This is a genomic window from Mitsuaria sp. PDC51, from assembly GCF_900113225.1.
GTDB lineage: Bacteria > Pseudomonadota > Gammaproteobacteria > Burkholderiales > Burkholderiaceae_C > Roseateles.
This window is the reverse complement of record NZ_FOZE01000001.1, coordinates 1,708,675-1,931,761: the sequence shown is the minus strand read 5'-3', so window position 1 is coordinate 1,931,761 and position 223,087 is coordinate 1,708,675. Positions and strand designations below refer to the sequence as shown.

210 protein-coding genes and 7 tRNA genes (2 of these 217 running past the window's edge) are annotated in these 223,087 nt (G+C 69.4%); 78 read left to right on the top strand and 139 right to left on the bottom strand.

The features are described 5' to 3' along the window. Positions 1-152: the 3' portion of a DMT family transporter gene (locus tag BM393_RS08470; protein ID WP_091724349.1), read on the top strand. It extends 739 nt beyond the left edge of the window; only the last 152 of its 891 coding nucleotides appear in the window; its start codon lies beyond the left edge, outside the window; its stop codon occupies positions 150-152. On the opposite strand, the gene BM393_RS08465 is transcribed toward BM393_RS08470, so the two are convergent. Continuing rightward, positions 115-705 carry a TetR/AcrR family transcriptional regulator gene (locus BM393_RS08465; protein WP_091724348.1) on the bottom strand — a complete coding sequence of 197 codons (591 nt, stop codon included), beginning with the start codon at positions 703-705 and terminating at the stop codon, positions 115-117. The genes BM393_RS08470 and BM393_RS08465 overlap by 38 nt on opposite strands. 193 nt (positions 706-898) lie before the next feature. On the opposite strand from BM393_RS08465, the gene BM393_RS08460 reads away from it, so the two are divergent. Continuing rightward, positions 899-2,182 carry an MFS transporter gene (locus BM393_RS08460; RefSeq protein WP_091724347.1) on the top strand — a complete coding sequence of 428 codons (1,284 nt, stop codon included), beginning with the start codon at positions 899-901 and terminating at the stop codon, positions 2,180-2,182. Positions 2,183-2,188: 6 nt separating this feature from the next. On the opposite strand, the gene ligA is transcribed toward BM393_RS08460, so the two are convergent. From ligA to BM393_RS08445, 3 genes are all read right to left on the bottom strand, one after another. Beyond that, positions 2,189-4,276: an NAD-dependent DNA ligase LigA gene (gene ligA / locus BM393_RS08455; RefSeq protein ID WP_091724346.1), complete on the bottom strand. Its 2,088-nt coding sequence runs from the start codon at positions 4,274-4,276 to the stop codon at positions 2,189-2,191. An 83-nt stretch (positions 4,277-4,359) separates the two neighbouring features. Further along, positions 4,360-5,670 (bottom strand): hemolysin family protein, encoded by a 1,311-nt coding sequence (locus BM393_RS08450; protein ID WP_255489488.1) that lies wholly within the window; start codon positions 5,668-5,670, stop codon positions 4,360-4,362. Positions 5,671-5,763: 93 nt separating this feature from the next. Next, positions 5,764-6,261 carry a histidine phosphatase family protein gene (locus BM393_RS08445; protein ID WP_254783283.1) on the bottom strand — a complete coding sequence of 166 codons (498 nt, stop codon included), beginning with the start codon at positions 6,259-6,261 and terminating at the stop codon, positions 5,764-5,766. A gap of 216 nt (positions 6,262-6,477) precedes the next feature. On the opposite strand from BM393_RS08445, the gene BM393_RS08440 reads away from it, so the two are divergent. Then, on the top strand, positions 6,478-10,134 hold the full coding sequence (locus BM393_RS08440; RefSeq protein ID WP_141225260.1) for an ATP-binding protein: 3,657 nt from the start codon (positions 6,478-6,480) through the stop codon (positions 10,132-10,134). On the opposite strand, the gene ligD is transcribed toward BM393_RS08440, so the two are convergent. Continuing rightward, on the bottom strand, positions 10,112-12,823 hold the full coding sequence (gene ligD / locus BM393_RS08435) for a DNA ligase D (protein WP_091724343.1): 2,712 nt from the start codon (positions 12,821-12,823) through the stop codon (positions 10,112-10,114). The two genes, BM393_RS08440 and ligD, sit on opposite strands and share 23 nt — an antisense overlap. 18 nt (positions 12,824-12,841) lie before the next feature. Then, entirely contained in the window at positions 12,842-13,837 is a 996-nt protein-coding gene (locus tag BM393_RS08430; protein WP_091724342.1) for a Ku protein, read from the bottom strand. 149 nt (positions 13,838-13,986) lie between these two features. Here BM393_RS08430 and BM393_RS08425 point away from each other — a divergent pair, with 149 nt between their 5' ends. Continuing rightward, positions 13,987-14,718: a phosphoribosyltransferase gene (locus tag BM393_RS08425; protein WP_254783282.1), complete on the top strand. Its 732-nt coding sequence runs from the start codon at positions 13,987-13,989 to the stop codon at positions 14,716-14,718. Here BM393_RS08425 and BM393_RS08420 read toward each other — a convergent pair. The 4 genes from BM393_RS08420 to smc form a co-directional block, all read right to left on the bottom strand. Further along, positions 14,715-15,398, bottom strand: coding sequence for an RES domain-containing protein (locus BM393_RS08420; RefSeq protein WP_175538229.1), 684 nt, complete (start codon positions 15,396-15,398; stop codon positions 14,715-14,717). The genes BM393_RS08425 and BM393_RS08420 overlap by 4 nt on opposite strands. Further along, positions 15,398-15,919 (bottom strand): hypothetical protein, encoded by a 522-nt coding sequence (locus BM393_RS08415; RefSeq protein WP_091724340.1) that lies wholly within the window; start codon positions 15,917-15,919, stop codon positions 15,398-15,400. The genes BM393_RS08420 and BM393_RS08415 overlap by 1 nt, the downstream gene beginning before the upstream one ends. A gap of 264 nt (positions 15,920-16,183) precedes the next feature. After that, complete coding sequence (locus BM393_RS08410; protein ID WP_254783280.1) at positions 16,184-17,287, bottom strand: cell division protein FtsZ; 1,104 nt, start codon at positions 17,285-17,287, stop codon at positions 16,184-16,186. Between the two features lie 67 nt (positions 17,288-17,354). Further along, positions 17,355-20,867 (bottom strand): chromosome segregation protein SMC, encoded by a 3,513-nt coding sequence (gene smc / locus BM393_RS08405; RefSeq protein ID WP_091724339.1) that lies wholly within the window; start codon positions 20,865-20,867, stop codon positions 17,355-17,357. Between the two features lie 227 nt (positions 20,868-21,094). On the opposite strand from smc, the gene queF reads away from it, so the two are divergent. The 10 genes from queF to BM393_RS08355 all read left to right on the top strand — a co-directional run bounded on the left by queF (position 21,095) and on the right by BM393_RS08355 (position 30,929). Next, positions 21,095-21,526 carry a preQ(1) synthase gene (gene queF, locus BM393_RS08400; protein WP_091725219.1) on the top strand — a complete coding sequence of 144 codons (432 nt, stop codon included), beginning with the start codon at positions 21,095-21,097 and terminating at the stop codon, positions 21,524-21,526. 34 nt (positions 21,527-21,560) lie between these two features. Further along, the gene (locus BM393_RS08395) at positions 21,561-21,986 is read left to right on the top strand and encodes an SET domain-containing protein (RefSeq protein WP_221213749.1); all 426 of its coding nucleotides are present in this window, start codon (positions 21,561-21,563) and stop codon (positions 21,984-21,986) included. A gap of 64 nt (positions 21,987-22,050) precedes the next feature. Further along, positions 22,051-23,313, top strand: a complete 1,263-nt coding sequence (gene dapC, locus BM393_RS08390; RefSeq protein ID WP_091724338.1) for a succinyldiaminopimelate transaminase — start codon at positions 22,051-22,053, stop codon at positions 23,311-23,313. A gap of 81 nt (positions 23,314-23,394) precedes the next feature. Continuing rightward, the gene (dapD, locus tag BM393_RS08385) at positions 23,395-24,213 is read left to right on the top strand and encodes a 2,3,4,5-tetrahydropyridine-2,6-dicarboxylate N-succinyltransferase (RefSeq protein ID WP_091724337.1); all 819 of its coding nucleotides are present in this window, start codon (positions 23,395-23,397) and stop codon (positions 24,211-24,213) included. Between the two features lie 123 nt (positions 24,214-24,336). Further along, the gene (locus BM393_RS08380) at positions 24,337-25,503 is read left to right on the top strand and encodes a PilT/PilU family type 4a pilus ATPase (protein ID WP_091724336.1); all 1,167 of its coding nucleotides are present in this window, start codon (positions 24,337-24,339) and stop codon (positions 25,501-25,503) included. A 20-nt stretch (positions 25,504-25,523) separates the two neighbouring features. Then, entirely contained in the window at positions 25,524-26,675 is a 1,152-nt protein-coding gene (dapE, locus tag BM393_RS08375) for a succinyl-diaminopimelate desuccinylase (RefSeq protein WP_091724335.1), read from the top strand. Then, a complete protein-coding gene (gene prmB, locus BM393_RS08370; protein ID WP_091724334.1) occupies positions 26,672-27,565 on the top strand; it encodes a 50S ribosomal protein L3 N(5)-glutamine methyltransferase in 894 nt (297 codons plus the stop codon). The genes dapE and prmB overlap by 4 nt, the downstream gene beginning before the upstream one ends. Further along, positions 27,562-29,583 (top strand): ATP-binding cassette domain-containing protein, encoded by a 2,022-nt coding sequence (locus BM393_RS08365; protein WP_091724333.1) that lies wholly within the window; start codon positions 27,562-27,564, stop codon positions 29,581-29,583. Before prmB ends, BM393_RS08365 begins: the two co-directional genes overlap by 4 nt. Before the next feature lie 365 nt (positions 29,584-29,948). Further along, positions 29,949-30,455, top strand: a complete 507-nt coding sequence (locus BM393_RS08360) for a MarR family winged helix-turn-helix transcriptional regulator (protein WP_254783402.1) — start codon at positions 29,949-29,951, stop codon at positions 30,453-30,455. Positions 30,456-30,494: 39 nt separating this feature from the next. Beyond that, the gene (locus BM393_RS08355) at positions 30,495-30,929 is read left to right on the top strand and encodes an organic hydroperoxide resistance protein (RefSeq protein ID WP_091724331.1); all 435 of its coding nucleotides are present in this window, start codon (positions 30,495-30,497) and stop codon (positions 30,927-30,929) included. A gap of 138 nt (positions 30,930-31,067) precedes the next feature. Here BM393_RS08355 and BM393_RS08350 read toward each other — a convergent pair whose 3' ends face one another. Continuing rightward, positions 31,068-32,000, bottom strand: coding sequence for an asparaginase (locus tag BM393_RS08350; protein WP_091724330.1), 933 nt, complete (start codon positions 31,998-32,000; stop codon positions 31,068-31,070). A 114-nt stretch (positions 32,001-32,114) separates the two neighbouring features. Between BM393_RS08350 and lexA the strand changes: the two genes are divergently transcribed. Together lexA and BM393_RS08340 are read left to right on the top strand one after the other, a co-directional pair. Further along, entirely contained in the window at positions 32,115-32,792 is a 678-nt protein-coding gene (gene lexA, locus BM393_RS08345; protein WP_091725216.1) for a transcriptional repressor LexA, read from the top strand. Between the two features lie 17 nt (positions 32,793-32,809). Then, positions 32,810-33,115 carry a helix-hairpin-helix domain-containing protein gene (locus BM393_RS08340; protein ID WP_091724329.1) on the top strand — a complete coding sequence of 102 codons (306 nt, stop codon included), beginning with the start codon at positions 32,810-32,812 and terminating at the stop codon, positions 33,113-33,115. Between the two features lie 93 nt (positions 33,116-33,208). On the opposite strand, the gene BM393_RS08335 is transcribed toward BM393_RS08340, so the two are convergent. The 23 genes from BM393_RS08335 to BM393_RS08225 form a co-directional block, all read right to left on the bottom strand. Next, positions 33,209-33,285: transfer RNA gene (locus BM393_RS08335), tRNA-Asp, on the bottom strand. Between the two features lie 102 nt (positions 33,286-33,387). Beyond that, positions 33,388-33,463, bottom strand: a tRNA-Glu gene (locus BM393_RS08330). Between the two features lie 59 nt (positions 33,464-33,522). Next, positions 33,523-33,598, bottom strand: a tRNA-Ala gene (locus BM393_RS08325). A gap of 47 nt (positions 33,599-33,645) precedes the next feature. After that, positions 33,646-33,722: transfer RNA gene (locus BM393_RS08320), tRNA-Asp, on the bottom strand. A 181-nt stretch (positions 33,723-33,903) separates the two neighbouring features. Continuing rightward, a tRNA-Glu gene (locus tag BM393_RS08315) sits at positions 33,904-33,979 on the bottom strand. A gap of 42 nt (positions 33,980-34,021) precedes the next feature. Beyond that, positions 34,022-34,097, bottom strand: a tRNA-Ala gene (locus tag BM393_RS08310). 145 nt (positions 34,098-34,242) lie between these two features. Continuing rightward, on the bottom strand, positions 34,243-35,634 hold the full coding sequence (gene gltX / locus BM393_RS08305) for a glutamate--tRNA ligase (RefSeq protein WP_091724328.1): 1,392 nt from the start codon (positions 35,632-35,634) through the stop codon (positions 34,243-34,245). Beyond that, positions 35,631-36,875: an O-succinylhomoserine sulfhydrylase gene (locus BM393_RS08300; protein WP_091724327.1), complete on the bottom strand. Its 1,245-nt coding sequence runs from the start codon at positions 36,873-36,875 to the stop codon at positions 35,631-35,633. The genes gltX and BM393_RS08300 overlap by 4 nt, the downstream gene beginning before the upstream one ends. Further along, positions 36,875-38,386 carry an amidophosphoribosyltransferase gene (gene purF, locus BM393_RS08295; protein ID WP_091724326.1) on the bottom strand — a complete coding sequence of 504 codons (1,512 nt, stop codon included), beginning with the start codon at positions 38,384-38,386 and terminating at the stop codon, positions 36,875-36,877. The genes BM393_RS08300 and purF overlap by 1 nt, the downstream gene beginning before the upstream one ends. Positions 38,387-38,446: 60 nt before the next feature. Next, positions 38,447-38,935, bottom strand: coding sequence for a CvpA family protein (locus tag BM393_RS08290; RefSeq protein ID WP_091724325.1), 489 nt, complete (start codon positions 38,933-38,935; stop codon positions 38,447-38,449). Positions 38,936-39,018: 83 nt separating this feature from the next. Further along, complete coding sequence (locus BM393_RS08285) at positions 39,019-40,005, bottom strand: SPOR domain-containing protein (protein ID WP_091724324.1); 987 nt, start codon at positions 40,003-40,005, stop codon at positions 39,019-39,021. A 152-nt stretch (positions 40,006-40,157) separates the two neighbouring features. After that, positions 40,158-41,537 (bottom strand): bifunctional tetrahydrofolate synthase/dihydrofolate synthase, encoded by a 1,380-nt coding sequence (gene folC, locus BM393_RS08280; RefSeq protein ID WP_091724323.1) that lies wholly within the window; start codon positions 41,535-41,537, stop codon positions 40,158-40,160. A gap of 95 nt (positions 41,538-41,632) precedes the next feature. Continuing rightward, on the bottom strand, positions 41,633-42,505 hold the full coding sequence (gene accD, locus BM393_RS08275) for an acetyl-CoA carboxylase, carboxyltransferase subunit beta (protein WP_091724322.1): 873 nt from the start codon (positions 42,503-42,505) through the stop codon (positions 41,633-41,635). 52 nt (positions 42,506-42,557) lie between these two features. After that, on the bottom strand, positions 42,558-43,355 hold the full coding sequence (trpA, locus tag BM393_RS08270; protein WP_091724321.1) for a tryptophan synthase subunit alpha: 798 nt from the start codon (positions 43,353-43,355) through the stop codon (positions 42,558-42,560). Then, complete coding sequence (gene trpB / locus BM393_RS08265) at positions 43,352-44,626, bottom strand: tryptophan synthase subunit beta (protein ID WP_404932590.1); 1,275 nt, start codon at positions 44,624-44,626, stop codon at positions 43,352-43,354. The genes trpA and trpB overlap by 4 nt, the downstream gene beginning before the upstream one ends. An 89-nt stretch (positions 44,627-44,715) precedes the next feature. Beyond that, positions 44,716-45,351, bottom strand: coding sequence for a phosphoribosylanthranilate isomerase (locus BM393_RS08260; RefSeq protein ID WP_091724319.1), 636 nt, complete (start codon positions 45,349-45,351; stop codon positions 44,716-44,718). A 43-nt stretch (positions 45,352-45,394) separates the two neighbouring features. Beyond that, on the bottom strand, positions 45,395-46,177 hold the full coding sequence (truA, locus tag BM393_RS08255) for a tRNA pseudouridine(38-40) synthase TruA (protein WP_091724318.1): 783 nt from the start codon (positions 46,175-46,177) through the stop codon (positions 45,395-45,397). 84 nt (positions 46,178-46,261) lie between these two features. Continuing rightward, complete coding sequence (locus tag BM393_RS08250) at positions 46,262-48,964, bottom strand: FimV/HubP family polar landmark protein (RefSeq protein ID WP_254783277.1); 2,703 nt, start codon at positions 48,962-48,964, stop codon at positions 46,262-46,264. A 295-nt stretch (positions 48,965-49,259) separates the two neighbouring features. Then, positions 49,260-50,390: an aspartate-semialdehyde dehydrogenase gene (asd, locus tag BM393_RS08245; RefSeq protein ID WP_091724316.1), complete on the bottom strand. Its 1,131-nt coding sequence runs from the start codon at positions 50,388-50,390 to the stop codon at positions 49,260-49,262. 128 nt (positions 50,391-50,518) lie between these two features. After that, complete coding sequence (gene leuB / locus BM393_RS08240) at positions 50,519-51,637, bottom strand: 3-isopropylmalate dehydrogenase (protein WP_091724315.1); 1,119 nt, start codon at positions 51,635-51,637, stop codon at positions 50,519-50,521. Between the two features lie 7 nt (positions 51,638-51,644). Then, positions 51,645-52,295, bottom strand: a complete 651-nt coding sequence (gene leuD / locus BM393_RS08235; protein ID WP_091724314.1) for a 3-isopropylmalate dehydratase small subunit — start codon at positions 52,293-52,295, stop codon at positions 51,645-51,647. A gap of 23 nt (positions 52,296-52,318) precedes the next feature. After that, the gene (gene leuC / locus BM393_RS08230; protein ID WP_091724313.1) at positions 52,319-53,755 is read right to left on the bottom strand and encodes a 3-isopropylmalate dehydratase large subunit; all 1,437 of its coding nucleotides are present in this window, start codon (positions 53,753-53,755) and stop codon (positions 52,319-52,321) included. Positions 53,756-53,788: 33 nt separating this feature from the next. Further along, positions 53,789-54,763, bottom strand: a complete 975-nt coding sequence (locus BM393_RS08225) for a LysR family transcriptional regulator (RefSeq protein WP_091724312.1) — start codon at positions 54,761-54,763, stop codon at positions 53,789-53,791. A gap of 224 nt (positions 54,764-54,987) precedes the next feature. Between BM393_RS08225 and BM393_RS08220 the strand changes: the two genes are divergently transcribed. Together BM393_RS08220 and BM393_RS08215 are read left to right on the top strand one after the other, a co-directional pair. Beyond that, positions 54,988-56,145 (top strand): lytic polysaccharide monooxygenase, encoded by a 1,158-nt coding sequence (locus BM393_RS08220; protein ID WP_175538228.1) that lies wholly within the window; start codon positions 54,988-54,990, stop codon positions 56,143-56,145. A 140-nt stretch (positions 56,146-56,285) separates the two neighbouring features. Beyond that, a complete protein-coding gene (locus BM393_RS08215) occupies positions 56,286-58,142 on the top strand; it encodes a hypothetical protein (protein ID WP_091724310.1) in 1,857 nt (618 codons plus the stop codon). Between the two features lie 18 nt (positions 58,143-58,160). Here the strand turns inward: BM393_RS08215 and BM393_RS08210 are convergent, their stop codons facing one another. The 3 genes from BM393_RS08210 to BM393_RS08205 form a co-directional block, all read right to left on the bottom strand. Next, complete coding sequence (locus BM393_RS08210) at positions 58,161-59,843, bottom strand: NAD(P)/FAD-dependent oxidoreductase (protein ID WP_091724309.1); 1,683 nt, start codon at positions 59,841-59,843, stop codon at positions 58,161-58,163. A 123-nt stretch (positions 59,844-59,966) separates the two neighbouring features. Next, positions 59,967-60,131, bottom strand: coding sequence for a hypothetical protein (locus BM393_RS25645; RefSeq protein ID WP_175538227.1), 165 nt, complete (start codon positions 60,129-60,131; stop codon positions 59,967-59,969). 164 nt (positions 60,132-60,295) lie between these two features. Continuing rightward, positions 60,296-60,514 (bottom strand): hypothetical protein, encoded by a 219-nt coding sequence (locus BM393_RS08205; RefSeq protein WP_091724308.1) that lies wholly within the window; start codon positions 60,512-60,514, stop codon positions 60,296-60,298. Positions 60,515-60,720: 206 nt separating this feature from the next. Between BM393_RS08205 and BM393_RS08200 the strand changes: the two genes are divergently transcribed. Continuing rightward, positions 60,721-61,101: a hypothetical protein gene (locus tag BM393_RS08200; RefSeq protein WP_091724307.1), complete on the top strand. Its 381-nt coding sequence runs from the start codon at positions 60,721-60,723 to the stop codon at positions 61,099-61,101. A gap of 230 nt (positions 61,102-61,331) precedes the next feature. Next, positions 61,332-61,772, top strand: coding sequence for a hypothetical protein (locus BM393_RS08195; RefSeq protein WP_254783400.1), 441 nt, complete (start codon positions 61,332-61,334; stop codon positions 61,770-61,772). A 48-nt stretch (positions 61,773-61,820) separates the two neighbouring features. Here BM393_RS08195 and BM393_RS08190 read toward each other — a convergent pair whose 3' ends face one another. The 4 genes from BM393_RS08190 to BM393_RS08175 all read right to left on the bottom strand — a co-directional run bounded on the left by BM393_RS08190 (position 61,821) and on the right by BM393_RS08175 (position 66,063). Continuing rightward, a complete protein-coding gene (locus tag BM393_RS08190; RefSeq protein WP_183479095.1) occupies positions 61,821-62,363 on the bottom strand; it encodes a GAF domain-containing protein in 543 nt (180 codons plus the stop codon). 120 nt (positions 62,364-62,483) lie between these two features. Next, entirely contained in the window at positions 62,484-63,788 is a 1,305-nt protein-coding gene (locus BM393_RS08185; protein ID WP_091724305.1) for a cyclopropane-fatty-acyl-phospholipid synthase family protein, read from the bottom strand. A 32-nt stretch (positions 63,789-63,820) separates the two neighbouring features. Continuing rightward, positions 63,821-64,657, bottom strand: coding sequence for a DUF1365 domain-containing protein (locus BM393_RS08180; RefSeq protein ID WP_091724304.1), 837 nt, complete (start codon positions 64,655-64,657; stop codon positions 63,821-63,823). Continuing rightward, a complete protein-coding gene (locus BM393_RS08175) occupies positions 64,654-66,063 on the bottom strand; it encodes an NAD(P)/FAD-dependent oxidoreductase (protein ID WP_091724303.1) in 1,410 nt (469 codons plus the stop codon). The genes BM393_RS08180 and BM393_RS08175 overlap by 4 nt, the downstream gene beginning before the upstream one ends. Positions 66,064-66,324: 261 nt before the next feature. Here BM393_RS08175 and BM393_RS08170 point away from each other — a divergent pair, with 261 nt between their 5' ends. Next, positions 66,325-66,918, top strand: a complete 594-nt coding sequence (locus tag BM393_RS08170) for a sigma-70 family RNA polymerase sigma factor (protein ID WP_254783275.1) — start codon at positions 66,325-66,327, stop codon at positions 66,916-66,918. Between the two features lie 99 nt (positions 66,919-67,017). Continuing rightward, the gene (locus tag BM393_RS08165) at positions 67,018-67,707 is read left to right on the top strand and encodes a ChrR family anti-sigma-E factor (protein WP_091724302.1); all 690 of its coding nucleotides are present in this window, start codon (positions 67,018-67,020) and stop codon (positions 67,705-67,707) included. On the opposite strand, the gene BM393_RS08160 is transcribed toward BM393_RS08165, so the two are convergent. The 4 genes from BM393_RS08160 to BM393_RS08145 are packed head-to-tail and all read right to left on the bottom strand — an operon-like array spanning position 67,670 to position 70,865. Further along, entirely contained in the window at positions 67,670-68,149 is a 480-nt protein-coding gene (locus tag BM393_RS08160) for a DUF2177 family protein (RefSeq protein ID WP_091724301.1), read from the bottom strand. The genes BM393_RS08165 and BM393_RS08160 overlap by 38 nt on opposite strands. Before the next feature lie 21 nt (positions 68,150-68,170). Continuing rightward, positions 68,171-68,983: a DUF6134 family protein gene (locus BM393_RS08155; protein WP_141225259.1), complete on the bottom strand. Its 813-nt coding sequence runs from the start codon at positions 68,981-68,983 to the stop codon at positions 68,171-68,173. After that, positions 68,980-69,789 carry a DUF1295 domain-containing protein gene (locus tag BM393_RS08150; RefSeq protein WP_091725208.1) on the bottom strand — a complete coding sequence of 270 codons (810 nt, stop codon included), beginning with the start codon at positions 69,787-69,789 and terminating at the stop codon, positions 68,980-68,982. The genes BM393_RS08155 and BM393_RS08150 overlap by 4 nt, the downstream gene beginning before the upstream one ends. Before the next feature lie 14 nt (positions 69,790-69,803). Continuing rightward, positions 69,804-70,865 carry a cyclopropane-fatty-acyl-phospholipid synthase family protein gene (locus BM393_RS08145; protein WP_091724299.1) on the bottom strand — a complete coding sequence of 354 codons (1,062 nt, stop codon included), beginning with the start codon at positions 70,863-70,865 and terminating at the stop codon, positions 69,804-69,806. Between the two features lie 142 nt (positions 70,866-71,007). Between BM393_RS08145 and BM393_RS25640 the strand changes: the two genes are divergently transcribed. After that, positions 71,008-71,385, top strand: coding sequence for a nuclear transport factor 2 family protein (locus BM393_RS25640; RefSeq protein ID WP_175538226.1), 378 nt, complete (start codon positions 71,008-71,010; stop codon positions 71,383-71,385). 38 nt (positions 71,386-71,423) lie between these two features. On the opposite strand, the gene BM393_RS08135 is transcribed toward BM393_RS25640, so the two are convergent. The 3 genes from BM393_RS08135 to BM393_RS08125 all read right to left on the bottom strand — a co-directional run bounded on the left by BM393_RS08135 (position 71,424) and on the right by BM393_RS08125 (position 74,782). Beyond that, positions 71,424-73,646 (bottom strand): diguanylate cyclase domain-containing protein, encoded by a 2,223-nt coding sequence (locus BM393_RS08135; RefSeq protein WP_091724298.1) that lies wholly within the window; start codon positions 73,644-73,646, stop codon positions 71,424-71,426. Between the two features lie 158 nt (positions 73,647-73,804). Next, positions 73,805-74,233 (bottom strand): hypothetical protein, encoded by a 429-nt coding sequence (locus tag BM393_RS08130; RefSeq protein WP_091724297.1) that lies wholly within the window; start codon positions 74,231-74,233, stop codon positions 73,805-73,807. 165 nt (positions 74,234-74,398) lie between these two features. Continuing rightward, a complete protein-coding gene (locus BM393_RS08125; protein ID WP_254783274.1) occupies positions 74,399-74,782 on the bottom strand; it encodes a DUF5329 domain-containing protein in 384 nt (127 codons plus the stop codon). 144 nt (positions 74,783-74,926) lie between these two features. Here BM393_RS08125 and chrA point away from each other — a divergent pair, with 144 nt between their 5' ends. Next, positions 74,927-76,300, top strand: coding sequence for a chromate efflux transporter (gene chrA, locus BM393_RS08120; protein ID WP_091724295.1), 1,374 nt, complete (start codon positions 74,927-74,929; stop codon positions 76,298-76,300). Positions 76,301-76,474: 174 nt separating this feature from the next. Here chrA and BM393_RS26090 read toward each other — a convergent pair whose 3' ends face one another. Then, complete coding sequence (locus tag BM393_RS26090) at positions 76,475-76,741, bottom strand: hypothetical protein (protein WP_141225258.1); 267 nt, start codon at positions 76,739-76,741, stop codon at positions 76,475-76,477. Here BM393_RS26090 and BM393_RS08115 point away from each other — a divergent pair. After that, on the top strand, positions 76,727-77,872 hold the full coding sequence (locus tag BM393_RS08115) for a 3-deoxy-D-arabino-heptulosonate 7-phosphate synthase (protein WP_141225257.1): 1,146 nt from the start codon (positions 76,727-76,729) through the stop codon (positions 77,870-77,872). The two genes, BM393_RS26090 and BM393_RS08115, sit on opposite strands and share 15 nt — an antisense overlap. A 111-nt stretch (positions 77,873-77,983) precedes the next feature. Further along, complete coding sequence (locus tag BM393_RS08110; RefSeq protein WP_091724294.1) at positions 77,984-78,991, top strand: 5'-nucleotidase, lipoprotein e(P4) family; 1,008 nt, start codon at positions 77,984-77,986, stop codon at positions 78,989-78,991. 58 nt (positions 78,992-79,049) lie between these two features. On the opposite strand, the gene ggt is transcribed toward BM393_RS08110, so the two are convergent. From ggt to BM393_RS07935, 35 genes are all read right to left on the bottom strand, one after another. Next, positions 79,050-80,669 carry a gamma-glutamyltransferase gene (ggt, locus tag BM393_RS08105; RefSeq protein WP_254783399.1) on the bottom strand — a complete coding sequence of 540 codons (1,620 nt, stop codon included), beginning with the start codon at positions 80,667-80,669 and terminating at the stop codon, positions 79,050-79,052. A gap of 196 nt (positions 80,670-80,865) precedes the next feature. Next, entirely contained in the window at positions 80,866-81,354 is a 489-nt protein-coding gene (locus BM393_RS08100) for a DUF1178 family protein (RefSeq protein WP_091724292.1), read from the bottom strand. A gap of 12 nt (positions 81,355-81,366) precedes the next feature. Next, positions 81,367-82,026, bottom strand: coding sequence for an NUDIX domain-containing protein (locus BM393_RS08095; RefSeq protein WP_091724291.1), 660 nt, complete (start codon positions 82,024-82,026; stop codon positions 81,367-81,369). Then, complete coding sequence (locus BM393_RS08090) at positions 82,007-82,342, bottom strand: DUF2818 family protein (RefSeq protein ID WP_091724290.1); 336 nt, start codon at positions 82,340-82,342, stop codon at positions 82,007-82,009. The genes BM393_RS08095 and BM393_RS08090 overlap by 20 nt, the downstream gene beginning before the upstream one ends. Before the next feature lie 22 nt (positions 82,343-82,364). Further along, complete coding sequence (gene nuoN, locus BM393_RS08085; protein WP_091724289.1) at positions 82,365-83,846, bottom strand: NADH-quinone oxidoreductase subunit NuoN; 1,482 nt, start codon at positions 83,844-83,846, stop codon at positions 82,365-82,367. A 12-nt stretch (positions 83,847-83,858) separates the two neighbouring features. Continuing rightward, positions 83,859-85,328: an NADH-quinone oxidoreductase subunit M gene (locus BM393_RS08080; RefSeq protein ID WP_091724288.1), complete on the bottom strand. Its 1,470-nt coding sequence runs from the start codon at positions 85,326-85,328 to the stop codon at positions 83,859-83,861. Between the two features lie 18 nt (positions 85,329-85,346). Continuing rightward, a complete protein-coding gene (gene nuoL / locus BM393_RS08075) occupies positions 85,347-87,395 on the bottom strand; it encodes an NADH-quinone oxidoreductase subunit L (RefSeq protein ID WP_091724287.1) in 2,049 nt (682 codons plus the stop codon). A gap of 20 nt (positions 87,396-87,415) precedes the next feature. Next, positions 87,416-87,727 carry an NADH-quinone oxidoreductase subunit NuoK gene (gene nuoK, locus BM393_RS08070; protein ID WP_067273420.1) on the bottom strand — a complete coding sequence of 104 codons (312 nt, stop codon included), beginning with the start codon at positions 87,725-87,727 and terminating at the stop codon, positions 87,416-87,418. Further along, positions 87,727-88,368 carry an NADH-quinone oxidoreductase subunit J gene (locus tag BM393_RS08065; RefSeq protein ID WP_091724286.1) on the bottom strand — a complete coding sequence of 214 codons (642 nt, stop codon included), beginning with the start codon at positions 88,366-88,368 and terminating at the stop codon, positions 87,727-87,729. The genes nuoK and BM393_RS08065 overlap by 1 nt, the downstream gene beginning before the upstream one ends. Positions 88,369-88,446: 78 nt before the next feature. Then, a complete protein-coding gene (gene nuoI, locus BM393_RS08060) occupies positions 88,447-88,929 on the bottom strand; it encodes an NADH-quinone oxidoreductase subunit NuoI (protein ID WP_088407447.1) in 483 nt (160 codons plus the stop codon). 15 nt (positions 88,930-88,944) lie between these two features. After that, entirely contained in the window at positions 88,945-90,039 is a 1,095-nt protein-coding gene (gene nuoH, locus BM393_RS08055) for an NADH-quinone oxidoreductase subunit NuoH (protein WP_091724285.1), read from the bottom strand. A 13-nt stretch (positions 90,040-90,052) separates the two neighbouring features. After that, a complete protein-coding gene (nuoG, locus tag BM393_RS08050) occupies positions 90,053-92,395 on the bottom strand; it encodes an NADH-quinone oxidoreductase subunit NuoG (protein WP_091724284.1) in 2,343 nt (780 codons plus the stop codon). A 21-nt stretch (positions 92,396-92,416) separates the two neighbouring features. Then, entirely contained in the window at positions 92,417-93,814 is a 1,398-nt protein-coding gene (gene nuoF / locus BM393_RS08045; RefSeq protein WP_091724283.1) for an NADH-quinone oxidoreductase subunit NuoF, read from the bottom strand. 12 nt (positions 93,815-93,826) lie between these two features. Then, entirely contained in the window at positions 93,827-94,342 is a 516-nt protein-coding gene (gene nuoE, locus BM393_RS08040) for an NAD(P)H-dependent oxidoreductase subunit E (RefSeq protein ID WP_091724282.1), read from the bottom strand. An 11-nt stretch (positions 94,343-94,353) separates the two neighbouring features. Further along, positions 94,354-95,610 (bottom strand): NADH-quinone oxidoreductase subunit D, encoded by a 1,257-nt coding sequence (locus tag BM393_RS08035; RefSeq protein ID WP_091724281.1) that lies wholly within the window; start codon positions 95,608-95,610, stop codon positions 94,354-94,356. A gap of 2 nt (positions 95,611-95,612) precedes the next feature. Further along, positions 95,613-96,209, bottom strand: a complete 597-nt coding sequence (locus BM393_RS08030; RefSeq protein ID WP_091724280.1) for an NADH-quinone oxidoreductase subunit C — start codon at positions 96,207-96,209, stop codon at positions 95,613-95,615. Positions 96,210-96,229: 20 nt separating this feature from the next. Next, positions 96,230-96,706, bottom strand: a complete 477-nt coding sequence (locus tag BM393_RS08025) for an NADH-quinone oxidoreductase subunit B family protein (RefSeq protein WP_067067101.1) — start codon at positions 96,704-96,706, stop codon at positions 96,230-96,232. Positions 96,707-96,879: 173 nt separating this feature from the next. Beyond that, entirely contained in the window at positions 96,880-97,239 is a 360-nt protein-coding gene (locus BM393_RS08020) for an NADH-quinone oxidoreductase subunit A (RefSeq protein ID WP_091724279.1), read from the bottom strand. Between the two features lie 290 nt (positions 97,240-97,529). After that, positions 97,530-97,614, bottom strand: a tRNA-Leu gene (locus BM393_RS08015). Positions 97,615-97,748: 134 nt separating this feature from the next. After that, positions 97,749-98,141, bottom strand: coding sequence for a preprotein translocase subunit SecG (gene secG / locus BM393_RS08010; protein ID WP_091724278.1), 393 nt, complete (start codon positions 98,139-98,141; stop codon positions 97,749-97,751). A 34-nt stretch (positions 98,142-98,175) separates the two neighbouring features. Then, positions 98,176-98,916: a triose-phosphate isomerase gene (tpiA, locus tag BM393_RS08005; RefSeq protein ID WP_091724277.1), complete on the bottom strand. Its 741-nt coding sequence runs from the start codon at positions 98,914-98,916 to the stop codon at positions 98,176-98,178. 48 nt (positions 98,917-98,964) lie between these two features. Continuing rightward, positions 98,965-99,951, bottom strand: a complete 987-nt coding sequence (locus BM393_RS08000) for an NAD(P)H-quinone oxidoreductase (protein ID WP_091724276.1) — start codon at positions 99,949-99,951, stop codon at positions 98,965-98,967. Positions 99,952-99,987: 36 nt separating this feature from the next. Beyond that, positions 99,988-102,126: a polyribonucleotide nucleotidyltransferase gene (gene pnp, locus BM393_RS07995; protein WP_091724275.1), complete on the bottom strand. Its 2,139-nt coding sequence runs from the start codon at positions 102,124-102,126 to the stop codon at positions 99,988-99,990. A 313-nt stretch (positions 102,127-102,439) separates the two neighbouring features. Then, positions 102,440-102,709, bottom strand: coding sequence for a 30S ribosomal protein S15 (gene rpsO / locus BM393_RS07990; protein ID WP_091724274.1), 270 nt, complete (start codon positions 102,707-102,709; stop codon positions 102,440-102,442). Between the two features lie 243 nt (positions 102,710-102,952). Next, positions 102,953-104,269 (bottom strand): branched-chain amino acid ABC transporter substrate-binding protein, encoded by a 1,317-nt coding sequence (locus BM393_RS07985; protein ID WP_091725200.1) that lies wholly within the window; start codon positions 104,267-104,269, stop codon positions 102,953-102,955. Between the two features lie 53 nt (positions 104,270-104,322). Continuing rightward, entirely contained in the window at positions 104,323-105,381 is a 1,059-nt protein-coding gene (gene tsaD, locus BM393_RS07980) for a tRNA (adenosine(37)-N6)-threonylcarbamoyltransferase complex transferase subunit TsaD (protein ID WP_091724273.1), read from the bottom strand. Between the two features lie 15 nt (positions 105,382-105,396). Beyond that, positions 105,397-105,735, bottom strand: coding sequence for an ISC system 2Fe-2S type ferredoxin (gene fdx / locus BM393_RS07975; RefSeq protein ID WP_091724272.1), 339 nt, complete (start codon positions 105,733-105,735; stop codon positions 105,397-105,399). A 35-nt stretch (positions 105,736-105,770) separates the two neighbouring features. After that, positions 105,771-107,639: a Fe-S protein assembly chaperone HscA gene (gene hscA, locus BM393_RS07970; RefSeq protein ID WP_091724271.1), complete on the bottom strand. Its 1,869-nt coding sequence runs from the start codon at positions 107,637-107,639 to the stop codon at positions 105,771-105,773. Positions 107,640-107,697: 58 nt separating this feature from the next. Next, on the bottom strand, positions 107,698-108,219 hold the full coding sequence (gene hscB / locus BM393_RS07965) for a Fe-S protein assembly co-chaperone HscB (RefSeq protein WP_091725198.1): 522 nt from the start codon (positions 108,217-108,219) through the stop codon (positions 107,698-107,700). Positions 108,220-108,367: 148 nt separating this feature from the next. Beyond that, the gene (gene iscA, locus BM393_RS07960) at positions 108,368-108,691 is read right to left on the bottom strand and encodes an iron-sulfur cluster assembly protein IscA (protein ID WP_091724270.1); all 324 of its coding nucleotides are present in this window, start codon (positions 108,689-108,691) and stop codon (positions 108,368-108,370) included. 10 nt (positions 108,692-108,701) lie between these two features. Continuing rightward, positions 108,702-109,115 (bottom strand): Fe-S cluster assembly scaffold IscU, encoded by a 414-nt coding sequence (gene iscU / locus BM393_RS07955; RefSeq protein ID WP_091724269.1) that lies wholly within the window; start codon positions 109,113-109,115, stop codon positions 108,702-108,704. A 43-nt stretch (positions 109,116-109,158) separates the two neighbouring features. Further along, positions 109,159-110,379 carry an IscS subfamily cysteine desulfurase gene (locus BM393_RS07950; RefSeq protein WP_091724268.1) on the bottom strand — a complete coding sequence of 407 codons (1,221 nt, stop codon included), beginning with the start codon at positions 110,377-110,379 and terminating at the stop codon, positions 109,159-109,161. Between the two features lie 67 nt (positions 110,380-110,446). Further along, complete coding sequence (locus BM393_RS07945; RefSeq protein ID WP_091724267.1) at positions 110,447-110,980, bottom strand: Fe-S cluster assembly transcription factor; 534 nt, start codon at positions 110,978-110,980, stop codon at positions 110,447-110,449. Between the two features lie 318 nt (positions 110,981-111,298). Continuing rightward, positions 111,299-112,408 (bottom strand): NADH:flavin oxidoreductase, encoded by a 1,110-nt coding sequence (locus tag BM393_RS07940; RefSeq protein WP_175538224.1) that lies wholly within the window; start codon positions 112,406-112,408, stop codon positions 111,299-111,301. 1 nt (position 112,409) lies between these two features. Further along, a complete protein-coding gene (locus BM393_RS07935; protein ID WP_091724265.1) occupies positions 112,410-112,805 on the bottom strand; it encodes a RidA family protein in 396 nt (131 codons plus the stop codon). A 135-nt stretch (positions 112,806-112,940) separates the two neighbouring features. Here BM393_RS07935 and BM393_RS07930 point away from each other — a divergent pair, with 135 nt between their 5' ends. The 3 genes from BM393_RS07930 to BM393_RS07925 all read left to right on the top strand — a co-directional run bounded on the left by BM393_RS07930 (position 112,941) and on the right by BM393_RS07925 (position 115,937). Beyond that, positions 112,941-113,831, top strand: a complete 891-nt coding sequence (locus BM393_RS07930) for a LysR substrate-binding domain-containing protein (RefSeq protein ID WP_091724264.1) — start codon at positions 112,941-112,943, stop codon at positions 113,829-113,831. A gap of 63 nt (positions 113,832-113,894) precedes the next feature. Beyond that, positions 113,895-114,059: a hypothetical protein gene (locus tag BM393_RS25635; RefSeq protein WP_175538223.1), complete on the top strand. Its 165-nt coding sequence runs from the start codon at positions 113,895-113,897 to the stop codon at positions 114,057-114,059. A gap of 126 nt (positions 114,060-114,185) precedes the next feature. Further along, positions 114,186-115,937, top strand: coding sequence for a rhodanese-like domain-containing protein (locus tag BM393_RS07925; protein ID WP_091724263.1), 1,752 nt, complete (start codon positions 114,186-114,188; stop codon positions 115,935-115,937). A 211-nt stretch (positions 115,938-116,148) separates the two neighbouring features. Here the strand turns inward: BM393_RS07925 and uvrB are convergent, their stop codons facing one another. Beyond that, positions 116,149-118,314 (bottom strand): excinuclease ABC subunit UvrB, encoded by a 2,166-nt coding sequence (gene uvrB, locus BM393_RS07920; RefSeq protein ID WP_091724262.1) that lies wholly within the window; start codon positions 118,312-118,314, stop codon positions 116,149-116,151. A 166-nt stretch (positions 118,315-118,480) separates the two neighbouring features. Between uvrB and BM393_RS07915 the strand changes: the two genes are divergently transcribed. The 7 genes from BM393_RS07915 to BM393_RS07885 all read left to right on the top strand — a co-directional run bounded on the left by BM393_RS07915 (position 118,481) and on the right by BM393_RS07885 (position 124,106). Further along, a complete protein-coding gene (locus tag BM393_RS07915; RefSeq protein WP_091724261.1) occupies positions 118,481-119,683 on the top strand; it encodes an amino acid aminotransferase in 1,203 nt (400 codons plus the stop codon). 241 nt (positions 119,684-119,924) lie between these two features. Then, positions 119,925-121,241, top strand: a complete 1,317-nt coding sequence (locus BM393_RS07910) for a polyhydroxyalkanoate depolymerase (protein ID WP_091724260.1) — start codon at positions 119,925-119,927, stop codon at positions 121,239-121,241. Positions 121,242-121,297: 56 nt separating this feature from the next. Beyond that, the gene (rsxB, locus tag BM393_RS07905; protein ID WP_091724259.1) at positions 121,298-121,966 is read left to right on the top strand and encodes an electron transport complex subunit RsxB; all 669 of its coding nucleotides are present in this window, start codon (positions 121,298-121,300) and stop codon (positions 121,964-121,966) included. A 67-nt stretch (positions 121,967-122,033) separates the two neighbouring features. Then, positions 122,034-122,672 carry an endonuclease III gene (nth, locus tag BM393_RS07900; RefSeq protein ID WP_091724258.1) on the top strand — a complete coding sequence of 213 codons (639 nt, stop codon included), beginning with the start codon at positions 122,034-122,036 and terminating at the stop codon, positions 122,670-122,672. Between the two features lie 47 nt (positions 122,673-122,719). Beyond that, positions 122,720-122,974, top strand: coding sequence for a cell division protein ZapB (gene zapB, locus BM393_RS07895; RefSeq protein ID WP_091724257.1), 255 nt, complete (start codon positions 122,720-122,722; stop codon positions 122,972-122,974). Then, positions 122,971-123,312, top strand: a complete 342-nt coding sequence (locus BM393_RS07890; RefSeq protein ID WP_091724256.1) for a cell division protein ZapA — start codon at positions 122,971-122,973, stop codon at positions 123,310-123,312. Before zapB ends, BM393_RS07890 begins: the two co-directional genes overlap by 4 nt. Positions 123,313-123,668: 356 nt before the next feature. Then, a complete protein-coding gene (locus BM393_RS07885; RefSeq protein WP_091725196.1) occupies positions 123,669-124,106 on the top strand; it encodes an EVE domain-containing protein in 438 nt (145 codons plus the stop codon). Positions 124,107-124,138: 32 nt separating this feature from the next. On the opposite strand, the gene BM393_RS07880 is transcribed toward BM393_RS07885, so the two are convergent. After that, on the bottom strand, positions 124,139-125,155 hold the full coding sequence (locus BM393_RS07880; protein ID WP_091724255.1) for a GGDEF domain-containing protein: 1,017 nt from the start codon (positions 125,153-125,155) through the stop codon (positions 124,139-124,141). Positions 125,156-125,610: 455 nt separating this feature from the next. On the opposite strand from BM393_RS07880, the gene rpsU reads away from it, so the two are divergent. The 5 genes from rpsU (at position 125,611) to BM393_RS07855 (ending at position 129,257) form a co-directional block, all read left to right on the top strand. Then, positions 125,611-125,823, top strand: a complete 213-nt coding sequence (rpsU, locus tag BM393_RS07875; RefSeq protein ID WP_012346814.1) for a 30S ribosomal protein S21 — start codon at positions 125,611-125,613, stop codon at positions 125,821-125,823. A gap of 186 nt (positions 125,824-126,009) precedes the next feature. Further along, positions 126,010-126,456 (top strand): GatB/YqeY domain-containing protein, encoded by a 447-nt coding sequence (locus tag BM393_RS07870; RefSeq protein WP_091724254.1) that lies wholly within the window; start codon positions 126,010-126,012, stop codon positions 126,454-126,456. A 46-nt stretch (positions 126,457-126,502) separates the two neighbouring features. Then, entirely contained in the window at positions 126,503-126,850 is a 348-nt protein-coding gene (locus BM393_RS07865) for a TIGR01244 family sulfur transferase (RefSeq protein WP_091724253.1), read from the top strand. Between the two features lie 209 nt (positions 126,851-127,059). Then, on the top strand, positions 127,060-127,668 hold the full coding sequence (locus BM393_RS07860) for a TRAP transporter small permease subunit (RefSeq protein ID WP_091724252.1): 609 nt from the start codon (positions 127,060-127,062) through the stop codon (positions 127,666-127,668). Continuing rightward, positions 127,668-129,257, top strand: coding sequence for a TRAP transporter large permease subunit (locus tag BM393_RS07855; RefSeq protein ID WP_091725193.1), 1,590 nt, complete (start codon positions 127,668-127,670; stop codon positions 129,255-129,257). Before BM393_RS07860 ends, BM393_RS07855 begins: the two co-directional genes overlap by 1 nt. A gap of 11 nt (positions 129,258-129,268) precedes the next feature. Here the strand turns inward: BM393_RS07855 and BM393_RS07850 are convergent, their stop codons facing one another. Both BM393_RS07850 and sugE read right to left on the bottom strand, forming a co-directional pair. Further along, on the bottom strand, positions 129,269-129,589 hold the full coding sequence (locus BM393_RS07850) for a hypothetical protein (protein WP_091724251.1): 321 nt from the start codon (positions 129,587-129,589) through the stop codon (positions 129,269-129,271). Between the two features lie 93 nt (positions 129,590-129,682). Further along, positions 129,683-130,003, bottom strand: coding sequence for a quaternary ammonium compound efflux SMR transporter SugE (gene sugE, locus BM393_RS07845; RefSeq protein WP_091724250.1), 321 nt, complete (start codon positions 130,001-130,003; stop codon positions 129,683-129,685). Between the two features lie 165 nt (positions 130,004-130,168). Between sugE and BM393_RS07840 the strand changes: the two genes are divergently transcribed. After that, positions 130,169-131,206, top strand: coding sequence for a LysR family transcriptional regulator (locus tag BM393_RS07840; protein WP_091724249.1), 1,038 nt, complete (start codon positions 130,169-130,171; stop codon positions 131,204-131,206). Here BM393_RS07840 and BM393_RS07835 read toward each other — a convergent pair. The 5 genes from BM393_RS07835 to BM393_RS07815 form a co-directional block, all read right to left on the bottom strand. Then, entirely contained in the window at positions 131,121-132,053 is a 933-nt protein-coding gene (locus BM393_RS07835; RefSeq protein WP_175538222.1) for an amino acid ABC transporter substrate-binding protein, read from the bottom strand. The two genes, BM393_RS07840 and BM393_RS07835, sit on opposite strands and share 86 nt — an antisense overlap. A 107-nt stretch (positions 132,054-132,160) precedes the next feature. After that, a complete protein-coding gene (locus BM393_RS07830; RefSeq protein WP_091725191.1) occupies positions 132,161-133,492 on the bottom strand; it encodes a replication-associated recombination protein A in 1,332 nt (443 codons plus the stop codon). An 81-nt stretch (positions 133,493-133,573) separates the two neighbouring features. Continuing rightward, entirely contained in the window at positions 133,574-134,245 is a 672-nt protein-coding gene (gene lolA / locus BM393_RS07825) for an outer membrane lipoprotein chaperone LolA (protein ID WP_091724247.1), read from the bottom strand. An 89-nt stretch (positions 134,246-134,334) separates the two neighbouring features. After that, on the bottom strand, positions 134,335-136,716 hold the full coding sequence (locus BM393_RS07820; protein WP_091724246.1) for a DNA translocase FtsK: 2,382 nt from the start codon (positions 136,714-136,716) through the stop codon (positions 134,335-134,337). Between the two features lie 73 nt (positions 136,717-136,789). After that, entirely contained in the window at positions 136,790-137,458 is a 669-nt protein-coding gene (locus BM393_RS07815; protein WP_067067043.1) for a Crp/Fnr family transcriptional regulator, read from the bottom strand. A 179-nt stretch (positions 137,459-137,637) separates the two neighbouring features. On the opposite strand from BM393_RS07815, the gene trxB reads away from it, so the two are divergent. The 3 genes from trxB to rpmG all read left to right on the top strand — a co-directional run bounded on the left by trxB (position 137,638) and on the right by rpmG (position 139,264). Beyond that, positions 137,638-138,597, top strand: a complete 960-nt coding sequence (gene trxB / locus BM393_RS07810; protein ID WP_091724245.1) for a thioredoxin-disulfide reductase — start codon at positions 137,638-137,640, stop codon at positions 138,595-138,597. A 240-nt stretch (positions 138,598-138,837) separates the two neighbouring features. Next, on the top strand, positions 138,838-139,071 hold the full coding sequence (gene rpmB / locus BM393_RS07805; RefSeq protein ID WP_022979438.1) for a 50S ribosomal protein L28: 234 nt from the start codon (positions 138,838-138,840) through the stop codon (positions 139,069-139,071). Positions 139,072-139,093: 22 nt separating this feature from the next. Further along, positions 139,094-139,264 carry a 50S ribosomal protein L33 gene (gene rpmG / locus BM393_RS07800; RefSeq protein ID WP_058934741.1) on the top strand — a complete coding sequence of 57 codons (171 nt, stop codon included), beginning with the start codon at positions 139,094-139,096 and terminating at the stop codon, positions 139,262-139,264. A 119-nt stretch (positions 139,265-139,383) separates the two neighbouring features. Here rpmG and BM393_RS07795 read toward each other — a convergent pair whose 3' ends face one another. From BM393_RS07795 to BM393_RS07785, 3 genes are all read right to left on the bottom strand, one after another. Further along, positions 139,384-139,902, bottom strand: a complete 519-nt coding sequence (locus tag BM393_RS07795; protein ID WP_175538221.1) for a DUF3016 domain-containing protein — start codon at positions 139,900-139,902, stop codon at positions 139,384-139,386. Positions 139,903-140,047: 145 nt separating this feature from the next. Beyond that, the gene (locus BM393_RS07790; protein WP_254783270.1) at positions 140,048-141,259 is read right to left on the bottom strand and encodes a fatty acid desaturase; all 1,212 of its coding nucleotides are present in this window, start codon (positions 141,257-141,259) and stop codon (positions 140,048-140,050) included. Positions 141,260-141,527: 268 nt separating this feature from the next. Continuing rightward, on the bottom strand, positions 141,528-142,796 hold the full coding sequence (locus BM393_RS07785; protein WP_091724242.1) for an RsmB/NOP family class I SAM-dependent RNA methyltransferase: 1,269 nt from the start codon (positions 142,794-142,796) through the stop codon (positions 141,528-141,530). Positions 142,797-142,910: 114 nt separating this feature from the next. Between BM393_RS07785 and BM393_RS07780 the strand changes: the two genes are divergently transcribed. Beyond that, positions 142,911-143,126 carry a DUF1653 domain-containing protein gene (locus BM393_RS07780; protein ID WP_254783396.1) on the top strand — a complete coding sequence of 72 codons (216 nt, stop codon included), beginning with the start codon at positions 142,911-142,913 and terminating at the stop codon, positions 143,124-143,126. A 14-nt stretch (positions 143,127-143,140) separates the two neighbouring features. Continuing rightward, the gene (locus BM393_RS07775; protein WP_091724240.1) at positions 143,141-143,791 is read left to right on the top strand and encodes a DUF1345 domain-containing protein; all 651 of its coding nucleotides are present in this window, start codon (positions 143,141-143,143) and stop codon (positions 143,789-143,791) included. 19 nt (positions 143,792-143,810) lie between these two features. Here BM393_RS07775 and purN read toward each other — a convergent pair whose 3' ends face one another. Continuing rightward, the gene (gene purN / locus BM393_RS07770; RefSeq protein WP_091724239.1) at positions 143,811-144,449 is read right to left on the bottom strand and encodes a phosphoribosylglycinamide formyltransferase; all 639 of its coding nucleotides are present in this window, start codon (positions 144,447-144,449) and stop codon (positions 143,811-143,813) included. 153 nt (positions 144,450-144,602) lie between these two features. On the opposite strand from purN, the gene trpS reads away from it, so the two are divergent. From trpS to BM393_RS07755, 3 genes are read left to right on the top strand one after another with little or no spacing between them, the layout of a single operon-like run. Continuing rightward, positions 144,603-145,619, top strand: coding sequence for a tryptophan--tRNA ligase (gene trpS, locus BM393_RS07765; RefSeq protein ID WP_091724238.1), 1,017 nt, complete (start codon positions 144,603-144,605; stop codon positions 145,617-145,619). Between the two features lie 10 nt (positions 145,620-145,629). Next, positions 145,630-146,100: a DUF3717 domain-containing protein gene (locus BM393_RS07760; protein ID WP_091725188.1), complete on the top strand. Its 471-nt coding sequence runs from the start codon at positions 145,630-145,632 to the stop codon at positions 146,098-146,100. Beyond that, positions 146,097-147,530 carry an MATE family efflux transporter gene (locus tag BM393_RS07755; protein WP_254783267.1) on the top strand — a complete coding sequence of 478 codons (1,434 nt, stop codon included), beginning with the start codon at positions 146,097-146,099 and terminating at the stop codon, positions 147,528-147,530. Before BM393_RS07760 ends, BM393_RS07755 begins: the two co-directional genes overlap by 4 nt. 252 nt (positions 147,531-147,782) lie before the next feature. On the opposite strand, the gene BM393_RS07750 is transcribed toward BM393_RS07755, so the two are convergent. From BM393_RS07750 to ettA, 4 genes are all read right to left on the bottom strand, one after another. After that, positions 147,783-149,291, bottom strand: coding sequence for an ATP-binding protein (locus tag BM393_RS07750; RefSeq protein ID WP_254783265.1), 1,509 nt, complete (start codon positions 149,289-149,291; stop codon positions 147,783-147,785). Further along, positions 149,292-150,005 carry a response regulator gene (locus tag BM393_RS07745; RefSeq protein ID WP_091725180.1) on the bottom strand — a complete coding sequence of 238 codons (714 nt, stop codon included), beginning with the start codon at positions 150,003-150,005 and terminating at the stop codon, positions 149,292-149,294. Between the two features lie 94 nt (positions 150,006-150,099). Next, entirely contained in the window at positions 150,100-150,663 is a 564-nt protein-coding gene (locus tag BM393_RS07740) for a Spy/CpxP family protein refolding chaperone (protein WP_091724237.1), read from the bottom strand. Between the two features lie 200 nt (positions 150,664-150,863). Next, on the bottom strand, positions 150,864-152,528 hold the full coding sequence (gene ettA, locus BM393_RS07735; RefSeq protein ID WP_091724236.1) for an energy-dependent translational throttle protein EttA: 1,665 nt from the start codon (positions 152,526-152,528) through the stop codon (positions 150,864-150,866). A 209-nt stretch (positions 152,529-152,737) separates the two neighbouring features. On the opposite strand from ettA, the gene BM393_RS07730 reads away from it, so the two are divergent. Further along, positions 152,738-154,378: an ABC transporter substrate-binding protein gene (locus BM393_RS07730; RefSeq protein WP_091725177.1), complete on the top strand. Its 1,641-nt coding sequence runs from the start codon at positions 152,738-152,740 to the stop codon at positions 154,376-154,378. Between the two features lie 129 nt (positions 154,379-154,507). Here the strand turns inward: BM393_RS07730 and BM393_RS07725 are convergent, their stop codons facing one another. Further along, positions 154,508-155,215 (bottom strand): winged helix-turn-helix domain-containing protein, encoded by a 708-nt coding sequence (locus BM393_RS07725; RefSeq protein ID WP_175538220.1) that lies wholly within the window; start codon positions 155,213-155,215, stop codon positions 154,508-154,510. A gap of 422 nt (positions 155,216-155,637) precedes the next feature. Between BM393_RS07725 and BM393_RS07720 the strand changes: the two genes are divergently transcribed. Together BM393_RS07720 and mnmC are read left to right on the top strand one after the other, a co-directional pair. Next, positions 155,638-157,197 carry a DEAD/DEAH box helicase gene (locus BM393_RS07720; protein WP_091724234.1) on the top strand — a complete coding sequence of 520 codons (1,560 nt, stop codon included), beginning with the start codon at positions 155,638-155,640 and terminating at the stop codon, positions 157,195-157,197. A gap of 108 nt (positions 157,198-157,305) precedes the next feature. Continuing rightward, positions 157,306-159,285, top strand: coding sequence for an FAD-dependent 5-carboxymethylaminomethyl-2-thiouridine(34) oxidoreductase MnmC (mnmC, locus tag BM393_RS07715; protein WP_091724233.1), 1,980 nt, complete (start codon positions 157,306-157,308; stop codon positions 159,283-159,285). 104 nt (positions 159,286-159,389) lie between these two features. Here mnmC and BM393_RS07710 read toward each other — a convergent pair whose 3' ends face one another. Further along, on the bottom strand, positions 159,390-159,914 hold the full coding sequence (locus BM393_RS07710; RefSeq protein WP_175538219.1) for a coiled-coil domain-containing protein: 525 nt from the start codon (positions 159,912-159,914) through the stop codon (positions 159,390-159,392). 347 nt (positions 159,915-160,261) lie between these two features. Between BM393_RS07710 and BM393_RS07705 the strand changes: the two genes are divergently transcribed. Continuing rightward, entirely contained in the window at positions 160,262-161,812 is a 1,551-nt protein-coding gene (locus tag BM393_RS07705) for a methyl-accepting chemotaxis protein (RefSeq protein WP_091724231.1), read from the top strand. Between the two features lie 52 nt (positions 161,813-161,864). Here BM393_RS07705 and rpiA read toward each other — a convergent pair whose 3' ends face one another. From rpiA to BM393_RS07680, 5 genes are all read right to left on the bottom strand, one after another. Then, positions 161,865-162,524, bottom strand: coding sequence for a ribose-5-phosphate isomerase RpiA (gene rpiA / locus BM393_RS07700; RefSeq protein ID WP_091724230.1), 660 nt, complete (start codon positions 162,522-162,524; stop codon positions 161,865-161,867). Between the two features lie 75 nt (positions 162,525-162,599). Continuing rightward, entirely contained in the window at positions 162,600-163,073 is a 474-nt protein-coding gene (locus BM393_RS07695; protein ID WP_221210952.1) for a DUF6152 family protein, read from the bottom strand. A gap of 55 nt (positions 163,074-163,128) precedes the next feature. Further along, positions 163,129-163,557 carry a hypothetical protein gene (locus BM393_RS07690; protein WP_254783263.1) on the bottom strand — a complete coding sequence of 143 codons (429 nt, stop codon included), beginning with the start codon at positions 163,555-163,557 and terminating at the stop codon, positions 163,129-163,131. A 15-nt stretch (positions 163,558-163,572) separates the two neighbouring features. After that, a complete protein-coding gene (locus BM393_RS07685; protein WP_091724229.1) occupies positions 163,573-164,706 on the bottom strand; it encodes a 3-deoxy-7-phosphoheptulonate synthase in 1,134 nt (377 codons plus the stop codon). A gap of 79 nt (positions 164,707-164,785) precedes the next feature. Continuing rightward, positions 164,786-165,712, bottom strand: a complete 927-nt coding sequence (locus BM393_RS07680) for a DMT family transporter (protein WP_091724228.1) — start codon at positions 165,710-165,712, stop codon at positions 164,786-164,788. Positions 165,713-165,825: 113 nt separating this feature from the next. Here BM393_RS07680 and BM393_RS07675 point away from each other — a divergent pair, with 113 nt between their 5' ends. The 5 genes from BM393_RS07675 to BM393_RS07655 all read left to right on the top strand — a co-directional run bounded on the left by BM393_RS07675 (position 165,826) and on the right by BM393_RS07655 (position 170,467). Next, positions 165,826-166,788 carry a LysR family transcriptional regulator gene (locus tag BM393_RS07675; RefSeq protein ID WP_091724227.1) on the top strand — a complete coding sequence of 321 codons (963 nt, stop codon included), beginning with the start codon at positions 165,826-165,828 and terminating at the stop codon, positions 166,786-166,788. A gap of 132 nt (positions 166,789-166,920) precedes the next feature. Beyond that, positions 166,921-167,961, top strand: coding sequence for a quinone-dependent dihydroorotate dehydrogenase (locus BM393_RS07670; RefSeq protein ID WP_091724226.1), 1,041 nt, complete (start codon positions 166,921-166,923; stop codon positions 167,959-167,961). A 165-nt stretch (positions 167,962-168,126) separates the two neighbouring features. Next, positions 168,127-168,453: an iron uptake protein gene (locus BM393_RS07665; RefSeq protein ID WP_091725171.1), complete on the top strand. Its 327-nt coding sequence runs from the start codon at positions 168,127-168,129 to the stop codon at positions 168,451-168,453. A 15-nt stretch (positions 168,454-168,468) separates the two neighbouring features. Next, positions 168,469-170,148 carry a PepSY domain-containing protein gene (locus BM393_RS07660; protein WP_091724225.1) on the top strand — a complete coding sequence of 560 codons (1,680 nt, stop codon included), beginning with the start codon at positions 168,469-168,471 and terminating at the stop codon, positions 170,146-170,148. Further along, complete coding sequence (locus BM393_RS07655; protein WP_091724224.1) at positions 170,141-170,467, top strand: DUF3325 domain-containing protein; 327 nt, start codon at positions 170,141-170,143, stop codon at positions 170,465-170,467. Before BM393_RS07660 ends, BM393_RS07655 begins: the two co-directional genes overlap by 8 nt. A gap of 106 nt (positions 170,468-170,573) precedes the next feature. Here the strand turns inward: BM393_RS07655 and BM393_RS07650 are convergent, their stop codons facing one another. The 5 genes from BM393_RS07650 to parE all read right to left on the bottom strand — a co-directional run bounded on the left by BM393_RS07650 (position 170,574) and on the right by parE (position 177,116). Continuing rightward, positions 170,574-171,068 carry an FxDxF family PEP-CTERM protein gene (locus tag BM393_RS07650; RefSeq protein ID WP_091724201.1) on the bottom strand — a complete coding sequence of 165 codons (495 nt, stop codon included), beginning with the start codon at positions 171,066-171,068 and terminating at the stop codon, positions 170,574-170,576. A gap of 187 nt (positions 171,069-171,255) precedes the next feature. Next, positions 171,256-173,610, bottom strand: a complete 2,355-nt coding sequence (gene parC, locus BM393_RS07645; RefSeq protein WP_175538218.1) for a DNA topoisomerase IV subunit A — start codon at positions 173,608-173,610, stop codon at positions 171,256-171,258. 57 nt (positions 173,611-173,667) lie between these two features. After that, a complete protein-coding gene (locus tag BM393_RS07640; RefSeq protein WP_091724197.1) occupies positions 173,668-174,399 on the bottom strand; it encodes a lytic transglycosylase domain-containing protein in 732 nt (243 codons plus the stop codon). Next, the gene (locus BM393_RS07635; RefSeq protein WP_091724196.1) at positions 174,396-174,956 is read right to left on the bottom strand and encodes a GNAT family N-acetyltransferase; all 561 of its coding nucleotides are present in this window, start codon (positions 174,954-174,956) and stop codon (positions 174,396-174,398) included. Before BM393_RS07635 ends, BM393_RS07640 begins: the two co-directional genes overlap by 4 nt. 171 nt (positions 174,957-175,127) lie before the next feature. Then, positions 175,128-177,116: a DNA topoisomerase IV subunit B gene (gene parE / locus BM393_RS07630; RefSeq protein ID WP_091724194.1), complete on the bottom strand. Its 1,989-nt coding sequence runs from the start codon at positions 177,114-177,116 to the stop codon at positions 175,128-175,130. A gap of 301 nt (positions 177,117-177,417) precedes the next feature. Here parE and BM393_RS25630 point away from each other — a divergent pair, with 301 nt between their 5' ends. The 7 genes from BM393_RS25630 to bamC all read left to right on the top strand — a co-directional run bounded on the left by BM393_RS25630 (position 177,418) and on the right by bamC (position 184,109). Further along, entirely contained in the window at positions 177,418-178,830 is a 1,413-nt protein-coding gene (locus tag BM393_RS25630) for an amidohydrolase family protein (RefSeq protein ID WP_175538217.1), read from the top strand. A gap of 104 nt (positions 178,831-178,934) precedes the next feature. Then, positions 178,935-180,170: an MFS transporter gene (locus tag BM393_RS07620; protein WP_091724189.1), complete on the top strand. Its 1,236-nt coding sequence runs from the start codon at positions 178,935-178,937 to the stop codon at positions 180,168-180,170. A 23-nt stretch (positions 180,171-180,193) separates the two neighbouring features. Then, the gene (locus BM393_RS26280; RefSeq protein WP_255489482.1) at positions 180,194-180,325 is read left to right on the top strand and encodes a hypothetical protein; all 132 of its coding nucleotides are present in this window, start codon (positions 180,194-180,196) and stop codon (positions 180,323-180,325) included. Between the two features lie 117 nt (positions 180,326-180,442). Next, complete coding sequence (locus BM393_RS07615; RefSeq protein WP_091724187.1) at positions 180,443-181,246, top strand: SDR family oxidoreductase; 804 nt, start codon at positions 180,443-180,445, stop codon at positions 181,244-181,246. Next, positions 181,243-181,920 carry a bifunctional 2-polyprenyl-6-hydroxyphenol methylase/3-demethylubiquinol 3-O-methyltransferase UbiG gene (locus tag BM393_RS07610; protein WP_091724184.1) on the top strand — a complete coding sequence of 226 codons (678 nt, stop codon included), beginning with the start codon at positions 181,243-181,245 and terminating at the stop codon, positions 181,918-181,920. Before BM393_RS07615 ends, BM393_RS07610 begins: the two co-directional genes overlap by 4 nt. Before the next feature lie 62 nt (positions 181,921-181,982). Further along, positions 181,983-182,864, top strand: coding sequence for a 4-hydroxy-tetrahydrodipicolinate synthase (gene dapA, locus BM393_RS07605; protein WP_091724182.1), 882 nt, complete (start codon positions 181,983-181,985; stop codon positions 182,862-182,864). 81 nt (positions 182,865-182,945) lie between these two features. Continuing rightward, positions 182,946-184,109, top strand: a complete 1,164-nt coding sequence (gene bamC, locus BM393_RS07600; RefSeq protein ID WP_254783261.1) for an outer membrane protein assembly factor BamC — start codon at positions 182,946-182,948, stop codon at positions 184,107-184,109. Between the two features lie 204 nt (positions 184,110-184,313). Here bamC and BM393_RS07595 read toward each other — a convergent pair whose 3' ends face one another. From BM393_RS07595 to BM393_RS07585, 3 genes are all read right to left on the bottom strand, one after another. After that, positions 184,314-184,514 (bottom strand): hypothetical protein, encoded by a 201-nt coding sequence (locus tag BM393_RS07595; protein WP_091724179.1) that lies wholly within the window; start codon positions 184,512-184,514, stop codon positions 184,314-184,316. Positions 184,515-184,671: 157 nt separating this feature from the next. After that, a complete protein-coding gene (locus BM393_RS07590) occupies positions 184,672-185,196 on the bottom strand; it encodes a hypothetical protein (RefSeq protein WP_091724176.1) in 525 nt (174 codons plus the stop codon). A gap of 58 nt (positions 185,197-185,254) precedes the next feature. Further along, positions 185,255-186,328, bottom strand: coding sequence for a JmjC domain-containing protein (locus BM393_RS07585; RefSeq protein WP_254783395.1), 1,074 nt, complete (start codon positions 186,326-186,328; stop codon positions 185,255-185,257). A 146-nt stretch (positions 186,329-186,474) separates the two neighbouring features. Between BM393_RS07585 and BM393_RS07580 the strand changes: the two genes are divergently transcribed. Further along, complete coding sequence (locus BM393_RS07580) at positions 186,475-186,996, top strand: peptidylprolyl isomerase (RefSeq protein ID WP_091724170.1); 522 nt, start codon at positions 186,475-186,477, stop codon at positions 186,994-186,996. Between the two features lie 54 nt (positions 186,997-187,050). Here the strand turns inward: BM393_RS07580 and BM393_RS25625 are convergent, their stop codons facing one another. The 16 genes from BM393_RS25625 to BM393_RS07505 all read right to left on the bottom strand — a co-directional run bounded on the left by BM393_RS25625 (position 187,051) and on the right by BM393_RS07505 (position 203,538). Next, complete coding sequence (locus tag BM393_RS25625; RefSeq protein ID WP_147242984.1) at positions 187,051-188,160, bottom strand: EAL domain-containing protein; 1,110 nt, start codon at positions 188,158-188,160, stop codon at positions 187,051-187,053. Between the two features lie 77 nt (positions 188,161-188,237). Then, positions 188,238-190,337 (bottom strand): ATP-binding protein, encoded by a 2,100-nt coding sequence (locus tag BM393_RS25620; RefSeq protein WP_091724164.1) that lies wholly within the window; start codon positions 190,335-190,337, stop codon positions 188,238-188,240. Further along, positions 190,330-190,998: a response regulator transcription factor gene (locus BM393_RS07565; protein WP_091724163.1), complete on the bottom strand. Its 669-nt coding sequence runs from the start codon at positions 190,996-190,998 to the stop codon at positions 190,330-190,332. The genes BM393_RS25620 and BM393_RS07565 overlap by 8 nt, the downstream gene beginning before the upstream one ends. A gap of 112 nt (positions 190,999-191,110) precedes the next feature. Continuing rightward, positions 191,111-191,380, bottom strand: a complete 270-nt coding sequence (locus BM393_RS25145; protein ID WP_141225255.1) for a hypothetical protein — start codon at positions 191,378-191,380, stop codon at positions 191,111-191,113. A 290-nt stretch (positions 191,381-191,670) separates the two neighbouring features. After that, on the bottom strand, positions 191,671-192,828 hold the full coding sequence (locus tag BM393_RS07560; RefSeq protein ID WP_091725168.1) for an ABC transporter substrate-binding protein: 1,158 nt from the start codon (positions 192,826-192,828) through the stop codon (positions 191,671-191,673). A gap of 109 nt (positions 192,829-192,937) precedes the next feature. Continuing rightward, positions 192,938-194,260 (bottom strand): TRZ/ATZ family hydrolase, encoded by a 1,323-nt coding sequence (locus BM393_RS07555; RefSeq protein WP_091724162.1) that lies wholly within the window; start codon positions 194,258-194,260, stop codon positions 192,938-192,940. A gap of 79 nt (positions 194,261-194,339) precedes the next feature. Further along, positions 194,340-195,320 (bottom strand): nucleoside hydrolase, encoded by a 981-nt coding sequence (locus tag BM393_RS07550; protein WP_091724161.1) that lies wholly within the window; start codon positions 195,318-195,320, stop codon positions 194,340-194,342. A gap of 20 nt (positions 195,321-195,340) precedes the next feature. Further along, positions 195,341-196,342: a ribokinase gene (locus BM393_RS07545; RefSeq protein ID WP_091724160.1), complete on the bottom strand. Its 1,002-nt coding sequence runs from the start codon at positions 196,340-196,342 to the stop codon at positions 195,341-195,343. Then, positions 196,339-197,355, bottom strand: a complete 1,017-nt coding sequence (locus BM393_RS07540; protein WP_091724159.1) for a LacI family DNA-binding transcriptional regulator — start codon at positions 197,353-197,355, stop codon at positions 196,339-196,341. The genes BM393_RS07545 and BM393_RS07540 overlap by 4 nt, the downstream gene beginning before the upstream one ends. 193 nt (positions 197,356-197,548) lie before the next feature. Then, a complete protein-coding gene (gene gltA / locus BM393_RS07535) occupies positions 197,549-198,859 on the bottom strand; it encodes a citrate synthase (RefSeq protein WP_091724158.1) in 1,311 nt (436 codons plus the stop codon). Positions 198,860-198,890: 31 nt separating this feature from the next. Beyond that, entirely contained in the window at positions 198,891-199,172 is a 282-nt protein-coding gene (locus tag BM393_RS07530) for a succinate dehydrogenase assembly factor 2 (RefSeq protein WP_091724156.1), read from the bottom strand. A gap of 33 nt (positions 199,173-199,205) precedes the next feature. Further along, the gene (locus tag BM393_RS07525; RefSeq protein WP_091724154.1) at positions 199,206-199,910 is read right to left on the bottom strand and encodes a succinate dehydrogenase iron-sulfur subunit; all 705 of its coding nucleotides are present in this window, start codon (positions 199,908-199,910) and stop codon (positions 199,206-199,208) included. A 19-nt stretch (positions 199,911-199,929) separates the two neighbouring features. Next, positions 199,930-201,747 (bottom strand): succinate dehydrogenase flavoprotein subunit, encoded by a 1,818-nt coding sequence (gene sdhA / locus BM393_RS07520; RefSeq protein WP_091724151.1) that lies wholly within the window; start codon positions 201,745-201,747, stop codon positions 199,930-199,932. A 3-nt stretch (positions 201,748-201,750) separates the two neighbouring features. Then, positions 201,751-202,113 (bottom strand): succinate dehydrogenase, hydrophobic membrane anchor protein, encoded by a 363-nt coding sequence (sdhD, locus tag BM393_RS07515; RefSeq protein WP_091724149.1) that lies wholly within the window; start codon positions 202,111-202,113, stop codon positions 201,751-201,753. Positions 202,114-202,188: 75 nt separating this feature from the next. Further along, on the bottom strand, positions 202,189-202,629 hold the full coding sequence (gene sdhC / locus BM393_RS07510) for a succinate dehydrogenase, cytochrome b556 subunit (RefSeq protein ID WP_091724147.1): 441 nt from the start codon (positions 202,627-202,629) through the stop codon (positions 202,189-202,191). Between the two features lie 126 nt (positions 202,630-202,755). Continuing rightward, the gene (locus tag BM393_RS07505) at positions 202,756-203,538 is read right to left on the bottom strand and encodes a GntR family transcriptional regulator (RefSeq protein WP_091724144.1); all 783 of its coding nucleotides are present in this window, start codon (positions 203,536-203,538) and stop codon (positions 202,756-202,758) included. Positions 203,539-203,794: 256 nt separating this feature from the next. Between BM393_RS07505 and BM393_RS07500 the strand changes: the two genes are divergently transcribed. From BM393_RS07500 to acnB, 6 genes are all read left to right on the top strand, one after another. After that, a complete protein-coding gene (locus BM393_RS07500) occupies positions 203,795-204,781 on the top strand; it encodes a malate dehydrogenase (protein WP_091724143.1) in 987 nt (328 codons plus the stop codon). Positions 204,782-204,904: 123 nt separating this feature from the next. Then, positions 204,905-205,915: a CoA ester lyase gene (locus BM393_RS07495; RefSeq protein ID WP_091724142.1), complete on the top strand. Its 1,011-nt coding sequence runs from the start codon at positions 204,905-204,907 to the stop codon at positions 205,913-205,915. Between the two features lie 296 nt (positions 205,916-206,211). Next, positions 206,212-206,775 (top strand): hypothetical protein, encoded by a 564-nt coding sequence (locus BM393_RS07490; protein ID WP_091724141.1) that lies wholly within the window; start codon positions 206,212-206,214, stop codon positions 206,773-206,775. 229 nt (positions 206,776-207,004) lie between these two features. Then, positions 207,005-207,262 carry an AbrB/MazE/SpoVT family DNA-binding domain-containing protein gene (locus tag BM393_RS07485; protein ID WP_091724140.1) on the top strand — a complete coding sequence of 86 codons (258 nt, stop codon included), beginning with the start codon at positions 207,005-207,007 and terminating at the stop codon, positions 207,260-207,262. A gap of 4 nt (positions 207,263-207,266) precedes the next feature. Continuing rightward, on the top strand, positions 207,267-207,704 hold the full coding sequence (locus BM393_RS07480; protein WP_091724139.1) for a type II toxin-antitoxin system VapC family toxin: 438 nt from the start codon (positions 207,267-207,269) through the stop codon (positions 207,702-207,704). A 50-nt stretch (positions 207,705-207,754) separates the two neighbouring features. Continuing rightward, positions 207,755-210,343 carry a bifunctional aconitate hydratase 2/2-methylisocitrate dehydratase gene (gene acnB / locus BM393_RS07475; protein ID WP_091724138.1) on the top strand — a complete coding sequence of 863 codons (2,589 nt, stop codon included), beginning with the start codon at positions 207,755-207,757 and terminating at the stop codon, positions 210,341-210,343. Positions 210,344-210,520: 177 nt separating this feature from the next. On the opposite strand, the gene sodC is transcribed toward acnB, so the two are convergent. From sodC to BM393_RS07450, 6 genes are all read right to left on the bottom strand, one after another. Next, positions 210,521-211,057 carry a superoxide dismutase family protein gene (gene sodC / locus BM393_RS07470; protein WP_091724137.1) on the bottom strand — a complete coding sequence of 179 codons (537 nt, stop codon included), beginning with the start codon at positions 211,055-211,057 and terminating at the stop codon, positions 210,521-210,523. A 287-nt stretch (positions 211,058-211,344) separates the two neighbouring features. Next, positions 211,345-211,815, bottom strand: a complete 471-nt coding sequence (locus tag BM393_RS07465; RefSeq protein WP_091724134.1) for a hypothetical protein — start codon at positions 211,813-211,815, stop codon at positions 211,345-211,347. Then, on the bottom strand, positions 211,812-211,958 hold the full coding sequence (locus BM393_RS25615) for a hypothetical protein (RefSeq protein ID WP_175538215.1): 147 nt from the start codon (positions 211,956-211,958) through the stop codon (positions 211,812-211,814). Before BM393_RS25615 ends, BM393_RS07465 begins: the two co-directional genes overlap by 4 nt. Positions 211,959-212,114: 156 nt before the next feature. Then, positions 212,115-214,316 (bottom strand): catalase/peroxidase HPI, encoded by a 2,202-nt coding sequence (katG, locus tag BM393_RS07460; protein WP_091724131.1) that lies wholly within the window; start codon positions 214,314-214,316, stop codon positions 212,115-212,117. A 182-nt stretch (positions 214,317-214,498) separates the two neighbouring features. Further along, a complete protein-coding gene (locus BM393_RS07455; RefSeq protein ID WP_091724128.1) occupies positions 214,499-215,380 on the bottom strand; it encodes a YbgC/FadM family acyl-CoA thioesterase in 882 nt (293 codons plus the stop codon). Further along, complete coding sequence (locus BM393_RS07450; RefSeq protein ID WP_091724126.1) at positions 215,377-216,387, bottom strand: alpha/beta hydrolase; 1,011 nt, start codon at positions 216,385-216,387, stop codon at positions 215,377-215,379. The genes BM393_RS07455 and BM393_RS07450 overlap by 4 nt, the downstream gene beginning before the upstream one ends. Before the next feature lie 164 nt (positions 216,388-216,551). Here BM393_RS07450 and BM393_RS07445 point away from each other — a divergent pair, with 164 nt between their 5' ends. From BM393_RS07445 to BM393_RS07435, 3 genes are all read left to right on the top strand, one after another. Beyond that, complete coding sequence (locus tag BM393_RS07445) at positions 216,552-217,712, top strand: iron-containing alcohol dehydrogenase (RefSeq protein WP_091724124.1); 1,161 nt, start codon at positions 216,552-216,554, stop codon at positions 217,710-217,712. An 85-nt stretch (positions 217,713-217,797) separates the two neighbouring features. Next, complete coding sequence (locus BM393_RS07440) at positions 217,798-218,385, top strand: TetR/AcrR family transcriptional regulator (protein WP_091724121.1); 588 nt, start codon at positions 217,798-217,800, stop codon at positions 218,383-218,385. A 100-nt stretch (positions 218,386-218,485) separates the two neighbouring features. After that, a complete protein-coding gene (locus tag BM393_RS07435; protein ID WP_091724119.1) occupies positions 218,486-218,989 on the top strand; it encodes a hypothetical protein in 504 nt (167 codons plus the stop codon). A 49-nt stretch (positions 218,990-219,038) separates the two neighbouring features. On the opposite strand, the gene BM393_RS07430 is transcribed toward BM393_RS07435, so the two are convergent. Continuing rightward, entirely contained in the window at positions 219,039-219,446 is a 408-nt protein-coding gene (locus tag BM393_RS07430) for a hypothetical protein (protein WP_091724116.1), read from the bottom strand. A 138-nt stretch (positions 219,447-219,584) separates the two neighbouring features. Between BM393_RS07430 and BM393_RS07425 the strand changes: the two genes are divergently transcribed. Together BM393_RS07425 and BM393_RS07420 are read left to right on the top strand one after the other, a co-directional pair. Continuing rightward, positions 219,585-221,123 carry an alkaline phosphatase gene (locus BM393_RS07425; RefSeq protein WP_091724114.1) on the top strand — a complete coding sequence of 513 codons (1,539 nt, stop codon included), beginning with the start codon at positions 219,585-219,587 and terminating at the stop codon, positions 221,121-221,123. 595 nt (positions 221,124-221,718) lie between these two features. Further along, positions 221,719-223,087, top strand: partial view of a TonB-dependent siderophore receptor gene (locus tag BM393_RS07420; protein ID WP_254783259.1) — the 5' portion only. The gene runs 629 nt beyond the window's last position; only the first 1,369 of its 1,998 coding nucleotides appear in the window; the start codon lies at positions 221,719-221,721; its stop codon lies off the right edge, out of view.

Genomic DNA, 223,087 nt, shown 5'->3' with positions numbered 1-223,087 from the left:
TCCCGGTCTTCGGCCTGCTGTGGGGCTGGATCTTCCTGGGCGAGACCCTGAGCGCCAGCATGGCCGCCGGTTGCCTGGTGGTGCTGCTGGGCACCGCGCTGGCGGTGGGCGTGCTCAGGCTGCCTTCGACGACGCCGCCAGCGACGTCCTGAGGATCCGCTCCGACAGCCCCGGCGCCGCGCCCGCGCAGGCCCGCGCCAGCACCAGTCCGCCGACCATGGTGGCCAGCAGCCCGATCGCGCGGGCCTCATCCTCGGCGGTCGGCGTCTCGACCACCGTGCCATCGGGCCGGTGGGTCGCCAGTTCGTGGACATAAGCGCCGATGCCGGCGCTCATGGACTCGCGCAGCAGGCCGCCCTCGCGCGCCGCGTCCACGCCCAGCGCCGCCATCGGGCAGCCGCCGCCCGGCGTATCGCGGTGCGCGGCGCTGAAGTAGCGCTTCAGGAGCGGCCCCAGGTCGCCATCGTGCTTCTCGAGCTGCGTCGCCAGCCGGGACAGCGAGGCCTCAAAGGCCTGGTCGCAGGCCTCGGCCGCGAGCTCTTCCTTCGACGCAAAGCGCCCGTAGAAGCCGCCGTGGGTGAAGCCGGCCTCGCGCGAGATCTCCGCCAGGCCGACGCCGGCGATGCCGCGCTCGCGATATAGCTTGGACGCCGCGTCGACCAGCGCCTGGCGGTTGGCGGCCGATTGCTCTTTGGTGACTTTCATGATGCTCGGCATTGTAGGAAGCGCGCTCGGCCAGCGCGGCGACGGCACGCCGGAATCCTCGATTTTAAGTAGGGGCATCATTAAATCTGCGCTCGACTTCGGGAAGGCCGATACCATGCCGGCCATCATCAAAAACCGTCCCGACGGCGCCGCATGGCGGCCCGGCGCGGACGCCGGCACCCGAAGGAACCGCATGCCCGCCGCCGCCCTGTCCCACCGCCTGACCCATCGCGGTCTCCATTTCAGCTGGGTGATCGCCGGGCTGACCTTCCTGACGATGCTGTTCATGTCGGCCGCGCTGGGCCTGCCCGGCGCGATGCTGCAGCCGCTGGCGCAGGAATTCGGCTGGTCCACCAGCCAGATCTCGTCGGCCCTGGCGCTGCGCTTCGCGCTGTTCGGCCTGATGGGGCCGTTCGCGGCGGTGCTGATGGAGCGCTTCGGCGTGCGGGCCGTGGTCAGCGTGGCGCTGGCGCTGGTCGGCGGCGGGATGCTGATGGCCGGGCTGGTCACGCAGCTCTGGCATCTGGTCGTGCTGTGGGGCGTGGTGCTGGGACTGGGCAGCGGGATGACCGCGCTGGTGCTGGGCGCGGTCGTCTCCAATCGCTGGTTCGCGTCCCGCCGGGGGCTGGTCATGGGGATCCTGACCGCGAGCGCGGCGACCGGCCAGCTGATCTGCCTGCCGGTCGCCGCCTGGATGATCGAGCGCTGGGGCTGGCGCGCGCCGCTGCTGCCGCTGGCCGTGCTGTGCCTGGGCGTGATGGCGCTGGTGCTGCTGTTCATGCGTGACCGGCCGTCGGACCTGGGCCTGGCGCCCTATGGCGCCGAGCCGGCCTCGTCGACGCCGGCACCGGCCGCCACCGCCGCGGCCGCGGTGACCTGGCGCACGCCGTTCGTCGCGCTGCGCGAGGCGTCGACGCAGCCGACCTTCTGGCTGCTCTTCGGCACCTTCTTCATCTGCGGGCTGTCGACCAACGGCCTGGTGCAGACGCATTTCATCTCGCTGTGCGGCGACTACGGCCTGGCGGCGGTGCCGGCGGCATCGGTGCTCGCGATGATGGGCGTGTTCGACTTCCTCGGCACCATCGCCTCGGGCTGGCTGAGCGACCGCTACGACGCCCGCAAGCTGCTGTGCTGGTATTACGCGCTGCGCGGGCTGTCGCTGCTGTGGCTGCCGAGCGCGGAGTTCACGCTGTACGGGTTGTCGCTGTTCGCGGTGTTCTACGGGCTGGACTGGATCGCCACCGTGCCGCCGACGGTGCGCCTGACCGCCGAGCGCTTCGGCGCGGCGAAGGTCGGCATGGTGTTCGGGTGGATCTTCGCCGGCCACCAGATCGGCGCCGCGGTGGCCGCGTACGGCGCGGGACTCAGCCGCAGCCTGCTGCTGAGCTATGCGCCCGCGCTCTACGTGGCGGGCGCCGCCTGCCTTCTGGCGGCGGGCATGGCGATGACGATCCGGCGCCGGACTGCGGCAGGCTGATGGCCCTCACCCCTCCCCGGCCAGCAGCGCCTGCAGCCCTGCCTCGTCGAGGATGGTCACGCCGAGCTCGCGCGCCTTGTCGAGCTTGGACCCCGCCTCCTCGCCCGCGATCACGTAGCTGGTCTTCTTCGACACCGACCCGCTGACCTTGCCCCCCGCGGCCTCGATCAGCTCCTTGGCCTCGTCGCGCGACAGCGTCGGCAGCGTCCCCGTCAGCACCAGCGTCTTGCCCGCCAGCGGCTGCGGTCCCGCCGGCGCGGCGGCGGCGCCATCGCTCTCGGGGAAGCTGACACCCGCGGCGATCAGCTGCGCGACGACCTCCCGGTTGTGCGCCTCGGCGAAGAAGGCCGCGATGCTCCTGGCGACGATCGGCCCGACGTCCTTCACCGCGAGCAGCTGCTCCTCCGTCGCGTTCATCAGCGCATCCATGTTGCCGAAGTGCTTCGCCAGGTCCTTGGCCGTGGTCTCGCCCACCTGGCGGATGCCCAGCGCGAAGAGGAAGCGCGCCAGCGTCGTGTGCTTGCTCTTCTCGAGCGCGTCGATCAGGTTCAGCGCACTGCGATCGCCCATGCGCTCCAGCGCCGTGAGCTTGGCCACGCCGAGCTTGTAGAGCCCCGGCAGGCTCGTCACGAGGCCGCCGTCGACGAGCTGGTCGACCAGCTTGTCGCCCAGGCCCTCGATGTCCATCGCGCGGCGGCCGGCGAAGTGCAGCATCGCCTGCTTGCGCTGCGCCGGGCAGAAGATGCCGCCGCTGCAGCGGTGGTCGATGCCGCCCTTCTCGCGCACCACGTCGCTGCCGCAGATCGGGCAGTGCCTGGGCATGCGGAAGTTGGGCACGTAGTGCGCGCGCCTGGCGTCGACCTTGCCGACGACCTCCGGGATGACATCGCCGGCGCGCCGGATGATCACCTGGTCGCCGACGCGGATGCCCTTGCGACGCATCTCGAAGAGGTTGTGCAGCGTCGCGTTGCTGACCGTCGTGCCGCCGACGAAGACCGGCTCCAGCTTGGCCACCGGCGTCAGCTTGCCGGTGCGCCCGACCTGGATCTCGATGCGGTCCAGCCTGGTGACCTGCTCCTGCGCCGGGTACTTGTGCGCGACCGCCCAGCGCGGCTCGCGCGACACGAAACCGAGCCGCCGCTGCAGCTCGCGGCTGTTGACCTTGTAGACGACGCCGTCGATGTCGAAGGGCAGCGCGTCGCGCTTCTCGCCGATCTCGCGGTGGAACTTCACCAGCCCTTCGGCGCCGCGCACCACCGCGCGGTCGGCGTTGACCGGCAGCCCGTAGGACTGCAGCGCGTCCAGCATCGCGCTGTGCGTGGCGGGGATGTCCCAGCCGCGCGTCTCGCCGATGCCATAGGCGAAGAAGCTCAGCGGCCGCTGCCGCACCAGCGCCGGATCGAGCTGGCGGATCGCCCCCGCGGCCGTGTTGCGCGGATTCACGAAGGTCTTCTCGTTGTTGGCGCGCTGCCGCTCGTTGAGCTTTTCGAAATCGTCGCGGCGCATGTAGGCCTCGCCGCGCACCTCCAGCACCTCGGCCTTGGCGCCGTCGCCCCGCAGTCGCAGCGGGATCTGCTGGATCGTGCGCACGTTCTGCGTCACGTCCTCGCCCGTCTCGCCATTGCCGCGCGTGGCGGCCTGCACCAGCACGCCGCGCTCGTAGCGCAGGCTGATCGCCAGGCCGTCGAACTTGAGCTCGGCCGCGTACTCGACGGGCGCAGCCTGCTCGCCCAGGTCCAGTTCCCGACGCACGCGCGCGTCGAAGTTCTCGGCGCCGCTGGCCTCGGTGTCGGTCTCGGTGCGGATGGACAGCATCGGCACCACGTGCCGCACCGGCTCGAAGCCCTCCAGCACTGCGCCGCCGACCCGCTGCGTCGGCGAATCGGGCGTCAGCAGCGACGGATGCGCGGCCTCGATCGCCTGCAGTTCCTGGAACAGCCGGTCGTACTCGGCATCGGGCAGCGCCGGCGCGTCCAGCACGTAGTACAGGTGGGCGTGATGGTGCAGCTGGTCACGGAGTTCGGCGGCGCGGACGGCGGCCTGGTCGAGGGGAAGCGAAGCCGCGGAGGCAGTGGAAGCGGGCTGGGCAGTCATCCGCGCATTGTGGCGCAGGCAGGCCGCGCGGCCGTTGGTCAGGCCGTCCCTGGACACGCTGCCGGAGGGCCGGCGGCCGGGGGTCAGGCGCCCGTGTCGGTCGCCGGCGGTGCGGCGCGGGCGATCATGACCTGGTCGACGCGGTGGCTGTCGACGTCGACGACCTCGAAGCGCCAGCCGTGCCATTCCACGACGTCGGTCCGCTTGGGGATGCGCCGCAGCATCACCATCAGGAAACCGGCCAGCGTGTCGTACTGGCCCGGGTGCGGGAAGTCGTCGACGCCCAGCGCGCGCTGCACGTCCGGGATCGGCGTGATGCCGTCGGCCAGGAAGCTGCCGTCGTCGCGGCGGATGATCTGCTGCTCCTCCTCGTCGGTGGAGACCAGCGAGCCCATCACCGTGCTCATCACGTCGTTCAGCGTGATCACGCCCACCACCAGCGAGTACTCGTTGACGATGACCGCGAAGTCCTCATGCGCCTGGCGGAACTGCGTCAGCACCTCGGCCAGCGTCAGCCGGTCCGGCACGATCAGCACCTTCTTGACCAGCGCCGGCTCGGCGCGCAGCGAGATCACCTCACCGCGCAGCACGCGCTGGAACAGGTCGGTCGCGTCGACGTAGCCGACCACCTGGTCGATCTCGCCATCGCAGACCAGGTAGGTCGAGTGCGGCGAGTCCGCGATCCGCGTGCGCACAAGCGCCTCGTCGTCGTCGAGCGAGAAGTAGACGACGCGCTCCCGCGAGGTCATCGACGACTCCACGGTGCGGGTCTCGAGCTCGAGCACGTTCTCGATCACCTGCTGCTCCGCGGCCGCGACGACGCCGGCCTGCTGGCCCGCGGCGGCCATGGCGAGGATGTCGTCATGGGTGATGGTGTTGTCCGGCGTCATCGGCCGGCCGAGCAGCCGCAGCAGGCCGTCCGTGACCAAGCCCAGCGCCCAGGCGACCGGCCGCAGCAGCACGGTCAGGAACAGCATCGGCCGGATCAAGGCCAGCGCGACGCGCTCGGGTTCGTTCATCGAGAGCCGCTTGGGCAGCAGGTCCGCCAGCACGACGAACAGCGTCGTGACGCAGCCGAAGGACAGCGCGAAGGCCACGCGCTGCGCGGTGTCGACGTCGATCAGCGGCCGCAGCAGCGATTCGAAGTGGGGTGTCAGCGCGCCCTCGCCGACCACGCCGGCCAGGATGGCCAGCGTGTTGACGCCGATCTGCACCACGGTGAAGTAGTGGCCGGGTTGCTCCTGCACCTTCAGCACCTGCGCGGCCCGCGGGTCGCCCTCGTCCGCCATCTGCCTGAGCTTGAGCCGCCGCGACGCGGCCAGCGACAACTCCGCCATCGAGAAGAACGCGCTGGCGGCGATCAGCAGGAAGATGAGGAACAGGCTGGAACTCAAGGCAGCTTTCGCAGTGGGCAAGCCGCCAGTGTAGCGGGCGCCCCTGCCCCGGCGCCCCGGCGCGAAGGCGCGGCGACGAGGGCCTGCGGCGCATCACGGCAGGTCCGGCGAACGCACCGCCACCACCAGCACGCCAGGCCGGTCGCGGGCGTCGCGCTCGCAGCGCAGCCACCAGACGCCGCCCTTGCGCAGCCGCCAGGGCGTCGTGTCCGCGAGCCGGTCCAGCGGCACGCCGCCGACCAGGTGGGCGAGCGCCAGTCCCAGCGTCGGCTGGTGACCCACGACCATCACCGGGGCCGTCGCCTCGGCCCAGCCGGCGGCCTCGAGCAGCGCCCGCACGTCCCGTTTGGGCGCGAGCGCGTCGCTGGACACGACCTTGCGGCGCAGGTCCTGGACCGTCTGGCGCGTGCGCACCGCCGGGCTGACCAGCACACGGGTGTCGCGCGGCAGGTGCCGGTCCAGCCAGTGCGCCATCTCGCGGGCCTGGCGTTCGCCGCGGCCGGTCAGCACCCGCGACAGGTCGTCCATACCGGGCGCGGCGTCGGCGGCCTCGGCGTGGCGCCACAGGATCAGGTCCATCGAATCGGCCATCGGGCGGGGCTCTCCAGCGCAGGGTGCGGGTGCGGATCGGATGCGGATGCGGATGCGGATGGATGGCAGTGGCAAGCGCCGCTCCCAGCACCGCCGGTTCGCGTCCCCCATCGCCGTGGCGCTCCCCGCCGTCCAGGCAGGGCCGATGCGGGTGCGCCGCTTGCTAGGCGACGCCTAGACTCGACTGCCCCTGTCCCGACAAGGGAATTCCTGCCGATGCCTGTTCTGCCCGCCGGTCCCGCCGGTATGCCCCCCGAGGGCCGCAACGACGCGGCCGCACTGGTGCCCTCCTCCCCGCCGCAGCCCGGTGCACCGGCCGCGCCGCGCCGCGAGCACTTCCTGGACGGGGGCGGCGAGATGGGCGCGCGCATGCGGGCCCTGGACTGGACCCGCACGCCGCTCGGTCCGCCGGACGGCTGGCCGCGCGCGCTCAAGACGGTGCTGCGGATGATGCTGGACTCCCGCTACGCGATGTGGCTGGCGTGGGGCCCGGAGATGACCTTCTTCTGCAACGACGCCTACCTGCCGACGCTGGGCCTGAAGCGCGAGTGGGCGCTGGGCGCGCGCTCCGAGCGGGTCTGGGCCGAGGTCTGGGACGCCGCCTACAGCCGCATCCGTCATGTGCTGAGCACCGGCGAGGCGACCTGGGACGAAGGCCTGCTGCTGTTCCTGGAGCGCAGCGGCTTCCCGGAGGAGACCTATCACACCTTCTCCTACAGCCCGGTCCACGACGACGAACTGCGCGTCAACGGCATGTGGTGCGTGGTCACCGAGGTCACCGACCGCGTGATCGGCGAGCGCCGATTGCGGGTGCTGAAGGACCTGGCCACGCGCACCGTCGGCGTGGAGCAGCAGGACGACGTCGCGCGGCGCACCTGCGAGGTCCTGTCCGACTACCCGCTGGACCTGCCCTTCACCGCGCTGTACCTGACCGAGCCCGGCGGACAGTGGGCGCGTCGCGCCGGCTGCACCGGACCGCTCGCCCACGACGCGGCCGGCGAGGCGTCGCATCGCGGCGCCGCCGAGGACTTGCCCGAGCGGCTCGACCTGGTCGATCCGCCCGACGGCTGGCCGCTGCGCGCGCTGGTGGACGGCGCGCCGGCGCAGGACCTGCCGTCGATGGCGGCCCTGGGCGTGTCGCTGCGGCTGCCGGAGTGGCCGGAGCCGCTCGAGCGCGCGGTCCTGCTGCCGCTCAAGAGCGCCGGCCGCGAGCCGGCCGGTTTCCTGCTGGCCGGCGTGAGCCCGCGCCGGCCGCTCGACGAGGCCTACCGCAGCTTCCTCAACCTGGTCGCGGGCCAGCTCGCCGCGGCGCTGGCCGACGCCTCGGCCTACGAGGCCGAGCGGCGCCGCGCCGAGGAGCTCGCTCAGCTGGACCGCGCCAAGACGGCCTTCTTCTCCAACATCAGCCACGAGTTCCGCACGCCGCTGACGCTGATGCTGGGCCCGCTCGAGGACCTGGTGACCGCGCCCGACCTGAGCGGACCGCAGCGCGAGCGCCTGGCCCTGGTGCTGCGCAACGCGTCGCGCCTGCAACGCCTGGTGAACACGCTGCTGGACTTCTCCCGGATCGAGGCCGGCCGCGCGCTGGCGCGCTTCGAGGCCACCGACCTGGCGGCGCTGACGCGCGACCTGGCGAGCACCTTCCGCTCCGCCATGGAACGCGCCGGCCTGGACTTCGAGGTCGACTGCGCGCCGCTGGACCAGGCGGCCTGGGTCGACCGCGAGATGTGGGAAAAGATCGTCCTGAACCTGCTGTCCAACGCCTTCAAGTTCACCCTGCGCGGGCAGGTCACGGTGCGCCTGCGCGGCCAGGGCCATGACCCGCGGCTCGCGGTGCTGGAGGTCGCGGACACCGGCGCCGGCATTCCCGCGGAGGAATTGCCGCGGGTCTTCGAGCGCTTCCATCGCGTCGCCGGCGCCGAGGGCCGCACCCACGAGGGCTCCGGCATCGGCCTGGCGCTGGTGCAGGAGCTGGTCAAGCTGCACGGCGGACGGATCGAGGCCTCCAGCGTGCAGGGCGAAGGCTCGCTGTTCCGCGTGCTGCTGCCGCTGGGCCGGCAGCCCGCATCGCCGGCGCGGGCGGGCGGATCGGCGCCGCTCCCCGTCGCCGCGGCGGCCACCACGACCGGCGCCAATGCCACCGCCAATGCCGCCACCACTGCAGCCGCTGCTGCCACCGCCATTACCACGGGCGCGGCCACCACGACTGGCGCTCGCGCTTTCGTGGAAGAGGCGTTGCGCTGGCTCCCGGCGCCCGAGCCGGTGGGCGAAGGCGAACCGGGCCGCGTCCAGGCGGGCGGTTGGGCCTCGGCCGACCCACGTTTCGCGGCGACCTTCGGCGCGCGGGTGATCGTGGCCGACGACAACGCCGACATGCGGGCCTACCTGCGCGACCTGCTGTCGCCCTGCTACGCGGTGGAACTGGCGGCCGACGGCCTGGAGGCGCTGGAGGCGGCGCGACGCGAGTCGCCGGACCTGGTCCTCAGCGACGTCATGATGCCGAAGCTCGACGGCCTGGCGCTGCTGGCCGCGCTGCGCGGCGACGCGCGGCTGGGCGGCGTGCCGGTGGTGCTGCTGTCGGCCCGGGCCGGCGAGGACGCCCGCATCGAGGGCCTGGATGCCGGCGCCGACGACTACATGATCAAACCCTTCTCGGCCCGCGAGTTGCTCGCGCGGCTGGGCGCGCTGCTGGAACTGCGCCGGATGCGGCAGGCGGCGGAAGCGGCCTTCCGGCTGCGGACGGCGCAGTTCGAGACCCTGCTCAACGCCGCGCCGATGGGCGTCTTCCTGGTCGAGCACGACGGCACCGCGCTGCGCATCCGCGAGGCCAATCCGACCGCGCGCGCCACCTTCGGCGATCCGCCGGACCTGATCGGCTCGCGCTTCGATGCGCAGGTCGAGCGCCAGTGGGGCCACCCGCTGGCCGACCAGATCCTGGCGCTGTTCCAGCGCACCCTGGAGACCGGCGAGCCCTACCACACGCCGGAGTTCGTGCAGGAGCGCAGCGACCTGGGCGTGACCGAGGCCTACGAGTGGCAGATCAGCCGCATCCCGCTGGCCAGCGGCGCGCCGGGCGTCGTCTGCTACTACCGCGAGATCTCCGCCCACCTGAGGGCGCGGCGGCGGCTGGAGGCGGCGGACCGCCAGAAGGACCAGTTCCTGGCGATGCTGGCCCATGAGCTGCGCAACCCGATCGCGCCGATCCGCAGCGCCGGCGACGTGCTGAGCCGGCTGGGCCTGCCGGACGAACGCTCGCGCAAGATGGTCGACATCATCCGGCGGCAGGTCGAAACGCTGACCCGGCTGGTCGACGACCTGCTGGACGTGTCGCGCATCACCCAGGGCCGGGTGGAACTGCAGCTTGGGCCGGTGCTGCTGCCGGAGGTCATCGCCCAGGCGGTGGAGACGGTGGAGCCGCTGATGCGGGAGCGCCAGCACCGGTTCTCGGTGACGCTCGGCGGCCCGCCGCTGCGGGTCTGGGGCGACCAGGCCCGCTTGATCCAGTGCGTGGCGAACCTGCTGACCAACGCGGCCAAGTACACCGACCCGCTGGGCCGCATCGAGCTCTCGCTGCGCGAGGAGCGCGGCCGCGACGGCGCCCCGGGCCAGGCGCTGATCACCGTCAGCGACGACGGCATCGGCATCCCGCCCAGCCTGCAGCTCACCATGTTCGACCTGTTCGTCCAGGGCGACCGCACCCTCGATCGCTCGCAGGGCGGGCTGGGCATCGGCCTGTCGCTGGTCAAGCAGCTGATCGGCATGCATGGCGGCCAGGTCGGCGTGCACAGCGAAGGCAGCGGCACCGGCGCCCGCTTCGAGCTGCGCCTGCCGCTGATGGACGCCAAGGCGCTCAGGGCAGTCCCAGCAGCTTGAGGCCGCGTGTCAGCGTCTGCCGCGCGCCCCAGTAGTCCTGCCAGGGATCCTGCTTCTGGAAGCTGAGCCGGTCGCGCGCATTGGCGATGGTCCAGTGGTCGGCGCGCTTGAGCTCGCCCAGCTCGTCCCAGTCGATCGGCATCGACACGCCCAGGCCGGGCCGCGCGCGGGCCGAGAAGGCGCAGGCGGTGGTCTGCCCTTCCCCGTTGCGCAGGTAGTCGGGAAAGATCTTGCCGATGCGGTTGCGCGGGCCGCTCTTGGCCGAGAACTTCTTCGGGAAGGTCTCGGCCAGGTGACGCACGACGGCCTGGCTGAAGGCCTTCACCGTGGCGTGGTCGTGGCGCCGGTCGAGCGGCACCACCACGTGCAGCCCCTTGCCGCCGCTGGTCTTGAGCCAGCTCAGCAGGCCCAGTTCCTTGAGCAGCGCGCGGGTGATGCGCGCCGCCTCCACCACCGCGCCGAAGGCCACGCCCTCGCCGGGATCGAGGTCGACGATGAGCCGGTCCGCGCGGTCGAGCCGGTCGTCCTGCGCGTTCCAGGTGTGGAACTCGATCGCGTTCATCTGCGTCATCTGCATCAGCGCCGCGGCGTCGGGGATCACGATGAGCTCGTCGCCCTCGACATGCTTCTGGAAGAACAGCTGGCCCTCGATGCCGTCCGGCGCCCGCACGATCGCCACCGGCCGGCGGCCCAGATGCGGCTGCATCCATTCGATGACGCTCTCGTAGTAGCGGACCAGTTCGATCTTCGTGTGGCCGGTGGAGGGATCGATCACCCGGTCCGGATGCGTGATGCGCAGCTGGCCCGATGGCGCGGCGGCGGCCGACCGCTGGTCCTTCGCTGTTGGGGAAGCGCGCTTGGCGGCCTGCGCCGATCGGCTCGGCTTCTCCGCCTTGTCCGCGCTCTCCGCCTTCGCGGCCTTCGGTGCCTTCCCGGCCGCGCTCGCCGCGTCCGACTTGCCCGCCTTCGCGCCCTTGGCCGCCGGCGCGGGCTTGACCTCGTCGGCGGGCTTCGCCGATTCGCGACCCACGTCGCGCGGCGCCTTGTCCACGCGCACGCCCTGGAACGAGGCGTGACGGACATGCCCGTCCGGCGTCCACTCGGCGAAGGCGACCTCGACCACCACCGTCGGTTTCACCCACCGGGCCACGCCGCCGCTGCGGCCGCTGAGCTTGGCCCAATGGCTGCGGGCGATCGTGGCCTCGTCGAAATGCGGCTGCTTGACCTCGAGCGCCGCCAACTGCCCGTGCAGCTCGCCGGCGAGCTTGAGCGACCAGCCCGTGCCCACGCGCCCCGCATACCGCAGCGCGCGGCCCTCGTAGTAGCCCAGCAGCAGGCTGCCGAGCGCCTTCGCGCCGTCGGACCGGTCGGTGAAGCCGACGACGACGAACTCCTGCCGCTGCTGGCACTTCAGCTTGATCCAGGCGTCGCTGCGCGCGGACACGTAACTGCTGTCGGGGCGCTTCAGGATCAGCCCCTCGAGCCGCATCTGGCAGGCCGCGGCCAGCATCTCCTCGGGCGGCACCGCGAAGTCCTCGCTGAAGCGCAACGGCCCGTCCTCCTGCTCGGCCATCAGCGCGCGCAGCACCGCGCGGCGGTCCCGCAGCGGCACCTCGCGCAGGTCGTGGCCGTTGAGGAAGGGCACGTCGAAGAGGAAGTAGACGAGGTCCGCCTGCGCGCGGCGCTTCGGATGGCCGATCGCGTTCTGCAGCAGGTTGAAGTCGGGGGCGCCGTCGTCGCGCAGCACGACGATCTCGCCGTCGAGCCAGCCGTTGTCCAGCCCCAGGCCGGCGACGGCCTCGGCCAGCGTGCCCAGGCGATCGGTCCAGTCGTTGCCGCCGCGGGTGATCAGGCGCACCTTGCCCTTGTCGACCCGCGCCATCAGGCGGTAACCGTCGAACTTGGCCTCGGCGATCCATTCGCCGGGCGGCGTGGCGCTCACCAGCGTCGCGAGCTGCGGCGGCAACTCGGCCGGCAACCGCGCCTTGCGCGCGCGGCTCAGGTCCGGGGTGACGGCGGCCGCGTCCTCTTCACCGGCCTCGCGCTCCTCGATCAGCCCCAGCGGATGCTGGATCACGCTGTCGGGCAGCGCGAGGGTGACGTCGTAGTCCGCATGCGCGCGCTCGCGGCCGTCGTGCTTCTTGATCAGCAGCCATTGCTCGCGCTTGGCGGCATCGCGGGAGGTCCGCACCAGCTGCCACAGCCCCGCCAGCTTCTGTCCATGCAGGCGGAAGACCAGCTTGCCTTCGCGCAGGCCCTGCGCCGGATCGCCCTCGGGCTCCCAGGTGCCGTTGTCCCAGACGATGACCTCGCCGGCGCCGTACTGCCGCGGCGGGATGGTGCCCTCGAAGCCGCCGTAGGACAGCGGATGGTCCTCGACATGGATCGCCATGCGGCGCTCCTTGGGGTCGTAGGACGGTCCCTTGGGCACGGCCCAGCTCAGCAGCACGCCGTCGAGTTCCAACCGGAAGTCGTAATGCAGGTGACTGGCCCAGTGCTTCTGGATGACGAAGGACAGCGCCTGTGGTCGCGTCGCGCGGCGCGGGGCGGTGCCGCTTCGCCGGCCGCGGGCGGCACGCGCCGGCGCGGCCGGCGCCTCGTCCGGTGCGTCGTCCGGCTCGGGCGTGATGCGGAAGTCCCGCTTCTGGCGGTAGCGGGACAGTGGGTCCTGGCGGGTGGCGCTGGGCATGGCGGATCGGCGCCGGCCTCAGGCCGACTTCTTCCTGGACTTGCCACCCAGGCTGCGCTTGAGCAGCTCGGTCAGGTCGACGACGTTGCCGCCCTCCTCGCCCGCCTCGGGCGCGGCCTCGAGCGGCGTGACGGTCTCGGTCTCGCCCTCCTCGACCTTGCGCGCGATCAGTTCGCGGATCGCGGCGGTGAACTCGTCGTGGTAGTCCTCGGGATGCCAGTCGCTGCTCATCTCGTCGATCAGCTGCCGGGCCATCTGCAGCTCGCTGGGCTTGAAGCCGTGCGCGGACTTGCCTTCGGCGGGCAGGTTCAGGTCGTCGCAGGGGCGGATCTCGTTGGCCCAGCGCAGCATGCCGATCATCAGCGCCGGTCCGGCGGGCAGCAGCGCGGCCAGGTGCTCCTTGCTGTGGATCACCAGCCGCGCGATCGCGATCAGGCCGGCGTCCGACATCGCCTCGCGCAGCAGCGCGTAGACCTTGCCGGACTTGCCGATGGGCTCGAGGTAGTACGGCTTCTCCAGGTAGACGAAGGACACCTGCGTGGCCGGCACGAAGGTCTCGATCTCGATGGTCTGCGTGGTGGTGGGATAGGCCTTGCGGATCTCGTCGTCGGAGACCAGGACGTAATCGCCGTTGTCCTGCTTCACGCCCTTGACGATCTGCGTCTTGTCGATGTCCTTGCCGGTGCGCTTGTTGATGCGCTTGTAGCCGACCGGATCCATGCTGCGCTTGTCCAGCCAGTCGAAGTCGACGCGCTGGTCGCGCGAGGCGGGATACAGCGACACCGGCACGTGCAGCAGGCCGAAGCTGATGGCGCCCTTCCAGATCGCTCGCCGGGCGGCCGGCGCGTCGTCGCTGTCGCCGCGCGCCGCGCCGCGTCCGGAGGACTTGCCGTGCGCGGCATGGTCGGCATTGGAGGCACGCGTGCGGCGCGCGCCCGCGCCGGAGCGACCGGACGCACGCGGCGGCGCCTTGCGAGTGGTGCGGGTCGTGGAGGAAGAGCTTCGAGACGGCATGGGGACCTCGGCGGGGCAGCGTCCTGGGAATGCCGGAGCGGCAAATGACGCGCCCGAGCCGGCGGGCCGCGGCGGGCACCCGGCTTGCTCTGAACTGGGGATGGAAACAGCGTCCCTGCGAGACCACCATGACCCCGGAGACCCACGCCATGCTGCCTGTCCGCCCGTCCCCCGAGATGCCCGATGCGGCGACGCATGCCGCGCCGTCGACGGCCGCGGGGCGTCGCTTCGCTGACCGGCGCGACGCGGGACGCGAACTGGCGCTGCGGCTGGCCGCCTATGCGCACCGGGACGACGTGACGGTGCTGGCGCTGCCGCGCGGTGGCGTGCCGGTGGCGGCGGAGATCGCGCGGGCGCTGGACGCGCCGCTCGACATCCTGGTGGTGCGCAAGCTCGGCCTGCCCGGCCAGCCCGAGTACGCGATGGGCGCGATCGCGTCGGGGGACGTGCGGGTGCTCAACACGCAGGTGATCCAGCAGCTGGCGATCAGCTACTCGGCCATCGACATCGTCACGCGGGCGGAGATGCGTGAGCTGCACCGGCGCGAGCGGCTCTACCGCGGCGACCGGCCGATGCCCGCGATCGAGGGGCGGCAGGTGATCCTGGTCGACGACGGCATGGCCACCGGGGCCACGATGCGCGCGGGGGTGCAGGCGCTGCGCGACCTGCAACCGGCACGCATCGTGGTGGCGGTGCCGGTCTCGGCGGCTGAAACCTGCCACCTGATCTCGCAGGACGCGGACGAGGTCGTCTGCGGGCAGACGCCGGAGCGCTTCCGCTCGGTCGGGCAGTGGTACGAGACTTTCGAGCAGACCACCGATGACGAGGTGCGGCGCTTGCTGGCCAACTCGGCGGAATGCCGGGCCATGGCAAAGACCTAGGCCGCGGCGAGTGCCGGATTCCCTTGCGGGTTCGGGGTCGGGCCCGTTCGCAGCAGGTCGATGAAAGGGTGGGCCGCCAGAAAGGCCAGAAACTCCGCATCTTCGGTGAGCAGAGGTCGCTCCGCGCTGGCCGAGAGGTCCAGATCATCCTTGCGCGAATGCCAGATCGCATACACGCGACCCAACTGATGACGGTGGAAGGACTCGTAGCTGATGCCGTGGACGAGATGCCCGTATCGGCGATATAGCTCCAAGGCGATCCAACGGGTCGATTCGTAGCTGGGTTCCAGCTTTCCCTGAAGACGGAACGCCGCACGATTTCGCCCGTCGATAGGGATGAAGATCGCCGGTCGTCCCGGTGAGAACCTCACCACATGGAACTTGGAGGCCGCATCTTCGTCCCAGTAGAAGCGATCGTCATCCGCGTCCCAGAACAGCGCGCGGACCTCCATTGCGCTCGATTGAATGTTGGTCGACGTGTACATGACGGCGAAGGACTCACCGTGCCCTGGCGGGGGATCGACTCGGTTGGTACGGAACTCAACAGGTGGAGGCTCCCAATCTGCGTTGGGGTGCTGATAGGACCGCAACAGCGTGACCGTCCCCGCATCGAGAAGTTCCAATTGGAGTTCCTGCCCACGGAACGGCGGCACGCGCACGGGCACTTGGACGTCGTCCATCAGTTCCTCCGATGCATCAGTTCGTCGTGCGCCGCGCCGAGCACGGCGCGAAGGCGGCAGGAAGCGTCCTGTGCATACAGCCATGCGGCTTCCTGCTCGATCGGCGCGTCGTACAGCCGATGTCCCAACAACACTTCCAATGGCGTCGCCCACGCCAGCATGTTGTTGGGTGCCCTGAAGAAGGAGGCGAAGTGCTGCTCCGTCATCCACGTCTGCCTGGCATCAATGGCCCCGTAGAAGCGGGCAAGGATGGCCTTCAGCGGCGCACCGGCCACCTCCGGCAATGCCTGATAGAGGCCATACAGCCGATATCGCTTGGATCGGCTGACGAAGCTGAACAGTTGCCGGTCCCGGTCCATCTGCTCGACCGTCGCCGGGCTCACCTGGAGCAAGGCCGCCAGTTGCGCTTTCGACCCGAACGTCGTAGCAAGTATGAAGACATGCGCATTGACTTCCGGCGCAGGATCACTCGGAAAGGCCAAGGCATCGATCCCGGGCATCGTGCTGGCGGGCTTCGACATTGAAACGGCTCGAGGGTCAAGAGTTTCGATCACTTCGTCATCGGTACCTCGTTACCGAGGCCGCGTCCATCAACACAGAGGTCCACCACTGTGCCGATCGCGCGTCCGTCACACGATGACCGAAATCCCTGCCAACCGAGTCCATGCCTAGAAGAACGCGCAGTCACGCCCACTCGAACTTGTGCGCGACGCCGCCATGCGGCGCTCCCATGCAAACGGGCGCCCGAGGGCGCCCGTCTTCGTCGTCGGCGAGAACCGCCGGCATCAGCTGAACAGCCGCCGCGCCACCGGACTGCCTGCCGCGAGGTCGCGCGCGGCCAGCGACTTGTAGAGCTCCGCCAGTTCCTGCCCGATGGACTGGAACGCATGCAAGTTCAGGACCTGGTTGCGGTCGTCGCAGATGTCGGCCTCGAAGTCGCGCGCCAGGTTGCGCGCCGACTCCTGCCAGGTCGCGAAGGGCTCCAGCGCCTCTGGCGTCTGCAGCACGTCCAGCGACAGCGTCAGCTCACGCAGCGACGAGGCCTGCGGATCGTCCGCCAGCGCCGCCTGCGCATCGAAGTTGAGCGTCAGCAGCGGCGGCGCGCCCTCCTCGGCCGACGGCAGCACCAGCCGGCCCGGCATCGCGCCCGGCACGAAGCCGTGGCGCAGCGCGCCCTGCTGCACGAAGCCCAGCGTCCAGGCCGCGCCCCGGGCGCGCAGCACGATCGCCAGCTGCGCGTCGTGGCTGGCCGCGAACTGGTCGAGCTCGCGCGACCGCGCCACCACGTCCAGCATGTCGGGGAACTCCGGCATCGCGCCGATGCCGTCCGCGAAACCCTGGATCTTCTGCACGAACTCCGAGTACTCGATCTCGTTGAGCGCGCCGCTGCGGTTGGCCATCTGCAGCCCCGCCTGGAACTCGCCGTAGCGCTGGCCCGGATGCGGCAGCTCCCACTCGCCGCTGTCCGCGTTCAAGCCCTCGATCTGGAAGGGCTTGGTCCCGGCGCGTCGGCTGCCCGGCAGGTGCGACAGCGCCATCTCGCCGCTCACCGGCGAGTCCGGCGCCAGCGTCGCGATCGCGTCGATCAGCGCATCGATGCGGGTCGAGGCCTTGCGCGTGCGGGCCACCGCCGGGACGGTCTCGTCCAGCGTCCGCAGGTCCGGCAGCGGCTCCCCGTCGGCGGCGCCGTCCAGCGTCACCGGCGCCTGGCCCGGCGCGGCACCGCCGGCACCCAGGCTGGGCTCCTGACGGTCGCCCACCGGCGCGAGCGGCTCCGCGCGTCGCGGCCCCGCCTTGCGCGCGCTCCACCAGCCCTGCGCCAGCAGCCCCACCAGCACCACGCCGCCCAGCGCGGCCAACAGCGTCGTCAGGTTCCAGTCCGTCGTCATCGCTCGTTTGCTCCTGCGGCCTCGCGCGCCTCGTGCCCCACAGGCGCCGCGATCACCGTCGTCATCCTCATTGCTCGGCCATCGCCAGCGCGGATTCCATGTCCACCGCCACGATGCGCGACACGCCCTGCTCCTGCATCGTCACGCCGATCAGCTGCTTGGCCATCTCCATCGCGATCTTGTTGTGGGAGATGAACAGGAACTGCGTGATCTTGCTCATCTCCGACACCAGCCGCGCGTAGCGCTCGGTGTTGGCGTCGTCCAGCGGCGCGTCGACCTCGTCCAGCAGGCAGAACGGCGCCGGATTCAGCTGGAAGATCGCGAACACCAGCGCGATCGCCGTCAGCGCCTTCTCGCCGCCCGACAGCAGATGGATGGTCGAGTTCTTCTTGCCCGGCGGCTGCGCCATCACCTGCACGCCGGCATCCAGGATCTCGTCGCCGGTCATGACCAGCTTGGCCTGGCCGCCGCCGAAGAGGCTCGGGAACATGCGGCCGAAATGCTCGTTGACCTGGTTGAAGGTGGAGCCCAGCAGGTCGCGGGTCTCCAGGTCGATCTTGTGGATCGCGTCCTCCAGCGTGGTGATTGCGCTGGTCAGGTCGGCGAACTGCGAGTCCAGGAAGGTCTTGCGCTCGCGCGCGGCGCCCAGCTCGTCCAGCGCCGCCAGGTTCACCGCGCCCAGCGCCGCGATGTCGCGGTTGATGCGGTCGATCTCGCCCTGCAGCCCGTACAGCTTCACGCCGCCTTCCTCGATGCCCTTGGCCAGCGCCTCGAGGTCGACGTTCTGCGCCACCAGCTGCTCCATGAACTGCTGACCGCCCAGCGCGGCGGCCTGCTCGTCGAGCTGCAGCCGGGTGATGCGCTCGCGCAGCGGATCGAGCGCGCGCTCGATCGTCATGCGCTGCTCCTCGCTGCGCTTGAGGCGCTGGCTGAGGTCGTCGTAGTTGGCGCGCACGAGGGCCAGCGCCTGCTCGCGCTCCATCTTCAGCGCCAGCGCGTCCTGCAGCCCGGCCTGCGCCGCGGCGTCGTCCAGTTCGGCGCGCTCCTGCGCCATGTTCTGCACCGTCTGCTCGTTGACCTGCACCTGCTGGCGCGAGGTCTCGATGCTGCGCTGCAGCTCGCCGCGCTTGGCCGCCAGCGCGCGGGCGCTGAACACCGCCTCCTGCGCGCGCCGCTCCAGCACGCGCTGATGCTCGCGCGCCTCGGTCAGCTTGCGCTCGGCGTTGATCACCGACTCGTCGAGCTCGGCGTGCTTTTCCTGCGTCGCCGCGAGCTGCAGGTCCAATTCCTCGAAGCGCGCCTCGCCCTCCATGCGGCGCTCCATCAGCGCTTCGGTCTGCGCGTCGATCTCGCCCAGCTCGTCATCGAGCTGCGTGCGGCGCGCGACGGCGGCCTCGGTCTGCTGCGCCAGGCGCAGCAGCTCGACCTGCAGTTGATGGGCACGGGCCTGCGTCTCGGAGGCTTCGCGCCGCACCACCGCCAGGCGCTGCGACGCATCGGTGTAGACGGCCTCGGCGCGGACCGCCTGGGCGCGCGACTCGTCGGCGATCAGCGTCTGCGCGCGCTGCTCGCGCTCCAGGTTCTCGATCTCCTGCGCGCGCGCCAGCAGGCCGGCGGTTTCGGAGTCCGGCGCGTAGAAGCTGACCGCGAACTGGCTCACCGCGTGGCCCTCGCGGGTCATGATGAGTTCGCCGTGGCTGAGCTTGGGGCGCTGCGCCAGCGCGTCCGCGATGGACTCCGCGGTGTAGATGCCCTCGAGCCAGTCGTTCATCAGCGCCTTCAGGCCGCTGGACTCCAGCTTGAGCTGGTCGGTCAGCGGCGGCAGCGCGCGGTGCGTGTTGGCGATGTCGCCGCTGGGCAGCGAGTAGAACGCCAGTCGCGCCGGTGGCGGATCGGACGCGAAGGCCTGCACCGTCTCCAGCCGGCCCACCGACAGCGCGCCCATGCGCTCGCGCATCGCCGCCTCGAGCGCGTTCTCCCAGCCGGGCGTGATGTGCAGCTGCGTCCACAGGCCCTTGATGTCCTGCAGGCCGTGCTTGGCCAGCCAGGGCTTGAGCTTGCCCTCGGTCTGCACCTTCTCCTGCAGCGCCCGCAGCGCGGTCAGGCGCGCGACGATGTCGGTCAGCTTCGCGGCCTGCTGCTGCGATTCCTGCTGGGCCTGCTGGCGCGCCTCGTCGGCGGCGGGCGCGGCCTCGGCCAGTTCCGCCAGCCGCGCGTCGGCCACCGCCTGCTGCTCGTCGGCGGCGACGGACAGCCGCTTCACCTCATCGAGCTTGTCGTGCTGCGGCGCGGCCAGGCCCTGGCGTTCCTGCGCCAGGCGCTCGCGGCGGCCGCGCAGGCCCTTGAGCTGCTCGTCGACGCTGCGGCTTTCCGCCGCCAGCACCTGGATCTGCTGCTGCACCTGCGTGACCTGCGTGCGCTGCTCGTTGGCGCGCGCCTGCGCGGCGCGCACCTGGTCCTCGACCTCGGGCAGCTTCATCGCCTGGTCTTCGGCCTGGGCGGCGAGGATCTCGCTCTGCTCCTCGGCCTGCGCGATCTGGGTGGCGACGTCGTCCAGTTCCAGCTGCGCCTGCTCGGCGCGCTCCTGCCACTGCTGGTTCTGCGCCTGCAGCTCGACCAGCCGCTGCTCCAGCCGCTGGCGCCCTTCGACGACATAGCGGATGCGCTCCTCGAGCCGGCTGACCTCCATCTGCGCCTCGGCCATGCGGCCCTGCGCGGCATGCAGCTCGTCGCCGGCGCCGTAATGGGCCTGGCGGATGGTCTCGAGTTCGGCCTCGAGCTGGCGGAGCTCGGCCATCTTGGCCTCGAGCGCGTTGACCGCCTCCGCATGCTCGGTCTTCACCCGCGCGGCCTCGCCGGCCGCGTCGCGGTGCTTCAGGAACCACAGCTGGTGCAGCTTCAGCGTGCCCTGGTCCTGCAGGTGGCGGTAATTCGCGGCGACCTCGGCCTGGCGCTCCAGCTTCTCGAGGTTGCTGTTGAGCTCCCGGAGGATGTCCTCGACGCGCGTCAGGTTCTCGCGCGTGTCCTTGAGGCGGTTCTCGGTCTCGCGGCGGCGCTCCTTGTACTTGGAGACGCCGGCGGCTTCCTCGAGGAACATGCGCAGTTCCTCGGGCTTGGATTCGATGATCCGGCTGATCGTGCCCTGGCCGATGATGGCGTACGCGCGCGGGCCCAGGCCGGTGCCCAGGAACACGTCCTGCACGTCGCGCCGGCGCACCGGCTGGTTGTTGATGAAGTAGCTGGACGTGCCGTCACGCGTCAGCACGCGCTTGACGGCGATCTCGGTGAACTGGTTCCACTGGCCGCCGGCTCTCGCGCTGGTGTTGTCGAACACCAGTTCCACGCTCGAGCGGCTGGCCGGCTTGCGGTTGCCCGAGCCGTTGAAGATCACGTCCTGCATGGACTCGCCACGCAGTTCGCTGGCCTTGCTTTCGCCCAGCACCCAGCGCACCGCATCCATGATGTTGGACTTGCCGCAGCCGTTGGGGCCGACCACGCCGACCAACTGGCCGGGCAGCTGGAAGTTCGTCGGATCGGCAAAGGACTTGAAGCCCGAGAGCTTGATCGAGTTCAGTCGCATCGAGACGTTCGAACCATGACCTGCCCGGAATGTGAGCCAAGTCTTTGATTTGATTGTGGAAACGCCCCTTGAAGGGGCGTCCGGTTCGCGGCGGATGATACCATCGCGCCCTTCGTCTTTTCCCCAGCCCCATGGCCAAGAATCCCTCCGCCAAGCCGGCCGCCAAGGCCGGCGCCAAGGCCGCCAAACCGACCGCCAAACCCGCCGTCGCGCCCAAGATGCGCGAGATGCCGCCCAACCCGCCCAGCCGGCCCAGCAAGGAGATCCACGTCTTCCCCAACCCGGCCCCGGAGCGCGACTACGTCATCCAGTTCCAGATCCCAGAGTTCACCTGCCACTGCCCGCTGACGGGCCAGCCGGACTTCGCGCACTTCACGATCGACATGATCGCGGACCAGTACTGCGTCGAGCTCAAGAGCCTGAAGATGTACTTCTGGAGCTACCGCGACGAAGGCGCGTTCCACGAGAAGGTGACCAACACCATCCTCGAGGACATCGTGAAGGTGACCAATCCGCGCTTCATCCGCATCACCGCCAAGTGGTACGTGCGCGGCGGCATCTACACCAACGTCGTGGCCGAGCACCGCAAGAAGGGCTGGAAGCCGCTGCCGGCGGTGGACCTGCCGGCGCACGGCTTCGAGACCGGCCTGCTGCGCTGATCCGCGCCTCGCATCCCGCACCAGCTCCCGCCGGATGGCCCTCGCCTACGACAGCGCCACGCAGTTCGTCGCGGTCGCGCTCAAGCGCAGCCGCATCGACGGCTACGGCGTGTTCGCCGCCGAGGACATCCCGGCCGGCACGCGGCTGGGCTTGCTGACCGGCGAATCGATCACCGTGGCCGAGGCCCGGCGCCGCGCGCAGGAGAGCCGCCGGCTGATGCTGGTGGAACTCTCGCCGGCGCGGGCGATCGACGCCAGCCGCTCGCAGGACGCGATGCGCTTCACCAACCACAGCTGCCGGCCCAACGCCCGCATCCAGGTCGAGGACGGCGAGGTCAGCTTCTTCGCGACCGAGGACCTGCGCCCCGGCGACGAGATCACCGTCGACTACGGCGTGACCCACCACGAGGGCCGCCTGCCCTGCCGCTGCGGCGCGCCCGGCTGCCGAGGCTCGCTCTGAGCGTCAACCCAGCGTTGTCCAGCCGAGTACGGCCGCCGCGAAGGGCCCGCCTATGATTCCGCGCATGAGCACGTCCCCCGCCTCGCCCCTGGCCGATCCCGCGGCCCCTCCCCCGGTCAACCCGCGATTGGCGCTCCTGAACCCCTATCCCTTCGAGCGCCTGCGCACCCTGACCCAGGGCATCGTCCCCAACCCCGATTACCGCCCGATCTCGCTGGGCATCGGCGAGCCCAAGCACCCGGCACCCAAGCTGGTCGAGGACGCGCTGATGGCCAACCTGAAGGGCCTGTCCAGCTACCCCGCCACGGCCGGCGAGCCCAAGCTGCGCGAGGCCATCGCGGGCTGGCTGCAGCGCCGCTACGCGCTGAGCCTGGATCCGGCCACGCAGATCCTGCCGGTCAACGGTTCGCGGGAAGCGCTGTTCGCACTGGCGCAGGTCGTGATCGATCCGAGCCGCCCGGGCGCGACCGTCGTCTGCCCGAATCCGTTCTATCAAATCTACGAAGGCGCCGCGCTGCTGGCCGGCGCCACGCCCGCCTTCGCGAACTCCGACCCGGCGCGCAACTTCGCCGCCGACTGGTCGCAGATCGACGACGCCACCTGGGCCCGCACGCAGCTGCTCTACGTCTGCTCGCCGGGCAATCCGACCGGCGCGGTGATGCCGCTGCCCGAGTGGAAGACGCTGTTCGAACTCAGCGACCGGCATGGCTTCGTGATCGCGTCGGACGAGTGCTACTCCGAGATCTATTTCCGCGATGGACCCGACGCCGCGCCGCTGTCGGGCCTGCAGGCCGCGGTCCAGCTCGGCCGGCCGGACTTCCGCAACCTGATCGCCTTCACCAGCCTGTCCAAGCGCTCCAACGTGCCGGGCATGCGCTCGGGCTTCGTCGCCGGCGACGCCGCCTGGATCAAGCGCTTCCTGCTCTATCGCACTTACCACGGCTCGGCGATGAGCCCGCTGATCCAGGCCGCCAGCATCGCCGCCTGGAACGACGAAGCCCACGTGATCGAGAACCGCGCGCAGTACCGCGCCAAGTTCGCAGCCGTCACGCCGCTGCTGGCGCAGGTGCTGGACGTGGCCCTGCCCGACGCGGGTTTCTACCTGTGGGCGGCGGTGCCAGACGGTAACGATATTGGCTTCGCCCAGGGCTTGCTCGCTCAATACAATGTCGGCGTTCTGCCCGGCAGCCTGCTGGCCCGCGACGCCCACGGCCTCAACCCGGGCGCCGGCCGCATCCGCCTGGCGCTGGTGGCCGGACAGGCCGAATGCCTGGAAGCCGCCCACCGCATCGTCTCCTTCGCGAAGCAACTCAAGACCTCCGCCTGATCCGTCCCGCCGCGCGGCACCGCGCGTGCCGCCGGACGTGTCCCACCGACCCGAATCGATCGAATCCTCGAGATCCCCACCATGACGCAAGACCTGCAATCCATCATCGACCTGGCCTGGGAAGGCCGCGCCAACCTGACCTCGGCCAACAGCCCGGAAGTCCGCGCCGCCGTGGACGAGGTCCTGGCCCGCCTGGACGCCGGCACGCTGCGCGTGGCCGAGCGCAAGGCCGTCGGCGAGTGGACCGTGCACCAGTGGGTCAAGAAGGCCGTGCTGCTGTCCTTCCGCCTGAACGACAACCGCCAGATGGGCGCCGGCGACATGACTTTCTTCGACAAGGTCCCGACCAAGTTCGGCGGCATGAGCGACGAGGCACTGCGCGCCACCGGCGTGCGCGTGGTGCCGCCGGCCGTGGCCCGCCGTGGCAGCTTCATGGCGAAGAACGTGGTGCTGATGCCGTCGTACGTGAACATCGGCGCCTACGTCGACGAGGGCACGATGGTGGACACCTGGGCCACCGTCGGTTCCTGCGCCCAGATCGGCAAAAACGTCCACCTGTCCGGTGGCGTGGGCATCGGTGGCGTGCTGGAGCCGCTGCAGGCCAACCCGACCATCATCGAGGACAACTGCTTCATCGGCGCCCGCTCCGAGATCGTCGAAGGCGTGATCGTCGAGGAGAACTCGGTGATCTCGATGGGCGTGTACATCGGCCAGAGCACCCCGATCTACGACCGCGAGACCGACACCGTCTCCTACGGCCGCGTGCCGGCCGGCTCGGTCGTCATCAGCGGCAGCCTGCCCAAGAACGACAAGTACAGCCTGTACGCCGCGATCATCGTGAAGAAGGTCGACGCCGGCACACGCGCCAAGACCTCCATCAACGAACTGCTGCGCGCCTGAATCGGGCCCACCCCCTACCGGCTTCGCCGGCCCCCTCAAGAGGGGGCGAGCCCCTGAGCCTGGCAGAGCCAGCCTCAGGGCTCCGCTTGGTAAAACGAACTATCCGCTTTGGAAGGGACGGAGATGAGCACTGGAAACATGGAGCGCATCCTGCGCCTGATGGCCGAGAAAGGCGCGTCCGACACCTACCTGTCGGCCAACATGCCGGTGCTGATCCGGATCAACGGGCAGATGCTGCAGCTGTCGGACCAGCTGCTGACGCCAGCCCAGCCGCGGGCGCTGATCTCCGAGGTCCTCGACCCGCAGCACCTGGCCGAGCTCGACGCCAACGGCGAGCTCAACATGGCGGTCTCGATTCCCAAGGTCGGCAGCTTCCGGCTCTCGGGCTTCCGCCAGCGCGGCTCGATCGCGGCGGTGTTCCGCCACATCCCGCACGTCATCCCGACGCTGGACAGCCTGTCCCTGCCCCCCGTCCTGGGCAAGCTGATCACCGAGAAGCGGGGCCTGATCCTGATGGTCGGCGCCACCGGCACCGGCAAGAGCACCACGCTCGCGTCGATGCTGGAGCACCGCAACCAGACGATGACCGGTCACATCCTCACGATCGAGGATCCGATCGAATACCTGTTCACCAACAAGCGCTCGCTGGTCAACCAGCGCGAGGTCGGCCGCGACACCGCCTCGCTGAACACCGCGCTGAAGAACGCGCTGCGCCAGGCACCGGACTGCATCCTGATCGGTGAGATCCGCGATCGCGAGACGATGACCGCCGCGATCTCGTACGCGCTGTCGGGCCACCTGGTGGTCGCCACGCTGCACGGCAACAACAGCTACCACGCGCTCAACCGGATCATGTCCTTCTACACGCCGGAGTCGCGCCCGGCGATGCTGAACGACCTGGGCGCGGGCCTGAAGGCGGTGATCTCGCAGCGCCTGGTGCGCGCCGCCGCGGGCGGCCGCGTGCCGGTCACCGAGATCCTGCTGAACACCAAGCTGATCGCCGAGCTGATCGAGCAAGGCGACTTCGCCGGCGTGAAGGAGGCGATGGAGAAGTCGATTGCCGAAGGCTCGCAGAGCTTCGAGGAGCACTTCGCCAAGCTGATCACCGAGGGCACGATCACCCGCGAGGAAGGCCTGGCCTTCGCCGACTCGCCGACCAACCTGCTCTGGCGCCTGCAGAACGACGGTCCCGGCGTCAAGCCCGGCGGCCCGGGCGCGTCGAAGAAGGAAGAGCCGGCCGAGGACACCGCCAACTTCACCTCGATCACGCTGGACGTGCAGCCGGGTTGATGCCCGCCCACCCTGATCCCATGGACGACGACACCCTTGCGCTGCTCGAGCAGCTGATCGCCCGCGCGTCGGTGACGCCGCGGGATGCCGGCTGCCTGGAGCTCATCGGCGCCCGGCTGGAAGCGGCCGGTTTCGCGCTCGAACGGATGGACAGCGGGCCGGACGACTTCCGCGTCAGCAACCTGTGGGCGGTGCGCCGCGGCGCCGCGGCGGAAGCGCCGGTCCTGGTCTTCGCCGGCCACACCGATGTCGTCCCCACCGGCGATCTGGCCAAGTGGAGCAGCGATCCCTTCGTGCCCACCGTGCGCGACGGTCGCCTCTACGGGCGCGGCGCGGCGGACATGAAGACCTCGCTGGCGGCGATGGTGGTGGCGGCCGAGACCTTCGTCGCCGCGCATCCGGAACACCGCGGCAGCGTCGCCTTCCTGCTGACCAGCGACGAGGAAGGCCCGGCGCGCGATGGCACGGTCGTCTGCGTCGAGCGCCTGCGCGCCCGCGGCGAGCGGCTGGACTACTGCATCGTCGGCGAGCCGACCTCGGTCGAGCGCCTCGGCGACACGGTCAAGAACGGCCGCCGCGGCTCGTTGTCGGGCAAGCTGCGCGTGATCGGCATCCAGGGCCACGTCGCCTATCCGCAGCTGGCGCGCAATCCGGTGCACCAGGCCGCGCCGGCGCTGGCGGAACTCGCGGTGACCGAGTGGGACGGCGGCAACGCCTACTTCCCGCCGACGACCTTCCAGATCTCCAACATCGCCGCCGGCACCGGCGTGGGCAACGTGATCCCCGGCGAGCTGGTGGTGGACTTCAACTTCCGCTTCTCGACCGAATCGACGCCCGACACGCTGCGCCAACGAGTGCACGCGCTGCTCGATCGCCATGGGCTGGAGTACACGCTGGACTGGTCGCTCTCGGGCGAGCCCTTCCTGACACCGGTGGGCGCGCTGTCGGCCGCGATCAGCGCCGCCATCGAGGCCGAAACCGGCGTGACCACCGAACTCTCCACGACCGGCGGCACCTCGGATGGGCGATTCATCGCCAAGCTGTGCCCCCAGGTGGTGGAATTCGGACCGCTCAATGCGAGCATCCACAAGATCGATGAATACGTGCCGCTGGACCAGATCGCGCCGCTGACGCGCATCTACCGCCGCACGCTGGAGAATTTGCTGCTGTGACGCTGTTGGAATTGATCGAGGCCCAGGCCGCCCGCCTCACCGAGGCGGGCGTTTCATTTGGGCATGGCACCACGAACGCCTTCGACGAGGCCGCCTGGCTGAGCCTGTGGGCGCTGGACCTGCCGCTGGACGCGCTGGACGCGCATGCGGGCGAGCCCGTCGACGACGCGGGCCGCGAGAAGGTGGAGGTCCTGGTCGAGCGGCGCATCGCCACCCGCAAGCCGGCCGCCTACCTGACGCGCGAGGCCTGGCTGCAGGGCGTGCCCTTCTACGTCGACGAGCGCGCAATCGTGCCGCGCAGCTTCATCGCGGAGCTGCTCGCCGACGCGACCATCGATGCCTGGCTGTCGGACCAGACCACCCGCGTGCTGGACCTGTGCACCGGCAACGGCAGCCTCGCCGTGCTGGCGGCGATGGCCTGGCCGGAGGTGTCGGTCGACGCGATCGACCTGAGCGCGGACGCGCTCGCGGTCGCGGCGATCAACGTCGAGCGCCATCAACTCGCCGACCGCGTGCGGCTGCTGCAGGGCGACGGCCTGGCGCCGGCCCAGGGCGCGTATGACCTGATCCTCTGCAATCCGCCCTATGTGAACAGCGCCTCGATGGCCGCGCTGCCCGACGAATACCGCGCCGAGCCCGAGCTCGCGCTGGCCGGCGGCGCCGATGGCATGGACTTCATCCGCCGGCTGCTGGCTGACGCGCCGGCGCGGATGAACGAGCATGCGGTGCTGGTCCTGGAGATCGGCAACGAGCGCGCGTTCTTCGAGGCTGCCTTCCCGCAGCTCGAAGCGGCCTGGCTCGAGACCTCGGCCGGCGAGGACCAGGTGCTGCTGCTGACGCGCGAGGCGCTGGTGGCGGCCGGCTTCGGCGCCGAGGGAGCGTCCGCATGATCACCTTGCGCAACGTGGTGCTGCGCCGCGGCACCAAGGTCGTCCTGGACGATGCGAGCGTCGTGCTGCAGCCCGGCGAGAAGGTCGGCCTGGTCGGACGCAACGGCGCGGGCAAGTCCAGCCTCTTCGCGCTCCTGACCGACCGGCTGCACAGCGACAAGGGCGACGTCGAGATTCCGCGCCACTGGGCGCTGGCCGAGGTCGCCCAGCACATGCCCGAGACCGACATGCCGGCCACCGAGTTCGTGCTCGAGGGCGACATCCGGCTGATGGCCGCCCGCCAGGCGCTGGCCGACGCGGAAGCGGCCGATGACGGCCATGCGATCGCCGATGCCTACGCGCAGCTGATGGACGCCGGCAGCCTCGACGCCCCGGCCCGCGCGCAGGCGTTGCTGATGGGCCTGGGCTTCAAGGGCACGCAGGTCGATGCGCCGGTGAACAGCTTCTCCGGCGGCTGGCGCATGCGGCTGCAGCTGGCGCGCGCGCTGATGTGCCCGTCCGACCTGATGCTGCTGGACGAGCCCACCAACCACCTGGACCTGGACGCCCTGGTCTGGCTGGAAGCCTGGCTGCAGCGCTATGAAGGCACGCTGATCATCATCAGCCACGACCGCGAATTCCTGGACGCGATCACCAAGGTCACGCTCCATCTGGACGATGCGAAGCTGCATCGCTACGGCGGCAACTACACCGCCTTCGAGTCGATGCGCGCCGAGCGCATGCTCCAGCAGCAGCAGGCCTTCGACAAGCAGCAGGAGCGCATGGCGCACCTGCAGAAGTTCATCGACCGCTTCAAGGCCAAGGCCTCCAAGGCCAAGCAGGCGCAGAGCCGCGTGAAGGCGCTGGAACGCATGGAGAAGCTGGCGCCGGTGCTCACCGCGTCGGACTTCAGCTTCGAGTTCCGCGAGCCGCTGAACCTTCCGAATCCGATGCTGATGTTCGACACCGTGTCCGTGGGCTACGACACGGACGAGGGCGAGAAGGTCATCGTGCGCGGCATCGACCGCTCCGTGCTGGCGGGCCAGCGCTTCGGCATCCTGGGCGCGAACGGCCAGGGCAAGTCGACCTTCGTGAAGACGGTGGCGCGCATGCAGCGCGCGATGGGCGGCACGATCACCGAGGGCAAGGGCCTGTCGATCGGCTACTTCGCGCAGCAGGAGATGGACGTGCTGCGACCCGACGAGGGGCCGCTGATGCACATGATCCGGCTGACCAAGGAGGTCAGCCCGAATGCGCGCGAGCAGGAACTGCGCGACTTCCTGGGCCAGTTCCGCTTCGTCGGCGACATGGTGAACCAGGAGGTCGGCAGCCTGTCCGGCGGCGAGAAGGCGCGGCTGGTGCTGGCGATGCTGGTGTGGCAGCGCCCCAACCTGCTGCTGCTGGACGAACCGACCAACCACCTGGACCTGCAGACGCGCGAGGCGCTGTCGATGGCGCTCAACGAGTTCGAAGGCACCGTCATGCTGGTCAGCCACGACCGCGCGCTGCTGCGCGAGGTCTGCGACGAGTTCTGGCTGGTGGCCGACGGCAAGCTCGCGCCCTTCGATGGCGACCTCGACGATTACCAGCGCTGGCTGCTGGAGCAGTCCAAGGAGGCCGCGAAGCTGGCGAAGGAACAGGCCAAGCAGGCGATTCGCGAGGCGCGGGCCACTGGCAAGGCTGAGGCACCGCCCGTTGCAGCTGCACCGGCCCCGGCCGTCGCGCCTCCACCCGCCGCGGCGCCCGCGCCCTCGCCCGTCAAGCGCGAGGACCGCAAGCTCAGCGGCCAGGCCCGCCAGAAGCTCAATGAGCAGACGCGCCCGCTGCGCAAGGAGATGGAGCAGATCGACGCGAAGATGAAGGCCTGGGCGGAGGAACGCGCAGCGCTGGAAGCGCAGCTCTCCAACCCCGGCCAGACGCCCGCGCAGATCGCCGACGCAGGCAAGCGGCTGAAGGCCATCGGCGATGAGATCGACGAAGCCGAGATGCGCTGGCTGGAACTGAGCGAGCAAGTCGACGCGATTCAATCCGCAGGCTGAGCGCTCGCACCCTGTCATGCCCCTCACCTGTCGCGTGAAGGGCTGCGGGGAAAGGCTCAGCGATCTGCGCAGGGCTTTGCCCTCACCCCTCCCTCTCCCGCAACGCGGAAGAGGGTGATATCACCGAGACCTTCGAACGGGTGGCGTCGAATAGGTGGCTTCGGACGGGTGGGGCTCCTTCGCGTCCCCTTTTTCCGTGCTGGCGGCGCTCGCCCCAGGCATCGATAGTTCGCCTCAACAGCGGACAAAGACCATTTCAATTGTGTGCAATTGAATTGCTCGCTACATTTCATCCCATGCCGAAGACGATCCCTCCCAGCCAAAAGGACGCTGCCGCCGTCAGCACCGCTGGTGGCCAGCCCTCGATGCCCGCCGGCACCGACTGGCTGAAGCTGGACGTTCAGCTCTGCTTCGCGCTGTATTCGACCTCGCTGGCGATGACCAAGCTCTACAAGCCGCTGCTGGCGCCGCTGGGCCTGACCTACCCGCAATACCTGGTGATGCTGGTGCTGTGGGAGACGGAGGGCCTGGGCGTCTCGGAGCTGGGACAGCGTCTGAGCCTGGATTCCGGCACGCTCACGCCGCTGCTGAAGCGGCTCGAGGCCAGCGCGCTGATCGAGCGCCAGCGCGCCCGCGGCGACGAGCGCCGCGTCGAAATCCATCTGACCGCCGCTGGCCGCGCACTGCGCGATCAGGCGGTAGGCATTCCCGAGCAACTGGCCTGCGCCAGCGCCTGCGGGCCGGCCGAGCTCGAATCGCTGACACGCCGTCTGCAGGCCTTGCGCACCAACCTGCTGACCCACCTCGCCGCAGATTCCGCCGCCGATCCCGCCGCGCTCACGGAGAGCGACGGCGAGGACGGCAACCCCTGACCCCAAGCGTTCTTTCCCCTCACCACCAAGGAGCCCCACATGGCCATCGAAAAAGCCCTCTACACCGCCACCGCCACCGCCACCGGCGGCCGCTCCGGCACCGCGCAATCGTCCGACGACCGCCTGAAGGTCCAGCTGTCCACGCCCAAGGCGCTGGGCGGCGACGACGGCGCCGGCACCAACCCGGAACAGCTGTTCGCCGCAGGCTATTCCGCCTGCTTCATCGGCGCGATGAAGGCCGTCTCGGCCCGCAACAAGGTCGCCCTGCCGGCCGAAGTCTCGATCACCAGCGAAGTCGGCATCGGCCCGCACGCCAACAAGCCGGGCGCCTTCGGCATCGCCGTGGCGATGAAGATCTCGGTGCCGGGCATGGACCGCGCGCAGCTGGAAAAGCTGGTGGCCGATGCCCACGAGGTCTGCCCCTACTCGAACGCCACCCGCGGCAACGTCGACGTCACGCTGACGATCGTCTAAGCCTTCCGCGGCGCCCGGTCACCACCGGATCGAGCACAAAGAAAAGCGCCGGTCATGCCGGCGCTTTTTCATTCATGGGTCCAGCCGTCGACGCTTCGCTCCGTCGCGACTGACGAAGCCACTCGCGACGGCTGTGGTTCAGCGTTGCAGCAGGCTGAGCATCAACTCGACACGCGCCGCCCACGGCGACAGCGCGGCGGCGGGCTCATCGCCGGCGCCCACGATGCGTCCCTGCGCGCACCGCGTCGTCCGCCACACTGGCACGCCGGCCTCCTTGAGCGCGCGCACCGGCGCCTCGAGCACCTGATTCACCGTGCCGTTGCCCGTGCACGCCAGCACCAGCCCCTGGAGACCGGCCGCTCGCCAGGCTTCGAGCGACCGCGCATCGGCGCCCGCATGGCTGGCGAGCACCTCCACCCAGGGCCACTGGGTCGCGTCCTCCGGCAACAGCGCCGCGCCGAGCGCCTCGCCCCCCGGCCAATCGCGGAAGCGCCGCACGACGCCCTCCTCCACCACGGCCAGCGGCCCGGCGTCAGGCCCGGCCTCGAAGGCGTCGAGCCGGTAGCTGTGCGTCTTGCGCAGCTCGAGCCCGGACCAGACCTGCCCCGCCACGACGGCGATGACGCCTCGCACGCCTTCGCTCTCGGCAACGGCCACGGCGTCCAGCAGGTTCTGCGGACCATCCGCCTGGATGGCGGTCGCCGGCCGCATCGCGGCGGTCAGCACGACCGGCTTCTCCGGCGCCAGCACGCGCTGCAGCAGATAGGCGGTCTCTTCCAGCGTGTCGGTGCCGTGCGTGATCACCACGCCGCGGACCTCGGGCCGGTCCAGGTGCTCCCGCACCCGCTTCGCCAGCCGCGCCCAGGTGGCGTGATCCATGTCCTTGCTGTCGAGCTGGGCCAGCTGTTCAGCCTCCAGCGACCTCGCCGCGAGCGCCGGGACCGCCTTCACCAGCGACCCCACCGACAGCGAACCCGCCTTGTAGCCGACGTTGTCCGTGGCGGTGCCGGAGGCGCCGGCGATCGTCCCGCCGGTGCCGATGATCACGAGGGTCTGGGGCGCGCTTTGCAATTTGTCGTCTCCTGTATAAAAATCCAGATGCTGGATGGATTCTCAGGCGGCTTTCGAACCCTCGAAGCCGTTTTGCATTCCAACCAGTCCTCCATGGAATAAAGGCCTGTGCTCGTGGATACACCGCCCAAACTCACCGCCCGCCAACAACAGATCTTCGATCTGGTCCGCGACAGCATCGAGAGCACCGGCTCGCCGCCCACGCGCGCCGAGATCGCGCAGCAACTCGGCTTCAAGTCCGCGAACGCCGCCGAGGAACACCTGCAAGCGCTCGCCCGCAAGGGCGTCATCGAACTGGTGGGGGGCACCGCGCGCGGCATCCGCCTGCCGTCGACCGCGCTGCGCCAGGTCAACCGCGCCCGGGAGCACAGCCAGTTCGCCCTGCCGCTGGCCAGCCTGGCGCAACTGACGCTGCCGCTGGTCGGCCGGGTCGCTGCCGGCGCGCCCATCCTCGCCGAGGAACATGTGGAGCAGCACTATAGCGTCGACCCCTCGATGTTCTCGAAGGCGCCGGACTTCCTGCTGCGCGTGAAAGGCATGAGCATGAAGGACATCGGCATCATGGACGGCGACCTGCTCGCCGTGAAGAAGATCAGCGAAGCGCGCAACGGCCAAGTCGTCGTCGCGCGCCTGGGTGACGAGGTCACCGTGAAGCGCTTCCAACGCCATCCGGACGGCATCCGACTTCTCCCGGAGAACGCCGATTTCGCCCCGATCGAGGTCACGCCGGATGAGCAGTTCGCCATCGAAGGCTTGGCCGTCGGATTGATCCGCTCCGGCGGGTTTCACTGAGCGGGTACGAGTGCCGCATGGCTGCGCGAAAGACGCACACGAAAGCGGCTTCGGCCGCTGAATGCCTCACGCTGCGGCAAATTCCCAACATCGGTCCTGCGATGGTTCGGGATTTGGAATCGATGGGGATTCGGCAGCCCGCGGATCTCATCGGCGCCGATGCATTTGCGCTCTATCAGCGGATTTGCAAACTGACCGGCAAGCGCCACGATCCCTGCGTGCTGGATACCTATATGGCGGCCGTCGATTTCATGAATGGTGCCTCGCCCAGAGATTGGTGGAGTTATACCGCCCAGCGCAAGCGCGAGTATCCGGACTTCTGAATACTCCGCAGGCGTGGCCCGCCTTAACCGGAATGAGACCGGAACGGGCAAAAGAAAAAACCCTGCCGACTTGCATCGACAGGGTTTCAATATTGGCGGAGTGGACGGGGCTCGAACCCGCGACCCCCGGCGTGACAGGCCGGTATTCTAACCAACTGAACTACCACTCCAGATACGACGCTGTTGAGCGCGTCGATATCGTTCGCGAACAAGTTTCGCTGCGAGCCAACGGATCCATTCGGAACCGCGATGCAGCCAAGCCTTGTCAAACTTGGCGTCCCCTAGGGGATTCGAACCCCTGTAATCACCGTGAAAGGGTGGTGTCCTAGGCCTCTAGACGAAGGGGACTGAACCTTCTTGCTGTGACTCGGTCAATGCGTACCGGCAACCCAGACTCCCAAGAAATCTGGTGGAGGTAAGCGGGATCGAACCGCTGACCTCTTGCATGCCATGCAAGCGCTCTCCCAGCTGAGCTATACCCCCGAATGCTGACGCATCGAATCGGTACGCTGCCCGAGCCTCAACTGTGTTGGCGGAGTGGACGGGGCTCGAACCCGCGACCCCCGGCGTGACAGGCCGGTATTCTAACCAACTGAACTACCACTCCAGATACTCAGAATCTTTCGATTCCTTCGCATCAAACTGGTCTCGCTTTGATTCGATCAATGACTTGATCGCTTCTCTGCGTCGATTTCGTTACTATACCTGATTTTGACAACGCTCAAATCGAGTTCCGAAGAATTTTCGATTTCGCGTTCAATCTCAGTCAGTAACCAAGCTCGAAAACTTGGCGTCCCCTAGGGGATTCGAACCCCTGTAATCACCGTGAAAGGGTGGTGTCCTAGGCCTCTAGACGAAGGGGACTGAACCTTCTTCCTTGAACCGCGCGCCACGCAAACCGAAGTTTGGTGGAGGTAAGCGGGATCGAACCGCTGACCTCTTGCATGCCATGCAAGCGCTCTCCCAGCTGAGCTATACCCCCTTTGGGGATTCGAACCGATTCGATTCAGCTGCCTTTGAATCTCATCGGGGAGCTCGCGCTCCCCGATTTGATTCGCCGTCTGCTGCTTCGAAGTTCGTTTCGAACAACGCGCTGTTCAAGCGAGAACGAGAGTATAGAACGAGTTTTAAACGGAACGCAAGCGGTTCAACAAAATTTCTTTGTCGAAGAGTTCCAGCACCGCATCGACCGACGGCGTCTGCGCGCGGCCGCAGGCCAGCACGCGCACCGGGATGGCCAGTTGCGGCATCTTCAGGCCGTGCGCCGCGATCGTTTCCTTGATGGCGGCGCTGATGGAAGCCTTGTCCCAGCTGGCCAGCGCCTCGAGCTTGTCGGCGAACGCGAGCACGGCCGGCTTGACCGCGTCGGTCAAGTGCTGCACGCGGTCGGCCTCGCTGGGCGTCACCGGCGACACGTACATCGCCAGCCAGTCCGCCAGCGCGACCGTCGTGCTGCAGCGGTCCTTGAACAGGCCGCACATCGCCTCCAGCCGCTGCGGCGCGGTCAGGCCGCGCTTGGCCAGTTGAGCGCTCACCAGTTCCGCCAGACGGGCGTCATCGGCCAGCTTGATGTAATGCGCATTGACCCATTCCAGCTTGGCCGGGTCCCACTGCGCGGGGCTCTTGGAAATGTGACTGCCGTCGAACCACGACACCAGCTGCTCGCGCGAGAACAGCTCGTCGTCGCCGTGGCTCCAGCCCAGGCGCGACAGGTAGTTCAGCATCGCCTCGGGCAGATAACCGTTGTCCTCGTAGGCGGTCACGCTGACTGCGCCGCGGCGCTTGGACAGCTTCAGCCCGTCATCGCCCAGGATCACCGGGATGTGCCCGAAGGCCGGCAAAGGTGCGCCCAGCGCATTGAACAGGTTGATCTGCCAGGGCGTGTTGTTGATGTGCTCGTCGCCGCGGAAGACATGGGTGATCTTCATGTCCCAATCGTCGACCACCACCGCGAAGTTGTAGGTCGGCACGCCGTCCGGACGCAACAGGATCAGGTCGTCGATCTCGCGGTTGTTGATCGTGATGGTGCCCTTGACCAGGTCGTCCCAGCTGACATCGCCGTCGATCGGATTCTTGAATCGGACCACCGGCGACACGCCGGCCGGGATCACCGGCAGCGTCTTGCCTGGCTCCGGGCGCCAGGTGCCGTCGTAGCGGCGCTTCTCGCCGCGCGCTTCCTGGCCGGCCTTCATCGCGGCCAGCTCTTCGGGCGAGCAGTAACAGCGATAGGCGGTGCCCGCGGCGATCATCTGCTCGATCACCGCGTGGTAGCGCTCCAGGCGCTGCATCTGATAGACCGGGCCCTCGTCGTAGTCGAGGCCCAGCCACTTCATCGACGCCAGGATCTGGTCGACCGAATCCTGCGTCGAACGCGCGACATCGGTGTCCTCGATGCGCAGCACGAATTCGCCGCCGTGGTGACGCGCATAGGCCCACGAGAACAGCGCGGTGCGGGCCGTGCCCAGGTGCAGGAAGCCCGTCGGCGACGGCGCGATGCGGGTGCGGATGGGAGAGGTCATAGCGAGTTCAAACCACGGGCCAGGTCGGCCTTGATGTCTTCGATGTCTTCGAGGCCCACCGCGACGCGGATCAGCCCCTGCGTGATGCCGGCCGCCTGGCGTTGCGGCTCGGTGAGCCGGCCGTGCGAGGTGCTGGCCGGATGGGTGATGGTGGTCTTGGTGTCGCCCAGGTTGGCGGTGATGGAGCAGATGCGTGTCTGGTCGATCACGTGGAAGGCGGCGGCGCGACCACCGTCCTCGGCCGCCCGGGCGCCGCCCTTGACGATGAAGGACACCACCGCCCCGCCCTGCCCGCCTTGCTGGCGCATCGCGAGCTCATGCTGCGGGTGCGACTTCAGGCCCGGGTAATAGACGCGCTCGACGCCGGGATGGGCCTCCAGCCATTCGGCCAGCCGCGCGGCGCTGGCGGTCTGCGCCTTCATGCGCACCGACAGCGTCTCCATGCCCTTGAGCACGACCCAGGCGTTGAACGGCGAGAGCGACATGCCCACCGAACGCATCACCGGCGTGAACACCTCGTCCACATGTTTCGACGACGCGCAGATCGCGCCGGCGATCACGCGGCCCTGGCCATCGAGGTACTTGGTGCCGGAGTGGATGATGAAGTCCGCGCCCATCTTCGCCGGCTGCTGCAGCGCGGGGGATGCGAAGCAGTTGTCGACCGCGAGCAGCGCACCGTGGCCGTGCGCGATGTCCGCCAGCGCGGCGACATCGCAGACCTCGGTCAGCGGATTGGTCGGGGTCTCGGCGAACAGCAGCCTGGTGTTGGGCTGCAGCGCGTTCTTCCATTCCGTCAGGTCGGTCTGCGAGACGAAGGTCGTCTGGACGCCGAACTTGCCGAACTCGCCCTGCAGCAGCTTGATCGTCGAGCCGAAGACCGAGCGCGAGCACACGACGTGATCGCCGGCCTTCAGCAGGCCCATCACGAGCAGCATGATCGCGGACATGCCCGAGGACGTCGCGATGCAGGCCTCGGTGCCCTCCAGCGCCGCGAGCCGGCGCTCCATCATCATCACCGTCGGATTGGAGAAGCGGCTGTAGACGAAGGCCTCCTCCTCGTTGGCGAAGCGGCGCGCGGCGGTGGCCGCGTCCGGATGCACGAAGGAGCTGGTCAGGTACAGCGCCTCGGAGTTCTCGCCCCAGGGCGACGGCGGCAGGCCCTCGCGGACCGCGAGCGTGTCCAGGCGCGCGTCGGCCGGCAGGTCCACGCGCGGGATGCCCCCTTGCTTTTCGTTGGCCATCACTGGTCTCCGCCGCTCTGCAGCGCGAGGCGGCTGCGCGCCGGCAGGTCCTCCTCCTCGGGCTGCGACTTGCGCTGCGCCTGCAGCGTCGCGAAGTCCTCGGCCGACACGTCGCCGGTGATGTACTGGCCGTCGAAGCAGGAGGCCTCGAAGCCGTTCAGACCCGGACGCAGCTGGGCGACGACGCGTTTCATCGCGTCGACGTCCTGGTAGATCAGCGCATCGGCGCCGATGAACTGGCGGATCTCCTCGATCGAGCGGCCATGGGCGATCAACTCCTCCTTCGTCGGCATGTCGATGCCGTAGACGTTGGGGAAGCGCACCGGCGGCGCGGCCGAGGCCAGGTAGACCTTGTTGGCACCGGCCTCGCGGGCCATCTGGACGATCTCCTTGGAGGTCGTGCCGCGCACGATGGAATCGTCGACCAGCAGCACGTTGCGGCCCTTGAACTCCAGGCCGATCGCGTTGAGCTTCTGGCGCACCGACTTCTTGCGCGTGGACTGGCCCGGCATGATGAAGGTCCGGCCGACGTAGCGGTTCTTGACGAAGCCCTCGCGGTACGGCTTGCCGATGCGGTGCGCGAGTTGCATCGCCGACGGGCGGCTCGATTCCGGGATCGGGATGACGACGTCGATCTCGCTGGGCGGGATCGTCGAGATCAGGCGCTGGGCCAGCGTCTCGCCCATGTTGAGGCGCGCCTGGTAGACCGAGATGCCGTCCATCACCGAGTCCGGGCGCGCCAGGTAGACGAACTCGAACATGCAGGGGTTCAGCGTCGGGTGCTCCGCGCACTGCTGCGTGTGAATGGTGCCGCTGGTGTCGATGAACAGGGCCTCGCCGGGCGCGAGGTCGCGCGTCAGCGTGTGACCGGTGCCCTCGAGCGCGACGCTCTCGCTGGCCACCATCACCTCGCCGTCGCCCGACTGGCCGAAGCACAACGGCCGGATGCCATAGGGATCGCGGAAGGCGAGCAGGCCATGGCCGGCGATCAGCGCGATCACGCCGTAGGAGCCCTTGATGCGCTTGTGCACCGTGCCCACGGCCTTGAAGATCTGCGCCGGCGTCAGCGGCAGGTCGCGGCCGGCCATCTCCAGCTCGTGCGCCAGCACGTTGATCAGCACCTCGGTGTCGCTCTCGGTGTTGATGTGGCGGCGATCGACCTCGAACAGCTCGTCCTTCAGCGCATGCGCGTTGGTCAGGTTGCCGTTGTGGACCAGCACGATGCCGTAGGGCGCGTTGACGTAGAACGGCTGGGCCTCTTCCTCGGAGTAGGCATTGCCGGCGGTCGGGTAGCGGACCTGGCCCAGGCCCACGTTGCCGGGCAGCGCGCGCATGTTGCGGGTGCGGAAGACGTCGCGCACCATGCCGCGCGCCTTGTGCATGAAGCACTTGTGGCCCTGCATCGTGACGATGCCGGCCGCGTCCTGGCCGCGGTGCTGCAGCAGCAGCAGCGCGTCATAGATCAGCTGGTTGACCGGCGCCTTGGAAATCACACCGACGATGCCGCACATGGGAGGTCCTTCAAAGCTCTGGAAACGGGAGGAAAGCGAAGACCCGGGCGCTCGTGACGCTCAGGCCGGAATGTAGTCGTGCAGCGCCGCCGGCAACAGCGGCCGCAGCTGCGTCAGCGCCGCCTGCAGCCAGGGCGCGGCCTGCGATTCGGTCCAGGCTTGCGAGCGCACCGCCGGTGTCATGCCGACGATGACGGTGGCCAGCAGCGCCAGCAGCACCGCGCGCAGCACGCCGAAGGCCGCGCCGCCGAGCCGGTCGATCACGCCCAGCGGCGTCGCGTGAATCAGCGCCCGGACCAGCTTCGCGCCCAGGCCCCACACCAGCAGGACGAGGATGAAGCCCAGCACCAGTCCCAGCGCATGGATCAGCGCCGGGCCGACCTTCTCCGGCGGGATGAAGCGCTCGATGAACGGGGCGACGAAGGGCGAGGCCAGGTAGGCCACGCCCCAGCCGGCGATCGTCATCAGCTCGAACACCAGGCCGCGCCAGGCGCCCAGCAGCACCGAGATCGCCAGCAGGCTCAGCAGCGCGATGTCGACCCAGTTCATCGCGGTGCTCCGCGACGGGCAACTGGCGATCGGGGCGCGAAGCGTTCATGGCCGGGCATCGTCCTGGTCTCCGTGCCGGCCCGTCAGAGCGTCAGCACGGCCGAGGAGAGACCACCGCCGCGCACCTTCGCCGCGACCTTGTCCGCCTCGTCCCGCGAATTGAACGGCCCCACCCGCACGCGGATGCGCTTGCCGTCGGCGGTCTCGACCGCCTGCGTGTAGGTCTTCAACCCGAGCCGCTCGACCTTGGCGCGCACGTCCTGGGCGGCCTTGCCGTCGGCGTAAGCACCCACCTGGACGATGAAGCGCCCGCCGCCGGCGGCGGCATCGGGCTTGCGGTCCGACGCGGACCGGCCTTCCAGCAAGGCCTGCGCGCGGGCGGCGTCGGCCGACCGGGTGTCGGGCTTCGATTCGGGCTTGGCTTCGGGCTTGCGCTCCGGCTTGGCCTCGGGCTTCGGCTCGGGCTTGCGCTCCGGCTTGCTGCTTTCGGGCTTGCTGCTTTCAGGCTTGGACTCGGCCCGCGTGTCGGGTCTGGACTCCGGCTTGGGCTCGACGCGCGCCGGGCGTGCCGGTTCGGCCATCGTGGCGCGTTCGTCGGGCTGCGTCGCCATGCGCGTCGGCGGCATCGCCTGCGCGACCTGCTGCTCCGGCGTCGCGGTCTGGGGCGGCGGCACCGCGCGGTCGGCGGCGGCCTGCTCGGCGGACTCGGTGATGATGCCGCGACCGGCATCGCCATCGGCGGCCGGGGGACGCGCGGTCTGGGCGGTCGGCGCCGGGATGTTCAGCGGCGCGGCGCCGTCCTTGCGCGGGATGTCGATCGGCAGGTCCACCGGGATGGGGCGGGGCTGGGTCTCGAACAGCAGCGGGAACACGATCACCGCCACCCCCACCAGCACCGCCGCACCGATCAGGCGCCGCCGGGCCCGCAGGCGCAGTTGCTGGACGTCGTCCACCGCCTCGGCGCCACCGCGGGCACGGCCACGGCCACCGTCGCCGGCGCGCCCCCGCTCGGCACCGCGGTCGCCGGCCTCATTCGCTTCGCCGCGCTTCAGGAAGGAAAGAAATCCCATGTACTCGGAAGACCTGGTTGGTGCCGCGCCGCCCCGGAGCGGAAAGCGGCCCTGGCGCATCTGCGGACAGGGCCGCCGACTTCAATCGCGACAGATTCGAATGCAGCGTTGCGACGCGTTCAACGCGCGGTTGGCGCGGCATGGGCGGTCCCTCAGGGCGCGGCTTCCGGCTGGACGCCGCCGCCCAATCTCGGGATGCCGTGCTTGAGGATGCCGCCCACGGTGAAGAACGAACCAAAGACCAAAATTCTATCAGCGGGGTCCGCCTCGGCCGCCGCGGCGGCCAGCGCCGACGCGGGGTCCGGATGCAGAGAACTGCCCACTTCCTTCGGCGTCTGCAGCGCGCTGGCGGCGCGGGCCTCGTCGAAGCGCTGCTGGAGCGCCTGGGCGCTCGCCGCACGGGCGATCGGCAGGTCGCAGAAGTGCCAGTGATCGATCAGCGGCGAGATCCGCGCCAGGATGTTGGCCAGGTCCTTGTCGGCCATCGCGCCGAACACCGCGCGGGTGCGCGGGTAGAAGCCCATCTGGTCCAGGTTCTGCGCCAGCGCCGCCACCGCGTGCGGGTTGTGCGCCACGTCCAGCACCAGCATCGGCGAGCCCGGGATCACCTGGAAGCGCCCCGGCAGCTCCACCAGCGCCAGGCCGGCGCGTACCGCCTGGGCGGAGATCGGCAGCCGCTCGTACAGCGCCTCGAACACGGCCAGCACGCCGGAGGCATTCAGCAGCTGGTTCACGCCACGCAGCGCCGGATACGACATGCCGCTGTAGCGGCGCGAGCGCCCCGCCCACTGCCACTGCTGCCGGTCGCCCGAATAGGTGAAATCGTGGCCCAGCTGGCGCAGGTCGGCCCCGATCGAGGCCGCATGCGCGGCGATCGAGGCGGGCGGCATCGGGTCGGAGACGATCACCGGCTTGCCCGGCCGCATGATGTGCGCCTTCTCGCGGCCGACCGATTCGCGGTCCGGACCCAGGTACTCGGTGTGGTCCAGGTCGATGCTGGTGATGACGCTGCAGTCGGCATCGATCGCGTTGACCGCGTCCAGCCGCCCGCCCAGGCCGACCTCCAGGATCACCAGGTCCAGCGGCTCCGCGGCCAGGCGGTGCAGGATCGCGAGCGTCGTGAACTCGAAATAGGTCAGGGTCAACTCGCCGCGCGCGCGCTCGACGGCCTCGAAATGCGGCAGCAGCGACGCGGCATCCACCGGCGCCCCGCCGACGCGGCAGCGCTCCTGGAAGTGCACCAGGTGCGGCTTGATGTAGAGGCCGACGCGGTAGCCGGCCTGCAGCGCGATGCTCTCCAGCATCGCGCAGGTCGAGCCCTTGCCGTTGGTGCCGGCGACCATGACGACGGGCGTGTCCGCGCCGAAGCGCAGGCCCAGCCGGTCGCGCACCTCGGCGACCCGGGCCAGCGTCATGTCGATCTCCTTGGGATGCAGCCGCTCGCAGCGCGACAGCCACGCCTCCAGCACCGGCTGGGCGTCGCCGCCCGGGGCCAGTTGCGGGATCGACAGGTCGTTCGGGGAAGAAGTCATCGGAATGTCCAAGGCTCAAATGAAGACGGCCAGACCGGGAGGGGTCTGGCCGTGCTGAGGACCGGAACCGCCGCGGGCGGTTCGGCGGCGCGCCGTCAGGCGACCGCGTCGGCGCTCTGGCGCTGCAGGATGGCCAGGTTGCGGGCCACGACCTCGCGCAGCTTGCGGCGGTCCACGATCATGTCGATCGCGCCCTTCTCCATCAGGAACTCAGCGCGCTGGAAGCCGGCGGGCAGCTTCTCGCGCACGGTGTTCTCGATCACGCGCGGGCCCGCGAAGCCGATCAGCGCCTTGGGCTCGGCGATGACGATGTCGCCGACGAACGCGAAGCTCGCCGAGACGCCGCCCATCGTCGGGTCGGTCAGCACGCTGATGTAGGGGAGCTTGGCCTTGGCCAGGCGCGTCAGCGCCGCGTTGGTCTTGGCCATCTGCATCAGCGAGAGCAGGCCTTCCTGCATCCGCGCGCCGCCGGTGGCGGTGAAGCAGATGAAGGGGGTCTTCTGCTCCAGCGCGGTCTCGACGCCGCGCGCGAAGCGTTCGCCGACCACGGAGCCCATCGAGCCGCCCATGAAGTCGAACTCGAAGCAGGCGGCGACGACCGGGATGCTCATCACCGCGCCGCCCATGACGACCAGCGCGTCGGTCTCGCCGGTGTTCTCCAACGCTTCCTTGAGGCGGTCGGGATACTTCTTGCTGTCCTTGAACTTCAGCGCGTCGACCGGCAGCACCTCCTGGCCGACCTCGTAGCGCCCTTCCCCGTCCAGGAACGCGTCCAGGCGGGCGCGGGCGCCGATGCGGTGGTGGTGGCCGCACTTCGGGCAGACGTTGACGTTCTGCTCGAGGTCGGTCTTGTAGAGCACCGTCTCGCAGGACGGGCACTTGATCCACAAGCCTTCCGGCACCGTGCGGCGCTGGTCGGGGTCGGTCTGCTGGATCTTGGGCGGAAGAAGTTTCTCAAGCCAACTCATGGCGGGCTCCTATGTCTGTCGCGAAACGCGAAAGCGGGGCAGATTGCCCCGCTCAGGCGTCCAGCGCGGCGCGGATGTCTCGGATGAAGGCCGCAGCCTGGATCGCGACATTATCCCTGGATTGCACCTCGATCAGCTGAACCAGGGCCGAACCGATCACCACCGCGTCCGCATGCCGGGCCACGGCGGCGGCCGTCGCCCCGTCACGGATGCCGAAACCCACGCCCAGCGGCACCTTCACATGCCGGCGCAGGCGCGGCATCGCGTCGGCGACGGCGCCGGTGTCCAGGTGGCCGGCGCCGGTCACCCCCTTGAGCGAGACGTAGTAGACGTAGCCGCTGGCCAGCCGGCCCAGACGCTCGACGCGCTCGTCGGTGGAAGTCGGCGCCAGCAGGAAGATCGGATCCAGTCCCTTGGCCTTGAGCGCGGTGGCGAAGGCCTCGCACTCCTCGGGCGGATAGTCGACCACCAGCACGCCATCGACGCCGGCCGCCTTGGCCTCGGTGACGAAGCGCTCCAGGCCGAAGCGCTCCACCGGATTGGCGTAGCCCATCAGCACGACCGGCGTCGCGTCGTCCTGGCGACGGAACTCGCGCACCATCTCCAGCACGCGTGCCAGCGTGATGCCCTTGGCCAGCGCGCGTTCGCTGGCCTTCTGGATCACCGGGCCGTCGGCCATCGGATCGGAGAACGGCACCCCCAGCTCGATGACGTCGGCGCCGGCCTGGGCCATCGCCAGCATCAGCTCGACCGTCACGTCGGCATACGGATCGCCGGCGGTGACGTAGGGAATCAGCGCCTTGCGGCCCGCGGCGGCCAGCCGCTCGAACGTGGCCTGGATGCGGCTCATTGGGCACCTCCCTTCACGGCGTGGCCGGCCATCGAGGGCCGGTCGAAGTACTCGGCGCCCGACAGGTCGGCGACGGTGCCGATGTCCTTGTCGCCGCGGCCGGACAGGTTCACCAGCAGGTGCTGGTCGGGACGCATCGCCGGCGCGAGCTTGATCGCATGCGCGAGCGCGTGGCTCGATTCCAGCGCCGGGATGATGCCCTCGGTGCGACACAGCCGGTGGAAGGCGGCGAGCGCCTCGGCGTCGGTCGCTCCGACGTATTCGGCACGGCCAGAGTCCTTCAGGTAGGCGTGCTCGGGCCCGACGCCGGGATAGTCCAGGCCGGCGGAGATCGAGTGGGTCTCGATGATCTGGCCGGCATCATCCTGCAGCAGGTAGGTGCGATTGCCATGCAGCACGCCCGGCGAACCGGCGCTCAGCGTGGCCGCGTGCTTGGGCGTGTCGACGCCCTGCCCCGCCGCCTCGACGCCGATCAGGCGCACGTCCTGGTGCGGGATGTAGGGATAGAAGATGCCGATCGCGTTGCTGCCGCCACCGACGCAGGCGATGACCGCATCGGGCTGCTTGCCGATCATCTGCGGCATCTGGACCAGGCATTCGTCGCCGATGATGCGCTGGAAGTCTCGGACCATCATCGGATACGGATGCGGGCCGGCCACGGTGCCGATGATGTAGAAGGTCGACTCGATGTTGGTGACCCAGTCACGCATCGCCTCGTTGAGCGCGTCCTTGAGCGTCTTGGAGCCGGATTCCACCGGGACGACCTTCGCTCCAAGCAGGTTCATCCGGTAGACGTTGGGCGACTGGCGCTTCACGTCCTCCGAGCCCATGTAGACGACGCATTCCATCCCGTAGCGGGCGCAGATGGTGGCGGTGGCCACGCCGTGCTGGCCGGCGCCGGTCTCGGCGATGACGCGCTTCTTGCCCATGCGGCGCGCCAGCAGCGCCTGGCCGATGGTGTTGTTGACCTTGTGCGCGCCGGTGTGGTTCAGGTCCTCCCGCTTGAGGAAGATCTGCGCGCCGCCCAGCTCGCTGCTCAGGCGCCGGGCGTGATAGATCGGGCTCGGGCGGCCGACGAAATGGGCCAGTTCGTACTGGAATTCGCGGATGAACTCCGGATCCTGGCTGTAGCGGGCGTAGGCCTCGTTCAGTTCGTCGAGCGCATGGATCAGCGTCTCGGCGACGAAGCGGCCACCGTAGTAGCCATGGGCGTTGGCGGTCGGCACGGGGCCGAAGCGGCCTTGCGCGTCGGGCTGCGCATAGCCGGCCAGCGGTCCCGTGACGAACGGGATCGAATCGGGAATGGTCTTGGACATGAGGGGTCCTCTATGAGGATGCCCGCGCGCGCTTCGAAGCGGAATCAGGCCGACTTCAGGCGGTCGGCCTCGCGCACGGCATCGCAGAACTGGCGGATCTTCACGGCGTCCTTGAGGCCCTTGGCGGCCTCCACGCCGGAGCTGACGTCAACGGCCCAGGGCCGGACCTGCCGCACGCCATCGATCACGTTGGCTGCACTCAACCCACCAGACAAAACGACCGGAGAGGGAACGCTTGGAGGCAGCAGTGACCAATCGAAGACCTTTCCGCCTCCACCGTAGCCGTCGACGAAGGCGTCGACCAGCACGGCCTGGGCGCGGGAGAAACGAGTCGCGAAGTCTAGCAAATCGAAGCCCGGCGCCATGCGCGCCGCGCGCAGATAGGGGCGCGACCAGCGGTCGCAGTCCTCGGGCGACTCGTCGCCGTGAAACTGCAGCGTCAGCGTCGGGATCGCGGCCAGCGCCGCCTCGATCGCCGCGGGCGCGGCGTTGACGAACAGGCCCACCGGCGTCACGAACGGCGGCAGGCGCCGCGCCAGCTCGGCGGCGCGCGCGATGCTCACGGCGCGCGGGCTCTTCTCGTAGAACACCAGACCGATCGCGTCGGCGCCGGCCTCGACGGCGGCATCGACATCGGCTTCGCGGGTCAGGCCGCAGATCTTGATTCGGGTTCGGCTCATGGGACGCCAGTCTAGGCAGGTTCTCGGACGGCGAGGCCTCCGCTCACGGCAACCAGTCCATCGCGGCGGTGTGCCGCGGCAGGTTCAGGTGGTCGTCGTAGGTCGGGCCGACGAAGTACAGCCCGTCGGGCGGGAAGGTCGGCGCCGCCGCGTCGCGCGAGCGCGCCGCCAGCACCTCGTCCATCCACGCGGGCGGCTTCTGTCCGGCACCGACCGCGACCAGGCAGCCCATGATGTTGCGGATCATGTGATGCAGGAAGGCGATGCCATCGAACTCGAAGCGCCAGTAGGCGCCGCGCTTCTCGATGCGGATGCCGTGCAGGATCTTCACCGGCGAGGCGGCCTGGCACTCCGACGAGCGGAAGGAGCTGAAGTCATGCTCGCCGACCAGGCGCGAGGCCGCGTCGCGCATCGCCTCGCCATCCAGCGGGCGGAAGGTCCACCCCACCCCGCCGGCCTGGATGGACGGGCGCACGTTGGACTCCAGCAGCAGGAACCAGTAGCGGCGGCCGCGCGCCCAGTTGCGCGCATGGAAGTCCTCGCCGGGAAAGGCGGCCCATTGGATCGCGATGTCGCGCGGCAGGTAGCGGTTGACGCCGCGCACCCAGGAGAAGGCTTCGCGCGCCACCGGCGAATCGAAGTGGACCACCTGGTTGAGCCCATGGACGCCGGTGTCGGTGCGGCCGGCGCAGATGGTGCGGATCGGTTGCGCGACGAACTGCGCCAGCGCCGCTTCCAGCGCGTCCTGCACCGTGCCGCCGCCGGGCTGGCTCTGCCAGCCCTTGTAGGCCTCGCCGCGATAACTCACGCCCAGCGCCACGCGCATGCAGGTCTCCGAACTCGAAAGGAAGCCGCCAAAAAGAAAAGGCGCCCGGCCAGGCCGAGCGCCTTGTCGTGAACCGGCCGCAGTTTAGCGAAGCTGGTCCAGCATCTGCTGAGCGCGATCGCGCACCGGACCGGAGGCCTTGCCGACCAGCTCCTGCAGCACGTCGCGCGCGCCTTCGGTATCGCCGATCTGGCGGAACTCCTCGGCCAGCTCCAGCTGACGCTGCAGCGCCTCGTCGTCGTTCGGGTCGATGCTGTCCAGGTCGACGCCCAGGTCATCCAGGCTCATCGTGTCCGGGGTCGGCCGGGTGTCCGGCAGCGCGTCCAGGGCCGGCAGGTCGATCGAGGCGATGTCCTGGGTCTCGAACGACTGGCCCGACTTCCCAGGGCTCGCCGGCGCGTCGGACGGCAGGTCCAGGTCGATGCTCGACAGGTCGAAGTCCAGCGACGACGGATCGTGCGCGGGCGCCGGGGCCGGCGCGCCGCCCAGGTCGTCCAGGTCGTCCAGGTCACCGAGGTCGAACTCCAGCTCGCGGGCATTGGACGGGGCCGGCGCCGCCGGCGGCGTGCTCAGGTCCAGATCCATGTTCATCGGCGCCTGGCTGGCGGACGACGGCAGCGCCTGCGTGGCGGCCATGGCCGGTGCCGGTGCGGGCGGCGACGCCAGGTCCAGGTCGAGGTCCAGATCCATCAGGCTGGACGGACCGCTGTCGCGCGGCGCGGCGGCCGCGGCGGCCGCTGCGGCGCGGGCGATCGCGCCGCTGCCCGGGTGCGCGAGGCCCGCGGCGGGCAGCGTGCTGGCGTTCATCGGCTCGGGGCGCTCATCGTCGCTCTCGAACATCGTCGGCGCGCCGCCGGGCTGGTACAGCGGATTCTCCGGATCGACCTGGCGGCCGAGTTCCTGCACCTTGGTCCAGTCCTCGCCCTGCCCCTTGGTCTCGGCGTAGAGCTGCACGGCCAGTTGCTCGAAGCCCTTGATGTCGCGGCGCTTGCCGTAGACCTCGAGCAGCTTCAGGCGGATGGCCAGGCGTTCGGGATTGGCGCGCAGCGCTTCCTTCAGGATTTCCTCGGCCTGCAGGTCGCGGCCGTAGGCCAGGTAGACATCGGCCTCGGCGACCGGGTCCACGTCGCCGATCGCGTCAAGCTGGCTCAGCGAGTAGCTCATCGACGACTGGCCGGTGGTCGACGCGTCACGGGTGTCGACGCGCTGGCCGCCGCTATGGCCGAAAAAAGAATCCGGCGCCAGCCGGCTCTCGGCGAAGGCGGTCTCCGAGCGGGAAGCCGCGTCGCGGCGGGCGCGCCAGCGGTTGTAGCCGATGCCGCCGGCGATCACCGCCAGTGCCGCGACCAGCGCGGGCAGGTAGTCGCCGAGCGAGTCCAGGAAGCTGGGCTCCTCCGGTTCCGCGTGCGGCGCGGGCACGGCGCGCGGCGCCGACGCGGCGACCGGACGCGAGGCCGGCGCTTCGGCCACGGCGGCCGAGGCCGGCGCGGACGCGGCGGCAGGCGCTTCCGAAGCGGGCGGCACGTTCGCGGCCACGCTCACCGGCGGCGTCACCACCGGGGCGGGTGCTGGCGCGGGAGCAGGCGCCGGAGCGGGCGCGGGGGCCGGTGCGGCGGCGGTCGCCGTCGGCGCGGACGGCTTCGCGGCGGCGGAGAGCTTCTTCAGCTCCTCGACGTTGCGCGTCAGTTCGGCGACGCGCGCCGCCGAGTCCTTCTTCTCGGTGTCCTTGGACACCTTGGCCTCGCCGCCGGTGGCGACGTTGGGCTTGCTCAAGGTCAGCTTGTCGGGCGTGGCGGAGGTCGCCGGCTTGCGGTCCTCGACGGCCGCCTGCACCGAGCCCTTGGCCTGGCGGGCGTTCTCGTCGGGCTTGAGCGTCGGCGCGGCTTCGGCCAGGCGCTGGCGGTAACCGCCGAAGTCACTGCTCTGCGCCTGGATGACGCGGCGTGCCTCCTGCGGCGTGATCGACTGGACCGACTCGCTGCCCGGCACCGACAGCACCGCGCCGGACTTCAGCCGGTTCATGTTCTGGCCGATGAAGGCGTCGGGGTTGCTGCGGTACAGGCCGACCAGCATCTGGTCCAGCGACACGCCCGCGGGCTGGGTGCGCGAGGCGATGCGCGACAGCGTGTCGCCCGGCTTGACGGTGTATTCGGATGCGTCCGTGGCCGGCGCCGGAGCGGCCGGGGCTGCGGACGGGGCCGGTGCCGGACGCGGCGTGCGCGCGGTCACGGCCGGCGCGGGCGGCTGGTTGACCGGGGTGGCCGGCGCGGAAGACACCGGCGCCTGCGTGCGCGCGGTCGCCGGCGACGGCGCCGGGGCCGAGATCACCGGCGAGGTGGTCGGTTCGGCGGGACGCGCGACGTTGTTGCTCGGCGGATCGAACAGCAGCGTGAACTCGCGGGTCAGGCGGCCGCTGGACCAGTTCAGCTCGAGGATGACGTCGACGAAGGGCTCCTGCACCGCGCGGTCGCTGGACAGGCGCAGGTAGGGGCGTCCGTCGGAGCGGCGGGCCAACTGCACCTGCGTGTTGGCCAGCACCGCGTTGTAGTCCAGGCCCGAGGCGCGATAGGACTCCGGCGGCGCGACGCGCAGCTTCAGCGAACTCGCCTCTTCAGGGCTCAGGCTGCTGACGTCGATCTCGGCGCGCAGCGTTTCGCCGAGCGCCGACTGGACCGTCAGTTTCCCCAGTCCCAGACCCCAGGCGGAGCCCGCCGCCAGTCCCAACGCGGTGACCGCGGCCACCTGGCTCAGCGCAAAACGCGCATATGCGCTCGCATGTTTTTTCAAGGCGTCCCCCAAAGCAACAAAGCGGCCCACCCGGAGGACCGCTCGTCATGACGTATTGTTGTTGTGCGACTCATGCGCCGCGCAGGCTCCCTGCCCATCCCGCGGTAGAAAATCACAACGGTGGCAAGCATATACGCATCGTTGCTGAGGTAGCTCATGAATAACATCCATGAGCCAGCCTCGATTCACAGGTGGTTACGGCCTTGTCGCTAGAAGGCAACGCGAGCGCCGTGCTCGCTTTCCCTCATCGGAGCGAAAAAAAGCGGTGGCACGCCACCGCTTCCCGACCCCTGGCTCAGCGATCCAGCAGGATCCTCAGCATCCGGCGCAGCGGCTCCGCCGCGCCCCACAGCAACTGGTCACCGATCGTGAACGCGCCGAGGTAGTCCGGGCCCATCGCCAGCTTGCGCAGGCGGCCCACCGGGATGGTCATCGTGCCGGTCACGGCCACGGGCGTCAGGTCCTTGATCGTGGCCTCGCGGGTGTTGGGGACGACCTTCACCCACTCGTTGTCGGCGGCGATCATGGCCTCGATGTCGGCCAGCGGCACATCCTTCTTCAGCTTGAAGGTCAGCGCCTGCGAGTGGCAGCGCATCGCGCCCACGCGCACGCAGAAGCCGTCGACCGGCACGGCCGGCGAGCCGAAGCCTTCGCCCTGGCCGAGGATCTTGTTGGTCTCGGCCATGCCCTTCCACTCTTCCTTGGAGGTGCCGTTGCCCAGGTCCTTGTCGATCCACGGGATCAGCGAGCCGCCCAGCGGCACGCCGAAATTGGCGGTTTCCTCGGCCGACAGCGAACGCTGCTTGGCGATGACCTGGCGGTCGATCTCGAGGATGGCGCTCTTGGGGTCGTCCAGCAGCGGACGCACGGCGGCGTTGAGCGTGCCGTACTGGGTCAGCAGCTCGCGCATGTGCTGCGCGCCGCCGCCCGAGGCCGCCTGGTAGGTCTGCGTGGACATCCACTCGACCAGGCCCGCCTTGTACAGCGCGCCCACGCCCATCAGCATGCAGCTGACGGTGCAGTTGCCGCCGATCCAGTCCTTGCCGCCCTTGGCCAGCGCGTTCTTGATCACCGGCATGTTGACCGGGTCCAGCACGATCACGGCGTTGTCGGCCATGCGCAGCGAGGACGCGGCGTCGATCCAGTGGCCGTTCCAACCCGCGGCGCGCAGCTTGGGGTAGACCTCGTTCGTGTAGTCGCCACCCTGGCAGGTGATGATGATCTCGCAGCGCTTGAGCTGCTCGATGTCGAAGGCGCTCTGCAGCGCGGTCTCGTTCTTCGCGAACGACGGAGCGGTGCCGCCGGCGTTCGAGGTGCTGAAGAACAGCGGCTCGATCAGGTCGAAATCGCGCTCCTGCGCCATGCGGTCCATCAGCACGGAGCCGACCATGCCGCGCCAACCCACCAGTCCAACCAAAGTCGTCATTTGCGTTCCTTGAAGAGGCCCGGCACTGCTGGCCGGGCATGTCGCCCAAACACCGTCACAAACCCTGAGGAGCCTGCCCGGCTCGCTTCGCCGGGTTTGTGAGTGGGGGCGAGACGAACCGGAGCGGACTAGCTCTTGATGGTTTTGGTCGTGGTAATGGTGGTCGTGCCCTTGCTGGACGCAATGGCGGCGACGACGGCATCACCCATCTCGCGCGTGCTCACCTTCTGGGTGCCCTCGCTCCAGATGTCCGCGGTACGCAGACCCTGGGCCAGCACGGACTGAACCGCCGACTCGATGCGAGCGGCGGCTTCGGGCTGGTTGAGGGAGAACTTGAGCATCATGGCAGCGGACAGGATTGTAGCGAGCGGATTGGCAATCCCCTTTCCTGCTATGTCTGGCGCGCTGCCATGACTCGGTTCGTACAGGCCTTTGTTGTTCTTGTCCAACGAGGCACTGGGCAGCATGCCGATCGAGCCGGTCAGCATGGCCGCCTCGTCCGACAGGATGTCGCCGAACATGTTGCCGGTGACGACGACGTCGAACTTCTTGGGCGCCTTGACCAGCTGCATCGCGGCGTTGTCGACGTACATGTGCTCGAGCTCGACGTCCGGGTACTGCTGGTGGACCTCGGTCACGACATCCTTCCAGAACTGGAAGGTCTCCAGCACGTTGGCCTTGTCGACGGAGGTCACCTTGCGATTGCGCTTGCGCGCGGCCTGGAAGGCGACGTGGGCGATGCGCTCGATCTCGGGACGCGAGTAGCGCATCGTGTCGAAGGCTTCCTCGCTGCCGGGGAAGTGGCCATCGACGGCGGTGCGGCGGCCGCGCGGCTGACCGAAATAGATGTCGCCGGTGAGCTCGCGGATGATCAGGATATCCAGGCCCGCGACGAGTTCCGGCTTGAGGCTGGACGCATGGGTCAGCTGCTCATAGCAGATCGCCGGGCGGAAGTTGGCGAACAGGCCCAGCGCCTTGCGCAGGCCCAGGATCGCCTGCTCGGGGCGCAGCGCGCGCTCGAGCTTGTCGTACTTCCAGTCGCCGACGGCGCCGAACAGCACCGCGTCCGCCGCCAGCGCCAGCTTGAGCGTGGCCTCGGGCAGCGGATGACCGGCGGCCTCGTAGGCGGCGCCGCCGACGGGCGCGCTTTCCATCTCCAGCGGCAGGTCCAGGACCTTCAGGACCTTGACGGCCTCCGCGACGATTTCGGTGCCGATGCCATCACCGGGCAGGACTGCGATCTTCATGGGGTCCTCAGCGAGTAATTCGGTTGTTGAGCCACGGCTTGGTGGCGATGCGTTCGGCCTCGAAGGCCTTGATCTTGTCGGCGTGACGCAGCGTCAGGCCGATGTCGTCGAAGCCGTTGAGCAGGCAGTACTTGCGGAATGGTTGCACGTCGAAGGGCAACTCCTCGCCATCGGGCTTGACGACGACCTGGCGCTCCAGGTCCACGGTCAGTTGGTAGCCCGGGAAGGCGAAGACCTCGTCGAACAGGCGTGCGACCTGGCTCTCGGGCAGCACGATCGGCAGGACGCCGTTCTTGAAGGTGTTGTTGAAGAAGATGTCGGCGAAGCTGGGCGCGATCAGCGCGCGGAAGCCGTACTGCTGCAGCGCCCAGGGCGCGTGCTCGCGGCTGGAGCCGCAGCCGAAGTTGCCGCGCGCGATCAGGATCGAGGCGCCCTGGTAGCGCGGCTGATTCAGCACGAAGTCCGGGTTGGGCTTGCGCGAGGCCGGATCCTGGCCCGGCTCGCCGTGGTCGAGATAGCGCCACTCGTCGAAGAGATTGGGGCCGAAGCCGCCGCGCTTGATCGACTTCAGGAATTGCTTGGGGATGATCGCGTCGGTGTCGACGTTCTCGCGATCCATCGGGGCCACGAGGCCCTTGTGCACGGTGAACTTGTCCATGTGTTGCTCCTGCGTCCGGGCGCTCAGGCCAGGCGTCGCACGTCGACGAAGTGGCCCTCCATCGCGGCGGCGGCGGCCATCGCGGGGCTGACGAGGTGAGTGCGGCCGCCGGCACCCTGCCGGCCTTCGAAGTTGCGGTTGCTGGTCGAGGCGCAGCGCTCGCCCGGCTCGAGCCGGTCGGCGTTCATCGCCAGGCACATCGAGCAGCCCGGCTCGCGCCATTCGAAGCCCGCGGCCTTGAAGATCTGGTCCAGCCCTTCGGCCTCGGCCTGCGCCCTCACCAGGCCGGAGCCCGGCACCACCAGCGCCAGCTTGACGTTGCTGGCCACGCGGCCGCCCAGGCGCTTGACCACGGCCGCGGCCTCGCGCATGTCCTCGATGCGGCTGTTGGTGCAGCTGCCGATGAAGACCTTGTCGATGCGGATGTCGTTGATCGCCTTGTTGGGCTCCAGCGCCATGTATTGCAGCGCGCGCTCGATGGCGCCGCGCTTGACGGCGTCCTTCTCCTTGTCGGGATCGGGCACGCGATCCTCGATGGACAGGACCATCTCGGGCGAGGTGCCCCAGGTCACCTGCGGGCGGATCTGCGTCGCGTCCAGCTCGACGACCGCATCGAAGGTCGCGCCCGGATCGGAATGCAGCGTGCGCCAGTACTGAACGGCCTGGTCCCACTCGACGCCGGTGGGCGTGAACGGACGGCCCTTGACGTACTGGATCGTCGTGTCGTCGACGGCGATCAGGCCGGCGCGCGCGCCCGCCTCGATCGCCATGTTGCAGACGGTCATGCGGCCTTCCATCGACAGCGCGCGGATGGCGCTGCCGGCGAACTCGATGGTGTAGCCCGTGCCGCCGGCGGTACCGATGCGGCCGATGATGGCCAGCACGATGTCCTTGGCGCCGACGCCGGGCATGACCTGGCCCTCGACCTTGATCAGCAGGTTCTTTGCCTTCTTGGCCAGCAGCGTCTGCGTGGCCAGCACGTGCTCGACCTCGGAGGTGCCGATGCCATGCGCCAGCGCGCCGAAGGCGCCATGGGTCGAGGTGTGGCTGTCGCCGCAGACGACGGTCATGCCGGGCAGCGTGGCGCCCTGCTCCGGGCCGATCACGTGGACGATGCCCTGGCGCTTGTCGCTCATCTTGAACTGCGTGATGCCGAAGCGGTCGCAGTTCTTGTCCAGCGTGTCGACCTGCAGCCGCGAGACCGGGTCGGCGATGCCCTGGCTGCGGTCCGTGGTGGGGACGTTGTGGTCGCTGACGGCCAGGTTGGCCGACAGGCGCCAGACCTTGCGGCCGGCCAGGTCCAGGCCCTCGAAGGCCTGCGGGCTGGTGACTTCGTGGACCAGGTGGCGGTCGATGTACAGGACGGCGGTGCCGTCCTCCTCGGCGTGCACCACGTGCTCGTCCCAGAGCTTGTCGTAGAGGGTGCGTGGCGCACCAGCGTTGGCGATGTTGGCGGTCATGGGATGGCTCTCCATCACTTCAGGAATGGCGCTTCACCGGGAAGCGCCCTTGGAAACGGGGGTCGACGAGGTCGCGGGCGAGGCCGGGGTAGAGGCCGGGGTCGAGGCGGACGCTTCGCCCCGGGCCGCCGGGCACAGCGCGTCGACGAAGCGCTGCACGACGGTGGGCAGCCGCTCCTGGCGGGCCACGCCCAGCACGTAGTCGCGCTGGGCCCAGGCTTCATCGAGCGCCAGCCGGCGGACATCGAAGACCTGGGCGAAACGGCGCGCCGGAGCGTCCGGCAGCACCGCGACGCCCATGCCGGCCTCGACCAGCTGGGCGATCGCATCGAAGCCGCGCACCTGCAGCCGCGCCTTCAGCGTGCGACCGCGGGTCATGGCCTCCTGCATCATGAGTTCCTGCGCCGCGGCCCCGCTGTGCAGGCCGACGAGGTCGTGATCCAGCAGGTCGTCGAAGCTGACCGACTCGCGCCCCGCCAGCTCGTGCGCCGCCGGCACCAGCACCGCCAGCCGGCCGGTGCGGTAGGACCAGGTCTGCAGCCGGTTGTCCAGCAGCGGCGTCGTGAAGACGCCCACGTCGGCGCGGCCTTCGGCCACGGCGGCCTGGACTTCGGCGCTGGTCTGGTCCTCGAGGCTGATGCGGATCTGCGGATGGGCCTGGGAGAACGCGGCCAGGTCGGGCGGCAGCGCCTCGGCGATCGCGCCGGCGTTGGCGGCGATGCGCAGGTGGCCCTTGATGCCGCGGGCGAATTCGACGACCTCGCTCTCCAGCGCGTGCAGCGACGCATGCAGCGAGCGGATGTGGCGGACCAGCGCCCGGCAGGCCTCGGTGGGCTCGACGCCGCGGGCGCGGCGCTCGAAGAGCTGCACGCCCAGCCGGGTTTCCAGGTCGGAAATCCGCTTGCTGGCCGCGGCCAGCGCCAGATGTTCGCGCTCGGCCCCGCGGGTGATGGAGCGGGTCTGTTCGATCGCCAACACGAGGTTCAGGGTGGTGAGGTCGAGGCGCATGGTGGGGCGGCGGCTGGGTTGCACTGTAGCCTTCGCTCAGAGAGCAAGACTCTGGGCGTTCATGATAATTCCTTCGCCCGAAACGAAAGCTCAAAGATTTTCAGCCACGGCCGTTACCGTTGTTTAGCTTGTATTGGTCTGCATCGGGTCCTATGGTGGTCCTGCTTTGGTGTTGTGTCGGGCCACTTCATCCAGGCATTCCACTTCTCAATCAGGAGACTTGCATGCAATCCCGAGCCCGAACCGCTGGCGCCTGGTCGCTGGCCGCGCTGTCAACCACCATGACCGCGCTGACCGCGATCGTCGCCCCGAGCACCGCGTTCGCCCATGGCGCGCCGGAATTCCCGATCTCGCGCCAGTACAACTGCTTCAAGAACCCCTCGCTGCCGGCCTGCCAGGCGGCGATCGCCTATGGCGGCGAGCAGGCGATCTATGACTGGAACGGGGTCAACCAAGCCAACGCCAACGGCAATCACAAGGCGGTGGCGCCGGACCTGAAGATCTGCGCCGGCGGGCAGGAGAAGTTCAAGGGCTTCGACCTGGCGCGGGCGGACTGGCCCGCCACGGCCTACTCGCCGGGCACGGATGGGAAGTACGAGTACCGCTACAACGCGACCGCGCCGCACCGCTCGCTGAACTGGACCTTCTTCCTCACGCGCGACGGCTGGAACCCGGCGACATCGCCGCTGCGCTGGTCGGACCTGGAGCAGGTGCAGCAGCTCGGCCCGGAGCAGATCGTCACCAGCGGCAAGACCATCTACACGATGAAGCTCACGCTGCCCAAGCGCACCGGCCGGCATGTGCTGTTCTCGGCCTGGCAGCGCTCGGACAGCACCGAAGCCTTCTATGCCTGCTCCGACGTCGACTTCGGCGGCGGCACGACGCCTCCGGGCACACCCTCGGACCTGAAGCAGATCGGCCAGGTGTCGGCGGCGCAGGACCTGCCGTCGGGCAGCACGGTGAAGCTGCGCGTGTTCAACGGCGCGGGCAACGACCTGGAGACGACCTCGATCACGCTGACCGCGGCGGCGACGAAATCGGCGTGGCTCGGCCAGATCGCGACGAAGGTCAACCAGAGTTCCGCCTATCTCAAGATCGGCACGCTGCAAGGCGGCGTCGTGGTCGTGCCCGGCGGCGCGACGGTGATGGACGTGTACCTGCAGAACGCCAATTCGGGCGCGAGCTACGCGATGGACGTCCTCCTGCCGACGACGCCTCCGACCACGCCGCCCGGCACGACCTGGACGGAAGGCGCGAGCTACACGGTCGGCCAGGTGGTGAGCTACCAGGGGCGTTCCTACCGCTGCCTGCAGGCGCACACCGCCTACGTGGGCGCCGGCTGGACGCCGGCGAGCTCGCCCACGCTGTGGCAGGCGCTCTGATGACCGCGCGCTGAGTCCTCCCCGCGCCGGACCGAGGCCCGGCTCGGACATTCCGAGGCCCCGCCCCGGTCCGGCGCCGGGTGCCTCGGAAGGCCCGCGGGCCGAGAGTGGCTCCACCCTTTCACGTGGAGGCTCTCACCATGGCACTGCCCACCCCGGCCGACCGCCGGCCGCTCCCGTCCTCGACCCGGGCCGCCGCGGCTCATCCTGGCACCTCGACCGGCCGCGCGCCCGCAGGACCGCCCCGCGAGCGCTGGCGGCGGCCCGCCCGGCCGCCATGGCCGCGATGGGGCCTCTGGCCGCTGGCGCTGGCGATCGCCACGGCGCTGCCGCCGGCGGTCACCTACGCCTTCACGCAAAGCGGTGCCGGGGTGGTCCTGGGCAACGGCATCCCGATGGGCCATGAATGGCTGACGCGGCTGGCGGCGCTGGAGCTGACCGGCGGCGATCCCATCATGCCGACCGACCCGCAGGACCCGCGGCGCAACTGGACGCAGGGACGGGCGAAGAACCTGGACCTGAGCGGCGCGTCGACGCAGGCCGAGCTGGCCCGGCTGCGCGCCCTGCCCTATCCGGACCAGCGCTACCAGTCGACTTACCGGTTCGTCTTCGACGCCATCCTGGGCGAGCGCTGGGTGGACCTGGGCGGCACCAATGTCGCCAAGGGTCATCTGGACCAGTTCAACTGCTTCGACGCGGTGGCGCAGGAGCCGCCGGACGTCCAGTACGACCACTTCATGCGCCGCTACGACGACCGCAACGGCGACGGCGGCGTGAATGCCGCGCAGCAGTCGCGCCAGCGCTTCGTGCGGTACTTCGTGGCGGCCGCGATGGCGCCGCGCGCGCAGATGCGGACCTGGGACGGCGGCGCCTACAGCACGTCCTACACCGTGGACCGCAACTACTACCTGATGGGCCGGGCGGCGCACCTGCTGCAGGACTCCTTCAGCACCGAGCACACGGTCCGCGACCCTGGCTCCAACCTGGAGCGCCTGCTGCAGGTCAAGAGCTACCTGTGCGCGGCCGGCTCCGAACAGCACACCCATGACAACGGGCAGTTGCTGACCTACGCGAGCGGCGACGTCATCTGGCGTCCCGGCACGCAGCTGCAAGGCGGCTGGTCCGGCTACAAGCCCAGCAAAATGAAGGTGCCGGCGCTGGTCGCGCTGGAGGCCAGCAAGGACCTGTGGGCCGCCTTCATCCGCACGATGGGCACGCCCTACGGCCAGCGCGAGGCCAAGGCGAATGAGGAGGCCGAGGCGATCGCCAGGAACTGGATGAGCTTCGACGACCAGGCGATGCAGGCTTGGTACGACGAGCCGGCCCACCGCGACGCCACCTACGTGCTGGCGCAGAACCAGCGCGGACCTGGCCGCAGCGTGGCGGACTGCATGCGCGGCCTGGGCGAGCCCTCCGGCGACCAGATGGTGCGCGTGCGCGAGCTCGAGGAGGCCCGCAGGCAATGCCTGTTCAACATCGAGGCGCAGGACGGCTATGGCGACCTGGCCGATCCACAGCTGCGCCTGCCCTTCTATTGGCGGTGGAAGGACCAGAGCTGGCTGCCGGCGCCTGAGAACTGGCAGCCGCCCATCCCCGCGGCGGACAGCGGGAACCGGGTGCGCCTGCGCAGCCTGGCCAACCAGCAGACGATGACGGCGCCCGACGGACTGGTCGACAACGCCTGGCTCTACAACCGGGCCGGGACGCCGGTGGAGTTCGTCCAGGTGTCCGGCGCCGGGGGCGCCTCCTGGTTCCGGGCGGCGGACCAGAGCGACCTGTTCCTGAGCTATCGCGCCGCGACCGGCGCGGTGAAGCTGTACGCGTCGCCGGCCGAGGCCTCGTTCAGCGTGGCCCCGGCGCGAGCCGGCATGGGGCTGCGCAACCTCTACTGGAACCAGTATCTGTGGCTGTCCGGCGAGTCGCCCTACCTCACCCGCAGCGGCGATCCCAACCAGCCCAGTGGGCAGTGGTCGCTGGACCCGTCGCCGCCACGCTGAGCGGCCGGCGCAGGCGCTTCAGTCGAGGAGGCCCAGCATGGACTTGCCCACCGCCTCCGCCACCTCGATGCCGTCCACGCCGGCGGACATGATGCCGCCGGCGTAACCGGCGCCCTCGCCAGCCGGGAACAGGCCGCGCACGTTCAGGCTCTGGTAGTCCTTGCCGCGCGTGATGCGCAGCGGCGAGGACGTGCGCGTCTCCACGCCGGTCAGCACCGCGTCGTTCATCGAGAAGCCGCGGATCTGGCGCTCGAAGGCGGGCAGCGCCTCGCGGATCGCGTCGAGCGCGTACTCGGGCAGGCTGCCGAAACCCTTCTGCTGCAGGTCGGTCATCGTGACGCCGGGCTTGTAGCTCGGCTCGACGCCGCCCAGCGCGGTGCTGCGCTGGCGCTTGATGAAGTCGCCCACCAGGCCGGCCGGCGCCTTGTAGCCGCCCTCGCCCAGCTCGTAGGCGCGCGACTCCCAATAACGCTGGAACGCGAAGCCATCCAGCGGATTGACGGTGCTGCCGTCCTTCTTGCCGTCCTGGCGGTAGTCCTCGGGCGAGATGCCGACGACGATGCCGGCATTGGCATTGCGCTCGGCGCGGGAATACTGGCTCATGCCGTTGGTGACGACCCGGTCCGGCTCCGAGGTCGCCGCCACCACCGTGCCGCCCGGGCACATGCAGAAGCTGTAGACCGAGCGGCCGTTCTTCGCGTGATGGACCAGTTTGTAGTCCGCGGCGCCCAGGAGGGGATGGCCGGCGTTGGGGCCGAAGCGCGCCTTGTCGATGATCGACTGCGGATGCTCGATGCGGTAGCCGATCGAGAACGGCTTGGCCTCCATGTAGACGCCGCGGGCATGCAGCATCGTGAAGGTGTCGCGCGCGCTGTGGCCGAGCGCGACGACGACATGGTCGGCGCGGATCTGCTCGCCCGAGGCCAGCGTCACGCCGCGCACCTGGCGCTGGCCATCGGCGCCGGGCTCGATCAGCAGGTCGGTGACCTTCTGCTGGAAGCGGATCTCGCCGCCCAGGCGCTCGATCTCGGCCCGGATCTTGATGACCATGCTCACCAGGCGGAAGGTGCCGATGTGCGGCTTGCTGACGTAGAGGATCTCCTCGGGCGCGCCGGCCTTGACGAACTCCGTCAGCACCTTGCGGGTGAGGAAGCGCGGGTCGGAGATCTGGCTGTAGAGCTTGCCGTCGGAAAAGGTGCCGGCGCCGCCTTCGCCGAACTGGACGTTCGATTCCGGGTCCAGGACGCTCTCGCGCCACAGGCCCCAGGTGTCCTTGGTGCGTTCGCGGACCTGCTTGCCGCGCTCCAGCACGATCGGCCGCAGGCCCATCTGGGCCAGGATCAGCGCGACGAAGATGCCGCAGGGGCCGAAGCCGATGACCACCGGACGCGGCCGCTCGCCGGCGTGGAAGTCGGCCGGCGCATGGCCGACGAACTGGTAGCGGGTGTCCGGCGACGGCTTGATGTGGGCGTCGCCGCCGTGGCGCTGCAGCAGCGCGGCCTCGGCAGCGGCGTCGCCGACCTCGCAGTCGACGGAATAGATCAGGACCATCGCGGTCTTCTTGCGCGCGTCATAGCTGCGCTTGAAGACGGTGAAGGCGGTGAGTTGCGCGTCGGGGATGCCGAGCCGCTGCAGGACGGCGGCGCGCAGCGCCTCCTCGGGGTGGTCGAGGGGCAGGCGGAGTTCGTTGATGCGGATCATGGCGATTGATCGGGCAGCAGGGCGAGGTCGCGGCGGGCGGCCGGACGTCGCAGAAAACAAAACAGGCCCCGCCGGGAGGCATGGGCCTGTTGTCGAGTCGCTGGGGTCTTGCTCCCCGCGACCTCAACCCGAGTGCGGACGCTTGCCCGGGTTCTTCTTCGAGCGGGTGTGCGAGCCGCGCTCGAGGCTGCTCTTCTGGCCGCGGTGCGTGGTGACGGTCACGCCCTTGGGCGCGGCGGGACGGGGGGAAGCCTTGCGGTCGGCTTCGGTGACGATCTTGTTGCCCATGTTGGCTCCGGTAATGAACGAGAGACACCTGCCCGAAGTCACAGACTCGCCGGCCTCGGGCCCGAGCGGGCGACCGGTTGCCTTGAGCAGCGTCGGAAATACGGTGAAGGGCGGGAGTTTACACGCGTCGCGCGCGGCTCGGCGCGGCGGCGCGGGTGCCCGGCTCAATCCAGCCCGTGACCGCCGGCATCCAGGGCGGGCGGGCGCAGCAGGTCGGCGTCCACGCCCATGACCTCGCTGGCGCGCTCGACCGCCTGCCAGAGCGCGGCGGGCATCGCCAGGATGTCCTCCGGCGTGTCGGAGCGGGCGATCCAGGCATCGATTTCCTGGTGCTGTTCCCGCGTGATCAGGTCGAGGTTCAACATCTCGTCGATGGTCTTCACGGCGGCCTCCTTCAGTCGTGCGGGTCTCAACGGCGAGTCGCTCGCGCCAGGGTACCAGCCTCCCGCGACGCCCAAGCGGCAGTCGATCACGCATATCGCCCTGTCCATGCGCGTCCGTGCGCCGATCCCGCCAGGTCCACCGCCGTGCCGGGTCCGCCGATTGCCCGTGTTCCGACCCGCGAACGGAAAGTCGAAGGGATACGGCCATGAAACACCTCCGCATCGCCCTCATCACGGCGTCGGTGACCGTCGTCGCCGCGGCGGCCATCGCCCAGACGCAGGAACCGCCGCCCTCCTCGGCCGCGAGCCGCAAGCAGTCCGGCGTCGTGGGCCCACCGCTGGACGCGGCGCAGATCCAGCAACCGGCGGCGTCGACAGCCACGCCCGCTCCCACGCCCGCCCCTGCGGTCGCGCCGGCTCCTGTGGCTCCTCCGCCCCCCGTCGACACGCCCGAGCCCCGGCCGGAGGCCGCGGCCCCGTCCCGTGCCGAGCGCCCGACCGCCCCCTCTAGCCGCCGGGCCAGCGGCCGCGTCACCGAGGCCGCCGAGCCCGCCGGCGCGCTGCCGATACGGCCCGACCGGAACTGACCGGCCGGCGCGTCGCCCTCGACGCCCCGCACCTCGCCACACCTAACCGCATCCGCCGTCTCCCCGCCTCCACCCGACGCATGAAGCCAGCCGCGCCCTCCCCCGATTCGCAAGCTCCCGCGCCGCCCACCCCTCCACGGGACCCTCGGCCCTCCGACGAGGACGCCGTCCCGCTGCTGCTGCGCGGCTTCTCGGTGGTGCATGCCGCGCTGGCGCTGCTGTTCACCGTCATGGCCTTGCTGCTGCTGGCCATCGCGGCGAAAGAAACCTGGATGGCGCTGCACCTGGACTGGAACGACGAGGCCGCGCAGCTGGTGATCGAGGCGATGGGCGTGCTGGCGGCCGCCGTGGTGGCGCTGCAGATCGCGCAGACGATCACCGAGGAAGAGGTGATCCGCAGCGCCCACATCAGCGCGCCCACGCGGGTGCGGCGTTTCCTGTCGCGCTTCATGGTGGTGATCGTGGTCGCGCTCGCGATCGAGGCGCTGGTGGCGACCTTCCGCTCGGCGCATTCGGACTCGACGCTGCTGCTGCACGCGGCGGCGATGGTGCTGGCGGTGGGTGCGCTGCTGACGGGCTGGGGCCTGTTCATCCGCCTGAACCGCGCCGCCGAGGAACTCGAGCCCGAGGCGATGCAGGAGGCCAAGCGGGAGGATCACAAGCTCAAGTGAGCGAGTCGCCCACCGGGCCACCTGCCCGGCCGCCCCGAGCCCAGTTGCTCAATCGTTCTCGAACGGCATCGTGTCCAGGAAGTCCTGCGCCTCGACCTTGCGGGCGACCAGGCGCGCGCAGCCCTTGAGCCGGGAGAGGTCCTCGGTCTGCAGGCCCGGGTTCGGGTGCGCGCTGAAGCAGCACACGGTGCCGAAGATGCGGCCGTCGGACAGCACGACCGGCGCGCTCAGGTGGGCGCCGATCGGGATCGGCGTCGGGGGCAGCTGCAGCGCCTCGGCCAGCGCCGACGCGTTCGTCATCAGCTGCGGCGCGCGTCCCTCGACGATGCGCTGGCAGTAGCTCTGCTCCAGCGGCGCCGAATCGCCCACCTGCACGCCGATCTCGGACTCGCCGTCGACGAAGCGGAACACCCGCTCGCCCTCCAGGAACTCGGACACGAACACCACGTCCATGCCCAGTTGCTCGCGCAGGCCGCGCAGCACCTGGGTGATGCGCGCGTCGAGCTCCGGATCGAAGCCGTCCGAGGTGGCGGCGAGCAGCTCGGAGATGGCGACATCGAGGGACTGGGCGGTGAACGGACGGTCGTACATCGGGGCGAAGGGTTGGAAGGAGGACGGCGGAGACAGGCGGTCGATGCTACTCATCCACCGCGCGGCGTCCCCGTGGCGCCAAGGCGCGCAGGTTACCGCGTGTAGCAGGACCTCGCGGCCTCAGGTGCCGCGCGTCAGGCGATAGAGCCCCACGTCGACGCGTCCGGCCAGGAATCCCGCCTCGCAGTAGCTCAGGTAGTAGGTCCACAGCCGCTGGAACGGCAGGTCGAAGCCCTGCGCCTCGATCGCCGGCCACTCGGCCAGGAAGCGCCGGCGCCATTCCGCCAGCGTCCTCGCGTAATCGCGGCCGAAGCGGGCCTCGGTGTGGAAATCCAGCCCGGCGCGCGCCGCCTCCCGGGCCATGCGCTCGGGCGTGGGCAGCATGCCGCCGGGAAAGATGCAGCGCTGGATGAAGTCCGGACTGGCGCGGTAGCGCTCGAAGTGCGCCTCGTCGATCGTGATGGCCTGCAGCACCGCCCGGCCGCCCGGCTTCAGCCGGTCCCGCAGGGTGGCGAAGTAGGTCGGCCAGTAGGCCTCGCCGACCGCCTCGATCATCTCGATGGAAACGATGCGATCGAAGCGCCCCTCGATGTCGCGGTAATCCTGCAGGCGCAGGTCGACCTGCGCGGCGACGCCCCATTCGGCCGCGCGCTGCTGCGCGAAGGCGAGCTGCTCGGTCGACAAGGTCACGCCGACGACCTCCACGCCGCAGCGCCGGGCGAGCGTCGCCGCCAGCGTGCCCCAGCCGCAACCGATCTCGAGCACCCGCTGGCCCGCGCGCAGGTCCAGCAGCTCGACGATGCGGTCGAGCCGCCGCGCCTGCGCGGCCTCCAGCGATGCGTCGTCCGGCGTCGCGGCCCCGTCTGCGCAAGACACGTCCCCCGCAGCGGTCTCTTCACCGCCGTACATGGCGCTCGAGTAGAGCATCGAGTCGTCCAGCCACTTCGCGTAGAACCGGTTGCCCAAGTCGTAATGGGCGGCGATGTTGTGGCGGCTGCCGCGCCGCGTATTCGCATTGGCGCGATGGCGCCACCGCGAGAGCCAGCGCGCCGGGCCGCGCGTCGCGGTCACGCCGCCCAGCGCCGCCTCGTTGGCGACGCCGAACATCAGCAGCGCGGTCAGGTCGGGCGAGCTCCAGTCGTCGTCGCGGTAGGAGAACGCGAGCCCGAGGTCGCCCGCCATCAGCAGGCGCAGCACCGGCCGCCACCGATGCAGGCGGAGCTCCGCGCGCGGTCCCGGCGCGGGGCCGGTGACCTCGAGCCGCCGGCCATCCGGCCAGATGAGCGTCAGGCGGCCATGCCGGACCCGCGCCAGCCACCGTCGCAGCGGTGCCTGCCACGCCGGGAGCGGATCGCCCGCCAGCGTGGCCGCCGACGACGGCACGTCGCGGGGCGCGGTCAGGATCGAACTGGTGTCGTGATGCATGAGGGTCTCGTGGGTCGGTCTCGGGAAGTCGGTCATGGCAGGGACGAAGGAACGTCGTCCCGCCGCACCACGGTCAGCGGCGAGGCCGGCGCGGCGGGCCGTTCATGCAGCCGCGCGCCCTTGAGCCACAGCCGCAGCGCCTCCCAATGGATGCCGGCGACGACCTTCAGCGTCAGCAGCGGATAGGCGACGAGCAATCGCAGCAACCGGGCGTCGGTCAGCGGCGCGCGGTGCGCGTCGAGCCGGGCATGCAGCACCGCGGCGCCGTCGGTCTCATGCACGCTGACGCCGATGGACATCGACTCGCGCGGCGGCTCGATGCGGAAGCGGTAGTGCAGCGCCATGCCGAGGAAGGGCGACACGTACAGCCGTTTGTCGCTGCGTTGCTCGATCAGCGGCGCGGCGCGCTGGGCCGGATCGACTTCGATCAGGTAGCTGTGCCGTTGGCCGAAGGTGTTGTTGACCTCGTAGAGGATCGCCAGCGGCGTGCCGTCCGGCGCGTCGCAGAACCACACGCTCAGCGGATTGAAGGCGTAGCCGAGCAGGCGCGGCATCGTCAGCAGCCGGACTGCGCCACCGGCGGGCAGGCCGGCCGCCGCGAGCTGCGCATCGATCCACGCGCGCAGCCCGGCCACGTCGCCGGCGCGGCCGTCGCCGTGGTCCGACGGACGGAAGCTGAAGAGGTTGAACCGCCCCAGCGAGAACCAGCGCAGCCGCGCATCGAGCGCCGGCAACTCGTCCAGGTCCAGCAGCAGCGAGAACATCCGATAGCTCAGCCGATGACGCAGCGGTCGCAGCCGCTGGTGCATCACCCGGCCGAGGTAGAGCGCGGAGGCGCCCGGGGCGCTCGCGCCGTCTAGTGCGCTCATGCCACCACCCCGGCCCGGTCGGCCAGCCCGGCCGCGCCGCGCGGCAGGTGGATGCGGCCGGATTCGTCCGGCACCGACCAGGGCCGGCGCACGCCGCCCAGCGCCTCGGCCACCGCCAGGCCCGCCTGCAGGCCATCCTCGTGGAAGCCCGATCCGAACCAGGCACCGCAGAACCAGGTGCGCTGCCGGCCCTGCAGCGACCAGAGCTCGCGCTGCGCGGCGATGCCAGCCGCGTCGAAGCGCGGGTGCTCGTAGACCTCGGTGCGCAGCAGGTGATCGGGATGCGGCGGGACGGCCGGATTCAGCGTCACGAACAGCGGTTGCGCATCCGGCCCCTGCGGCAGGTGCGGCTGCAGCCGGTTCATCCAGTAGGTCACCGTCGGCGCCACCTGCCCGCTTTCACCTTGGCGCGAGGCGAGGTAGTTCCAGCTCGACCAGACCGCCCGGCGGCGCGGCATCAGCGCCGGATCGCGGTGCAGCACGGCCAGGTTGCGCGTGTAGGGAATGGCCCCGAGCAGGCGCCGCTCGGCGGCGCTGGGGGCGAGCAGCATGCGCAGCGACTGGTCCGCGTGCATGGCCAGCACGACGTGGTCGAAGGGCGCGGTCCAGGCGCCGCGCCGGGTGCGCAGGCGCACGCCGTCCGGCTCGCGCGCGACGGCGATGACCGGCTCGTCGCGGTGGATGCGGTCGGCGAAGGACTGCGTCAGGCGTCGCACGTACTCGCGGCTGCCGCCCTCGACGGTGCGCCACACCGGCCGCCCGCTGACCCGCAGCAGGCCGTGGTTCTCGCAGAAGCGGACGAAGGCGGCCACCGGATAACGGCCGATGTCGGCGGCCGTCGAGGACCAGATCGCGGCGCCCATCGGATAGAGGTGGTCGTCGCGGAACGCGCGGCCGTAGCCGCGCGCGTCGAGGTAGTCGTCCAGCGCCAGGTCGCCGCTGGCCTGGGCGTCGCGCGGGGCTTCCCGGTAGAAGCGCAGCAGGTCGCGCAGCATCGACCAGAAGCGCGGACGCAGCAGGTTGGCGCGCTGGGCGAAGAGGCCATTCAGGTCGGTGCCGGCGTATTCCAGCGCGCCGCCGTCCAGGCTCACCGCGAAGGACATGTCCGACGCGCGCGTCGGCACCGCCAGGTGGTGGAACAGCGCGCTCAGGTTGGGATAGGCCGGCTCGTTGTAGACGATGAAGCCGGTGTCCACCGGCACGCTCGCGCCCCGGTCCGGCGCGTCGACCGTGTGGCTGTGGCCGCCGATGCGACCGTCGGCCTCGAAGACCTGGACGTCGTGGCGCCCCGACAGCAGCCAGGCGCAGGACAGCCCCGAGATGCCGGCGCCGACGACGGCGATGCGCAGCGGACGGCCGTCCGGGGGGCTGGGGAAGTCGGGCGGGAGGGGGTCTGGGCCGGGCATCGTCGCGTCCTGGGGTTTGGCGCTTGTACGCGAACCGATCGGATTTGGATCGCCGGCCCGCGAACCGACCCTCCGGGCGCGGCCTCGGCCGGGCGAGGGTCGCCCGCATGGCGTCGGAGGCCCGACCCGGCGATGATCCGACCCGCCGTCCGTCGCGTATCAGGGTCCATGGGTACCCCGCATCGCGACGATCCGACCTCCGCCCCGGCCTCCCCGCCGGGCGAGGCGGCGTCCCCGTCCGCCTTGCCGAAAGCCCGCCACTTGAAGATCGTCCCGCTCGATCCGGACCGCCGGTCCGCGCCCCCGCCGTCCGAGCCGGACTGGGCGGCGCTGATGCGTCGCGTCGCCGAGCAGCACGATCGGGAGGCCTTCGGCCGGCTGTTCTCGCATTTCGCGCCGCGGCTCAAGAGCTACCTGATGCGCACCGGCAGCAGCGACGCCGCCGCCGAGGAACTGGCGCAGGACACGCTGGTGACGGTGTGGCGCAAGGCGGCGATGTTCGATCCGGCGCAGGCGGCGGTGTCGACCTGGATCTTCACCATCGGGCGCCGCCTGCGCATCGATGCCGCGCGGCGCCACCTGCTGGACGGCGCCGGCGACGAGTGTTTCGAGTTTGACCGCCTCCAGGCCGACCAGCCCGACGTGGCCGACCACGCCGACGCCGCGCGCCAGGGCCAGCGGATCCGGGAGGCGCTGTCGCGCCTGCCGCCGGAGCAGGCGCAGGTGCTGCGGCTGTCCTTCTACGAGGACGAACCGCATGCGCGGATCGCCTCGGAACTGGGATTGCCGCTGGGCACGGTGAAATCGCGCATCCGGCTGGCGGTGGCGCACCTGCGCCGGCTGCTGGATCCCTGAGCCGCCCGCGCGATCGCCTCGCCCCATCAATCACGCCACACCGTTCCCATCACGCCAGCCATCACCAATCACCGCCCTTCCCCTTCTGACCGCCCGACCATGCGCCCGCCCGACATCCACCATCACCCCGCCGACGAGCTGTTGCTGTCGCTGGCCGCGGGCACGCTGCCCACGGGCATCCGGCTGGTGACGGAAATCCATCTGGAGCTGTGCGCCGCCTGCCGCGAGCGGGTGGCGATGCTGCGGGCGGTCGGCGGGGCGCTGATCGAGGAGGAAGCGGCCGCGCCGATGCGCGATGACGCGCTGGCGCAGGCGTTCGCGCGGATCGACGCGATGGACGCGATCGAGGCCGTGGCCGGCGCGGACGGGGCGGCCATTCCCCGCAAGGTGCCGGCGCCGCCGCCGCTGCCGACCGGCGCGGTGTGGCCGCGGGCGCTGGCCGACTGCAGCGCGACGCGCTGGCGCTGGATCGGCCCGGGCATGCGCTGGAGCAAGGTCAGCGTGCCCGGCGCGCCGCAGGCCAATGTCTTCCTGCTGCGTATCGGGCCCGGCAAGTACCTGCCGCCGCACACGCACCGCGGGACCGAGCTGACGCAGGTCATCTACGGCCGGTTCCACGACGGGCGCGCGCTGTTCGGCCCGGGCGACTTCGACCTGGCCGACGGCGAGGTCCACCATCAGCCGGTGGTGCAGGAAGGCAGCGAATGCATCTGCGTGGCCGCTGTCGACGGCCGGCTGCATTTCGACGGCTTCATCGCCCGGTGGTTCGGGTCGCTCGTCGGGATGTGAGGGCGGCTGTCACCAGCGCGGCGACGCCGGACGACGCGCCGCTGACGACGGCGCCCCACGCCAGGTCGATGACGGTGATGAACCAGGGCCAGTCGCGCAGCGTGGCCTGGTTGGTGAAGTCGTAGGTCGCGTAGGCCAGGAAGCCGAAGCAGGCGCCCTGCGCGAACGCGAGCCGCGGACGGCCGCCCCGCAGCGCGGGCGCGACCGCGAAATGCACCAGCCCGGCGACGAACAGCGGATAGAAGATCGCCACCGCGCGCCAGTCGACGGTGGCGGCCATCAGGTGACCGATGGCCGGCTGGTAGAGCGCGGCGGTCATGGTGCCGAGCCAGACGGCATCCATCGCCAGGAAGACGACCAGCGTCGCGAGGTAGGCCAGCGGCCAGCGCCAGGCGGGCGCGGCGGCAGGCAGCGGGTGAGTCGTCGTGGTCGATGCATTCATCGCGATCTCCTGGGGGTTGGTTCACGGCAGCCGATAGCTCAGCACCCGCCCGCCCTTGACCACCGCATCGAGCCCGATCCAGCGGCCATCGGACCGGTCTCGCCACAGTGTCAGCTGCTGGCGCTGCGCGGGCTTGCCGGCGGCGGCGGGCGGCGTGGCGGTGAGGCGCCAGCGCATCGCCTCGACCTCGCGGCCGGCCACCGCAAGCGAGGCATCGGGCAGGCGCTCGATGCGGACCTCGTCGATTTCGCCCGTCTGCGGATTCAGCAGGCGCTGCTGCCGCACCAGCGCCGGATGCCAGTAGGCGTAGCTCATCAGGCAGTCCGACTCGGCGACGGCCGATGCCGATGCCGATGTCGATGCCGACGGAGCCTGCGACGATGGCGATGCGGTCGACGGCCCTCGCGCATTGAAGGTCTTGTTGACCTCCACCGGCTTGCCGTCATCGTCGGTGCGGCTCTGGATCGCCTGCAGGCAATCACCGCGCCAGCGCTCGCTGGCCTCGTGGCGGTAGCGGAAGACCGTGAGGCCGAGCAGCTTCACGTCGAAGCGGGCGAGGCTCCGCACGGTACGGCCCCCGGGCTCGCCCTCGACGACGAAGCGATGGGTGCCGATCGGCTTGCCGTCGAGGCGGACTTCAAAGTCCCAGGCGCCGCTCGCGGTCGTGCGCGCGTCGGCCCCTCGAGGCGTGGGCGTCGCGACAGCGCCCGACGCCGACGCGCCGTCTGCACCGGGCGCGCCATCGGCGCCGATCGCGGCGCCGCCAATCCAGGCGGCCGCAAGGACGGCGACGCGCAGGCCGAGCCTCGGCACGAGCGTTCGGCCCGCCCTCATCGAGCGCCGCTCCGTTTCGGTGGCCACGGGATGAAGGCGCTGGTGCGGGCGATGTAGTCGCGATAGGCGGGACGCCGCTCACCGATGTCCTGCTCGAGCAGCGTCACGCCGCTGACCTTGAGCAGCAGCACCGTCATCAGCACCGGCGATGCGAGGCACCAGGCCGCGGTGGTTCCACCCGCCGATACGGCCATCAGCCCCAGCCCCCACCACACGCAGCTTTCGCCGAAGTAATTGGGATGCCGCGAATAGCGCCACAGCCCGCTGTCGAGCACACGGTCGCGGTGCCCCGGCGCGCGGCGGAAGCGGCTGAGCTGAGCGTCGGCGATCGCCTCGATGAGCAGGCCGCCCCCGGCCAGCATGGCGCCGACCGTGTCCCACGCGGACCACACCGACCGGTCGCCACCGCTGGCCGCGAGCATCGGCCAGGACACGACCCAGCCGAGCACCGCCTGCAGCAGGAACACCAGCCACAGGCTCTTGAGCCCGAAGCCGGGCTGGTTGCGCGCGCGGATGGCCTGGTAGCGCGGGTCCTCGCCATGACCCCAGTTCCGCACGGTGACATGGACACCGAGCCGCAGCGCCCAGACCAGCGTGATCGCCAGCATCACCTGCGCCCGGGCATCACCGCCGAGGCTGACGACATAGCAGGCCGCCGGCGCGGTGATGAAAGCCGACCACACGCGGTCGGCCAGGCTCGCGTCGCGCCGCGTGAGGCTCACCAGCCAGGTGGGCAGCGCGATGGCGACGGCGATCGACAGGCCGATGCCGGCCGCGACGGCGAGTTCGACAGCGGAAGGCGCCATGTCCATCCCCGCCCTCAGCGCCGAGGCGCGAAGAGGTAGTGGCTGACCCACCACTGTTGCCCCTTGTCGTAGGCGAACAGTTCCTCGACCGAGAGCAAGAAGAGCCGCCAGCGCTGCCACCACATGGTGGCGTCGGCAGGGCCGTAGACGCGCTCGAAGAGCGGCATCAGCTCGGCCCGGTGCGCGTCCAGGCGTTCCAGCCAGGCCGCCGCGGTGCGCGCGTAATGGCGGCCGTCCCAGCGCCAGCGCTGCTGCAGCGCCAGGTCGTCCTGGCAGAGCAAGGCCAGGTCGTCGCTGGGCATCATGCCGCCGGAGAAAAAGTGGCGGCTCATCCAGTCGGTGTCATCGCGGACCTCGAAGGCATAGGGCGCCTCGCGATGCGCGAAGACATGCAGGAAGAAGCGGCCATCGTCGCGCAACCAGTTCGACACCTTGCGGAAGGCGCGCGGCCAGTTGCGCAGGTGCTCGAACATCTCGACCGACACGATCCGGTCGAAGCGCCGGTCGAACTGGCCGTCCTCGCCCCAGGACGAGAAGTCGGCCGTCTGCACCTGCAGGTTGCGCAGGCCCAGCCGCAGCGCCTGCGCTTCGATGAAGGCCCGCTGCGAGGCCGAGTTCGACACCGCCAGGATCTGCGCCGCCGGCAGGTGCTGCGCCATCCACAGGCTCAGCGAGCCCCAGCCGCAGCCCAGCTCCAGGATCGTCTGTCCATCGGCGAGCCCGGCGCGCGCCGCGGTTTCCGCCAGCGCCGCCTCCTCGGCCGCCGCCAGCGTGTCGACGCCTTCGGGCCACCAGCAGCAGCTGTACTTGCGCCGCGGTCCCAGCATGGCCTCGAACAGCGCGGGCGGCAGCTCGTAATGCTGCGCGTTGGCCTGCTCCGGCAGCACCGCCAGCGGCGCGGCGCGCAGCCCGGCCAGGAAGTCCTGCGTCAGCGCGGCCGCCGCCTCGGGGTCCTGGTGGTGCGCCTCGTCGAGCCGCAGGCGCAGCAGGCGCCGGATGCCCAGCCGCACCGCGGCCTCAGGCAGCAAGCCGCGCTCGGCGAGCCGGACGGCGATCGAGGAAATTGCAGGCGCCATGGCATGCCCTTCGGGGATTGGTCTGCCGCTTGTACGCCGGGCCGGGCGACTTGGATCTCCGGTGCGCGCGGGCGCGACGCCCGGTCGCGGGGGCCGCCGCGCGGCTGGCGACCGCGACGCTCGCGCATTAGCATCGCGCCGCATGACTGCCACCGCCGACCCGCTGGACCTTTTCCTCGCGCTGGAAACCCGCCGCACGCGCGCCATCGTCGACCGTGACCTGGCCACGATCGAGGCGCTGCACGCGCCCGGGTACGAATTGATCACGCCCGCCGGCCGGGTCTTCCCGCGGGCCGAGTACCTCGCCCGCATCGCCGAGGCGCCGTTCTACACGGGCTGGGAGATGGACGACCTGCAGGTGCGTGCCTCGGCGGACCTGGCGGTGCTGCGCTATCGCGCGCGCCTGAGCTTTCCTTCCGGCAAGGTCGTCGACTGCTGGCACATGGACGTCTACGAGCGCCACGAGGCCGGTTGGCGGGCCGTGTGGTCCAAGGCGACGGCCATCGCGCCGCCGGCCTGAGGCGCGGCGCCCACCACCGCCCGCTGGCCCTCCCCGCCTCAGCCCGCCACCACCCGTCCCTTGCCGTCGCGCTTGCCGCGCAGCATCTCGTGGTCCGCGCGCTCGATGAGCTCCTGCGCGCCGGTCGTGTCGTCGGGCGAGAACACCGCGACGCCGACGGTCGCGCCCACCGCGACGATCGCGCCGGAACTCAGCGCCACCGGCTCGCCGATGGCATCGACGACGCGCGCCAGCACCGGCCGCCAGTCGTCGCCGTCCACGCAGGTCAGCACCAGCACGAACTCGTCCCCGCCCAGGCGCGCCGCCGTGTCCAGCGGCCGGATGTGGGCCAGCAGTCGCCTCGCCACCGTCTCCAGCAACTGGTCGCCGGCGTCGTGCCCGTGCTCGTCGTTGACGGCCTTGAAGCCGTCCAGGTCCAGGTAGCAGATCGCCACCCGCTTGCGTTCCCGCCGCGCCACCCCCAGCGCCTGCTCGATCCGGTCGTGCAGCAGCACCCGGTTGGGCAGCTGCGTCAGCGCGTCGTGGAAGGCCGCGTGCGCCAGGTGCTCATGCGCCGCCTTCATCGGCGTGATGTCGACCGCCATCGCGAAGATCTCGGTGACCGACAGCGGCGCCGCGCCGAAATCCACCCACACCGCCTCGCCGCCCTTGCTGCGCATCCGGATCTGCGACCGGTAGTGGCCGTGCTCCGCCAGCGCCGAATACACCTGCCGCCCGACCTCCTCGTACTGCGCGTCGTCCCAATAGAAGACCCGCGCCGGTGCGCCCTGCAGCTCGCCGGGCCCGTAGCCGAGGATGCGTTCCAGCGCGCGATTGCGCCAGGTGATGGTGCGGTGCTCGATCTTGGCCATGGCCACCAGGTCGCTGTCGAGCATCGCCGCCTGCTCGCGCTGCAGACGCCGCGCCTGGGTGACGTCGCGCCCCGACGAGAACACGTAGAGCTCGCCACGGATCTCGGTGACGCTGAGCTGCAGCTCGACGTCGATCACCTGGCCGTCGTCCCGGCGATGCTGCACGTCCACGCGCTGTCGGTCGCCCGCCTTGATCTTCGCCAGCCAGGCATTGATCGCGGTCTCGTCCTGGTTGACGTCCCAGCTGCCGACGTGGCGCCCCATCAGCGAGGCGCGGGTGGACTTGAGCATCTCCGCGAAGGAGTCGCTCATCTCCACCAGCCGCCCTCGCCCGTCGATGATGTGGATCCCATCCGCCGAGACCCGCATCAGCGCCTGGATGCGCTTGCCCTGCTCGGCCAGCGCCGTCATGGCCTGCTCCTCGCGGCGGTTGGCGCGCCGCACATGCCAGGTGGCGAGCGCCACCAGCAGCCAGGCCAGCGCCGCCAGGGACGCCACCGTCCAGGCCTGTTCCCGCCAGGGCTTGAAGAAGCGCTCGTTGTTCACGCCGGCATAAACGACGAAGGGCCAGTGGTCGAGCGCGCGGTAGGCGCTGGTGCGGTCGCGGCCGTCGATGCTCACCGTGGTGACCACGCTGCCCTGGCGGGGATTCGCCGCCAGCATCTCGCGCATCCGCGCCGAGACCTTGGTGTCGCCGACCTCGCCCTGCACCGGACTGCCCGGCGCGATGCGCGCGACCAGCCGCAGGTCGTCGCGGCGCAGCGTCATCGCGTCCAGCGGCGCCAGCTCGTAGCGCTCGAAGAGGTGGCGGAAGTGGTCGACGCCGACGCTCACGTAGAGGACGCCCGCGAAGCGGCCCCGCACGACCAGCGGCCGCACGAACGCCACCACCCAGTTGCCCGACACCCGCGAGACCAGCGGACCGGTCACCAGCGTCGCGGGCTCGGCGAGCGCGCGCGCCTGGAGGAAGTAGTCGCGGTCATGGACGCGCGCCGGCGCGCCGGCGGGCAGGCGCGTGCCCCAGCGGACCTCGCCGCTGGCGTCGGCGGCGCGGAAGGCCTCGATGCCGTGCAGCAGGCCGAAGCGCGCATGCAGCACCTCGTTGAGCACCGCGTCGGGGGCGCCGCCGGGCGCCGCCATCAGCCGTTCGAGCTCGGCGCCGGTGGCGCGCAGCACCGCGTCCACGCGGCCGATCTCGGCCTCGACGTTGAGCTGCGCGACGGCGGCCAGGCCTTCGGCGACATCGCGCGCCTGCGTCGCGTAGGTGCGATGGGACGCGTCCAGCACATGCCAGACCAGCGCCGCGAGCACGAGCGCGACGGTCAGGTTGGCGCCGACGAGCCAGACCGTCATGCGGCGCCGGCGTTTGGCGGCACCGTCGACAAGGAGTTGCGGATCGGTCAGCGGCATGGCTTGCGAAGCATCGGCTCCGGCGCGCCGGGCGGGCGCTGAGCCCTGTCCCGGCTGGTCTCCCTGCGAGTGGCCGGTCCCGTGGCCGGCCTCAGGGCCAGTCTACTGAGCCCCGGCCCCGTGACGCGATGCCCGTAAACCCGGGAATGCGGGGGGTGTTACAACCCCTCCATCGCCCGTTCCTGGGCCTTGTCCTTGAGCGTGCCGCCCTTGGGCGCGAGCAAGTCCCGCGCATTGGGGATGCCGGAGCCGGCCTGCTCGGGCGGCGGCGGGGCCTTGTAGGCCGGCATCACCGACACCGTGCCGCCCTTGACCTTCTGCTCGGCGCTGCCGCGCGGGCAGGCCTCGTTGGTGTAGAGCACCTGGCCGTCGACGACGCAGCGGCGCACGCCGCCCGGGGTCGGGGCCGAACCGCCACCGGCCCCGGGCGGCGTGTCGTTGCCGGTGCGCAGCTTCGGCAGCTCGACCTTGCCGGCCTGGCGCTCCAGCTGGCGCGTGGCATCGCGCAGGAACGGGATCTCGTCGCGCTTCTTCCAGCCGATGACGCCGAGCACCACGACGATGACGATGAGCAGCACTGCCCGCATGAAATCTTCTCCCTGATGTCGCGCACTGCGGCGCGTTGGTTGGCGGCCGGTCCGCGCGGGACCGGCGGCTGCGCATGATATCGACGGCTCCGGTCACTGCGGTGCTGGCGAGCCGGCATCCTCTCGCGCCATCGCCAGAGGGAGCCCGCGGAGCGATCGCCGTCCCTAGCGTGTCGACGGCGGCGCCGACGCGCCCTTGGCCGCGGCGCGTACGGCTGCCAGTTCGCGCATGAGCCACGCCTTGCTCTCGACCGGCGAGGCGCCCGCACAACGCACCAGGTAAGGCTTGCCGCTCATGCTGCTCTTCGAGGCGCCGAGCTCGATGAACTGCTCCGCTGTTTTCACGAGCTGCTTGTCCTCCAGGTAGGCGAGCTTGCGTTCCAGGTGCCGCTTCGCGTCGGACGCCGAGTGCCAATCGCCGTTGCGATTGAACTCGCAGGACGAGGCTTGCAGTCGCCCCAGCAAGGCGGTGACCTCGGCCTTCGCCGCCGCGGGCAGTGGATCGGCCCGGCCGGCGATCGGCGCGGCCAGCGCCAGGGCGAGGAGCATCGGGATCAGGGGAGCTCGCATGGGCAAGTCGGTCGGGTCATCGAGAGGCGGCGATCTTGCCACGCGGCCCACCTCGCGGACGGCGGCCTGAGGCACACTTCGCCGCCAACCCATCGTCCCCATCCAGTTGTCCGCCCCCCGCGCATGACCCGTCCGAACGATTCCACCGCCACGGTCGCTTCGCCCCCGGACCGCCCCGCCCCCGTCTCCTTCCGGGAAGCCTTCCTCTTCTGGCTGAAGCTGGGCTTCATCAGCTTCGGTGGCCCGGCCGGGCAGATCGCGATCATGCATGCCGAGCTGGTCGAGCGCCGCCGCTGGATCAGCGAGCGGCGCTTCCTGCATGCGCTCAACTACTGCATGCTGCTGCCCGGCCCCGAAGCCCAGCAGCTCGCCACCTACATCGGCTGGCTGATGCACCGTGGCTGGGGCGGCATCGTCGCTGGCGGACTCTTCGTGCTGCCGTCGCTGTTCATCCTCGTCGCGCTGTCGTGGATCTACGTCGCCTTCGGCACGCTGCCGGCGGTCGCGGGGGTCTTCTACGGGATCAAGCCCGCGGTCACCGCGCTCGTGCTGCACGCGGCCCACCGCATCGGCCGTCGCGTGCTGCGCAACGGCTGGCTGTGGAGCATCGCGGTCGCGGCGCTGGTGGCGATCCTCCTGGACCTGCCCTTCCCGCTCATCGTGCTGGGCGCCGGGATCGCCGGCGCGATCGGCGCGCGCTTCGCGCCGCAGGTGTTCTCGCCCGGCGCCGCGCACGCCGCCGCGCAGGCCGGCTACGGCCCGGCGCTGATCGACGACGACACCCCGACGCCCCCGCACGCCCGCTTCACCCGCGGTCGCCTCGCCCGGGTGCTGATCGTGGGCCTGGGGCTGTGGCTCGCCGCGATGGGCGCCTTGATCGCCGTGTATGGGCTCGACGGCGCGTTCACGCAGATGGGGCTGTTCTTCACCAAGGCCGCGCTGATGACCTTCGGCGGCGCCTACGCGGTGCTGCCCTACGTCGTTCAGGGCGCCGTCGAGCACCACCACTGGGCCACCGGGCCGCAGATGATCGATGGCCTCGCGCTGGGCGAGACCACGCCGGGGCCGCTCATCATGGTGGTCGCCTTCGTCGGATTCCTGGGCGGATGGAAAGAACAGGTCTTCGGACCGGACGCGCTCTTCGCCGCCGGTGCCGCGGCGGCGGCGCTGGTCACCTGCTTCACCTTCCTGCCCTCCTTCGTCTTCGTGCTGGCCGGCGGCCCGGTCATCGAGGCGACCCACGGCGACCTGCGCCTGACCGCGCCGCTGACCGCGATCACCGCGGCCGTGGTGGGCGTGATCGTCAACCTGGCGCTGTTCTTCGCGAGCCACGTGTTCTGGCCGCAGGGGCTGGGCGGCCCCTTCGACGCCACGTCCGCGCTGATCGCCGCGGGCGCGGCGATCGCGCTGTTCCGCTTCAAGTGGGGCGTGATCCCGCTGCTCAGCGCGTGCGGCGCGATCGGGCTCGCGCTGGCGCTGGCGATGCCGGCGGCGTGACGGCGGCGTAGCGGCGGCGTCACGGCGGCAACAGCGAGCGCCTCCTGCGTCCTCGCGGGTGATCACGGCGCTGCCCTCCGCATGCGGGAGCGCCGGCAGCGCCACAATGGCGCCTCGACGCGCTTCCGATGCCTTGTCGCCGCCATGCCGCCTGCTTCGCCGCCCCTGCCTTCGTCATCGCCTGAACCGCGCCAGGAATGCGCGCTCCTCCCGCAGGCGATCACCGACCGATTGAAGCTCGCCGTGCGCCGCTTCCGCACGCCAGCGTTGCCGGAATCGCTCGACGAGGTCCGCGACTGCGACAGCGCGACCGCGCTCGCCACCGCGATTGAGCACGCGCGGCAGGCGCTGGCCGCCGACTCGGCGCCAGGCGACGATGTTCGTGCGCTTTTCCTCGACGCCCTCGCGCGACACATCGCCGAAGCCATGCAGCCGGAGCACGGCGATGCCGCGCTCCAGGCGACGGTGCTGCGCCATCGCTCGTCCGCCGTGCGCGAGTTCGCCTCGCTCAATGCGCATGCGGAGGCGGACCGGCGGCAGATCCGTTCGGCGGCCAATGCGCTGGCCCATCCGGCGAAGCTGCAGGACCACCCCGCCGGCGAGATCCGGGACGGCTTGCAGCGGATGCAGCAGGCGAGCGCCGCGGCGGACTGGTCCGACGTCGACGACGCGATCATGGACCTCCTGGGCTTGCCCGAGGTGCAAGACGAGCCGGTGCTGTTTCGCAGCCTGGAGCGGATCGTCAGCGATGACGCGCTCAGGCGGCTTTGCCGGATCGAGGCACTGGGCCAGCGGGACGAGGTGCAGCGATATCGCGCGCTGTGGGCACGGCAAGGCCCCGCGGCGGGCACCGCGCAGGCCGCCTCGGCCGGCAGCGACGCGCAGCGCCGCGGCGACGCCGTGGAAGCGCTTGCCGCGCAGGCGCTCGAGGTCCTGGCCGCGCGTCTGAATGCGGGAGAGGACCCGCCGCGCTACCGCGTGGCGACTTCCTTGAAGGTGCCGTCGTCGATCCCCGGCGATCCGCGGCGCGCCAAGAGCGAATGGGACGTGGCGCTGCTGCGCCGCCACGACACCGGCGCCTGGGACCTGCTCCTGCTGGTCGAGGCCAAGGCCTCGGCCGATGCAGCGACCACCGACCTGCCCCGGCTGCTGCGCGGCCTGCGGCTGCTGGCGCAGGCGGACCCGCAGTCGACCTATGCCTTTTTCTCGCATCAAGGCGAGATCCCCTTGCGGGGCGCCTCGCTGCGCGCCCTGCCGACCGAGGAAGACGACCTGGCCCGCGCGGTGCTCTATTGCAGCGACGCGCCGGCCGAGCAGGCACCGCGGCTGCTCAGCGCCGCGAGCCGCATGCAGTTGCTGTCGGCGCCGGCGAGCCTGGACTTCGCCGACCGGCTCGAGCGCGGCGTCCCGGTGGAACCCCGCCAGCTCAAGGCGGTCTGGGACCAACTGCTGACGGCGCCCGCCTTCAAGCCAGTGCTGCGCCAACATGCGACGCTGCGGACCGCGCGCGAGCTCATGCTCCATCCGCGCGACCTGATGGCGGTGGCCCAGGACGCGCCGGACTCGACCTAGTCCGCCGACCGTGCAGCCTCGGGCTGCGAAACAATCCCGCGATCCCGCCCTGCACCTCCGCACTTCCTCACTTCCGCGATCCCGCGTTTCCAACCGAGAGAACGACCCGCCATGCCCCGCGCCTTCCTGCCCTCCTTCGCCCGGCGAGTGCCGAGCCGGTCGACCTGCCTGGCCGCCTTGGGCGGACTCGCCTGCCTGACCGGCCTGGCCGTGTCGTCCGCCGCCGTCGCCCAGCCGGTGATGGCGCGCGAGAACCTCAACGCCACGCTCTGGTTCCAGACCGCGGTCGAGCGCCAGGCCGCCACGCTGGCGGTCTACCGCGCCGCGACCGCCCGCCTGGGCGCGGCGCGTCGGGCCACGCGCGAGACGGCCTCGCTGGAACAGGCGGCGCAGGGCGGCTTCTCGCGCAAGCCGCCGGCCATCGTGCTGGACGTGGACGAGACCGTGCTCGACAACTCGCCCTATGAGGCCTGGCAGATCCGCGACGGTCGCAGCTACGAGGAAAGCAGCTGGGCCGCCTGGGTGGCCAGCGCCCAGGCCGCCGCCATTCCCGGCGCGCCCGAGTTCATCGCACGGGCGCGCGCGACCGGCTTCCGGGTCGTCTTCATCACCAACCGGCGTTGCCCGGCCGACGGCCCCTTCGGCCCGGACGGCTTCCACGCCGCCTGCCCGCAGAAGGCGCAGACGATCGCCAACCTGAGCCGCGTGCTCGGCCATGCGGTCGCGCCCGCCGACGTGATGCTGCGCGGCGAGCGCGCGGAATGGGCGGCCTCGGACAAGACGCCGCGCCGGGAGGCCGTCGCGCGCACGCACCGCATCGCGATGCTGGTCGGCGACGACCTCAACGACTTCGCCCCGCGCGCCCGCTACGTCGAGCCGGACCACGCCGCGCGCTGGGGCACGACCTGGGTCCCGATCCCCAATCCGACCTATGGCTCCTGGGGCGATGCGCTGTCGCTCACCCAGCGCTACGCGGCCTTGAAGCCGTGGGCGGGTCCCGCGGCCGCCGAGCCCGCTGCGGCGGGCACAACGGGCGCGGGAAACACGGCGGGCTCGCCAGGCTCGGCGGCTACCGCAGCCGCGGCAGCCGCAGCGGCTTCCGCCGCCTCGGCTCAATAGCCGGGTTCGATCGCCGGGTTCGATCCCCGGGCTCGATGCCCGGCCTCGACCACCGCGCTCAATAACCGGCGGCCAGCCCCGTGTTGCGGCGCGGATCGTTCGCGCCGTAGAACCGGTTGTTGCCCACCGGCTTCCCGTTCAGCGAAGGCGCGCCGACGATGATCGCCGCCAGGTGGTTCGCCGGATGCGGCGCGCCCAGCTTGTGGCCCATGCCCTCGAGGATCCGGCGCGTGTCCGGCGACAGCGCGTAGGGCTCCACGTTCGTCAGGTCCGGCATCCACTGGTGGTGGAAGCGCGGCGCGTCCACCGCCTCCTGGACGGTCATGTCGTAGTCGATCGCATTGATCATCGTCTGCAGCACCGCCGTGATGATGCGGCTGCCGCCCGGCGTGCCCACCACCATCACCGGCTTGCCGTCCTTGGTCACGATCGTCGGGCTCATCGAGGACAGCGGCCGCTTGCCCGGAGCGATCGCATTGGCTTCGCCCTGCACCAGGCCGTACATGTTGGGCACGCCCACCTTGGAGGTGAAGTCGTCCATCTCGTTGTTGAGCAGCACGCCGGTCTTCGCGGCGGTGACCTTGGCGCCGAACCAGTCGTTCAGCGTGTAGGTCACCGACACCGCGTTGCCCCACTTGTCGGCGATGGAGTAATGCGTGGTGTTGCTGCCCTCATGCGGCGGCACGCCCGGCTTGAGGTCCTGCGACACCCCGGCCTTGGCCGGATCGATCGCGGCGCGGATCTTGGCCGCGTAGTCCTTGTCCAGCAGCCGCTGCAGCGGGTTCTTCACGAAGTCCGGATCGCCGAGGGTGCTGTTGCGATCGACGTAGGCATGCCGCATCGCCTCGATCTGGTAATGCACGCCCTGCGCCGAGCCCCAGCCCAGTTGCCGCAGCGGATAGCCCTCCAGGATGTTGAGCATCTCGCAGATGATCACGCCCCCCGAGCTCGGCGGCGGCGCCGACACCACGTGGTAGCCGCGGTAGTCGCACTCGACCGGCGCCAGCTCGCGCGTGCGGTACTGGTCCAGGTCGGCCTGCGTCAGGATGCCCTTGCCGGCCTGGCTCGACTCGACCAGCGCCTTCGCCACCCAGCCCTTGTAGAAGCCGTCGGTGCCCCTGGCCGAGACCTCGCGCAGCGTCTTCGCCAGGTCCTTCTGCACCAGCTTGTCGCCGGGCTGGAAGGCCTTGCCCTTGTTCAGGAAGATCGCCGCGGACGCGGGATCGGCCTCGAAGTCCTTGGTCGCCGTCTGGAACATGTCGACGTCGCCCTGGTCCAGCGCGAAGCCGCGATCCGCCAGCGCGACCGCCGGCGCGATCAGCGTCTGGCGCTTCATCGTCCCGTACTTCTCGCGCGCGTACTCGAGGCCCGACACCGTGCCGGGCACGCCCACCGCCAGGTGGCCGTGCGTGCTCAGGCCCTTGACGACGTTGCCGTCCTTGTCCAGGTACATGTTGGCCGTGGCGGCCAGCGGCGCCTTCTCGCGGAAGTCCAGGAAGGTCTTGCGGCCGTCGGCCAGCTGGATGGTCATGAAGCCGCCACCCCCCAGGTTGCCCGCGGCCGGGTACACCACCGCCAGCGCATACCCCACCGCCACCGCGGCGTCGACGGCATTGCCACCGTCCTTCAGCACGTCGACGCCGACGCGCGTGGCCAGGTGCTGCGCCGTCACCACCATCCCGTTGGGCGCGGCCACCGGCGCGGCGGAGGCCGCATACGACGGCGCGACCGGCGCGAACGCGAACGACGCGGTCGCCGCCGCGGCGCAGACAAGCAATCGGAAAGTCTTCATGAACCTGATTCCTCAACAGATGCGACCGCGCGATTCGACACCGGCCCCGGCATCGCCCGCAATCCCACGAGGCGTCAGGTCGTTACTGGAGAGGGTCTTTCAGCGCGTCGGGCACCGGCAGTGCGACGATGTCGATGCCTTCGTCCGCCAGTTCGCGCGCCTCGTCGGGCGTGGCGCGACCGCGGATGCCGCGCTCCTGGGCCTCGCCGTAATGGATGCGGCGGGCCTCGGTGGCGAAGCGGTCGCCGACGTCCTCGGTGTTGGCCATCAGCGTGCGCACCGCCTGGATCACCTGCTTCTGCAGCTCGGCGGCGATCACCGGCGCGCCGGGCGGCAGCACCGGCGCGGTGGGCTCGGGGGATGGCGCCGCCGGCGCGCGCCGCCGGGCCGGCGCCGGCTCGGCGGCGGAGAGGTTCAGCCGCGGGGCGCTCGGCATCTTGCGCACCTTGGCGCTGTTGCACAGCGGGCAGCTCAGCAGGCCGCGCTGCTGCTGCGATTCGAAATCGTTGGCCGACGCGAACCAGCCTTCGAAGGAATGGCCTGTCTCGCAGGCCAGGTTCAGGACCAGCATGATCGGCCGATGCTAGCGGCTCGCCGCCTCGGCCGCCGGCATCCAGTCCAAAGGCCATGCGCCGGCACGCCAGCGCTGCAGCCACAGCAGGCAGGTCAGGGTCTTGGCGTCGGTGACGCGGCCATCGAAGGCCATGCGGTCCAGCTCGTCCTCGCCCACGGCCAGCAGGTCGAGGAACTCCTCGTCGTCCAAGCGGCGCTCGCCGGCGACCAGCCCGCGCGCGAAGAAGACCTCGATGCGCTCGTCCGAATAGGCGATCGCGTTGTGCATCACGCCGGCGTAGGCCCACTCGCGCGCGGTGTAGCCGGTCTCCTCGACCAGCTCGCGCATCGCGCAGCGCAGCGGGGGTTCCAGCGGATCCAGCTTGCCGGCGGGGAACTCCAGCACCACGCGGCCCATCGGGTAGCGGTACTGGCGCTCGAGCAGCACGCGGCCGTCGTCCAGCAGCGGCACGATCACGGCGGCGCCGGGATGGCGGATGTACTCGCGCGTCGCTTCGCGGCCGTTGGGCAGCGCGATGCGGTCGCGCTTGGCATGAAGGAAGTTGCCCCGCAGGATCCAGTCGGAACTCAGCGGGGTCTCGCGCAGATGGGGATCGGCGTCGGCCGCCGGGGGAATGCCGACCACGCCGTCGGCATCGGGTCGAAGGGCCTCAGGCAGCTTCTTCGTCATCGAACTCTCGCACCTTGGACCGCGAACGGCGCAGATAGCGCCACACGAAGCCCGGGAATCCCAGCGTCACGAACAGCGCCAGCGCCGCCGCGTAGAACTCCCAGCCCTGCGGCGCGCGCTGACCCAGCCGGGCCTCCAGCCCGAAGCCGACGGCCAGCGTCGCCAGCGCCAGCAGGAAGAGTTCCAGCAGCCGCCAGCCGGCGGCCTTGGGATCGCGGCGCGGCCCGACGAGCAGGATGCGCGAACTGAGGTAAGGCAGGTTGGCCGCGACCAGCGCGACCACCAGCACCACCCACACCGAAGCGCCCTGCTCCATCCCGGGTCCGCTCAGCGCGCGCTCAGTGCGCCAGCGCGCGGGTCACGGCCTGGCCGCACAGCGCCAGCAGGCCGCCGGGCAGCAGGCCGAAGGCCAGCACCGCGATGCCGTTGAGCGACATCACCAGGCGCGCGTCGGCCGGGGCGTTCAGCGGGGCATGGTCGGTCGGTTCATCGAAGAACATGACCTTCACGACACGCAGGTAGTAGAACGCGCCGATCAGCGACAGCACCACCGCCACCACCGCCAGCCACAGGTAGAGCGACTGGCCGGTCGTGACCATCGCCTGCAGCACGGCCAGCTTGCCGTAGAAGCCCACCGTCGGCGGAATGCCGGTCAGCGAGAACATGTAGATCGCCATCACCAGCGCATACCAGGGGCTGCGCTTGAACAGGCCGGCCAGGTCGCTGATCTGCTCGGACTCGAAGCCCTGGCGCGCCAGCAGCATGATCAGGCCGAAGCTGCCCAGCGTCGTGAGCACGTAGGTGATCGCGTAGAACATCGCCGAGCTGTAGGCATTCAGCGCATGGTTGTCCGGCTGGCCGTTCACCACGCCCGAGGCCAGGCCCAGCACGACGAAGCCCATCTGCGAGATCGTCGAGTACGCCAGCATCCGCTTCAGGTTGCTCTGCGCGATCGCGGCCAGGTTGCCCACCACCAGCGAGGCCACCGCCATCACCAGCAGCATCTGCTGCCAGTCCGTGGCCAGCGGCAGCATGCCCTCCACCAGCAGGCGCAGCGCGATGCCCAGCGCGGCCAGCTTGGGCGCGCCGCCGATCAGCAGCGTCGCGGCGGTCGGCGCGCCCTGGTAGACGTCCGGCACCCACATGTGGAACGGCGCGGCGCCCAGCTTGAAGCCCAGGCCGGCGACGACGAACACCACGCCCAGCACCAGCACGCCCTTGTTGACCGTGCCGCTGGAGATGACCTCGAACACGCGCGGGATCGACAGCGAACCGGTGGCGCCGTACATCATCGACAGGCCGTACAGCAGGAAGCCCGAGGCCAGCGCGCCCAGCACGAAGTACTTCATCGCGGCTTCGGTCGAGATGGTGTGGTCGCGACGCAGCGCGGTCAGCGCGTACAGCGACAGGCTCATCAGCTCCAGGCCGAGGTAGATCGACAGGAAGTTGTTGGACGCCACCATCACGTTCACGCCCAGCAGCGCCAGCAGGCTCAGGGTGAACAGCTCGCCCTTGAGCATCTCGCGCGACTCGGCGTAGGGACGCGCATAGACCAGCGTGATGATCAGCGCCAGCGCACTGACGCCGCTGAGCAGGTGGCTCAGCGGATCGACGACCAGCAGGCCCTGCATCGCCTCGGCCGGCACGTTGCCCATCGCGGCGAAGTGCATCGCGCCCACCACCGCCAGGCTCAGCTGCGTCAGCCAGTAGGTCGGCGTGCGGCGCGGGTCGGTGACGAACAGGTCCACCAGCGCGACCACGCAGGCCAGCACCAGCAGCAGGATTTCGGGATAGACCGCGACCCAGTTCATGTCATTCATTGTGTTGGGCCCTTATTGGAGCTTGGACACCGCGACGTGCTTGAGCAGCGCGTCGACGGATGGGTGCATCACGTCGGTGAACGGCTTCGGATACACGCCCATGTAGAGCGTCGCGATCGCCAGCACGCCCAGCATCAGGAACTCGCGGCCGTTGATGTCGGTCAGGTTGCGGACGTTGTCGTTGGTCACAGCGCCGAAGTAGACGCGCTTGATCATCCACAGCGTGTAGGCCGCGCCGAAGATCAGCGCCGTGGCCGCCAGCAGGCCGATCCAGAAGTTGTGCTGCACCGAGCCCAGGATCACCATCCACTCGCCCACGAAGCCCGCGGTCGCCGGCAGGCCGCAGTTGGCCATGCCGAAGAACACCGCCAGCGCCGCGAACTTGGGCATCGTGTTGACGACGCCGCCGTAGTCGGCGATCTCACGCGAATGCACGCGGTCGTAGAGCACGCCGATGCACAGGAACATCGCGCCCGAGACGAAGCCGTGCGAGATCATCTGCACCAGGCCGCCGGAGATGCCCAGCTCGTTGAAGATGAAGAAGCCCAGGGTCACGAAGCCCATGTGGGCGACCGACGAATAGGCCACCAGCTTCTTCATGTCGCGCTGGACCATGGCCACCAGGCCGATGTAGATCACCGCGATCAGCGACAGGCCGATGATGAACCAGTCGTAGTGACGGGCCGCGTCAGGCGCGATCGGCAGCGAGAAGCGCAGGAAGCCGTAGGCGCCCAGCTTCAGCATGATGGCCGCCAGCACCACCGAGCCGCCGGTCGGCGCCTCCACGTGCGCGTCCGGCAACCACGTGTGCACCGGCCACATCGGCACCTTCACCGCGAAGGCCGCGAAGAAGGCGAAGAACAGCAGCGACTGCGCCGACATCGGCAGCGGCAGCTTGTGCCAGTCCAGGATCTCGAAGCTGCCCGACTGGCTGTACAGGTAGAGCAGCGCGATCAGCATCAGCAGCGAGCCGGCCAGCGTGTACAGGAAGAACTTGAAGGCCGCGTACACGCGCCGAGGTCCGCCCCAGACGCCGATGATGATGTACATCGGGATCAGCGTGGCCTCGAAGAACACGTAGAACAGCATGCCGTCCAGCGCGCAGAACACGCCGATCATCAGGCCCGACAGGATCAGGAAGGCGCCCATGTACTGGTGCACCCGCGTCTCGATCACTTCCCAGGCCGCGATCACCACGATGATCGAGATGAAGGCCGTCAGCGGCACGAACCACATCGAGATGCCATCCACGCCCAGGTGGTAGTGGATGTTGAAGCGCTCGATCCAGGACGCGTTCTCGACGAACTGCATCGCCGCCGTCGAGGTGTCGAAGCCCGAGATCAGCGGCAGCGTCACCAGGAAGGAGGCGACCGACGCGACCAGCGCCATCCAGCGCACCGCGCCGGCGTTGTTGTCGCGTCCGAGCGCGAGCAGCAGGCCACCGCAGACGATGGGCAGCCAGATGGAGAGACTCAGCAACATTCTTATTCTCCGCCCGCGTCACAGACCCAACAGGGCCTTGAATTGGGGCCACATGGAAGGCCACAGCTGCCAGGTCATCAGACCCACGACACCCAGGATCATGACCAGCGCGTACCAGTACAGGTGGCCGGTCTGGATCAGGCGCACCAGGCCGGCGATGCCGCCCACCGTGCGCGCGGAGCCGTTGATCAGGACGCCGTCGATGACGCCCTGGTCGCCGGCCTTCCACAGGCCGGTGCCGAGGGCGCGGGCCGCGCGGGCCAGCACGTTCTCGTTGAACCAGTCCATGTAGTACTTGTTCTCGAGGATCGTCACGATCGGGCGGAAGGTGCGCGCGATCGCGGCCGGGATCGCCGGGCTGATCATGTAGAACCAGTAGGAGACGGCCACACCGGCCACGGCCAGCCACAGCGGCAGCGTCTGCAGGCTGTGCAGCGCCATCGCGAAGGCGCCGTGGAACTCCTCGCCCAGCTCGTGCATCGCGTGGTGGAGCTCGTGGTTCACGACGATCGCGTCCTTGAAGAACTCGCCGTGCACCATCGGGCCGATCGTCAGGTAGCCGATCACCACCGACGGGATCGCCAGCAGGATCAGCGGCACCGTCACCACCCAGGGCGACTCGTGCGGCGTGTGGTCATGCCCGTGGCCGTGGTCGTCGTGATGGTCGTGCTCGCCCGGGAAGGGCTTGTGGTGGAAGTGTTCCTTGCCGTGGAAGACCAGGAAGTACATCCGGAAGCTGTAGAACGCCGTCACGAAGACGCCGGCCACCACCGCGAAGTAGGCGAAGCCCGCGCCCGGCAGGTGCGAGGCATGGACCGCCTCGATGATCGAGTCCTTCGAGTAGAAGCCCGAGAAGAACGGCGTGCCGATCAGCGCCAGCGAGCCCAGCAGCGAGGTGATCCAGGTGATGGGCATGTACTTGCGCAGGCCGCCCATGTTGCGGATGTCCTGGTCATGGTGCATGCCGATGATCACCGAGCCCGCGCCCAGGAACAGCAGCGCCTTGAAGAACGCGTGCGTCATCAGGTGGAACACGGCGACCGAGTAGGCCGAGGCGCCTAGCGCCACCGTCATGTAGCCCAGCTGCGAGAGCGTGGAATACGCGACCACGCGCTTGATGTCGTTCTGGATGATGCCCAGGAAGCCCATGAACAGCGCGGTGATCGCGCCGATGATCATGACGAAGTTCAGCGCGGTGTCCGACAGCTCGAACAGCGGGCTGAAGCGCGACACCATGAAGATGCCGGCCGTCACCATGGTCGCCGCGTGGATCAGCGCCGAGATCGGGGTCGGGCCTTCCATCGAGTCCGGCAGCCAGACGTGCAGCGGGAACTGCGCCGACTTGCCCATCGCGCCGATGAACAGGCAGATGCAGGCCACGCTCAGCATCATCCAGGGCTCGCCGCCGAAGGGGTTGGCGAAGCCGATCTTGGCCAGCTCGGCCGACTTGGCGAAGGTCTCGGTGTAGTTCAGCGAGCCGCCGTAGGCCACCAGCAGGCCGATGCCCAGGATGAAGCCGAAGTCGCCGACCCGGTTCACCAGGAAGGCCTTCATGTTGGCGAAGATCGCCGTCGGCTTCGTGTACCAGAAGCCGATCAGCAGGTAGGACACCAGGCCCACCGCTTCCCAGCCGAAGAACAGCTGCAGCATGTTGTTGGACATCACCAGCATCAGCATGCTGAAGGTGAACAACGAGATGTAGCTGAAGAAGCGCTGGTAGCCGGGGTCTTCCTCCATGTAGCCGATGGTGTAGATGTGCACCATCAGCGAGACGAAGGTCACCACGCACATCATCATCGCGGACAGGCCGTCGATCATGAAGCCGACTTCCATCTTCAGGCCGCCCAGCACCATCCATTCGTAGACGGTCTGGTTGAAGCGCGCGCCGTCGAGCACCGCGCTCAGCGTCATCGCCGAGAGGATGAAGGCGATCAGCACGCCCAGGATGGTGACGACGTGGGCGCCGCGGCGGCCCACCTGCTTGCCGAACAGGCCCGCCACGATGGCGCCCGCCAGCGGGGCCAGCGGCACCGCCAGCAGCAGGTTCTGGGAGAGTGTTGCAGACATTGTTTTTCTCGCTTCCCTCGTCAGCCCTTGAGGGCGTCCAGCTCTTCCACGTCGATGCTGCTGCGGTTGCGGAACAGCACGACCAGGATCGCCAGGCCGATCGCCGACTCGGCGGCCGCCACGGTCAGGATGAAGAACACGAACACCTGGCCGGCCATGTCGCCCAGGTAGTGCGAGAACGCGACGAAGTTCATGTTGACCGCCAGCAGCATCAGCTCGATGGCCATCAGCAGCACGATCAGGTTCTTGCGGTTCAGGAAGATGCCGATCACCGACAGCGCGAACAGGAACGCGCCCAGGATCAGGAAGTGGTTCAGGCTCAGCGCACCCATCACGCGGCTCCTTCGTTCTTGTCAGCCGCCGCCACGGACGGGGCTTCGACGGTGGGGGCGACCTTCACGATGCGCAGGCGGTCGGCCTTCTTGACCTTGACCTGCTGCGAGGCGTCCTGGTGGCGCGAGTCCTTGCGGCCGCGCAGCGTCAGCGCGATCGCCGCGATGATCGCCACCAGCAGCAGCACGGCGGCGATCTGCAGCGGGAACAGGTAATTCGTGTAGATCTCGATGCCCAGCAGCTTGGTGTTGCCCATCTGCGCCATGCCCGCGATCTCCGGCGCGTTCTCGACGCCGCGGAAGCCGCCCATCAGCACGGCCGCGATCTCCAGCGCGATCAGCGCGCCGACGAGGCTGGCCACCGGCAGGTGCTTCCAGATGCTCTCGCGCACGGCGGTGGACTCGAAGTCCAGCATCATCACGACGAACAGGAAGAGCACCATGACGGCGCCGATGTAGACCAGCACCAGCGTGATGGCCAGGAACTCGGCCTTCAGCAGCATCCACAGGCAGGAGGCACTGAAGAACGACAGGATCAGGAACAGGGCCGAGTGAACGGTGCTCTTGGCCGTGATGACACGGAACGCGGAGCCCAGCAGCACGGCCGAGAAGACGAAGAACAGCGCGGTAGTGATATCCATGCGATTTCCTGCAAGCAGGCCGCCGGCCGCGGCGCCCTCCCCTCGCTCGCGCGAGGGTCCGGGCAGCCGCTCGACCGGTCAGCGGTACTTGGCGTCGGCCTCCTTGCTGGCTGCGATCTGCGGCTCGTACCGGTCCCCCACCGCCAGGAGCATCTCCTTGGTGAAGTAGAGGTCGCCGCGCTTCTCGCCGTGGTATTCGAAGATGTCGGTCTCGACGATCGAGTCGACCGGGCAGCTCTCCTCGCAGAAGCCGCAGAAGATGCACTTGGTCAGGTCGATGTCGTAGCGCGTGGTGCGGCGCGAGCCGTCGGCACGGACGTCCGATTCGATCGTGATCGCCATGGCGGGGCACACGGCCTCGCACAGCTTGCAGGCGATGCAGCGCTCTTCCCCGTTCTCATACCGGCGCAGCGCGTGCAGGCCGCGGAAGCGAGGAGACAGCGGCGTCTTCTCTTCCGGGAACTGCACCGTGATGTTCTTCGAGAGGAAATGCCGGCCCGTCAGGGCCATGCCCTTCAGCAGCTCGGTGAGCATGAAGCTCTTGACTAGGTCCTTGATCACAGCAGATACCTCGGATTACTTCCAGATGTTGAACGGCGACTGGATCCACAGACCCACCACGACGAGCCACACCAGGGTGACCGGAATGAAGATCTTCCAGCCCAGACGCATGATCTGGTCATAGCGATAGCGCGGGAAGGTCGCGCGCACCCACAGGAAGCAGGTCACGACGAAGAAGGTCTTGGCGAACAGCCAGAACCAGTTCCAGAAGGCCATGGTCTGCTGGATGAAGGCCGGCGTGTCCATGCCCAGCAGCGACCAGGAGATCGGCGCCGACCAGCCGCCCAGGAACATCAGCACCGCCAGGGCCGACACCAGGATCATGTTGGCGTACTCGGCCAGGAAGAACATCGCGAAGGACATGCCCGAGTACTCGATCATGTGGCCGGCCACGATTTCTGATTCGCCTTCGACGACGTCGAACGGATGGCGGTTGGTCTCGGCCAGGCCGGAGATGAAGTACACGAGGAAGATCGGCAGCAGCGGCAGCCAGTTCCACGACAGGACATTCACGCCGTGCGACGCGAACCACCCATGCTCCTGGCTGGTGACGATGGCGCTGACGTTCATCGAGCCGGTGACCATCAGCACCACGACCAGGCAGAAGCCCATCGCGATCTCGTAGGACACCATCTGGGCCGAGGCGCGCAGCGCGCCCAGGAAGGCGTACTTCGAGTTGGAGGCCCAGCCCGCAATGATCACGCCGTAGACCTCCAGCGAGGTGATGGCCATCAGGAACAGCAGGCCGGCATTGACGTCGGCGATCGCCGCGCCGGGGCCGAAGGGCACGACGGCCCAGGCCGCCAGCGCCGGCATGATGGTCATGATCGGGCCGAGGAAGAACAGGCCCTTGTTGGCGGCGCTCGGGACGATGATCTCCTTGAAGATCAGCTTCACGGCGTCGGCGATCGGCGTCAGCAGGCCCATCGGACCGACCCGGTTCGGGCCCGGACGGATCTGCGACCAGCCGATGGCCTTGCGTTCCCACAGCGTCAGGTAGGCGACGCAGCCCAGCAGCGGCAGCAGCACGGCGATGATCTTGAGCAGGCTCCAGACCACCGGCCAGACCATGCCCAGCATCGAGGCGCCGGCGTTGTAGAAGTTTTCCATGGTCGTCTCGTCCTCAGGCCTTGGTCACGGCGATCGCGCCGGTGAACGCGCCCAGCGCGGCGGTCTCGGGGATGCCGGCGGGAATGCGCACCACGTTCGCGGGCAGCGACGCGTCCAGCTGCGCGGCCAGCACGGCCTCGCCGCCGTCCTGCGACACGCGCACCTGCGCGCCCTTCTCATTCAGGCCGAGGCTGGTCCACAGCGCTTGCGGCAGCGAGGCGATGGCCGCGTCACGGCCGTCGCGGGTCAGCTGCAGCGAGGTGGCGCGGCGCACCAGCGCGTCGGTCGCGTAGATCGGCACCGTCGTCAGGCGCTCCAGGCCTTGCACCGGAGCAACCGCTGCGGACTGCGCCGACATGCCGTTGGACAGGCGGTTCGTCAGGTCCAGCTCGGAGCCCAGCGCCGCGGCGCGGACCTGCTCGGAGCTGTCGAACTCGAAGCCCTGCAGGCCCAGCAGGTTGCCCAGCACGCGCAGGATCTTCCAGCCCGGACGGGTTTCGCCACGGGCCTTGGCCACGCCGACGAAGCTCTGCAAGCGGCCTTCCGCGTTGACGAAGCTGCCCGAGGTCTCGGTGAACGGGGCCGTGGGCAGCAGCACGTCGGCGAACTCGACCACCGGGCCGGTCTTGAACGGGCTCAGCACGACGACCATCTCGGCCGCGTTGACGGCCTTGGCGGCGGCGGCGGCGTTGGGGCCATCCAGCACCGGGTCGGTGTTCAGCAGCAGCAGCGCCTTGGCCGGCTGGTCGTTCAGCAGCTGGGCCGCCGAACGGCCGCCCTGCCCCGGCTGGGCCTTGACCAGCTGGGCGCCGACGGTGTTCGCCGCGGCCGACAGCACGCCGACGCTGGCGCCGGTCTGCTCGCCGATCCAGTTCGCCAGCGACAGCAGCGTCGCGGCCTGCGGATGCTGGATCGCGGCATTGCCCAGCAACACGGCCTTGCGCTCGCCCGACAGCAGCGCGTCGGCGATCGCCTTGGCGGCGTCCGTCGCTTGGCCCTGGCTCGCTTGCGCCGGAGCGCTGACGCCCTTGGCGGCGCCGATCGCGGTGGCGACGTTGGCCAGTTCAGCGGCCCAAGCCGACGGCGCGGCGACGAGCGTCGAAGCGACCGTCATCTTCCAGTCTTCGACCGAGCCCCCCAGCGCGACGATCTGCGCGCCGCGGCGGGCGGCCTGGCGCAGGCGCTGCGCGAACAGCGGGTGGTCCTTGCGCAGCGACGAGCCGACGATGAAGGCGCGATCCAGCGCCGACAGCGACGCGATCGAGGTGCCCAGCCAGAAGGCCTTGCCTTCACCCGCGCGCAGCGCCGGATCGACCACGCGCAGGCGCGTGTCGATGTTCTCGCTGCCCAGGCCGCGCACCAGCTGCGCCAGCAGGTGCAGCTCCTCGACGGTGCTGTGCTCCGAGCCCAGCGCCGCGATGGACGCGCCGCCCTTTTCGGTCTTGATCTGCTTCAGGCCGTTGGCGACGTACTCGAGCGCCGTGGTCCAGTCCACCGGCTTCCATTCGCCGCCCTGCTTGAGCATCGGCGTGGTCAGACGTTCGTCGCTGTTCAGCGCCTCATACGAGAAGCGGTCGCGGTCGGCGATCCAGCACTCGTTGACGGCCTCGTTCTCCAGCGGGACGACGCGCAGCACTTCGTTGTTCTTGACCTGGACGATCAAGTTGGCGCCGGTCGAATCGTGCGGGCTGACGCTCTTGCGGCGCGACAGCTCCCAGGTGCGGGCGCTGTAGCGGAAGGGCTTGCTGGTCAGCGCGCCGACCGGGCAGATGTCGATCATGTTGCCCGACAGCTCCGAGTCCACGGTGCGGCCCACGAAGGTCTGGATCTCGCTGTGCTCGCCGCGGTGCGCCATGCCCAGCTCCATCACGCCGGAGATCTCCTGGCCGAAGCGGACGCAGCGCGTGCAGTGGATGCAGCGGCTCATCTCCTCCATCGAGATCAGCGGGCCGACGTTCTTGTGGAACACCACGCGCTTCTCTTCGGTGTAGCGCGAGGAGCCCGCGCCGTAACCGACGGCCAGATCCTGCAACTGGCATTCGCCGCCCTGGTCGCAGATCGGGCAGTCCAGCGGGTGATTGATCAGCAGGAACTCCATCACGCCCTGCTGGGCCTTGATGGCTTTCTCGCTCTTGGTGCGCACGATCATGCCCTGCGTGACCGGGGTCGCGCAGGCGGGCAGCGGCTTGGGCGCCTTCTCCACGTCGACCAGGCACATGCGGCAGTTGGCCGCGATGCTCAGCTTCTTGTGGTAGCAGAAGTGCGGGATGTAGGTCCCGGCCTTCTCGGCGGCATGCATCACCATGCTGCCTTCGGGCACTTCGACCTTCTGGCCGTCGAGTTCGATTTCAACCATAGTTCTTCTCAGCGGCTCCGATCAGGCGTGCGCCGGCGACTTCGCCGTGGCGGACGGGGACGACGCGGCGGGCGCCTTGTTCTGCTGGGCCTGTTCGATCATCGCGATGAACTCGCCCTTGAAGTGCTTGAGCATCGCGCGCACCGGCATCGCGGCGGCATCGCCCAGCGCGCAGATGGTGCGGCCCTGGATGTTGTCGGCCACGGAGTTCAGCAGGTCGATGTCCTCGACGCGGCCCTTGCCGTGGGCGATGCGCTCGATCACGCGGTGCATCCAGCCCGTGCCCTCGCGGCAGGGGGTGCACTGGCCGCAGGACTCGTGCGCGTAGAAGTAGGACAGGCGCAGCAGGCTGTTGACCATGCAGCGGGTCTCGTCCATCACGATGACGGCGCCCGAGCCCAGCATCGAGCCGGCCTTGGCGATGGAGTCATAGTCCATCGTGCACTGCATCATGATGTCGGCCGGCAGCACCGGGGCCGACGAGCCGCCCGGGATCACCGCCTTGAGCTTGCGGCCGCCGCGCACGCCGCCGGCGAGCTCGAGCAGCTTCTCGAACGAGGTGCCCAGCGGGATCTCGTAGTTGCCCGGACGCTCGACGTCGCCGGAGATCGAGAAGATCTTGGTGCCGCCGTTGTTGGGCTTGCCCACTTCAAGATAGGCCTGGCCGCCGTTGCGGATGATCCAGGGGACCGCGGCAAAGGTCTCGGTGTTGTTGATCGTCGTGGGCTTGCCATACAGGCCGAACGAGGCCGGGAACGGCGGCTTGAAGCGCGGCTGGCCCTTCTTGCCTTCCAGCGATTCGAGCAGCGCGGTTTCCTCGCCGCAGATGTAGGCGCCGAAGCCGTGGTGCGCGTGCAGCTGGAAGCTGAAGTTGCTGCCCAGGATGTTGTCGCCCAGCAGGCCGGCCGCGCGGGCCTCTTCCAGGGCCGCCTCGAAGCGCTCGTAGACCTCGAAGATCTCGCCGTGGATGTAGTTGTAGCCGACCTTGATCCCCATCGCGTACGCCGCGATCGCCATGCCTTCGATGACGATGTGCGGGTTGTACATGAGGATGTCGCGGTCCTTGCAGGTGCCCGGCTCGCCTTCGTCGCTGTTGCAGACGAGGTACTTCGCGCCCGGGAATTGGCGCGGCATGAAGCTCCACTTCAGGCCGGTCGGGAAGCCGGCGCCGCCGCGTCCGCGCAGGCCCGAGGCCTTCACTTCGGCGATGACCTGGTCGGCGGTCATGCCCTGCCCTTCGCCCTGGGCCAGGATCTTACGCAGCGCCTGGTAGCCGCCGCGCGCTTCATAGTCCTTCAGCGACCAGTTCTTGCCATCGAGGCCCGCGTAGATCTGCGGGGTGATGTTGCGGTCGTGGAAGCAGGTTTCCTTGCCGGTGGCCTGCCACTTCGAGAGGTCGATGTTCGCGATGTTGGTCATCGTCCAGGTCCCTCAGTTCTTGTTGGCCGCGTGGTGGGCTCTGAGCGCGTCCACCAGCTCGTCCAGCCGTTCGGCGCTCATGAAGCTCAGCATCTGGCGGTCGTTGACCAGCATCACCGGCGAGTCGGCGCAGGCACCCAGGCACTCGCTCTGCTGCACGGTGAAGACGCCGTCGGCGGTCGTGCCGCCGGCCTCGACGCCCAGCTTCGTGCACAGGTGGTCCAGCGCCTTCTGGCCGTCGCGCAGCTGGCACGGAAGATTCGTGCAGACGTTCAGCTTGAACGCGCCCAGCTTGCGCTGGTTGTACATGTTGTAGAAGGTCGTGACCTCGTAGACGGCGATCGCCGGCATGCCCAGGTAGTCGGCGATCGCGTCCTCGGCCTCGCGGGACACGAAGCCCTGCTCCTGCTGGACGATCGACAGGCAGGCCATCACGGCCGATTGCGCCTGCTCCGCCGGGTACTTGGCGACTTCGCGCGCGAAGCGCGACTTGGTCGCGTCGCTCAAGACAAATTCAGTGCTGCTCATCGCTTCACCACTCAACGGTCAATTTCACCGAACACGATGTCCATCGTGCCGATCACGGCCACGGCGTCGGCAATCATGTGGCCCCGCGCCATCTCGTCCAGCGCGGCCAGGTGCGAATAGCCCGGCGCGCGGATCTTCAGCCGGTACGGCTTGTTGGCGCCGTCGCTGACGATGTAGATGCCGAACTCGCCCTTCGGATGCTCGACCGAGGCGTAGGCCTCGCCCTCGGGGACGCGGAAGCCTTCGGTGAACAGCTTGAAGTGGTGGATCAGCTCTTCCATGCTGGTCTTCATCGCCACGCGCGACGGGGGCGCCACCTTGTGGTTGTCGGTGATGACCGGACCCGGATTGGCCTTGAGCCACTTCACGCACTGCTGCACGATGCGGTTGGACTGGCGCATCTCCTCGACCCGCACGCAGTAGCGGTCGTAGGTGTCGCCGTTGGTGCCGACCGGGATGTCGAAGTCCATGCGGCCGTACACGTCGTAGGGCTGGGTCTTGCGGGTGTCCCAGGCGATGCCCGAGCCACGCAGCATCGGGCCGGTCAGGCCCAGGTTCAGCGCGCGCTCCGGCGACACGACGCCGATGCCCACCGTGCGCTGCTTCCAGATGCGGTTGTCGGTCAGCAGCGTCTCGTAGTCGTCGACGTTGGCCGGGAAGCGATTGCAGAAGTCCTCGATGAAATCGAGCAGCGAGCCCTGGCGGTTCTCGTTGAGCTTGTCGATCGCCTTCTGGTTCTTGATCTTGCTGACCTTGTACTGCGGCATCGAGTCCGGCAGGTCGCGGTACACGCCGCCCGGACGGAAGTAGGCCGCGTGCATGCGCGCGCCCGACACCGCCTCGTACATGTCGAAGATGTCCTCACGCTCGCGGAAGCAGTAGATGAGGATGTTCATCGCGCCGCAGTCGATGCCGTGCGCGCCCAGCCAGAGCAGGTGGTTCAGGATGCGGGTCAGCTCCGAGAACATCACGCGGATGTACTGCGCGCGCTCGGGGACCTCCAGGCCCAGCATCTTCTCGATGGCCAGGCAGTAGGCATGCTCGTTGGCCATCATCGACACGTAGTCGAGACGGTCCATGTAGGGCAGCGACTGGATGAAGGTCTTGGACTCGGCCAGCTTCTCGGTGGCGCGGTGCAGCAGGCCGATGTGCGGGTCGGCGCGCTGGATCACCTCACCGTCCAGCTCGAGCACCAGGCGCAGCACCCCGTGCGCGGCCGGGTGCTGGGGACCGAAGTTCAGGGTGTAGTTCTTGATTTCGGCTGGCATGCTCACAGGCCCCCGTAGTTGTCTTCGCGGATCACGCGCGGGGTGATCTCGCGCGGCTCGATCGTGACCGGCTGGTAGATCACGCGCTTCTGCTCGGGGTCGTAGCGCATCTCGACATGGCCCGTCACCGGGAAGTCCTTGCGCATCGGATGGCCGATGAAACCGTAGTCCGTGAGGATGCGGCGCAGGTCCTCGTGGCCCTCGAAGATGATCCCGTACAGGTCGAAGGCCTCGCGCTCGAACCAGTTGGCGGCGTTCCAGATCGGCGTCACCGCAGCCACCGACGGGAAATCGTCGTCAGGCGCGAAGACCTTGACGCGCAGGCGCCAGTTCTTGTTGATCGACAGCAGGTGCGAAACCACCGCGAAGCGCGCGCCGTCGTAGGCGCCGTCCTTGTAGGCCGAGTAGTCCACGCCGCACAGGTCGATCAGTTGCTCGAAGCGCAGCTCCGAGTGATCGCGCAGCAGCTTGGCGACGTTGAAGTAGTCCTTGGCCGCGACGGTGATCGTGATTTCGCCCAGCTCGCGCTTGAGCGCGACGATCTGCTCGCCGAGCACGGATTGCAGCGCCGCCTGCAGGGTGTCGAGTTTCATGGTCATGGGAATCAGCCTGCTTCTGCTCAGCGAGCGATGGTGTTCTCGCGACGGATCTTGGCCTGCAGCTGCAGGATGCCGTAGAGCAGCGCCTCGGCGGTCGGCGGACAGCCCGGGACATAGACGTCGACCGGGACGATGCGGTCACAGCCCCGCACCACCGAATAGCTGTAGTGGTAGTAGCCGCCGCCGTTGGCGCAGCTGCCCATGGACAGCACCCAGCGCGGCTCGGCCATCTGGTCGTAGACCTTGCGCAGGGCGGGCGCCATCTTGTTGCACAGCGTGCCGGCCACGATCATCAGGTCGGACTGGCGCGGGCTCGGACGGAACAGCATGCCGAAGCGGTCGATGTCGTAGCGCGCGGCGCCCGCGTGCATCATCTCCACCGCGCAGCAGGCGAGACCGAAGGTCATCGGCCACAACGAGCCGGTCTTGGACCAGTTCACCAGCTTGTCCAGCTGGGTGGTCATGAAGCCTTCCTTCAATACGCCTTCGTTACCCATATCGAATTTCCAATCTTTCGAGATCAGCGGAGAAGGACCTTCGAGCGCGCGACCGTCGCCTTGACGCCGCGTTGACGCGTTGCCCTTCCCTAACGGACACGCGCCCGAAACGGGCGCTGTGTCCTGATGCGTTCACGGGCCCGGCGCGTCGCCGCGGGCCCGCGGTCGGGTCGTCACTCCCAGTCGAGCGCGCCCTTCTTCCATTCGTAGGCAAAGCCCACGACCAGGATGCCCAGGAAGATCATCATCGCCCAGAAGCCTTCCGGGCCGATCTCGCGCAGCGAGACCGCCCAGGGGAACAGGAAGGCGATTTCCAGGTCGAAGAGGATGAAGAGGATGGCGACGAGGTAGTAGCGCACGTCGAATTTCATGCGCGCGTCCTCGAAGGCCTCGAAGCCGCATTCGTAGGGGCTGTTCTTTGCCGCGTCAGGGCGACGCGGACCCGCCAGGAAGCCCAGCACTTGCGGGGCGATACCCACTCCGCAACCGACCAGGATGAAAAGGATGACGGGCAGGTATTGTTCCAGGCTCACGGCTTGCTCTCGTTTTGATGCCGGGATCGAGATACTGCCGCAGTGGGCGGCAATTCCAATTCCCAACGTGTCACCGAAGATTGGCGGGCCAGGGCCGACCAACGATTCGGCAAAAGCAACGGGCGCGCCGCCAGCGATTATCCAATCGCTCACGGACCGCGCCCGCCTAGGACTCCGGAAATTCGCACACGCCTGTCGCGTGGAGATTCCCCCGAATCCTTCAACCTGCTTGATCTGCTTCGATCCGGCTTTCCGGCTAGATCACGAAGACCATGGCAGGCCGATTTATCTGGTGCCGACGGCGAGACTCGAACTCGCACAGCTTTCGCCACTACCCCCTCAAGATAGCGTGTCTACCAATTTCACCACGTCGGCTGGTTGTCACCCTTCAGTGACTTTGTCTTGACGGCTCGCGTTTCAGACAGCCTCGAATTCTATAGCGCTTTCTGAGCGACAAAAAGAAACCGAAGCAATTTTGTCGAGGAGCTTGCGCTTGCCGCCCATCTCTGTCAGTTCGAGGCGCCCGAGGCCGCCGCCGAAGGCGCGGCCTGAGGAGCGATCGACGCACCGGGCAGCGCCGCGGCCGATGCCGGGGAGGCCGGCGTGGCGGCACGTTCCAGCAGCTGCTCGCCCGCCGTCGGGCCGGCACCGATGCCGCCCTCGCGGTGGCTGCCCATGTAGGCCAGGGCCAGCGTCGCCACGAAGAAGATCGTTGCCGCGACCGCGGTCGAGCGCGACAGGAAGTTGGCGCTGCCGGTCGCACCGAACAGCGAGCCCGAGGCCCCGCTGCCGAACGAGGCCCCCATGTCGGCACCCTTGCCGTGCTGGACCAGCACCAGGCCGATCATCGCCAGTGCCGCGATCAGCTGCACCACCAGCACCAGGTTCATCATCACTTGCATTGCTTCTTTCTCCAGGAACCTTGAACGCCGGACTTCAGCCGGCGGCGCGGCAGATCGCCGCGAAATCGGCCGCCTTCAGCGCGGCGCCTCCGATGAGGCCGCCATCGATGTCGGGCTGCGCAAACAGTTGGACGGCGTTGTCGGGCTTGACGCTGCCGCCGTACAGGATCTGCATCTGATCGGCCTTCTGCGTGGCCGCGCGCAACTGCTGGCGCAGCAGCGCATGCACCTGCTGGGCCTGCTCCGGCGTGGCCGTCAGGCCGGTGCCGATCGCCCACACCGGCTCGTAGGCCACGACGATCTCTCCGATGCAGTGCGTCAGCGTGTGGATCACCGCCGCCAGCTGGCGCTTGACGACCTCTTCCGTCTTGCCGCCCTCGCGCTCGGCCAGCGTCTCGCCGACGCACACGATCGGCGTGACGCCATGCGCCAGCGCCGCCTTGGCCTTGTCGGCGACCAGCTGGTCGCTCTCCGCGTGGTAGGCGCGGCGCTCCGAGTGCCCCACGATCGCGAAACGGCAACCCAGGTCGGCCAGCATCGCCGAGGACACCTCGCCGGTGTAGGCGCCCTGCTCGTGCGTGGACACGTCCTGCGCACCGTAGGCCATCTGCGTGCCGGTCAGCGCCAGCGCCGTCTCCGTGATGTACGGGAAAGGCACGCACACGGCCACCTGGGCGTTCCACGGACCCGCTTCCTTGAGGCCCGCCAGCAGCACGGCGTTCGACGCACGGGTGCCATGCATCTTCCAGTTGCCGACCACCAGTTTCTTGCGCATCAGATCAACTCCCTTGAAACCGAAAAATCCCGCGAGCGCGCTGGACGCTCACCAGCTCAGCACGATCTTGCCGATGTGCTCGCCCGACTCCATCAGCGCGTGCGCCGCGGCCGCCTCGGACGCCGGCAGCTGCCTGAAGATCACCGGCGCGATGGCACGGGATTCGAGCAGCGGCCAGACCCGCTCGCGCAGCGCGCGGGCGATGCCAGCCTTGAACGCGATCGGACGCGGACGCAGCGTCGAGCCGGTGATCGTCAGACGGCGACGCAGGACCTGGCCCGCGTCGAACTCCGCCTTCACGCCGCCCTGCACCGCGATGATCACGGCGCGGCCGTCATCCGCCAGGCACTGCACGTTGCGCGCGACATAGCTGCCGGCGACCATGTCCAGGATCACGTCGACGCCACGACCACCGGTCGCCGCCTTCACCGCCTCGACGAAGTCCTGCTCGCGATAGTTGATCGCGACGTCGGCGCCCAGCGCCAGGCAGGCCTTGGCCTTGTCCGCAGTGCCGACGGTGACCAGCACCGTCGAGCCCAGCGCCTTCGCGATCTGGATCGCGGTGACGCCGATGCCCGAACTGCCACCATGCACCAGCAGGCTTTCGCCAGGCTGCAGGCGGGCGCGCTCGAAGACATTGCTCCAGACGGTGAAGAAGGTCTCCGGCAGGCTGGCGGCCTCGGCCATGCTCCAGCCCTTGGGGACCGGCAGGCACTGGACCACCGGCGCCACGCACAGCTCGGCATAGCCGCCGCCCGCGACCAGCGCACAGACCGCGTCGCCGACCTTCAGGCCAGCTTCGGCCAGCGCCTGCGCATCCCCCGCTTCGACAACACCCGCGACCTCCAGGCCAGGCAGATCGCTGGCACCCGCCGGCGGCGGATACGCGCCCTTGCGCTGCAGCACATCCGGACGGTTGATGCCATAGGCCTGCACGCGAATCAGGCACTCGCCAGCCCCGGCGACGGGGTCGGCGCGCTCGATCAGCTGCAGGACCTCCGGTCCGCCGGGCTGTGTGATGGCAATGGCCTTCATGGCAGGTCGGGTCGCGGTGCGTCGAAGCCGGGCCGATTACTCGGCCGAGCCTTCGCCGTGAGCCGGAGCGACCGGCGCCGCGTCGCGGTCCAGCAGCGCCTTCATCGACAGCTTGATGCGGCCCTTCTCGTCGGTCTCCAGGACCTTGACCTTGACGATCTGGCCTTCGCTCAGGAAGTCGGTGACCTTCTCCACGCGCTGGTGGGCGATCTGGCTGATGTGCAGCAGACCGTCCTTGCCCGGCAGGATGTTGATCAGCGCGCCGAAGTCCAGGATCTTGGTGACCGGGCCTTCGTAGACCTTGCCGATCTCCGCTTCGGCGGTGATCTGCTCGATGCGCTTCTTGGCCAGCTCGGCCTTGTCGCCGTCGGTCGAGGCGATGGTGATGGTGCCGTCCTCGGCGATGTCGATCTGCGTGCCGGTCTCTTCGGTCAGCGCGCGGATGGTGGCGCCGCCCTTGCCGATCACGTCACGGATCTTCTCCGGATTGATCTTCATCGTGTACAGGCGCGGAGCGAACTGCGAGATCTCGGCATTGGCCGAGCCCATCGCGTCGACCATCTTCTCCAGGATGTGCAGACGCGCTTCCTTGGCCTGCGCCAGGGCGACCTGCATGATCTCCTTGGTGATGCCCTGGATCTTGATGTCCATTTGCAGCGCGGTGATGCCCGAGGTCGTGCCGGCCACCTTGAAGTCCATGTCGCCCAGGTGGTCCTCATCGCCCAGGATGTCGGTCAGCACGGCGAAGCGGTTGCCGTCCTTGATCAGGCCCATGGCGATGCCGGCGACGTGCGCCTTCAGCGGCACGCCGGCGTCCAGCAGCGACAGGCAGCCGCCGCAGACCGAGGCCATCGACGACGAGCCGTTGGACTCGGTGATCTCCGAGACCACGCGGATCGAGTACGGGAAGTCTTCCTTGCTCGGCAGCACCGCGACCAGCGCGCGCTTGGCCAGGCGGCCGTGGCCGATCTCGCGGCGCTTGGGGCTGCCCACGCGGCCCGTTTCGCCGGTGGCGAACGGGGGCATGTTGTAGTGCAGCATGAAGCGCTCGGAGTACTCGCCGGCCAGCGCGTCGATGACTTGCGCGTCGCGGTCGGTGCCCAGCGTCGCGGCGACCAGCGCCTGCGTCTCGCCGCGGGTGAACAGCGCCGAGCCGTGGGCGCGCGGCAGCACGCTGTTGCGGATCTCGATGGCGCGGACGGTGCGGGTGTCGCGGCCGTCGATGCGCGGCTCGCCGGCCAGGATCTGGCCGCGCACGATGCGGGCTTCGATCTCGAACAGCAGGCCGTCGACTTCCACGCCGTCGAAGGCGACGCCTTCAGCGGTCAGCGCGTCCTTGACCTTGGCGTAGGCGCTGCGGCAGGCCTCGGTGCGGGCCTGCTTGGAGCGGATCTGGTAGGCGGCGCGCAGCTCTTCCTCGGCCAGCGCGGTGACCTTGGCGATGAAGCCCTCGTCCTTGGCCGGGGCGACCCAGTTCCAGGACGGCTTGCCGGCTTCGCGGACCAGCTCGTTGATCGCGGCGATCGCGATCTTGCCCTGGTCGTGGCCGTAGGTGACGGCGCCCAGCATGATGTCTTCGCTCAGCTGGTCGGCTTCCGATTCGACCATCAGCACGGCCGCTTCGGTGCCGGCGACCACCAGGTCCAGCTTCGAGTCGATCAGCTGGGTCTTGCCCGGGTTCAGCACGTACTCGCCGTTGACATAGCCCACGCGCGCGGCGCCGATCGGGCCGTTGAACGGGATGCCGGAGATCGCCAGCGCGGCGCTGGTGGCGATCATCGCGGCGATGTCGGCCTGGACTTCCGGGTTCAGCGAGACGGTGTGGATGACGACCTGGACTTCGTTGAAGAAGCCTTCAGGGAACAGCGGACGGATCGGGCGGTCGATCAGGCGCGAGGTCAGGGTCTCGAGCTCGCTCGGACGGCCTTCACGCTTGAAGAAGCTGCCGGGGATCTTGCCGGCGGCGTAGGTCTTCTCGATGTAGTCGACGGTCAGCGGGAAGAAGTCCTGGCCGGCCTTGGGGGCCGACTTGGCGACGACGGTCGCCAGGACCACGGTGTCCTCGATGTTCACCAGGACGGCGCCGCTGGATTGACGGGCGATCTCGCCGGTCTCCATCACGACTTGATGCTGGCCCCATTGGAAGGTCTTGGTGACCTTGTTGAACATGCTCATTCGAGTTCTCCTCAGTTCAGGGATGCGCCGCTCGCGGTGCGGCGCGGAACCGGGAGTGAAGCTGGGTTTGGCGGGATGCCATTCCAGAGCGCCTGCTTGCCCGGCCCCTGCCGGCAAGCGCATTGGAATGACACAGCAGCGCCACGTCAGCCCGACTCCATCGTCTTCTCAGGCGGCCTGCCCTGCGGGCGGGCGGCCTGACCGGCGACTGGACCGGCGGCGGGCCGTCCGGAACGCTCCGGCAGCGGCTCGCAGAAACGACAAAGAGCCTGTTGGAATCGGACCAATCAGGCTCTTTGCATGCACGCGCGACTTACTTGCGCAGACCCAGCTTCTGGATCAGGGCGGTGTAGCGGTCAGCGTCCTTGTTCTTCAGGTAGGCCAGCAGGCTCTTGCGCTGGTTGACCATCTTCAGCAGGCCGCGGCGGCCGTGGTGGTCCTTGGCGTGCAGCTTGAAGTGGGGGGTCAGCTCGTTGATGCGAGCGGTCAGCAGGGCGACCTGGACTTCGGGGGAGCCCGTGTCGTTGGCGCTGCGGGCGTTGGCCTTGACGATGTCGGCCTTGTTCAGATCGGCGATGGACATGATGCGTTCCTTGTTCCGGAATGGTTCGGAAGGTCCGCCGGGCATGGCCGATGAAGGCTGCGAGTGCGCTGACGGTTTCCGAGGATTGACTTGCGGTCACAGGTGAAACCGACCCGTGCCGTGCTGGCTGTTTCCCTGGACGGGCCAGGCAAAACAGCGCGCAGTATATACGAATCGGGCATCGAATCGGCGCTCGCCCAGAGCCGACGGCCCTGGCGCCCCGCCCGGCCGCGGCGGCGGCGATCAGTCCGGGCGGCGCATCCGGCAGGTCGAAGGCTGCGCCGCCTGCGCCGCATCCAGGTAGCGCAGGGTGCGGAAGCCGTAGCCCGATCCCTCGTTGTCGTGCGGCACGCCGGCCTCCCCGGCGCGGCGCATCACGCTGACGTACAGCGGCTGCTGGAGCTGGTGATCGGCCGCCCGCATCACGCCCTCGTGAGCGATGCCCAGCGGCCGGCCGTCGAGCTTCAGCCCCTCAAGCGCCGTCGCCACCGCCTGGGGCGAGGTCGTGCCGGCCCGCTCCATCGCGGCGACCAGCATCTCCACCATCAGCTGCATGCGGGCATGCAGGTAGTCGTGCTCCGGCTTCGGGAAGCGCTGGCGGAACGCGGCATAGAAGCGCTCCGCGTCGGGGGTGCCGACGTTGGGATGCCACTCGGCCACGGCCAGCACCCGGTCGACGCCCACCTCGCCGAGCACGCCCGGCACGCCCAGCGCATTGCCGTAGAAGGTGTGGAAACGCGCCGTCAGGCCGATGTCCTTGGCCGCCTTGATCAGCAGCGTCAGATCGTTGCCCCAGTTGCCGGTCAGCACCGCCTGGGCGCCGCTGGCGCGGATCTTGGTCGCGTAGGGCAGGAAGTCCTTCACCCGGCCCAGCGGATGCAGTTCGTCGCCGACGATGCGCAGGTCGGGCCGGCGTCTGGCGAGCATCGCCCTCGCCTGCTCGCGCAGATGCTGGCCGAAGCTGTAGTCCTGGTTGATCAGGTAGATCGTCTTCAGCGCCGGGTCCTGGGCGATCACCTCGACCAGCGCGGCCAGCCGCATGTCGGTGTGGGCATCGAAGCGGAAATGCCAGAAGCTGCACTGCGCGCCGGTCAACGCGGGATCGACGGCGGCGTAGTTCAGGAACAGCGCGCGGCGCGTCGGCTCGCGCGCGTTGTGCTTCTCCAGCGCCGCGATCAGCGCACCGGCGACCGCCGAGCTGTTGCCCTGCAGCACGACCGGGATGCCCTGGTCGGTCGCGGCGCGCAGCATGGACAGCGACTCCTCGACCGAGCCCTTGCTGTCGAATCGCACCAGCTCCAGTCGCCGAGCGCCGCCAGGCAGCCGCACGCCGCCGCGCGCGTTGACACGCTCGGTGGCCCAGACCAGGTTGCGGAACACCGCTTCGCCGCCATTGCCCAGCGGACCGGACAGGCCCTCGATCAGCGCGAGCCGGATGGGCACCGCCGGCTCGCTGATCTGGCGCAACGACACAGAAGACGGAGACCGAGACGGTGGTGGTGACGAGGACGAAGCGTTCGGCCCCGTCGTCACGCGGGTCGCTCCCGCGGCGCTCGCCATGCCAACGGCCATCACGGCGCCCAGCAACAGCGCCGCCCGCCTCGCCAGGCGCCTCACAGCGCGGCCGGGCCGTTCAGTTGCGACAGGTCCCAGCGCGGGCGGACCTCGAAGCCGCCACCGCGCGTGAGCGCCGCCATGTCGCGCTGCAGGCGCAGCGCGGCGGCGAGCGCGATCATCGCGCCGTTGTCGGTGCACAGGTGCAGCTCGGGATAGTGCACGCGCACGCGGCGCTTGTCGCAGACCGCGTTCAACTGCTCGCGCAGCCGCTTGTTGGCGCCGACACCGCCGGCCACGACCAGCCGCTTCAGCCCGGTGTCCTTGAGCGCGAGCAGCGCCTTCTTCACCAGCACCTCGACGATCGCGGCCTGCGTCGATGCGGCCAGGTCGGCACGCTGCGCCTCGGTGATGCCGCCGGGCTGCGCCTCGAGCTTGCGCACCTGCGTCAGCACCGCCGTCTTGAGGCCCGCGAAGCTGAAATCGGGCTTGCCGCTGTGCAGCAGCGGTCGCGGCAGCGCGAAGGCCTCGGGATCGCCCTGCTCCGCCAGCTTCGACAGATGCGGGCCACCGGGGTACGGCAGGCCGAGCAGCTTGGCCGACTTGTCGAAGGCCTCGCCCGCGGCGTCGTCGATGGTTTCGCCGAGCAGCTCGTAGCTGCCCACGTCGTCGACCCGCATCAGCTGCGTGTGGCCGCCCGAGACGAGCAGCGCGACGAAGGGGAACTCCGGCGGATCCTCGGACAGGAACGGCGACAGCAGGTGGCCCTCGAGGTGATGGACGCCCATCACCGGTCGATCGAGCGCGGCGCCCAGCGAGGCCGCCACGCCCGCGCCCACCAGCAGGGCGCCGGCCAGACCGGGCCCCTGGGTGTAGGCGACGACGTCGATGTCCGCCAGCGACAGGCCGGCGCTGGCCAGCACCTCGCGGGTCAGCGGCAGCACGCGGCGGATGTGGTCGCGCGAGGCCAGCTCCGGCACCACGCCGCCATAGGCCTGGTGCATCGAGATCTGGCTGTGCAGCGCATGCGCCAGCAGCGCGGGCACGCCGTCGCCCGAGGCGTCCACCAGCGCCACGCCGGTTTCGTCGCAGGAGGATTCGATGCCGAGGACACGCATGGACTCAGCCGCCGCTCAATGGTTCTCTTTGGCGTGGTTGATCGAGTACTTGGGGATCTCGACCGTCACGTCGGTGTTGGACAGGATGGCCTGGCAGGACAGGCGCGAGTTGGGCTCCAGGCCCCAGGCGCGGTCCAGCATGTCCTCCTCGTTCTCCTCCATCTCGGACAGCGAGGCGAAGCCCTCGCGCACGATCACGTGGCAGGTGGTGCAGGCGCAGACCTGGTCGCAGGCGTGCTCGATCTCGACGTGGTTGTCGAGCAGCGCCTCGCAGATCGTCGTCCCGGACGGTGCCTCGATGGTCTTGCCCTCGGGCGCGTATTCGGGATGGGGAAGGATCTTGATGACGGGCATGGGATGTCCTTGAAGCTGGCGGTGTCGGCTCGCGCTCAGACCTGATCGATGCTGCGGCCGGTCAGGGCCTGCTGGATGCCGCGGTTCATGCGCGCGGCGGCGAAGGCCTCGGTGCCCTTGGCCAGCGCCTGGACGGCGGCATCGATGGCATCGGCGTTCGCGGCCGCGTCGTCGACCTGCGCCTTGGCGAGCAGGTCCGACTGCAGCGCGGCGATCTCGGCGCGCTCGGCCTCGCTGAGCAGGTCGCCATCGGCACGCAGCGCGGACTGGGTCGCGAGGATCATGCGCTCGGCCTCGACGCGCGCCTCGCGCAGCTTGCGGGCGGCCATGTCGGATTCGGCACTGGCGAAGCCCTCGCGCAGCATCGTGGCGATCTGCTCGTCGGCCAGGCCGTAGCTCGGCTTGACCTGCACCGCCGCCTCGACGCCCGAACCCAGCTCGCGAGCGGACACGCTCAGCAGACCGTCGGCATCGACCTGGAAGCTCACGCGGATGCGGGCGGCGCCCGCGGCCATCGGCGGGATGCCGCGCAGCTCGAAGCGCGCCAGCGAGCGGCACTCGCTCACCAGTTCGCGCTCGCCCTGCAGCACGTGCACGGCGAGCGCGGTCTGGCCGTCCTTGAAGGTGGTGAAGTCCTGAGCCTTGGCGACCGGGATGGTGGCGTTGCGCTCGATGATGCGCTCGACCAGCCCGCCCATGGTCTCCAGGCCCAGCGACAGCGGGATCACGTCCAGCAGCAGGATCTCGCCGTCGGCGCTGTTGCCCGCGAGCTGGTTGGCCTGGACCGCCGCGCCGAGCGCGACGACCTCGTCGGGATTCAGGTTGGTCAGCACCTCGCGGCCGAAGAGCTCGCTCACGACGCGGCGCACGATGGGCATGCGCGTCGAGCCGCCGACCATCACCGTGCCCTGCACCTCGTCGGCGCCGACCTTGGCGTCGCGCAGCACGCGGCGCACCGCCAGCAGCGTCTTGTTGACCAGCGGCAGGGCCAGTTCATCGAACTGGGCGCGCGACACCTCGACGCTCAGCGCGCCGGCGTCGAGCGCGGCGCTCAGCGTGACGCGTTCGGCATCGGTCAGCGCCTCCTTGGCCAGGCGCGCGGCGACCAGCACGCGGCGCTTGTCGGCGGCGCTGGTGACGCTCAGGCCGGCCTGCGCCAGCGCCCAGTCCGCCAGCAGGCGGTCGAAGTCGTCGCCGCCGAGCTGCGCGTCGCCGCCGGTGGCCACCACCTCGAAGACGCCTTTCGTCAGGCGCAGCAGCGAGATGTCGAAGGTGCCACCGCCCAGGTCGTAGACGGCGTAGAGCCCCTCGCTGCCGTTGTCCAGCCCGTAGGCGATCGCGGCGGCGGTGGGCTCGTTGATCAGGCGCAGCACGTTCAGGCCCGCGAGCTGCGCCGCGTCCTTCGTGGCCTGGCGCTGCGCGTCGTCGAAGTACGCGGGCACCGTGATGACGGCGCCGAACAGGTCGTCGTTGAAGGTGTCCTCGGCGCGCTGGCGCAGCGTGGCCAGGATCTCGGCGCTGATCTCGACCGGCGACTTCAGGCCCTCGCGCGTGGCCAGGCTCAGCATGCCCGGCGTGTCCTCGAAGCGATACGGCAGCTTGTCGCGGTTGGCGATGTCCTCGACGCGGCGCCCCATGAAGCGCTTGACCGAGACGATGGTGTTCTCCGGATCCTCGGCCTGCGCGGCCAGCGCGTCGTAGCCGAACTGGCGGCGGCCCTCGGGCATCACGCGCACCGCCGACGGCAGGATCACGCGGCCCTGATCGTCGGGCAGGCACTCGGCGACGCCGTGGCGCATCGCCGCCACCAGCGAGTGCGTCGTGCCCAGGTCGATGCCCACGGCGGTGCGCCGCTGATGGGGATCGGGCGACGCGCCGGGTTCGGAGATTTGCAGCAGGGCCATGGTGTCGTGTCTTGTTCTTCGGAAGTCGAGGCGGCGGGCAGCGATGCGCGCGCGGGCCTCAGGAGTGCTCGAGCGCCTCCAGGCGCTGGTCGATGTCGGCGCGGAAGCGCGTCAGGAACATCAGCGCGCGCACCGATTCGGCGGCGGCCGCGGCGTCGCCCTCGTCGTCGAGCTGGCGGCCGGCCTGGGCCAGCAGCGCGCGTTCGCGGCCGGCGACCTGCTGGTCGATGGCCAGGATCGCGTCGGGCGTCTTGGCCTCGTCCAGCGACTCGCGCCATTCCATCTGTTCCATCAGGAAGGCGGCCGGCATGCGGGTGTTCTCGTTGGCCTGGATCGGCGCGCCACGCAGCTCGCAGAGATAGGACGCGCGCTTGAGCGGATCGCGCAGGCGCTGATGCGCCTCGTTGACGCGCAGCGACCACTGCATCGCCAGGCGCTGCGAGGCGGCGCCGTCGGCGGCGAAGCGGTCCGGATGCACCTTCGCCGCCAGCGCCTTCCAGCGCTGCGCGATCTCGGCGCCGTCCTGCGCGAAGCGCTGCGGCAGGCCGAACAGGGTGAAGTCGTCGTCGTCGAGTTTCACGATGTCAATGAAAAAAGCGCGGCCGAGCTGCCGCGCCGATGAAGCGGTGACCGTCAGCGCGCGCAAGACATCGCCGGGCCGCCCCAAGATGTCTTGCTGCCCCCTCGGGGGGCGGGACGGGCGTACACGCCCGTCCGGGGGCCGACAGTCAGACGCGGAAGGATTCGCCGCAGCCGCAGCGGTCCTTCTCACGCGGGTTGCGGAACTTGAAGCCCTCGTTCAGGCCCTCGCGGACGAAGTCCAGCTCGGTGCCGTCCAGGTAGGGCAGGCTCTTCGGGTCGATCAGCACCTTGACGCCATGGCCCTCGAAGACGACGTCCTCGGGGGCCACTTCATCGGCGTACTCCAGCTTGTAGGCCAGGCCGGAGCAGCCGGTGGTCTTGACGCCCAGGCGCACGCCGACGCCCCGCCCGCGCTTGGCGATGTAGCGCGTGACGTGCCGGGCGGCGGCTTCGGTCAGGGTGACGGACATCGCGCGGACCTCAGGCGGTGGCGGTCGCGGCGTCGGCGGTCTGGCCGTGCTTGGCGCGGTAGTCGTCCACGGCGGCCTTGATGGCGTCCTCGGCCAGGATCGAGCAGTGGATCTTCACCGGCGGCAGCGCCAGTTCTTCCGCGATCTGGTTGTTCTTGATGGACAGCGCCTCGTCCAGCGTCTTGCCCTTGACCCACTCGGTGACCAGCGAGCTCGACGCGATCGCGGAGCCGCAGCCGTAGGTCTTGAACTTGGCGTCCTCGATCAGGCCGGTGGCCGGGTTCACCTTGATCTGCAGCTTCATCACGTCGCCGCAGGCCGGCGCGCCGACCATGCCGGTGCCCACCGATTCGTCGCCCTTGTCGAAACCGCCCACGTTGCGGGGGTTCTCATAGTGGTCGATGACCTTGTCGCTGTATGCCATGACTGTTCTCCAACGTCGTTGTTCGGGTGTCCTGCGGATCAGATCAATGAGCGGCCCACTGGATGGTGCTCAGATCGATGCCTTCCTTGTACATGTCCCACAGCGGGGACAGCTCGCGCAGCTTGGCGACGCGGTCCTTCAGCAGCGAGACGGCGTAATCGATCTCTTCCTCGGTCGTGAAGCGGCCGATCGTCATGCGCAGCGAGGAATGCGCCAGCTCGTCGCTGCGGCCCAGCGCGCGCAGCACGTAGCTGGGCTCCAGGCTGGCGGATGTGCAGGCCGAGCCCGAGGACACGGCGATGCCCTTGATGCCCATGATCAGCGACTCGCCCTCGACGTAGTTGAACGAGGCGTTGACGTTGTGGGGCACGCGGCGCTCGAGATCGCCGTTGATGAAGACCTGCTCGATGTCCTTCAGGCCATCCAGCAGGCGCTGCTGCAGCGCCTTGATGCGGGGCAGCTCGGTGGCCATCTCCTCGCGGGCGATGCGGAAGGCCTCGCCCATGCCGACGATCTGGTGCGTGGGGAGCGTGCCCGAGCGCAAGCCACGCTCGTGGCCGCCGCCGTGCATCTGCGCTTCCAGACGCACGCGCGGCTTGCGGCGCACGTACAGCGCGCCGATGCCCTTGGGACCGTAGCTCTTGTGCGAGGCCAGGCTCATCAGGTCGACGGGCAGCGTCGCCAGGTCGATCTCGACCTTGCCGGTGGCCTGCGCGGCGTCGACGTGGAAGATGATGCCCTTCTCGCGGCACAGCGCGCCGATGGCGGGGATGTCCTGGATCACGCCGATCTCGTTGTTCACGAACATCACCGAGATCAGGATCGTGTCCGGGCGGATCGCCGCCTTGAGCACGTCGAAGTCGATCAGGCCGTCTTCCTTGACGTCGAGGTAGGTCACCTCGAAGCCCTGGCGCTCCAGTTCGCGCGTCGTGTCGAGCACGGCCTTGTGCTCGGTCTTGACGGTGATCAGGTGCTTGCCGCGGGACTGGTAGAAGTTGGCCGCGCCCTTGATGGCGAGGTTGTTGGACTCGGTCGCGCCGGAGGTCCAGACGATCTCGCGCGGATCGGCATTGATCAGCTTGGCGACCTCGCCGCGGGCCTTCTCCACGGCTTCTTCCGCTTCCCATCCCCAGGCATGGCTGCGCGACGCCGGATTGCCGAAATGCTCGCGCAGCCACGGGATCATCGCGTCGACGACGCGCGGGTCCACCGGCGTGGTGGCGCCGTAGTCCATGTAGATGGGGAAGTGCGGGGTCATGTCCATGGGAACGTTCTTCTTGTCGACTACTGAATCGGGTTGACGCGGACCGGAGCGGAGCGGAGGGCCGGGATCACTTGCTCATCGCATTGCCGAGCGCGAAGACGGAATTCGGCGCGGTGATGCGGATGGGCTTGACGACGGGGGTGCTGGAGATGGCGCGCTTGACGGGCGCTTCCTCGACGGTGACGCCCTTGGCGAGCTGGTCGTCGACGAGCTTGCGCAGCGTCACGGAGTCCAGGAACTCGATCATCTTGTTGTTGAGCGCGGTCCAGAGGTCGTGCGTGATGCAGCGGCCGTTGTCGTCGCCCATGCAGTTTTCCTTGCCGCCGCAGCCGGTGGCGTCGATGGGTTCGTCGACGGCGACGATGATGTCGGCGACGGTGATTTCATCGGAACGGCGGCCGAGCGAGTAGCCGCCGCCGGGGCCGCGGGTGGACTCGACGAGCTGATGGCGGCGGAGCTTGCCGAACAGCTGCTCCAGGTAGGACAGCGAGATCTGCTGGCGTTGGCTGATTGCCGCCAGCGCGACGGGGCCGCTGTTTTCGCGCAGGGCCAGATCGATCATCGCGGTGACGGCAAAACGACCTTTGGTGGTGAGACGCATCGAACTTCTCCTTGGCGCCCGTGTCGGGCTTCAGGACATGGAGGCGGCGGCTCGGCTGACGCCGGGTCGACTCACGAAGCAGGGTTTCCCCCTGCAATGTCCGAGCATTTTACTCAATTAAGAAGGAGCTTGCTCGGGTTACCCCCGACTGGCGTCGAGGGGGCCGTTCCAGGCCAGGCGCCGGACGGCGATTTGCGCTAGAGGCCAATGTCCAGCGGCTGGGCGGCCGGACCAGGGCGGGCCTTGGCATCCCGCGCCGCCGGATTCTCAATGACAGCGCCAATAACCCTTCCCGCAGGCGGGGTCTTGCGAGCGATCTCAGGCTCGTGCGGTCCGGGCCCGTCTGAGGTCGGCGTTCGCCAGATCGGCGAGCGGCGAAAGCAACGTCCGGTCGAACTCCTCCAGCGGCAGTCCGTCCCGAACCCGCCGCGGCCAGTCGGCATTACTCAGCGCGCCCCGTCCCAGGGCGATGAGGTCCGCCTCCCCGCGCGCCACCATCCCCGCGGCGCGGGCCGGATCATGCAGCGATCCATTCGCGATCACCGGCACCGACCCGTACCGCCGCGCCAGTGCCGCGAGGCTCGGACCTTCTCCGAAGGCCGGCTGCCAGGCCTCGAACTCGGTCGTGTGCAGGTAGTCGATCGGTGCCGCCGACAGAGCCCTGAACACCAGTGCTGCGTCGGCCTCGGCGCCGCGCCACTTGTGGCCGAAGTCGTTGACCTTGCCCTGCGACACCCGATAGCCGACCGGGAACCCCGCGCCCACCGCCTCCCGCACGGCGGTGATCACTTCGACGCCCAACCGCAGTCGCTGAACCAAGGCGCCGCCATAGCCGTCCTCGCGCCGATTGGTGTGCTCGGTGAGGAACTGGTCCAGTAGATACCCATTGGCGCCGTGCAGCTCCACCCCGTCGAACCCAGCCTCCCTGGCCCGCAACGCCGCCGCGGCGAACCCGTCGATCGCCGCGGTGATCTCCGCGAGCGTCATGGCTTCGGGCATGCGATACGGCCCCTCCCCTCTATAGAAAGACATCTGGACGCCCGCCAGCTGCACGGCCGACGGGCCCTTCGCCACGGCCCGGTGCGCGTTGCCCTGGGAGATCGCGCCCGCGTGCATCAGCTGCGCCACGATGCGTCCGCCCGCGGCATGGACGCCCGCCACCACCGGTCGCCAAGCGTCGCGTTGTGCGTCGGCGGCCAGCCCCGGCTGGAAGAGATATCCCTGCGAGTACGCGCGGTCGGTATAGATCCCTTCCGTGATGACCAGCCCAAAGCCGCCCGCCGCGAAGTCGGCGTAATACCGCGCCATGCGCGGCGTCGCCTGGCCGTCGATGGTTGCGCTGACGCGCGTCATCGGCGCCACGACCCATCGATTCGCAAGTCGCAGCGGCCCCAGGTCAACGGGCTCGAACAGGTTGGACGCCTTCATGTCAGCGCCCCTGCGCATCGGGCACTTCGGCGATCGCCTCGATCTCGATCATCGCGTCCGGCGTGTAGAGCGCCTTGATCTCGGCGATGGTGTCCGCCGGGTACGGCATCGAGAAAAACTCGCGCCGCAGGGCCACCACATCGTCGAAGTGGCCCATGTCGGTCACGAAGATGGTGACCTTGATGACGTCCTTCAGCCCGGCGCCGCCGGCTTCCAGCGCGCGACGCAGGTTCGCGAAGGCCTGGCGCCCCTGGGCCAGGAAACCGCCCGCCACGATGCGGCCGTCCTCCCCGGCGCCGGCCTGACCGGAGATGAAGAGCAGTCCGCCCGCCTTGATGCCTTGCGACAGCAGATAGGGCTCATAAGGATCGGGATGGGTGATGAGGCGTTCCAGCATGATTGCATTCCTTTCATTCATCGAAGCCGACGAAAGCGCCGACCTCGGGGTGAACGATAGGGATGCGACCAACTGGCGACAAAGGTTCAATTGTCAGCCGTAAGATGAGCAGAACTCATTCATCAACACCATCCGATGGATCGTCGATCGCTTCCACTGTCCGCGCTGCGCGCCTTCGAGGCGGCCGCGCGCCTGGGCAGCTTCAAGGCCGCCGCCGAGGAACTCGCCGTGACGCCGACGGCGATCAGCCATCAGATCCGAGGACTGGAGGAGCAATCCGGCGTCGCGCTCTTCGAGCGCCAGGTGCGCCGCGTCACCCTGACCGAAGCCGGCGCCCAGCTCTATCCCGTGCTGCGCGACGGCTTCGACGCGATCCAGTCGGCGCTTGAACGCCTGACCCAGCCGCGCCGCCGGCCGCAGGTGGTGATCTCGGCGACCAATGCCTTCACGGTGAAGTGGCTGGTCCCGCGCATGTCCGACTTCCGCCTGCGGCATGCCGGCATCGACCTGCAGTTGCAGGCGTCGGACGAGGTGGTCGACCTGCGCTCGACGGCGGTCGACATCGCGATCCGCTACGGTCGCGGCCCCTATCCCGGTCTCAGCACCGAGCCGCTGTTTGCGGACCACTTCGCGCCCGTCGCCAATCCGCGGCTCGGCGTGAGCTCGATCGAGGACCTGGCGCGCGTGCCGCTGATCTGCTTCGATTGGAAACGGCCGCAGCCGGAGAACCCGACCTGGGAGCGCTGGTTCGCCGCGGCTGGCGTCCCGAGTCGGTCACCGGCCGGGCAACTGCGTTTTTCGGATGAAGGCCATGCGATCCAGGCGGCGGTCGCCGGCCACGGGATCGCGCTGGTGAGCCAGGCGCTGGTCGCCGAGGAGCTCGCCGCCGGTCATCTGGTGCAACCGTTCGGGCCGGTGATCGATGGCCACACCTATCACCTGGCCGTCAGCAGCGAGCGGGCGCCGTCGACCAGCACGCAGGCGGCCATGGTCTGGCTGAGACAGCAGGCGGCGGCGGGATCGTGAGCGGCCGGGCCTACCCGGGACCGGCAATTGCCCTCTCCGCGACTCCACACCTGGGAGGCCCCCATGACCCTCACGCAAATCGAGACTGTCCGCGCCGCACGCCTGCAGCTGATCGACCTGGGCGACGAGAAAACCGCCGCCCTGCTGGCGTGGGCCCTGGAGGAGCCGTCGACGCCGCGCCCGTCGACCGAGCCTCCGCCCCAGCGGGACCTGCCGCCCACGGCTTGAAGGGTCGGTAAGGCTTGCCGGCAAGACGCCGGCGTCTATCGATCCTCGCTTTGCTTCGTTCCGATCCCTGGCCGGGATCCCTAGGCTGCGGCGCTCAGATGCCTTGCGCTCCACGCGCCCGCCGCCATGACCGTCCTGCATCCCACCGACACGATCGCCACGACCGCGTCCAACGCCACAACCGCTCCGGCCGCTTCGGCCGGCTCGTCGCCCGCATCCGCAGCCGCGCCGGTACTACACCCGCCTCAGGCGCCCCGCCATCCGGCGCCGCTGCCGACTCGCACGGTCGCCGACGTCCGCGCCGCGCTGCTCGCGCGGGTGGAGATCGCGCTGCTCGACGTGCGCGAGGAAGCGGCCTATGCCGAGGCCCATCCGCTGTGGGCCGCCAACCTCGCCGCCTCGCGGCTGGAGCTCGACGCCTGGGGGCGCCTGCCGCGGCGCGGCGTGCCCATCGTCGTCTACGACGACGGGGAAGGCGTGGCGGCAGCGTCGGCGCGCAAGCTGCAGGCGCTGGGCTACACCGACGTCGCGCTGCTCGCCGGTGGCCTGGGCGCCTGGCGCGAAGCCGGTCTCGAGCTGTTCCGCGACGTCAACGTGCCGAGCAAGGCTTTCGGCGAGCTGGTCGAGGCCCGGCGCCACACGCCGTCGATCCCGGCCGACGAACTCCAGCGTCGCCTCGCGCGCGGCGACCAGCTCGTCCTGCTCGATGCCCGGCGCTTCGACGAGTACCGCAGCACGAGCCTGCCCGGCTCGATCAGCGTGCCCGGCGGCGAACTGGTGCGACGCGCCCGCGACCTCGCGCCCGACCCGACGACCCTCATCGTCGTCCACTGCGCCGGCCGCACCCGCAGCCTGATCGGCGCGCAGTCGCTGATCGACGCCGGCGTGCCCAATCCCGTCGTCGCGCTGCGCAACGGCACGATCGGATGGACGCTCGCGGGCCTGGCGCTCGCGCAGGGCCAGGGGCGCTCGCACGAGGACGTGCCGCTTGGCGACCTGGACGCGGCGCGCGAAGGCGCCACGGCACTGGCCCGCCGCGCGCATGCGCAGCGCATCGATGCGCGCGTGCTCGCCGACTGGCTGGCCGATCCGCGCCGCTCCACCTACCGCTTCGATGTCCGCGGCGCCGACGAATACGCACGCGGCCACCGTCCGGGCTTCCGGCATGCGCCGGGCGGCCAGCTGATCCAGGAGACCGACCACCACGTGCCGGTGCGCGGCGCGCGCATCGTGTTGAGCGACGACGACGGCATCCGTGCCTCGATGGCGGCGGCCTGGCTGGCGCAGATGGGCTGGGAGGTGGCGGTGCTGCCGCCGGATCCAGCGGCGCACACCGAGACCGGCCCGGACCTGCCGCCGCAGCCGCTCTCCCCGACCGTGGCCACGGTGACGCCGGCCGAGCTGGCCCGTTGGCGCGACGAGGACGCCGACCGCGAACAGCCGGACACGGTGGTCATCGACGTCGCGCCGAGCATCACCTACATCGTCCGGCACATCCCCGGCGCCTGGTGGAGCCCGCGCGCGCGGCTGGCCGAGGCGCTGCGCACCGTCATTCCGGCGGCGCGCCGCGTCGTGCTGACGGGCAACCTGGGCGTGCTGCCGCGCTTCGTCGCTGCCGACCTCGCCGCGGAACTGGCGGCCGAGGGTCGCGAGCTGCTGGTGCTGGAGGGTGGCACGACGGCCTGGTACGACGCGGGCCTCCCGATCGAATCCGCCAATCCCCGCCTGGCCTTCCCGCGTGACGACCGCTACCGCCGCCCCTACGAGGGCACCCACCATCCGCGCGACGCGATGCAGGCCTACCTCGACTGGGAGTACGGTCTCCTCGCGCAACTGGACCGCGACGGCACGCATTTCTTCCGCGTCATCGAAGACTGACCGAACGACATCACGGCGCACGCCCCACCCACAACAAGCGCTCAACCCGGGGTCAGCGAGCGCCGGTGGGGCCGGAAGGCTGCTGGGGGTTCCCGGACGGGATGCCCCCTGCTGCCTGGAGTGCCCGCGCTCCCCGTCCCGCAGTCAATCGAAGCCCTTCTGCCCCATCAGCGCCCAGCGCACTGCTTTCGCACCGCGCTGCTCCCCGGGGTCACTTGCCCTTGCCGGCCGAAATCGGCACGACGTTGTCGTGCACCGCCGCGCCGAAGGCCTGCTCCTTGAGTTGCGCCAGTTGATCGCGCAGCCGCGCCGCCTTCTCGAACTCGAGGTTGCGCGCATGCTCCAGCATCTGCTTCTCCAGCTGCTGGATGCGCTTGCTCAGATCCTTCTCGCTCATCGCCTCGACCTCGGCGGCCTCGGCGATGACCTTGGCGTCGTCGCGGCCCGGCTTGTCGCTGTAGACCCCGTCGATCAGGTCACGGATGCGCTTGACCACGCCGCGCGGCGTGATGCCATTGGCCTCGTTGAACGCGATCTGCTTGGCGCGGCGGCGCTCGGTCTCGCCGATGGCCTTCTTCATCGACTCGGTGATGCGATCCGCATAGAGGATCGCCTTGCCGTTCACGTTGCGCGCCGCCCGGCCGATGGTCTGGATCAGGCTGCGCTCGGCGCGCAGGAAGCCTTCCTTGTCCGCATCCAGGATCGCCACCAGCGAGACTTCCGGAATGTCCAAGCCTTCGCGCAGCAGGTTGATGCCGACCAGCACGTCGAAGGTGCCCAGCCGCAGGTCGCGCAGGATCTCGACCCGCTCGACCGTGTCCACGTCCGAGTGCAGGTAGCGCACCTTCACGCCGTTGTCGCTGAGGTACTCCGTCAGCTGCTCGGCCATGCGCTTGGTCAGCGTGGTGATGAGCACGCGCTCGTTGATCTCGATGCGATCGCGGATCTCCTGCAGCACGTCGTCCACCTGGTGCGTCGCCGGTCTGACCTCGACCACCGGATCCACCAGCCCCGTCGGCCGCACCAGCTGCTCGACGACCGCGCCCGCCTGGCGCTTCTCGTAGTCGCCCGGCGTCGCGCTGACGAAGATGGCCTGGCGCATCTTGCGCTCGTACTCCTCGAACTTCAGCGGCCGGTTGTCCATCGCCGACGGTAATCTGAAGCCGTAGTCCACCAGCGTGCTCTTGCGCGCCCGGTCGCCGTTGTACATGGCGCTGAACTGGCCGATCAGCACGTGGCTCTCGTCCAGGAACATCAGCGCGTCCGGCGGCAGGTAGTCGACCAGCGTCGGCGGCGGATCGCCCGGCGCGGCCTGCGAGAGGTGACGCGTGTAGTTCTCGATGCCCTTGCAGTGGCCCACCTCTTGCAGCATCTCCAGGTCGAAGCGCGTGCGCTGCTCCAGCCGCTGCGCCTCGACCAGCTTGCCCTCCTTGATGAAGAAGGCCACGCGCTCGCGCAGCTCCTCCTTGATCGTCTCGATCGCGGCCACCACGCGGTCGCGCGGCGTGACGTAATGGCTGGACGGATAGACGGTGAAGCGCGGGATCTTCTGCCGGATCTGACCGGTCAGCGGATCGAACAGCGTCAGCCCCTCGACCTCGTCGTCGAAGAGCTCGATGCGCAGCGCCAGCTCCGAGTGCTCCGCCGGGAAGACGTCGATGGTGTCGCCGCGCACGCGGAAGTGACCGCGGGTGAATTCCATCTCGTTACGCGTGTACTGCATGCGCGCCAGCTGCTGGATGATGTCGCGCTGGCCGAGCTTGTCGCCCACCCGCAGCGTCATCACCATCTGGTGGTAGTCGCTCGGGTTGCCGATGCCGTAGATCGCCGACACCGACGCCACGATCACCACGTCGCGCCGCTCCAGCAGGCTCTTGGTGCAGGACAGCCGCAGCTGCTCGATCTGCTCGTTGATCGCGCTGTCCTTCTCGATGAACAGGTCGCGCTGCGGGACGTAGGCCTCGGGCTGGTAGTAGTCGTAGTAGCTGACGAAGTACTCGACCGCGTTCTTCGGGAAGAACTCGCGGAACTCGCTGTACAGCTGCGCCGCCAGCGTCTTGTTGGGCGCGAAGACGATCGCCGGACGGCCCAGCCGCGCGATGGTGTTGGCCATCGTGAAGGTCTTGCCCGAGCCCGTCACGCCCAGCAGCGTCTGGAAGCTCTCGCCGTCGTTGACGCCTTCCACCAGCTGCTGGATGGCGGTGGGTTGGTCGCCCGCCGGCGGGTAAGGCTGGAACAGCTGGAACGGAGAGCCTTCGAAAGAGACGAATTCGCCCTTCGGCGGCGCACCCACCTCGGGCGTCTGCGCCTCGGGCGAAGCGGACTTCTTCCCCTTGGCGGCGGGGGTTGAGGGCGTGGCGGCGGTGGATCGGCTCATCAGGGTTTCCCAGGGGCAACGCTTGTTCCCTGCCTACAATCGGCGGGCTTCGCTGGGCGCGCGGGAGGCGCCTCGGGCGTCAGGACGCGACAGCGTAGCGCAGCCGGACGGGTTTCTCCCGTCGTGCCCTTCCCGCTCTTGCCAACGCACTGTCAGGAAAGCCTCCATGTCCCTGTTCGCCGCCGTCGCCATGGCCCCCCGCGACCCCATCCTGGGTCTGAACGAGCAATTCAACGCCGATCCGAATCCCGCCAAGGTCAATCTGGGCGTGGGCGTCTATTACGACGACAACGGCAAGCTCCCGCTGCTGGCCTGCGTGGCCGCCGCCGAGGCGCAGATGCAGGCGGCCCCCAAGCCGCGCGGCTACCTGCCCATCGACGGCATCGCCGCCTATGACGCGGCCGTGCAGGGCCTGGTCTTCGGCGCCGACAGCGAAGTCCTCAAGGCCAAGCGTGTCGCCACCGTGCAGGCCCTGGGCGGCACCGGCGGCCTGAAGATCGGCGCCGACTTCCTCAAGCGCCTGAACCCCGGCGCCAAGGTGCTGATCTCCGATCCTTCCTGGGAAAACCACCGCGCGCTGTTCACCAACGCCGGCTTCCCGGTCGAGACCTATCCCTACTACGACGCCGCCAACCGCGGCATCGACTTCAGCGGCATGCTGGGCGCGCTGAACGCGGCCCCGGCCGGCACGGTCGTCGTGCTGCATGCCTGCTGCCACAACCCGACCGGCTACGACCTGACGCCCGCCCAGTGGGCGCAGGTCGTCGAGGCGGTCAAGGCGCGCAACCTGGTCGCCTTCCTGGACATGGCCTACCAGGGCTTCGGCGAAGGCATCGCCGAGGACGGCGCCGTGATTCAGCAGTTCCTGGCCGCCGGCCTGGACTTCTTCGTCTCGACCAGCTTCTCCAAGAGCTTCTCGCTCTATGGCGAGCGCGTCGGCGCGCTGAGCGTGGTCTGCGCTTCCGCAGAAGAAGCGACCAAGGTCCTGAGCCAGCTCAAGATCGTGATCCGCACCAACTACTCCAACCCGCCGACGCACGGCGCCCAGGTCGTGGCCACCGTGCTGTCCACGCCCGCGCTGCGCGCCCAGTGGGAAGAGGAACTGGCCGGCATGCGGGTGCGCATCAAGCAGATGCGCGAAGCGCTGGTCGCCGAGCTCCAGGCCGCCGGCATCACCGACGACCTGAGCTACGTCACCCGCCAGAAGGGCATGTTCAGCTACAGCGGCCTGTCCGCCGAGCAGATGCAGCGCCTGCGCTCGGAGTTCGGCGTCTACGGCGTCGATTCGGGTCGCATCTGCGTGGCGGCGCTCAACAGCAAGAACCTCAAGCCGGTTGCCGCCGCGATCGCCGCGGTCAAGAAGGTCTGACCCTTCCTCGCCGCCACACTTCGATGCGCTGATCGCACGATCGGCGCTCGAACCCAGGGCCGGTACCGCCGCAAGCGGGCCGGCCCTGCGCATTTATGGCGAAATCCGCCGGTTCGAAGTCCCTGCCGCGGCCCCCGACGGCACGCCGGCGACACACACTTCCGATGGCCGGGACCTAGAATTGCTGCGTTGCACAACGGGTGCCAGCTTTCGCCTCACTCCCCCTCGAGAGGTCCGCCAGATGCTCTACCAGCTTTATGAAACCCAGCGCGCGTTGCTGAGCCCGTTCTCCGAGTTCGCCAGCGCCACCGCCAAGCTCTACAGCCATCCGCTGTCGCCGTTCGCGCACACGCCGCTGTCGCACCGGATGTCCGCCGGGCTGGATCTCATGCACCGGCTGGCCAAGGAGTACGAGAAGCCGGAATTCGAGATCACCAGCGTCGAGGTCGACGGCATCGACGTCGCGGTGCAGGAACTGGTGGCGCTGGAGAAGCCCTTCTGCCGCCTGCTGCGCTTCAAGCGCTACACCGACGACCCGGCCGTGCTGGCCAAGATGAAGGCGCAGCCGACGGTGCTGGTCGTGGCGCCGCTGTCCGGCCACCACAGCACGCTGCTGCGCGACACGGTCAAGCAGCTGCTCAAGGACCACAAGGTCTACATCACCGACTGGACCGACGCCCGCATGGTGCCGCTCGAAGCCGGTCCCTTCCACCTCGACGACTACATCTACTACGTCCAGGACTTCATCCGCCACGTCGGCGAGGACTGCCACGTGATCTCGGTCTGCCAGCCGACGGTGCCGGTGCTGGCGGCGATCTCGCTGATGGCCTCCAAGGGCGAGACCACGCCGCGCTCGATGACGATGATGGGCGGCCCGATCGACGCCCGCCGCAGCCCGACCGCGGTCAACAACCTGGCGATGAACAAGAGCTACAGCTGGTTCGAGAACAACGTCATCTACCGCGTGCCGACCAACTTCCCGGGCGCCGGCCGCGAGGTCTACCCCGGCTTCCTGCAGCACACCGGCTTCGTGGCGATGAATCCGGACCGCCACCTGAGCTCGCACTACGACTATTTCCTCGACCTGGTGCGCGGCGACGACGACAGCGCCGAGTCCCATCGCCGCTTCTACGACGAATACAACGCCGTGCTGGACATGCCGGCCGAGTATTACCTGGACACGATCAAGACGGTGTTCCAGGACTTCGCGCTGGTCAATGGCACCTGGGATGTCGGCGGCGACCTGGTGCGTCCGCAGGACATCACCCAGACCGCGCTGCTGACCGTGGAGGGCGAGCTGGACGACATCTCCGGCGCCGGCCAGACCAAGGCGGCGCATGAGCTGTGCAGCGGCATCGACGCGAAGAACCAGTTCCACTACGACGCGATCGGCGCCGGTCACTACGGCATCTTCTCGGGCCGTCGCTGGCGCGAGAAGGTCTACCCGGTGATCCGCGACTTCATTGCCAAGTACGATGCGGCCCCGTTGCACCAGCCCGCCGCGGCCAAGCGCGCGCCCCGACCGGCGACGCGCCGTCCGCGCAAGCCGACCGAGTGAACCCCGCCCCGTCCGACTCCGCCTCCGCTGACCCGTCCGCCACCCCGTCCGCCGGCGTGGCGGACGCCGCCTTCGACGCGCTCGTCGAAGGCCTGAACCAGGCCTTGCCGCAGACGCAGTGCACGCGCTGCGGCTATCCCGATTGCCATTCCTACGCGCATGCGATCGCGCGCGGCGAGGCCGCCATCAACCAGTGCCCGCCCGGCGGCGCCGAGGGCATCGCGCGACTGGCCGCCCTCACCGCCCGCGAGGCGCTGCCGCTCAACCCCGAGCACGGACTCGAGGGTCCGCGCCGGCTCGCGGTCATCGACGAGGACTGGTGCATCGGCTGCACGCTCTGCATCAAGGCCTGCCCGGTCGACGCGATCGTCGGCAGCAACAAGCTGATGCATCACGTCATCGACGCGGACTGCACCGGTTGCGAACTCTGCATCCCGGTCTGCCCGGTGGATTGCATTTCACTGGCCGAGGTCACGCCAGGGCGCAGCGGCTGGTCCGCCTGGAGCCCGGCGCAGGCCGAGCGCGCCCGCGAGCGCTACCGCTGGCACGAGATCCGCGTCGAGCGCGAACGCCGCGAGCACGACGACCGCCTCGAGGCCAAGGCGCGCCACAAGCTGGATCATCTCGAGTCGGAAACCCGGCTCACCGACGCGGCCCAGATCGATCGCAAGCGGGCCGTCATCGAAGCCGCGCTGGCGCGCGCCCGGGCCAAGCGCGGCGCCTGAGCCCCCCCGCATCGCCCTTCCCCGTCCTCCGTCCGCTCGCACGCCCTGCCCGCACCGGCCGCTCGCCATGAACCAGACCCAGATCCGCGAGTTCTTCGAGATCCTCCGCACCGCCAACCCGTCGCCGCAAACCGAACTCGAATACGCCAGCGTCTTCGAGCTGCTGGCCGCGGTGCTGCTCTCGGCCCAGGCGACCGACGTCGGCGTCAACAAGGCGACGCGCCGGTTGTTCGTCGTGGCCAACACGCCGCAAAAGATCCTCGAACTGGGCGAGGAGCGGCTCGCCGAATACATCAAGACGATCGGCCTCTACAAGACCAAGGCGAAGAACCTGCACGCCACCTGCCGCATCCTGGTCGAGCAGTATGGCGGCGCGGTGCCGCAGAGCCGCGAGGCGCTGGAGTCGCTGCCCGGCGTCGGCCGCAAGACGGCCAACGTGGTGCTGAACGTCGCCTTCGGCGAAGCGACGATGGCGGTGGACACGCACATCTTCCGTGTCGGCAACCGCACCGGCCTCGCGCCCGGCAAGAACGTGCTGGAGGTCGAGCAGCAGCTGCTGGCGCGCGTGCCGCCGGAATTCCTCGTCGATGCCCATCACTGGCTGATCCTGCATGGGCGCTACGTGTGCCAGGCGCGCCGGCCGCTGTGCGAGCGTTGCGCCGTCGTCGCGCAATGTGACAGTGCGCCGATGGCTGCGGCGCGTTGAGCGAACCCGGCCCCCTACAATCCGCGCGTCCATCCGTCAGGGAAGCCATGTCCAGCATCACCGACCTCGTCGACCGCGTGGAGCGCCTGCTGGTGCGCCACGAGGAATTGAAGCGCACGAACACACTGCTCGAGCAGCAGGTGCAGGCGCTCACGCTGGAGCGCGACAGCCTGCGTTCGCGCCTGGCCGCGGCGCGCGGGCGCATCGACGCGCTGCTCGACCGCCTGCCGGTGGAGGCGGCCGATCTCCTCGAAGGCAGCGACGGATCCGAGGCCACCGACTCTCGAAAGACGGGCGCATGAAGCAAATGGAAGTCACGATCATGGGCCAGAGCTACCTGCTCGGCTGCCCCGAAGGCGGCGAGGCCGCGCTGCAGAAGGCGGTCGCCCGGGTCGACAAGGAAATGTGCGCGATCCGCGATGCGGGCCGCATCAAGGCGCGTGAGCGCATCGCGGTGCTGGCGGCGCTGAACCTGGCCTATTCGCTGACCGAAGTCGGCGCCTCGCCCGCGGCTGGCGATGCCGCCGAGGCAGGCGCTGGCGACAGCGGTACGAGTGCCGGACAGCTGCCTGCACCGGATCTTGAAACGCTGATGAAGCGGCTCGATGAAGCCCTGGTGCAAGACGGGCAACTGCTGTGATCGCCGCGGCTCGCCGCGTAGAATCCGCTCCGTCCACTGCGTTCGCGTGAGTTTTATATTTCCTTGAACCGATGCTCTCGCGAGCAAGGGCTTGGAACATTACCTGGCTGGTGTGAGCGTCTCGCGTCAGATGAACCCGAAGCCATGTTGACCTCGCCCACCTGTACCCCTAGGGTTCAGGAATGCGGCTCACGGCTCGCCGTGGACACCTCTTCCCGAAACCGCGCCTGACCGCTCAGAGCGCGGTTTTTTCATGGTCGACGGCCGGCGCCGCGGCGCCGCCGATCTCGCGGGGTTTCACCTTGAGCACTGCCCAGCCCTCCCAGCCCACCGGCGACGCGCCGCAGTACTGGCTGATGAAGTCCGAGCCGGACGAGGCCTCGATCGATCACCTGCAGGCCGCCGGCGAGTTGCCCTGGACCGGCGTGCGCAACTACCAGGCGCGCAACTTCATGCGCGATCAGATGCGCATCGGCGACGGGGTGCTGTTCTATCACTCGTCCTGTCCGGAGCCGGGCATCGCCGGCTTCGCCGAGGTCAGCAGCACCGCCTATCCGGACGCCACGCAATTCGATCCGGCCAGCCCCTACTTCGACCCGAAGTCCAAGCCTGAAGCGCCCCGCTGGTCGCATGTGGACGTGCGCTTCGTGCGCAAGACGCGGCTGCTGAGCCTGGCGGAGATGAAGCGCGATCCGGTGTTGTCGCAGATGCGCACGCTGCAGCCGGGCAACCGCTTGTCGATCACGCCGGTCACGGCGGCGGAGTGGCGGCACCTCCAGGCCCTGCTCGCCTGAGCGGCGGGCGACGGGGCGGGCGCGGCGGGCCCTCAGCCCATGCCGAACGGGATCGACGCCAGCACGACCTGGTTGCCGCCGCGGCGCTGGGCTTCCTTGACCGCCATCTCGGCGGCGCCCAGCAGCTCCTCCTGGCGCGACGCGGTATGCGGGAAGCTCGCGACGCCCATCGACAGGGACAGTCCGATGTCCTGCCCATGCAGCACGACGATCTGCGCATGGCACTGGCGGCGCAGCTGTTCCATGCGCGCATGCGCCGTTGCCAGGCCCACGCCCGACAGCAGCACCGCGAACAGGTCGTCGCCGATGCGGCAGGCCGCGTCCATCGCGCGGGTGTTGGCGCGCAGCATGCGCCCCAGGCCCTCGAGCAGGCGCTGGCGCGCCTCCTCGCCCAGTCCGGCCTCGGCCGTGACCGGATCCAGCGCGATCAGCACCAGCGTGAATTCGCGGTGCTCGCGCGTCGAGAGATCGATCTCGCGCAGCAACTGGTCGTCGAACTGCGCGCGCATGTAGAGCCCCGACACCTCGTCGCGGCCGCTGCCCTGCTGCAGCTCGCGGCGCATCTGCTCGAGCGACTTCTGCTGCTGCTCGAGCTGCTGCAGCGCGCGCTGCAGATGCGTTTCGCGATGGCGTTCCTCGGTCTTGTCGCTCCACAAGGCCATCACGTGCTCCTGGCCCAGCGGGAAGCGCATGACCATGAACTCGCGGCGGCGGCCGCCGATCTCGAGGCGGTGCTCGGAACTCACGACGCCGCGCTGGGCCAGCGTGGCCTGCTCGGAGCGGCGCATCGCCTGGACTTCGTCGCCGCGCATCAGGTCGGCGTCGGTCGCGCCGACGATGCCGGCCTCGATCCGGCCGAACAGTTCGCCCATGGCCGGGCTCGCGAAGACGTAGCGACCGGTGGCCATCGACTTCACGGTCAGGCAGGCGCCGGTCGGTTCCAGCAGGCCGAGCAGGCCGGCCGCGACATGTGCCTGGGGCGTTCCCGACGACGCCAGCCAGGCATCGAAGCTGGCGGGCGCGGGCGTCGCGGCGGCGTTTAATTCCATGGGTCGGGCCGGGCCGGGGATTCCCCTGGCGGTCGAATGGTGGTGGATCGAATGTAGATGGGTGCCGGTCGCCCGGGCAAGTGCCGACCACGATCGCGGGGGCTCTCTCCCCCTAAGCTTGGGGTCAGGCATCCTAGCGTGCCGCGAGAGAGGGCCACGGCGATGCACTTCCCCCAGCGCGCCGACGCGAAGCGCGCGCGGCGGCAGCGCGTGAAAAAGTCACGCCCGGGATGAAGCCAGCGGCGCGGGACGTGATGAGCGCGGGGCCCGCCGCATCGCGCTCGCGGGCGTCCGGGCACGTCGACCCGCTTCAATTTGGCGGACCGTCAAAAATGAGGCTAGAATCCGCGTTTTGCTGGCAAACCCTGCGCGTCGATTCGGAAGTGGAATCCGGATACTCCGCTTCGAAGGCAAGCCCTTCCTCGCGAACACCGAGCGCTATTTGAAGGAATTTCATGACCACCATTCGCGTCAAAGAAAACGAGCCGTTCGACGTGGCCCTGCGCCGCTTCAAGCGCACCATCGAGAAGCTGGGCCTGCTCACCGAGCTGCGCGCCCGCGAGTTCTACGAGAAGCCGACCGCCGAGCGCAAGCGCAAGAAGGCTGCCGCCGTGAAGCGCCACTACAAGCGCGTGCGCAGCATGCAGCTGCCCAAGAAGCTGTACTGATCGAAGGATCGGACCGCTTCGGCACCGGGGACCCTCGCTGAGCGCTCCCCACTGCCCGAACAGCACAGAAAGCCCGCGCAGGACGCTGCCGCGGGCTTTTTTGTCTCCGCGCCGCACCGGCCCGCGACGGCCGATGATCTCCGCGAGACCGAGAAACGCATTTCGAGAGAGAAGCAAGGAGCCCTCATGAGCCTGAAGGAACAGATCACCGAAGACATGAAGACGGCGATGCGCGCCAAGGACAGCGAGCGCCTGGGCACGATCCGCCTGCTGCTGGCCGCCGTGAAGCAGAAGGAAGTGGACGAGCGCGTGACGGTGGACGACGTGATGCTGGTGGGCATCGTCGACAAGCTGATCAAGCAGCGCAAGGACTCGATCAGCCAGTTCACCGCCGCCGGCCGGCAGGACCTGGCCGACAAGGAAACCGCCGAGCTGAAGGTGCTGGAGGTCTACCTGCCGCAGCGCCTGAGCGAGGCCGAGATCAAGGCCGAGGTCGCCGCGATCGTGGCCGAACTGGGCGCCAAGGGCCCGGCCGACATGGGCAAGGTGATGGGCGCCGTGAAGGGCAAGCTCGCGGGCAAGGCCGACATGGGCCTGGTCTCGGCCGCGGTGAAGGCCGCACTGGCGGGCTGAGCCCCTCCCTCCCCGGCCCGCTTCCGATTCAACGACAGGAGCCTCCATGGAACTGACCGTCCAACAACTGACGCCCGATTTCTGCGTCGCGCCGCAGCTGACGCCGGACACGATGGCCGCGCTGGCCGCGGCCGGCTTCAAGTCGGTGATCAACAACCGCCCGGATTTCGAAGGCGGCCCGGACCAGCCCACCAGCGAGCAGGTCCGCGTCGCGGCCGAGGCGGCGGGCCTGGTCTATCACCACCTGCCGGTGCAGGGGGGCTACCAGTCGCCGGAGGAGATCGCCGCGATGCGCGCGCTGCTCGACGAGGCGCCCAAGCCGGTGCTGGCGTTCTGCCGCTCCGGCGCGCGCTCGACCCGGCTCTTCGCCTCCGCGATGCAGCTCGACGCCTGACGCGTCCCGACCACCGCGCCCCCAAGGGCGCAGCAGGCCCTGGTCCCCGACCGGGGCCTTCTTTTTTCTGCCTTCCGCTTTCCTCAGGGCTTTCCCGGAACAGCGTACGAAATCAGGTCGCCGTCAGCGCTCGCTGGCTACAGTCCGCGTCTACGACAAGAAGCGAGCCCTCCCCCGTCGCGGGCTCACATGGAGACCTGGATTCCTCGATGAACGCCCTGCTTGCTTTCGCCAAGGGCATCGACTGGCTGACGGACCGGTTCGGCACGCTTGCCGCCTGGGCCGTCCTGCTGTCGTGCTTGATCAGCGCCGCCAATGCGGTGATTCGCTACGGCCTGGACATCAGCTCCAACGCCTTCCTCGAGATCCAGTGGTACCTGTTCGCCGTCTGCGTGATGGGCGGCGCGGCGCAGGTGCTGCGCCTGAACGAGCATGTGCGGGTCGACATCCTCTACGCGCGCTGGCGCGGCCACGGCAAGGTCTACATCGACCTGTTCGGCCTGATCGTCTTCCTGATCCCGGTGATGGCCTACGCGGGCTGGCTGTCCTGGGACTTCTTCCTGGGCAAGCTCATGACCGGCATGCGGCCGGACGACACGATCGCGACGCTCGGCCTGGGCGGCTACCTGCACAAGCTGTTCACCAGCGGTGAGGTGTCGGGCAACGCGGGCGGCCTGATCCGCTGGCCGGCCGCGCTGACCTTGCCGGTCGGCTTCGGGCTGGTGTTCCTGCAAGGACTTTCGGAGGTGATCAAGCGCCTGGGTTACCTGGCCCATCTCGTCGAGATGGACACCCACTACGAGAGGCCGCTGCAATGATCACGATGGAGCAGTTCCCCCCGCTGATGTTCGCGGGGCTGATCATCATCATGCTGATCGGCTTCCCCGTGGCCTTCTCGCTGGCCGCCCTGGGCCTGGCCTGCGGGTTCTTCGCGGTGAGCCAGGGCTGGTTCCCGCCGGAGTTCATGACGGCGCTGCCGCAGAACGTCTTCGGCATCCTGTCCAACGACCTGCTGCTGGCGATCCCGTTCTTCACCCTGATGGGTGCGCTGCTGGAGAAATGCGGCCTGGCCGAGGACATGCTCGATTCGATGGGCCAGCTCTTCGGCCCGGTGCGCGGCGGGCTGGGCTACTCGGTCATCATCGTGGGCTTCATCCTGGGCGCGATCACCGGCACGGTGGCCGGCCAGGTGATCGCGATGGCGATGATCTCGCTGCCGGTGATGATGCGCTACGGCTACAACATGCGCTACGCGACCGGGGTGCTGGCGGCGTCGGGAACGATCACGCAGCTGGTGCCGCCCTCGCTGGTGCTGGTGGTGCTGGCGGACCAGCTCGGCAAGCCGGTGGGCGACATGTACAAGGGCGCCTGGGGCCCGTCGATCCTGCAGGTGCTGATCTTCGCGCTCTACACCTTCGCGCTGTCGCGGCTCAAGCCGGAGCACGTGCCCGGCGTGCCCAAGGAAGCGCGCACGCTGGACGGCTGGGCGCTGTGGAAGAAATGCCTGCGCGGCATCATCCCGTCGGCGGTGCTGATCTTCGCGGTGCTGGGCTCGATGGGCGGCCTGCCCGGCATCAACACGGCGATCTGCACGCCGACCGAGGCCGGCGCGATGGGCGCGGTGGGCGCCTTCATCCTGGCGGCGTCGCACCGGCGCCTGAACTGGCCGGTGGTCCGCGAAGCCATGATCGGCACGATGCGCATCACCGCGATGGTGGTGTTCATCCTGATCGGCTCGCGCACCTTCTCGCTGGTGTTCCAGGGCGTGGAAGGCGGCAAGTGGATCGAGCACATGCTGACCAGCCTGCCAGGCGGTCAGATCGGGTTCCTGATCGTGGTGAACCTGTTCATCTTCTTCCTGGCGTTCTTCCTGGACTTCTTCGAGATCGCCTTCATCATCCTGCCGCTGCTGGGTCCGGTCGCCGACAAGATGGGCATCGACCTGGTGTGGTTCGGCGTGATGCTGTGCGTGAACATGCAGACCAGCTTCATGCATCCGCCCTTTGGCTTCGCGCTGTTCTACCTGCGGGGCATCTCGGATTCGCTTTTCAAGACCGGCGCGCTGCCGCGGCGGGTGCTCTCGAGCGACATCTACCTGGGCTCCATCCCCTGGGTGGTGATGCAGTTGATCCTGGTGGCGATCGTCATCTTCTTCCCGGTGACGGTGACCGCCTTCCTGGACAAGGCCGAGGCGGTCGACATGGACAAGGCCACCGAGATGCTGCAGGGCATCGATGCCGGGCAGGCGGAACGCGTCGATCCGAATGCGGACACGAATGCGCTGTTCGGATTGCCGCCGGAAGCGGCGTCGGCGGCCTCCGCGCCAGGCGACCCGGCCTCGGCGCCGGCGTCCGAAGCCGAGGACCCGATGGAGGCCGTGCGGCGCTCGCTGGAAGAGAAGAAATAGCGGCGCCAGCCTCAGCGCGTGGACGGCGGCATGTTCGAGGCCTCCTTGATGCGCTGCCACGCATCCTTCACGGCGGGCTTGGCGCGCGCCCAGTCGAGCGACGACCCCTTGCGCTGCTCGCCCCAGTCGCGATGCAGTTCGGCCTCGAAATCGTCGAAGTCACGGTCCGGATAACGCGCGAACGCATCGACGCCGTAGGCATACGCCGGGCCGAAGTCGTCATGGGTGTCGCCTTGCTCGATGTACGGCCGCTTGGCGTAGTTGTCGCGCCAGTAGGCGGCCTCCTGCTCGCGGTCGTAGGCGTGGTCTCGTCGTTCGTCGAAGTCGGGCATGAGGAACTCCTGCGGTCTGGATGACCGTGGACGGCAAGTCCCATGCCCTGCCCGCTTCCCGCTGGCGGGCCGGCGCCGACGCCGGCCCGGCCCTCACTGCGACGAGACCATCTTGAGCCCGACGATGCCCACGGCAATCAGCCCGATGCAGGCCAGCCGGGCCGGCGAGGCGGATTCGCCCAGCAGCACGATGCCCGCGATCGCGGTGCCGACCGCGCCGATGCCGGTCCAGATCGCATAAGCCGTACCGACCGGCAGGTGCTTCAGCGCCCAACCCAGCAGCACCACGCTGGTCACCATCGCCAGCACGGTGCCCACCGTCGGCCACGGCCGGGTGAAGCCCTCCGTGTACTTCAGGCCGACCGCCCATCCGATCTCGAACAGCCCCGCCAGGAACAGCACACCCCACACCATGTCGAACTCCTTGTTGAGGGCCTCGGCGCGTTGAGCTTGGCCGCCCCTGCGCCGAGGCCTTGATTCACGATGGGACGAACTGTATGTTCGCCATCCTGATAGTTGAAGTCAGCATCCATCAGCCCGGCTGACAGATCAACCTCTCAACCTCTCCCAAGGATCGCCATGGCCTTCGACCTGGACAATCTCCGCGTCTTCCTCGCCGCGATCGACCACGGCTCGTTCTCCGCCGCCGCCCGTGCGCTGGGCCGGGTGCCGTCGGCGGTGAGCATGACGATCGCCCACCTGGAGGCCGAACTCGACCTGCCGCTCTTCGACCGCGCCGGCCGCGAACCCGTCCCCACGCCTCAGGCGCTCGCGCTGGTCCCGCAGGCGCGCCGGCTGGCCGAGCAGTTCGGCCAGCTCAACCGGCACGCGCTGTCCATGACGCAAGGCCTGGAGCCGTCGCTGGTGATCGCGGTCGCGCCTGAACTGGTCGCGGCGACGCCGTGGAGCGACGCGCTGACGACCTTGTCGACCGAGTTCCCGCTGCTGGAGATCGAGGTGCTGACCGCGCCGCAGGCGGATGCGCTGGCGATGCTGAAATCCGGGCGCGCCCAGTTGGCGCTGGTGTTCGAGCGCCAGGGCCTGGACCCGTCCGAGCAGTTCCAGGAAGTGGCCCGTGAGACGCTGGTCGCCGTCGTCGCCGCCTCGCATCCGATGCTCGCGCGCGAGCCCTCGGCGCTGCGCGACGAGCACCTGATCGCCGAGCGCCAGATCCTGGTCGCTGGCCGCGATGCCTGCGACGTCGACAAGCGGATCTCGGTCTCGCGGGTGCAGTGGCGCACCGACAGCCCGGTCGCGGCGCTGCGCATGGTGTCGGCCGGGCTGGGCTGGGCCTGGTTGCCGTCCGGTTTCGTGCGCGCGGCGCTGGCCTCGGGCGAGCTGGCCCAGATTCCCGCCGGCAACTTCACCACCGCGCTGCAGCTTTACGTCGACGTGGTGTGGACGCAGGCCCGGCCCCTGGGCTTGGCGGCGCGGCGCTTCGTCGAGTTGCTAAACGGCCGCTCAGGCTGCTCGGGCGCGATCGCGAGCGACCGCGCCGCGCCGGCAGTATCTGCCGCGGCCTTCAGCGCCTTCAGCGATAACGCTCCGGATCTGGCGAGTCGGTCGGCTGCGCCACCACGCGCCGGAAAGCGGCGTTCATCGGCAGCTTCAGGTTGATGCCGGAGGGCGGCAGCGGGGACTCGAACCAGCGTCTGTAGATCGTGTGGATCTCGCCGCTGCGGTACAGGCCGACCAGCACGTCGTCGACCATGGTCTTGAACATCGGATCGTCGCGGTTCAGCCCGATCGCGTAGGGCTCGACCGTGAGCGCCCGATCGGAGATCACGTAGTCGTCGGGCGAGACCGCCGACCCCTGCTGCGCCAGCAGGCTGCGGATGATGACGTCGTCCATCATGAAGGCGTCGGCGCGGCCACTGCGCAGCAGCTGGAAGGCGTCCGGATCGTCCAGCCCCGCGACGATGCGGATGCCCAGCCCCAGTTGCTCGTTGACCTTGGCCAGGTGCTGGATGCTGGTCGTGCCGATGGTGCTCACCACCGGCCGGCCGCGCAGGTCGGACAGGCTCTGCACCTTCTCGCCATGGCGCGTCATCAGCTTGGTCTCGGCCACGAAGATCGTCACCGAGAAGGCTTGGCTGCGCGCCCGCTCCGCGGTGTTGGTGGTGATGCCGCACTCCATGTCCAGCGTGCCGTTGCTGACCATCGGCATGCGCGTCGCCGAGCCCACCGCCACGCGCCGCACCTCCAGGTCAGGCAGCTTCAGCCGCGTGCGCAGCGAGGCGATCACGCGCTCGCACAGTTCGACGGAATAGCCGGTGGGACGCAGCTGCGCGTCGAGGTAGGAGAACGGCGCCGATGCCGGCCGGTAGCCCAGGACGATGACGCCGGTCTCGCGGATGCGGGCCAGCGTCGGCCCCTCGGGCGGCTGCGCCGGACGCACCACCGGCGCCGGCTTGGCGGCCGCCGCCTGCGCGAACGGCGCGGCCCCGCCCAGGCCAAGGCTCAAGGTCAAACCCAGGACCGCGCCGAAACACCGCCCGCGCATCCGCGCGACAGCCTGCCCAGCGCGCACCAGGCGCGTCGTGAAAGAGGCTCGCCACGCCGCGCCCATGCTCAGTCCTCGCGGTCCTCGCCGCGGCGGGACGAGGCCTCGCCCTCCTGACCGAGCGCCTCCGCGTCCAGCCGTCGCAGCTCGTCCATCCGGGCGCCGATCTTGATCTCCAGGCCACGCGGCACCGGCTCGTAGAAGCGCTGGTCCTCGAGGCCGTCCGGCAGGTACTGCTCGCCGGCGACATAGGCGCCGGGGAAGTCATGCGCGTAGCGATAGGCCTTGCCGTAGCCCAGTTCCTTCATGAGCCGCGTCGGCGCATTGCGCAGATGCACCGGCACCGGCCGCGAACTGTCCTGCTTGATCAGTGCGCGCACCTGGTTGTAGGCGTTGTAGACGGCGTTGGACTTGGGTGCGATCGCCAGGTACACGACCGCCTGCGCCAGCGTCAGCTCGCCTTCGGGCGAACCCAGGCGCTCGTAGGTCTCGGCCGCATCCAGGCAGATCCGCAGCGCGCGCGGGTCGGCGTTGCCGATGTCCTCGCTGGCCATGCGGATCAGGCGGCGCGTGATGTAGCGCGCGTCGACGCCGCCATCGAGCATGCGCACCAGCCAGTACAGCGCCGCGTCGGGGTTGGAGCCGCGCACCGACTTGTGCAGCGCGGAGATCACGTCGTAGAACTGGTCGCCGCCCTTGTCGTAGCGCCGAAGCTGCTCGCCCAGGGTGCGCTCCAGCAGCGCCTCGTCGATCTCCGCCGTGTCCGCCGGTGTCAGCTGCGCGACCGTCTCCAGCGTGTTGAGCAGCCGCCGCGCGTCGCCGTCGGCATAACCGATCAGGCGCTGGGTGGCGGCCTCGCTGACCGGCGGCGCGCCCAGGGCCTCGCGCCCGCGCGCCAGCAGCTCGCGCATGTCCTGCTCGTCGAGCGACTTCAGCACATGCACCGTCGCGCGCGAGAGCAGCGCCGAATTGACCTCGAAGGACGGGTTCTCCGTCGTCGCGCCGATGAAGCTGAACAGGCCGGACTCGACATGCGGCAGGAAGGCATCCTGCTGCGCCTTGTTGAAGCGGTGGACCTCGTCAACGAACACGATCGTGCGCCGCCCCTGCCCGGCCGCGGCCAAGGCGCGCTCGACCGCCTCGCGGATGTCCTTGACGCCGCCCAGCACCGCCGAGATCGCGATGAACTGCGCGTCGAAGAACTGCGCCATCAGCCGCGCCAGCGTCGTCTTGCCGACGCCCGGCGGGCCCCACAGGATCATCGAATGCGGCCGGCCGCTCTCCAGCGCGACGCGCAGCGGCATGCCGGGCCCGAGCAGGTGGCGTTGGCCGACCACCTCGTCGAGCTGGCGCGGCCGCAGCCGCTCCGGCAGCGGCGCGTGCTTGCCCGGCGTCGCCATGGCCGGCGGCCCGCTGGGAACGGGATCGAACTCGTCCGGGAAGAGCGACGCGTTGCTCATCGGTGCAGGCTCGAAGCTCGGTCAGGGTTGGCGCGCGATGTCCGTACCCGGCGGCGGGGTGAAGCGGAAGCGCTCGGCCGACACCTTGGCATTGGGCTCCACCGCGCTGAACTGCATCACCGATTGCTGGCCGAAGCCGTCGACGATCTCCAGCGCCGACAGCTCGCGTCCCTTGAAGCCCAGCTTCAGGCTCTGCAAGCCGCTGTCGTTGCGCCGCGGCGTCGCCTGCACCCAGTCCAGCCCGTTGGCCGCCGGCAGCGCCTTCAGCGTGAAGTCCCGCGACAGGTCGCCCCCGGCGAGCAGCGCCACCGGCGTCGCGCCCAGCGCCTGGTCCATCTGCCGCACCGTGGCCTGCTGCAGGTCCGGGTCGTAGATCCAGACCTCCTTGCCGTCGGCCACGATCAGCTGCTCGGCCGGCTTCGCATAGGCGAAGCGGAACTGGTTCGGCCGCTGGAACTCGAAGGTGCCGGTGGTGGTCTTCTTGCGCTTGCCATCCGGCGCGGTGACCGTCTGCGTGAAGCTGGCGCGGCCACTCTTCACCTCGGTCACGAACTGCTGCAGCGCGCTCACGCCGTCGGCATGAGCCAGCGCGGCGGCCCCCAGCAGCGCCGCGCCCGCGACCGCGCGGGTCGCGCGAAGGCCGCGGAGGGACAGGGTACGGAGCGATTGAAGCGGGTGGAGCGGATGGACCATGGGAGGCTCGTCGACGATGGCGTGGATGCTTGAACGGAGCGGGAGGTGCGGGAGGTGCTGGAGGCGAGGAACGCGGCGGCCGGCGCCGTTCATTCGTCCCGCTTGGGCACGACGATGTCGCGGTTGCCGTTGGTGGCCATCGACGACACCAGGCCCGATTTCTCCATCTGCTCCAGCAAGCGGGCGGCCCGGTTGTAGCCGATGCGCAGGTGGCGTTGCACCAGCGAGATCGAGGCCCGCTTGTGCTGCAGCACCACGGCCACCGCCTGGTCGTACATCGGATCGGATTCGCCGTCGCCACCGGCGGCCAGGCCGGGCAGGCCATCGCCACCGCCGTCCCCGTCGAGCACGCCGCCTTCGAGGATGCCCTCGATGTAGTTCGGCTCGCCGCCCTGCTCCTTCAGGTAGTCGACGACGCGATGCACCTCGTCATCGCTGACGAACGCGCCGTGCACCCGCACCGGCAGCCCGGTGCCCGACGCCATGTAGAGCATGTCGCCCATGCCCAGCAGCGCTTCGGCGCCCATCTGGTCGAGGATGGTGCGCGAGTCGATCTTGCTCGAGACCTGGAAGGACAGGCGGGTCGGGATGTTGGCCTTGATCAGGCCGGTGATCACGTCCACCGACGGGCGCTGCGTCGCCAGGATCAGGTGGATGCCGGCCGCACGGGCCTTCTGGGCCAGGCGCGCGATCAGTTCCTCGATCTTCTTGCCGACCACCATCATGAGGTCGGCCAGTTCGTCGATCACGACGACGATGTGCGGCAACCGGTCCAGCGGTTCCGGCTCTTCGGGCGTCAGGCTGAACGGGTTGGGGATCTTCTCCTCGCGCTCGGCCGCGTCGGCGATCTTCTTGTTGTAGCCGGCCAGGTTGCGCACGCCCATCTTGGACATGAGCTTGTAGCGCCGCTCCATCTCGTTGACGCACCAGTTCAGCGCGTTGCCGGCCTGCTTCATGTCGGTCACGACCGGCGCCAGCAGGTGGGGGATGCCCTCGTAGACGCTCATTTCCAGCATCTTGGGGTCGATCAGGATCAGGCGGACGTCGCGCGCCTCGGCCTTGTAGAGCAGCGACAGGATCATCGCGTTGATGCCCACCGACTTGCCCGAACCGGTCGTGCCCGCGACCAGGCAGTGCGGCATCTTCGCCAGGTCGGCCACGACCGGCATGCCGACGATGTCCTTGCCCAGGCCCATCGTCAGCGGCGACGCTGCGTCGGCATAGACCTGCGAGCCGAGGATCTCCGACAGCCGGATCGTCTGGCGCCGCGCGTTGGGCAGCTCCAGCGCCATGTAGTTCTTGCCGGGGATGGTCTCGACCACGCGGATCGACACCAGGCTCAGTGAGCGCGCCAGGTCCTTGGCCAGGCCCAGGATCTGCGCGCCCTTCACGCCAGTGGCCGGCTCGATCTCGTAGCGCGTGATCACCGGCCCGGGCGAGGCGGCCACCACCCGCACCTCGACGCCGAAGTCCTTCAACTTCTTCTCGATCATGCGGCTGGTCATCTCCAGCGACTCGGGCGTGACGGTCTCGATGCGCGGCGGCGGCGCATCCAGCAGGTCGACCTGCGGCAGCTTGGCGTCGGCCGGATCGGTGAACAGCGTCTGCTGACGCTCCTTGATCACGCGCGTGGACTTGGGCACCTCGACCACCGGCGGCTCGATGACGATCGGGATGTGGTGCTCCTCCTCGACCAGCCGCTCGACCTCGACGATGGCCTCGCGCTCGCGCTTGGCTTCCTTGCCGACGCGCTTGTCCTCGGCGATCTCGCGGCGGACCTCGCGCTTCTCGATCAGGCGTTCGATCGAGGCGCCGATCTGCTCGGACAGCTTGAGCCAGGAGAATTTCAGCGCCAGCGACACGCCGGCCACCAGCGCGGCGATCCACACGACGCCCGAACCGGCGAAGCCCAGCAGCTTCATGCTGGCCGGCCCCAGCAGGTAACCCAGGACGCCGCCGGCATGGCCCGGCAGGTGCGACTCCCAGCCGTACAGGCGCGTCCACTCGAGCGCGCAACTCGCCGCCAGCAGCAGCGCCAGGCCGCCGATCGCCGGCAGGCGTTCCTTCAGCGTGGGGAGCGGGCTGCCGTCGGCGCGCAGCAGGCGGGCCAGGCCGCTCAGCCAGGCGCGCAGCGACACCAGCATCAGCCACCAGCAGGAGTAGCCGAAGCCGAAGAGCATCAGGTCGGAGATCCAGGCGCCCAGCGATCCGACGCGGTTGTGCGTCGGCCCGGCGGTGCCGGCGGTGCTGAAGGCGGCGTCGGCGCGGTCATGGCTGACCATCGCGAGCAAGACCAGGCACCAGACCAGCGCGCCGACCAGCAGCCACAGCGGCGTGCGCAGCGGGCTGGGCGGCGTGGGCGCCACCGCGGCAGCGGCGGCGGCCTTCTTGGACTTGCGCGCCGGCGCGGGGCGCTCGGGCGACGTGGCGGCGTCGTCACCACCGCCCAGCAGGGAACCAGGAAAACTCATCCCGCGATTGTGACGCAAGCGCCCCGCATCCCGGACGCGGGGTCACATGCCATGGTGAAGAAACGTTGACGCCTCAATCGTGCTGCAGGCGTTCCTTGATGACCACCGAGCCGTTCTCGAGCGTCTCGATCACGCCCTTGTCCTCGAGGTCCTTCATGACGCGGCTGACCATCTCGCGCGACGCGCCGACGACCTTGGCCATGTCCTGGCGCGACACCTTGCCGCGGATGATCTTCACGCCCTTCTCTTCCTCCGCCATGTCCAGCAGCGTGCGGGCGACGCGGCCGTAGACGTCGAGCAGCGCGAGCGACTCGATCTGCCGGTCCGCGTTGCGCAGGCGCGCGACCAGGCCGCGCAGGATGCCGTAGGCCAGGCTCGACGGCTCGGGCAGGCCACGCGCGAAATCGGCGCGGCCCAGCACCAGCATGTCGGTCTGCACTTCGGCTCTGACGGTGGCCGAGTGCGGCTCGTTGTCGATGAGGCTCATCTCGCCGACATAGTCGCCGGGCTGAAGCACCGCGAGGATCACCTCGCGGCCTCTGCTGTCGGCGGTCAGGACGCGGGCCCGACCGTTCAGCAGGATGAAGAGCGCGTTGGATTTGGTGCCCTGCTCGACGATCAACTCGCCGCGTTTGAAGCGCCGCTTGACGACGCTGTCCGCGATGGACTGGGCCTGGTCGGCGGTCAGCAGGGAGAACAAGGGAACCCTGCGGATCAGATCCAAGTTGGACAACATGGCCATGAAGGGATGCCTCCTGTCGGGGGTTAGGGTCAATCGTGGTTGTCAGGATGGCAGAGGGACCCGCCACCTAGAATGGATGCATTGTGCCAATTTGTTCACGGCTGTTCATAGGGTCAACGCTGTAACGGCCGTAGGCTATTGACCCTTGCGTCCGCTGTGCGCATCCCCAATTGCCTGTCATGAGCCAAAACACCCGACACGCCCAACTGCTGATCCTCGGCTCCGGCCCCGCCGGCTACACCGCCGCCCTGTATGCGGCCCGCGCCAACCTCAAGCCGCTGCTGGTCACCGGCATGGCGCAAGGGGGTCAGTTGATGACCACCACCGAGGTCGACAACTGGCCCGCCGACGTGATGGGCGTGCAAGGTCCCGAGCTGATGCAGCGCTTCCAGCAGCATGCCGAGCGCTTCCAGACCGAGATCGTCTTCGACCACATCAACAGCGTCGACTTCTCCAAGCGCCCCTTCACGCTGACCGGCGACAGCGCCGTCTACACCGCCGACACGGTGATCCTGGCTACTGGCGCCTCGGCGCAGTACCTGGGCCTGCCGTCCGAGGAGTCCTTCATGGGCCGCGGCGTCAGCGCCTGCGCGACCTGCGACGGCTTCTTCTATCGCGAGCAGGAGGTCTGCGTGGTCGGCGGCGGCAACACCGCGGTCGAGGAAGCGCTGTACCTGTCCAACATCGCCAGCAAGGTCCACCTGATCCACCGCCGCGACAAGTTCCGCGCCGAGCCCATCCTGGTCGACAAGCTGATGGACAAGGTCCAGGCCGGCAAGATCGAGCTGCACCTGTTCCACACGCTGGACGAGGTGCTGGGCGACGCCAGCGGCGTCACCGGCGTGCGCATCAAGAGCACGCAGGACGGCGCGACCACCGACGTCAAGCTGCAGGGCTGCTTCATCGCCATCGGCCACAAGCCCAACACCGACATCTTCGCCGGCCAGATCGAGATGAAGGATGGCTACATCCGCACGAAGAGCGGCCTGGAGGGCTTCGCCACGATGACCAGTGTGCCTGGCGTCTTCGCCGCTGGCGACGTGCAGGATCACGTCTACCGCCAGGCCATCACCAGCGCCGGCACCGGCTGCATGGCCGCACTCGACGCCCAGCGCTTCCTGGAGCAGGAAGCCCGCTGAGCACCGCGAGTCCGCGCGCCATTCAGGCGACACCCGCATTCCAGCCGGCCCGCTCTTTCGCGGGCCGGTCTGTTTCTGCTACACTCGCCGTTTTCCTGCGCCGACAACCTGTGAAGGATCTCGACGCGGGGAAGATGGGAAACCGCCACCCTATGGCGAGGTGAGGCCGCCGCCCGCGATCCGACAGCAAGGTCGGGACGATTGGGACGGTCGCCGGATGACAAGTATCGGAGTGTCCTCATGGCACGCGTCTGCGAAGTCACGGGCAAGAAGCCCATGGTCGGGAACAACGTTTCCCACGCCAACAACAAAACCAAGCGCCGGTTCCTGCCGAACCTGCAATACCGCCGTTTCTGGGTCGAAAGCGAAAACCGCTGGGTCCGTCTGCGCATCAGCAACGCCGCGCTGCGTCTGATCGACAAGAAGGGCATCGACGCCGTGCTGGCCGACCTGCGTGCCCGCGGTCAAGCCTAATCACTGAACCAGGAGCGACACCATGGCATCCAAAGGCGGACGCGAAAAGATCAAGCTGGAATCCACTGCCGGCACCGGTCATTTCTACACCACGAACAAGAACAAGAAGACCACGCCCGAAAAGCTGGAATTCATGAAGTTCGACCCCAAAGCGCGCAAGCACGTGCTGTACAAGGAAACCAAGCTGAAGTGATTCAGCTCGCGAGGGCTGCGACAGCACCGCCCTCACCTTGAAGAAAACCCGCCAATCGGCGGGTTTTTTCATTCTGGAGCGCGGGCGACGCGCCGCCCAACTGAGCCGTCCCGCGCCGCTCAGGGCGTCACGCGCGCCAAGCGGTCCTTGCCCAGCAGATCCTTGGCCATCCAGTCGTCGATCATCTTCTTCTCATAGCGCAGCGGCTCGGAGTCGAAGTAGCGGTTGCTTGCGTTCTGGTAGTCCATGTCCTTGATGTCCGCCTTGCCGGACTTCAGGACCTTGCCGTTCTCGCTGAGCGTGTAGGTGAAGCTCATCCGGGGAATGGTGACAGTGCGCAGCACCCGCAGGCGGTCGACGCGGGCCGCCGGCTCCAATTCCCCGGCTAGGTCGATGTCGGTCACTTCAATCTTCAGTTGCTTGCCCGGCAATTCGCGGGCGGCCAGCGCCTTGAAGTGATCCTCCAGTTGCTTCATTGCCGTGGTGCGATCCACGTAGTTGAAGCCGATGTCCGAAAAATTCTCCGGCTTGATGAAGCTCACCTCCGCCTGCGCCTGGGCCACCGACGCCATCGCCCCAAAACTCAGGGTCATCAGGCTGACCAGCGCGATGCGCTTGAACGGGATTGCGGCAATCATGTCAGTCTCCTTGTGTGAGGGTCCCAACAAATTATGGGCGCCCCAATGAAAAAAGGCGCCCGGTAAGGGCGCCCTTTGCATTCCTTCATCCGTCGACAGCCATCACCAAGACGGCCTCACCGCGGGCGACACGCGTGCCAGTCGATCAGGCGCGCACTGCGCGCAGCCCCATCGCGAAGGCCTTGAGTTCCGCGATACCGCTTTCCTCGGCCTTGCGGCACCACGCCTGGAGGTCATGCACCAGCTGCTCGGCCGACACGTTCGTGCGAGTCCACAGCTGACGCAGTTCCTCGCGCATGGTCACCAGCTTGTCCAGCACCGGGCTGGCGGCGCGAGCCCCATCCAACTGCGCCTGGAAGACCGCCGGGATCTTCTCGGCGTCACGATGCAGCCAGCGCTTGGCCAGCTTGAACTGGTGGAACTTGACACTGTGCTGCTCGCCCGCTGCCTTGAGCTTGGCCAGCTCGTCCTTGCAGGCGCCGCGCAGGCCGCGGGCATAACGCGCCATCACCTCGTAGCGATTGGCGATGATGGCTTCCAGCGTGTCCTTGTCCGCGACGGCCTTGATCTCGCCCGTCTTCATCTGCGGCGCGGTCTTGCGGACCTTCGCCCAACCGATCATCTCCATCGCGCGGATGTAGCCCCAGCCGATGTCGAATTCGAACGGCTTGACCGAGAACTTGGCCGACGTCGGATAGGTGTGGTGGTTGTTGTGCAACTCCTCGCCACCAATGATCAGGCCCCACGGGGAGACATTGGTCGACGCGTCGGTCGCCTCGAAATTGCGGTAACCCCAGTAGTGGCCGGCGCCGTTGATCACGCCGGCGGCCCAGAACGGGATCCAGACCATCTGGACGGCCCAGACCGCCAGACCGGCCACACCGAACAGCGCCAAGTCGATGATCATCATCAGGGACACGCCCCAGACCGAGCGCCCGCTGTAGACATGGCGCTCCATCCAGTCGTCCGGCACACCATGGCTGAACTTCTTGATGGTTTCTTCGTTCTTGGCCTCGGTGCGGTACAGCTCGGCGCCTCGGGTCATCACGGTCTTGATGCCACGGGTGACCGGGCTGTGGGGGTCTTCCTCGGTCTCGCACTTGGCGTGGTGCTTGCGGTGGATCGCCACCCACTCGCGGGTGACCATGCCTGTGGTCAGCCACAGCCAGAAGCGGAAGAAGTGGGAGGGGATCGGCCCCAGGTCGAGCGCGCGGTGCGCCTGGGCGCGGTGCAGGAAGATCGTCACCCCGGCGATGGTGATGTGCGTCACCACCAGCGTGAAGACCACGATCTGCCACCAGCTGGCGCCGGTGAAGCCGTCGATCATCCAGTTGAGGACGGCATCGTGCACAGACATCAATACGTTCATTCGGTCCTAACCCTGCTCGCGAGGAGCCAGTTGTCCACAGGAAGCCACGATTGTAGGCGAGGCCCTCTAGAAATCGCCCAAATCAGACCGGCTTTCCCGCCTGCTTTTGACGCACCAGGGTTGGAATGGCCTGACATCGTGATCCATCGAACGAACCCCGCAGGCCCTCGAACGCCGGCGATCCGGTTCGCAGCGTGGCCCGCGAGGTGATCAGTTCGTTATAAGAATTACACGGCACCAGCCGGACCTGTCCGCCTTACTTCTTGCGTTCCCAGACGGCCGCGAAGAAACCGTCGCTGTGATGGCGGTGAGGCCACAGGCGCAGGTAGCCGTTGTCGGACAGCGCCATGGCCTGCTCGGCGTTGACCTGCGCATGGGCCAGAACCTCCTGGGCCGGCTGCAGCGTGAAATCGGGATGGGCTTCGGAGAAGACCCGGGCGACCGCCTCGTTCTCGGCATCCAGCAGCGAACAGGTCGCATAGACCAGTCGGCCGCCCGGCTTCAGCAGGCGGGCGGCGCTGTTCAGGATCGCCACCTGCTTGTCATGCAGTTCCTTGACGCTGTCGGGCGACTGGCGCCACTTCAGGTCGGGATTGCGGCGCAAGGTCCCCAGGCCCGAACACGGCGCGTCGACCAGCACCCGGTCGATCTTGCCGGCCAGGCGCTTGATCCGGTCGTCGCGCTCATTGCTGATCTGGACTGGATAGACGTTGGACAGCCCGCTGCGCGCCAGCCGCGGCTTGAGCTTGTCCAGCCGGTGCCCGGACACGTCGAACGCATACAGCCGGCCGGTGTTGCGCATCGCGGCGCCCAGCGCGAGTGTCTTGCCGCCGGCGCCGGCGCAGAAGTCGACCACCATCTCGCCCCGCTTGGCCTCGGTCAGCAGCGACAGCAACTGGCTGCCCTCGTCCTGGACCTCGACCTGGCCGCTGGTGAAGACGTCCAGCTTCTGCAGCGCGGGCTTGCCGTCCAGGCGCAGGCCCCAGGGCGAATACGGCGTCGGCGTCGAATTGAAGCCCTTCTCCTTCAGCGCCGCCTGCACCTCCTCGCGCTTGGCCTTGAGCAGGTTCACGCGCAGGTCCAGCGGCGCGGCGGTGTTGACGGCGTCGGCCAGCTGCCAGAACTGCTCGTCGCCCAGGCGCGCCTTCAGCGGCTCGACCAGCCAGTCGGGCAGGTTGTGACGCAGCTTCTCGGGCAGCTTGGCGCGGTCGATGGACCCCACCTGCTTGAGCCACTGCTGCTCCTCGTCCTTGAGCGCGCCGCGCAGGAACGCTTCGTTGCCGGCCCAGGCGAGGATCGCCAGGCGCCGCGCCATCGGACCGCGGCCGGACTGGGCCAGGTGCTGCAGCAGCGGGCGCTGGCGCAGCACGGCGTAGGCGGTTTCGGCGATGGTGTGGCGCTCGCGCTGGCCGAGGGCCTTGTTGGCGCGGAAGAAGTCGGAGACCAGAGCGTCGGCCGGCTTGTCGAACAGCAGCAGGCTGTCCACCAGTTCGGCGCAGAGTTCAAGAAGGGCATTAGGATGCATCGCCGGATTATCCCCGAGCCTTCCCGCATGAGCGACGCCCCGCCCTCCCCCCACCCCAGCGCCGCGCCCACCGCGCTTCCCTCCAGCCACGGCGCCGGCGATCCGCTCGCCCCGCTGCCCGAGGCGCCGCCCGGGCGCTACCGCCATTACAAGGGCGGCGAGTACGAAGTCCGCGGCGTCGTGCGCCACAGCGAGACGCTGGAACCGCTGGTGCTCTACCGCCCGCTATACGGCGACTCGGGCCTGTGGGTCCGGCCCCACGCGATGTTCTTCGGCAGCGTCGAGGTGGACGGCCGCGCCGTGCCCCGCTTCGCCCGGATCGGCGACTGAGGCCCTCGCCCGCCATGCCGCTACTGCACCAGATCCAGCGCCGACCGCGCCTGCTGATCGGCGCGGCGACGGGTGCGTTGCTGGCGGCCTCCTGGCCGATGGAACTGGCCTGGCACACCCGCCTGCTGCTGGGCTGGAGCGCCGGCGTCTGGACCTACCTGCTGCTGATCGGCTGGCGGATGTTCCACACCGACGCCGAAGACGTCGAGGAGCAGGCCCGCGCCGTCGCCGACAGCGTGCCGACGGTGCTGGCGCTGGCCATCCTCGGCGGCGCCGCGAGCATGGCGGCGATCGCGCTGGAGCTCGCCCAGGTCAAGGAAGCGGGCCTGCTGAACGCCTGGCCGCACCTGCTGGTGGCGTCGGCGACGCTGACCGGCTCCTGGCTGCTGCTGCCGGTCGAGTTCGGGCTGGCCTACGCTTCGCTGTTCCATTGCGGGCCCAAGGCGCCGCACGGGCTGGAGTTCCCCGGCGACGAAGAGGCGCCCGACTACATCGACTTCCTCTACTTCGCCGCGACGGTGGCGGCGACCTCGCAGACCTCGGACGTCGTCGTGAGTTCACGGCCGATCCGGCGGCTCGTGCTGGTGCAGGCGGTGCAGGCCTTCGTGTTCAACACCGTCGTGCTGGCGCTGACGATCAACTTCCTGGCCGGCATGCTGGGCTGAGCGCCCGGCCGGCCCGGCCTCAGCTGAACATCTGCGGCTCGCCGGCGGCGTGGCGTACGCGGGCGCCCTCGACGGCCAACTGACCCTCGACGAACCAGCGCACCGCGCTCGGATACATGCGGTGCTCGAGCCGCAGCACCCGGGCCGCCAGCGCCGCCTCGTCGTCACCGTCCAGCACCGGCACCACCGCCTGCGCGACGATCGGCCCGTGGTCCAGCTCCGCGGTCACGAAGTGGACCGTCGCGCCGGCCACGCGGCAGCCGGCCTCGATGGCGCGCTGGTGCGTGTGCAGGCCGGGGAAGGCCGGCAGCAGCGAGGGGTGGATGTTGAGCATGCGCCCCGCGTAGTGGGCGGTGAAGCCCGGCGTCAGGATGCGCATGAAGCCGGCCAGCACGACCAGGTCGGGGCTGAAGCCGTCGATGACGCGCTGCAGCTCGGCGTCGAACGCGACGCGCGCGGCGTCGCCCTTGCCGAAGGCCTTGTGGTCGACGACCGCGGTGGGCACGCCGTGCGCCTGCGCGAACGCCAGCCCGGCGGCGTCCGGCCGGTTGCTGATCACCGCGGCGATGCGCGCCGGCCATCCGCCGGCGGCGCAGGCCTGCACGATGGCCTCCATGTTGGAGCCGCGGCCGGAGATCAGGATCACGATGTGCTTCATGGGCCGGCAGTGTAGCCAAGGGCATGGGCATGACCGGCCGTCGCGCGGGCCGTGCCTCCCTACAATCGCCCTCCCGCCGCTCGCCCGGACGGCCGCCCGCCCCGCCTCGCGGTGCGACCGTCTCGCGGCGCGGCCACCGCCCAGCCCGCCGCCATGACCGACCATCCGCCTCCCCTCCCGCGCCAGCGTGTGCTCTCCGGCATGCGCCCGACCGGCGCGCTGCACCTCGGCCATTACCACGGTGCCCTGAAGAACTGGGTGCGGCTGCAGGCGGCCTACGACTGCTTCTTCTTCGTCGCCGACTGGCATGCGCTGACCACCCATTACCAGCACCGGGAAGGCCTGGAGCAGAGCGTCTACGACATGGTCGTGGACTGGCTGGCCGCCGGCATCGACCCGGCCCAGGCGACGCTGTTCATCCAGAGCCGCATGCCCGAGCACGCCGAGCTGTTCACGCTGCTGGCGATGAGCACGCCGTCGAGCTGGCTCGAGCGCATGCCCAGCTACAAGGACCTGGTGGCGGAGAACCGCGAGCTGGCCACCTATGGCTTCCTCGGTTATCCGCTGCTGCAGGCGGCGGACATCCTGATCTACAAGGCGGCCTTCGTGCCGGTCGGCGAGGACCAGGCGCCGCACGTCGAGGTGACGCGCGAGGTCGCGCGGCGCTTCAACCATCTCTATCGCCAGCAGGCGGCGCCGCTGTTCCCCGAGCCCCAGGCGCTGCTGACCGAGACCTCGCGCCTGCCCGGCCTGGACGGCCGCAAGATGAGCAAGACCCACGGCAACGCGATCGCGATGCGCGATGCACCGGAGGTCGTCGCGGAGAAGGTGCGCACGATGCAGACCGACCCGCAGCGGGTGCGCCGCGGCGATCCGGGCGAGCCCGAGCGCTGCCCGGTCTGGGCCTTGCACAAGGTCTATGCCGACAGCGACACCCGCGCCTGGGTGGAATCCGGCTGCCGCAGCGCGGGCATCGGCTGCCTGGACTGCAAGCAGCCGCTGATCGAGGCGATCCACGACGAGCAGGCCCCGTGGCGCGAGCGCGCCGACGAGCTGCTGGCCGACCCGAAGAAGGTGCACTGGATCGTCGAGGTCGGCACGGAACGTGCCCGTGCAGTGGCGCGCAAGACGCTGCGCGAGGTGCGCGGCGCGATGGGCATCGACTATTGAGATGGCTGAGATGGCTGGCATCCACATCACCGACATCGAATCCGCCATCAACTGGTGGCGCCAGCGCGCGCCGGGCGACGGCGTGTCGCTGGGCCCCGAGCTGCGCGCCCTGGCCGAGGTCTACGCGCTGATGGTCTTCCACCACGAAACCGAGTGCGACGAGGACTCGATGCCCGCCCCGGCGCTCGGCGCCTGGATGCGCTGGTACGACACGACGCCGGACGCACCCTGCATCGCGATCTGCTCGACCAGCCAGGGCGACGAACTCTGCAAGGGCTGCGGCCGCAGCTTCGACGAGGTGCAGAACTGGCCGGTGTTCACGCCGGGCGAGAAGCGCGCGACCTGGCGGCGGATCACGCTCGAGGGCACGGCCTGGCGCTTCAACCGCTATGCGGAGCGGGCCATCGAGCGGCGCGGCGACGCGACGCCGCCGGATCCGGGTGCGACGGAGCAGGACGCGGCCGGCGGGGAGTCCGTTTGACCGACACCGCGGACGCCGACCACGCCGCGAACGCCGGCGCACGGGCAGCCCTCGGCGGACGGCTGCAGAGCCTGCGCCAGATCCTGCCGCTGGCCTGGCCCGTGTTCATCGGCCAACTGGCGGTGCTCGCCTACTCCACGATCGACACGCTGCTGGTGGCGCGGCATTCGGCGGTTGACCTGGCGGCGCTGGCGGTGGGCTCGGCGGTCTACACCTCGGTGTTTGTCGGGCTGATGGGCGTGGTGCTGGCGATCTCGCCGGTGGCGGGGCAGCTGTTCGGCGCCAGGCGCATGACCGAGGCCGGCGACAGCCTGCATCAGGCCGCCTGGCTGGCGCTCGCGCTGACGGTCGTGGGCGAGTTGATCCTCTGGTTCCCGCAGCCCTTCCTGGCGATCTCGCAGGTGAGCCCGGAGATCGCCGTCAAGGTGCGGGACTACCTGCGCATGCTGGGCATCGCGCTGCCGGCCGCGCTGCTGTTCACGGCGTATCGCGGCTTCAACACGGCGGTGTCGCGGCCCAAGGCGGTGATGGCGCTGCAGATCGGCGGGCTGCTGCTGAAATTCCCGGCCAGCGCGCTGCTGATCGCTGGCTTCTCGGTCGGACCGCTGCAGGTGCCGCCGCTGGGGGCGGTGGGCTGCGCGATCGCGACGGCGATCGTGATGTGGAGCCAGCTGCTGATCGCGCTCGTCGTGCTCAAGCGCGACCCGTTCTATGCGCCGTTCGGGTTCGCCGGGACGGGGCTGCACCGGCCGCGCTGGGCGACGCTGGTCCGCCTGGTCAAGCTCGGTGTGCCGATGGGCGCCTCGGTGCTGATCGAGGTCACCGGCTTCACCTTCATGGCGATCTTCATCGCGCGGTTGGGCACGACGCCGGTGGCCGGCCATCAGCTCTGCGCGAACCTGGTGGCGATGATGTTCATGCTGCCACTGGCGCAGGCCAACGCCTGCAGCACGCTGGTGGCCCAGGCGCTGGGGGCCCGCGACTACGCGGCGGCGCGGCGGCTCGGCTGGCATGGGTTGGAGATCGCTCTGGCCATCGCCTTCGTGCTGGGCGGGGTCATCTTCGCGCTGCGGGAGCAGGTGCTGGGGCTCTACACCAGCGACGCGGCCATCGTCGCCGCGGCACTGCCGCTGCTGGGCTGGTTGTGGCTATTCCACGTGTCGGACGCCGGACAGACGGTCGCGGCCTTCGTGCTGCGCGCGCATCACATCGCGACCGCGCCGATGCTGATCTATGCGTTCGCGATCTGGGGGCTCGGACTGGGCGGGGGCTACTGGCTCGCCTTCGGGGAGCATGAGGTCGAGTTGCCGGCCGTCATGCAGGGCGCGCGTGGGTTCTGGAGCGCGGCGTCGGTCGGGTTGGCGGCGGCCGCGCTGGGATTGAGCGTGCTGCTGGCACTCGTGCATCGGCGGGAAGTCAGAGAGGCTTGAACTTCCCGGAGCGGGCTGCGTGGATCGACTGAGATCCTGCGACGAGCCCCCTCACCCCCGCCCTCTCCCCCTTTCGGGGGCGAGGGAGTGAGCCCCAATGAAACTCCCTCTCCCCGCTCCCCCTCTGGGGGCGAGCGAGTGAGCAGTGGCGTTGGGCGCAGAGGGAGAAGGAGCCCACGCACCCAATGGAACTCCCTCTCCCCGCTTGCGGGGAGAGGGCTGGGGTGAGGGGTCTTCGCTCCCCACGAGCGCTCAGTTCAGCGGCAGCGTGATCACGAAGCAGCTGCCGCCGCCCTCCCGGGCGTCGCAGCGCACCGTGCCCTGGTGGGCGGTGGCGATCTGCTTGACGAGGTTCAGCCCCAGGCCCACGCCGCCGGACACCTCGGCATGGCCAGGCAGGCGGAAGAAGGCCTCGAAGATCCGCTCGCGCATCGGCTCGGGCACACCCGGGCCGCGGTCGCAGACCTGCAGCTCGATGCGGTCCTGGCCGGCGCGACGCACCTTCAGCTCGACCACCGGGCCGCCATAGCGACGCGCGTTCTCCAGCAGGTTGCGCAGCGCGCGACGCAACAGGCGATCGTCACCGCGGAGCGTCAACTGGCCCAGGCCCTCCTCGACCTCCAGCTCGGCGCCGCCCTGCGCGGCCGATTCGGCGGCGATCGCGAGCAGGTCCACCGGCTCGAGCCGCAGCGACTGCGCGCCGCCCTCCAGGCGGCTGGCGAGCAGCACTTCCTCGACCAGCGCATCCAGTTCGGCGATGTTGGTGTTGATCTCGTGGCCGAGCCGCGCCCGCTGCGCCGGCGAGGCGTCGTCCAGCATCGAGAACGCCATCTTCAGCCGCGCCAGCGGCGAGCGCAGCTCGTGGCTGGCGTTGGCCAGCAGGCTCTTGTGGGACCGCAGCAGCGTCTCGATCTGCTCGGCCGCCCGGTTGAAGCTGGTGGCCAGCGCCGCGACCTCGTCCTTGCCGTTGTCCTGCACGCGGAAGCTCAGGTCCCCGGAGCCGAACTGCTCGACGCCCGACTTCAGCGATTCGAGCCGCCGCGTGAGCCGGCGCACGACCGGATACGCGCCGCCGGCCACCGCCAGGAACAGCACCGCGAGCAACACCGCCAGCGCCTCGCCGCTCGGGCGCGGCACCCAGCCCGGCACCCAGGAGGCCGCGCTTTCCTCGCGGCGCTGCTGCTCGAGCCGGTCCAGCATGCGCTGGCGCATCTGGTCCATCTCGGTCCGGCCTTCCCGGCGCCCGGGATCACGCGGCTCGGGCGGCGGACCGTCGACGAAGGGATCGCGACGCTCGCGGAAGACGCGGCGAGGTCCGCTCGCGGCGCGCGCCTCGGCCTCGAGCTTGTCCTGCCCCATCGGGCCGGACGCGCCGGGCGGACGCGCCAGGCGCAGGAACAGCAGGTGACGGCCGTCATCCAGCGGCACACGCTGCACCCGCGAGCCGGGCAGGTCCTCGCGGCGCTCGAACAGCGGCGAGGCGCCGATGCGGCGCCCGCGCGCATCCTCCAGCGCCAGGGCCATGCGCAGGCGCTGGCCCCAGTCCTCGACGGCATCGGCCTGTTCGTCGACGGAGGCGGTCGACGGCGGCAAGGCGCGCTGCACCAGCACCGCGAGCGCCACCAGCCGCTCCGAGGCCGCCTGCTCGAAGGTGCCGCGCTCCTGCTCGATGCGGCCCTGGAACAGCCAGGCCGAGCCCAGCGCGAAGGCCAGCAACACCACCACGACGGTGACGTAGATGCGGAGGTACAGCGCCTTCACTTACTCGAGGCCTTCGGCGTCCTGCTTGCGTGCGAACACGTAGCCGGCGCCGCGCACCGTCAGCACCCGTCTCGGGTTCTTGGGGTCGTCCTCGATCACCGAGCGGATGCGGGAGATGTGCACGTCGATCGAGCGGTCGAAGGCTTCCAGCGGATGGCCCTTGAGCGCGTCCATGATCTGGTCGCGCGACAGCACGCGACCCGGGCTCTGCGCCAGCACGACCAGCAGGTCGAACTGGTGGCTGGTCAGGTCGCAGGCGTTGCCGTCCAGGCGCACCTGGCGCGCCGCGAGGTCGATCTCCAGTCGCCCGAAGCGCAGCACCTCGTCCCCCATCGCCTGCGGCTCGGTGCGGCGCAGCAGCGCCTTCACCCGGGCCTGCAGCTCGCGGGGCTCGAAAGGCTTGGGCAGGTAGTCGTCGGCACCGAGCTCCAGCCCCAGGATGCGGTCCATCGGCTCGCCGCGGGCCGACAGCATCAGCACCGGCAGGCGGCGCCAGCGCTTGTCACCGCGCAGTTGGCGGCAGAACTCGAGGCCATCGCCGTCGGGCAGCATCAGGTCCAGCACCAGCAGCTCGAACTGGCCGGCCTCCAGCTCCGAGCGCCCTTGCGCCAGCGAGCCGGCGAAGCTCACGTCGAAGCCGGCGCTGCTGAGGTAGTCGCCCAGCATCGCGGTGAGCCGGGCGTCGTCGTCGATCAGGAGCAGTCGTGGATTCATCGGGCGTTGCGAGGCGGCCACCGACCGGGCCGGATCGGCCAGGCCGCGCGCCGCGGACTCATCGAAAGACTGAAGCATAGCCGGCCTCTCGCGTTCAGCGTTCGGTGAAAGGCTGCGGCACCGGGTTGTCCGGATTCGCACCCTGGCGGTCCTTGCGATGCTGGCCGCGATCCTTCATGCGCTGCTTCATCTTCTCGCGCTGCTGCTTCTTGAGCTCGGCGATCTTGGCGCGCTGCTCAGGCGTGAGCACCCGCGACGCGTCGATCATCGCCAGCGTGAGGCGCTTGGAGGCGACCTCGTGCTGCGCGGCGATCTGCTGGCGCAGTTGCTCGACCGCGTTGGCGTCGACGGTCGGCGCGGTGAACAGCGCTTCCATGCGCTCGTGCAGTTGCCGGCCGGTCTCGCGCTGGCCCTTCAGGTCGTTGTGGGCGGCTTCGAAGATCTGCTTGAGCTGGGCGCGCTGGGCGTCGGTGACCCCGGCTTCCTTCAGCAGGCGCCCCTGCATCGCGAAGCCACCGAAGTCGTGGCCGCGATGCATCGCATGCGGCGGAGGCGGCGTGTCGCCCGGGGCGGGTTGGGCCTGCGCCGCCAGCGCGCCCAGGCCCAGGCTCGCGGCCAGCGCCAGCATCGTGAGGGGTCGGGTAATGCGTTTGACCATCTCGGAATCTCCAATTCGTTTGGGGGTGAGGAGATGGTCGGCGGCGCGCGTCAATCGCCCATGGGTGCGCCGTAAAGATTCGTGAAATGAATCGCCCCCAATGAAAAACGCCCGCGACGCCTCTTGAAATCGAGGCCTCGCGGGCGCCTGGCGCGATCCGCGCCAGAGGGCGCGGATCGGGGGTGAGGATGCCGGGTCGATCAGGTGATCGGCTTGAAACGCACGCGCTTGGGACGCGCGCCTTCCTCGCCCAGACGCTTCTTCTTGTCGGCTTCGTACTCGTGGAAGTTGCCGTCGAAGAAGAACCACTGCGAGTCGCCCTCGCAGGCCAGGATGTGGGTGCAGATGCGGTCCAGGAACCAGCGATCATGCGAGATCACCATCGCCGAGCCGCCGAACTCCAGCAGCGCCTCTTCCAGCGCGCGCAGGGTTTCGACGTCCAGGTCGTTGGACGGTTCGTCCAGCATCAGCACGTTGCCGCCCTGGGCCAGGGTCTTGGCCAGGTGCAGGCGGCCTCGCTCACCGCCGGAGAGCTGGCCGACCATCTTCTGCTGGTCGTTGCCCTTGAAGTTGAAGCGGCCGATGTAGGCGCGCGATGGCATCACGAACTTGCCCACGACGATGTTGTCCAGGCCGCCCGAGACGTCTTCCCACACCGTCTTGTTGGCGTCCAGGCTCTGGCGGCTCTGGTCGACGAAGGCCAGCTTGGCCGTCTTGCCGATCTTCACCGTGCCCGAATCCGGCTGCTCGACGCCCTGGATCATGCGGAACAGCGTCGACTTGCCGGCGCCGTTGGGACCGATGATGCCGACGATCGCGCCCGGCGGGACCTTGAACGACAGGTTGTCGATCAGCACGCGGTCGCCGAAGGACTTGGTCACGCCTTCGAACTCGATCACTTCATTGCCCAGGCGCTCGGCGACCGGGATGAAGATTTCGTTGGTCTCGTTGCGCTTCTGGTATTCGACGTCGCTCAGTTCCTCGAAGCGGGCCAGGCGCGCCTTGCTCTTGGCCTGGCGGCCCTTGGCGTTCGAGCGCACCCACTTCAGTTCTTCCTTCATCGCCTTGGCGCGGGCGTCCTCGGACTTCTGCTCCTGCTCCAGGCGGCGTTCCTTCTGATCCAGCCAGTCGGAGTAGTTGCCCTTCCAGGGGATGCCGTGGCCGCGGTCCAGTTCCAGGATCCACTCGGCGGCGTTGTCCAGGAAGTAGCGATCGTGGGTGATGGCCACCACGGTGCCGGGGAAGCGCTGCAGGAACTGCTCCAGCCACTCGACCGATTCGGCGTCCAGGTGGTTGGTCGGTTCGTCCAGCAGCAGCATGTCGGGCTTGGACAGCAGCAGGCGGCACAGCGCGACGCGGCGCTTCTCGCCGCCGGACAGCACGCCGATGTTGGCGTCCCAGGGCGGGAGGTTCAGCGCGTCGGCGGCCAGCTCCAGCTGCAGGTCGGTGTTCTCGGAACCGGCGGCGGCGATGATGGCCTCCAGCTCGCCCTGCTCGGCCGCCAGTGCGTCGAAGTCGGCGTCCGGCTCGGCATAGGCGGCGTAGACCTCATCCAGGCGCTTCTTGGCGGCCAGCACGCCGCCGATGCCTTCCTCGACCGCTTCACGCACGGTCTGGTCGGGGTTGAGCTTGGGCTCCTGCTCCAGGTAGCCGATCTTGATGCCGGGCATCGGGATCGCCTCGCCCTCGATCTCCTTGTCGACGCCAGCCATGATCTTCAGCAGCGTGGACTTGCCCGAGCCGTTCAGGCCCAGCACGCCGATCTTGGCGCCGGGGAAGAAGGACAGCGAGATGTCCTTGAGGATGTGGCGTTTCGGGGGAACCGTCTTGTTGACGCGGTTCATCGAAAAGACGTATTGAGCCATGGCGATGGTTGTTCAGCGTTTCGTGGGTTGACCTGGGGCCCCTCGGGCGCCGGGGATCGCGGGGCGATCCAGGGGCCGGGGCGTGCATGGGCGGTGGTGGCTCGCCCGGGCAATAGGCCGGCATTGTCGCAGCTTCCGCCCATGCCCCTAAACTCGACCGCCCTTCCCCGCCCCTCCCCCGCCCTCCCGTTCACACCGAGATGACCACCATGCCGTTCCGTTCCATCTCCGTCCGTCCGCGCGCGCCGCGCGCCGTCACCGTCCGGGCCGCCCGCGCCGCGCTGGGCGCGCTGCCGCTGGCGCTGGCCCTGATCGCCGGCGGCGCGCAGGCCCAGACGCTGCGCTGGGCCAGCCAGGGCGACATGCAGACGGCCGATCCGCATTCGCAGAACGAGATCGTCACCAACGCGATGAACGGCCAGGTCTACGAGCGGCTGGTCTCGCGCGACCGCCAGCTCAACCTGGTGCCGGGTCTTGCCACCGAGTGGACCCAGCTCAAGCCGACGCTGTGGCGGCTCAAGCTGCGCCAGGGCGTGAAGTTCCACGACGGCTCGCCGTTCACCGCCGACGACGTCGTGTTCTCGATCAACCGGGCGAAGGACCCGTACTCGCAGATCAGCGTCTACGCGCAGGCGGTGGGCACGCCGCGCAAGATCGACGACTTCACCGTCGAATTCCAGCTCGACAAAGTCAACCCCATCTTCCTGCAGCACCTGGACACGCTGTTCATCATGAGCAAGCGCTGGTGCGAGCAGCACAACGTCGTCAAGCCGCAGAACTTCAAGGACAAGCAGGAGACCTACGCCGCGACGCATGCGAACGGCACCGGCCCCTACCAGATGACGGCGCGCGAGCCCGGCATCCGCACCGCCTTCAAGCGCAATCCGGCCTGGTGGGGCCAGTTCGACGGCAACGTGCAGGAGGCCGTCTACACGCCGATCGCCAACGACGCGACGCGGCTGGCGGCGCTGGTCTCGGGCGAGATCGACTTCGTGCTGGATCCCTCGCCGCGCGACATCCCCAAGCTCAAGCAGACGCCGCAGGTGAAGGTCCAGGAAGGCCCGGAGAACCGCATCGTCTTCATCGGCATGGATCAGGCGCGCGACAAGCTGCTGTACGGGAAGGTGCCGGGCGACAAGAACCCGTTCAAGGACCTGCGGGTGCGCCAGGCGCTCTACCAGGCGGTGGACATCCAGACGCTGCGCGCCAAGCTGATGAACGGCCTGAGCCTGCCCACCGGCGGGCTGACGCCCTCGCCGCTGGGCGCGTTCAACGACCCGCAGCTCGAGACCCGGCTGCCCTACGACCTGACGGCGGCGCGCAAGCTGATGGCCGACGCCGGCTATGCCAACGGCTTCGAGGTCACGCTCGACTGCACCAACAACCGCTACATCAACGACGAGCGCATCTGCCTGGCGCTGGCCTCGATGTGGTCGCAGCTCAAGGTGAAGGTCAAGGTCAATGCGCAGCCGCGCGTGCTGATGTTCCCCAAGCTGGAGAAGCTGGACACCAGCCTCTACATGTATGGCTGGGGCGGCAGCATCACCGATGCCGAAGTCGCGATGACGCCGCTGATGCGCAACCGCGGCGAGAAGTCGGTGGGGCAGTACAACTTCGGCAACTGGACGGACGACAAGTTCGACCAGTTGGCCGCGCAGTCCAGCGAGGAAGCCGATCCGAAGAAGCGCGAGGAGCTGATCAAGGCCGCGCTGCGGGAGTTCCGGTCGCAGGTGCACCTGATCCCGCTGCACCGCCAGATGATCCCGTGGGCGACGCGCGCCAACGTGACGGTGGTCCATCGCCCGGACAACTGGTTCGAGCTGCGCTGGGCGTCGGTCGCCGCGAAGTAAGCGCCGGTCTTTCCCGTCCCCCGCCGCAGCCCACTGCCGTCTTCAGCCGCTCGGTCGAACACCCTCGCCCGCTTGCGGGAGAGGGAGGGGTGAGGGCCAGCGGCGATGGCAGTCCGCCCGCCTCTTCCTTCACCTCAACGGCGGATCAAACAGATACCCGATCCCCCGCACGGTGCGGATCAACGGCGAACTGGGGTCGTCATGCAGCTTCTGCCGCAGCCGCGAGACCATCAGGTCCACGCTGCGCTCCAGCGCGGTGACGCCGTCGCCGCGCGCCAGATGCAGCAGTTCCTGCCGCTGCAGCACGCTGTGCGGTCGCTCCAGGAACGCGCGCAGCAGCTTGTATTCGCTCTGCGACAGCACCACGCAGAAGCCCCCCGGCCCGGTCAGCCGGCGGGTCATCGGCTCGAGCCTGAATCGCCCGAACATCAGCACCTCCGCCGCGTCCCCTTCACGCGGCCGCAGCAAGGCCTTGATGCGCGCCTGCAACTCGCGCGGTTCGCCGTCCTTGGCCAGCACCGCATCCGCGCCGCGCTCCAGCGCCAGCACCCGCTCCAGCGTGCTGTCCTGCTGCAGCAGCACGATCACCGGCAGCCGCGAGCGCTGCCTCAAGCGCGTCAGCGCGCCCCAGCCGGCCTCCCGCGCGTCGCTCGGATCGATCAGGGCCAGGTCCACCGGCAGCAGCGGCACGCGGTCCAGCAGGGCCGGCTCGCTGCTGTCGGTGACGCGAAAGCCCCACGCCCGCATCAGGCCGGCGAATCGCAGGCGCGCATGCGGGTCGGGGTCCAGCAGCAGCAAATGGGTGCCGGCGGCAGGATCGGGAAACAAGGCGCTCATGGACAAGGGGACAAGTGGAAACACTGGCGCAAGACTATGCCGCCGCAACCCCGTCCGAAGGCCGATCAGCACGGGCCTCGCAGCCCTTTTTACCCGCGGTTTACCGCGCCGAAACACGACTGCGGGCGCCGACACGCGCGGCTGAGCGACGGCTGTCACCGAGCTTGCGCGAAGCTGTCCGCGGCCCGTGTCGATCCCGTGAGCAACCCGTGCGGAACTTGCATCCTTCCCACTTCGGGCGGGACCCTTCCCCCGGTGGAGGGACACCCCTCGGCTACAATCCGGCCCATCACCGCGGCTCAGTCTTGCCGCGGTTTTCATTTCTGAGCTCACGCTCTCCCACGGCAGCCGAAGACTGGCGCCAGGCCTCACCGGCCGGCGTGCTGCACACAAAGCCCGTCCGGGCACGAACAAAGCAGCTTATGAGTTTTGACGCACTGGGGCTCTCCCAGCCCCTGCTCCGCGCGATCGCCGATGCCGGCTACTCGACCCCCACTCCCATCCAATCCCAGGCGATTCCCGCCGTCCTGACCGGCGGCGACCTGATGGCCGGCGCCCAGACCGGCACCGGCAAGACCGCCGGCTTCACCCTCCCCGTGCTCGAGCGCCTGTCCGCCGGCAAGCCGGTGCGCGACGCCAAGGGCCGCATCGCCATCCGCGCCCTGGTGCTGACGCCGACGCGCGAACTGGCCGCGCAGGTCGAGGAAAGCGTGCGCACCTACGGCAAGTACCTGCCGCTGACCAGCATGGTGATGTTCGGCGGCGTCGGCATGCAGCCGCAGATCGACAAGCTGCGCAAGGGCGTGGACATCCTGGTGGCGACGCCGGGCCGCCTGCTGGACCACGCGCAGCAAGGCACGCTGGACCTGTCCAAGGTCGAGATCCTGGTCCTGGACGAAGCCGACCGCATGCTGGACATGGGCTTCATCCACGACATCAAGAAGGTGCTGGCGCTGCTGCCGGCCAAGAAGCAGAGCCTGCTGTTCTCGGCGACCTTCAGCGACGAGATCAAGGCGCTGGCCGACCGCCTGCTGGACAACCCGGGCCTGATCGAAGTCGCGCGCCGCAACGCGACGGCCGACACGATCGCCCAGCGCATCCATCCGGTCGACCGCGACAAGAAGAAGGAACTGCTGGCCCACCTGATCACCAAGCACGACTGGCATCAGGTGCTGGTGTTCACGCGGATGAAGCATGGCGCCAACCGCCTGGCCGAGTTCCTGGACAAGCAGGGCATCACCGCGATGGCCATCCACGGCAACAAGAGCCAGGGCGCCCGCACCAAGGCGCTGTCGGAGTTCAAGAGCGGCGACCTGAAGGTGCTGGTGGCGACCGACATCGCCGCGCGCGGCATCGACATCGACCAGTTGCCCCACGTCATCAACTACGAGCTGCCCAACGTCGCCGAGGACTACGTGCACCGCATCGGCCGCACCGGCCGCGCGGGTGCGCAGGGCGAGGCGCTGTCACTGGTGTGCGTCGACGAGGAAGGTTTCCTGCGCGACATCCAGAAGCTGATCAAGCGCGAGATCCCGCGTGAGGTGGTGCCCGGCTTCGAGCCGGACCCGAACGCCAAGGCCGAACCGATCGTGATGGGCCGCATGGTCCTCAACGGCGGCGTGGGCAAGTCCTCGGGGTCGCCGCGTCCGGCCGGCGGCGGCGGTGGCCGTCGTGGCGGCGGTGGCAATGGCGGTCGCCCGCAAGGCCAGGGTCGTCCGCAGGGCGGGGGCCAGGGCGGACGTCCGGCGCAGGGCGCGCAAGGCGGCCAGCGCAGCGGTGGCTCGGGCAGCGGCCAGGGCCAGCAGCGCCATGCTCACGGCCAAGGCGGCCAGGGTGGCCAGGGACAAGGCCAGCGCGCCTCGTCGGGCCAGAACGCCGGCGGCCAGCGCCACGGTCAAGGCCAGGGCCAGGGCAGCCGTCATGGCAGCCAGGGCAACCGCCCGGCCGGCGCGGCGCTGACGCGCCCGAAGTCGACCTCCTGATCGGCCTTCAGCCGGCAGACCACGGCGCCGTCATCGGCGCCGTTTTCCTTTCCGCCGTCACCGGCGGCTGCGCCTCGCCCGGCTTGGGCATACTCGCGGCCACTCCCCATGAAGACCGCGCCCATCGTCCCCGCCCGCGTCGACTTCTCCGGCGCCGTGCCCCATGCGCCGGAGTTCGGCGACCTCTACCACGCCCCCTTCGGCGCCTTCGAGCAGGCGCGGCAGGTCTTCCTGGCCGGCAACGGCCTGCCCGGTCGCTGGGCCGGCCGCGCGCGCTTCGTCGTGCTGGAGACCGGCTTCGGCCTGGGCAACAACTTCCTGGCGACCTGGGCCGCGTGGCGTGACGATCCCTCGCGCTGCGAGCGCCTGGTCTTCCTCAGCCTCGAGAAGCACCCGCTGACCCGCGAGGACCTGGCGCGCGCCCATGCCGCTTCGCCGGCGCCCGAGCTGGCCGCGCAGCTGATCGAGGCCTGGCCGCCGCTCACGCCCAACCTGCACGTGCTCGATTTCGAGGACGGCCGGGTGCGGCTGATGCTGGCGCTGGGCGACGCGCGCGAATGGATGCCGGAGCTGGTGGCGTCGGTCGACGCGTTCTTCCTGGACGGCTTCGCGCCGGCGAAGAACCCCGAGTTGTGGGACGACGCCGTGCTGCGCCAGACCGGCCGGCTGGCCGCGCCCGACGCCACGGCCGCGACCTGGAGCGTGGCGCGGCCGGTGCGCGACGGACTCACGGCCGCGGGTTTCCAGGTCGAGAAGCGGCCCGGCACCGGCGGCAAATGGGCGACGACCGTCGCGAGCTTCGCGCCGCGCCACCGCGCGCCGGCGCCACCCGGCCGCGCCGCGCCGCATCCTGCGCCGCGCGACGTGGTGATCGTCGGCGCCGGCCTGGCGGGCGCGGCCTGCGCCCGGGTGCTGACGCGGGAGGGCCTGCGGGTGACGGTGCTCGAGGCCGGTCCCACGCCGGCCGGCCAGGCCTCCGGCAATCCGGGCGGGCTCTTCCACGGGACGATCCACGCCGACGATGGGGTACACGCGCGCTTCAACCGGGCCGCGGCCCTGGCCACCGAGCGCGAACTGCGCCGGATCACCCCTGCCCTGCCCTGGCTGCAATGGGGACTGCTGCGGGTCGAGCGCGCGCCGCAGGCGCTCGACGAGATGCGCGAGCTGCTCGTGCGCAGCGGCCTGCCGGAGGCATACATCCAGGCGCTCGACGCCGACGCCGCCGCCGCTCTGGCCAAGCTTCCCCTGGGCCGGCCCGCCTGGCACTTTCCGGGCGGTGGCGCGGTGTCCCCGCCGGCGCTCGCGGCGGCCTGGCTCGCGGAGGCGGCGGGCCGTCCCGGCTTCTCGCTGCGCCTGGACGCTGTCGTGGCGGGCCTGCGGCGCGACGACGCCAGCGATCGCTGGATCGCGCTGGGAGCGGATGGGGCGACGCTGGCGACCGCCGACGCGGTCGTGCTCTGCTGCGGCACCGCCAATGCCGCGCTGATGGCGGAGTGGTCGGCCGGCCCGGCGTGGCCGTGGATCTCGCAGCGCGGGCAGTTGAGCACCCTGCCGGCGGATCGCTCGCCATGCGCGCTTGCCCTGCCGGTGGTTGGGCTCGGTTACGCCTTGAGCCTGCCCGACGGCACGATGTGCTTCGGCGCCAGCGCCGATGCCAACGACCCCGAGCCCCAGCTTCGCGCCGCGGATCAGGCGCAGAACCTGGCTCGCCTGGCCGAGCTGCTGCCCGGCGCCCTGCGCGCCGCGCCGACACGCCCCTCGCCCGCCCTCGACACGCGCGATGATGATCCGCCGCCCCTTGCGGGCCGCGTGGGATGGCGCAGCCTCGTGCCGGACCGGCTGCCGATCGTCGGTGCCGTGCCGGCGCAAGCGCCCGCGCAGCGCGCCGAGCAGGTGCGCTTCTGGCCGCGGCATCGCGGGCTGATGATGCTGGGCGCGCTGGGCTCGCGCGGCATCACCTCGGCGACGCTGTGCGCGGAGCTCATCGCCGCGCAGCTCACCGGCGCGCCGTGGCCGATGGAGGCCAGTCTGGCCGAGGCCGTCGACCCCGCGCGCTTCGGCGCGAAGCAGCGTAGAAGCAGCAGCTGAAACAGCAGCTGAAACAGCGGCTGAAGCGGGTCACGGCCGGCTTGGTGTTCGGCCACGGTCACGTCGGCAACTCGGCAACTCGGCCAGGTCGCGGGGTCACGGCGTCACGGCCGGGTCGGCAACTCGGCCGGCTCCGCCGCCACGGCGGCCACGGCCTCGCGACCCCGCGAGAAGGACGAAAAGTGCGGCGACATGACGGTCACGAAGGCCGCCGCCGCGGTGATCGCGCTCAGCCCGATGCCCAACCCCCACTTGATGGCACTCGCCACCGTCTGATGCATTTCCGCGCGCAGCCCACCGATCTCCGCGCGCAGTTCGCCGATCGAGTCCTTGATCTCGGCGCGCAACGCGCCCACCTCGTGCTTCAACTCGCCGCGAAGCGCGCCGATCTCCTGCTTCACCTCGCTGCGCAGGTCACCGATCTCCTGCTTCATCTCGCTGCGCAGGGCGCCGATCTCGTGCTTCATCTCGCTGCGCAGCGCCCCGACCTCCTGCGCCAGTTGTTCCCGTGTCGCCAGCGTGGGCAGCACCGTGTCCATCCGCGTCTTCAAGGCCTGGACCTGGATCGCCAGCTCCACCGTCCCGCCACCGCTGCGATCGCCTCGCAGCCCACTGTCGATTCCTTGCATTGCCTTCTCCAGCTTCGATGACGAGTCCTGCTCGTCCCAGGCGACGACTCTGCCACCGGACGCGGCCGTCGACTTGCCAACCTTGGGGGAGCCGACGGGGGAGTGAGATCCCTCTTGCGGAGGATCAAGCGGGAACGACCGCGCGGTGGCTCGGATCGGACGGGGCGGCAGCCCCCGCCCGGGCGTGACGGATGACGCACCGCAGGCCCATTCGCCGGGCCGCGTCCCCGCCGTCATTCAAGTTCCGGGCGCCGGCGTCGATATGGAGCGGAAACGCCGTCAAGGGCGTCCCGCGCCCGCCAGGGCGCGGGTCCATCAACGCACATCGACATCTTTGGGGGACATCCATGATTCATCTCGTCGCCGGCCGATCGATCGGCCAGCGGCTCGGCGTGGTGCTGGGCCTGGTACTGCTGATCGCCTTCGTCGGCTCGGGCCTGAGCTACCTGGCGCTGGGCCGCGTGGCCGCCGAGACCGACGTGATGCTCAACCAGGACCTGGCCGCCGAGCGCGTCGCCTCCGACTGGTACCGCAACATCACCAACGGCGTGAACCGCACCAGCGCGATCGCCGTCAGCGCCGACCCCAGCCTCGCCCAGTTCTTCGCCGCGACCTCGGCCGAGTCGACCCGGCAGTCGGGCGAGCTGCAGAAGCGGCTCGACGGCTACATGGTCACGCCGGACGAGCGCCGGATGTTCGACACGCTCAGCGAGGCCCGCAAGGGCTACCTGAGTTCGCGCGACGCGGTGGCCGCCAGCAAGAAGAGTGGAGACGCCGAGAAGGCGCGCGAGATCTTCGACCGCGACTTCCAGCCCGCCGCGGGCCGGTTCCAGGAAGCGATCCAGGCCATCGTGCAGCACAAGCGCAGCCTGCTGGACGAGGCCGCCCTGCAGCTCGACGCGACCAACCGCCGCGCGCGCACGGCGCTGCTGGTGTTCTCGCTGGTCGCGCTGGGCCTGGGCGCCTGGTTCGCGGTCGCGCTGACGCGCTCCATCACCCGCCCGCTGCAGGGCGCGGCCGAGGTCGCCGACGCCATCGCCCACTTCAACCTGACCCGGCCGGTGCCGGCCGGCGGCCGTGACGAGACCGGCAAGCTGCTGGGCTCGCTGGGCGGCATGCAGGCGCAGCTGCTCAAGCTGATCGGCGACGTGCGCGGCTCCGCCGAGAGCATCGGCACCGCCAGCGCCGAGATCGCCACCGGCAACCACGACCTGAGCGCGCGCACCGAGCAGACCGCCTCCAACCTGCAGGAGGTCGCGGCCTCGATGACGCAGCTGACGGGCACCGTGCGCCAGACCGCGGATTCGGCGATGACGGCCAACCAGCTGTCGAGCTCGGCCGCGGAGACCGCGCAGCGCGGCGGCTCGGTGATGGGCCAGGTGGTGGCGACCATGGGCGAGATCAGCGAGAGCTCGCGCCGCATCGCCGACATCATCGGCACCATCGACGGCATCGCCTTCCAGACCAACATCCTGGCCCTGAACGCGGCCGTGGAAGCCGCCCGTGCCGGTGAGCAGGGCCGCGGCTTCGCGGTGGTCGCCAGCGAGGTGCGCTCGCTCGCGCAGCGCAGCGCCGAGGCCGCCAAGGAGATCAAGACGCTGATCGGCGCCAGCGTCGAGCGCGTGGAATCGGGCTCGCGCCTGGTCGAGGACGCCGGCGGCGCGATGACCGAGATCGTCGCCAGCGTGCAGCGCGTGGCCGACATCATCGGCGAGATCAGCGCCGCCTCGCGCGAGCAGAGCGACGGCATCCAGCAGGTCAACGCGGCCATCGGCCAGTTGGACCAGATGACGCAGCAGAACGCGGCGCTGGTGGAGGAGTCGGCCGCCGCGGCCGAGAGCCTCAAGGAGCAGTCGCAGCGGCTGGCCGGCGCGATCTCGGTGTTCCGCCTGCGCTGAGGTCGACAGCGTCGCCGCCCTCCGCTCCGTGAGGCGGGCGGTCAGGCGCCGGTCAGAAGGTCATCGTCTTCACGCCCTGCGCCGTGCCCAGCAGGCACACGCCCGCCTTGTTGCGGGCGAAGACGCCGACGGTGACCACGCCGGGCCATTGGCTGACCTCGGCCTCGAAGGCGGCGGGATCGGTGATCCGCAGGCCCTTGACGTCCAGGATGCGGCAGCTGTTGTCGGTCACGCAATCCTGGCGCAGCACCGGCTCGGCGCCCATCGCGCGGAAGCGGCGCGCGATCTGCGCGGCGGCCATCGGGATCACCTCGACCGGCAGCGGAAACGCGCCCAGCACGTCGACCAGCTTGCTCTCGTCGGCGATGCAGACAAAGGTCTGGGCCAGGTCGGCCACGATCTTCTCGCGCGTCAGCGCCGCGCCGCCGCCCTTGATCATGTGGCCCTGGCGGTCGATCTCGTCGGCGCCGTCGATGTAGACCTGCAGCGACTCGACCTCCGACGCGTCCAGCACCGGGATGCCCAGCGCCTTCATGCGCTCGGTGCTGCGCACCGAGCTGGACACCGCGCCGGCGATGCGCACGCCGCTGGCGGCCAGCGCGTCGATGAACTTGTCCACCGTCGAGCCGGTGCCCACGCCCACCACCGTGTCCGGCGTCACGTACTGCAATGCGGCCTGGCCGACCAGGGTCTTCAATTCGTCTTGGGTCATGGAGGGGCGAGCGACGGCTCGTCGTAGAGGGCCGGAAAACTGGCGGGAGAGGAAAGGCGGGATTATCTCCGCCGCTCAGGCGGGCGACGACCGCAGCCCGTACACCTTCCCGCCGACGAACAGGTACTCCGCCCGCAGCACCGCCGCGCCCTGCTCGCCCGGGGCGGCGAAGCCGATCACCGACACCTGGGTGCCAGGTCTGATCTCTTCGACCTGCCAGGCCTCCAGCCGCGTCAGCGGCGCCAGCTCGACCTCCCAGCGCCGGTCGCGCCGCGTCGGCACCTGCGTCTTCGCGAGCAGGGCCTCGCCGTCGACGGCGGTCGTCTGCTTGGGCAGGACCCGCTGCTTCAGGTCGGCCGGCAGCACGAGCCGCTCCGGCACCTCCAGATCCAGCTCCACATGCGGATTGCGCCAGGTCACCCTGGCCGCGCGGCCCTCCAGGTACAGCGGGCGGTCCTGGTCGAAGCCGCTCCACCCATGGTGGGCGCGGACGGCGGCGGGCATCAGGGGCGCGGCCGCGAGCGCGGCCAGCAACAGACGACGTTCCATCGAAGCCTCCTTGAAGGGCGTGAAGGACCTGAAGGACGCGCTGGCGGGAAGGACGTCAGACGAAGGCGATCCAGCGCCCGCAGATGATGACAGCGACCCAAATCCCCAACGACAGCAGGCATTGCCAGCGGCCCAGGCGGTCCTGCGCCCGCACGCCGCCGCGCCAGTGGAACCAGGCCGCGTTCAGGCCCGCCACAGCGATCAGCGCGAGCTTCACCCGCAGCGCCGGATTGACCCACAGCTCCTGCGGCTGGGTCGCGAACATGGCTGCGCCGGAGACGGCGCACAGCGCGAAGCCCGCCAGCGCCGTGGGAATCGCCAGTCGCGCCAGCGCGCCGGGATCGAGCTCGCGACGCGCGCCCAGCGCGCGCAGTTCAAAGACGAGCAGGCCGCCGAACAGCGCGCCCAGCCCGATCAAGTGCACGACCGAGAACGCGGGGTAGGCCCAGGGATGGGCCGCCAACGCCGTCAGCGTGTCCCACACGGCTCGGCACGCCGCTCACGCGCCTTGGCGGTCGCGGCGCTGGCGCACCGCGGCGGCCAGCGAGCGCAGCAGCGGCTCGGTCTGGCTCCAGCCCAGGCAGGCATCGGTGATGGACACGCCCGGCAGCAGGTCCGCCTTGGTCTGGCCCGCGAGCAGGTCCTGGCGGCCCGGCTGCAGGTGCGATTCGATCATCACGCCGGTGATGCGCGCGTCGCCACCGGCGATCTGCGCGCCGACATCCTGGCCGACGTCGATCTGGCGCTCGTACTTCTTCGACGAATTGGCGTGCGAGAAATCGATCATCAGCTGCTCGCGCAGGCCCGCCGCCTTCAGCACCTCGGCCGCCGCCTGCACCGAGGCCGCGTCGTAGTTCGGCGCCTTGCCGCCGCGCAGGATCAGGTGGCAGTCGTCGTTGCCGCGGGTCTCGAAGATCGCGGCCAGGCCCATCTTGGTCATGCCCATGAAGGCGTGACTGGCGCGCGCGGCCAGCACCGCGTCGGCGGCGATCTTCACCGAGCCGTCGGTGCCGTTCTTGAAGCCCACCGGGCAGGACAGGCCGGAGGCGAGCTGGCGGTGGCTCTGGCTCTCGGTGGTGCGCGCGCCGATCGCGCCCCAGGCGATCAGGTCCGAGATGTACTGCGGCGACAGCAGGTCCAGGAACTCGGTGCCCGCCGGCAGGCCCAGCGCGGTCACGTCCAGCAGCAGCTGGCGGGCCAGACGCAGACCCTCGTTCATGTGGAAGCTGCCGTCCAGGTGCGGGTCGTTGATGTAGCCCTTCCAGCCCACCGTCGTGCGCGGCTTCTCGAAGTAGACCCGCATCACGACCAGCAGGTCCTGCTTCAGTTCCTCGCGCAGGTCCTTGAGCAGGCGGGCGTAGTCCATCGCCTGGCCGTGGTCGTGGATCGAGCAGGGCCCCACCACGCACAGCAGCCGGTCGTCCCGGCCGTGCAGCACGTCGCTGATCTCGCGCCGCGCCGTCTCGACGACCTCGAGCGAGGCCTCGGGCAGCGGCAGCTCGTCCAGCAGCAGCGCCGGCGAGATCAGCGGGCGGACCGCGTCGATGCGGGTGTCGTCGGTGCGGGTGGCGTCGCGGGTGGCGTCGGCGGAGCCGACTTCGCGGTCGTGCTGCGGATGGTCGAGGTGCTTCATGGCGGCGGCGCGTGCCCTCTCGGACACGGAAACGCGAAAAAGGAAGCGGCGATTATCCGCCGCCGCGCAATCCCGGACATCAACCGCCCCGCTTCATCGACGCCAGCCCCACCGCCGCGGCCGCGACGACGAAACCGGCCAGCGACAGCGCGCCCAGGTGCTCGTCCAGCAGCGCCACGCCCATCAGCGCCGAGACGCCGGGGATCAGGTAGAACAGCCGCGCCACCGCCGCCGCCTGACCGCGCCGGATCATCACGAACATCAGGCTGAAGGCGCCGATCGAGTTGACCAGGCCCAGCCACAGCGTCGCGCCGATCAGCTCGGCGCTCCAGTCCGCCACGCCGGGCTCGCGCCACAGCGCCAGGGCCGTCACCGCGAGCGCCGAGACCGTCATCTGGATGCCGCTGCCGGTGCGCAGGTCCATGCCGGCGCAAAAGCGCTTCTGGTACAGCGTGCCGGCCACCAGCCCCACCAGGCCGAGCAACCCGGCGCCATAGGCCTGCCAGGCGCCACCGCCCAGGGGGCGGTCCGCGATGACCAGCGCCACGCCCGCCAGGCCGCCCAACATGCCCAGCCACTGGCGCGCGCTCAGGCGCTCGGCCAGCCACAGGTGCGCGCCCAGCGCGGTGGCCAGCGGCATCAGGCCGATCAGCAGCGCGGCCACGCCGGTGGGCAGCCCCCAGGCGATCGCGCAGTAGACGCCGGAGAAGTGCAGCACCTGCATCAACAAGCCGACCACGCCGAGGTGGATCCAGGCCCGCGGCGTCTTCGGCCACGGCGCGCCGGTCGCCGCCGACACGCCGAGCAGCACCACCGCGGCCAGCCCGAAGCGCAGCGCGAGCAGGGTGAACGGACCGGCGTGCGGCAGCGCCAGCTTGCCGGCGAGGTAGCCGGTGCTCCACAGCAGGATGAAGAGCGCCGGCAGGCTCAGCGCGACCAGCGCGCCGAGCCGATCCGCGCCCGCGGTCGACGGGGTCGGCAGAGCGCCGTGGGTGGCAGTCGTCATGGCCAGTTCCTTTCCGAAGATCAATGGACGCACTCTAGAAACGCGCCGCTTCGGACACAATCCGCTCTACTTTCGTTTTAGAGTTTCCAGATCGAGAACAATCGGAGACCGCCATGGGACGCCTGGAAGACCTGCAGGCCTTTGCCCGCGTTGTCGACGCGCGCAGCTTCTCGGGGGCGGCCAAGCTGCTGGGCGCGACCAAGTCCGCCGTCAGCAAGCAGGTCGCGCGACTGGAGCAGCAGCTGGGCACCCGGCTGCTGCATCGGACCACCCGCAGCATCAGCCCCACCGCCGAGGGACGCGGCGTGTACGAGCGCGCGCTGCGGTTGCTCGAGGAGGCGCAGGCGCTGGATGCCGAGCTCGCCGGCCAGCGCGAGCAGCCCCGCGGCGTGCTGCGCCTGAGCACGTCCACCGCGTTCGGCAACCTGCAATTCACGGCGCTGCTCACCGAGTTCTGCGCTCGCCATCCGCAGTTGCAGGTGGTGCTGGGGCTCAACGACCGCTACGTCGACCTGGCCGAGGAAGGTTTCGATCTGGTGCTGCGGCTCACCGGCCGGCCGAGCCCCGGCCTGGTCGCACGCAAGCTGGCGGACATCCGTTTCGTGCTGTGCGCATCGCCGGCCTACCTCGCGGCGCAGGGCACGCCGACCTCGGTCGCCGAGCTGGCGGACCACCGCTGCCTGCGCTTCGGCTACCTGCACGCGCCGGAGCGCTGGCGCTTCCGCCACCCGGAGCGGGGCGAGGCCGAGGTCGAGATCTCCGGCGCGCTGCGCTTCGAGAGCGGCCTGACCGCCAACAGCAGCGAATCGCTGCGCGTGGCCGCGCTCGCCGGCATGGGCCTGGCGGTGCTGCCGACCTACGCCATCGGCCGCGACCTGCGCGCCGGCCGCCTCACCGCCCTGCTCCCCGACTGGACGCCGCTGGGCGGGCCGGCCGAGGCGGACACGCTCTACGCGGTCTATCTGCCCAGCCGCTTTCCGAGTCCCAAGGTCCGGGCGCTGATCGATTTCTGTGTCGAGCGATGGGGGGACGTGCCGCCCTGGGATCGCCCCGACGACCCGGCGGACGCCCCGTGAAACCGGCTCGGGCGGCGTGCCCGTCCGGGCCCGGGCCCGTTGGAGCTAGGGCGAGTCCCCCATCACCGTTCGCACGCGGAGCCTAGGCGCGACCGGCCCGACAAGGGCGCGATGAGACAATGCCGCCCCATCATGGCCCTCATCCCCTACGGCTTCGCCCGTCCCTTCCTGTTCGGCCTGGATCCCGAACACGCGCACGAACTGACCCTGGGCAGCATCGCCCGACTCCAGAACACGCCCGCCCAGTGCACCTGGGCGCAGGCGCGGGTCGCCGATCCGGTGACCGTCGCCGGCCTGAAGTTCCCCAATCGCATCGGTCTGGCCGCCGGCCTGGACAAGAACGGCCGCTGCATCGACGGCCTGGGCGCGATGGGCTTCGGCTTCATCGAGGTGGGCACCGTCACGCCCAAGGCGCAGCCGGGCAACGACAAGCCGCGCATGTTCCGCCTGCCGGCCAGGCAGGCGCTGATCAATCGCCTGGGCTTCAACAACGAGGGACTGGACGCCTTCATCGCCAACGTGAAGCGCTCGCACAGCTTCCGCCACCACGGCGGGCTGCTGGGCCTGAACATCGGCAAGAACGCGGTCACGCCGATCGAGCGCGCCGTCGACGACTACCTGATCGGCCTGGAAGGCGTGTTCCCGCACGCGGACTACATCACCGTCAACATCTCCAGCCCCAACACCAAGAACCTGCGCCAGCTGCAGAGCGACGAGGCCCTGGATGCGCTGCTCGGGCCGCTGCAGGCGCGCCGGCTGGCGCTGCAGGACGAGAGCGGCCGGCAGGTGCCGCTGTTCGTGAAGATCGCGCCCGACCTGGACGAGGACCAGGTGGCGGTGATCGCCGCGAGCCTGAAGCGCCATGGCATCGACGGCGTGATCGCAACCAACACGACGATCGCCCGCGAGGCGGTGCAGGGCCTGCCGCATGCCGGCGAAACCGGTGGCCTGTCGGGCGCGCCGGTCTTCGAGGCCAGTAATCGCGTCATCCGCCTGCTGCGCGCGGCGCTGGGCAGCGGTTATCCCATCATCGGCGTGGGTGGCGTGCTCAGCGGCGAGGACGCACGCGCGAAGCTGCAGGCCGGCGCCGACCTGGTCCAGCTCTACACCGGCCTGATCTACAAGGGCCCGGCCCTGGTGCCGGAATGCGCCCGGGCGATGGCGCGGCTCTGACGCCGCCCCGCCTCCCCGCACGACCGAAGCGCTCCCCAGGGAGCGCTTCTTTTTTGCGCCCGTCCACAAAAACCTGCTATTGCAAATGCGAATTACATGCATCTGAGTCATTGACAAGACGATAATGCCTCGCATTTGCAACAGCGCTTCATGCCCTCGGCCGCCATGACCGACCTCGCTCCCACGCCCTCCCGCGCGCCGGGCCGGCTCCCGCCGCTGGCGCTGCTGTCGCGCATCGGCGCGGCGGTCCTCGGCGGCTATGCGTTCTGCTGGGGCTTCATCGCCGTCGTCCATGCCGGGCTGTATGGCCTGGGCATGCCCTTCCACGACGCCGAACACCTGGCCGCCATCCTCGGGGTGCTGCTCTACCTGGTGGTCTTCCTGTGGTCCTTCGCGGCGCGGCGTGTCGGCCGGTGCTGGGCGGTGCTGCTGGCGGGCGGCGGGCTGATGACCGGGGCGGCGGCGCTGATCCAGCGCGCGCTGCTCGCCTGACACAAGGAGCGACCCGTGTTCCAGAATTTCCGGCTCTCGATGGCCTGGCTGCACACCTGGTTCGGCCTGGTGCTGGGCTTCGTGCTGATGGTGGTGTTCTTCTTCGGCTCGCTGTCGGTGTTCGACCGCGAGATCGACCGCTGGGCGATCCCCTCGTCGCGTTTCGCGCCGCAGCCGATGCCGTCCTTCGACACCATCCTCAAGCCCGCCTTCGAGCGCATGCAGCCGGACAAGGACGCGATCGCGCTGCTCGACGGCCGCGTCGACGGGCCGCTGCCCGAGCGCTTCGAGGTCGTGCGCAGCTGGGGCGCCTACACGACGCACCGCGATCCGGTGGTGTCGGTGTTCGCCGGCTTCGAGGTGCCGCGCGCGAAGGACCCGGACGAGACCGTCTTCGCCAGCCACGCGCTGGACCCGCGCACCGGCGCCGTGCTGCCGCAGGGGCAGTTGCGCGTGGGCAGCGAGTTCTTCTATCCGCTGCATTACAGCCTGCACCTGAAATGGAAGGACCTGGGCACCTGGATCGTGGGCTTCTCGGCCTTGATGATGCTGGCCGCGCTGGTCAGCGGCGTTGTGATGCACCGCAAGATCTTCCGGGAGTTCTTCACCTTCCGCCGCCACAAGACCGTGCAGCGCAGCGTGCTGGACCTGCACAACCTGACCGGCGTGGTCGCCCTGCCCTTCCATTTCTTCTTCGCCTTCACCGGGCTGGTGATCTTCGCGGGCATCTACTTCCCGGTGGCCCACACGCAGCTGCATGAACTGCACGAGCTGCACGAGCGCGTCGAGGCGCGCGAGACCGGCCTGCCGCACGAGCGCGCCGGCGTGGCCGCGCCGATGGCCTCGGTGGACGCGATGGTGGCGCAGGCGCAGCGGCGCTGGCAGGCCAAGGGCATGGCGGGCGACGTCGGTTTCGTCTACGTCAGCCATGTGGGCGATGCCAACGCCTACGTCAGCGTCTATCGCGCCGGCACCGACCGCGTCGCGCTGACCGGCGAAGGCGTCCACTTCAAGGCGACCACCGGCGAGCTGCTGCGCGAGGATCCGCCGCGCAGCGCGGTGGACAGCGTCAACGAGTTCCTGACCGGGCTGCACCTGCAGCACTTCCGTCACTGGCTGCTGCGCTGGCTGTACGTGCTGGGCGGGCTGCTGGGCTGCGTCTGCATCGCCACCGGCTTCCTGTTCTTCGTCGAGAAACGCAAGCAGCAGCATGCGAAGGCGGGCAGCGCGGGCAGCCGCGTGGTCGATGCGCTGGCGGTCACCACGGTCACCGGCATGCTGGTGGCGACGATGGCGATGCTGGTGGCCAACCGGCTGCTGCCGGAGTCGCTCGCCGACAAGGGCGACTGGGAGCGCACGGTGTTCTGGAGCGCCTGGGGCCTGGCGATGCTGCACGCCTTCACCCGTGGCGGCGCGGTCGCGCGGGCGCGGATGAACCCGGCCTGGCGCGAGCAGTGCGGCCTGATCGCCGCCAGCGCGGTGACGGCGGTCGTCGCCAACGCGGTCACCACCGGCGACCACCTGGGACGCACCCTGGCGGCCGGCTACTGGCCGGTGGCGGGCGTCGACCTCAGCCTGCTGGCGACCGCGGCCGTGGCGATCCTCGCGGCCGGCCGGCTCGGTCGGCGGGCGAAGGCCACGGCGACCGGCCACTCGCCCGCCGTGCTGGCGACCGCGGAGGCGCGCCATGGTTGAGCCGGCCTGGCTGCTCACCGGTGCCGCGGTCAGCGCCGTGCTCGGCTTCGGCTGGCTGGCGCTGGCGATGGACACGCATTGGGAACAGGTCCATGGCGATGCCGCCCCGCCGCCGTCGCTGGCGCGCGCACTGCGCGTGGCGGGCGCGCTGGCGCTTGCCGCGTCGCTGGGGCTGTGCCTCGGGGCGGACCATCCGACGATGGCGGTGCTCGTGTGGCTGATGCTGCTGGCCGGCGGCGCGGTAGCGATCGCGGCTACCCTGTCGTGGCGGCCGCGCTGGCTGCGAGGGCTGTGGCCGCGCCGCGTCGCGGCGCAATGAATTTGCGCCGCCCCAATGAAAAAAGCATCGCGCCGGGAGGGCGCGATGCTTCGCAGGGAGACCTCGCTCGAGCGAGGACGCCGCGTCCGATGACGCGGCGGAGCGCTCAGGCGCGACGGCGGCGGGCGGCGACGCCCAGGGCGCCGATGCCGGCCAGCATCAGGGCGTAGGTGGCCGGTTCCGGCACCGCGGCCGCGACGGCATTGACCGTCGTCGACAGCACGGCGACGTTGCCAAAGCCGCTGCCGCCCAGCGAGCCGCTGGCGATCAGCTGGTAAGTGCCCGCGGCCAGGTTGGCATAGCGGAAGCCGCCCGCGCTGGCATCCAGGTCGCTCACCGCCAGGCCGGTGCCATTCAGGCCGGCGAAGCTGAAGCTCACCGACTGCAGCGGCAGCGTGAAGCCGCCGCCGAAGTCGATCGAGGTCGCGGCGAACACCGAGCCCGTCACGTCCGACGCTTGCGTCAGGGTGAAGCTGCCCAGGACCACGTCCGAGAAACTGCCGTTGGTCGGCGTGACGAACACCGGATCCAGCGTCGACGCAGCGGCGGCGCCACCGATCAGGGCCGCGGCCAGCGCCACGGCGAGAGACTTGAACTTCATGCTGCTCCCATCCCGAAAAACGAGTTGATTCGTGAGGAAGTTTGCACCGCAGCATGCGTTCGTGTCTTGCACAAACCCGCGACTTTTGTTGCGGCGCGTCACAGCGGTAAGAAACAGGGGACACGCTTGTCCCCTGCGTGCCTGAATCAGGCATGCCAGCGTGCGTCGCCGGCGCCCCGACCGGCGCTCAGGCCGCCGTCACCCGCATCGGCTTCTGCATCAGGTCACAGGCCTTGCCCTTCTTGGCGCGCTTGCCGGCGTAACCGGCCAGGGCCATGCCCTTCAGCGGTTCCTCCTTGGCCTTGCCGCCGCGCGCCGTCCCGCTGACCAGGAGCTGGTTGGTGAAGGCCGCGACGCTCACCAGCGCGTCCTTGGCGTCCAGGTCGATCAGCGTCAGGCCGCGGCCGCCCTTGGGCTGGTGCTTGAGCTCGTCGATCGCGAAGGTCAGCAGCCGCCCCGCCATCGAGAGGCAGGCCACCTGCACCCCGGCGACTTCGCCGGCCGGCACCACCGCCGGCGGCAGCGGCCGCTCCTCGCCTTCCAGGCTCAGGAAGCCCTTGCCGGCCTTCTGGCGGCCGACCAGGTCGCCGACCTCGGCCACCAGGCCGAAGCCGCCGGTGCCCGCGAGCAGCAGCTTCTGCGTCGCCGCGCCGGCGAAGTAATGGGCGATCTGGCTGCCGGATTCCAGCTCGATCAGCGTCGTGATCGGCTGGCCGTCGCCGCGGCCGCCCGGCAGCGCCGAAACAGGGACCGAGTAGGCCCGGCCGTTGCTGCCCAGCACCACCAGCGGATCGACGCTGCGGCACGGGAACACGCCGTAGAGCGAGTCGCCCGACTTGAAGGCCAGCGCCGCCGGATCGACCTCATGGCCCTTGAGCGCGCGCACCCAGCCCTTCAGGCTGACGACGACCGTCACCGGCTCGTCGACGATGCGCACCTCGGCCACGGCACGCTTGTCCTCCTGGATCAGCGTGCGGCGCTCGTCGCCGTACTGCTTGGCGTCCGACTCGATCTCCTTGACCACCGTGCGGCGCAGCACCGACGGGTTGGACAGGATTTCCTCGAGCTTGCCGGCCTCCTCGCGCAGGCCCTTGAGCTCCTGCTCGATCTTGATGAACTCCAGGCGCGCGAGTTGGCGCAGCCGGATCTCGAGGATGTCGTCGGCCTGGCGCTCACTGAGCTTGAAGCGCTCGATCAGCGCCGGCTTGGGCTCGTCGGAGTGACGGATCAGCGCGATGACCTCGTCGATGTGCAGCAGGATCTCGTGCCGGCCTTCCAGGATGTGGATGCGGTCGCGGACCTTGTCCAGGCGGTGCTGCGTGCGGCGCGTCACCGTGTTGAGACGGAAGCCGATCCATTCGGTCAGGATCTTGCGCAGCGTCTTCTGCACCGGGCGGCCGTCGTCGCCGACCATGGTCAGGTTCAGCGGCGCCGAGGTCTCCAGGCTGGTGTGCGCCAGCAGCGTGTTGATCAGGTCCTGCTGCTCGATGGTGCGGCTCTTGGGCTCCAGCACCAGGCGCACCGGCGCGTCCTTGTTGGATTCGTCGCGGGCCTTGTCCAGCACCGCCAGCACCGAGGCCTTGAGCTGCAGCTGCTCCGGCGTGACCGTCTTCTTGCCGGTCTTGACCTTGGGGTTGGTCAGCTCCTCGATTTCCTCGAGCACCTTGGCCGTGCTGACGCCCTGCGGCAGCTCGGTCACGACCAGTTGCCACTGGCCGCGCGCGAGGTCTTCGATCTTCCAGCGCGCGCGCAGCTTCAGGCTGCCGCGGCCGGTGTTGTAGGCGGCGCGGATCTCCTCGGCCGAGCTGATGAGCTGGCCGCCGCCCGGGTAGTCGGGGCCCTGGATCGCGGCATAGAGCTCGTCGTCGCCCGCGTCCGGGCGCTTGAGCAGCAGCACCGCCGCTTCCGCCACCTCGCGCAGGTTGTGGCTGGGCACTTCCGTGGCCATGCCCACCGCGATGCCCGACGCGCCGTTCAGCAGCACGAAGGGCAGGCGCGCCGGCAGCTCGCGCGGCTCGTTCTCGGAGCCGTCGTAGTTGGGCTGGAAATCGACCGTGCCCTGGTCGAGCTCGTCCAGCAGCAGCCGCGAGTAGATCGACAGCCGGGCTTCCGTGTAGCGCATCGCCGCGGCGTTGTCGCCGTCGCGGCTGCCGAAGTTGCCCTGCCCGTCCACCAGCGGATAGCGCTGGCTGAAGTCCTGGGCCATGCGCACCATCGCGTCGTAGGCGGCCTGGTCGCCGTGCGGGTGGTACTTGCCCAGCACCTCGCCGACCACGCGGGCGCTCTTGACCGCCTTGGCGCCGGTGGCGCCGGCGAAGCCCAGGCCCAGCCGCTCCATCGTGTAGAGGATGCGGCGCTGCACCGGCTTCTGGCCGTCGCTGTAGGTGGGCAGCGCCCGGCCCTTCACCACCGACAGCGCGTATTCCAGGTAGGCCTGCTGCGCGTACTGCGCCAGCGTCAGCGCGTCGCCCGACGGCGCCTGTCCGCCGCCCGGCTGGCCCGGCGTCTCGAAATCAAAGGTCTCTTGCGTCATCTCTCTCATGCCGGCCTGCGCCGGTCGTTCGAATCTTCTTGGGAAATCCTCGGTCGCCGCGCCCGCTCACTCGAGCGGCGTGGCGACCATCGTCAGTTGCCGGGCCCGGGCGCCGAGGCTGCGCTGCAGCAGCGCCCAGTACAGCTCCAGCACCAGGTGCACATGGGCCTGGGTCTCGTCGATGTCGGGCATCTGCCCGCCGGCCCGCCGCACCGCGCCTTCCCCGGCGTTCCAGGCCGCCAGCGCCGCGTCCAGCCGGCCGAAGCGCCGCGTCAGGTCCGCCAGCATGCGCGCGCCGATCATCACGTTGGTCCGCGGCTCCAGCAGGTGCAGTGGCCGCCGCAGTTCCTCCGCGGTGGCGTAGCGCTGGGCCGTGGCCGGCGTGATCTGCATCAGCCCGGACGCGCCGCGCGGCGACACCGCTTCCGGCCGGAAGCCGGACTCGACCGCGATGATGGCCTTCAGCAGTTCGGCATCCACGCCGGTCGCCGCCGCGGCCTCGCGCAGGTAGGGCTGCACCGCCTTGACCTCGGGGGCGATGTCCAGCCAGGTCAGCATGCGCTGGCCGTGGTCGGTCTTGCCGGGCACGCGCTGGATGCCGCTGAGCGGCGACATCACCGGCTGGAAGCGGCCATCGACCTGCGTCGGCGCGAAGTGCGCGATGCCGTCGGCGTCCACGTAGCCCCACAGCTCCGCATGCGCGGGCGTCAGCTTGGCCGCGAAGGCCACGGCGATGCTCAGCGCCAGGCGCTTGCGCAGCCGCACGCCGCGCGTCGTGGGGCCGCGGCCGTGGCTCATGACGGCTCCAGCCCCTGCGCCACGCGCGCCTCGAACTCGCGCTTGAGCAGCGACATCACGATCAGGTCGTCGAAGCCCTCGCCCATCACGCCCTGCGCGTCGGGCAGCGGCTCGGCGCGCACGCATTCGCGCAGCCGGCCCTCCTCGACGTAGCCCTCGCTGCGATACAGCGCCTGGGCCCGCGTATTGCGGCCCTTCACATCCAGCCAGAAGCGGTGCGCGCCCAGCTGCGCGAAGGCCATCTTCTTGAGCAGCCGCACGCACACCCGCCCCACGCCCTGCCCCTTCGGACCGAGCACGATGCGCTTGAGCTCCACCGAGCGGTTGGGATTGCGGCAGCCCTGCAGGATCACGAAGCCGGCACGCTCGGCATCCAGCTCGACGATGAAGTGGCGCGCGTCCGGAAAGCGGATGGCGCCCTCGTGCTGCGTGCGCTCCCAGGGCGTGATGAAGGGCCGGTTGCCCGCGTCCTGCTCCACGCCGACGACGAAGTCCAGGTCGGACAGCATCGTCGGTCGCAGGGTGACGCGGTGGTCTTGCATCACGGTGCTGGCCATGTCGGCCTCAACGCCCGCCCGGCCGCCCGAAGGGCGTTGAGCGCCCCCTCGGGGGGCAGCGAACGAAGTGAGCGTGGGGGCGCATCGTCCAACGCCCGCCCGGCCGCCCGAAGGGCGTTGAGCACCCCCTCGGGGGGCAGCGAACGAAGTGAGCGTGGGGGCATAGGGTCCTCAGACGTCGACCTCGATGGCGTCGCCGTGCAGCTCCATCAGCTCGCGGCGGGCGGCCGCCTCGCCCTTGCCCATCAGCTTGTTGATGGCGCCCTCGGTGTCGGCGAAGTCCAGGTCGCCGTACTGCACCTGCAGCAGGCGGCGGGTCTCGGGATTGAGCGTCGTGTCCCAGAGCTGCTCGGCGTTCATCTCGCCCAGGCCCTTGAAGCGGCTGATGCTCCAGCTGCCCTCGCGCGCGCCTTCCTTGCGCAGCTTGTCGAGGATCGCCGTCTGCTCGCCCTCGTCCAGCGCGTAGAGCTTGGCGGCCGGCTTCTTGCCTCGCGCCGGCGCGTCGACCCGGAACAGCGGCGGCCGCGCCACGTAGACGTGGCCGGTGGCGATCAGCTTGGGGAAGTGGCGGAAGAACAGCGTCAGCAGCAGCACCTGGATGTGGGCGCCGTCGACGTCCGCGTCCGAGAGGATGCAGATCTTCCCGTAGCGCAGGCCGGACAGGTCGGGCTCGTCGTTCTTGCCGTGCGGGTCCACGCCGATGGCCACCGAGATGTCGTGGATCTCGTTGTTGGCGAACAGCCGGTCGCGCTCGACCTCCCAGGCGTTGAGCACCTTGCCGCGCAGCGGCAGGATGGCCTGCGTCTCCTTGTCGCGGCCCAGCTTGGCGGAGCCGCCGGCCGAATCGCCCTCGACCAGGAACAGCTCGTTGTGCAGCAGGTCGGTGCTCTCGCAGTCGGTGAGCTTGCCGGGCAGCACGGCCACGCCGGAGCTCTTACGCTTCTCGACCTTCTGCGCCGCGCGCTGGCGGGTCTGCGCCTGCTTGATGACCAGTTCGGCCAGCTTCTTGCCGTGCTCGACATGCTGGTTGAGCCACAGCTCCAGCGCCGGCTTGACGAAGGCCGACACCAGCCGCAGCGCGTCGCGCGAGTTCAGCCGTTCCTTGGTCTGGCCCTGGAACTGCGGGTCCAGCACCTTGGCCGAAAGCACGAAGCTGGCGCGCGAGAACACGTCCTCCGCCATCAGCTTGACGCCCTTGGGCGCGAGCGCGTGCATCTCGATGAAGCCCTTGATCGCGCCGAACAGGCCGTCCTTCAGGCCCGATTCATGCGTGCCGCCGGCCACCGTCGGGATCAGATTCACGTAGCTCTCGCGCATGACCTGGCCCTCCTCGGTGAAGGCCACGCACCAGCTCGCGCCCTCGCCCTCGGCGAAGTTCTCGCTCTCGGAGGCGGTGGCGAACTGCTCGCCCTCGAACAGCGGGATCAGCGGATCCGCCGGCAGCGACTGCATCAGGTAGTCGCGCAGGCCGCCCTTGTAGGTCCAGGTCTGCGTCTCGCCGCTTTTCTCCTGCGTCAGCGTCACCGTGACGCCGGGCATCAGCACGGCCTTGGAACGCAGCAGGTGGACCAGCTCGTTCTTCGGCAGATCGGCGCTCTCGAAGTACTTGGCGTCCGGCCAGACGCGCACCGTCGTGCCCTGCTTGCGGTCGCCGGCCTTGAGGTCGGCCTTGCGCGTGGCCACCGGCTCGACGACGTCGCCGCCGGAGAAGGCCAGCGTCGCGACCTGCCCTTCGCGGTAGACCGTCACCTGCAGCCGCTTGGCCAGCGCGTTGGTCACCGACACGCCCACGCCGTGCAGGCCGCCGGAGAAGCTGTAGGCGCCGCCCGAGCCCTTGTCGAACTTGCCGCCGGCGTGCAGCCGGGTGAAGACGATCTCGACGACCGGCACGCCTTCCTCGGGGTGCAGGCCGTAGGGGATGCCGCGGCCGTCGTCCTCGATCGTGATCGAGCCGTCGGTGTGCTGGGTGACGGCGATGCGCTTGCCGTGACCGGCCAGGGCCTCGTCCGCCGCGTTGTCGATGACCTCCTGGATGATGTGCAGGGGGTTGTCGGTGCGGGTGTACATGCCCGGACGCTGCTTGACGGGCTCCAGTCCCTTGAGGACGCGGATCGAGCCTTCGCCGTAGCTGCCCGGTGGGTTGACTGCTTTGGTTGCCATGGGGCGGGATTCTATGCAGCGTCGGTGACGCTCCCTGACGCCGGATGGCAGGGGTCGCTCCCATGGGGGTTTCCCCTCGGAAGCGGGGCCTGCGTGGGAAGGCCGCGCGCATGCCGCACGGCGGGTGCGCGGCGGCACGTCCGGTTACCGATCGGACGCCGGCGAGCGGGAGGCGCTGTCGTAGCATCCGCCGCTTCCCGGCTTGTCGGGCCCCGCTACCGGGGGTCCGCCGCACTCCCCCACCGTCGCCCTCCCCGGTTTCATGCCCGCCCCGTCCCGCCCCCTCCACGCCGTCCGCCCCGTGCGGGCCTTGCTGGCGCCGCTCGCCGTGGCCCTGAGCGCGCTGCTCGTGGGAGGCCCGGCCCGGGCGGAGGACTTCAAGGCCAGTCCCGAGATGGCGATGGAGCTGCGCCACGCGCGCTGGTTCGACGGCGAGAAGCTGCAGAGCGGGACCCTCTATGTCGAGGACGGCCGTTTCGTCGAGAAGCGCCCGCGCAAGGTCAACCGGCTGCTGGAACTGCGCGGCCAGACGCTGGTCGCGCCGCTCGCCGACGCCCACAACCACAACCTGCAGGGCGCCTGGGGCCTGGACAAGTTCGGCCAGGATTACCTGCGCGACGGCGTGTTCTACGCCGCGATGCTGTGCGCCGATCCGGCCGCGATCGATCCGATCCGCGCCCGGATCTCGCAGCCGGAAACGCCGGACGTGCTCTTCGCCACCGCCTGCATCACCTCGTCGGACGGCCAGCCGCTGGCGATGCTGCAGTCGGGCACGCCGCCGATGACGCTGGACCAGATCGTCGACAAGGCGGTGCTGGTGATGGACTCGCCCGACGACGTGGCCAGGAAGTGGCCGCTGATCGCCGGCCGCCACAGCGACCTGGTGAAGGTCATCATGAGCTACCACGACCGCCCCGAGCTGCGCCAGCAGCCCGAGTTGCGCGGCCGGCTGGGCGTGACGCCCGAGGTCGTGGCCGAGGTCGTGCGCCGCGCCCATGCCGAGCAGCGCCGCGTGGTGGTCCACATCGAAAGCGTCGCCGACTTCGCCGCGGCGGTGCGCGCCGGCGCCGACTTCATCGCCGAGCTGCCGGGCTACTTCCCCCAGCACGGCGAGGCGCCGGAGACCCACCTGATCCCGCCCGAGGTCGCCGCGCTGGCCGCCGAGAAGCAGGTCGGCATCGTCACCGCCACCGTCGCGACGCGGCTGTTCCAGCCGGCGCCGGAGCTGCTGGCGCGGATCGAGGCGGTCCAGAAGCAGAACCTGGAACGCCTGAAGGCGGCCGGCGCGCGGCTGCTGGTCGGCTCGGACCTGTTCACCGGCAATGCGCTCAACGAGCTGCACCACCTGGACCAGCTCGGCGTGCTCGACAAGGCCGCGCTGCTGCGCCTGGCCACCGTCGACACGCCGCGGGCGCTGTTCCCGCAGCGCAAGCTCGGCTGCTTCCAGCCCGGCTGCGAGGCCAGCTTCCTGGTGCTGATCGGCAATCCGCTCGAGGACCTGGACGCGCTGGACAAGCCGTTGCTGCGCATCAAGCAGGGCCGCGTGCTGACCCAGCTGGACGACGTGGCCGCCACCGCCGGCGAGGAGAACAACGCCCTCAACGCGGCCCCCGGCAAGAAGAAGGCGACCGGCAAGAAGGCCGGCACCCGCGGCACGAAGAAGTCGACCCCGGCCAAGGGCAAGGCCAAGCCGGCTGCGGGCAAGTCCGGCTGAGGCGCGACTGACCGGGCGGATCCCGCCGACCGGGCCGCCCCTTGCGGGGGATGTGCGTCATTCAGGTGTCAGCCAAGCCGACCCGAAGCCATTACATTGCCCGGATGAGCGCGATCCCGACCTCCCCCTCCTCGTCCCGCACGCTGTCGCTGCAGCAGGTGCTGATCTGCGGCGCCGCGATCGTCACGCTGTCGATGGGCATCCGCCACGGCTTCGGGCTGTGGCTGACGCCGGTGACGATGGACCGCGGCTGGACGCGCGAAGCCTTCTCGCTGGCGCTGGCCGTCCAGAACATCGCCTGGGGCGCCGCCGGGCCGTTCGCGGGCATGCTGGCCGACCGCTTCGGCGCGCTGCGGGTGCTGGTCGCCGGCGCCTTCCTCTACGCGGCCGGCCTGGCGCTGATGGCCGTCTCCACGACCGCCGCCGGCTTCCTGGGCAGCGCCGGCGTGCTGATCGGCCTGGCGCAGTCGGGCACCACCTACGCGGTGGTCTACGGCGTCATCGGCCGCAACGTCGCGCCGGAGAAGCGCTCCTGGGCGATGGGCGTCGCGGCGGCAGCCGGTTCCTTCGGCCAGTTCCTGATGGTGCCGGTCGAGAACTGGCTGATCGGCTACAGCGGCTGGCAGAACGCGCTGTTCGTGCTGGCGATCGCCGCCTGCCTGATCGTGCCCCTGGCCTTCGGCCTGCGCGAACCGGCCCGGGACGCCGCCCACGGCGCGCACCACCAGAGCATCGGCCAGGCCCTGCGCGAGGCCTTCGGCTACCGCAGCTTCCAGCTCCTGATGCTGGGTTATTTCGTCTGCGGCTTCCAGGTCGTGTTCATCGGCGTGCACATGCCCAGCTACCTGAAGGACCACGGCCTGACGCCGCAGGTCGCCACCAACGCGCTGGCGTTGATCGGGCTCTTCAATGTCTTCGGCACCTACGCGGCCGGCACGCTGGGCCAGAGACTGCCCAAGCGCTACCTGCTCTCGGCCATCTACCTGCTGCGCTCGATCGCGATCCTGATCTTCCTGAACGTGCCGCTGACGCCGGCCAGCGTCTACGCCTTCGCCGCCGTGATGGGCGTGCTGTGGCTGTCCACCGTGCCGCCGACCAACGCCATCGTGGCGCAGATCTTCGGCGTGCAGCACATGTCGATGCTGGGCGGCTTCGTGTTCTTCAGCCACCAGATCGGCTCCTTCCTGGGCGTCTGGCTGGGCGGCAAGCTCTACGACGCGACCGGGTCCTACGACGTCGTCTGGTACCTGGCGATCGCGCTGGGCGTGATGGCGATGCTGGCCAACCTGCCGGTGCGCGAGTCCGCGATCGCGCGCCGCCCGGTCCCGGCCGCCGCCTGAGGCCGGCATCCGGGAACCCCACCATGACACGGCGCGCGCTCCGTCGGATCCTCGCCGGACTGGGCGCCGCGGCGGTGCTGGCGGCGGTCTTCCTGGCCTACACGCAGCCCTCGCTGATGCAGCAGCTGGGCGACGCGATCTGGGCCTGCTTCTGAGCGCCGGCCGCGGACGAAGCCGATGCGCACCGGCAAGGGGCCACGACAGACCGCGGACCACCGCGGCGGCGAGGCGGGCACTCGGGTTCTGGATCTGACAAGGAGAACGGAGACAACATGGTCGTGATCATCACGGGCGCCTCGGACGGCATCGGCGCCGAACTGGCGCGCCAATGGGCGCGGCGCGACGGCGCCAAGCTCTCGCTGGTGCTGGCCGCGCGCAGCGTCGACAAGCTGGAACGGGTGGCGGCGGAATGCGAGGCGCTGGGCGCCCGCACGCTGGTGCAGCGCTGCGACGTGGAGTCCCAGGAGGACTGCCAGGAGCTGGTGCGCGCCACGCTCGGCGCCTTCGGCGCGATCGACGTGCTGGTGAACAACGCCGGCATGTCGGCGCACGCGCTGTTCGACCAGGTCAAGGACCTGGCCTGGTACCAGCGGCTGATGCAGATCAACCTGTGGGGCTCGGCCTGGTGCACCCAGGCGGCGCTGCCCGCGCTCAAGGCCAGCCAGGGCCGCATCGTCGCGGTCTCCAGCCTGGCCGGGCTGCTGGGCATCCCCGGTCGCACCGCCTACAGCGCCACCAAGTTCGCGATGACCGGCTTCTTCGAGGCGCTGCGCACCGAGGTCGCGGCCAGCGGCGTCAGCGTGACCATCGCCTATCCCGGGGTCGTCGACACCCAGATCCGCTACCGCGGCTTCAACGCGCAGGGCCAGGCCTCCGGGCTGAGCAGCCTCGACGAACGCGGCGCGATGTCGGTGCAGGCCTGCGCGCGGCTGATCCTGGACGGCACCCTGGCCCGCGAGCGCGACATCGTCATGACCGCCAAGGGCAAGCTGGGCCGCTGGCTCAAGCTGCTGGCGCCGGCGATGGTGGACCGCATGGCGCTGAAGGCGCTGAAGAAGGAACAGCGGCCCGCATGAGCACGACGACTTTCCTCGGCAGCCCGTCGCGCCTGGTCGCGGGCGGCGGCCATGGCACGGGCTTGCCCAGCGACTGGGTGCTGCGCTGGTCACAGGCCTGGCGCGACCGCGACGGCCTCACCGCGCTGGACCTGGCCTGCGGCTCGGGCCGCCACCTGCGCCTGCTGGCGGGCGACGGCGTGGCGGTCACCGGCGTCGACCGCGACACGACGGCCCTCGCGGGGCTGGCCGGGCTCTCCGGTCGCGTCGAACTGATCCAGGCCGACATCGAGCAAGGCCCCTGGCCGCTCAAGGGGCGCGTGTTCGACCTCGTGCTGGTCACCAACTACCTGTGGCGGCCGCTGCTGCCGCGCATCGTCGAGGCCGTCGCGCCCGGCGGCTGGCTGATTTACGAAACCTTTACCGACGGACAGCAGACGATTGGCCGCCCCGCGCGGCCCGAGTTCCTGCTGCGTCCGGGGGAACTGCTGGACGCGGCCGACGGCCTGCGCGTGATCGCCTACGAGGATGGCTTCATCGAGTCGGAGCCGACCGCCTCGGCGGCGAGCGGCGTCAACGGTCGTTACGTGCAGCGCGTTGCTGCCGTTCGCGACAACCGGCCCGCCGCCAGCGCGCCCACGGCGGACGCCACGGGGGCCGCGCCTGGGGTCTACCCGCGATACCGGTTGCGCTGAGCGCGGAGCCCCGGAAGCGCCCCGGCGCTTCAGTAGAATCCGCCGATCACGAGGAATCCTCAATGAACGCAATTGTTGGCAGCATCGTCGCGTTGGTCACGCCGATGCATGAAGACGGCCGCATCGACTTCGACGGGCTGCGCAGCCTGATCGACTGGCACATCGACCAGGGCACGGACGTCATCGGCGTCGTCGGCACCACCGGCGAGTCGCCCACCGTCACGATGGAAGAGAACCGCGAGGTCATCCGCGTCGCGGTCGAGCATGTGAAGGGCCGCAAGCCGGTCCTGGCCGGCACCGGCGCCAACGCCACCGCCGAAGCCATCGAGCTGAGCCGCTTCGCCAAGCAGGTCGGCGCCGACGCCACGCTGTCGGTGGTCCCCTACTACAACAAGCCCTCCCAGGAGGGCATCTACCAGCACTTCAAGGCGATCGCGGAAGCGGTCGACATTCCGATGATGCTGTACAACGTGCCCGGCCGGACCGTGGCGGACATGGCGCCGGAAACGGCCATCCGCTGCGCGGCCCTGCCCGGCGTCTTCGGCATCAAGGAGGCCACCGGCAACATCGAGCGCGCCGCCTGGCTGATCAAGCATGCGCCCCCGGGCTTCAGCATCTATTCCGGCGACGACGGCACGGCCATCGCGCTGATGCTGATGGGCGGCCGCGGCTCGGTCAGCGTCACGGCCAACATCGCCCCCAAGGCGATGCACGAGCTGTGCATGGCCGCGATCGAGGGCCGCGTGCGCGAGGCCACCGCGCTGCATTTCCAGCTGCTGCCGCTGCACAAGCAGCTGTTCTGCGAGCCCAGCCCGGCCCCGGCCAAGTGGGCCTTGAACAAGCTGGGCCGCAGCAGCAACCATCTGCGCCTGCCGCTGACGCCGCTGACGCCGCCGGGCCAGCAACTGGTCGAAGCTGCCCTGCGCGAGGCCGGCCTGCTCTAATCACCGCCGGCCGGCGCCGCCGGCGGCTCCTTTTCCTTCAGCGGCCGCGGGCCGCAGCGACCTACCTCGGAGATCTCCAGCGTGACTCGTTCCCTTCCTGAATCCGGCGCTCCCACCCCGGTGCGCGTGGCCTGCCTGATGGCGCTGGCCTCGCTGACGGCGTGCAGCACGTTCGAGAGCATCACCACCAGCGACAAGGTCGACTACCGCACCCAGGCCAAGCAGACCACCGGCCTGGATGTGCCGCCGGACCTGACCCAGCTTCCGAAGGAAAACCGCCCGACCGGCCCGATCAGCGCCGCGCAGATGGCCGCCCAGCCGAACGCGCAGCGTCAGGCGATCGGCGCCACCGCCGGCGCCCCCGTGGCGCTGGACAAGGCGGGCAACGTCGAGTTCCATCGCCTGGGCAACGCGCGCTGGCTGCATAGCGCGCTGCCGCCGGAGCAACTCTGGCCGCAGATCAAGAGCTTCTGGCAGGAGCGCGGCTTCACCATCGAATCCGAGGACCAGAACGTCGGCGTCATGGAGACCAACTGGGCCGAGAACAAGGCCAAGCTGCCCCAGGACTTCATCCGCAAGGCGCTGGGCTCGCTGCTGGATTCGCTGTACTCGACCGGTGAGCGCGACAAGTACCGCACTCGCCTGGAACGCAACGAGCAGGGCGGCACCGACATCTACGTGACGCACCGCGGGCTGGTCGAGATCTACACGAACTCGCAGCGCGACGAGACCGGCTGGCAGCCCCGCCCGTCGGATCCGGAACTCGAGGCCGAAATGACCTCGCGCCTGATGCTCAAGCTCGGCGGCAAGGAAGAAGACGCCAAGACCATGGTCGCGAATGCGCAGCAGCCGGCGCCGAGCTTCGCCGAAGCGCCGCGTGGCGCCGCACCGCGCTCGCTGGCCGACGTGCCCGACCAGCTGCAGATCAACGAAGACTTCGACCGCGCCTGGCGCCGCGTCGGCCAGTCGCTGGACCGCCACGGCTTCACGATCGAGGACCGCGACCGCAAGCAAGGCCTGTTCTTCCTGCGTTATGCCGACCCGAACCAGGCCGGCAAGGAAGAGCCCAACTTCTTCCAGCGCCTGTTCGGCGCGAAGAGCGCCTCCAGCGCCGTTCGCTATCGCGTGTCGGTCAAATCGGATGGCGGCAAGTCGACCGTCCAGATCCAGGACGACAAGGGCCAGCAGCAGACCGACGAATTGGCCAAGCGCATCCTCCAGTTGCTGATGGAAGACGTCCGCTGATCTGGCCGACGGGCAACCGCACGCCCTCAGTTTGCGCAAAACAAAATCGCCACCCTCGGGTGGCGTTTTTCATGGGCGCGAATATCCAGTCAAATACCAGCGCGCGGGCGGGCGATGTTCGCGCCGATACCTTGCGCCATGGAGGCGCCAAAGAAAAAGCCGCATGGGCGAACCCATGCGGCTTTCTCAGGACGAGAGATCGTCTTAGTTGCTGGCGGCCGAAGCGGGAGCAGCAGCGTCCGAGGCAGCAGCCGAAGCTTCAACGGCCGGGGCCGAGGCTTCAACGGCGGGAGCCGAAGCTTCCGGAGCGGGCGTCGCCACCGGAGCGGCAGCTTCTTCCTTCTTGCCGCAAGCGGTCAGGGCAACAGCGGCCAGCAGGGAGGCCATCAGAATCGACTTTTTCATACTTGTCCTCAAGTAACTTTTAGACGAACAATCAATTACCGGTAATTAATGAAGTCGTACATGATGACCAGTACGAACTTCAGCAGACCAAGACGCGAGAAACCTCGAGCGCTTCCCTCGCCTAGCCGGCAATTATAGCCACCAGTTTGTAATCGTCTTACAACCCTAGGGTGCTGCTGGCGAACGAATCGGCAGACCGTTGCTCAATTGCGTCAAACCATTCGCGCGCCATGGCTTCTTCGCGGGCATCACGCAGCGCCAGCGACGCCCGCGCCGGCGTCCACAACTTCAAGGTCAGCAATCCGGGTGCCAGCACCACGCCTTGCGGCGTCGGGGTGCTGCGGTCGCCCAGATCCGCCGGATCGAAGGCCCGCGCCTGCACCACATGGTCGTGCAGCTGGCGCCACTGGACGAAACGCGGATGGACGCGGCGCAGCGCTTCATAGTCGAGCGCCGCGAGCAGGCGCAGCCGGCGGTGCGGCAGCGCCCAGCGATGCAGGGCATCCAGGAGCTCCGGATCGGACAAGGGCCAGGCGGCGAAGTCGGTGTCGAGCCAGCAGAGTTCCCGCCCGCCCTGCGACGCGGCGAGCAGCAGCGCTTGCCGCAGCAATTGCCGGACTTCCTCGACGGTTTCCACGAGGCCCGGTCGGAGGTTTTCCGGGATCAGGGGTTCCTGCGACATGTCGAGCTCCTCAGGAAATCACGGTAGGCGACCATGGGGCGGCGACGATCATGCCCGTTCAACCGGGCAGGATCCAACCGTCCTCGGTCCACTGATCGAGCAGGTCGCGCGCGCCTTCGCTGAGGCGGGCCACCTCGGCCACGGACAGCGTCCGCCGATCCGCCAGACGGCGCATGAGGGTCGCGTCGCGCCCGCCGGCGCGGAAGGACTGGCCATTGATGAACACGTGCGCCGCGTCGTACATCATGCGCGTGCGCGGGCTCAACCTGGCGCCCTGCCCTGGCGGCAACGCGTCTCCCGGCTCGAAGAACACCCGCGGCTTCGGCTCCGTCAGCGCCTCGCCCAGCGCCCGCTCCAGCGCAAGCGGCTGGGCCACCGCCTTGAGCACCGCTTCGCGCGCGAAGGCGGTCAGCGCCTCGGGGATTCTTCCCGGTTCGGCGGTGGCCGCCTGGCGGGGATCGACATACATCCGGTCACCGCGCGGCGCCTCCTCGTCGTCGGTCAGGCGCACCAGCAGTTCATTCGCCAGTTCGCCTCGCCAAGGCGAGCGGAAACCGACCGACGCCGTCATGCAGTCGCCGCCGACGGCGACGCCGTCGTGCGCCCAGCCCGGCGGGAGGTAGAGCATGTCGCCGGGCTCGAGCACGAAGTCCTGCTCCGGCTCGAAGTCGGCGAGCACCTTCAGCGGCACATCCTCGCGCAGCGCGCCGGAGGTCGACACGCCCAGGCGGCCGATGCGCCAATGACGACGTCCGCTGACCTGGATCAGGAAGACGTCATAGGAATCGAAATGCGGCCCCACCCCGCCGCCCTCGCTGGCATAGGAGAGCATCAGGTCATCGAGGCGGGCCTCGGGCACGAAACGGAACCGGCCGAGCAAGTCATGCGCGGCGTCGACATGCAGGTCCAGGCCCTGCACCAGCAGCGTCCACTGCGGCTTGCTCCAGGCGGGCAGCTTGGGAATCGGGCCCTGGCGCAGGGTCCAGCGATCCCCGGGCTGCTGCGCGACCAGACGGGACTCCACCTCTTCGCTGGCGGCCAGCGCGGCCAGGCCGGCACGGTCGATGGGCGGCTGCACGCCTGGCAGGGCCTGACGCACCAGCAGCGGCTGCTTCTGCCAATGGCGCTTCATGAACTGCGCCGGGCTGAGGCCGCCGAGCAGCGGCAGTCGGGCGTCGATGTCGAGCCCCGACGAGGCGGCGGCCGGCGCCGGCGGGCGCTTCGAGGAGGACGTGGGCTTGGAAGTCATGGGCAGGGATTGTCTGAGAGAATCGCGCGATGCAAATCACTGCCCCCTGCGTCGTCTCCTTGACCTGGAGACTGGAGGACGCCCAAGGCCAATCCGTCGAGGTCCTGGACCCGGCGATGGAGTTCTTCTACGGCGGCGAGGACCTGTTCGCGAAGGTCGAGGAAGCGTTGGTCGACAAGACCACCGGCGACGAAGTCAGCGTCGCGCTCGAGCCCGAAGATGCCTTCGGCGATTACGACAGCGATCTCGTCTGCTTCGAGCCGCGCGAGGTCTTCCCTGAGAACGTCGACGTCGGCATGCAGTTCGAGGGCCTGCCCGAAGGCTCCTCGACGCCCGACATGCCCGCGGACCGCATCTACACCGTCACCGAGGTCTATCCGGAGCACGTGGTGCTCGACGGCAACCATCCGCTGGCCGGCGTCGGCTTGCGCATCCATGTGACCGTCTGCGACGTGCGCGAGGCGACTGAGGAGGAGATCGAAGCCGGCACGCTCGGCGACTCGGGCTTCTCGGTCGTCAGCGGACCGGACCCGGACGAGCCGCTCCACTGAGCCTTGCAAGCCGCCCTGCAAGCCCCGCACCGCGGGGCTTTTTACTTCTGCGCGTCAAAAGGGGCCGCAGCGCTCGAGCAGGGTCGGTCGAGTCGGCGGGGGGATCGACTCGCGTGAGCAGAGGCGGCGATAGAGATCGAACACCTTGGCTTCGAGTTCGGCCGGGCTGCTGCAGGCGCGAGCGCCGATCAGCCGGGCGCGATAGTTGTGGATCTGCTCACGCACGGCCTGCGACCAGCTCCGGGTGTGCGGCGACAGATCGAAGGTGCTGGTGCGCAGCACATGCAGCCAGCCGATCAGGACCTGCTCGGGCAGGTCGGCCAAGGCCTCCGTCAACGAGGCGGGCGGCCGCAGCCGGTTCAGGTAGAGCCGGTGAAGCATCAGCAGCCGGACGACCAGCGCCGGATCGGCCGCCGCGGCCATGGCCAGCGCCTCGTGCGGCGCGCCCAGGCGCGCCAGGCGGAACAAGCGCGCCAGGACATCGAGATCGCAGCTGGGCAGCGCCCGCGGAGACTCCTCCTGAGGCGGCCCCAGCAGGTCCCCCTGGAAGTAGCGCACACCCCGGGCCTTGAGCCGCAGGTAGTCGGCCGGTTCGGTCAGCCGATCGGCGATCAGCGCCACCCCGGCCTGGCGCGCCAGGTCCTGGATCGGCGCCCACGCATCGAGCGGCGCCAAGGACACGTCCAGCTTCAGGAACGCGACCATCGGCAGCCAGGCCAGGCGCGGGTCGTCCGGCGAAGCGATCCCCGCCAGCGCGAACTGGTAGCCGCGGGCATGCAGTTGCGCGATGCGGCGCGTGGTCGACGCCTGCACCGGCACATCGGTCGGCAGCTGGATCGCGCCGAGCGCCCCGCAGAGCACGTCGGCGACCGGACTGAGCAGGGCCGCGGCATCCATGTCCACGAACAGGCAGCCGGGCCGCCGCTGCTGGATCAAGCCGCCGTCGAGCAGCGCCCGGCTGAGCAGCAGGCTGGTGGCGCCGGGGCTCGGCGGTCGCGGGGGCCGGCGCTGCCCCTCCTTCCAGCGGAAGGCGAGTTCCAGGCCCATCGGTTCGACCGAGCCATCGATCACCGCCTGGCGGGCGAAGTGGACCTGCGGCGGCTGCGGCGCCATCAGGCGTTGGACCAGCGTGACGCCACTGCGGGAAGGACGGGAGGAAGGCATGGCCGGGGCTTCGTCGACTGGCCCGCGATTCGGGCCGGGACGCCAGTATTTCCAGGATCGGCCCGGCGTTCGATGGCTCAGCCCGGTGGGAATGCAGCCGCGCCCAACTGAGAGCTGTCGCGGACCGACTCGTTTCCCGGCCGCGCGTCGCCGGGCACGCGCAGCGGCAGCCTCAGCAGCGTGCGGGCGCCGCGTGGCGTGCGCTCGAAGTCGAAGCTGGCACCGATGCGCCGGGCGCGACGCTGCAGCCCTGCCAGACCGGTGCCGCCGCGCAGGGCGGAGGCGCGACGACCGGTCGCGTCGGCCGCCTCGCCCCGCCGGTCGCCGGACTGGCCGTTGTCTTCGATCACCACCTCCAGCAATTCCGCCTCGACGATCGCCATGCGGATCGACAGGCGGCTCGCGCCGGCGTACTTGATGGTGTTGGCCACCGACTCCTCGACGATGCGCATGAGCTGCTTCGACAAGTCGGCCAGCAGCACGAGCTCCAGCCCCTCGGGCACCTCGTATTCGACCTGGAAGTCGGCCCGCGTGAGCGCCTCGTCGAGGCCGCTGCAGTAGGTGAACAGGATGTCCTGGAAGGCTCGCTGCTCCCGGACCTGCGTCACCGAGATGATCTCCCGCAGGTCCGTCAGGGCCTCCAGCAGCCGCCCTTCGAGCCGTTCGTGGTCGATGGCGCGGTCGCGCACGCTGAACAGCGTCGTCACCAGCTTGGAGCCGATGCCGTCGTGCAGGTCGCGATAGATGCGGTCGCGCTCGAGCTGCATGGCGGCTTCGTTCTCCATCTCGCGCTGGCGGTTGTGGCTGATCAGCAGTTCGCGTTCGCGTTGCTGCAGGGTCTCGGTCAGGATGCGGTTGTGGTCGCGGATGCGCTTCACGTTGGCCTGGAACTTCGTCAGCAGGATCTGGGCGACGACGAACAGCAGCAGCGGCACGCTCAGGTGGCTGAGGAAGATCGGCGCCACCAGCAGGTGCGTCATCGACCAGCCGGCTTCCGGCATCGGGATCGAGATCAGGTGCTGCACCGCGTTGTGATCGCGCAGCGCGAACACCTGCGCGAGCACCGATTGGAAGAGCAGCGACATCGCCGTGCGCGAGCGGGTACGGGCGATGTGCAGCGCCAGTCGCGAACAGGCGTACAGGTGAAAGCAAAGCATGGTGGGCAGCCACCAGAGGTCCAGCCATTCCCGGCCGCGCAGCCCGAGCAGCGGATAGGCGAGCGCCGCGAACGCCGCCGTGCCGAAGAGCGCCGCGCGGCCGCGCCAGCCCAGGGGCTCGCCGACGAAGGCGAAAAGAAAGAGCGTCAGCACCGCGATCACGCCGCCCATGCAGGCGTACTGCGCCCAGGTCCACAGCGGCAACCACGCCGCCGGGACATAGGGCAGCAGCACGAGCGTGAACAGCACCGACCACAGCACCGTGGTGGCGCCCGCGTGCAGGAACACGGCGCCGTCCTTCCTGCTCGCCAGCCAGGCCCCCAGCATGAACATGCCCGCCAGCAGGCAGAAGACGTTGGACGCATTGGCCAGCGACGAGCCGATGAACAGGGTCAGCTCATGGATGGTGGAGGTGGCGTCCAGGTCCCCGATGTAGATCGGCGCGAGCTGGATCTGCGGATCCCAGGTCGTCAGCTCGACCGTCAACTGGTTGCCCTCGGGCTGCAGCAGTCGGCGCGCCAGCGGCACCTGGAGCGGCCGGTACCACTTGTAGCGTCCGCTCGCGTTCGACTTCGGCAGGCCCGCGACCCAGACCCCGTTCAGGTAGACGTCCATCCCGTCGAGGGCCTGGCTGATCACGAGGCTGGTGCCGGGGATGCGTCTGCCGCCGATCACGCCGCCATCGGCGTCGATCTCGCAGCAGGCGGTCGGCCGCTCGAGGTAGCGGTCCAGGTCGATGCGGAATCTCACCCGCTTGAATCCCCCCGCCTGGCTCACGTCCTCGAGATGGGGCAAGGCCACCCGTGGCGCCTGGACCAGCACCCGCCCGGCCAGGCGCGGCGCCTCCGGGCCCGCATCGCGCGAATCGGGCGCCGCGGCGACGACCTCGAGGTCGCGGATCGCGTCGACGTGGTAGACGCGCGTAGCGACAGTGCTGGTGGCGATCACCAGCAGCGCAATGATGAAGAAGCTCAGCCAGAAGAAGACCGTCTTCAGCGAGCCGCGGCGGGGGCTATTCATCGATCAGTCCATGCAGCCGCGCCGCGTTGGCCGCCATCGCGCGGGACTTCACGCCCAGCTTGCGATAGACGCTGCGCAGGTGCTGGTTGACGGTGTGATGGGAGATGCTCAGCCGGCGACCGATCTCCACGATGGGCAACCCCTCGATGAGCAGGCGCAGGACCTCCCATTCGCGCTCGCCCATGCCGAGATCGCGCAGCACCTTCTCGCGATCGACCTGGGGCCGCACGTTGTTCTCCAGCATGGAGATCCGCTCGACCACCAGTTGGGCCACCGCCGGGCTCAGCGGCGCCTGCCCGTTGTGCGCGCTGACCAGCTTCTCCACCAGCGACGGCTGGATCTCGTCCTTGAGCAGGTAGCCCCGGGCACCCGCGCGCAGACTGCGCATCACGTGCTTGCTGTCGCCGAAGGTGCTCAGCACCATGCTGCGGGATTCCGGACACCTTTCCCGCACCAGCTGGATCAGCTCCACCCCGTCGGCGTCCGGCAGTCCCAGGTCGATCAGATAAAGATCGGCCCGGTTGGCCAGAATCGCGGCCATCGCTTCGCCGCGATTCCTGGCGACACCGACCACTTCGCAGAAACTGCTATTTGAAATCACGTCCACCAGCCTTTTCATGACAGCCGGATCGTCCTCGATGATCACGACGGCGATACTCATTCCTCAGCTCCTTCTCTCGTTATCCCAATGCCATGGGCGGGCACAGTTTCGCGAGCGGCAGGAAACGAGCAATCACCGAAGCAAGTAAACAAAAACTGCTGGGTGACTGGAGTCAGTGGTGATCGACGATTGGCGGTGGATGGCGCTCCCAATCCGGCTCAGGCGAGCCGCAAGCGCGGCGCCGTCGGGCTCGCAGCCAGGCGTCGGCCGAGGCGGCTAGGCAGGCGATCAGCAGCATCAGTCCGCCGCTGATCAATAGATAACCGATGACAGCAAGTTCAAATGAGGGATTCCCGGGTATCGACCGCGTGGATTTCTCGGCCAGCAGGCACCCGGCGCCGGCGAAGGCCAGACCGATGGAGATCGCGTACATATTCTTCATGACAGCAGTCCGTCTGCAGGTTTCGGCCGGCAGTGTGTCCGAGTACGCCTCACTTGCTAATAACTCACAAATGTGAGTGATCAGCCTAAATTTGCTATTCGACGAGGACGGTCGTGAGAAAGATCATGATTGGCGAATATTTCTGGCGCCAGCATTAATCCCCTTGAGTATCACAAGACCCTGTCAAGGCTTTGAATACCGTCCATTGACGGATTCGGTGAATTTCGAGATAGCCAATGACAACGGGCGCCCGAAGGCGCCCGTCAGCTGAGAAATGGACCGGTCCAGGCTCAGCGCAGGAATCGGCCTCGCGGATCGATGATGGCGATGTCGGCGTAGTTGGTGCCGGTGTGATCGGTGGCGCTGAAGTTGAGTTCCATGCCGCCCAGGTCGTAGCGCGACATGTTGTTCAGCGCACGCAGCAGGCTGGCGCGGCTGGCGTCCTTGCCGGCGCGCTTGAGTCCCTCGACCAGCACCTTGGCGCTCGCGAAGCCCTCCATCATGGCCGGCGTGACCAGGCCGCCGCTTTCGGCCGGCTTGGCCTTCACCAGGTCGGTCAGTTCCCTGACCATCGCCAGGTTGGTGCTGCGCTCGCTCGGGAACACCTGCGACACGATGACGCCGGCGGCGTTCTGGCCCAGCAGCTGGACGAAGCCGTTGGACGCGTTGTTGGACAAGGTGGCGCCGAGGATGCGCGAGCCGGCCGCGCGCAGCGCGTTGATCGTGTCGGCGGTGATCTGCTGCGAGGCCACCAGCAGCACGACCTGCGGATCGGCGGCGATCAGCTGCTTGACCACGCCGGCGATGTCCGGCTTCTCGCGCTCGTAGGTGAAGTGGGCGACCGGCTTCATCTTGCGATCGTTGAAGCCGGTCATCGCGCCGGCGACGCCATCGGCGCCGAAGGTGTCGTTGACCTGCACCAGGGCGATCCGGGTGTTGCCCATCTCGAGCAGCAGCTGGACGGCGCGTTCGGCCTCGCGCTGGTAGGTCGAGCGCACGTTGAAGACGTAAGGATGCACCGGCTTGTGCAGCAGCATCGCGCCGGTCGACGGCGCCACCAGCGGCACCTGCGCCTTGTCCAGCAGCGGCATCACCGCCTGGGTGTGCGGCGTGCCGCGGGTGAGGAAGAGCGCGACCGCGCCCTTGTCGATCAGCGTCTGCGCGTTGGCCGCGGCGCGCTTGGGATCGAAGCCGTCGTCCAGCGACTGCAGGTCGATCTTCTGGCCGTTGACACCGCCGGCGGCGTTGACGTGGTCGATGTAGAGCTTGGCGCCCAGCGTCAGTTCCTTGACGCTGGCGGCGACTTGGCCGGTGAAGCCGGCCGTCTGGCCGATCAGGATGTCCGCGCGGGCGGCGGTGCCCAGTCCAAGGGCCAGCACCGCGGTGGCGGCGGTGGCGATGGTCGCGACGAACCGGCTCAGGGGCCGGCTCCGGGAAGGCTTGCTCATGGTGATCTGTCCCACCGGCGCGCGGTGACGGCCGGCTGTGTCTCCTGCACACCGGCGGTCAGGTCGACGGCCGGCCCCTCGGCGCCGCCACCCCCATGTTCAGGGGGGATCAGCGTCCGGCGCGCATCTTAGCCACGATGTCCGCCACCCGCCCCTGCAAGGCCTGGGTGTCGAAAGTCAGAACGTTGCGATTCGACAGCACCTGCCGGCCGCCCACCCACACGTCCGTGACATGTTCACGCCCGGCGACATAAACCAGCTGCGCGTCCGCGTGATAGACCGGCTGGCATTCGATCGAGTCCAGCGCCACCGCGACGACGTCGGCCAGCTTGCCGGCCTCCAGCGTGCCCAGGTCGCTGGCCCGGCCCATCGCCTTGGCGGCGCGCACGGTGGCCATCTCCAGCGCGGTCCGCGCCGACACCGTCAGCGGATCGCCGGTCACGCCCTTGGCCAGCAACGCGGCGGCGCGGATCTCGCTGAACATGTCCTGGCGGTTGTTGGAGGCGGCGCCGTCGGTGCCCAGGATGGTGTTCACGCCGGCCGCTTCCAGCGCCTTCACCGGCGCCACGCCCGACGCCAGCTTCAGGTTGGAGCTCGGGTTGTGAACCAGGTGCACGCCCTGCTTCGCGACCAGGTCGATCTCGTCGTCGCTCAGGTGGACCATGTGCACGGCGATCATCTTCGCGTTCAGCAGGCCGAGCTTGTTCAGGCGCGCCAGCGGACGCTCGCCGTACTGCTTGAGGCTGCCGTCGATCTCGTCCTGCGTCTCGTGGATGTGGCAGTGCATCTGCAGGTCGTACTTCTCGGCCAGCTGGCGCAGCTGGATGAAGGTCTCGTCCGAGACCGTGTACGGCGCATGCGGCGCGCTGGTCCAGTCCAGCAGCTTCTCACCCTTGAACTGCTCGTAGGCGGCCAGGCCCTTCTCGATGTAGTCCTGCGCGTTGGCGGCGTAGCCGGTCGGGAAGTCGATCACGTTGATCGACACGCCGGCGCGGATGCCGCTGTCCACCGCCGCGCGGGCCATCGCGGTGGGGAAGAAGTACATGTCGTTGAGGTAGGTCACGCCGCCGCGCAACGCCTCGGCCGCGGACAGCAGCGAGCCCTGGTAGGTCCAGTCCTCGCTCACCCACTGGCGCTCCAGCGGCCAGATGTGGTTGTTGAGCCAGTCCATCAGCGCCAGGTCGTCGGCCACGCCGCGCAGCAGCGACATCGCCGAGTGCGTGTGGGCATTGATCAGGCCGGGGATCAGCACGTGGTGCGGCAGCTCGACGCGCTCGGCATCGGCGTAGCGCTGGAGCGCCTCGTCGCGCGGCAGGACGGCGGCGATGCGCTCGCCCTCGATCGCCAGCGCATGCTGTTCCAGCACCGGGCTGTCGGGGGTCATGGTGATCAGCCAGCGGGGCAACAGCAGCTTCACGGCTTGGGTCGTCATCAGGTTCTCCTTGGGGCGCGGGTCGGCGCGCCGTGCATTGTCTTGAAACTCGAAGGCGTGGCGAAGGCCGCCGCCGGCGTCAGAAGATCTCGTCGAACAGCGCCAGCACGCGCGCCGCGTCGACCGCGACGCAGACCTGCTGCGACGGGTGGCCGCTCCACGGCGTGCCGGTGCCGTGCTCGTTGCGCCAGTCCTGGATGGTCTGGCCGGTGGCGATGCCCTCCAGCACGACCCGCACCGGCCCGGCGCGCAGGGTGAAGGCCTCCGGCACCAGCAGCAGCGCCGCGGCGCTCGCGTCATGGGCATAGATGCCGCCGATGCCGTCGCGCGCGTCGTAGAACTGCTGGTAGTGCCGCGTGGCCTGCCAGAGCAGGTCGCCGGCGCCCTCGCCGCGGCCGCGCAGCCTGTCCAGGTCGGCCTCGCGCATGATCGCCTCCTGCGTCACGTCCAGGCCGACGATGGTGACCGGCCAGGGCGCGGTGAAGACCTGGTCGGCGGCCTCGGGGTCGGCCATGATGTTGGCCTCGGCCACCGGCGTGACGTTGCCGCCATGCCCCTTCAGGCCGAAGGCGCCGCCCATCACGATCACGCGCCGGACCTTGCCGGCGATCGAGGGATCGTGGGCCAGCGCCAGCGCCAGGTTGGTGAACGGGCCGACGGCCACCAGCGTGATCTCGCCGGGGCGCGCGTTGACGAGGTCGCAGATCAGGCGATGCGCCGGACGCGGATCCAGCGGGCGCGTCGGCGCGGGCAGGCCGGCGGCCATGCCGCCCAGGCCGTCGTCGCCGTGCACGTGCGCGGCGTCCTTGCGGCGGCGCTTGTCCAGCAGCGGGCCGGCGGCGCCGGCGGCGACCGGGATGTCCTGGCGGTAGAGCGCGGTCAGGCCGCGCGCGTTGCGGGTGGTGGTCTCGACCGGCGCGTTGCCGAAGGCCGTCGTGACGGCCAGCAGCTCGAAGCGCGGATGACGCGCCAGCAAGGCGAGCGCGAGCGCGTCGTCGATGCCGGGGTCGGTGTCGAAGATGACGGGAATGCGGGCGGAAGCCGGGTTCGTGCTGTCCATGGGAATACTGCGCTCCAGGGTCAGGGGTTGCCGTCGGCGGAGTGTGCCGCCTTCGCGACGAGCGCAGCGAGCTCGGGCAATTCCGGCAGTTCCGAGCGGTGGGGCATGGCCTGCTGGACGCCGGCGCGGCTCACCGCGATCGCGGCGGCCGATTGGCCCAGCGCCACCGCGCGCGCCGCGACCAGCCCTTCGGCCAGCCCGACCGCGAGGCCGCCGACCAGCGTGTCGCCCGCGCCGACCGTGTCCACAGCGTCGACGCGCGCGGCGACCAGATGCAGGCCCTCGGGATGCGCGTCGCACAGCAGCCAGGCGCCGGCGGCGCCCAGCGTCACCAGCACGTGACGCGGCCCCAGCGTGCGCAGATGCGCCGCGGTCGCGCGCGCGATCGTCAGTTCGTCGGCATCGCCGGGCAGCGTCACCGCGCGCGCCAGTTGCAGCGCTTCGGTCTCGTTGACGACCAGCCAGTCGCTCAGCGCCAGCAAGGCGGCCGGCAGCTCCTGCGCCGGCGCGGCGTTCAGCACCGTGGTCACGCCGGACTGTCGGGCGATCTCGAAGGCGCGCTGGATCGCCGGCACCGGCACCTCCAGCTGGGCGACGACGACCCGGGCCTGGCGCAGCAGCGCCCCGCCCTGCTCGACGTCCGCCGGCGCCAGGTCCGCATTGCTGCCGGGCACGACGACGATGGCGTTCTCGCCGCCCTCGCTGGCGACCATGATCACGGCCACGCCGGGCCAGGCCGCCTCGTCGCGGCGCACGGCCTGGGTGTGGACGCGTTCCGCCTCCAGCGCGCCCAGCAGGTCCTGGCCATGCTGGCGCATGCCGACGCGGCCGATCAGCGCCACCTCGGCGCCCAGCCGAGACGCGGCCACCGCCTGGTTGCCACCCTTGCCGCCGGGGGTGCCCGCGAAGGCCTGGCCGATCAGGGTCTCGCCCGGCGCGGGCAGCCGCGCGGCGTGGGCCACGAGGTCCATGTTGACGCTGCCGACCACCACGACGGTGGCCGCAGCCTGGGCTGAAGTCATGAAAGCTCCGGAGACGACGGCGCCGCGGTGCTCTCGCGCAGCACGACCTGCGGCACGAGTTGCAGGTCCTTGAACGGCGCCTGGGGATTCTCGATGCGCTCGATCAGCGCGCGGCCGGCCTCCCGGCCGAGCTCGCGGATCGAGCAGCCCACGCTGGTCAGCGCGGGATAGACGTAGCTGCCGAGCTCGATCGCGTCGAAGCCCACGACCGACAGCTGGCGCGGCACGACCCGGCCCATCTCGGCGGCGGCGCGCAAGGCGCCCATGCCCATCAGGTCGTTGCAGGTGAAGACGGCGGTGAGCTCGGGCTGTCGCGTCAGCAGCGCCTTGACGGCCTCGTAGCCGCCGGCGGTGCTGAAGTCGCTTTCGGCCAGCCATTCGGGACGGGCCGCCAGGCCGCGCTGCTCCATGGCACTGCGCCAGCCGGCGACGCGCTCGGTGGTGACCTCGAATTCGCCCGGTCCGCTGACGCAGCCGATGCGGCGATGGCCCAGTTCCAGCAGGTGGCGCACCACCTCGAAGGCGCCCAGCTGGTTGTTGACGCTGACGCGGTCGGCGCGCGCGCCCGGCACCAGGCGGTCCACCGTCACCACCGGCACGCTGGCATGGCGGAAGGTGCTGGCCAGCGCCTCGGTGTCGCCGGCCGAGCTCAGCAGCAGGCCGTCGATGCGCTTCTCGAGCAGCGTGCGCAGGTAGGACTGCTGGTGCTTGGGATCGTTGTCGGAATTGCAGAGGAAAACGGAATAGCCCGCCTGGCGGCACCACTCCTCGGCGCCGACGACCAGTTCCGCGAAGAACGGGTTGCGCACGTTGGGCACCAGCACGCCGACGATCTTGGTCTCGCTGCGCCGCAGCGAGCGGGCCACCGCGCTGGGCAGGTAACCGATCTCGTCGACCGCCGCCAGGACGCGCGCCCGCGCCTCGGCGCTGACCGGCCGCGTGTTGTTCAGCACATGCGAGACCGTGGTGAAGGACACCCCCGCCAAAGCGGCCACATCCTTGATGGTGCTCATCGGTAGATTCGGTCCCCTGCTCGTGCCAAACTGGCGTGTTCCGTCAATTGCAAACGTTTGCAGAGCATACCGCAAGCTTGACGGAAGCCGTGCTCAGGCGAACCCCGCGCATCAAATATTCAAAAGAAAAGCCCCTGGCCTCGGGCGCAGGGGCTTCGCAGCGACGAGCCGCCGGGGCGGCTCGCGGTCCCGATCAGCGCTGGGCGATCGGCTTGACGTCGCGCTTGGTGGCGCCGACGAACAGCTGGCGCGGACGGCCGATCTTGTACTCGGGGTCGCCGATCATCTCGTTGAGCTGCGCGATCCAGCCAACGGTGCGGGCCAGCGCGAAGATCGCGGTGAACAGCGGCACCGGGATGCCGATGGCGCGCTGCACGATGCCCGAGTAGAAGTCCACGTTCGGGTACAGCTTGCGGGCGACGAAGTATTCGTCTTCCAACGCGATCTTCTCCAGCTCCATCGCCAGCTTGAACAGCGGGTCGTCGTGCAGGCCCAGTTCGTTCAGCACTTCGTGGCAGGTCTCGCGCATCAGCTTGGCGCGCGGGTCGTAGTTCTTGTAGACCCGGTGACCGAAGCCCATCAGCTTGACGTTGCTGGACTTGTCCTTGACCTGCTTGATGAAGTCGCCGATCTTGGCCACGCCACCCATCTGCTGGATGTCGTTCAGCATGTTCAGGCAGGCCTCGTTGGCGCCACCGTGCGCCGGGCCCCACAGGCAGGCTACGCCGGCCGCGATCGCCGCGAACGGGTTGGTGCCCGACGAACCGCACAGGCGCACCGTCGAGGTCGACGCGTTCTGCTCGTGGTCCGCGTGCAGCGTGAAGATGCGGTCCATCGCGCGCACCAGCACGTCGTTGGGCTTGTACTCCTCGCAGGGCGTGGCGAACATCATGCGCATGAAGTTGCCGGCGTACGAGAGGTCGTTCTTCGGATAGATGTAGGGCTGGCCGATCGTGTACTTGTAGGCCATCGCCACCAGCGTCGGCATCTTCGCGATCAGGCGGATCGCGGCGATCTCGCGGTGCTCGGGGTTATTGATGTCGGTGCTGTCGTGATAGAAGGCCGACAGCGCGCCCACCAGGCCCGTCATCACCGCCATCGGGTGCGCGTCGCGGCGGAAGCCGCGCAGGAAGAACTGCATCTGCTCGTTGACCATCGTGTGGTTGGTCACGCGGCTGACGAACTCTTCCTTCTGCGACGGGGTCGGCAGTTCCCCGTAGAGCAGCAGGTAGCAGGTCTCGAGGTAGTCGCAGTTCACCGCCAACTGCTCGATCGGGTAGCCGCGGTACAGCAGCTCGCCCTTGTCGCCATCGATGTAGGTGATGGTCGAGTTGCACGACGCCGTCGACAGGAAGCCCGGGTCGTAGGTGAACTTGCCGGTCTGCGCGTAAAGCTTGCGGATGTCGATCACATCCGGACCGATGGTGCCCTTGTACAGGGGCAGATCCATTTGCGGGCTGCCGTCGGAGAACGACAGGGTGGCTTTGACGTCAGACGGGGTCATGGGCATTCCTTATGACTTCGGGGGGTTCTTGTTACTGAGGGGTCCGCAGCAGCGCGAGCACGGCATGCACGTCCGGCCGGTCCAGGTCGTCCGCCGGTTCCTTGCGGGCCAGCAGCAGGTCCAGCAGGTCGTTGTCGGACAGGTCCATCAACTGCCGCAGGCCTTCCGCGTGGAAGACGGTCAGCGCGCCTTCGTGACGTTGGAAGAACCGCTCGATGAAGAGGTCATTCTCCAACAGCCCGCGGCGGCAACGCCACTTGAGCTTGGAGAGATCCCTCTCATCGATGAGGGTGTTGGTGTCCACGGCGTTCATGCGTGTGCGCGCTGCTGTCTCGCGGTGCGGGCCTCAGACGGCGCGACGCACCATCAGTTCCTTGATCTTGCCGATCGCCTTGGTCGGGTTGAGACCCTTCGGGCAGACGTCGACGCAGTTCATGATGGTGTGGCAGCGGAACAGGCGGTACGGATCCTCGAGGTTGTCCAGGCGCTCCGCGGTGGCCTGGTCGCGGCTGTCGGCGATGAAGCGGTAGGCCTGCAGCAGGCCGGCGGGACCGACGAACTTGTCGGGGTTCCACCAGAAGCTGGGGCAGCTCGTAGAGCAGCTCGCGCAGAGGATGCACTCGTACAGGCCGTTGAGCTCGTCGCGCTCCTCGGGGGACTGCAGGCGCTCCTTCTCGGGCGGCGCTTCCTCGTTCACCAGGAACGGACGGATCGAGTTGTACTGCTTGAAGAACTGCGTCATGTCCACGATCAGGTCGCGGACGACGGGCAGGCCCGGCAGCGGCTTCAGGACGATGACGTCCGGCAGCGAGCGCAGGTTGGTCAGGCAGGCCAGGCCGTTCTTGCCGTTGATGTTCATCGCGTCGGAACCGCACACGCCTTCGCGGCACGAGCGGCGGAACGACAGCGACGGATCCACTTCCTTGAGCTTGAGCAGGGCGTCCAGCAGCATGCGTTCGTTGCCGGCGAGCTCCAGCTCGATGGTCTGCATGTAGGGCTTGGCGTCCTTGTCCGGGTCGTAGCGGTAGATCTTGAAGGTGCGCTTGATCATTTGAATGCTCCTGCGGCGCTCAGAAGGTACGGACCTTCGGCGGGACGCTCTCGACGGTCAACGGTTGGAGGTTGACCGGCTTGTAGGTCAGGCTGTTGGTCTTGGAGTGCCACAGCGTGTGCTTCATCCACTCCTTGTCGTTGCGGCCCAGCGGGAATTCCGCATCGTCCGGACCCCGCTCGTAGTCGTTGACGGTGTGGGCGCCACGGCATTCCTTGCGGGCGGCGGCGGACACGATGGTGGCCTGCGCGGCCTCGATCAGGTTGTCCACTTCCAGCGCCTCGACGCGGGCGGTGTTGAAGACCTTGGACTTGTCCTTCAGCGTGATGTTCTTCACCCGCTCGCGGATGGCGGCAACGGCGGTGACGCCCTCGTCCAGCAGCGCCTGGGTGCGGAACACGCCGGCGTGCGACTGCATCGCGGCGCGCAGGTCGTTGGCGACGTTCTGGGCGTACTCGCCGCCGGTGTTGGATTCCAGACGAGCCAGGCGCGCCAGCGTCTGGTCGGCGGCGTCCTTGGGCAGCGGCTTGTGGGCCTTGCCGGCGGCCTTGAAGCCCTTGTGCGCCTCGACGATGTGGTTGCCGGCGGCGCGGCCGAAGACCACCAGGTCCAGCAGCGAGTTCGTGCCCAGGCGGTTGGCGCCGTGCACCGAGACGCAGGAGCACTCGCCCACCGCGTACAGGCCGTTGACCACGCTCTTGTGGTCCTCGCCCTTCTGGACGACGACCTGGCCGTTGACGTTGGTCGGGATGCCGCCCATCTGGTAATGGATGGTCGGCACCACCGGGATCGGCTCCTTGGTGATGTCGACGTTGGCGAAGTTGTGGCCGATCTCGAACACGGACGGGAGCCGCTTGAGGATGGTGTCGCCGCCCAGGTGGGTCATGTCCAGCACGACGTAGTCCTTGTTGGGACCGCAGCCGCGACCTTCCTTGATCTCCTGGTCCATGCAGCGCGAGACGAAGTCGCGCGGCGCCAGATCCTTCAGTGTCGGGGCGTAGCGCTCCATGAAGCGCTCGCCGTTGGCGTTGCGCAGGATCGCACCCTCGCCGCGGCAGCCTTCGGTCAGCAGCACGCCGGCGCCGGCCACGCCGGTCGGGTGGAACTGCCAGAACTCCATGTCCTGCAGCGGGATGTCGGCGCGCGCCGCCATGCCCAGGCCGTCGCCGGTGTTGATGAAGGCGTTGGTCGAGGCCGCGAAGATGCGCCCCGCGCCGCCGGTGGCCAGCAGCACGGTCTTGGCTTCGAGGATGTGGATCTCGCCCGTCTCCATCTCCAGCGCGGTCACGCCGACCACGTCGCCCTCGGCGTCGCGGATCAGGTCCAGCGCCATCCACTCGACGAAGAAGTTGGTGCGGGCCTTGACGTTCTGTTGGTACAGCGTATGCAGCAGCGCGTGGCCGGTGCGGTCGGCCGCGGCGCAGGCGCGCTGGACCGGCTTCTCGCCGTAGTTGGCGGTGTGGCCGCCGAACGGGCGCTGATAGATCGTGCCGTCCGGGTTGCGGTCGAACGGCATGCCGAAGTGCTCGAGCTCGTAGACCACCTTCGGCGCTTCACGGCACATGAACTCGATGGCGTCCTGGTCGCCCAGCCAGTCCGAGCCCTTCACGGTGTCGTAGAAGTGGTAATGCCAGTTGTCTTCCGACATGTTGCCCAGGCTGGCGCCGATGCCGCCCTGGGCGGCCACGGTGTGCGAGCGGGTGGGAAAAACCTTGGACAGCACGGCCACGTTCAGGCCGGCGAGCGACAGCTGCAGCGACGCGCGCATGCCGGAGCCGCCGGCTCCCACGATGACGACGTCGAATTTGCGCTTGGGCAGCGAGGTTCCGATTTGCATTTCTTACAGCCTCCAGAGCACTTGGATCGCCCAACCCGCGCAACCCGTCAACCACACCAGCGTGAACACATGCAGCGCCAGCCGCACGCCCACCGGCTTCACGTAATCCATCCAGATGTCGCGCACGCCGACCCACGCGTGATACGCCAGCGAGACGATCAGGCCGAAGGTCAGGAACTTCATCCATTGCTTGCTGAAGATGCCGGCCCACAGGTCGTAGCCCAGCGGCTGGCTGGTGAACAGCACCTGCGCCAGCAGCACGAGGGTGAACAGCGCCATGAGCAGCGCGGTGGCGCGCTGGGCCATCCAGTCGCGCAGGCCGTAATGCGCACCGGTGACGATGCGCTTGCTTCCGTAGGTTGTCATTGTTGATTTGCCTCTTGGGTCAATCGTCGGGATTCATCCCGGTCGCGCGAGCCGAGCCACGCGCCGGCGGCGGGATCAGTACAGGCCGAAGAGCTTGGCGCCGAGCGCGATCGTCAGCACGATGGACAGCACCAGCGTCACGATGGCGCTGCTCTTGCCTTGCTGCTTGCTGACGCTGTGGGTCGCATCCATCCACAGATGGCGCACGCCCGCGATGAAGTGGTGGAGGTAGCCCCAGATCAGGGCCAGCGCGACCAGCTTGATGAACCAGCCCGGCAGGAAACCGATGCCCGAGACGAAGGCCGCGGTGAAGGTTTCGTAAGAGATCTCCGACGTGAGGCTGGTGTCGAACATCCAGATCACGAACGGGAGCAGGAAGAACATCAGCAGGCCGCTGATGCGGTGCAGGATCGAGACGATGCCCGCCGGCGGCAGGCGATAGCCAACGATCTGCGTGACATGGATGTTGGTGTAGACCGGTCGATTCTTCTTGGTGGCTTGGGTGGCGTCCGTCATGTCCGACCTTGTAATCAATGTGAAACCCGAAGATTTTATGGCAACGCAACACCCCGGAAGGGTGTCCTGGGCGCATGTCGTTTTCATGCGGTGCCATGAAAACGTCATCGCCGCAACGCGAATGCATCAGTTCAGGTCGTTGCGATAGAAGTGATGAGTAGTGTTGTAGAGGCCGCGGCGCAACTCCACCGGCTTGTCGCCGTAGGTGAAGGCCAGACGCTCGACGCTCAGCAGCGGACTGCCGGGCGCCACCTGCAGCAGCGCGGCGGCGTCTTCCTCCGCCGCGACCGCCCGGATCTTTTCCTGCGCGCGAATCATCGGCACGCCGAATTCGGTTTCAAGCAGGCTGTAGAACGGCCCGCGATGCTCCAGCAGCCGCTCCGCCGTCAGCCCCTTGAACAGGGCGCCGGGCAGCCAGATGTCGTCCAGCACGACCGGCTGGCCGCCGCTGTGCAGCAGGCGGCGGATCTCGATGACCGGGTCGCCGGCGCGCAGCTGCATCAGCTTGGCGATGAAGGCCGGCGCGCGCTGGCGCTTGCAGTCCAGCAGCTGGCGCCCGAGCGACGCGGCGGCATCGCCGTCGGGCGTGAGGCGCAGGAAGCGGTATTGCTGCTGCTGTTCCGCATGGGTGGCGACGAAGGTGCCCTTCCCTTGCTTGCGGACCAGCAGGTTGTCGGCCGCGAGCTCATCGACGGCCTTGCGGACGGTGCCCTGGCTCACCCCGAAGCGGGCGGCCAGGTCCATCTCGCTGGGGATGGTCTCGCCCGCCTTCCACTCGCCGGCCTGCAGGCCCTTGAGGATCAGCCCCTTGATCTGGCGATACAGCGGGCTGAACGACGGCGCGGCTTCCGCGCGCGCCAGCTCATTGAGCGGCGTGACGGGGTGAACCGGGGCGGCGGGGGGCGACATGGGGCGCGATTCGAGCACAACTGCGGTGCGAGCGTCCATCCTGCGGGGGGAGTCCGAGGAGATTAGTCTTATATAAGACACAAGAGTGTCAGTTTCACGCAATGGTCGCCCGCTAATTTGGGGGCGACTCCCCACACCGGTGGGCGAAGAAGACCCTATCGCGATCCGTGCCGCCACCGTGCTGGCCTACACTTGCCGCCGCTGGCGCGGACCGCGCCTCCCGCATCATTCACTCGCACTTCCCCGGAGACTTCTGATGAGCAAGAAACCCGTTCGCGTCGCCGTCACCGGCGCCGCCGGCCAGATCGGCTACGCCCTGCTGTTCCGCATCGCCAGCGGCGAGATGCTGGGCAAGGACCAGCCCGTCATCCTGCAGCTGCTGGAGATCCCGGACGAGAAGGCCCAGAACGCGCTCAAGGGCGTGATCATGGAACTGGAAGACTGCGCCTTCCCGCTGCTGGCCGGCATCGAGGCCCACAGCGACCCGATGACCGCCTTCAAGGACACCGACTACGCGCTGCTGGTCGGCGCCCGTCCGCGCGGCCCGGGCATGGAGCGTTCGGACCTGCTGGCCGCCAACGCCCAGATCTTCACCGTGCAGGGCAAGGCGCTGAACGCCGTGGCCTCGCGCAACGTCAAGGTGCTGGTGGTGGGCAACCCCGCCAACACCAACGCCTACATCGCGATGAAGTCGGCCCCGGACCTGCCGGCCAAGAACTTCACCGCCATGCTGCGCCTGGACCACAACCGCGCCGCCTCGCAGATCGCCGCCAAGACCGGCAAGCCGGTCGCCGGCATCGAGAAGCTGGCCGTGTGGGGCAACCACTCGCCGACGATGTACGCGGACTACCGCTACGCCACCATCGACGGCCAGTCGGTCAAGGCTTTGATCAACGATGAAGAGTGGAACCGCACCACTTTCCTGCCGACCGTGGGCAAGCGCGGCGCCGCGATCATCGCCGCGCGCGGCCTGTCGTCGGCCGCCTCGGCCGCCAACGCCGCCATCGACCACATGCGCGACTGGGCCCTGGGCACCAACGGCAAGTGGGTCACGATGGGCATCCCGTCGGACGGCTCGTACGGCATTCCGAAGGAAGTCATGTTCGGCTACCCGGTGACCGTCGAGAACGGCGAATACAAGATCGTCCAGGGCCTGGAGATCGACGCCTTCTCGCAAGAGTGCATCAACAAGACGCTGAACGAGCTGCTGGAAGAGCAGAACGGCGTCAAGCATCTGCTGTAAGCCGCGCGAGGGTCCGCAGGGGCCCGCGCACCGCTTCCGCTGAGCGACACTCGACGGGCCGGCCTTTCGCAAGAAGGCCGGCCCTTCTTCCTTCCAGAGTTCAACCCCTCCCGCCGTCATCGCATGAGCACGCTCCTCCACCCCGCCGACGCCCTGTTCGAAGACGGCCAGGCGCCCGTCGTCCTGCCGGTCGTCGACCATTACTGCGGCGTCGAGGCCCGCATGATCAAGAGCCTGGAGCTGCAGGCGCGGATGGGCCCGGTCTTCGACATCACGCTGGACTGCGAGGACGGCGCGCCGGTCGGCGGCGAGGCCGAGCACATGCTGCTGGTGCTGCACCTGCTCAACGGCTCGCTCAATGCGCATGGCCGCGTCGGCGTGCGCGTGCATCCGTTCAACCACCCGGCCTTCGAAGCGGACGTGGAGGCGGTCATCGCCGGCGGCGGCGAGAAGCTCGCCTTCCTGATGATCCCCAAGCCCGAAGGCATCGCGGACCTGGACCGCGCCATCGCCTTCATCGACGACTGCCTCAAGCGACACGCGATCCGCAAGCCGCTGCCGCTGCACACGCTGATCGAGACCCACGGCGCCCTGCGCGACGTGATGGCGATCGCCGCGCATCCGCGCATCGAGTCGCTGTCGTTCGGGCTGATGGACTTCGTGTCGGCGCATCGCGGCGCGATCCCGCGCTCCGCGCTGACGGTCGAGGGCCAGTTCACCCATCCGCTGGTGCGGCGCGCCAAGCTGTCCATCGCGGCGGCCGCGCATGCCTATGCGAAGACGCCGTCGCACTGCGTGGTGACCGAGTTCAAGAGCGAGCGCGCGATCCAGTCCGCCGCCGAGCGCGCCGCGCGCGAGTTCGGCTACACGCGGATGTGGAGCATCCATCCGAACCAGATCCAGCCCATCATCGATGCCTTCGCGCCGAGCGTGGCCGAGATCGACGAGGCCATCGAGATCCTGCAGGCCGCCCAGGCGGCGCAATGGGCGCCGATCCAGCACCGCGACATGCTGCATGACCGCGCCAGCTACCGCCTGTTCTGGCACCTGCTGCAGCGCGCGCACGGCACCGGACAGAACCTGCCGACGGAGGTCGCGCAGGCCTGGTTCGCGCCGCGGCCGTCGCCGCTCTGACGCGTCGACGCCGCAGTGGCGGGCCGGTCGCGCGCCGGGCGCAACAATGTGCAATCGCCCATCCGTGCAGGACTTCACGTGCCGTGGACCATCGCGGCGAAAAAGCGGCGTCACGCCTCGCGTCGCGCCGCGCACAACCGGTGAAGACCCTAGCGTCGATCAACGGTTTGACACATTAAATGCGGGTTTTGCGGGACGAGGCCGCGGTGACAATTGCGCATCGCCGCCTGTCGGCGTTTGTTTTTCGGCCACCTGCATCGGCTGGTGTTTCCAGGTCCCTCTTCCCCATTCCCAGAATGCGACTGACCGCCCTCCTCCTGTCCGGCGCCGCTGCCGCCGCGCTGACCCTGACCGCCGGCCTCGCCGCCGCTCAGCCCGACCCGAATGCCGGCAGCAAGGCCGCACCGGCCAAGGCCGCGAAGCCCGCCGCCGGCAAGTCGACGGCCAAGAAGCCCGCCGCCAAGACCCCGCCGCCCCCGCCCCCGCTGCCGGAGGCGAACGAGGAGCAACTGGCCGCCGCCAAGCGCGCCTACCTCGGCCTGTACGAGTGCGAATTCAAGCAGTCCGTCACCATCGCTCCCGATGAGAAGCACGCCGGCTACATCAACGTCGGCTTCAAGAAGGACACCTTCACGATGAAGCCGGTGCTGTCGTCGACCGGCGCCCTGCGCCTGGAGGACGTCACCGGCCGCACGCTGATGGTCCAGATCGCCAACAAGTCGATGCTGCTGGACGTCAAGGCCGGCCAGCGCCTGGTCGACGAATGCGTCCACCCGGAACAGCGCGCCGCCATCGAGGCCGCCCGCGCCGCGTCGGCGCCCGCCGGCCCCGGCCTGGGCATCGCGCCGAGCGCGAACTGAGCCTCGCGCCCCGACGAAGCCGCCCTCGAGGCGGCTTTTTCACGCCCGTCCGCCACCGCTTCCCCCAGCGCGGACCTCGGGCTTGCGCACGCCGGGCTGGATTTCGCGAGCCGAAAGTACGTACAATTCATGCATACTTTCCGATTCATACCGCACCGGCGACCGGCCGCGGGCGGTCATGAAATCGCCAAGGCCGTCGCCTAATCTCCCAGGATCGCCAGGAGCCCGCATGGAAGCCACCGTCGCCGAACGAGGTCAGATCACCCTGCCCAAGGCCGTGCGGGACGCCCTGGGGCTGACCAAGGGCACCACCCTCAAGGTGGAACTCGACGGGGCCCGCATCATCCTGCGCAAGAACGTCGACGACGCCATCTCCCGCGCCCGCGGCCGTTTCAAGCTGCCCGAAGGCACCTCGACCGACGACGTCATGCGCGATCTGCGCGGCCGCGCGCCCGACCAGTCCTTCGACGAATCCACCGACGCCTGATCCGATGATCGCCGTCGACAGCTCCGTTCTCATCGACCTCCTGGGCGACGCGCCCGGCGCCGACGCGGCCGAGGCCGCGCTGCGCCTGGCGCTGTCCAGCGGCCCGGTGGTGCTGTGCGACGTGGTGCTGGCCGAAGTCACGGCCGGCCTCGGGCACGGCTCGGAGGTGATGGACGCGCTCGAGGAGATGGGCCTGCGCTTTCTGGCCATCGACCAGCGCGCGGCGATCCGCGCCGGCGAGATGCAACGCAAGTTCAAGCAACGGCTGGCCGACAAGGGGGCGCCTTCCGGCGCGCCCGAGGCCGCCGCCACGCGGGCGATGCCCGACTTCCTGGTGGGCGCGCACGCGATGTTGCAGTGCGACGGCCTGATCACCCGGGACCAGGGCTTCTTCCGAGACTATTTCAAGGGCCTCAAGGTCATCGTGCCCAGCGCGCCGTGACCGCCGAGACCCGCTCTTTCGACCCAAGCAGAGACCACACTGGAGTTCGCATGCTGCAAGCCTATCGCCAACATGAAGCCGAACGCGCCGCGCTCGGCATCCCGCCGCTGCCGCTCGACGCGAAGCAAGTCGCCGAGCTGATCGAGCTCATCAAGACCCCGCCGGCCGGCGAGGAGGCCTTCCTGCTGGACCTGCTGACCCACCGCGTGCCGCCGGGCGTGGATGACGCCGCCAAGGTCAAGGCCAGCTTCCTGGCCGCCGTCGCGCACGGCGACCTGAAGGTGGGCCTGATCTCCAAGGCCAAGGCCACCGAACTGCTGGGCACCATGGTGGGCGGCTACAACGTGCATCCGCTGATCGAGCTGCTGGACGACGCCGAAGTGGCGGGCGTCGCCGCCGACGGTCTGAAGAAGACCCTGCTGATGTTCGACTACTTCAACGACGTCGCCGCCAAGGCCAAGGCGGGCAACGCCAAGGCCAAGGAAGTGATGCAGAGCTGGGCCGACGCGGAGTGGTTCACCTCGCGTCCGGAAGTCGAGAAGAAGATCACCGTCACCGTCTTCAAGGTGCCGGGCGAGACCAACACCGACGACCTGTCGCCCGCGCCCGACGCGTGGAGCCGTCCGGACATCCCGCTGCATTACCTGGCGATGCTGAAGAACACCCGCCCCGACGCGGCCTTCAAGCCCGAGGAGGACGGCAAGCGCGGCCCGATGCAGTTCATCGAGGACCTGAAGAAGAAGGGCCACGTCGTGGCCTACGTCGGCGACGTCGTCGGCACCGGCTCGTCGCGCAAGTCGGCGACCAACTCGGTGATCTGGGCCACCGGCCAGGACATCCCCTTCGTCCCCAACAAGCGCTTCGGCGGCGTGACGCTGGGCGGCAAGATCGCGCCGATCTTCTTCAACACGCAGGAAGACTCGGGCTCGCTGCCGATCGAGGTCGACGTGTCCAAGCTGGAGATGGGCGACGTCATCGACGTGTTGCCCTATGACGGCAAGCTGGTGAAGAACGGCGAGACCGTGGCCGAGTTCAAGCTCAAGAGCGACGTGCTGTTCGACGAAGTCCGCGCCGGCGGCCGGATCAACCTGATCATCGGCCGCTCGCTGACCGCCAAGGCGCGCGAGTTCCTGGGCCTGCCCGCCTCCACCCTGTTCCGCCTGCCGCAGGCCCCGGCCGCCTCGAACGCCGGCTTCACGCTGGCGCAGAAGATGGTGGGTCGCGCCGTCGGCCTGCCGGAAGGCCAGGGCGTGCGTCCGGGCACCTACTGCGAGCCCAAGATGACGACGGTCGGTTCGCAGGACACGACCGGCCCGATGACCCGCGACGAGCTGAAGGACCTGGCCTGCCTGGGCTTCTCGGCCGACCTGGTGATGCAGTCCTTCTGCCACACCGCCGCGTATCCGAAGCCGGTGGACGTGAAGACGCACCGCGAGCTGCCCGCCTTCATCTCCAACCGCGGCGGCGTGTCGCTGCGTCCGGGTGACGGCGTGATCCACAGCTGGCTGAACCGCCTGCTGCTGCCCGATACCGTGGGCACCGGCGGCGACTCGCACACCCGTTTCCCGATCGGCATCTCCTTCCCGGCCGGTTCGGGCCTGGTGGCCTTCGGCGCCGCGACCGGCGTGATGCCGCTGGACATGCCGGAATCGGTGCTGGTGCGCTTCAAGGGCGAGATGCAGCCGGGCGTGACGCTGCGCGACCTGGTCCACGCGATCCCGCTGTACGCGATCAAGGCCGGTCTGCTGACCGTGGCCAAGGCCGGCAAGAAGAACATCTTCTCGGGCCGCATCCTGGAGATCGAGGGCCTGCCCGACCTGAAGGTCGAGCAAGCCTTCGAGCTGTCCGACGCCTCGGCCGAGCGCTCGGCCGCCGGCTGCACGATCAAGCTGAATCCGGCGCCGATCAAGGAGTACCTCACCTCCAACATCGTCCTGATGAAGAACATGATCGCCGACGGCTACGCGGACGCGAAGACGCTGCAGCGCCGCATCGAGAAGGTGGAGGCCTGGCTGGCCAAGCCGGACCTGCTGGAAGCGGACAAGGACGCCGAGTACGCCGCCGTCATCGAGATCGACCTGGCCGACATCACCGAGCCGATCGTCTGCTGCCCGAACGACCCGGACGACGCGAAGGTGCTGTCCGAAGTCGCCGGCACCAAGATCGACGAGGCCTTCATCGGCTCGTGCATGACCAACATCGGTCACTTCCGCGCGGCGGCCAAGCTGCTGGGTGGCCAGCGCGACATCCCGGTCAAGCTGTGGGTCGCGCCGCCGACCAAGATGGACCAGAGCGAGCTGATCAAGGAAGGCCATTACGCCGCCTTCGGCACCGCCGGTGCGCGCACCGAGATGCCGGGCTGCTCGCTGTGCATGGGCAACCAGGCGCAGGTCCGCGAGGGCGCGACGGTCATCTCGACCTCCACGCGCAACTTCCCCAACCGTCTGGGCAAGAACACCAACGTGTTCCTGGGCTCGGCCGAGCTGGCCGCGATCGCGTCCCGCCTGGGCCGCCTGCCGACCAAGGCGGAGTACCTCAAGGAAATGGGCGTCATCGATGCCGACAAGGCCAGCGTCTACCGCTACATGAACTTCGACCAGATCGAGGAATACGCGGAGACGGCGAAGTCGGTCGCCTGATCGGCCGGACCATCGCGGACCCCGGTCCGCGGCGACGCAGGGGAAGGTGAGTCCCCTGCCCCGCCAACGACAAGGGCCCGGAGGTGCGAACCTCCGGGCCCTTTGTTCATGGTGAATCGACGGCGCGGACGGCGCGGCCCCCGTCCGGACGTCCGGCGGCCGCTGCTGCGCCGCTGCTCAACCGCCGATCACGCCGCAGGCGATGCGCGCGCCGCCACCGCCCAGCGGGGCCGGATGGTCGGCGTGGTTGTCGCCGCCGGCATGGACCATCAAGGCGTGGCCCTTGACCTCGTCGAGCTTGGTCAGTCGCGGCGACAGCACCGGATTGACCGCCTGCCCGTCCTGCGCGACGAACAGCGGCGGCAGGTCGCCCAGGTGGCCGTCGCCCCAGGGCTCGCCATGGCGCTTGCTGCCCTTGGGATCGAAGTGCCCGCCCGCCGCGCCGGCCGGGGTCACCGTGCCGTTGGTCGTGGCGGGCCCGCAGGACGGGTTCTCATGCACATGGAAACCATGCAGGCCGGCCGGCAGCCCCTGGAGCTGCGGATAGAAGGCCAGGCCATACGGCGTCTCGACGATGCGCACCGTGCCCGCCGAGGCGCCGGCCCCATCGGGCTGCGCGATGGCGAGGTTCACCGTCAGTTCGGCGGCATGCGCGGCCGTCAGGGCGGCACCGGACACGATCAGGCCCAGGCACAGGGACTTGGCGACTTTCATTCGAAACTCCTCTTCGGATGGACGGGAAAGGCGACCGGGCCGACGACGGCCATCGGTCGGGGCACCGGCCGGCGGGGAAGACCGGCGATGCGCCCTGGGGTCGAATGATCGTGCAACGGCGCGTCGCGCGCACGCCAACGAAGCGACGCGGCAGCCGCGCAACGCGCAGGGCAGCCAATCGTCGTCCGATGCTCACTGCTTGCTCACCCCGCGCTCACCCGGTCTTCACGCCCTCCTCGGGATGAAGGCGAAAGCGCCACGTCAGAGCTCCACTTCGGAGCACCACGTCAGAGCACCCCTCGCAGCGCCTCGGCCCTCGCCAGATGCACCCGCACGCGGCTCTCCAGCCAGTTGTGACGGTGGCTGCCCGGCGGCGGCGCCAGGCGGTCGAGCAATTGCGCGTAGCTCGCGCTGAGCGCCTCGAAGCCGCGATCCAGGCCGTCTTCATCGCGCGGGGCGATGGCGCCGGGCACGAGCGCCTCGATCGCCGGCGGCAGGCAGCAGCCCATCGCGGCCAGTTGGTGGGTCCGACGGAATTCGCCGGCCAGGCCGTCCACGAGCACGTCGGGACGCCGCACGCCGATGCGCCGCAGCCGCTGCTGCGCCGCCGGTGTCGCGCAGGACTGGCCGAGCTCGCGCAGTTGGACGAGCACCCGCACCCACAGCCCGCGCAGCGCCTGGCATGCCGCGTCGGCGCCCTCGACGCCGCCTTCGGACCGGCCGCTCCGCGCCGCGAGCACGCAGCGCTGGGCCGTCATGGCCAGCGCCGGGTCCAGGCGCGCAGCCCCGGCGCGACGCTCGCTTCGCGGTGCCAGTCCTTGCCGCCCGGGGCGGCGGGCCATCGCTTCGCCGCATCGCGGACGAGGTCGATGACGGCATCGAGGACAACATCGATGACCATGGCTGTCTCCTGCGGCCTGCGCCGTCTGCTTGTCGCGTCCCGGCCCGTCGAGGGACCGGGACCGGCGGCGAGGCTCCCCGCGCCGGACCTGCCGGCCGGGGGCGCCCCGCCGCCCCTTCATGGCGCGTTCATCGCGCCAGTCTTGTCACCCGCCGATCAGGCGAGGTCGAAGCGGTCCAGGTTCATCACCTTCGTCCACGCGGCGACGAAGTCCCGGACGAACCGGCCCTGCGCGTCGGCGCTGCCGTAGACCTCGGCCAGCGCGCGCAGCACCGAGTTCGAGCCAAACACCAGGTCCACGCGGGTGCCGGTCCAGCGCGGCTGCCCGGTCTCGCGATCCAGGCCTTCGAACACGTCGGGGTCCTGCGCGCTCGCGCGCCACTGGGTCGACATGTCCAGCAGGTGGACGAAGAAGTCGTTGGTGAGCACGCCAGGCCGGTCGGTGAAGACACCGTGCGACACGCCGCCGACATTGGCGCCGAGCACCCGCAGACCGCCGACCAGCGCCGTCATCTCGGGCGCGCCCAGCGTCAGCAGCTGCGCCTTGTCGACGAGCAGCTCCTCGGCCGAGACGGTGAAGCGGGCCTTCTGGTAATTGCGGAAGCCGTCGGCGACGGGCTCCAGCACCGCGAAGCCCTCGACGTCGGTCTGCGCCTGCGAAGCGTCCGTGCGGCCCGGGGTGAACGGCACCACGACCGCATGGCCCGCGGCCTGGGCCGCCTGCTCGATCGCGGCGACGCCGCCCAGCACGATCAGGTCGGCCAGCGAGACGCGCTTGCCGCCCGTCGCCGCCGCGTTGAAGTCGCGCTGGATGGTCTCGAGTGCCGACAGCACCTTGGCCAGTTGCGCCGGCTGGTTCGCTTCCCAGTCCTTCTGCGGCGCGAGGCGGATGCGCGCGCCGTTGGCGCCGCCGCGCTTGTCAGAGCCGCGGAAGGTCGAGGCGCTGGCCCAGGCGGTCGACACCAGCTCGCTCACCGTCAGGCCGAACGCCAGGATCTGGGTCTTCAGCGCCGCGACGTCGGCCGCGTCGATCAGCGCGTGGTCGACGGCCGGCAGCGGGTCCTGCCAGAGCAGGTCCTCGGCCGGCACGTCCGGGCCCAGGTAGCGCGACTTCGGGCCCATGTCGCGGTGGGTCAGCTTGAACCAGGCGCGGGCGTAGGCATCGGCGAAGGCGGCCGGATCCTGATGGAAGCGGCGCGAGATCGGCTCATAGATCGGATCCATGCGCAACGACAGATCGGCCGTCGTCATCATCGGCGCGTGCTTGCGCGACGGATCGTGCGCGTCCGGGATCATGTGCTCGGGCTTGACGTCCTTGGCCACCCACTGGTGGGCGCCCGCCGGGCTCTTGGTCAGCTCCCACTCGTAGCCGAACAGCATGTCGAAGTAGCCGTTGTCCCAGGTGGTCGGATTCGGCTTCCACGCGCCCTCGATGCCGCTGGTGGTGGTGTGCACGCCCTTGCCCGACTCGAACTGGTTGATCCAGCCCAGGCCCATCGCCTCGATCGGCGCGGCCTCCGGTTCCGGGCCGACCAGCTTCGGATCGCCGGCGCCATGCGCCTTGCCGAAGGTGTGGCCGCCGGCGACCAGTGCCACGGTCTCCTCGTCGTTCATGCCCATGCGGCCGAAGGTGTCGCGCACGTCGCGGCCCGAGGCCACCGGATCGGGCTTGCCGTCCGGGCCTTCCGGGTTCACGTAGATCAGGCCCATCTGCACCGCGGCCAGCGGCTTCTGCAGTTCGCGCTCGCCGGTGTAGCGGCTGTTCGGCTTGTCGCTGGTGGCCAGCCATTCGGTCTCGGCGCCCCAGTAGACGTCCTCCTCCGGCGCCCAGATGTCCTCGCGTCCGCCGGCGAAGCCGAAGGTCTTGAAGCCCATCGATTCCATCGCGACGTTGCCCGCCAGGATCATCAGGTCGGCCCAGGAGATCCGCTGCCCGTACTTGCGCTTGATCGGCCACAGCAGGCGGCGCGCCTTGTCGAGGTTGCCGTTGTCGGGCCAGCTGTTCAGCGGCGCGAAGCGCTGGTTGCCGGCGCTGGCGCCGCCGCGGCCGTCGGCGGTGCGATAGGTGCCGGCGCTGTGCCAGGCCATGCGGACGAACAGCCCGCCGTAGTGGCCCCAGTCGGCCGGCCACCAGGGCTGCGAATCGGTCATGAGCGCGGTCAGGTCGCGCTTGAGCGCCTCCAGGTCCAGGCGCTTGAATTCCTCGGCGTAGTTGAAGTCCTCGCCCATCGGATCGGACTTGGCCGAGAGCTGTCGCAGCACCGACAGGTTGAGCTGGTTGGGCCACCAGTCGCGGTTGGTCCGCGCCACCGGCGCGCTGCCATGCCCCATCACCGGGCACTTGCCTTGTTCACTCATCGCTTCTCCAGTTGTCTTGCTGCCGGCACCGCGTCGCCAGGATGTCGAGCCCTCCTCGACGCGGCGCTTCCTGTCCCCTGGAATGTCAGGGGTGGCGCGAGTATTTGCTATCGGCAATCAGAGAGCCATTTGCAATTCCTAATGGCCTGGATAGCGGCAAGCTTGGAGAAGCCGGGCCTTGGTCACAGCCCCCGCACCATCTCCACGTGCGCGATCCCGGCTTCCTCGAACACCGGCCCGCGGCGCTGGAATCCGGCGCGCGTGTAGAACCCTTCGGCGCTGAGCTGCGCGTGCAGCAGCACCTCGCGGTAGCCCTGCTCGCGGCCGGCCTGCATCAGCGCGTCCAGCACCTGGCGGCCGACGCGGCTGCCGCGCATCGGCGACAGCACCGCCATCCGGCCGATCTTGGCCACGCCCGGCACATGCTCCAGCAGCCGGCCCGTGGCCAGCGGCCGGCCCAGCCGGTTGTAGGCGACCGCGTGCGTGCAGCTCTCGTCGGCGGCGTCCCACTCCATGTCGGCGGGGATCTTCTGCTCCTCGACGAACACGGCCTGCCGGATGCGGTGCGCGTCCGCGCCCAGCGTCGCCCAGTTGCCCACGCGCGCGTCGGTCATCGGCTCGCCGCGCTCGAAGCCCAGCAGCAGCTCGCGCAGCGCCTGCGGCACCGCCTTGGGCACGCGCGCCACCGGATCGGCGAAGACATAGACCAGCTCGCCATGCACCAGGCACTCGTCGCCGCGGAACACCGCGCAGCTGACCGTCAGCGAGGTCGTGCCGACGCGCTCGGTGCGCACGCCGATGTCCAACAGCTCGTCGTAATGCGCCGAGCCCAGGTATTCGATCGTCGACTTGCGCACGAACAGGTCACCCTCGAGCGCCTGCATCGTCGGCGCGTAGGGCAGCGCCAGCGCGCGCCAGTAGCCGCCCACCGCGGTGTCGAAGTAGGTCAGGTAATGGCCGTTGAAGACGATCTGCTGCGCGTCGATCTCAGCCCAGCGCACGCGCAGGCGTTCGAAGAAGCGGAAGCGGTCGCGCGCGAGCGCGGAGGCGGTGGTGCTGCTCATGCGGAAGCCCCGGTGGGGGTCGTGGAGGTCGTGGAAGTCACGGGGGCGGTGGCCGGCGCCGGCAGGCCGAAGGCGGTCCGGAGCGCATCGGCGCAGGCGTCCAGCGCCTGCTCGGCTTCGGGGATGCTGCGACCCATCTTGATGAAGTCGTGGGTCACGCCGCGGTACAGCTCCAGCCGCACCGCGTTGCCGCGGGCGCGCAGCAGGTCGGCGTAGGCGATGCCCTCGTCGATCAGCGGATCGGCCTCGGCCAGGATGAAGCAGGCGGGCGCCAGGTCCTCGTGGTCCTCGGCCTGCAGCGGCGCGAAGCGCCAGTCCTCGCGTCGCTCGGCCGGGATGTACTGGTTGAAGAACCAGGCGATGGTGTCGGCGTCCAGCAGGTGGCCCTTGGCGAAGCGGCGGTGCGAGTCGGTGTCCGCATGCGCCGTCGCCCCCGGCGTGATCAGCAGTTGCAGCGCGAGCGGGACGCCCAGCTGCGCGCGGATGTCGCGGGCATGCAGCGCGGTCACCGCAGCCAGCGTGCCGCCGGCGCTGTCGCCGCCGACGGCGATGCGCGCGCGGTCCAGGCCCAGCGACGGCGCGGCCTGCGCCAGCCAGGCGAGCGCGGCCCAGCAGTCGTCGACGGCGGCGGGGAACGGGTGGTCGGGCGCCAGGCGGTAGTCCACCGCGACGACCGCCGCGCCGCTGCGCAGCGCCAGCTGGCGGCACAGGCTGTCGTGGGTCTCCAGGCTGCCGATGACGAAGCCGCCGCCATGGAAGTACAGCAGCACCGGCAGGCCGCGCGGATCGCGGGCGGCGGCATCCTCGCGCGTGACCGGGGCGTACAGGCGCACCGCGATGTCGCCGGCGGGACCGGGGATTGCCAGGTTCTCGATGCGCGGCAAGGGCGCCCGCGGCAGGTCCAGGATCTCCGCGCCCATCAGGTAGGCGATGCGCGCCTGCTTGGGCGAGAGGCTGTGGAAGGACGGGCGGTTGGCGCGGTGGATGCGCTCGAGCACCGCGGCCATCCGCGGTGTCAACAAGGTGCTACTCAACGGGAACTCCAGGGCGTAGGCTCAGCCGTTCGCCGAGCCGCAATCGCGGGATTTTCCCAGACAACGCGCGCCGTCGCCGAAGCGGCGCCAAGACCCGCCTTCCCCCTCGTCCACCTCCCGGCAGAAGGACTCCGCCCATGGCCCTGATCCAGTACCTCACCCACATCCATCTCGAGGTCGGCGCGCGCCGCGTGCTGGGCGCGGAATGCGCCCGTGCCGGCATCACGCGGCCGCTGATCGTCACCGACAAGGGCGTGCGCGCGGCCGGCGTGCTGGACCTGGTGATCGAGGCCTGGACCGCGTCCCCGATCGACGCCGCCGCCCTGCCCGTCTACGACGGCACCCCGCCGAATCCGACCGAGGCCGCGGTGCGCGAGGCCGCCGCGCTCTACCGCGCCCACGGCTGCGACGGGCTGATCGCGATCGGCGGCGGCTCCAGCATCGACCTGGCCAAGGGCGTCGCGATCGCGGCCACCCACGAGGGCCCGCTGACGGCGTACGCGACCATCCTCGGCGGGGCCGGCAACATCGGCCCGCAGGCCGCGCCGCTGATCGCCGTGCCGACCACCGCCGGCACCGGCTCCGAGGTCGCGCGCGGCGCGATCATCATCGTGGACGACGGCCGCAAGCTGGGTTTCCACAACTGGACGCTGATGCCGCGCTCGGCCGTCTGCGATCCGGAGCTGACGCGCAAGCTGCCTGCCGCGCTGACCGCAGCGACCGGCATGGACGCGATCGCGCACTGCATGGAGACCTTCATGTCGGCCGCCTTCAATCCGCCGGCCGACGGCATCGCGCTGGAGGGCCTGCGCCGCGGCTGGCGCCAGATCGAGCGCGCCACCACGCATCCCGACGACCTCGACGCCCGGCTCGACATGATGGCGGCCAGCACCATGGGGGCGCTGGCCTTCCAGAAGGGACTGGGCTGCGTGCATTCGCTGAGCCACGCGCTCGGCGGGCTGATGCCCAGGCTGCACCACGGCACGCTCAACGCGGTCTTCCTGCCGGCGGTGATCCGCTTCAACGGCATGCACGACTCGATGCGGCGCGACGACAAGATCGCCCGCATGGGCCATGCGATGAACCTGCAGGAAGGCACGCCGGCCGATGAACTGGCTGGCGCGGTCAAGGCGATGAACCAGCGGCTCGGCCTGCCGTCGGGCCTGCGTGAGATGGGCGTGACAAACGAGCTGTACGACCAGATCGTCGAGCGCGCGCTGCACGACCACTGCCACAAGACCAACCCGCGCGAGGCCTCGGCCAGCGATTACCGCCGGATGCTGGACGAGTCGATGTGAGCCGCAGGCTAGCCTCGGGGGCTTTGACAACCAACCTACCAACTAGTAGAGTGCGACCCAGTTTCACGCGACGGCCTCCGCATTCATGACCATCGAGCTCTCCCCGAAAGCCGCCGAGATCGCCGCCCACACGCGGGCGCTGCTGGTCGCCGGCGGCTACAACAGCTTCAGCTATGCCGACCTGGCCGAGCGGGTGGGCATCACCAAGGCCAGCATCCACCATCACTTCCCGAGCAAGGCGGCGCTGGTGCAGACGGTGGTCGCGCGTTACCGGGAGGAAGCGCGGCAAGGGCTCGCCTCGCTGGAGCGGCAGTTCGACGATCCGCTGTCCGAGCTCAACGCCTATGCGGACTACTGGGCCGGCTGCATCCGCAGCGGCGAGCATCCCTTCTGCATCTGCGCGATGCTGGCCACCGAGATGCCGACCATTCCCGAGGACGTGGCTGCCGAGGTACGCGCCCATTTCCACGACCTGAACGCCTGGCTGGCGTCGGTGCTCAAGCGCGGCGTCGGGGCCGGCCAGTTCCACCTGCTCAACAGCCCCGCGATCTCGGCGCGCTCGTTCATGGCGGTCGTGCACGGCGCGATGCTGGTGGCGCGGGCGCTGGACGACCCCAAGTCCTTCGCCGCCATCGTGCAGCCGGCGATCCTCAAGCTGACCCAGCCCGCCTGACGGGCGCTGCACCGCGGGCGGCTTCGGCCGCCCTTCTTTCGCGCCATCAATCTACCAACTAGTAGATCGTACTTTCATCACCTGCTTCAACGAGGTCCCCATGCCCCACCCGCTTTCATCGCTCGGCATCGCGCACACCCTGATCAGCCTGATCCCGCTCGTCGCGGGCCTGCACGGCTTCGCGCGCAGGCGTCGCATCGAGCCCTCCACGCGCTCCGGCCAGGTCTATCTCGCCGGACTGACGCTGTCGGTGTTCACCGCCTTCGGGCTGTCGAGTGTCACCGGCGTCAATCCCGGTCACGTGCTGGGCGTGCTGGCCCTGCTGGCGGCGTTCGGCGGCGCCTGGGTCGCGCCGCGGCTGGGCGTCCTCGGCCGGCTGAGGCCCTATGCGCAGACCTTCGGCCTCTCGTTCAGCTTCTTCCTGCTCCTGGTGCCGGGCATCAACGAGACGCTGACACGGCTGCCGGTCGCGCATCCGCTGGCCACCGGTCCGGACGATCCGGTGGTGAAGGCCGCGCTGCTGGGCTGGCTGCTCGTCTTCGCGGTCGGCTTCACGCTGCAGGGGCTGGCGATCCGGGCGGAGAACCGCGCCGGCAGCCGGTGATGACGAGCTGGACCGCCGCTCGACCACGCGCGAGCGCGCGGGCCGGCGCTCAGTTGCCGGGCCGGCTCCTGGACTTGTAGCCGGAGCCCGGCGGCGTCCAGAACACCGCCCCGACCGAGGTCTCGTTCAGATGCGGCGGCAGGCCGCGCGCCTCGAGCTGCTCCCGCACGCCGTCCAGGCCGGTCTCGGAGTCGATGATGTAGCCCTCCTCCAGCACGTCGCCGTAGTTGGCCTCGGTGTTGCTGACCGCCAGCTCGACCAGGTCGCCGAGCTCGCCGCCATCGAGCGACCAGACATGCACGTCCTGGTCGGTGGCATAGGTCTTGATCCGCCACGCGGCGCCGTTGGACGCGAAGAACTGGATGGTGTCGAAGGTGTCCTCGGTCGCCGGCTCCTCGGAGTTGGCGACGTAGCTGCTCTGGATGGCGAGGCGGAAGAGGATGAGCTGGGTGGTCATGCGCGGCGGTGGGCGGGAGCGATGAGGCTGGATCGTACCGGGCGCCCGTGCGGCCGTGCGCCGCGCCGCCGTGTCGTCGCGCCGCTGTGGCGTCATGGCCTCGTGGCGCTGTCAGCGTCCCGGATTACGCTCGGGGCCATGACTTGCCCTGGGTCCCTCTCCCGCCGCGGCCTGCTGCAGGCCGCTCTCGTCGCCGGCTGCGCGCCGGCGCTGCTGCGACACGCCGATGCGGCCGCCGAGCCGCTGTTCGCGCTCGGCGTCGCCTCCGGCAGTCCGCGCGCCGACCGCGTGGTGCTGTGGACGCGGCTCCTCGGCGAGGCCCTGCCGGCAACGGTGCCGGTGCACTGGGAGCTGGCGCAGGACGAGGCCTTCCGGACCGTGGTGGCGCGCGGCACCGAGCACGCCGAGCCCGGCACCGCCCACAGCGTGCATGCGGAGCCCGCCGGCCTGCGCCCGGACCGCTGGTACTGGTATCGGTTTCGCGCCCTGGGGCAGCAGAGCCCGGCTGGCCGCACCCGCACCGCGCCGGCGGCCGACGCGATGCCGGCGGCCCTGCGCTTCGCCATCGCGTCCTGCCAGCGTTTCGACCACGGCGAGTACGCGGCCTGGGGCGACATGGCGAGGCAGGACCTCGACCTGGTGCTGTTCCTGGGCGACTACATCTATGAATACGCCACGCCGCACGATGCCCGCGTGCCGCGGCGCCACCATGGGCCGCAGTGCCGCAGCCTGGCCGACTACCGCGACCGCTACGCCCAGTACAAGCGCGACCCGCAGCTGCAGGCGATGCATGCGAACGCGCCCTGGATCCTGACCTGGGACGACCACGAGGTGCAGAACGACTGGGCCGGCGACGTGTCGCAGGACCTGGCGCCGGACTTCCATCAACGCCGCGTCGCCGCGGCGCAGGCGTACTGGGAGCACCAGCCCTTCCCGGCATCGATGCGGCCCAAGGGCGTGGACATCGCGCTCAGCCACCGCGTCGACTGGGGCCGACTGGCGCGGCTGATCACCCTCGACGATCGCTCCTGGCGCGATCCGCAGGCCTGCCCCAAGCCCGGCCGCGGCGGCTCCAACACCGTGAACGTGAAGGACTGTCCCGAGCTCCTGGACACGCGCCGCACGCTGCTGGGCGGGCCGCAGGAGCAATGGCTGCGCGACAGCTGGGACGCCACGCGGCCGTGGAACCTGCTGGCGCAGCAGACCCTGATGGCGCGCTTCAACCGGCAGGATCCGGCGCAGGGGCCGGGGCGCTACTGGACCGACGGCTGGGACGGTTATCCCTTCGCGCGCGAGCGCCTGCTGCGCGACCTCCAGGCGCGGCGCGTGCCCAACACGGTGGTGCTGGGCGGCGACGTCCACGCCAACTACGTGGCCGACCTGAAGCTGGACTGGGACGACGAGCGGGCGCCGGTGCTGGCCAGCGAGTTCTGCGGCACCTCGATCTCCAGCCACGGCGCGGAGCAGTCGCAGCTGGACAAGGCCCTGCCCTTCAATCCGCACCTGCGCTACGGCCGCAGCGACCAGCGCGGCTACATGCGTTTCGAGCTGAGGGCGGACCGGCTCGATGTCGAGCTGCGCAGCGTGGCGTCGCCGTGGGACGCGAAGAGCCCCGTGTCGACCGCGGCGCGCTTCGTCGTCGAGGCGGGGCGACCGGGCGCGCAGGCAGCCTCCTGAGGCGCAGCGACGGGACGCCGATCGCCCCCGCGGCGTCGCCGTGCTTCCTCGGCGCGCGAAACAAACTCGGTACACTCCGCCCCGCTCGCGGTCTCGGGGCGCTACCCCGCCCCACCCGCCGCCAGCGCCCTCCGCCACCGACGCGGAGCGCGAGCCAGCCAGGCCCGTCCACGACGCGGCCATCCGCACAGCCAGCCAACGCCTCGATCGCGGCCTCGATGCCGCCGCCGGACCCGTCCTCGCGGGACCGGTCGACCTGCCGTGCCTTGCTCGCTGACGCCATGCAACGCGGATCCCTCCACCCCGTGCGCCGTGCGTGTCCCGCGCCGGCGTCCCGTTGCCGTCGACGTCCATGTCCTTCCGTCTCCATCGTCGTTCCACTCTGCCGCGCCCGTGCGCGCCCGCCCAGCATCCCGTCGCCATCGCCGTGTTCATCGCGCTGAGCGTGCACGGCCCCATCGCCCTTGCCCAGACGCCGTCGGCGTCCGCGTCCCAGTCCGGCGGCCCTGTGGCAACCAGTGGCCCTGTGGCACCCGGCGGCACCGCCGCGCCGGCCGCGCCTGCCGATGCCGCCTCGGAGGCCGAGCCGCGCCGCATGGACTCGGTCGTGATCTACGGCAGCGTCCAGCGCGACACCGGCTTCGCGCCGACGCAGGGCATCACCGCCGGCAAGGCCGAGATGCGCCTGCTCGAGACCCCGCGCTCGATGAGCGTCGTGACCCGCGAGGTGATGGACTCGCGCCAGATCACCAACCTGCAGCAGGCGCTGCAGACGGTGCCCGGCGTGAGCCCGGTGAACTTCGGCCGCCGAGGCTTCGACGACATCAACATCCGCGGCTTCCGCTCCACCGAGTCCATCCTGATCGACGGCCTGGTGCAGAGCCCCGGCATGTGGACGCGGCTGACCAGCTACGCCTACGAGCGCTTCGAGGTACTCAAGGGCGCGTCCTCGATCCTCTACGGCCAGGTGCAGCCCGGCGGCCTGGTCAATGCGGTCAGCAAGCGGCCCGAGACGGTACGCCGCCTCGATGGCGGCGTCGACATCGGCAGCTTCAACAGCCGCACGCTGTCCGCCGACATCAACGAGCCGCTCTCCGCCAACGGCCGCACCGCGCTGCGCATCACCGCGCAGACCTCCGACGGCGACGACGCCACCGACCAGGTCTGGCGCAAGGACCGCTGGGTCTCGCCGTCGCTGTCGATCGACTTCGGCCGCGACACCGAGGTCGTGATCTTCAGCAGCTACTCGCACAGCCAGTGGATCCGCCAGCAGGGCACGACGCCCTACGGCACGCTGCTGCCCAATCCCAACGGCACGGTGGACCGCCGGATGTTCACCGGCGATACCGCCTTCGGCGGCTACGACGTCGAGCAGAAGACCCTGGGCTACAGCCTGGAGCACCGCTTCGATCCGGCGCTGACGCTGCGCCAGGGCGTGCGCTACGAAGAGGAATCGGGCACCGGCAACTTCGTCGCGCTGCAGGCGCTGCAAGCCAATCGCCGTCTGCAGAATCGCTCGGCGACGCGGCAGTACCTGGACTACGACATCCTCGCCACCGACACCTCGCTGCTCTACCGGGCGGACACCGGACCGGTCGCGCACCAGCTGGTCGTCGGCCTGGACGCGCGCCGCGGCCACAGCCGCCAGGGCTCGCGCGCCTGCACGATCGCGCCGCTGGACCTGTTCAATCCGCAGTACGGCATGCCGGCCACCTGCCCCGCCAACCTGACCGCCTTCGCGCCGTCGACGCTGACGGTGGCGGGCCTCTACCTGCAGGACCAGATGAAGTTCGGCGCCGGCTGGACCGCGCTGGTGGGCCTGCGCCGCGACCATTCGCGCGAGCGGCTCGAGGACCGCGTCCGCAACACGCAGTCGCTGAAGACCGACGCGGCCACCGTGGGCAGCGCCGGCCTGGTCAAGGAGTTCCTGCCCGGCTGGTCCACCTACGTCAGCTGGTCCGAGT

Bases quoted from the DNA above. Each gene is read 5' to 3' on its own strand.
- asd (WP_091724316.1), bottom strand. From the start codon at position 50,390: ATGACGACTTTGGTTGGACTGGTGGGTTGGCGCGGCATGGTCGGCTCC.
- ggt (WP_254783399.1), bottom strand. From the start codon at position 80,669: ATGGTGGTGACGGCGCAGCACCTGGCCACGCGCGTCGGCGTCGACGTG.
- BM393_RS08300 (WP_091724327.1), bottom strand. From the start codon at position 36,875: ATGGCCAACGAAAAGCAAGGGGGCATCCCGCGCGTGGACCTGCCGGCC.
- BM393_RS07465 (WP_091724134.1), bottom strand. From the start codon at position 211,815: ATGACGGCCCAGCGCTGCGTGCTCGCGGCGCGGAGCGGCCGGTCCGAA.
- BM393_RS07675 (WP_091724227.1), top strand. From the start codon at position 165,826: ATGGGACGCCTGGAAGACCTGCAGGCCTTTGCCCGCGTTGTCGACGCG.
- BM393_RS07670 (WP_091724226.1), top strand. From the start codon at position 166,921: ATGGCCCTCATCCCCTACGGCTTCGCCCGTCCCTTCCTGTTCGGCCTG.
- ligA (WP_091724346.1), bottom strand. From the start codon at position 4,276: ATGACTGCCCAGCCCGCTTCCACTGCCTCCGCGGCTTCGCTTCCCCTC.
- rpmG (WP_058934741.1), top strand. From the start codon at position 139,094: ATGGCATCCAAAGGCGGACGCGAAAAGATCAAGCTGGAATCCACTGCC.
- BM393_RS07885 (WP_091725196.1), top strand. From the start codon at position 123,669: ATGAAGTCCGAGCCGGACGAGGCCTCGATCGATCACCTGCAGGCCGCC.
- BM393_RS08155 (WP_141225259.1), bottom strand. From the start codon at position 68,983: ATGAGGGCGGGCCGAACGCTCGTGCCGAGGCTCGGCCTGCGCGTCGCC.
- BM393_RS08210 (WP_091724309.1), bottom strand. From the start codon at position 59,843: ATGATCCGCATCAACGAACTCCGCCTGCCCCTCGACCACCCCGAGGAG.
- BM393_RS08395 (WP_221213749.1), top strand. From the start codon at position 21,561: ATGGCCCTCGCCTACGACAGCGCCACGCAGTTCGTCGCGGTCGCGCTC.
- BM393_RS08030 (WP_091724280.1), bottom strand. From the start codon at position 96,209: ATGACCATGAAACTCGACACCCTGCAGGCGGCGCTGCAATCCGTGCTC.
- BM393_RS07725 (WP_175538220.1), bottom strand. From the start codon at position 155,215: ATGAGCGCCTTGTTTCCCGATCCTGCCGCCGGCACCCATTTGCTGCTG.
- BM393_RS07610 (WP_091724184.1), top strand. From the start codon at position 181,243: ATGAGCACGACGACTTTCCTCGGCAGCCCGTCGCGCCTGGTCGCGGGC.
- BM393_RS08415 (WP_091724340.1), bottom strand. From the start codon at position 15,919: ATGTCGAAGCCCGCCAGCACGATGCCCGGGATCGATGCCTTGGCCTTT.
- BM393_RS07785 (WP_091724242.1), bottom strand. From the start codon at position 142,796: ATGCATCCTAATGCCCTTCTTGAACTCTGCGCCGAACTGGTGGACAGC.
- BM393_RS07590 (WP_091724176.1), bottom strand. From the start codon at position 185,196: ATGTCGCAGGAACCCCTGATCCCGGAAAACCTCCGACCGGGCCTCGTG.
- BM393_RS07795 (WP_175538221.1), bottom strand. From the start codon at position 139,902: ATGATTGCCGCAATCCCGTTCAAGCGCATCGCGCTGGTCAGCCTGATG.
- sdhA (WP_091724151.1), bottom strand. From the start codon at position 201,747: ATGCAAATCGGAACCTCGCTGCCCAAGCGCAAATTCGACGTCGTCATC.
- BM393_RS25645 (WP_175538227.1), bottom strand. From the start codon at position 60,131: ATGGGCAACAAGATCGTCACCGAAGCCGACCGCAAGGCTTCCCCCCGT.
- BM393_RS08410 (WP_254783280.1), bottom strand. From the start codon at position 17,287: ATGACGACGGACTGGAACCTGACGACGCTGTTGGCCGCGCTGGGCGGC.
- BM393_RS07655 (WP_091724224.1), top strand. From the start codon at position 170,141: ATGGTTGAGCCGGCCTGGCTGCTCACCGGTGCCGCGGTCAGCGCCGTG.
- BM393_RS07720 (WP_091724234.1), top strand. From the start codon at position 155,638: ATGAGTTTTGACGCACTGGGGCTCTCCCAGCCCCTGCTCCGCGCGATC.
- BM393_RS07500 (WP_091724143.1), top strand. From the start codon at position 203,795: ATGAGCAAGAAACCCGTTCGCGTCGCCGTCACCGGCGCCGCCGGCCAG.
- BM393_RS08430 (WP_091724342.1), bottom strand. From the start codon at position 13,837: ATGCCGTCTCGAAGCTCTTCCTCCACGACCCGCACCACTCGCAAGGCG.
- BM393_RS07620 (WP_091724189.1), top strand. From the start codon at position 178,935: ATGAGCGCGATCCCGACCTCCCCCTCCTCGTCCCGCACGCTGTCGCTG.
- BM393_RS08340 (WP_091724329.1), top strand. From the start codon at position 32,810: ATGGCTGCGCGAAAGACGCACACGAAAGCGGCTTCGGCCGCTGAATGC.
- BM393_RS08260 (WP_091724319.1), bottom strand. From the start codon at position 45,351: ATGAGCCGAACCCGAATCAAGATCTGCGGCCTGACCCGCGAAGCCGAT.
- nuoE (WP_091724282.1), bottom strand. From the start codon at position 94,342: ATGAGCAGCACTGAATTTGTCTTGAGCGACGCGACCAAGTCGCGCTTC.
- BM393_RS07840 (WP_091724249.1), top strand. From the start codon at position 130,169: ATGGCCTTCGACCTGGACAATCTCCGCGTCTTCCTCGCCGCGATCGAC.
- BM393_RS08115 (WP_141225257.1), top strand. From the start codon at position 76,727: ATGCAGCCGGAGCACGGCGATGCCGCGCTCCAGGCGACGGTGCTGCGC.
- BM393_RS08425 (WP_254783282.1), top strand. From the start codon at position 13,987: ATGCTGCCTGTCCGCCCGTCCCCCGAGATGCCCGATGCGGCGACGCAT.
- BM393_RS08080 (WP_091724288.1), bottom strand. From the start codon at position 85,328: ATGTTGCTGAGTCTCTCCATCTGGCTGCCCATCGTCTGCGGTGGCCTG.
- BM393_RS07705 (WP_091724231.1), top strand. From the start codon at position 160,262: ATGATTCATCTCGTCGCCGGCCGATCGATCGGCCAGCGGCTCGGCGTG.
- BM393_RS07860 (WP_091724252.1), top strand. From the start codon at position 127,060: ATGAACGCCCTGCTTGCTTTCGCCAAGGGCATCGACTGGCTGACGGAC.
- BM393_RS07490 (WP_091724141.1), top strand. From the start codon at position 206,212: ATGCGACTGACCGCCCTCCTCCTGTCCGGCGCCGCTGCCGCCGCGCTG.
- BM393_RS07615 (WP_091724187.1), top strand. From the start codon at position 180,443: ATGGTCGTGATCATCACGGGCGCCTCGGACGGCATCGGCGCCGAACTG.
- leuC (WP_091724313.1), bottom strand. From the start codon at position 53,755: ATGACCGCCAACATCGCCAACGCTGGTGCGCCACGCACCCTCTACGAC.
- BM393_RS07985 (WP_091725200.1), bottom strand. From the start codon at position 104,269: ATGGCGAGCGCCGCGGGAGCGACCCGCGTGACGACGGGGCCGAACGCT.
- trxB (WP_091724245.1), top strand. From the start codon at position 137,638: ATGAGCCAAAACACCCGACACGCCCAACTGCTGATCCTCGGCTCCGGC.
- BM393_RS08380 (WP_091724336.1), top strand. From the start codon at position 24,337: ATGAGCACTGGAAACATGGAGCGCATCCTGCGCCTGATGGCCGAGAAA.
- smc (WP_091724339.1), bottom strand. From the start codon at position 20,867: ATGCGACTGAACTCGATCAAGCTCTCGGGCTTCAAGTCCTTTGCCGAT.
- nuoN (WP_091724289.1), bottom strand. From the start codon at position 83,846: ATGAATGACATGAACTGGGTCGCGGTCTATCCCGAAATCCTGCTGCTG.
- BM393_RS07880 (WP_091724255.1), bottom strand. From the start codon at position 125,155: ATGGAATTAAACGCCGCCGCGACGCCCGCGCCCGCCAGCTTCGATGCC.
- ettA (WP_091724236.1), bottom strand. From the start codon at position 152,528: ATGGCTCAATACGTCTTTTCGATGAACCGCGTCAACAAGACGGTTCCC.
- BM393_RS08465 (WP_091724348.1), bottom strand. From the start codon at position 705: ATGAAAGTCACCAAAGAGCAATCGGCCGCCAACCGCCAGGCGCTGGTC.
- rpiA (WP_091724230.1), bottom strand. From the start codon at position 162,524: ATGACCCAAGACGAATTGAAGACCCTGGTCGGCCAGGCCGCATTGCAG.
- trpA (WP_091724321.1), bottom strand. From the start codon at position 43,355: ATGAGCCGCATCCAGGCCACGTTCGAGCGGCTGGCCGCCGCGGGCCGC.
- BM393_RS07915 (WP_091724261.1), top strand. From the start codon at position 118,481: ATGTCCCTGTTCGCCGCCGTCGCCATGGCCCCCCGCGACCCCATCCTG.
- BM393_RS07945 (WP_091724267.1), bottom strand. From the start codon at position 110,980: ATGCGTCTCACCACCAAAGGTCGTTTTGCCGTCACCGCGATGATCGAT.
- BM393_RS07425 (WP_091724114.1), top strand. From the start codon at position 219,585: ATGACTTGCCCTGGGTCCCTCTCCCGCCGCGGCCTGCTGCAGGCCGCT.
- BM393_RS07730 (WP_091725177.1), top strand. From the start codon at position 152,738: ATGCCGTTCCGTTCCATCTCCGTCCGTCCGCGCGCGCCGCGCGCCGTC.
- dapA (WP_091724182.1), top strand. From the start codon at position 181,983: ATGAACGCAATTGTTGGCAGCATCGTCGCGTTGGTCACGCCGATGCAT.
- BM393_RS08145 (WP_091724299.1), bottom strand. From the start codon at position 70,865: ATGGCGCCTGCAATTTCCTCGATCGCCGTCCGGCTCGCCGAGCGCGGC.
- nuoG (WP_091724284.1), bottom strand. From the start codon at position 92,395: ATGGTTGAAATCGAACTCGACGGCCAGAAGGTCGAAGTGCCCGAAGGC.
- BM393_RS08125 (WP_254783274.1), bottom strand. From the start codon at position 74,782: ATGCTCCTCGCCCTGGCGCTGGCCGCGCCGATCGCCGGCCGGGCCGAT.
- nuoF (WP_091724283.1), bottom strand. From the start codon at position 93,814: ATGACCAACATCGCGAACATCGACCTCTCGAAGTGGCAGGCCACCGGC.
- BM393_RS07595 (WP_091724179.1), bottom strand. From the start codon at position 184,514: ATGAAAAAGTCGATTCTGATGGCCTCCCTGCTGGCCGCTGTTGCCCTG.
- BM393_RS08365 (WP_091724333.1), top strand. From the start codon at position 27,562: ATGATCACCTTGCGCAACGTGGTGCTGCGCCGCGGCACCAAGGTCGTC.
- pnp (WP_091724275.1), bottom strand. From the start codon at position 102,126: ATGAGCATGTTCAACAAGGTCACCAAGACCTTCCAATGGGGCCAGCAT.
- BM393_RS07565 (WP_091724163.1), bottom strand. From the start codon at position 190,998: ATGAGTATCGCCGTCGTGATCATCGAGGACGATCCGGCTGTCATGAAA.
- iscA (WP_091724270.1), bottom strand. From the start codon at position 108,691: ATGTCCGTCACCCTGACCGAAGCCGCCGCCCGGCACGTCACGCGCTAC.
- leuD (WP_091724314.1), bottom strand. From the start codon at position 52,295: ATGGACAAGTTCACCGTGCACAAGGGCCTCGTGGCCCCGATGGATCGC.
- BM393_RS07870 (WP_091724254.1), top strand. From the start codon at position 126,010: ATGAGCCTGAAGGAACAGATCACCGAAGACATGAAGACGGCGATGCGC.
- leuB (WP_091724315.1), bottom strand. From the start codon at position 51,637: ATGAAGATCGCAGTCCTGCCCGGTGATGGCATCGGCACCGAAATCGTC.
- BM393_RS07455 (WP_091724128.1), bottom strand. From the start codon at position 215,380: ATGAGCAGCACCACCGCCTCCGCGCTCGCGCGCGACCGCTTCCGCTTC.
- rpsU (WP_012346814.1), top strand. From the start codon at position 125,611: ATGACCACCATTCGCGTCAAAGAAAACGAGCCGTTCGACGTGGCCCTG.
- queF (WP_091725219.1), top strand. From the start codon at position 21,095: ATGCCGCCCAACCCGCCCAGCCGGCCCAGCAAGGAGATCCACGTCTTC.
- BM393_RS07530 (WP_091724156.1), bottom strand. From the start codon at position 199,172: ATGAACGCCGTGGACACCAACACCCTCATCGATGAGAGGGATCTCTCC.
- dapE (WP_091724335.1), top strand. From the start codon at position 25,524: ATGGACGACGACACCCTTGCGCTGCTCGAGCAGCTGATCGCCCGCGCG.
- BM393_RS07890 (WP_091724256.1), top strand. From the start codon at position 122,971: ATGAAGCAAATGGAAGTCACGATCATGGGCCAGAGCTACCTGCTCGGC.
- BM393_RS07505 (WP_091724144.1), bottom strand. From the start codon at position 203,538: ATGTCGCCCCCCGCCGCCCCGGTTCACCCCGTCACGCCGCTCAATGAG.
- uvrB (WP_091724262.1), bottom strand. From the start codon at position 118,314: ATGAGCCGATCCACCGCCGCCACGCCCTCAACCCCCGCCGCCAAGGGG.
- ligD (WP_091724343.1), bottom strand. From the start codon at position 12,823: ATGCCCAGCGCCACCCGCCAGGACCCACTGTCCCGCTACCGCCAGAAG.
- BM393_RS07940 (WP_175538224.1), bottom strand. From the start codon at position 112,408: ATGAAGGCGTCCAACCTGTTCGAGCCCGTTGACCTGGGGCCGCTGCGA.
- BM393_RS07650 (WP_091724201.1), bottom strand. From the start codon at position 171,068: ATGAAGTTCAAGTCTCTCGCCGTGGCGCTGGCCGCGGCCCTGATCGGT.
- BM393_RS07450 (WP_091724126.1), bottom strand. From the start codon at position 216,387: ATGGCCGCGGTGCTCGAGCGCATCCACCGCGCCAACCGCCCGTCCTTC.
- parC (WP_175538218.1), bottom strand. From the start codon at position 173,610: ATGAGAGAGATGACGCAAGAGACCTTTGATTTCGAGACGCCGGGCCAG.
- BM393_RS07950 (WP_091724268.1), bottom strand. From the start codon at position 110,379: ATGGACATGACCCCGCACTTCCCCATCTACATGGACTACGGCGCCACC.
- BM393_RS07540 (WP_091724159.1), bottom strand. From the start codon at position 197,355: ATGAGCACCATCAAGGATGTGGCCGCTTTGGCGGGGGTGTCCTTCACC.
- BM393_RS08460 (WP_091724347.1), top strand. From the start codon at position 899: ATGCCCGCCGCCGCCCTGTCCCACCGCCTGACCCATCGCGGTCTCCAT.
- trpS (WP_091724238.1), top strand. From the start codon at position 144,603: ATGACCGACCATCCGCCTCCCCTCCCGCGCCAGCGTGTGCTCTCCGGC.
- BM393_RS07480 (WP_091724139.1), top strand. From the start codon at position 207,267: ATGATCGCCGTCGACAGCTCCGTTCTCATCGACCTCCTGGGCGACGCG.
- rpsO (WP_091724274.1), bottom strand. From the start codon at position 102,709: ATGTCCATCGCCGATCTGAACAAGGCCGACATCGTCAAGGCCAACGCC.
- BM393_RS08130 (WP_091724297.1), bottom strand. From the start codon at position 74,233: ATGCGGGCAGTGCTGCTCATCGTCATCGTCGTGGTGCTCGGCGTCATC.
- chrA (WP_091724295.1), top strand. From the start codon at position 74,927: ATGACCCGTCCGAACGATTCCACCGCCACGGTCGCTTCGCCCCCGGAC.
- BM393_RS07665 (WP_091725171.1), top strand. From the start codon at position 168,127: ATGACCGACCTCGCTCCCACGCCCTCCCGCGCGCCGGGCCGGCTCCCG.
- nuoL (WP_091724287.1), bottom strand. From the start codon at position 87,395: ATGTCTGCAACACTCTCCCAGAACCTGCTGCTGGCGGTGCCGCTGGCC.
- BM393_RS08440 (WP_141225260.1), top strand. From the start codon at position 6,478: ATGCCTGTTCTGCCCGCCGGTCCCGCCGGTATGCCCCCCGAGGGCCGC.
- BM393_RS07910 (WP_091724260.1), top strand. From the start codon at position 119,925: ATGCTCTACCAGCTTTATGAAACCCAGCGCGCGTTGCTGAGCCCGTTC.
- BM393_RS08160 (WP_091724301.1), bottom strand. From the start codon at position 68,149: ATGAATGCATCGACCACGACGACTCACCCGCTGCCTGCCGCCGCGCCC.
- BM393_RS08175 (WP_091724303.1), bottom strand. From the start codon at position 66,063: ATGCCCGGCCCAGACCCCCTCCCGCCCGACTTCCCCAGCCCCCCGGAC.
- BM393_RS08290 (WP_091724325.1), bottom strand. From the start codon at position 38,935: ATGAACTGGGTCGACATCGCGCTGCTGAGCCTGCTGGCGATCTCGGTG.
- BM393_RS07695 (WP_221210952.1), bottom strand. From the start codon at position 163,073: ATGGAACGTCGTCTGTTGCTGGCCGCGCTCGCGGCCGCGCCCCTGATG.
- BM393_RS08445 (WP_254783283.1), bottom strand. From the start codon at position 6,261: ATGGCCGATTCGATGGACCTGATCCTGTGGCGCCACGCCGAGGCCGCC.
- BM393_RS08000 (WP_091724276.1), bottom strand. From the start codon at position 99,951: ATGAAGGCCATTGCCATCACACAGCCCGGCGGACCGGAGGTCCTGCAG.
- purF (WP_091724326.1), bottom strand. From the start codon at position 38,386: ATGTGCGGCATCGTCGGTGTGATTTCCAAGGCGCCGGTCAACCAGCTG.
- BM393_RS07710 (WP_175538219.1), bottom strand. From the start codon at position 159,914: ATGCAAGGAATCGACAGTGGGCTGCGAGGCGATCGCAGCGGTGGCGGG.
- BM393_RS08200 (WP_091724307.1), top strand. From the start codon at position 60,721: ATGAAACACCTCCGCATCGCCCTCATCACGGCGTCGGTGACCGTCGTC.
- BM393_RS07745 (WP_091725180.1), bottom strand. From the start codon at position 150,005: ATGAATCCACGACTGCTCCTGATCGACGACGACGCCCGGCTCACCGCG.
- folC (WP_091724323.1), bottom strand. From the start codon at position 41,537: ATGACTTCTTCCCCGAACGACCTGTCGATCCCGCAACTGGCCCCGGGC.
- BM393_RS08185 (WP_091724305.1), bottom strand. From the start codon at position 63,788: ATGCATCACGACACCAGTTCGATCCTGACCGCGCCCCGCGACGTGCCG.
- tsaD (WP_091724273.1), bottom strand. From the start codon at position 105,381: ATGCGTGTCCTCGGCATCGAATCCTCCTGCGACGAAACCGGCGTGGCG.
- BM393_RS07830 (WP_091725191.1), bottom strand. From the start codon at position 133,492: ATGGCGACGCCGGGCAAGCACGCGCCGCTGCCGGAGCGGCTGCGGCCG.
- acnB (WP_091724138.1), top strand. From the start codon at position 207,755: ATGCTGCAAGCCTATCGCCAACATGAAGCCGAACGCGCCGCGCTCGGC.
- sdhD (WP_091724149.1), bottom strand. From the start codon at position 202,113: ATGACAACCTACGGAAGCAAGCGCATCGTCACCGGTGCGCATTACGGC.
- lolA (WP_091724247.1), bottom strand. From the start codon at position 134,245: ATGGTCCATCCGCTCCACCCGCTTCAATCGCTCCGTACCCTGTCCCTC.
- purN (WP_091724239.1), bottom strand. From the start codon at position 144,449: ATGAAGCACATCGTGATCCTGATCTCCGGCCGCGGCTCCAACATGGAG.
- BM393_RS07850 (WP_091724251.1), bottom strand. From the start codon at position 129,589: ATGCCCGACTTCGACGAACGACGAGACCACGCCTACGACCGCGAGCAG.
- BM393_RS07790 (WP_254783270.1), bottom strand. From the start codon at position 141,259: ATGTCTGTGCACGATGCCGTCCTCAACTGGATGATCGACGGCTTCACC.
- sdhC (WP_091724147.1), bottom strand. From the start codon at position 202,629: ATGACGGACGCCACCCAAGCCACCAAGAAGAATCGACCGGTCTACACC.
- sugE (WP_091724250.1), bottom strand. From the start codon at position 130,003: ATGGTGTGGGGTGTGCTGTTCCTGGCGGGGCTGTTCGAGATCGGATGG.
- BM393_RS07495 (WP_091724142.1), top strand. From the start codon at position 204,905: ATGAGCACGCTCCTCCACCCCGCCGACGCCCTGTTCGAAGACGGCCAG.
- sodC (WP_091724137.1), bottom strand. From the start codon at position 211,057: ATGAAAGTCGCCAAGTCCCTGTGCCTGGGCCTGATCGTGTCCGGTGCC.
- BM393_RS08110 (WP_091724294.1), top strand. From the start codon at position 77,984: ATGCCCCGCGCCTTCCTGCCCTCCTTCGCCCGGCGAGTGCCGAGCCGG.
- BM393_RS07440 (WP_091724121.1), top strand. From the start codon at position 217,798: ATGACCATCGAGCTCTCCCCGAAAGCCGCCGAGATCGCCGCCCACACG.
- BM393_RS08090 (WP_091724290.1), bottom strand. From the start codon at position 82,342: ATGGAGCAGGGCGCTTCGGTGTGGGTGGTGCTGGTGGTCGCGCTGGTC.
- BM393_RS07485 (WP_091724140.1), top strand. From the start codon at position 207,005: ATGGAAGCCACCGTCGCCGAACGAGGTCAGATCACCCTGCCCAAGGCC.
- BM393_RS08135 (WP_091724298.1), bottom strand. From the start codon at position 73,646: ATGCCGCTGACCGATCCGCAACTCCTTGTCGACGGTGCCGCCAAACGC.
- BM393_RS08165 (WP_091724302.1), top strand. From the start codon at position 67,018: ATGCGCCCGCCCGACATCCACCATCACCCCGCCGACGAGCTGTTGCTG.
- BM393_RS08025 (WP_067067101.1), bottom strand. From the start codon at position 96,706: ATGGGTAACGAAGGCGTATTGAAGGAAGGCTTCATGACCACCCAGCTG.
- dapC (WP_091724338.1), top strand. From the start codon at position 22,051: ATGAGCACGTCCCCCGCCTCGCCCCTGGCCGATCCCGCGGCCCCTCCC.
- BM393_RS26280 (WP_255489482.1), top strand. From the start codon at position 180,194: ATGACACGGCGCGCGCTCCGTCGGATCCTCGCCGGACTGGGCGCCGCG.
- BM393_RS07935 (WP_091724265.1), bottom strand. From the start codon at position 112,805: ATGCTGGAACGCCTCATCACCCATCCCGATCCTTATGAGCCCTATCTG.
- mnmC (WP_091724233.1), top strand. From the start codon at position 157,306: ATGAAGACCGCGCCCATCGTCCCCGCCCGCGTCGACTTCTCCGGCGCC.
- BM393_RS08095 (WP_091724291.1), bottom strand. From the start codon at position 82,026: ATGACGAAGAAGCTGCCTGAGGCCCTTCGACCCGATGCCGACGGCGTG.
- BM393_RS07820 (WP_091724246.1), bottom strand. From the start codon at position 136,716: ATGAGTTTTCCTGGTTCCCTGCTGGGCGGTGGTGACGACGCCGCCACG.
- BM393_RS07445 (WP_091724124.1), top strand. From the start codon at position 216,552: ATGGCCCTGATCCAGTACCTCACCCACATCCATCTCGAGGTCGGCGCG.
- BM393_RS08360 (WP_254783402.1), top strand. From the start codon at position 29,949: ATGCCCGCCGGCACCGACTGGCTGAAGCTGGACGTTCAGCTCTGCTTC.
- BM393_RS07685 (WP_091724229.1), bottom strand. From the start codon at position 164,706: ATGAAGCACCTCGACCATCCGCAGCACGACCGCGAAGTCGGCTCCGCC.
- iscU (WP_091724269.1), bottom strand. From the start codon at position 109,115: ATGGCATACAGCGACAAGGTCATCGACCACTATGAGAACCCCCGCAAC.
- BM393_RS08420 (WP_175538229.1), bottom strand. From the start codon at position 15,398: ATGGACGACGTCCAAGTGCCCGTGCGCGTGCCGCCGTTCCGTGGGCAG.
- katG (WP_091724131.1), bottom strand. From the start codon at position 214,316: ATGAGTGAACAAGGCAAGTGCCCGGTGATGGGGCATGGCAGCGCGCCG.
- BM393_RS07680 (WP_091724228.1), bottom strand. From the start codon at position 165,712: ATGACGACTGCCACCCACGGCGCTCTGCCGACCCCGTCGACCGCGGGC.
- BM393_RS07555 (WP_091724162.1), bottom strand. From the start codon at position 194,260: ATGACGACCCAAGCCGTGAAGCTGCTGTTGCCCCGCTGGCTGATCACC.
- rpmB (WP_022979438.1), top strand. From the start codon at position 138,838: ATGGCACGCGTCTGCGAAGTCACGGGCAAGAAGCCCATGGTCGGGAAC.
- BM393_RS08355 (WP_091724331.1), top strand. From the start codon at position 30,495: ATGGCCATCGAAAAAGCCCTCTACACCGCCACCGCCACCGCCACCGGC.
- BM393_RS08150 (WP_091725208.1), bottom strand. From the start codon at position 69,789: ATGGCGCCTTCCGCTGTCGAACTCGCCGTCGCGGCCGGCATCGGCCTG.
- BM393_RS07640 (WP_091724197.1), bottom strand. From the start codon at position 174,399: ATGAGCCACGGCCGCGGCCCCACGACGCGCGGCGTGCGGCTGCGCAAG.
- nuoK (WP_067273420.1), bottom strand. From the start codon at position 87,727: ATGGGTGCGCTGAGCCTGAACCACTTCCTGATCCTGGGCGCGTTCCTG.
- fdx (WP_091724272.1), bottom strand. From the start codon at position 105,735: ATGCCCGTCATCAAGATCCTTCCCCATCCCGAATACGCGCCCGAGGGC.
- BM393_RS08190 (WP_183479095.1), bottom strand. From the start codon at position 62,363: ATGTACGACCGTCCGTTCACCGCCCAGTCCCTCGATGTCGCCATCTCC.
- BM393_RS08035 (WP_091724281.1), bottom strand. From the start codon at position 95,610: ATGCCAGCCGAAATCAAGAACTACACCCTGAACTTCGGTCCCCAGCAC.
- tpiA (WP_091724277.1), bottom strand. From the start codon at position 98,916: ATGCGCAAGAAACTGGTGGTCGGCAACTGGAAGATGCATGGCACCCGT.
- BM393_RS07560 (WP_091725168.1), bottom strand. From the start codon at position 192,828: ATGAGCAAGCCTTCCCGGAGCCGGCCCCTGAGCCGGTTCGTCGCGACC.
- BM393_RS08285 (WP_091724324.1), bottom strand. From the start codon at position 40,005: ATGGGATTTCTTTCCTTCCTGAAGCGCGGCGAAGCGAATGAGGCCGGC.
- gltX (WP_091724328.1), bottom strand. From the start codon at position 35,634: ATGACCTCTCCCATCCGCACCCGCATCGCGCCGTCGCCGACGGGCTTC.
- BM393_RS25620 (WP_091724164.1), bottom strand. From the start codon at position 190,337: ATGAATAGCCCCCGCCGCGGCTCGCTGAAGACGGTCTTCTTCTGGCTG.
- zapB (WP_091724257.1), top strand. From the start codon at position 122,720: ATGTCCAGCATCACCGACCTCGTCGACCGCGTGGAGCGCCTGCTGGTG.
- BM393_RS25615 (WP_175538215.1), bottom strand. From the start codon at position 211,958: ATGGTCATCGATGTTGTCCTCGATGCCGTCATCGACCTCGTCCGCGAT.
- BM393_RS07585 (WP_254783395.1), bottom strand. From the start codon at position 186,328: ATGAAGCGCCATTGGCAGAAGCAGCCGCTGCTGGTGCGTCAGGCCCTG.
- BM393_RS25635 (WP_175538223.1), top strand. From the start codon at position 113,895: ATGACCCTCACGCAAATCGAGACTGTCCGCGCCGCACGCCTGCAGCTG.
- BM393_RS08180 (WP_091724304.1), bottom strand. From the start codon at position 64,657: ATGAGCGCACTAGACGGCGCGAGCGCCCCGGGCGCCTCCGCGCTCTAC.
- BM393_RS25625 (WP_147242984.1), bottom strand. From the start codon at position 188,160: ATGCCTTCCTCCCGTCCTTCCCGCAGTGGCGTCACGCTGGTCCAACGC.
- BM393_RS07740 (WP_091724237.1), bottom strand. From the start codon at position 150,663: ATGGTCAAACGCATTACCCGACCCCTCACGATGCTGGCGCTGGCCGCG.
- BM393_RS07760 (WP_091725188.1), top strand. From the start codon at position 145,630: ATGGCTGGCATCCACATCACCGACATCGAATCCGCCATCAACTGGTGG.
- truA (WP_091724318.1), bottom strand. From the start codon at position 46,177: ATGCGCGTGGCGCTGGGCGTGAGTTATCGCGGCGAGGCCTACAAGGGC.
- BM393_RS07815 (WP_067067043.1), bottom strand. From the start codon at position 137,458: ATGGCCATGTTGTCCAACTTGGATCTGATCCGCAGGGTTCCCTTGTTC.
- BM393_RS07580 (WP_091724170.1), top strand. From the start codon at position 186,475: ATGCAAATCACTGCCCCCTGCGTCGTCTCCTTGACCTGGAGACTGGAG.
- BM393_RS25145 (WP_141225255.1), bottom strand. From the start codon at position 191,380: ATGAAGAATATGTACGCGATCTCCATCGGTCTGGCCTTCGCCGGCGCC.
- BM393_RS25640 (WP_175538226.1), top strand. From the start codon at position 71,008: ATGACTGCCACCGCCGACCCGCTGGACCTTTTCCTCGCGCTGGAAACC.
- accD (WP_091724322.1), bottom strand. From the start codon at position 42,505: ATGAGTTGGCTTGAGAAACTTCTTCCGCCCAAGATCCAGCAGACCGAC.
- secG (WP_091724278.1), bottom strand. From the start codon at position 98,141: ATGCAAGTGATGATGAACCTGGTGCTGGTGGTGCAGCTGATCGCGGCA.
- BM393_RS08215 (WP_091724310.1), top strand. From the start codon at position 56,286: ATGGCACTGCCCACCCCGGCCGACCGCCGGCCGCTCCCGTCCTCGACC.
- BM393_RS08195 (WP_254783400.1), top strand. From the start codon at position 61,332: ATGGCCTTGCTGCTGCTGGCCATCGCGGCGAAAGAAACCTGGATGGCG.
- nth (WP_091724258.1), top strand. From the start codon at position 122,034: ATGAACCAGACCCAGATCCGCGAGTTCTTCGAGATCCTCCGCACCGCC.
- BM393_RS08225 (WP_091724312.1), bottom strand. From the start codon at position 54,763: ATGCGCCTCGACCTCACCACCCTGAACCTCGTGTTGGCGATCGAACAG.
- BM393_RS07775 (WP_091724240.1), top strand. From the start codon at position 143,141: ATGCCGCTACTGCACCAGATCCAGCGCCGACCGCGCCTGCTGATCGGC.
- BM393_RS07930 (WP_091724264.1), top strand. From the start codon at position 112,941: ATGGATCGTCGATCGCTTCCACTGTCCGCGCTGCGCGCCTTCGAGGCG.
- BM393_RS07525 (WP_091724154.1), bottom strand. From the start codon at position 199,910: ATGATCAAGCGCACCTTCAAGATCTACCGCTACGACCCGGACAAGGAC.
- BM393_RS07545 (WP_091724160.1), bottom strand. From the start codon at position 196,342: ATGACTTCAGCCCAGGCTGCGGCCACCGTCGTGGTGGTCGGCAGCGTC.
- BM393_RS08100 (WP_091724292.1), bottom strand. From the start codon at position 81,354: ATGCTGGTCCTGAACCTGGCCTGCGAGACAGGCCATTCCTTCGAAGGC.
- BM393_RS08065 (WP_091724286.1), bottom strand. From the start codon at position 88,368: ATGGATATCACTACCGCGCTGTTCTTCGTCTTCTCGGCCGTGCTGCTG.
- BM393_RS07430 (WP_091724116.1), bottom strand. From the start codon at position 219,446: ATGACCACCCAGCTCATCCTCTTCCGCCTCGCCATCCAGAGCAGCTAC.
- parE (WP_091724194.1), bottom strand. From the start codon at position 177,116: ATGGCAACCAAAGCAGTCAACCCACCGGGCAGCTACGGCGAAGGCTCG.
- BM393_RS07435 (WP_091724119.1), top strand. From the start codon at position 218,486: ATGCCCCACCCGCTTTCATCGCTCGGCATCGCGCACACCCTGATCAGC.
- nuoH (WP_091724285.1), bottom strand. From the start codon at position 90,039: ATGGAAAACTTCTACAACGCCGGCGCCTCGATGCTGGGCATGGTCTGG.
- BM393_RS07550 (WP_091724161.1), bottom strand. From the start codon at position 195,320: ATGGACAGCACGAACCCGGCTTCCGCCCGCATTCCCGTCATCTTCGAC.
- gltA (WP_091724158.1), bottom strand. From the start codon at position 198,859: ATGACCCCGTCTGACGTCAAAGCCACCCTGTCGTTCTCCGACGGCAGC.
- BM393_RS07635 (WP_091724196.1), bottom strand. From the start codon at position 174,956: ATGGCCAGCACCGTGATGCAAGACCACCGCGTCACCCTGCGACCGACG.
- BM393_RS07925 (WP_091724263.1), top strand. From the start codon at position 114,186: ATGACCGTCCTGCATCCCACCGACACGATCGCCACGACCGCGTCCAAC.
- BM393_RS08220 (WP_175538228.1), top strand. From the start codon at position 54,988: ATGCAATCCCGAGCCCGAACCGCTGGCGCCTGGTCGCTGGCCGCGCTG.
- hscA (WP_091724271.1), bottom strand. From the start codon at position 107,639: ATGGCCCTGCTGCAAATCTCCGAACCCGGCGCGTCGCCCGATCCCCAT.
- BM393_RS07865 (WP_091724253.1), top strand. From the start codon at position 126,503: ATGGAACTGACCGTCCAACAACTGACGCCCGATTTCTGCGTCGCGCCG.
- dapD (WP_091724337.1), top strand. From the start codon at position 23,395: ATGACGCAAGACCTGCAATCCATCATCGACCTGGCCTGGGAAGGCCGC.